The 225179-nt window shown below is 67.4% G+C and carries 199 protein-coding genes, 1 tRNA gene and 3 pseudogenes (1 of these 203 running past the window's edge); 103 read left to right on the top strand and 100 right to left on the bottom strand.

Features of this window, described 5'->3' with window-relative positions; translation table 11 throughout:
* A protein-coding gene (locus tag FSV73_RS14720; RefSeq protein ID WP_145008594.1) for an OFA family MFS transporter crosses the window boundary here: on the bottom strand, positions 1-1120 show its 5' portion. The gene continues 545 nt to the left of window position 1, outside the view; the window shows 1120 of its 1665 coding nt (coding positions 1-1120); its start codon is at positions 1118-1120; its stop codon lies beyond the left edge, outside the window.
* A 297-nt stretch (positions 1121-1417) separates the two neighbouring features.
* On the opposite strand from FSV73_RS14720, the gene FSV73_RS14715 reads away from it, so the two are divergent.
* The 5 genes from FSV73_RS14715 (at position 1418) to FSV73_RS14695 (ending at position 5778) form a co-directional block, all read left to right on the top strand.
* Positions 1418-3643, top strand: coding sequence for an AsmA family protein (locus tag FSV73_RS14715; RefSeq protein WP_145008593.1), 2226 nt, complete (start codon positions 1418-1420; stop codon positions 3641-3643).
* Positions 3640-4704, top strand: coding sequence for an A/G-specific adenine glycosylase (mutY, locus tag FSV73_RS14710; protein WP_145008592.1), 1065 nt, complete (start codon positions 3640-3642; stop codon positions 4702-4704). Before FSV73_RS14715 ends, mutY begins: the two co-directional genes overlap by 4 nt.
* Positions 4701-4973, top strand: a complete 273-nt coding sequence (locus tag FSV73_RS14705; protein WP_017639567.1) for an oxidative damage protection protein — start codon at positions 4701-4703, stop codon at positions 4971-4973. Before mutY ends, FSV73_RS14705 begins: the two co-directional genes overlap by 4 nt.
* An 86-nt stretch (positions 4974-5059) precedes the next feature.
* Positions 5060-5135: transfer RNA gene (locus tag FSV73_RS14700), tRNA-Phe, on the top strand.
* A 289-nt stretch (positions 5136-5424) separates the two neighbouring features.
* Positions 5425-5778: a hypothetical protein gene (locus tag FSV73_RS14695; protein ID WP_145008591.1), complete on the top strand. Its 354-nt coding sequence runs from the start codon at positions 5425-5427 to the stop codon at positions 5776-5778.
* A 36-nt stretch (positions 5779-5814) separates the two neighbouring features.
* Here the strand turns inward: FSV73_RS14695 and FSV73_RS14690 are convergent, their stop codons facing one another.
* Positions 5815-6159: a cupin domain-containing protein gene (locus FSV73_RS14690; RefSeq protein ID WP_145008590.1), complete on the bottom strand. Its 345-nt coding sequence runs from the start codon at positions 6157-6159 to the stop codon at positions 5815-5817.
* A 319-nt stretch (positions 6160-6478) separates the two neighbouring features.
* Here FSV73_RS14690 and FSV73_RS14685 point away from each other — a divergent pair, with 319 nt between their 5' ends.
* Together FSV73_RS14685 and FSV73_RS14680 are read left to right on the top strand one after the other, a co-directional pair.
* Positions 6479-6688 (top strand): hypothetical protein, encoded by a 210-nt coding sequence (locus tag FSV73_RS14685; RefSeq protein ID WP_145008589.1) that lies wholly within the window; start codon positions 6479-6481, stop codon positions 6686-6688.
* A gap of 167 nt (positions 6689-6855) precedes the next feature.
* Positions 6856-7236, top strand: a complete 381-nt coding sequence (locus FSV73_RS14680; protein ID WP_260856087.1) for a hypothetical protein — start codon at positions 6856-6858, stop codon at positions 7234-7236.
* Between the two features lie 264 nt (positions 7237-7500).
* Here FSV73_RS14680 and sutA read toward each other — a convergent pair whose 3' ends face one another.
* The 4 genes from sutA to glnK form a co-directional block, all read right to left on the bottom strand.
* Positions 7501-7833 (bottom strand): transcriptional regulator SutA, encoded by a 333-nt coding sequence (gene sutA, locus FSV73_RS14675; RefSeq protein ID WP_145008588.1) that lies wholly within the window; start codon positions 7831-7833, stop codon positions 7501-7503.
* Between the two features lie 71 nt (positions 7834-7904).
* Positions 7905-8324, bottom strand: coding sequence for a secondary thiamine-phosphate synthase enzyme YjbQ (locus FSV73_RS14670; protein WP_145008587.1), 420 nt, complete (start codon positions 8322-8324; stop codon positions 7905-7907).
* A gap of 172 nt (positions 8325-8496) precedes the next feature.
* Positions 8497-9837 carry an ammonium transporter gene (locus FSV73_RS14665; RefSeq protein ID WP_145008586.1) on the bottom strand — a complete coding sequence of 447 codons (1341 nt, stop codon included), beginning with the start codon at positions 9835-9837 and terminating at the stop codon, positions 8497-8499.
* A 48-nt stretch (positions 9838-9885) separates the two neighbouring features.
* Positions 9886-10224, bottom strand: coding sequence for a P-II family nitrogen regulator (glnK, locus tag FSV73_RS14660; RefSeq protein WP_003096476.1), 339 nt, complete (start codon positions 10222-10224; stop codon positions 9886-9888).
* A 390-nt stretch (positions 10225-10614) separates the two neighbouring features.
* On the opposite strand from glnK, the gene FSV73_RS14655 reads away from it, so the two are divergent.
* Both FSV73_RS14655 and FSV73_RS14650 read left to right on the top strand, forming a co-directional pair.
* Positions 10615-10914, top strand: a complete 300-nt coding sequence (locus FSV73_RS14655) for an accessory factor UbiK family protein (protein WP_145008585.1) — start codon at positions 10615-10617, stop codon at positions 10912-10914.
* A 64-nt stretch (positions 10915-10978) separates the two neighbouring features.
* Positions 10979-12469: a YifB family Mg chelatase-like AAA ATPase gene (locus tag FSV73_RS14650; protein ID WP_145008584.1), complete on the top strand. Its 1491-nt coding sequence runs from the start codon at positions 10979-10981 to the stop codon at positions 12467-12469.
* 225 nt (positions 12470-12694) lie between these two features.
* Here the strand turns inward: FSV73_RS14650 and FSV73_RS14640 are convergent, their stop codons facing one another.
* From FSV73_RS14640 to FSV73_RS14625, 4 genes are all read right to left on the bottom strand, one after another.
* Complete coding sequence (locus FSV73_RS14640) at positions 12695-16258, bottom strand: molybdopterin cofactor-binding domain-containing protein (RefSeq protein ID WP_145008583.1); 3564 nt, start codon at positions 16256-16258, stop codon at positions 12695-12697.
* Positions 16251-16760, bottom strand: coding sequence for a (2Fe-2S)-binding protein (locus FSV73_RS14635; protein ID WP_145008582.1), 510 nt, complete (start codon positions 16758-16760; stop codon positions 16251-16253). The genes FSV73_RS14640 and FSV73_RS14635 overlap by 8 nt, the downstream gene beginning before the upstream one ends.
* A gap of 128 nt (positions 16761-16888) precedes the next feature.
* Entirely contained in the window at positions 16889-17341 is a 453-nt protein-coding gene (locus FSV73_RS14630; protein ID WP_145008581.1) for a MarR family winged helix-turn-helix transcriptional regulator, read from the bottom strand.
* A gap of 103 nt (positions 17342-17444) precedes the next feature.
* Positions 17445-18497 (bottom strand): 2,5-dihydroxypyridine 5,6-dioxygenase, encoded by a 1053-nt coding sequence (locus tag FSV73_RS14625; protein ID WP_145008580.1) that lies wholly within the window; start codon positions 18495-18497, stop codon positions 17445-17447.
* Between the two features lie 313 nt (positions 18498-18810).
* Here FSV73_RS14625 and FSV73_RS14620 point away from each other — a divergent pair, with 313 nt between their 5' ends.
* From FSV73_RS14620 to FSV73_RS14600, 5 genes are all read left to right on the top strand, one after another.
* A complete protein-coding gene (locus tag FSV73_RS14620) occupies positions 18811-19959 on the top strand; it encodes an FAD-dependent monooxygenase (RefSeq protein ID WP_145008579.1) in 1149 nt (382 codons plus the stop codon).
* On the top strand, positions 19956-20765 hold the full coding sequence (locus FSV73_RS14615; RefSeq protein WP_145008578.1) for an alpha/beta fold hydrolase: 810 nt from the start codon (positions 19956-19958) through the stop codon (positions 20763-20765). The genes FSV73_RS14620 and FSV73_RS14615 overlap by 4 nt, the downstream gene beginning before the upstream one ends.
* Positions 20766-20780: 15 nt before the next feature.
* Positions 20781-21533: a maleate cis-trans isomerase family protein gene (locus FSV73_RS14610; RefSeq protein WP_145008577.1), complete on the top strand. Its 753-nt coding sequence runs from the start codon at positions 20781-20783 to the stop codon at positions 21531-21533.
* Positions 21534-21543: 10 nt separating this feature from the next.
* Positions 21544-22170, top strand: coding sequence for an N-carbamoylsarcosine amidohydrolase (locus FSV73_RS14605; RefSeq protein ID WP_145008576.1), 627 nt, complete (start codon positions 21544-21546; stop codon positions 22168-22170).
* 114 nt (positions 22171-22284) lie between these two features.
* A complete protein-coding gene (locus tag FSV73_RS14600; RefSeq protein ID WP_145008575.1) occupies positions 22285-23592 on the top strand; it encodes an MFS transporter in 1308 nt (435 codons plus the stop codon).
* A gap of 400 nt (positions 23593-23992) precedes the next feature.
* Here the strand turns inward: FSV73_RS14600 and FSV73_RS14595 are convergent, their stop codons facing one another.
* The 8 genes and pseudogenes from FSV73_RS14595 to FSV73_RS14565 form a co-directional block, all read right to left on the bottom strand.
* Positions 23993-24922 (bottom strand): PfkB family carbohydrate kinase, encoded by a 930-nt coding sequence (locus tag FSV73_RS14595; protein WP_145008574.1) that lies wholly within the window; start codon positions 24920-24922, stop codon positions 23993-23995.
* Positions 24912-26378, bottom strand: coding sequence for a purine-cytosine permease family protein (locus FSV73_RS14590; protein ID WP_145008573.1), 1467 nt, complete (start codon positions 26376-26378; stop codon positions 24912-24914). The genes FSV73_RS14595 and FSV73_RS14590 overlap by 11 nt, the downstream gene beginning before the upstream one ends.
* A gap of 68 nt (positions 26379-26446) precedes the next feature.
* Positions 26447-27481, bottom strand: a complete 1035-nt coding sequence (locus FSV73_RS14585; protein WP_145008572.1) for an ADP-ribosylglycohydrolase family protein — start codon at positions 27479-27481, stop codon at positions 26447-26449.
* On the bottom strand, positions 27478-28191 hold the full coding sequence (locus FSV73_RS14580) for a GntR family transcriptional regulator (RefSeq protein ID WP_145008571.1): 714 nt from the start codon (positions 28189-28191) through the stop codon (positions 27478-27480). The genes FSV73_RS14585 and FSV73_RS14580 overlap by 4 nt, the downstream gene beginning before the upstream one ends.
* Positions 28192-28748: 557 nt before the next feature.
* On the bottom strand, positions 28749-28940 hold the full coding sequence (locus FSV73_RS14575; RefSeq protein WP_145008570.1) for a hypothetical protein: 192 nt from the start codon (positions 28938-28940) through the stop codon (positions 28749-28751).
* A gap of 126 nt (positions 28941-29066) precedes the next feature.
* A complete protein-coding gene (locus FSV73_RS26170) occupies positions 29067-29789 on the bottom strand; it encodes a methyl-accepting chemotaxis protein (protein ID WP_437179289.1) in 723 nt (240 codons plus the stop codon).
* A 135-nt stretch (positions 29790-29924) separates the two neighbouring features.
* Positions 29925-31037, bottom strand: a pseudogene (locus tag FSV73_RS26165) (Cache 3/Cache 2 fusion domain-containing protein); the annotation flags it as partial.
* Positions 31038-31180: 143 nt separating this feature from the next.
* Positions 31181-32110: a LysR substrate-binding domain-containing protein gene (locus FSV73_RS14565; RefSeq protein WP_145008568.1), complete on the bottom strand. Its 930-nt coding sequence runs from the start codon at positions 32108-32110 to the stop codon at positions 31181-31183.
* A gap of 103 nt (positions 32111-32213) precedes the next feature.
* Here FSV73_RS14565 and FSV73_RS14560 point away from each other — a divergent pair, with 103 nt between their 5' ends.
* A complete protein-coding gene (locus tag FSV73_RS14560) occupies positions 32214-33617 on the top strand; it encodes a NorM family multidrug efflux MATE transporter (protein ID WP_145008567.1) in 1404 nt (467 codons plus the stop codon).
* A gap of 117 nt (positions 33618-33734) precedes the next feature.
* Complete coding sequence (locus FSV73_RS14555) at positions 33735-34376, top strand: LuxR C-terminal-related transcriptional regulator (RefSeq protein WP_145008566.1); 642 nt, start codon at positions 33735-33737, stop codon at positions 34374-34376.
* Here the strand turns inward: FSV73_RS14555 and FSV73_RS14550 are convergent.
* Entirely contained in the window at positions 34369-36000 is a 1632-nt protein-coding gene (locus tag FSV73_RS14550) for an ATP-binding response regulator (RefSeq protein WP_145008565.1), read from the bottom strand. The genes FSV73_RS14555 and FSV73_RS14550 overlap by 8 nt on opposite strands.
* Positions 35997-36692, bottom strand: a complete 696-nt coding sequence (locus tag FSV73_RS14545) for a YoaK family protein (RefSeq protein WP_145008564.1) — start codon at positions 36690-36692, stop codon at positions 35997-35999. Before FSV73_RS14545 ends, FSV73_RS14550 begins: the two co-directional genes overlap by 4 nt.
* Before the next feature lie 127 nt (positions 36693-36819).
* On the opposite strand from FSV73_RS14545, the gene FSV73_RS14540 reads away from it, so the two are divergent.
* Complete coding sequence (locus FSV73_RS14540; protein WP_145008563.1) at positions 36820-37665, top strand: EamA family transporter; 846 nt, start codon at positions 36820-36822, stop codon at positions 37663-37665.
* Here FSV73_RS14540 and FSV73_RS14535 read toward each other — a convergent pair.
* The gene (locus FSV73_RS14535) at positions 37652-38212 is read right to left on the bottom strand and encodes a GNAT family N-acetyltransferase (RefSeq protein ID WP_145008562.1); all 561 of its coding nucleotides are present in this window, start codon (positions 38210-38212) and stop codon (positions 37652-37654) included. The two genes, FSV73_RS14540 and FSV73_RS14535, sit on opposite strands and share 14 nt — an antisense overlap.
* A gap of 42 nt (positions 38213-38254) precedes the next feature.
* Positions 38255-39049: an OBAP family protein gene (locus FSV73_RS14530; RefSeq protein WP_145008561.1), complete on the bottom strand. Its 795-nt coding sequence runs from the start codon at positions 39047-39049 to the stop codon at positions 38255-38257.
* Between the two features lie 230 nt (positions 39050-39279).
* Here FSV73_RS14530 and FSV73_RS14525 point away from each other — a divergent pair, with 230 nt between their 5' ends.
* From FSV73_RS14525 to FSV73_RS14505, 5 genes are all read left to right on the top strand, one after another.
* Positions 39280-40038: a ParA family protein gene (locus tag FSV73_RS14525; protein WP_145008691.1), complete on the top strand. Its 759-nt coding sequence runs from the start codon at positions 39280-39282 to the stop codon at positions 40036-40038.
* Between the two features lie 76 nt (positions 40039-40114).
* Positions 40115-40807 (top strand): AzlC family ABC transporter permease, encoded by a 693-nt coding sequence (locus FSV73_RS14520; protein WP_145008560.1) that lies wholly within the window; start codon positions 40115-40117, stop codon positions 40805-40807.
* Complete coding sequence (locus FSV73_RS14515) at positions 40804-41115, top strand: AzlD domain-containing protein (protein WP_145008559.1); 312 nt, start codon at positions 40804-40806, stop codon at positions 41113-41115. Before FSV73_RS14520 ends, FSV73_RS14515 begins: the two co-directional genes overlap by 4 nt.
* Before the next feature lie 46 nt (positions 41116-41161).
* Entirely contained in the window at positions 41162-41989 is an 828-nt protein-coding gene (locus tag FSV73_RS14510) for an AraC family transcriptional regulator (protein ID WP_145008558.1), read from the top strand.
* 176 nt (positions 41990-42165) lie between these two features.
* Positions 42166-42390, top strand: a complete 225-nt coding sequence (locus FSV73_RS14505; RefSeq protein ID WP_145008557.1) for a DUF2934 domain-containing protein — start codon at positions 42166-42168, stop codon at positions 42388-42390.
* On the opposite strand, the gene FSV73_RS14500 is transcribed toward FSV73_RS14505, so the two are convergent.
* Together FSV73_RS14500 and FSV73_RS14495 are read right to left on the bottom strand one after the other, a co-directional pair.
* Complete coding sequence (locus tag FSV73_RS14500) at positions 42387-43328, bottom strand: GNAT family N-acetyltransferase (protein WP_145008556.1); 942 nt, start codon at positions 43326-43328, stop codon at positions 42387-42389. The genes FSV73_RS14505 and FSV73_RS14500 overlap by 4 nt on opposite strands.
* 69 nt (positions 43329-43397) lie before the next feature.
* Complete coding sequence (locus tag FSV73_RS14495) at positions 43398-44717, bottom strand: Na+/H+ antiporter family protein (protein WP_145008555.1); 1320 nt, start codon at positions 44715-44717, stop codon at positions 43398-43400.
* A 301-nt stretch (positions 44718-45018) separates the two neighbouring features.
* Here FSV73_RS14495 and FSV73_RS14490 point away from each other — a divergent pair, with 301 nt between their 5' ends.
* Positions 45019-45303: a hypothetical protein gene (locus FSV73_RS14490; protein WP_145008554.1), complete on the top strand. Its 285-nt coding sequence runs from the start codon at positions 45019-45021 to the stop codon at positions 45301-45303.
* 666 nt (positions 45304-45969) lie between these two features.
* On the opposite strand, the gene FSV73_RS14485 is transcribed toward FSV73_RS14490, so the two are convergent.
* From FSV73_RS14485 to FSV73_RS14465, 5 genes are all read right to left on the bottom strand, one after another.
* Entirely contained in the window at positions 45970-46938 is a 969-nt protein-coding gene (locus FSV73_RS14485) for a CDP-6-deoxy-delta-3,4-glucoseen reductase (RefSeq protein WP_145008553.1), read from the bottom strand.
* An 11-nt stretch (positions 46939-46949) separates the two neighbouring features.
* A complete protein-coding gene (gene ubiD, locus FSV73_RS14480) occupies positions 46950-48416 on the bottom strand; it encodes a 4-hydroxy-3-polyprenylbenzoate decarboxylase (protein ID WP_145008552.1) in 1467 nt (488 codons plus the stop codon).
* Between the two features lie 118 nt (positions 48417-48534).
* Positions 48535-49797, bottom strand: coding sequence for a transcription termination factor Rho (gene rho, locus FSV73_RS14475; protein ID WP_145008551.1), 1263 nt, complete (start codon positions 49795-49797; stop codon positions 48535-48537).
* A gap of 227 nt (positions 49798-50024) precedes the next feature.
* On the bottom strand, positions 50025-50351 hold the full coding sequence (trxA, locus tag FSV73_RS14470; protein ID WP_017639417.1) for a thioredoxin TrxA: 327 nt from the start codon (positions 50349-50351) through the stop codon (positions 50025-50027).
* Between the two features lie 107 nt (positions 50352-50458).
* A complete protein-coding gene (locus FSV73_RS14465) occupies positions 50459-51154 on the bottom strand; it encodes a FadR/GntR family transcriptional regulator (protein ID WP_145008550.1) in 696 nt (231 codons plus the stop codon).
* A gap of 267 nt (positions 51155-51421) precedes the next feature.
* Here FSV73_RS14465 and FSV73_RS14460 point away from each other — a divergent pair, with 267 nt between their 5' ends.
* From FSV73_RS14460 to ppx, 5 genes are all read left to right on the top strand, one after another.
* Entirely contained in the window at positions 51422-52204 is a 783-nt protein-coding gene (locus tag FSV73_RS14460; RefSeq protein ID WP_145008549.1) for a transporter substrate-binding domain-containing protein, read from the top strand.
* A gap of 3 nt (positions 52205-52207) precedes the next feature.
* Positions 52208-52873: an amino acid ABC transporter permease gene (locus tag FSV73_RS14455; RefSeq protein ID WP_145008548.1), complete on the top strand. Its 666-nt coding sequence runs from the start codon at positions 52208-52210 to the stop codon at positions 52871-52873.
* Positions 52870-53520, top strand: a complete 651-nt coding sequence (locus FSV73_RS14450) for an amino acid ABC transporter permease (RefSeq protein WP_186309242.1) — start codon at positions 52870-52872, stop codon at positions 53518-53520. Before FSV73_RS14455 ends, FSV73_RS14450 begins: the two co-directional genes overlap by 4 nt.
* Entirely contained in the window at positions 53507-54238 is a 732-nt protein-coding gene (locus FSV73_RS14445) for an amino acid ABC transporter ATP-binding protein (RefSeq protein WP_145008546.1), read from the top strand. Before FSV73_RS14450 ends, FSV73_RS14445 begins: the two co-directional genes overlap by 14 nt.
* 112 nt (positions 54239-54350) lie before the next feature.
* Complete coding sequence (ppx, locus tag FSV73_RS14440; RefSeq protein ID WP_145008545.1) at positions 54351-55850, top strand: exopolyphosphatase; 1500 nt, start codon at positions 54351-54353, stop codon at positions 55848-55850.
* A 1122-nt stretch (positions 55851-56972) separates the two neighbouring features.
* Here the strand turns inward: ppx and ppk1 are convergent.
* Positions 56973-59204: a polyphosphate kinase 1 gene (ppk1, locus tag FSV73_RS14435; RefSeq protein WP_145008544.1), complete on the bottom strand. Its 2232-nt coding sequence runs from the start codon at positions 59202-59204 to the stop codon at positions 56973-56975.
* A gap of 9 nt (positions 59205-59213) precedes the next feature.
* Positions 59214-60236: a porphobilinogen synthase gene (gene hemB, locus FSV73_RS14430; protein WP_145008543.1), complete on the bottom strand. Its 1023-nt coding sequence runs from the start codon at positions 60234-60236 to the stop codon at positions 59214-59216.
* Between the two features lie 263 nt (positions 60237-60499).
* Between hemB and FSV73_RS14425 the strand changes: the two genes are divergently transcribed.
* On the top strand, positions 60500-61054 hold the full coding sequence (locus FSV73_RS14425; RefSeq protein ID WP_145008542.1) for a DedA family protein: 555 nt from the start codon (positions 60500-60502) through the stop codon (positions 61052-61054).
* Between the two features lie 105 nt (positions 61055-61159).
* Positions 61160-63286 (top strand): putative bifunctional diguanylate cyclase/phosphodiesterase, encoded by a 2127-nt coding sequence (locus FSV73_RS14420; RefSeq protein ID WP_145008541.1) that lies wholly within the window; start codon positions 61160-61162, stop codon positions 63284-63286.
* On the opposite strand, the gene FSV73_RS14415 is transcribed toward FSV73_RS14420, so the two are convergent.
* Complete coding sequence (locus FSV73_RS14415; protein ID WP_145008540.1) at positions 63283-63744, bottom strand: YaiI/YqxD family protein; 462 nt, start codon at positions 63742-63744, stop codon at positions 63283-63285. The genes FSV73_RS14420 and FSV73_RS14415 overlap by 4 nt on opposite strands.
* Positions 63745-63844: 100 nt before the next feature.
* Here FSV73_RS14415 and FSV73_RS14410 point away from each other — a divergent pair, with 100 nt between their 5' ends.
* A complete protein-coding gene (locus FSV73_RS14410) occupies positions 63845-64609 on the top strand; it encodes an SDR family NAD(P)-dependent oxidoreductase (protein ID WP_145008539.1) in 765 nt (254 codons plus the stop codon).
* A 12-nt stretch (positions 64610-64621) separates the two neighbouring features.
* Here FSV73_RS14410 and FSV73_RS14405 read toward each other — a convergent pair whose 3' ends face one another.
* From FSV73_RS14405 to FSV73_RS14395, 3 genes are read right to left on the bottom strand one after another with little or no spacing between them, the layout of a single operon-like run.
* Positions 64622-65257, bottom strand: a complete 636-nt coding sequence (locus FSV73_RS14405; protein ID WP_145008538.1) for a LysE family transporter — start codon at positions 65255-65257, stop codon at positions 64622-64624.
* 4 nt (positions 65258-65261) lie between these two features.
* A complete protein-coding gene (locus FSV73_RS14400; RefSeq protein WP_145008537.1) occupies positions 65262-65840 on the bottom strand; it encodes a mechanosensitive ion channel family protein in 579 nt (192 codons plus the stop codon).
* Positions 65840-67753 (bottom strand): ATP-binding cassette domain-containing protein, encoded by a 1914-nt coding sequence (locus FSV73_RS14395; RefSeq protein WP_145008536.1) that lies wholly within the window; start codon positions 67751-67753, stop codon positions 65840-65842. The genes FSV73_RS14400 and FSV73_RS14395 overlap by 1 nt, the downstream gene beginning before the upstream one ends.
* A 47-nt stretch (positions 67754-67800) precedes the next feature.
* Between FSV73_RS14395 and FSV73_RS14390 the strand changes: the two genes are divergently transcribed.
* The gene (locus FSV73_RS14390; protein ID WP_145008535.1) at positions 67801-68265 is read left to right on the top strand and encodes a TIGR02444 family protein; all 465 of its coding nucleotides are present in this window, start codon (positions 67801-67803) and stop codon (positions 68263-68265) included.
* Here FSV73_RS14390 and rsd read toward each other — a convergent pair.
* The 8 genes from rsd to FSV73_RS14350 form a co-directional block, all read right to left on the bottom strand.
* Positions 68262-68738, bottom strand: a complete 477-nt coding sequence (rsd, locus tag FSV73_RS14385) for a sigma D regulator (protein ID WP_145008534.1) — start codon at positions 68736-68738, stop codon at positions 68262-68264. The genes FSV73_RS14390 and rsd overlap by 4 nt on opposite strands.
* 108 nt (positions 68739-68846) lie before the next feature.
* A complete protein-coding gene (locus FSV73_RS14380) occupies positions 68847-69332 on the bottom strand; it encodes a disulfide bond formation protein B (RefSeq protein ID WP_145008533.1) in 486 nt (161 codons plus the stop codon).
* 88 nt (positions 69333-69420) lie between these two features.
* Entirely contained in the window at positions 69421-70629 is a 1209-nt protein-coding gene (locus FSV73_RS14375; RefSeq protein ID WP_145008532.1) for a heme biosynthesis HemY N-terminal domain-containing protein, read from the bottom strand.
* Positions 70626-71789 (bottom strand): uroporphyrinogen-III C-methyltransferase, encoded by a 1164-nt coding sequence (locus tag FSV73_RS14370; RefSeq protein WP_145008531.1) that lies wholly within the window; start codon positions 71787-71789, stop codon positions 70626-70628. Before FSV73_RS14370 ends, FSV73_RS14375 begins: the two co-directional genes overlap by 4 nt.
* Before the next feature lie 18 nt (positions 71790-71807).
* On the bottom strand, positions 71808-72566 hold the full coding sequence (locus FSV73_RS14365) for a uroporphyrinogen-III synthase (protein ID WP_145008530.1): 759 nt from the start codon (positions 72564-72566) through the stop codon (positions 71808-71810).
* Positions 72563-73501, bottom strand: coding sequence for a hydroxymethylbilane synthase (gene hemC / locus FSV73_RS14360; RefSeq protein ID WP_437179287.1), 939 nt, complete (start codon positions 73499-73501; stop codon positions 72563-72565). Before hemC ends, FSV73_RS14365 begins: the two co-directional genes overlap by 4 nt.
* Positions 73502-73594: 93 nt before the next feature.
* The gene (locus FSV73_RS14355; RefSeq protein ID WP_017639394.1) at positions 73595-74341 is read right to left on the bottom strand and encodes a LytR/AlgR family response regulator transcription factor; all 747 of its coding nucleotides are present in this window, start codon (positions 74339-74341) and stop codon (positions 73595-73597) included.
* A 4-nt stretch (positions 74342-74345) separates the two neighbouring features.
* On the bottom strand, positions 74346-75422 hold the full coding sequence (locus tag FSV73_RS14350) for a sensor histidine kinase (protein WP_145008528.1): 1077 nt from the start codon (positions 75420-75422) through the stop codon (positions 74346-74348).
* A 128-nt stretch (positions 75423-75550) separates the two neighbouring features.
* Between FSV73_RS14350 and argH the strand changes: the two genes are divergently transcribed.
* The 3 genes from argH to FSV73_RS14335 all read left to right on the top strand — a co-directional run bounded on the left by argH (position 75551) and on the right by FSV73_RS14335 (position 78364).
* Entirely contained in the window at positions 75551-76945 is a 1395-nt protein-coding gene (argH, locus tag FSV73_RS14345; RefSeq protein ID WP_145008527.1) for an argininosuccinate lyase, read from the top strand.
* A gap of 1 nt (position 76946) precedes the next feature.
* The gene (locus FSV73_RS14340; RefSeq protein ID WP_145008526.1) at positions 76947-77498 is read left to right on the top strand and encodes an AAA family ATPase; all 552 of its coding nucleotides are present in this window, start codon (positions 76947-76949) and stop codon (positions 77496-77498) included.
* Between the two features lie 101 nt (positions 77499-77599).
* The gene (locus FSV73_RS14335; protein WP_260856086.1) at positions 77600-78364 is read left to right on the top strand and encodes an endo alpha-1,4 polygalactosaminidase; all 765 of its coding nucleotides are present in this window, start codon (positions 77600-77602) and stop codon (positions 78362-78364) included.
* Positions 78365-78372: 8 nt separating this feature from the next.
* On the opposite strand, the gene FSV73_RS14330 is transcribed toward FSV73_RS14335, so the two are convergent.
* Entirely contained in the window at positions 78373-79248 is an 876-nt protein-coding gene (locus FSV73_RS14330; protein WP_145008525.1) for an NAD(P)-dependent oxidoreductase, read from the bottom strand.
* A 36-nt stretch (positions 79249-79284) separates the two neighbouring features.
* Entirely contained in the window at positions 79285-80271 is a 987-nt protein-coding gene (locus tag FSV73_RS14325; RefSeq protein WP_145008524.1) for a magnesium transporter CorA family protein, read from the bottom strand.
* 55 nt (positions 80272-80326) lie between these two features.
* On the opposite strand from FSV73_RS14325, the gene FSV73_RS14320 reads away from it, so the two are divergent.
* A complete protein-coding gene (locus FSV73_RS14320; RefSeq protein WP_145008523.1) occupies positions 80327-80605 on the top strand; it encodes a hypothetical protein in 279 nt (92 codons plus the stop codon).
* Here the strand turns inward: FSV73_RS14320 and rnk are convergent.
* Both rnk and cyaY read right to left on the bottom strand, forming a co-directional pair.
* On the bottom strand, positions 80602-80979 hold the full coding sequence (gene rnk, locus FSV73_RS14315; RefSeq protein ID WP_145008522.1) for a nucleoside diphosphate kinase regulator: 378 nt from the start codon (positions 80977-80979) through the stop codon (positions 80602-80604). The genes FSV73_RS14320 and rnk overlap by 4 nt on opposite strands.
* A gap of 190 nt (positions 80980-81169) precedes the next feature.
* On the bottom strand, positions 81170-81499 hold the full coding sequence (cyaY, locus tag FSV73_RS14310; protein ID WP_145008521.1) for an iron donor protein CyaY: 330 nt from the start codon (positions 81497-81499) through the stop codon (positions 81170-81172).
* A gap of 171 nt (positions 81500-81670) precedes the next feature.
* Here cyaY and lptM point away from each other — a divergent pair, with 171 nt between their 5' ends.
* The 17 genes from lptM to FSV73_RS14225 all read left to right on the top strand — a co-directional run bounded on the left by lptM (position 81671) and on the right by FSV73_RS14225 (position 100133).
* Positions 81671-81796, top strand: coding sequence for an LPS translocon maturation chaperone LptM (lptM, locus tag FSV73_RS14305; RefSeq protein ID WP_007161378.1), 126 nt, complete (start codon positions 81671-81673; stop codon positions 81794-81796).
* A 9-nt stretch (positions 81797-81805) separates the two neighbouring features.
* Positions 81806-83053, top strand: coding sequence for a diaminopimelate decarboxylase (gene lysA / locus FSV73_RS14300; protein WP_145008520.1), 1248 nt, complete (start codon positions 81806-81808; stop codon positions 83051-83053).
* A 12-nt stretch (positions 83054-83065) separates the two neighbouring features.
* A complete protein-coding gene (gene dapF, locus FSV73_RS14295) occupies positions 83066-83896 on the top strand; it encodes a diaminopimelate epimerase (RefSeq protein ID WP_145008519.1) in 831 nt (276 codons plus the stop codon).
* Complete coding sequence (locus FSV73_RS14290) at positions 83893-84579, top strand: DUF484 family protein (protein ID WP_145008518.1); 687 nt, start codon at positions 83893-83895, stop codon at positions 84577-84579. The genes dapF and FSV73_RS14290 overlap by 4 nt, the downstream gene beginning before the upstream one ends.
* Before the next feature lie 15 nt (positions 84580-84594).
* Complete coding sequence (xerC, locus tag FSV73_RS14285; protein ID WP_145008517.1) at positions 84595-85488, top strand: tyrosine recombinase XerC; 894 nt, start codon at positions 84595-84597, stop codon at positions 85486-85488.
* The gene (locus FSV73_RS14280; protein WP_145008516.1) at positions 85485-86195 is read left to right on the top strand and encodes an HAD family hydrolase; all 711 of its coding nucleotides are present in this window, start codon (positions 85485-85487) and stop codon (positions 86193-86195) included. The genes xerC and FSV73_RS14280 overlap by 4 nt, the downstream gene beginning before the upstream one ends.
* A gap of 986 nt (positions 86196-87181) precedes the next feature.
* Positions 87182-88561, top strand: a complete 1380-nt coding sequence (locus FSV73_RS14275; protein ID WP_145008515.1) for a pyridine nucleotide-disulfide oxidoreductase — start codon at positions 87182-87184, stop codon at positions 88559-88561.
* 44 nt (positions 88562-88605) lie between these two features.
* Positions 88606-89778, top strand: a complete 1173-nt coding sequence (locus FSV73_RS14270) for a DegT/DnrJ/EryC1/StrS family aminotransferase (protein WP_145008514.1) — start codon at positions 88606-88608, stop codon at positions 89776-89778.
* 19 nt (positions 89779-89797) lie between these two features.
* Positions 89798-91333 carry a lipopolysaccharide biosynthesis protein gene (locus FSV73_RS14265; RefSeq protein WP_145008513.1) on the top strand — a complete coding sequence of 512 codons (1536 nt, stop codon included), beginning with the start codon at positions 89798-89800 and terminating at the stop codon, positions 91331-91333.
* A 1-nt stretch (position 91334) separates the two neighbouring features.
* The gene (locus tag FSV73_RS14260) at positions 91335-92270 is read left to right on the top strand and encodes a glycosyltransferase family 2 protein (RefSeq protein ID WP_145008512.1); all 936 of its coding nucleotides are present in this window, start codon (positions 91335-91337) and stop codon (positions 92268-92270) included.
* A 58-nt stretch (positions 92271-92328) separates the two neighbouring features.
* Positions 92329-94542: a polysaccharide biosynthesis tyrosine autokinase gene (locus FSV73_RS14255; RefSeq protein WP_145008511.1), complete on the top strand. Its 2214-nt coding sequence runs from the start codon at positions 92329-92331 to the stop codon at positions 94540-94542.
* Positions 94543-94590: 48 nt separating this feature from the next.
* A complete protein-coding gene (rfaH, locus tag FSV73_RS14250) occupies positions 94591-95121 on the top strand; it encodes a transcription/translation regulatory transformer protein RfaH (protein ID WP_145008510.1) in 531 nt (176 codons plus the stop codon).
* 34 nt (positions 95122-95155) lie between these two features.
* Positions 95156-96154: a glycosyltransferase gene (locus FSV73_RS14245; RefSeq protein ID WP_145008509.1), complete on the top strand. Its 999-nt coding sequence runs from the start codon at positions 95156-95158 to the stop codon at positions 96152-96154.
* Complete coding sequence (locus FSV73_RS14240) at positions 96151-97398, top strand: glycosyltransferase family 4 protein (RefSeq protein WP_145008508.1); 1248 nt, start codon at positions 96151-96153, stop codon at positions 97396-97398. Before FSV73_RS14245 ends, FSV73_RS14240 begins: the two co-directional genes overlap by 4 nt.
* Positions 97399-97428: 30 nt before the next feature.
* Positions 97429-98517, top strand: coding sequence for a glycosyltransferase family 4 protein (locus FSV73_RS14235; protein WP_145008507.1), 1089 nt, complete (start codon positions 97429-97431; stop codon positions 98515-98517).
* Positions 98518-98570: 53 nt separating this feature from the next.
* On the top strand, positions 98571-98888 hold the full coding sequence (locus FSV73_RS14230; RefSeq protein WP_145008506.1) for a hypothetical protein: 318 nt from the start codon (positions 98571-98573) through the stop codon (positions 98886-98888).
* A 45-nt stretch (positions 98889-98933) separates the two neighbouring features.
* Positions 98934-100133: a glycosyltransferase family 4 protein gene (locus FSV73_RS14225; protein ID WP_145008505.1), complete on the top strand. Its 1200-nt coding sequence runs from the start codon at positions 98934-98936 to the stop codon at positions 100131-100133.
* Positions 100134-100136: 3 nt separating this feature from the next.
* Here the strand turns inward: FSV73_RS14225 and FSV73_RS14220 are convergent, their stop codons facing one another.
* A complete protein-coding gene (locus FSV73_RS14220) occupies positions 100137-101000 on the bottom strand; it encodes an isocitrate lyase/PEP mutase family protein (protein ID WP_145008504.1) in 864 nt (287 codons plus the stop codon).
* A 290-nt stretch (positions 101001-101290) separates the two neighbouring features.
* On the opposite strand from FSV73_RS14220, the gene FSV73_RS14215 reads away from it, so the two are divergent.
* From FSV73_RS14215 to FSV73_RS14120, 20 genes are all read left to right on the top strand, one after another.
* The gene (locus FSV73_RS14215) at positions 101291-102499 is read left to right on the top strand and encodes a methyltransferase (protein WP_145008503.1); all 1209 of its coding nucleotides are present in this window, start codon (positions 101291-101293) and stop codon (positions 102497-102499) included.
* A 132-nt stretch (positions 102500-102631) separates the two neighbouring features.
* Positions 102632-102844: a hypothetical protein gene (locus FSV73_RS14210; protein ID WP_145008502.1), complete on the top strand. Its 213-nt coding sequence runs from the start codon at positions 102632-102634 to the stop codon at positions 102842-102844.
* A gap of 469 nt (positions 102845-103313) precedes the next feature.
* Complete coding sequence (locus tag FSV73_RS14205) at positions 103314-104723, top strand: undecaprenyl-phosphate glucose phosphotransferase (RefSeq protein WP_145008501.1); 1410 nt, start codon at positions 103314-103316, stop codon at positions 104721-104723.
* Positions 104724-104882: 159 nt separating this feature from the next.
* Entirely contained in the window at positions 104883-105320 is a 438-nt protein-coding gene (locus FSV73_RS14200) for a low molecular weight protein-tyrosine-phosphatase (RefSeq protein ID WP_145008500.1), read from the top strand.
* Positions 105321-105335: 15 nt separating this feature from the next.
* On the top strand, positions 105336-107552 hold the full coding sequence (locus tag FSV73_RS14195) for a polysaccharide biosynthesis tyrosine autokinase (RefSeq protein ID WP_145008499.1): 2217 nt from the start codon (positions 105336-105338) through the stop codon (positions 107550-107552).
* 204 nt (positions 107553-107756) lie between these two features.
* The gene (locus tag FSV73_RS14190; protein WP_145008498.1) at positions 107757-108632 is read left to right on the top strand and encodes a glycosyltransferase family 2 protein; all 876 of its coding nucleotides are present in this window, start codon (positions 107757-107759) and stop codon (positions 108630-108632) included.
* Complete coding sequence (locus FSV73_RS14185; RefSeq protein WP_145008497.1) at positions 108625-109365, top strand: WecB/TagA/CpsF family glycosyltransferase; 741 nt, start codon at positions 108625-108627, stop codon at positions 109363-109365. The genes FSV73_RS14190 and FSV73_RS14185 overlap by 8 nt, the downstream gene beginning before the upstream one ends.
* An 83-nt stretch (positions 109366-109448) precedes the next feature.
* Positions 109449-110726 carry a hypothetical protein gene (locus tag FSV73_RS14180; RefSeq protein WP_145008496.1) on the top strand — a complete coding sequence of 426 codons (1278 nt, stop codon included), beginning with the start codon at positions 109449-109451 and terminating at the stop codon, positions 110724-110726.
* A gap of 66 nt (positions 110727-110792) precedes the next feature.
* Positions 110793-112064: a flippase gene (locus tag FSV73_RS14175; protein WP_260856085.1), complete on the top strand. Its 1272-nt coding sequence runs from the start codon at positions 110793-110795 to the stop codon at positions 112062-112064.
* Positions 112065-112094: 30 nt separating this feature from the next.
* Positions 112095-113129 (top strand): glycoside hydrolase family 5 protein, encoded by a 1035-nt coding sequence (locus FSV73_RS14170; RefSeq protein ID WP_145008688.1) that lies wholly within the window; start codon positions 112095-112097, stop codon positions 113127-113129.
* 284 nt (positions 113130-113413) lie between these two features.
* Positions 113414-114526, top strand: a complete 1113-nt coding sequence (locus tag FSV73_RS14165; protein WP_145008495.1) for a polysaccharide biosynthesis/export family protein — start codon at positions 113414-113416, stop codon at positions 114524-114526.
* A gap of 365 nt (positions 114527-114891) precedes the next feature.
* Positions 114892-117615 (top strand): bifunctional glycoside hydrolase 114/ polysaccharide deacetylase family protein, encoded by a 2724-nt coding sequence (locus FSV73_RS14160; RefSeq protein ID WP_145008494.1) that lies wholly within the window; start codon positions 114892-114894, stop codon positions 117613-117615.
* On the top strand, positions 117596-121192 hold the full coding sequence (locus tag FSV73_RS14155; RefSeq protein WP_145008493.1) for a tetratricopeptide repeat protein: 3597 nt from the start codon (positions 117596-117598) through the stop codon (positions 121190-121192). The genes FSV73_RS14160 and FSV73_RS14155 overlap by 20 nt, the downstream gene beginning before the upstream one ends.
* A gap of 22 nt (positions 121193-121214) precedes the next feature.
* Positions 121215-121730, top strand: coding sequence for a penicillin-binding protein activator LpoB (locus FSV73_RS14150; protein WP_145008492.1), 516 nt, complete (start codon positions 121215-121217; stop codon positions 121728-121730).
* A complete protein-coding gene (locus FSV73_RS14145; RefSeq protein WP_145008491.1) occupies positions 121730-123103 on the top strand; it encodes a PelD GGDEF domain-containing protein in 1374 nt (457 codons plus the stop codon). The genes FSV73_RS14150 and FSV73_RS14145 overlap by 1 nt, the downstream gene beginning before the upstream one ends.
* Positions 123081-124070 (top strand): tetratricopeptide repeat protein, encoded by a 990-nt coding sequence (locus tag FSV73_RS14140; protein WP_145008490.1) that lies wholly within the window; start codon positions 123081-123083, stop codon positions 124068-124070. The genes FSV73_RS14145 and FSV73_RS14140 overlap by 23 nt, the downstream gene beginning before the upstream one ends.
* Positions 124067-125590, top strand: coding sequence for a GT4 family glycosyltransferase PelF (gene pelF, locus FSV73_RS14135; RefSeq protein WP_145008489.1), 1524 nt, complete (start codon positions 124067-124069; stop codon positions 125588-125590). Before FSV73_RS14140 ends, pelF begins: the two co-directional genes overlap by 4 nt.
* 1 nt (position 125591) lies before the next feature.
* A complete protein-coding gene (gene pelG, locus FSV73_RS14130; RefSeq protein WP_145008488.1) occupies positions 125592-126962 on the top strand; it encodes an exopolysaccharide Pel transporter PelG in 1371 nt (456 codons plus the stop codon).
* An 80-nt stretch (positions 126963-127042) separates the two neighbouring features.
* On the top strand, positions 127043-127654 hold the full coding sequence (locus FSV73_RS14125; protein ID WP_145008487.1) for a hypothetical protein: 612 nt from the start codon (positions 127043-127045) through the stop codon (positions 127652-127654).
* A 103-nt stretch (positions 127655-127757) separates the two neighbouring features.
* A complete protein-coding gene (locus FSV73_RS14120) occupies positions 127758-129251 on the top strand; it encodes an aldehyde dehydrogenase (RefSeq protein WP_145008486.1) in 1494 nt (497 codons plus the stop codon).
* A gap of 46 nt (positions 129252-129297) precedes the next feature.
* Here FSV73_RS14120 and gmk read toward each other — a convergent pair whose 3' ends face one another.
* Together gmk and FSV73_RS14110 are read right to left on the bottom strand one after the other, a co-directional pair.
* The gene (gene gmk / locus FSV73_RS14115; protein ID WP_007161416.1) at positions 129298-129918 is read right to left on the bottom strand and encodes a guanylate kinase; all 621 of its coding nucleotides are present in this window, start codon (positions 129916-129918) and stop codon (positions 129298-129300) included.
* A gap of 10 nt (positions 129919-129928) precedes the next feature.
* A complete protein-coding gene (locus tag FSV73_RS14110; RefSeq protein ID WP_145008485.1) occupies positions 129929-130789 on the bottom strand; it encodes a YicC/YloC family endoribonuclease in 861 nt (286 codons plus the stop codon).
* A gap of 171 nt (positions 130790-130960) precedes the next feature.
* On the opposite strand from FSV73_RS14110, the gene rph reads away from it, so the two are divergent.
* The 3 genes from rph to FSV73_RS14095 all read left to right on the top strand — a co-directional run bounded on the left by rph (position 130961) and on the right by FSV73_RS14095 (position 133638).
* Positions 130961-131683 (top strand): ribonuclease PH, encoded by a 723-nt coding sequence (gene rph / locus FSV73_RS14105; protein ID WP_058791176.1) that lies wholly within the window; start codon positions 130961-130963, stop codon positions 131681-131683.
* A gap of 14 nt (positions 131684-131697) precedes the next feature.
* The gene (locus tag FSV73_RS14100) at positions 131698-132060 is read left to right on the top strand and encodes a DUF4870 domain-containing protein (protein ID WP_145008484.1); all 363 of its coding nucleotides are present in this window, start codon (positions 131698-131700) and stop codon (positions 132058-132060) included.
* Between the two features lie 285 nt (positions 132061-132345).
* Entirely contained in the window at positions 132346-133638 is a 1293-nt protein-coding gene (locus FSV73_RS14095) for a hypothetical protein (RefSeq protein WP_145008483.1), read from the top strand.
* Between the two features lie 85 nt (positions 133639-133723).
* Here the strand turns inward: FSV73_RS14095 and garD are convergent, their stop codons facing one another.
* From garD to FSV73_RS14050, 10 genes are all read right to left on the bottom strand, one after another.
* A complete protein-coding gene (gene garD / locus FSV73_RS14090; RefSeq protein ID WP_145008482.1) occupies positions 133724-135280 on the bottom strand; it encodes a galactarate dehydratase in 1557 nt (518 codons plus the stop codon).
* Between the two features lie 21 nt (positions 135281-135301).
* Positions 135302-136660 carry an MFS transporter gene (locus FSV73_RS14085; RefSeq protein WP_145008481.1) on the bottom strand — a complete coding sequence of 453 codons (1359 nt, stop codon included), beginning with the start codon at positions 136658-136660 and terminating at the stop codon, positions 135302-135304.
* A gap of 166 nt (positions 136661-136826) precedes the next feature.
* Positions 136827-137864, bottom strand: coding sequence for a LacI family DNA-binding transcriptional regulator (locus tag FSV73_RS14080; protein WP_145008480.1), 1038 nt, complete (start codon positions 137862-137864; stop codon positions 136827-136829).
* Positions 137865-138626: 762 nt separating this feature from the next.
* Complete coding sequence (locus tag FSV73_RS14075; protein ID WP_145008479.1) at positions 138627-139667, bottom strand: threonine aldolase family protein; 1041 nt, start codon at positions 139665-139667, stop codon at positions 138627-138629.
* On the bottom strand, positions 139664-141472 hold the full coding sequence (locus tag FSV73_RS14070; protein WP_145008478.1) for an aminopeptidase P family protein: 1809 nt from the start codon (positions 141470-141472) through the stop codon (positions 139664-139666). Before FSV73_RS14070 ends, FSV73_RS14075 begins: the two co-directional genes overlap by 4 nt.
* Positions 141473-141593: 121 nt before the next feature.
* Positions 141594-141764 carry a hypothetical protein gene (locus FSV73_RS25580; protein WP_186309238.1) on the bottom strand — a complete coding sequence of 57 codons (171 nt, stop codon included), beginning with the start codon at positions 141762-141764 and terminating at the stop codon, positions 141594-141596.
* Positions 141765-141880: 116 nt separating this feature from the next.
* Positions 141881-142822 carry a LysR family transcriptional regulator gene (locus FSV73_RS14065; protein ID WP_222119451.1) on the bottom strand — a complete coding sequence of 314 codons (942 nt, stop codon included), beginning with the start codon at positions 142820-142822 and terminating at the stop codon, positions 141881-141883.
* Between the two features lie 213 nt (positions 142823-143035).
* Positions 143036-146086, bottom strand: coding sequence for an efflux RND transporter permease subunit (locus tag FSV73_RS14060; RefSeq protein WP_145008477.1), 3051 nt, complete (start codon positions 146084-146086; stop codon positions 143036-143038).
* Positions 146083-147153 carry an efflux RND transporter periplasmic adaptor subunit gene (locus FSV73_RS14055; protein WP_145008476.1) on the bottom strand — a complete coding sequence of 357 codons (1071 nt, stop codon included), beginning with the start codon at positions 147151-147153 and terminating at the stop codon, positions 146083-146085. The genes FSV73_RS14060 and FSV73_RS14055 overlap by 4 nt, the downstream gene beginning before the upstream one ends.
* Positions 147150-148253, bottom strand: a complete 1104-nt coding sequence (locus FSV73_RS14050) for an efflux RND transporter periplasmic adaptor subunit (protein WP_145008475.1) — start codon at positions 148251-148253, stop codon at positions 147150-147152. The genes FSV73_RS14055 and FSV73_RS14050 overlap by 4 nt, the downstream gene beginning before the upstream one ends.
* A 307-nt stretch (positions 148254-148560) precedes the next feature.
* On the opposite strand from FSV73_RS14050, the gene FSV73_RS14045 reads away from it, so the two are divergent.
* A complete protein-coding gene (locus tag FSV73_RS14045) occupies positions 148561-148788 on the top strand; it encodes a hypothetical protein (RefSeq protein ID WP_027598123.1) in 228 nt (75 codons plus the stop codon).
* Positions 148789-148919: 131 nt separating this feature from the next.
* Here the strand turns inward: FSV73_RS14045 and FSV73_RS14040 are convergent, their stop codons facing one another.
* Both FSV73_RS14040 and gabP read right to left on the bottom strand, forming a co-directional pair.
* Positions 148920-149129, bottom strand: coding sequence for a DUF1127 domain-containing protein (locus FSV73_RS14040; RefSeq protein WP_145008474.1), 210 nt, complete (start codon positions 149127-149129; stop codon positions 148920-148922).
* 356 nt (positions 149130-149485) lie between these two features.
* Positions 149486-150874 (bottom strand): GABA permease, encoded by a 1389-nt coding sequence (gabP, locus tag FSV73_RS14035; protein WP_145008473.1) that lies wholly within the window; start codon positions 150872-150874, stop codon positions 149486-149488.
* Positions 150875-151436: 562 nt separating this feature from the next.
* Here gabP and FSV73_RS14030 point away from each other — a divergent pair.
* The 5 genes from FSV73_RS14030 (at position 151437) to FSV73_RS14010 (ending at position 158671) form a co-directional block, all read left to right on the top strand.
* On the top strand, positions 151437-152168 hold the full coding sequence (locus FSV73_RS14030) for a gluconate 2-dehydrogenase subunit 3 family protein (RefSeq protein WP_145008472.1): 732 nt from the start codon (positions 151437-151439) through the stop codon (positions 152166-152168).
* Positions 152168-153955, top strand: a complete 1788-nt coding sequence (locus FSV73_RS14025; protein ID WP_145008471.1) for a GMC family oxidoreductase — start codon at positions 152168-152170, stop codon at positions 153953-153955. The genes FSV73_RS14030 and FSV73_RS14025 overlap by 1 nt, the downstream gene beginning before the upstream one ends.
* Positions 153956-153966: 11 nt before the next feature.
* A complete protein-coding gene (locus FSV73_RS14020) occupies positions 153967-155331 on the top strand; it encodes a c-type cytochrome (RefSeq protein WP_186309237.1) in 1365 nt (454 codons plus the stop codon).
* A gap of 472 nt (positions 155332-155803) precedes the next feature.
* Complete coding sequence (oxlT, locus tag FSV73_RS14015; RefSeq protein WP_145008469.1) at positions 155804-157069, top strand: oxalate/formate MFS antiporter; 1266 nt, start codon at positions 155804-155806, stop codon at positions 157067-157069.
* Between the two features lie 12 nt (positions 157070-157081).
* The gene (locus FSV73_RS14010; RefSeq protein WP_145008468.1) at positions 157082-158671 is read left to right on the top strand and encodes a gamma-glutamyltransferase family protein; all 1590 of its coding nucleotides are present in this window, start codon (positions 157082-157084) and stop codon (positions 158669-158671) included.
* Between the two features lies 1 nt (position 158672).
* Here FSV73_RS14010 and FSV73_RS14005 read toward each other — a convergent pair whose 3' ends face one another.
* Entirely contained in the window at positions 158673-159587 is a 915-nt protein-coding gene (locus FSV73_RS14005; protein WP_186309236.1) for a LysR family transcriptional regulator, read from the bottom strand.
* A 103-nt stretch (positions 159588-159690) separates the two neighbouring features.
* Here FSV73_RS14005 and FSV73_RS14000 point away from each other — a divergent pair, with 103 nt between their 5' ends.
* The 3 genes from FSV73_RS14000 (at position 159691) to gpmA (ending at position 162145) form a co-directional block, all read left to right on the top strand.
* Positions 159691-160680 carry an aldo/keto reductase gene (locus tag FSV73_RS14000; protein WP_145008466.1) on the top strand — a complete coding sequence of 330 codons (990 nt, stop codon included), beginning with the start codon at positions 159691-159693 and terminating at the stop codon, positions 160678-160680.
* Positions 160681-161042: 362 nt separating this feature from the next.
* Positions 161043-161270 (top strand): hypothetical protein, encoded by a 228-nt coding sequence (locus tag FSV73_RS13995; RefSeq protein WP_145008465.1) that lies wholly within the window; start codon positions 161043-161045, stop codon positions 161268-161270.
* A 128-nt stretch (positions 161271-161398) separates the two neighbouring features.
* Positions 161399-162145: a 2,3-diphosphoglycerate-dependent phosphoglycerate mutase gene (gpmA, locus tag FSV73_RS13990; RefSeq protein ID WP_145008464.1), complete on the top strand. Its 747-nt coding sequence runs from the start codon at positions 161399-161401 to the stop codon at positions 162143-162145.
* Between the two features lie 460 nt (positions 162146-162605).
* On the opposite strand, the gene FSV73_RS13985 is transcribed toward gpmA, so the two are convergent.
* From FSV73_RS13985 to FSV73_RS13970, 4 genes are all read right to left on the bottom strand, one after another.
* Positions 162606-163580: a YihY/virulence factor BrkB family protein gene (locus FSV73_RS13985; protein ID WP_145008463.1), complete on the bottom strand. Its 975-nt coding sequence runs from the start codon at positions 163578-163580 to the stop codon at positions 162606-162608.
* Between the two features lie 127 nt (positions 163581-163707).
* Entirely contained in the window at positions 163708-164550 is an 843-nt protein-coding gene (locus tag FSV73_RS13980; protein ID WP_145008462.1) for a glycosyltransferase family 2 protein, read from the bottom strand.
* The gene (locus FSV73_RS13975) at positions 164547-165584 is read right to left on the bottom strand and encodes a hypothetical protein (RefSeq protein WP_145008461.1); all 1038 of its coding nucleotides are present in this window, start codon (positions 165582-165584) and stop codon (positions 164547-164549) included. The genes FSV73_RS13980 and FSV73_RS13975 overlap by 4 nt, the downstream gene beginning before the upstream one ends.
* A 7-nt stretch (positions 165585-165591) precedes the next feature.
* Positions 165592-166668, bottom strand: a complete 1077-nt coding sequence (locus tag FSV73_RS13970) for a glycosyltransferase (protein WP_145008460.1) — start codon at positions 166666-166668, stop codon at positions 165592-165594.
* 187 nt (positions 166669-166855) lie between these two features.
* Here FSV73_RS13970 and FSV73_RS13965 point away from each other — a divergent pair, with 187 nt between their 5' ends.
* Positions 166856-167587, top strand: a complete 732-nt coding sequence (locus FSV73_RS13965) for a glutathione S-transferase family protein (RefSeq protein WP_145008459.1) — start codon at positions 166856-166858, stop codon at positions 167585-167587.
* Positions 167588-167638: 51 nt separating this feature from the next.
* On the opposite strand, the gene FSV73_RS13960 is transcribed toward FSV73_RS13965, so the two are convergent.
* On the bottom strand, positions 167639-167830 hold the full coding sequence (locus tag FSV73_RS13960; RefSeq protein ID WP_007161448.1) for a CsbD family protein: 192 nt from the start codon (positions 167828-167830) through the stop codon (positions 167639-167641).
* A 245-nt stretch (positions 167831-168075) separates the two neighbouring features.
* Here FSV73_RS13960 and gloA point away from each other — a divergent pair, with 245 nt between their 5' ends.
* The 3 genes from gloA (at position 168076) to FSV73_RS25800 (ending at position 170689) form a co-directional block, all read left to right on the top strand.
* Positions 168076-168600 (top strand): lactoylglutathione lyase, encoded by a 525-nt coding sequence (gene gloA / locus FSV73_RS13955; protein ID WP_145008458.1) that lies wholly within the window; start codon positions 168076-168078, stop codon positions 168598-168600.
* Between the two features lie 190 nt (positions 168601-168790).
* On the top strand, positions 168791-170419 hold the full coding sequence (locus FSV73_RS13950; protein ID WP_145008457.1) for a methyl-accepting chemotaxis protein: 1629 nt from the start codon (positions 168791-168793) through the stop codon (positions 170417-170419).
* Positions 170420-170566: 147 nt separating this feature from the next.
* Positions 170567-170689 (top strand): hypothetical protein, encoded by a 123-nt coding sequence (locus tag FSV73_RS25800; protein ID WP_260856084.1) that lies wholly within the window; start codon positions 170567-170569, stop codon positions 170687-170689.
* Between the two features lie 219 nt (positions 170690-170908).
* Here the strand turns inward: FSV73_RS25800 and FSV73_RS26160 are convergent, their stop codons facing one another.
* Positions 170909-171772 carry a methyl-accepting chemotaxis protein gene (locus FSV73_RS26160; RefSeq protein ID WP_437179288.1) on the bottom strand — a complete coding sequence of 288 codons (864 nt, stop codon included), beginning with the start codon at positions 171770-171772 and terminating at the stop codon, positions 170909-170911.
* Positions 171767-172534 (bottom strand): annotated as a pseudogene (locus FSV73_RS26155) (MCP four helix bundle domain-containing protein); the annotation flags it as partial. The pseudogene FSV73_RS26155 and the gene FSV73_RS26160, both read right to left, overlap by 6 nt.
* A gap of 670 nt (positions 172535-173204) precedes the next feature.
* Between FSV73_RS26155 and FSV73_RS13940 the strand changes: the two are divergent.
* The 3 genes from FSV73_RS13940 (at position 173205) to FSV73_RS13930 (ending at position 176379) form a co-directional block, all read left to right on the top strand.
* On the top strand, positions 173205-173915 hold the full coding sequence (locus FSV73_RS13940; protein WP_145008455.1) for a carbonic anhydrase: 711 nt from the start codon (positions 173205-173207) through the stop codon (positions 173913-173915).
* Between the two features lie 211 nt (positions 173916-174126).
* Entirely contained in the window at positions 174127-175686 is a 1560-nt protein-coding gene (locus FSV73_RS13935; RefSeq protein WP_145008454.1) for a SulP family inorganic anion transporter, read from the top strand.
* 417 nt (positions 175687-176103) lie between these two features.
* A complete protein-coding gene (locus tag FSV73_RS13930) occupies positions 176104-176379 on the top strand; it encodes an HU family DNA-binding protein (RefSeq protein ID WP_145008453.1) in 276 nt (91 codons plus the stop codon).
* 91 nt (positions 176380-176470) lie between these two features.
* Here FSV73_RS13930 and FSV73_RS13925 read toward each other — a convergent pair whose 3' ends face one another.
* The gene (locus FSV73_RS13925; protein WP_145008452.1) at positions 176471-176638 is read right to left on the bottom strand and encodes a rubredoxin; all 168 of its coding nucleotides are present in this window, start codon (positions 176636-176638) and stop codon (positions 176471-176473) included.
* A 165-nt stretch (positions 176639-176803) separates the two neighbouring features.
* Between FSV73_RS13925 and FSV73_RS13920 the strand changes: the two genes are divergently transcribed.
* From FSV73_RS13920 to FSV73_RS13910, 3 genes are all read left to right on the top strand, one after another.
* Complete coding sequence (locus tag FSV73_RS13920) at positions 176804-177952, top strand: MFS transporter (protein WP_145008686.1); 1149 nt, start codon at positions 176804-176806, stop codon at positions 177950-177952.
* Positions 177953-178049: 97 nt separating this feature from the next.
* Positions 178050-179375 carry a type II toxin-antitoxin system HipA family toxin gene (locus FSV73_RS13915; protein ID WP_145008451.1) on the top strand — a complete coding sequence of 442 codons (1326 nt, stop codon included), beginning with the start codon at positions 178050-178052 and terminating at the stop codon, positions 179373-179375.
* Positions 179372-179647, top strand: a complete 276-nt coding sequence (locus tag FSV73_RS13910) for a helix-turn-helix transcriptional regulator (RefSeq protein WP_145008450.1) — start codon at positions 179372-179374, stop codon at positions 179645-179647. The genes FSV73_RS13915 and FSV73_RS13910 overlap by 4 nt, the downstream gene beginning before the upstream one ends.
* A 52-nt stretch (positions 179648-179699) precedes the next feature.
* Here the strand turns inward: FSV73_RS13910 and FSV73_RS13905 are convergent, their stop codons facing one another.
* The 4 genes from FSV73_RS13905 to FSV73_RS13890 form a co-directional block, all read right to left on the bottom strand.
* A complete protein-coding gene (locus tag FSV73_RS13905) occupies positions 179700-180476 on the bottom strand; it encodes a MetQ/NlpA family ABC transporter substrate-binding protein (protein ID WP_145008449.1) in 777 nt (258 codons plus the stop codon).
* Between the two features lie 71 nt (positions 180477-180547).
* Positions 180548-181327, bottom strand: coding sequence for a MetQ/NlpA family ABC transporter substrate-binding protein (locus tag FSV73_RS13900; RefSeq protein WP_222119453.1), 780 nt, complete (start codon positions 181325-181327; stop codon positions 180548-180550).
* Positions 181328-181375: 48 nt separating this feature from the next.
* Complete coding sequence (locus tag FSV73_RS13895; protein ID WP_145008447.1) at positions 181376-182041, bottom strand: methionine ABC transporter permease; 666 nt, start codon at positions 182039-182041, stop codon at positions 181376-181378.
* On the bottom strand, positions 182041-183048 hold the full coding sequence (locus FSV73_RS13890; RefSeq protein WP_145008446.1) for a methionine ABC transporter ATP-binding protein: 1008 nt from the start codon (positions 183046-183048) through the stop codon (positions 182041-182043). The genes FSV73_RS13895 and FSV73_RS13890 overlap by 1 nt, the downstream gene beginning before the upstream one ends.
* A gap of 286 nt (positions 183049-183334) precedes the next feature.
* Between FSV73_RS13890 and katE the strand changes: the two genes are divergently transcribed.
* Complete coding sequence (katE, locus tag FSV73_RS13885) at positions 183335-185464, top strand: catalase HPII (RefSeq protein ID WP_145008445.1); 2130 nt, start codon at positions 183335-183337, stop codon at positions 185462-185464.
* Positions 185465-186018: 554 nt separating this feature from the next.
* On the opposite strand, the gene FSV73_RS13880 is transcribed toward katE, so the two are convergent.
* The 5 genes from FSV73_RS13880 to FSV73_RS13860 form a co-directional block, all read right to left on the bottom strand.
* Positions 186019-186399: a RidA family protein gene (locus tag FSV73_RS13880; protein ID WP_145008444.1), complete on the bottom strand. Its 381-nt coding sequence runs from the start codon at positions 186397-186399 to the stop codon at positions 186019-186021.
* Positions 186400-186458: 59 nt separating this feature from the next.
* On the bottom strand, positions 186459-188618 hold the full coding sequence (gene spoT, locus FSV73_RS13875) for a bifunctional GTP diphosphokinase/guanosine-3',5'-bis pyrophosphate 3'-pyrophosphohydrolase (protein WP_058760425.1): 2160 nt from the start codon (positions 188616-188618) through the stop codon (positions 186459-186461).
* 3 nt (positions 188619-188621) lie between these two features.
* Positions 188622-188894 (bottom strand): DNA-directed RNA polymerase subunit omega, encoded by a 273-nt coding sequence (rpoZ, locus tag FSV73_RS13870; RefSeq protein WP_017639297.1) that lies wholly within the window; start codon positions 188892-188894, stop codon positions 188622-188624.
* Between the two features lie 99 nt (positions 188895-188993).
* Positions 188994-190340 (bottom strand): sensor histidine kinase, encoded by a 1347-nt coding sequence (locus FSV73_RS13865; RefSeq protein ID WP_145008443.1) that lies wholly within the window; start codon positions 190338-190340, stop codon positions 188994-188996.
* A complete protein-coding gene (locus FSV73_RS13860) occupies positions 190337-191080 on the bottom strand; it encodes a response regulator transcription factor (RefSeq protein WP_145008442.1) in 744 nt (247 codons plus the stop codon). The genes FSV73_RS13865 and FSV73_RS13860 overlap by 4 nt, the downstream gene beginning before the upstream one ends.
* Before the next feature lie 180 nt (positions 191081-191260).
* On the opposite strand from FSV73_RS13860, the gene FSV73_RS13855 reads away from it, so the two are divergent.
* The gene (locus FSV73_RS13855; protein ID WP_145008441.1) at positions 191261-193456 is read left to right on the top strand and encodes a TonB-dependent siderophore receptor; all 2196 of its coding nucleotides are present in this window, start codon (positions 191261-191263) and stop codon (positions 193454-193456) included.
* A gap of 64 nt (positions 193457-193520) precedes the next feature.
* Here the strand turns inward: FSV73_RS13855 and FSV73_RS13850 are convergent, their stop codons facing one another.
* From FSV73_RS13850 to glcD, 5 genes are read right to left on the bottom strand one after another with little or no spacing between them, the layout of a single operon-like run.
* Complete coding sequence (locus FSV73_RS13850) at positions 193521-195695, bottom strand: malate synthase G (protein WP_145008440.1); 2175 nt, start codon at positions 195693-195695, stop codon at positions 193521-193523.
* Between the two features lie 30 nt (positions 195696-195725).
* Positions 195726-196130, bottom strand: coding sequence for a heme-binding protein (locus tag FSV73_RS13845; protein ID WP_027598097.1), 405 nt, complete (start codon positions 196128-196130; stop codon positions 195726-195728).
* A gap of 13 nt (positions 196131-196143) precedes the next feature.
* Complete coding sequence (gene glcF / locus FSV73_RS13840) at positions 196144-197376, bottom strand: glycolate oxidase subunit GlcF (protein ID WP_145008439.1); 1233 nt, start codon at positions 197374-197376, stop codon at positions 196144-196146.
* A 12-nt stretch (positions 197377-197388) separates the two neighbouring features.
* The gene (gene glcE, locus FSV73_RS13835; protein WP_145008438.1) at positions 197389-198435 is read right to left on the bottom strand and encodes a glycolate oxidase subunit GlcE; all 1047 of its coding nucleotides are present in this window, start codon (positions 198433-198435) and stop codon (positions 197389-197391) included.
* Entirely contained in the window at positions 198435-199934 is a 1500-nt protein-coding gene (glcD, locus tag FSV73_RS13830; RefSeq protein ID WP_145008685.1) for a glycolate oxidase subunit GlcD, read from the bottom strand. Before glcD ends, glcE begins: the two co-directional genes overlap by 1 nt.
* 208 nt (positions 199935-200142) lie before the next feature.
* On the opposite strand from glcD, the gene glcC reads away from it, so the two are divergent.
* A complete protein-coding gene (gene glcC, locus FSV73_RS13825; protein ID WP_145008437.1) occupies positions 200143-200910 on the top strand; it encodes a transcriptional regulator GlcC in 768 nt (255 codons plus the stop codon).
* Positions 200911-201056: 146 nt separating this feature from the next.
* Positions 201057-202421: a hemolysin family protein gene (locus tag FSV73_RS13820; protein WP_145008436.1), complete on the top strand. Its 1365-nt coding sequence runs from the start codon at positions 201057-201059 to the stop codon at positions 202419-202421.
* Positions 202422-202433: 12 nt separating this feature from the next.
* Here the strand turns inward: FSV73_RS13820 and FSV73_RS13815 are convergent, their stop codons facing one another.
* Together FSV73_RS13815 and FSV73_RS13810 are read right to left on the bottom strand one after the other, a co-directional pair.
* The gene (locus FSV73_RS13815) at positions 202434-204335 is read right to left on the bottom strand and encodes a sensor domain-containing diguanylate cyclase (RefSeq protein WP_145008435.1); all 1902 of its coding nucleotides are present in this window, start codon (positions 204333-204335) and stop codon (positions 202434-202436) included.
* A gap of 187 nt (positions 204336-204522) precedes the next feature.
* Entirely contained in the window at positions 204523-205437 is a 915-nt protein-coding gene (locus tag FSV73_RS13810) for a M23 family metallopeptidase (RefSeq protein WP_145008434.1), read from the bottom strand.
* A 348-nt stretch (positions 205438-205785) separates the two neighbouring features.
* Between FSV73_RS13810 and FSV73_RS13805 the strand changes: the two genes are divergently transcribed.
* Complete coding sequence (locus FSV73_RS13805) at positions 205786-206586, top strand: AraC family transcriptional regulator (protein WP_145008433.1); 801 nt, start codon at positions 205786-205788, stop codon at positions 206584-206586.
* A gap of 203 nt (positions 206587-206789) precedes the next feature.
* On the opposite strand, the gene FSV73_RS13800 is transcribed toward FSV73_RS13805, so the two are convergent.
* From FSV73_RS13800 to FSV73_RS13770, 7 genes are all read right to left on the bottom strand, one after another.
* Positions 206790-207689 carry a peptidoglycan DD-metalloendopeptidase family protein gene (locus FSV73_RS13800; protein ID WP_145008432.1) on the bottom strand — a complete coding sequence of 300 codons (900 nt, stop codon included), beginning with the start codon at positions 207687-207689 and terminating at the stop codon, positions 206790-206792.
* 75 nt (positions 207690-207764) lie between these two features.
* Positions 207765-208694: a response regulator gene (locus FSV73_RS13795; RefSeq protein ID WP_145008431.1), complete on the bottom strand. Its 930-nt coding sequence runs from the start codon at positions 208692-208694 to the stop codon at positions 207765-207767.
* 72 nt (positions 208695-208766) lie between these two features.
* Complete coding sequence (gene phoU / locus FSV73_RS13790) at positions 208767-209492, bottom strand: phosphate signaling complex protein PhoU (RefSeq protein WP_145008430.1); 726 nt, start codon at positions 209490-209492, stop codon at positions 208767-208769.
* A 58-nt stretch (positions 209493-209550) separates the two neighbouring features.
* The gene (pstB, locus tag FSV73_RS13785; protein ID WP_145008429.1) at positions 209551-210378 is read right to left on the bottom strand and encodes a phosphate ABC transporter ATP-binding protein PstB; all 828 of its coding nucleotides are present in this window, start codon (positions 210376-210378) and stop codon (positions 209551-209553) included.
* A 22-nt stretch (positions 210379-210400) separates the two neighbouring features.
* The gene (gene pstA / locus FSV73_RS13780; RefSeq protein WP_145008428.1) at positions 210401-212113 is read right to left on the bottom strand and encodes a phosphate ABC transporter permease PstA; all 1713 of its coding nucleotides are present in this window, start codon (positions 212111-212113) and stop codon (positions 210401-210403) included.
* Entirely contained in the window at positions 212100-214385 is a 2286-nt protein-coding gene (locus FSV73_RS13775; RefSeq protein WP_186309235.1) for an ABC transporter permease subunit, read from the bottom strand. Before FSV73_RS13775 ends, pstA begins: the two co-directional genes overlap by 14 nt.
* A gap of 94 nt (positions 214386-214479) precedes the next feature.
* On the bottom strand, positions 214480-215451 hold the full coding sequence (locus FSV73_RS13770) for a phosphate ABC transporter substrate-binding protein PstS family protein (RefSeq protein ID WP_145008427.1): 972 nt from the start codon (positions 215449-215451) through the stop codon (positions 214480-214482).
* Between the two features lie 265 nt (positions 215452-215716).
* Here FSV73_RS13770 and FSV73_RS13765 point away from each other — a divergent pair, with 265 nt between their 5' ends.
* The 3 genes from FSV73_RS13765 (at position 215717) to FSV73_RS13755 (ending at position 219182) form a co-directional block, all read left to right on the top strand.
* A complete protein-coding gene (locus FSV73_RS13765) occupies positions 215717-217012 on the top strand; it encodes an MFS transporter (RefSeq protein ID WP_145008426.1) in 1296 nt (431 codons plus the stop codon).
* Positions 217013-217023: 11 nt separating this feature from the next.
* Positions 217024-218205 carry a M20 aminoacylase family protein gene (locus FSV73_RS13760; RefSeq protein WP_145008425.1) on the top strand — a complete coding sequence of 394 codons (1182 nt, stop codon included), beginning with the start codon at positions 217024-217026 and terminating at the stop codon, positions 218203-218205.
* Positions 218206-218315: 110 nt separating this feature from the next.
* Positions 218316-219182, top strand: a complete 867-nt coding sequence (locus tag FSV73_RS13755; protein WP_145008424.1) for a hypothetical protein — start codon at positions 218316-218318, stop codon at positions 219180-219182.
* Positions 219183-219202: 20 nt separating this feature from the next.
* Here the strand turns inward: FSV73_RS13755 and FSV73_RS13750 are convergent, their stop codons facing one another.
* The 6 genes and pseudogenes from FSV73_RS13750 to FSV73_RS13725 form a co-directional block, all read right to left on the bottom strand.
* Positions 219203-220873: a glycosyltransferase family 39 protein gene (locus FSV73_RS13750; protein WP_260856083.1), complete on the bottom strand. Its 1671-nt coding sequence runs from the start codon at positions 220871-220873 to the stop codon at positions 219203-219205.
* 11 nt (positions 220874-220884) lie between these two features.
* The gene (locus FSV73_RS13745; RefSeq protein ID WP_145008422.1) at positions 220885-222282 is read right to left on the bottom strand and encodes a UDP-glucose dehydrogenase family protein; all 1398 of its coding nucleotides are present in this window, start codon (positions 222280-222282) and stop codon (positions 220885-220887) included.
* Positions 222279-222680, bottom strand: a complete 402-nt coding sequence (gene arnF, locus FSV73_RS13740; protein ID WP_145008421.1) for a 4-amino-4-deoxy-L-arabinose-phosphoundecaprenol flippase subunit ArnF — start codon at positions 222678-222680, stop codon at positions 222279-222281. The genes FSV73_RS13745 and arnF overlap by 4 nt, the downstream gene beginning before the upstream one ends.
* Positions 222677-223018, bottom strand: a complete 342-nt coding sequence (locus FSV73_RS13735; protein ID WP_145008420.1) for an EamA family transporter — start codon at positions 223016-223018, stop codon at positions 222677-222679. The genes arnF and FSV73_RS13735 overlap by 4 nt, the downstream gene beginning before the upstream one ends.
* Positions 223015-224658, bottom strand: a complete 1644-nt coding sequence (arnT, locus tag FSV73_RS13730) for a lipid IV(A) 4-amino-4-deoxy-L-arabinosyltransferase (RefSeq protein WP_260856082.1) — start codon at positions 224656-224658, stop codon at positions 223015-223017. Before arnT ends, FSV73_RS13735 begins: the two co-directional genes overlap by 4 nt.
* Positions 224655-225179, bottom strand: a pseudogene (locus FSV73_RS13725) (4-deoxy-4-formamido-L-arabinose-phosphoundecaprenol deformylase); the annotation flags it as partial. The gene arnT and the pseudogene FSV73_RS13725, both read right to left, overlap by 4 nt.

Raw genomic sequence — 225179 nt, 5'->3', positions numbered from 1 at the left:
CGAAGCCCAGCGCGAAGAAGACGAAGTAGGTCATCTTGCGGCCGATGTAGTCGGAGAAGGACGCCCAGAAGAAGCGGCCGCCGATGTTGAACAGGCTCAGCAGGCCGGTGAAGCCGGCGGCGATGGCGGCGATCTGCTTGAGCTGGTCGGCGCTCAGTTCACCGTAGGCCAGGCCATTGCCCAGCAGGCGACCACCGAAGACTTCCTGCAGCAGCGGCGAGGCCATGCCGAGGATGCCGATGCCGGCGGAGACGTTCAGGCAGAGGACCGCCCAGACCAGCCAGAACTGCGGGATGCCCCAGATCTTGCTCACGTGCACGTGGCGGTTGGTGATCATGGCGTTCTGCGCCTTCTTGGTCGAAGGCGTCCAGCCGGCGGGTTTCCAGCCGGTCGGGGGTACGCGGTAGCCCAGGGCGCCGCTCATCATGAACACGAAGTAGATGACCGCCATGACCAGGAAGGCCTGCCAGACCCCGACCTCGGTGGCCGAGGCGAAGTGGCGCATCAGCAGGTCGGCCAGCGGGGCACCCACCATGGCGCCGCCACCGAAGCCCATGATGGCCATGCCGGTCGCCATGCCGCGCTTGTCCGGGAACCACTTGATCAGGGTCGAGACCGGCGAGATGTAGCCCAGGCCCAGACCGATACCACCGATCACGCCGGAGCCCAGCCACAGCATCCAGATCTGGTGGGTATAGATGCCCAGGGCGGAAATCAGCAGGCCGCCGCACCAGCACAGCGCCGAGACGACCCCGGCCTTGCGCGGGCCGGCGTGTTCCAGCCAGCCGCCGAACAGCGCGGCCGAGCAGCCGAGGAAGATGAAGAACAGGGTGTAGATCCAACCGAGCTGGGAGATCTTCCAGTCACAGGTGGCGCTGAAGATCTGCTCGAAGAAGCCCATCTCGACCGGGCAGGCGACCGCGGCGGTGACGCCGATCGCCTTGGACAGCGGCAGCCAGAACACCGAGAAGCCATAGGCCATGCCGATGCACAGGTGGATGGCCAGCGCGGCCGGCGGTACCAGCCAGCGGTTGAAGCCAGGGCGCGCGATGATGCGCTCCTTGGACAGGAAAGCCGGACGTGCCGAAACGGCGCCGCCAGCGGTGAGAGTTGTGCTCATGGATTCAGCCCTTTTCTAGTGTATAGCGTCCAGGCCGGTGGACATTCCCTGCACGCTTCCCCAAAAACGAGTCAAAGAAACGGCGTCAACCGACCAGAGGTGCGCGACATTAAAGCGCACCCCTGGCCAACGGCCAGCCTTTCGCATTTCCCAGGCTACGGGCGGTGGCAGACGCCCGACGAAACGGGCGATCACCACCGCTGTCACAGGCCCGACACCCCGATGTCATCCGGGCGGGCCCATGCCCTTATACTGGCCAGTCGCGCCATCGCCCGTTGGAACAGGAATTTCCTCGCCATGAAAGCTTTCGCCAAAGTGCTGGGTCTCGTTCTCGTCGGCCTGCTGCTGCTCCTGGTCGCCGTCGGCTTCGCCCTCACCCACCTGGTCGATCCCAACGACTACAAGGACGAGATCCGCCAGCTGGCGCGCGACAAGGCCAACGTCGACCTGCAGCTCAAGGGCGATATCGGCTGGAGCCTATTCCCCTGGCTGGGCGTCGAGCTGCACGACGCCACCCTGGCCAGCGCCGCCAGCCCCGACCGCCAGCTGGCCCAGGTGCAGCGGCTGATCCTGTCGGTGCGCCTGCTGCCGCTGCTGCTGCGTCGCGATCTGGAAATGAGCGACGTCAAGATCGACGGCCTGGACCTCACCGCCAGCCGCGACGACCAGGGCCGCAGCAACTGGGCGGAGATCGGCCGGCCCGCGCCGCGCCCCGGCGAGCCCGAAGCGCCCGCCCAGGCACCGGCGGACGGCTCCTCGGCCACGCCGCCGACCACCCAGCATCAGCCGCTCAAGCTCAACGTCGAGAGCCTGACCATCCGCAACTCGCGGGTCGAGTACAGCGACGCCCGCACTGGCGCCCACTACGCCTTCGACGGCATCGACCTGCAGACCGGTGCCATCTATGCCGGCACCCCCATTCCGCTCAAGCTGGCCGGCACCGCCAGCACCACCCAGCCGCCGGTGAACGCCACGGTGCTGCTCAGCGGCGATTTCCGCTTCGATACGCTGAGCCAGCAATACGCCCTGGACAACCTCCAGCTGACCGGCGACGCCAGCGGCGAGCCCTTCAACGGCAAGGTGGTCAACTACTCCGCCAGCGGCCAGCTCGCCGTCGACCGCCGCGCCCAGACCGCCGAGTGGACCAACCTCAAGCTCACCGCCAATGACCTCAAGGCCCTGGGCGATCTCAAGCTCACCGGGCTGGAGAGTGATCCCCAGCTGGCCGGCCGGGTCTCCGTCGCCCGCCTGGACCTGCGCGCCTTCCTCGACAGCCTCGGCGTCGAGCTGCCGGCGATGGCCGATGCCAAGACCCTGCAGCGCTTCGAGATGAACGCCCAGGTGCAGGCCAGCCGCAACGCCCTGACCCTGGACGACTTCAATTTCCAGCTGGACGACAGCACCCTCAAGGGCCGGGTCGCCCTGGCCGACATCGCTCGCCGCGCCCTGCGCGTCCAGCTAAGCGGCGACACCCTGGACCTGGATCGCTACCTGCCGGCCAAGGCCGCCGCGGCGCGCCAGGCCAATGGTGCGCGCCAGGAAGAGGTCGCCCAGGTCGATGCCATCGCCACCCAGGGCAATTCGCCGCTGCCGGAGGCCCCGACCCAGCACGCCTGGAGCCAGGAAACCCTGCTGCCGGTGGAGCGCCTGCGCAGCCTGGACGCCGACCTCGACCTGAGCCTGCAACACCTGACGCTCAACCGCCTGCCCTTCGAGGGCGCCAGCCTCAAGGCCAAGGCCGGCGACGGCGAGCTGCAGCTCAGCGCCCTGGAAGGCGAATTGTTCGGCGGCCAGTTCCAGGCCAACGGCACCCTCGACGTACGCGGCGCCCAGCCACAACTCACCGCTCGCGAACGCATCAAGGGCGTGCCGGTGGAGCGCATCCTCCAGGCCCAGGGCCAGAAGCCGCCGGTGGAAGGCCAGCTCGACCTGGACGCCGACCTGCGCAGCAGTGGCGCCAGCCAGCGCGCCCTGATCGACAATTTGGGCGGCACCGCCCGCTTCGCCCTGCGCAACGGCCAGCTGATCGACGCCAACGTCGAAAGCCAGTTGTGCCAGGGCATCGCCCTGCTCAACCGCAAGCCGCTGGAGTTGCCCCACGGCGGCCAGAACACCCCGTTCCGCCAGTTGAGCGGCAGCCTCAGCATCGTCAATGGCGTGGCGCGCAACCAGGACCTCAGCGTCAGCGTGCCGGGCCTGGCGGTGAAGGGCGATGGCGACATCGACCTGCGCACCCTCGGCCTCGACTATCGCCTGGGCATCACCGTCCAGGGCGATACCAACGCCACCGCCGACCCCGGCTGCCAGGTCGGCGAGCGCTATGCCTACATCGCCTGGCCGCTGCAGTGCCGCGGGCCCCTGGAGCTGGGCGCCAAGGCCTGCCGCCTGGACCGCGAAGCCATGGGCCAGATCGTCGCCCGGGCCGCCGGCAATCGTCTGAACGAAAAAATCGAAGAGAAGCTCGGTGATAAGATCAGCCCCGACATCCAGAACGCCATCCGGGGATTGCTGCAACGCCGATGACTGACGACGCCTTTGGTACCGCCGTACTGGCCTGGTACGACCTGCACGGGCGCAAGGACCTGCCCTGGCAGCAGGCCGTGAACCCCTATCGCGTCTGGGTCTCGGAGATCATGCTCCAGCAGACCCAGGTCGCCACTGTGCTGGGCTACTTCGACCGTTTCATGCAGGCACTGCCCACGGTGGAGGCGCTGGCCGCCGCGCCCGAGGACGAGGTCCTGCACCTCTGGACCGGGCTCGGCTACTACAGCCGCGCGCGCAACCTGCACAAGGCCGCCAAGACCGTGGTCGAGCGCCATGGCGGCGACTTCCCGCGCAGCGTCGAGGCGCTCGCCGAGCTGCCCGGCATCGGTCGCTCCACCGCCGGCGCCATCGCCAGCCTGAGCATGGACATCCGCGCGCCCATCCTCGATGGCAACGTCAAGCGGGTGCTGGCGCGCTACACCGCCACCCCCGGCTATCCTGGCGAACCCGCCGTGGCGCGGCGCCTGTGGGAGGTGGCCGAGCGGCTGATGCCCCGGGAACGCGTCGGCCACTACACCCAGGCGATGATGGACCTGGGCGCCACCCTCTGTACCCGCAGCAAGCCCAGCTGCCTGCTGTGTCCGGTGAAACCCGGCTGCCGCGCCCATCTGCTCGGCCAGGAAACCGACTTTCCGGCAGCCAAGCCGCGCAAGACGCTGCCGCAGCGGCACACCCTGATGCCGCTGTTCGTCAACGACGCCAACGCCGTGCTGCTGCAGCGCCGTCCGTCCAGCGGCCTCTGGGGCGGCCTATGGGGGCCACCGGAAGTGGCCGATGTCGCCGAACTCGAGGCCCTGGCCGAACGCCAGGGCCTGACCATCGATGAACGCCAGGCGCTGCCCGGACTGGTGCACACCTTCAGCCACTTCCAGCTGGCCATCGAGCCCTGGCTGGTACAGGTGGACCACCGCCGCCACGCCGTGGCCGAGGGCGACTGGCTTTGGTATAACCTCGCCTCCCCGCCGCGCCTGGGCCTCGCCGCCCCGGTGCAGAAACTGCTCAAGCGCGCCGCGCAGGCGCTCAAAGGAGAACCCGCATGACCCGCACCGTGATGTGCCGCAAGCACAAGCAGGAGCTGCCAGCCCTGGATCGCCCGCCCTACCCCGGCGCCAAGGGCGAAGACATTTACCAGCACGTCTCCAAGCAAGCCTGGGAAGAGTGGCAGAAGCACCAGACCATGCTCATCAACGAGCGCCGGCTGAACATGATGAACGCCGAGGATCGCAAGTTCCTGCAGGCCGAGATGGACAAGTTCCTCTCCGGCGAAGACTACGCCCAGGCCGAGGGCTACGTGCCCCCCAGCGCCTGAGCCAACCGCTAAGCGCCCGAAAAATCTAAATTTTTTTCGGCTCGCTGTTGACAGGGCGGCGAGAAACGCTTTTAATGCGCCCCGTTGCCCAGGTAGCTCAGTTGGTAGAGCAGGGGATTGAAAATCCCCGTGTCGGCGGTTCGATTCCGTCCCTGGGCACCATACAGACATCCGCCGTCCTGCGAGGCGACGGAGACCAGAGAAACCGGCCCAGTGCCGGTTTTTTTGTGCCTGCAGATCTTGCGTGCGGGACGGGCAGTCCAGGGATCCTGGGCCATGGCGCTCCCCTGCAGCCCATCCTGCCCTGGGGCAGTTCCCTGCAAAAGCCGAAAGGCGCGTTCCAGAGCCTTTTGACTCGCAAAAAAGTCGGCTTGGCGCCCTTGACTCTCTACCCACTTCAGACTTTGTAATGGCGCGGTGTCACCACACCCACCCTTCCGGAGTCGGCTCCATGACCAACTGCAACGACAAGCACCACGCGAATCACAGCCACCAGCACGGCCCCCAGTGCGGCCACATCGCCATCGAGCATGACGGCCACGTCGACTATCTCCACGACGGCCACCTGCACCACCCGCATGGCGATCACGTGGACGAGCACGTGATCGCGGTCACCGCCACCAATCCCGATCACTGCACCCACGGCCAGAGCACCGGCCACGCAGCCGATCATGTCCATGGCCCGGCTTGCGGCCATGAAGCCGTACCCCATGGCGATCATGTCGACTACCTGGTGGACGGTCGCCTGCACCACGTTCACGACGGCCACTGCGACGATCACGGCCCGGTGACTCTGGTCCGCTAGCTGGCGGGGCTATACAGGCGCTGGCACCCGGCTTCGTCATCCCGGCACCTGGCCAGCTGGGCCGTCGGCTTCGCCAAGATGGATCGCCAGCCAGACGCTGGCGACCGCGGGATCGGTGAAGGTCACCCAATGCTCGGTCTGCGCCGGGATGAACAGCGTGTCGCCCGGCACGAGACTGACCTCCCGCCCTTCCAGGGCGATCCGGGCGGCGCCCTGGAGCAGCAGCACCCATTCGGCGTGGGCCTGCCGATAGGGCGTGTGCGCCGGGGTGGTCTGGCCGCGGGAGACGATACGTTCGATGCGACAGCCGGGCCGCTCCAGCAGCGGGGTGAACACCTCGGCGGCGGTGGCATCGGGCAGGTCGCGAAGCAGATTGAACATGACGTTTTCCTCTAGGGCGAAGCGCCCCATCGCGCTAGGATCTTCAAGGCTGCACCCAGAGCTGCCGCCAGCTCAAGTCCGCCGCCTCCGCCTGCCTCGGACAATCGCCACCGTGACCCCACGCCCGCCGCTATTTGCCGCCAGGAGTGGGAACGGCCCGACCTTTTCAGCCACCGAGCAACCGACCGTCCTGGATATCGGCGATGATCCGCGACACCACCGGCGGCCGGCCCACACCGCCGCCCAGCCCAGGCTTGCCAAGGCGCTCAGGCGTCCGGCCGGCCATACCCCGCACAAGGCGCACGGAGGCGCTCGCTGGATGCCCATTCGCTCGATCCCCCTCATCGCTCCTCACCTGCCCCCGGTCCTGCAGCAGGACGCCATGGAGCAGCCCGGCGCCGCCGCCGAGCCGGCCGTCCCCTTCTGGCTCGCCCTGCTGAGCGGCGTCAGCCTCTGGCTGAACCGGCTGTTCCTCGGCCTGGTCCTGGCGCTGGTCGGCTTCACCTTCTGGCACTGGTGGCAGGGATGAAGCGGCGGCTGGATCAACTGGAGCTGACCATCCTGATGTGCGGCATCTGCCTGCTGGCCCTCGCGCTCATCGTCGTGGTAGCCATGCAGGGCCTGGACTGGGGCTGAGCCGCCAGCCTTACCCGACCTTTACCCAGCCTGACGTCGGCTGACAGCCAAAGGTGTTTCATGGTGACGCGGCCTATCGAGCGCCGCGAGGAGAACACCATGGCATCGCGAGCGTCTTTGATTCTGCTGTTGACCGCCACCCTGACCGCCAGCGGCCTGGCCGCTGCGCATGGAGGTCCGGAACCGGATCGGGCGCAGCCCTGGGCGGGCGGTGGCGCGGCGGCTTTCGGCGAGGGCGGCGTGGTACCGGTCGGCGAATACCGCCGGCATCATCGGCACCATCCCTATTACCGCCGGGATCGCTACCCCTACAGCTATTACCAGCCCTATCCGCAGCCAGGCTATGCCGCCCCGCACTGGCGACCCGTACCGCCGGGCTACTACCCCTATCAGCCGGCCTACGAACCCCGCCCGGCCTACGGACCCCCTCGCCATTGGTGAACTGCTTGGCATCACCATGGCGAGATGATGGCCTTTTGCGATGAGTCGCACAGGGGGATGTTTGCCATGAGAGCAGAATGCCATCACCCACTGGGCTGCTAGGGCACTGCCAACATGTATGAGAGAGATGATGTAATCTGCATGGCCTGCCTGGCGACCATGGCCGCGGCCTTCACCGGCTTCATCATGGTGATGGCGCTGCTGTGATCGCCAGATAGACGAAACCCCGCCGTGGCGGGGTTTCGGAGGCGGTATGGCGCGGTCCTAGATGGGACGGCTGCCATATTTGCTGTCGGGCTTCTTGGGCGGATCGGCGACGACATTGGCGTCGATTTCCTGCACCTTGCCACCCCGGGCCAGGAAGTCCTGCATGGCCTTCTCCAGCGCATCCCGCTCGCGCTGCTTGGCTTCCACCGAGGGCAACTCCTCGGGTTCGGCTTCCCGCTTCTTCTTCGCCTTGCTGGCGGCTGCCGGGGCTTCGCTGTCGCCACTGTCCTCGGACTCGGCGTCTTCGGTCGCCGCCGCGAAGTCTTCGTTCTCGCCGTCCTCTTCCGCGCCCGTCTCCAGGTCGTCCTGTTCCAGATCTTCGTCGCTCATAAACCGCCTCCAAACATTTTGGCAAAATCGGACCGCGCGTTTTGACGCGGTCTCCGAAAAAAAATTCCTGGCTACTCGCCCTGCAGCGTCGCGATCAGGCGACGCGCGCCACCCTGGTCACGATGCTCGCCCAGGTAGATGCCCTGCCAGGTGCCTAGCGCCAGGCGACCGGCCTGGATCGGCAGGCTCAGGCTGCAGCCCAGCAGGCTGCTCTTGAAATGCGCCGGCAGGTCGTCCGGGCCCTCGTAGTCGTGTTCGTAACCCGCCTGCCCCTGGGGGACGAGCCGGTTGAAGAACCGCTCGAAGTCGCGCCGCACCGCGCCATCGGCATTCTCGTTGATGGTCAGGGACGCCGAGGTGTGCTGCAGCCAGAGATGCAGCAGGCCGACCTGGCACTCGGCCAACTCGGGCAACCGCTCCAGCACCTCATCGGTGACCAGATGAAAGCCACGCGCTCGCGCGCGGAGGGAAAAGGTCCGCTGCAGCCACATGAACAACCCCCGCCGACTGACTGGGCGCGCATTCTAGCGCGACGATCGGAAAAGCAAAGCGGTGATTGCTCACCGCCGGCGTGCAGTCTAGACACAGCAGGACGGCGGTTGTTCCAGCCAGTGGGCAGACGCAAAAAAGGCGCCTCGCGGCGCCTTTTTCGATAGCGTCGGCTTACAGGTTGTAGCCACGCTCGTTGTGCAGGGTGAGGTCCAGACCCACGGTCTCTTCTTCCTCGTTGACGCGCAGGCCCATGATCATGTCCAGCACCTTGAGGATCACGAAGGTGACGATGCCGGTGTAGACGATGGTGAAGGCGACGCCCTTGAACTGGATGAAGAACTGCGCGCCGATGTCGGTCACGGTGCCGAAGCCACCCAGGGACGGTGCGGCGAAGACACCGGTCAGCAGGGCGCCGACGATGCCGCCGATGCCGTGCACGCCGAAGGCGTCCAGGGAGTCGTCGTAGCCCAGCTTGCGCTTGAGGCTGGTGGCGCAGAAGAAGCACAGGACGCCAGCGGCCAGACCGATGATCAGCGAGCCCATGGGGCCGGCGGTACCGGCGGCCGGGGTGATGGCGACCAGGCCGGCGACCACGCCGGAAGCGATGCCCAGGGCGCTCGGCTTACCGTGGGTGATCCACTCGGCGAACATCCAGCCCAGGGCGGCGGCGGCGGTGGCGATCTGGGTGGTCAGCATGGCCATGCCCGCGGTGCCGTTGGCAGCGGCGGCGGAGCCGGCGTTGAAGCCGAACCAGCCGACCCACAGCATGGCGGCGCCGACCAGGGTGTAGCCCAGGTTGTGCGGGGCCATCGGGGTGGTCGGGTAACCCTTGCGCTTGCCCAGGACCAGGGCAGCCACCAGGCCGGCGACACCGGCGTTGATGTGCACCACGGTACCACCGGCGAAGTCCAGCACGCCCCAGTCCCACAGCAGGCCGCCGTCGCCGCTCCAGACCATGTGGGCGATGGGGGCGTAGACGAAGGTGAACCACAGGCCGGTGAAGACCAGCATGGCGGAGAACTTCATGCGCTCGGCGAAGGCACCGACGATCAGCGCCGGGGTGATGATGGCGAAGGTCATCTGGAAGGTGACGAAGACGCTTTCCGGGAACAGCGCGGTCGCCGAGGTGACGGCGTCATGCTGCAGGCTGGAGAGGAAGGCCTTGCCGAAACCGCCGATGAAGGAGTTGAAGTTGGTGACGCCCTTCTCCATGCCGGTGGTGTCGAAGGCCAGGCTGTAGCCGTAGACCATCCACAGGATGCTGATGAGACCGGTGATGGCGAAGCACTGCATCATCACCGAGAGGACGTTCTTGGCACGCACCATGCCGCCGTAGAACAGCGCGAGACCCGGGATGGTCATGAACAGCACGAGTGCCGTCGAGACCAGCATCCAGGCGGTGTCGCCACTGTTGATGGCAGGTGCCGCAGCCGCTTCCTGGGCCATGGCCAGGCCCGGCAGCGCTACGAAAGACATGAGGGCTCCTAGCCCTGCGTAGGTGCGCAGAGTCATCGTTGTTTCTCCTGGGGCTCGTGTGGGGTTGGGCGGTCGGTTAGATCGTCAGATGGCGTCTGTGTCGGTTTCGCCAGTACGGATGCGGATGGCCTGCTCGAGGTTCACCACGAAGATCTTGCCGTCGCCGATCTTGCCGGTGTTGGCGGCCTTGGTGATGGCCTCGATGACGCGGTCGAGCTGGTCGTCGGCGATGGCGACGTCGATCTTGACCTTGGGCAGGAAGTCGACGACGTATTCGGCGCCGCGATAGAGCTCGGTGTGGCCCTTCTGGCGCCCGAAGCCCTTGACCTCGGTGACGGTGATGCCTTGCACACCGATCTCGGACAGCGACTCACGCACGTCGTCGAGCTTGAACGGCTTGATGATGGCGGTGACTAGTTTCATGAACTTCTCCCGATTGAGTGGACTGGCCCCAGGAAAACAAACCCCGGCCCAAGTCTAGCGCAGTGACCGTCTGTTTAACCGTCGGCATGTCGAACACCGTGGTCACGGTAGCGGCTGCCGGAGGCGCCCCTACCTCAGGCGCCTTCTGACGCCCGTCTCTGCAATCGGCAGTAGCAGAAAGCTTGCCAGGTTTGTGAAGGCGTACGGATTATCAGGGGTAGCACGCCTGGCGCGCCTCCTGAAGGGGCAGCGGACATCCTGGAGGGCAACTCTTTGCACCAACAGCGAACAGCTCTGGGCCAGGCATGGCACCAAAGCGGTGCAAGAGCTGCGACCGATGCGGAAAACCCGCTGTGCTACACTCGGGCTTTGCTTTCGCAGGGGATGACCATGTCCACGACCCGTTCGCTGTTCGATTCCCTGACTCAGCAGGCCAGCCGGCTGTTCGGTCAGGACTCGCCGCTGCCCAAGGCGGAACTCGAGAGTCAGTTCAAGGCGCTGCTGCAGGGTGCGCTGAGCAAGCTGGATGTCGTCAGCCGTGAGGAATTCGATGCCCAGATGGCCGTGCTGGCGCGGACCCGGGCACGTCTGGAGGCTCTCGAAGCCCGGCTGACCGAGCTGGAGAGCGCCAAGCCCCAGGCCACTACCCCGCCGGTCACCCCGGCCACGGACGTCGCTCCCGCCGACTGAGCCGTACCGGCGCGCCAGGATGGTGCAGCCTTGTCGTCTAGCGAATCACGATCAGGGAGAGATCATGTCGCTTGCCCTCGTTCATACCCGCGCCCAGGTGGGTGTCGAAGCGCCCAGCGTGGTGGTCGAAGCCCACCTGGCCAATGGCCTGCCGGCGCTCACCCTGGTGGGCCTGCCGGAAACGGCGGTCCGCGAAGCCAAAGACCGGGTGCGCAGCGCCATCCTCAATGCCGGCTTCGAGTTTCCCAGCCGCCGCATCACCCTCAATCTCGCCCCGGCCGACCTGCCGAAGGACGGTGGTCGCTTCGACCTCGCCCTGGCCATCGGCATCCTGGCCGCCAGTGGCCAGCTGCCGGCGCCGGGCCTGGAAGGTTACGAATGCCTCGGGGAGCTGGCGTTGTCGGGTGCGGTGCGGCCGGTCCGCGGCGTGCTGCCGGCGGCGCTCGCCGCCCGGGCGGCCGGACGCGTCCTGGTGGTGCCCCGCGCCAATGCCGAGGAGGCCTGCCTGGCCAGCGGTCTGGCGGTACTGGCGGTGGATCACCTGCTGGAATTCGCCGGACACCTGAGCGGCCAGGCGCCGCTTAGCCATTACCAGCCCAGCGGGCTGCTGCGTACTCCCCTGCCCTACCCGGACCTGGCCGAGGTCCAGGGCCAGCAGGCGGCCAAGCGCGCCCTGGTGGTGGCCGCGGCCGGCGCCCATAACCTGCTGCTGGCCGGGCCGCCGGGAACCGGCAAGACGCTGCTCGCCAGTCGCCTACCGGGCCTGTTGCCAGCGCTGGACGAAGAGGAGGCACTGCAGGTGGCCGCCATCCATTCGGTAGCCGGGCCCGAGCCACTGCAGCACTGGCCGCAGCGGCCGTTCCGCCAGCCGCACCATTCGGCGTCCGGCCCGGCGTTGGTGGGAGGTGGCAGTCGGCCTGGCCCGGGCGAGATCACCCTCGCCCATTGCGGGGTGCTGTTCCTCGATGAGCTGCCGGAATTCGATCGCAAGGTGCTGGAGGTGCTGCGCGAACCCCTGGAGAGCGGCGAGATCGTCATCGCCCGGGCGCGGGAACGGGTGCGTTTTCCGGCACGCTTCCAGCTGGTGGCGGCGATGAATCCCTGCCCCTGTGGCTATCTCGGCGATCCCAGCGGGCGCTGTCGCTGCAGCCCGGACCAGATCCAGCGCTATCGCGCCAAGCTGTCCGGCCCACTGCTGGACCGGATAGACCTGCACCTGACCGTAGCCCGCGAGCATCTGCGCCTGGGCGCCCCGCCAACGGCCGAACTGACGACCGCCGCGGCGGCGCGGCAGGTGGCCGAGGCGCGCGCCATCCAGCTGGCGCGCCAGGGCCGGCCGAACGCCCTGCTCGGCCTGGACCAGCTGCATCAGGTCTGTGCCCTGCACGACGCCGATCAGCGCTGGCTGGAAGCCGCCGGTGAACGCCTGAATCTGTCCCTGCGCGCCCTGCACCGGGTGATCAAGGTGGCCCGCACCCTGACCGATCTCGCCGGCCAGGCCGACATCCAGCGGACGCAACTGGCCGAGGCGTTGCAGTACCGGGCGACGGCCTAGGTCCGCCCGGTGGGCCGCATGGGTCGAGGTGGCTCCTGCAGCCGGTCGCGCAGGGCCTGGTTCTCCTGCACCAGCGCGAAGCACATCGCCCGCCACGGGTAGGCGAGCTCCCGCTAGCCGTCCCGCTCCCCGCGCAGCGTGGTGAGCAGGCGTTCGACGGCCTGCACCGTCTCGTTCGATACAGCCAGGTCATCCCTGGCGGGCGCGTCGAGAAAATGATGTAGCTCAGTGGCTGCCCGGGTTGGCACGTAGCCAGGCGACTTGCTTGCCCAGTGGCGGCCATGGCGCCTTGTCGGCAGCGAAGGTGCTGCGCAGGTAGGACGCCAGGTCGCTGACCTGGGTATCGGAGAGGCTGTCCTTGAACGCCGGCATGTAACCCAGGTCGCTGACCGCCGGATTACCGATGCCCTGCAGGATGACCTTGATCAAGTTGTCGGGCCGGTCGCTATGCACGTTGGTGTTGGCCGCCATGGACGGGCTCACCCCGAACAGTTCGGGGCCACCTTCCAAGGCACTGTGGCAACCGGCGCAGGCGCCTTCGAACACCCGCCGACCGTTGGCCAGGTCGGCCGTCGCTGGCACCCTGGCCACGGTCTTTTGCCCCTGCGCGGGGGGCTCGCCTTCGAGGCTGCCAAGGTAGTGGGCGATCGCCCGCAAATCATCGTCCGGCAACGTCGACAACTCGCTGACCACCGGCCCCATGGGTCCGGCCGCCACGCCATGCTCGGCGCTGAAGCCGGTGCGCATATAGGTGAACAGCTGCTCTTCGGTCCAGGGCGTCGGCGCTTTTGACAGCCCGGTCAGCGCTGGCGCCTCCCAGCCATCGACCATCGCCCCGGACAGGAACTTCACCCCGCCCTGCTCCGCGCCCAGCGCATTGCGTGGCGAGTGACAGGCGGCGCAGTGGCCCAGGCCATTGACCAGGTAATTGCCGCGGTTCCACTGGGCACTGCGGGCCGGATCGTCCTGGTATTCGCCCTGCTTGAGGAACAGGGTGTTCCAGCCGGCCATCAGCGACCGCACGTTGAACGGGAAGCGCATCTGGTTGGCTGGTGGCGTACTCGGCACCGCGGGTTGCGACATCAGGTAAGCGTACAGCGCCTGCATGTCGGCTTCCTTGATGTTGCGAAAGGCCGTGTAGGGAAACGCCGGGTACAGATGCCGGCCGTCGCGGCTGATGCCTTGGCGCATGGCACGGTCGAAGGCGGCGAACGACCAGTTGCCGATGCCGGTTTGGATATCCGGGGTGATGTTGGTGCTGTACAGAACGCCGAACGGCGTATCCATGGCCAGGCCACCGGCGTTGGTCACGCCGCCGTGGGCGGTATGGCACACGGCGCAGTCACCGGCGGCGGCCAGTTGCCGGCCGCGCTCCAGCGTGGCGACGCTCCAGGTTCCAGCCGGTGGCGGCGTGACCGCGGCGATCTCGGCGCGCCATGGCAGGGCACTGATGCCCAGGCCCACCGCGGTGCCGAACAGCCCTGCCAAGCCGCCGAACAGCCATTTGCGCTTCTTGCTCTTGGGCGGTGCGGCATAGGGCAGCCCGATCGGGTCCTGCGGTTCGGCGGCCTTGAGCGCCGCCAGCACCCGCTCGGCGGTGATCGGCAGCTCGCGAAAACGAATGCCGGTGGCATCGAACACGGCATTGGCGATGGCCGCGGCGCTGGGCACCGAAGCCGACTCGCCGGCGCCGAGCGGCGGCTCGCTCTGGCGCGGCATCATCATCACGTCGACGTCGGGCACTTGTGGGAAGGTCAGGATCGGGTAGCCGCCCCACTCCTTGCTCGCCACCCGCGACTCTTCGAAGGTCACACGCTCCTTGAGCACACGGCTGGTGGACTGCATCACGTTGCCGTGGATCTGATGCTGCACGCCGGCCGGATTGACCATCATGCCGGCGTCATGGCCGACCACCACGCGGGTCACGGCGATGTCGCCGGTGGCCTTGTCGATGGCCACGTCCGCTACCCAGGCAGCCCAGGCGGCGCCGAAGCCGGGGAATTTGCTATGGATGTAGCGCGCATAGGCAAAGCCACGACCGCGCAGCACACCGTCTTCGCTGGAGGTTTGCGCCGGCTGGGTGCGGGGCGTCCATTGCGCACGCTCGGCGGTGGCGCGCACCAGTTCGGCGGCGCGTTCGTCCGGCAGGTAGCGCAGGCGGTATTCCACCGGGTCGACGCCGGCCTCGTAGGCCAGTTCGTCGATATAGGATTCGTGGGCGAACACGTTGGGTAGCGCCGACACGCCGCGCAGCCAGGAAGCGCGCACGATGGGGGCCATGTCTTCGATGCTGACGCGCAGCTCGGGATACCGGTAATGGGGTACGGCGGTGCGATCACCCATTTCGTAGGCCACCGGCACCGGCTCTACCCTACCGGTCAGCAGCAGCGCCAGGGTCGGCGCGCCATTGGACGGGTAGCGGGTACGGAAGTCATAGACGGCCAAGTCGCCGGCGGAGTCGATGCCGCCGTCGACCTCCATCAACTGCGCGGTGCCCTTGGGCTCCCAGGCGTGCTCCTGCTCGCGGGTCAGCTGCACGCGCACCGGCTTGCCAACCGCGCGGGACAGCAGCACGGCGTCAGCGCAGACGTCGTCAGCACAATTGCGGCCGTAGCAGCCGGCGGCTTCCATGCGGATGATCTCGATGCCGGCTTCATCGCATTCCAGCAGCCAGGCCAGATCGGCGCGTAGGGCGTGAGGATTTTGCGTACCGGACCAGATGCGGATGCCCGCAGGCTGGACATCGGCCACCGCACAGGCCGGGCCGATGGAAGCGTGCAGCTGGTACGGCCACAGGTAGCGACGGGTCAGTCGTGTAGCGACGCCGGCCAGTGCCGCGTCGACGCCGCCGGTGTCGTGCACCACGCGTTCTGTGGATGGATTGTCGCGCAGCGCCTGTTCGATGTCGTCGAGGTTGGGCAGGTGCTGCTGCCAGGGCTTCCACTGCACCCTGAGCTCACGGGCGGCCTTGATTGCCTGCTCCTCGCGCTCGGCGACGATGCCGATAAAGTCGCCGAGCACCACCACGCGGACGATGCCGGGGAGATGCGCGATGGAGCCTTCATCCACGCTGAGCAGGCTGGTACCGACAAACACGCCGGTGTCGTAGCCATCGTAGGGTGGACGCACCACGCGGCCATGCAGCATGTCGGGCACGCGCATGTCGTGCACGAAGGTCAGCTCGCCGGTTGCCTTGGCCGGGATATCGACGCGCGCCGAGCTTTGGCCCACCAGCCTGTAGTCGGTCAGCGGTTTCAAGGGGGCATCGCCGCTGAGGGTCAGCACGATGCGCCGGCCCTGGATCAATTCAGCGAAACTTAGCGCCTGGTCGGCGCGCCCATGCACCACGCCGGCCTCGATGCGCAGATCGGCAGTGCCGAAGCGCTCGGCGGCGGCCGTCAGCAGCCACCGGCGTGCTTCGGCCGCGGCGTTGCGCAGCGGCACTGCGGAGATTTGCAACGTGGCGCTGGCGATGGTGGCGCCCTGGTTGGGTGCCCGGGCGGTGTCGCCGAGCACCATGCGCAGCTGGTCCAGGCGCAGGTCCAGCTCTTCGGCAACGATCTGCCCGAGGGCGGTCTGGATGCCGGTACCGAGGTCGACGTGGCCGTTGAAAGCGTAGTATTCGCCACTGTCGCACAAGGCGATGAACAGCCCCAACTCTGTGGGCTTGAGCACCGGAGTCTGGCCCTTGGGCACCGGGCCGGAAGGCGGCTGGATCTCGGCGATCACCAGCAGCACGCCATCGCGCTCCAGCAGCTCGGCCTGGGTGGGTAGGGTACGCTCATTCATTGCGGCGGCTCTCACGGTAAAGCTGGGAGGCACGGCGCACCGCAGCGAGGATCTCCAGGTGCGTGCCGCAGCGGCACAGGTTGGCCGACAGCGCGCGGCGAATCTGCGCCTCGCTGGGATCCGGGTTGCGATCGAGCAAGGCCTTGGCGGTCATGATCATGCCGTTCAGGCAATAGCCGCACTGGGCTGCCTGGGCCTCGATGAAGGCTTGCTGCACCGGATGCGGGTGGTGACGGTCTCCGAGACCTTCGAGGGTGGTGACGTGTCGATTCGCTACCCCGCTCAGCGGCAGCACGCAAGAGCGGGCGGCCTTGCCGTCGACGATCACCGTGCACGCCCCGCACTCGCCCAGCCCGCAACCGAACTTCGGGCCATTGAGGTGGAGGTCGTTGCGCAGCACCAATAGCAGGGGCGTGTCGGCCATGGCGCTGCAGGTCACGGGCTGGCCGTTGACGGTGCAAGTGACGCTGGCCGTGGCGGTGGGCGAAAGAGGTTTGTTCATGCCACTCTTGATGTTCGTATAGTGCTGACTACATCAAAAGGCAAGAACGGTACCAACTGGCTAGCGGAGCGGGGTATGCCGAGTATTGGGACGTCGCCGGGGCGGCGCCGGCTTCATCGTGAGCGCGATCAGCCAGGCTGGTCCGCCGGGTCGGCGATCATCTTACGCAGCAGGAACAGCATCGCCACCCGTTCGACGGGGTTGAGGTTGCTCATGGTTAGCTCGCTGATCTCCTGAGCCGCGGGCACGGTCCGCTCGACCGCCAGGCGACCCGCGGCGGACAGATGCACGATGACCTTGCGCCGGTCCCGCGCATCATGGCCCAGCTCCACCAGCTCGCGGGCCTGGAGGCGCTCGACGATGCCGCGGATGGTGGCCTGGTCCACGGCAGTCAGCGCCACCAGTTCGGTCAGCGAGCGGGGGCCGTTGTCGCGCACGGCGCAGAGGGTGATGAACTGCACCGCGGTGAGCTGCGTCTCGCCGACGTTCTGCTGAAAGATCGCCATGTGGCGCTGGTAAGCCTTGCGCAGCAAGTGCCCCACCTGTTCGGCGAAGGCGTAGGAAGGATCGGGGGAACTCATAGGCAGGACAGATCCGGGGCAGCTGGAAATCGCCTAACGATACCCCAAACCCCGTCACCGCCGCGCGTCCTGACCTCGCGTCACGGACGCCGGCGGCTCTGGCTCAACGAGCGATGGAGGCTGCCGGGGCGACCACGTCGCCAGCCAATACCACGGCCTCATCGTCGAGGTAGATGTCACAGTTGCGCAGCGGGATGTCCAGGTGGCACGGCGTCTTGCGCTTGCCACCCACCTCGGTGTTGGGGCCGGTGGAAAACAGGAAGTTGCCGTAGAACGCGCGGGCGTCCATGCACATGCCGTCGTTCTTGTCGTGCAGGCCCATGGCGGTCCACTGCGCGCGAGGCTGCAGACCCCAGCCGATATGGGAGATGCCATACACCTCGGGGTCGTTGAAATACTTCAGGTACTCACGCAGATACTCGGCCTCGAATCCCCCATGGATGCCGGTGATGAAGCCCTCTTCGATCTCCAGGGTGACGCGCTCGCGGCAGTAGGTCTTGAACGGCAGCAGGATATCGCCGACGTCCAGCACCAGGGTGCCCTCAGCGGTTCCCTCGTTCGGCCAGGTGAACAGGAAGCCGCTTGGCCAGTGGTCCCAGCGGCCCGGGGCGTCGGCATAACCGTATTCGGTCACCGCCGGGTATTGCCCCAACGCGGCGCGGAAGTCACTGCCGGCGCGGGAGCGCACGGTCATGCTGCGGGCCTGCTTGAGTACCGTTTCGGCGGCCATCACCCGGGCTTTGTCGGCCTCGGTGGGCAACATGCGCGCCAGCACTTCCGGGGGTTCCACCGCCAGCAGCATGCGCGTGCCGGTCTTGAGGATCTGCTCCTGCTCGGGCGAGTGCAGCAGCATCATGGTGTCGATGATCAGGTCGGCCGCTTCCAGCGCCCGCTGGGCCGCGAGATTGCCAGTCAGGGCGGTGTCGCCGCAGTAGGCGGTCATGTCGTTGCCCATGGCCACCGGCGCATTGAACGCGGGCAATTCCACCGCGTAGACCTTGGCGCCCAGACGCTGGGCCGCTTCCATCGCCGCGCGTACGGTGCGCGGGTTGGAGTAGTGGGCTTTGAGAATGGCCACGCTCTGGGTGGCATCCACTTTCGAAAGCTTGAGCACGTGCTCGAACATCTGGGTCAGTTCACCGTCGCTGACAGCCATAGCATTTTCTCCTGAGCCTCTGGGCGGAATATGCACCAGGAAGGTACAGCGCGCTTCTTGATGGTGCATACTTACAATGTATACGCTACTTAACGCCTCGTTTTTAAAACATCCAGCGGCACCTGCAAAGCACAAGCCAATCCAACTTTTGCGCTTAAAAACGCTATATAGCTGATAAATAAACTATTTTTAGCGACGAAGACGTTTCTCTTACGATCACCAAAAATCTCTTCACAGGAAAAAATAATAATGCATACACTGTAAATGCGTTCCGATCCCGCGCTCTGAGATCGGCTTTCGAGGAGAGACACCCATGGGGGCTATACACCGAATCGCTATCGTCGGCGCCGGCCTGGGCGGCGCTGCAGCAGCCGCCTCGCTGCAGCAGGCCGGCTTCGAAGTCGATCTCTACGAACAGGCGCCGCACTTCGCGCGCCTGGGCGCCGGGATCCATATGGGCCCCAACGTGCTAAAGATCTTCCGCCGTCAGGGCATCGAGAAGCAGCTCGAAGCCATGGGTTCGCACCCGGAGTTCTGGTTTAGCCGCGACCAGGACGGCGAGTACCTGTCGCGCATCCCGCTGGGCGACTTCGCCCGCAAGGAATACGGCGCCGCCTACCTCACCGTGCACCGCGGTGACCTGCATGCCCTGCAGATGACTGCCCTCAAGCCCGGCTCGGTGCACTTCAACAAGCACCTGGCCAGCCTCGATGAGAGCGGCAGCGATGTGCTGCTGAAATTTGCCGATGGCACCCAGGCTCGCGCCGACATCGTGATCGGCGCCGACGGCATCAACTCGCGCGTTCGCGAGCACCTGCTGGGCGTCGAAGCGCCCACCTACAGTGGCTGGGTCGGCCACCGCGCACTGATCCCGGCACACCAGCTGGCCAAGTACGATTTCAACTTCGAAGACTGCGTGAAGTGGTGGTCGGCCGACCGCCATCTGATGGTCTACTACACCACCGCCAAGCGCGACGAGTACTACTTCGTCAGCGGCGTGCCCCAGGCCGAATGGGAAGGCGGCAATGCCAGCTTCGTCGACTGCGACCGCGCGGCCATGTTTGATGCGTTCAAGGGCTACCACCCGAGCGTGCAGGCGCTGATCGAGAACGCCGAAAGCATCACCAAGTGGCCCCTGCTCAACCGCCAACCGCTCCCCGTGTGGAGCAAGGGCCGCATGGTGCTGCTGGGCGATGCCTGCCACCCGATGAAACCACACATGGCCCAGGGCGCAGCCATGGCCATCGAAGACGGCGCCATGCTCGCCCGCTGCCTGACGGAAACCGGTCTGCGCGACTACGCCACGGGCTTCCGCCTGTACGAGGCCAACCGCAAGGAACGCGCCTCCCGCGTGCAGGCGGTATCCAACGCCAATACCTGGCTACGTACCCAGGAAGACCCTTCATGGGTATTCGGCTACGAGCTGTTCGACCATCCGCTGAAATCGGAGAACGCGGCATGAGCCGCCTCCTCTACGGCGCCAACGTGCAGGCCAACGGTATCCGCCAGCACTACCTGCGCTATGGCGGCCAGGGCCAGCCACTGCTACTGATTCCGGGCATCACCAGCCCGGCGATCACCTGGGGCTTCGTTGCCGAGCGCCTGGCCGAGCACTTCGATACCTACGTGCTGGACGTCCGCGGCCGCGGCCTGTCGGCGACCGGCCCGGAACTGGACTACGGTACCGACGCCTGCGCCGATGACATCGCCGCCTTCGCCGAGGCCCTGGAGCTGCAGGATTGCCTGTTGGTAGGCCATTCCATGGGCGCGCGCTTCATCCTGCGGGCGGCCACGCGCCATCCCGAGGCGCCGTTCAGCCGTCTGGCCCTGATCGACCCACCGGTGTCCGGCCCGGGCCGCCGCGAATACCCCGGCAAGCTGCCCTGGTACCTGGACTCCATCGCCCAGGCGTCGCAAGGCATGGACGCCACCGCCATGCTCGCCTTCTGCCCGACCTGGAGCGAGGAACAACGGGCCCTGCGCGCCGAGTGGCTGCACACCTGCTACGCCCCGGCGATCCTCAAGGCCTATGAAGACTTCCACGAAGAGGACATCCACCAGGACTTTCCGCGCAACACCCTGCCTACCCTGCTGATGATCGCGGGTAAAGGCGGCGTGATCGGCGCCGAAGACGAGGCCGAAATTCGCGAGCTGCAGCCGTCGATCCAGACCGTAAGGGTGGATAACGCCGGACACATGATTCCCTGGGACGATTTCGAAGGCTTCTTTGCCGCCTTCGGCACCTTCCTCGGCCACCCCCTGAGCTGATTCCGGAGACGCACCATGGGCAAGCTCTACCGCATCGGCCAGATCGTGCCGAGTTCGAACACCACCATGGAAACCGAGATCCCGGCGATGCTTACCGCGCGCCAGTCGATCCGCCCCGAGCGCTTCACCTACCACTCGGCGCGCATGCGCATGAAACACGTGAAGAAGGAAGAACTGGCGGCCATGGACGCCCAGTCCGACCGCTGCGCCCTGGAGCTGTCCGACGCCCGCGTCGACGTGCTGGGCTACGCCTGCCTGGTGGCGATCATGGCCATGGGCCGTGGCTACCACCGTGAATCCCAGCAGCGTCTGGGCCAGGTGGTGATGGACAATGACTCCCAGGCCAAGGTGATCACCAGCGCCGGTGCCCTGGTCGACGGCCTCAAGGTGCTCGGCGCCAAGCGCATCGCCTTGGTGGCGCCGTACATGAAGCCGCTGACCGAGCTGGTGGTGGACTACATCCAGCACGAAGGCATCGAGGTGAAGGTGTGGCATGCCCTGGAGATTCCAGACAACCTTGAAGTCGCCCGCCATGATCCGGCCAAGCTGCCCAGCATCGTCGCCGGACTGGACCTGACCGAGGTGGACGTCATCGTGCTCTCCGCGTGCGTGCAGATGCCCTCGCTGGGCGCCGTCGCCAGGGTCGAGGCGCAAACCGGCAAGCCGGTGCTCACCGCGGCGATTGCCACTACCTACGCCATGCTCAAGGCCCTGCAGCTGGAGCCCATCGTGCCCGGCGCCGGCGCCCTGTTGTCTGGCGCTTACTGAGGAGCCCACCATGAGCACCGCAGAAGACAACTATGCCGGCGTCTGGGGCAACCGCGTCGGCTTCGGGCAGAGTCCCGCGCTGCTGCTGATCGACTTCATGCAGGGCTACACCACGCCTGGCGCGCCCTTGTTCGCGCCAGGCGTGGTCGAGGCGGTGACCCACAGCGTCGCGCTGTTGGCGGCCGCGCGGGCCCGGGGCATTCCGGTGATCCATACCAATATCCGCTACCACCCCGGGCATTTCGCCGATGGCGGCATGTGGGTGAAGAAAGCGCCGGTCATGCAGGACATGGTCGAGGGCAACCCCTTGGCCGCGTTCTGCCCGGACGTGCAGCCGCTGCCCAGCGAAGTGGTGTTGACCAAGCAGTACGCCAGCGCCTTTTTCGGTACCAGCCTGGCGCCCATGCTGCATGCGATGGGGGTGGACACCCTGATCATGCTCGGCTGCTCCACCAGCGGTTGCGTGCGCGCCACCGCGGTGGATGCCGTGCAGTACGGCTATCGCGGTATCGTGGTGCGCGAGTGCGTGGGCGATCGCCACCAGGCGCCCCACGAGGCCAACCTGTTCGACATCGATAATAAATACGGAGATGTGGTTTCCCGCGCCGCAGCGCTGGACTACCTCGCCTCGCTATAAGCGGCCACCGGGTAAGCGTCCGTACAAGAGCCGCTCCTGACCTCATTGCTTCCTGCCTACCAACGTACTTAGCCCGTAGCACCGCGAAAAGCGGCTAAACCAGGAGGCACGACCATGTCACTCAGCGAAACCAGAGCCCTCGAAATGCCACGTGCTGAGCAGTACGACAGCTATCGCAAGGTGACCTGGAGGATAATCCCCTTCCTGTGCTTCTGTTACCTGGCCGCTTACCTGGATCGCATCAACGTCGGTTTCGCCAAGTTGCAGATGCTCGACAGCCTGCACCTGAGCGAAACCGCCTACGGCCTAGGGGCCGGGTTGTTTTTCGTCGGCTACATCCTGTTCGAAGTCCCAAGCAACCTGGTGCTGGAAAAGGTCGGCGCGCGGCTGTGGATCGCCCGCATCATGATCAGTTGGGGGCTGCTCTCGGGACTGACCATGTTCGTCACCACCGAGTGGCAGTTCTATACCCTGCGCTTCCTGCTGGGCGCGGCCGAAGCGGGCTTTCTACCGGGGGTGCTGTACTACCTCAGCCAGTGGTTCCCCTCGTACCGCCGCAGTCGCATCATCGCCCTGTTCATGATCGGCCTGCCGCTGTCGAGCCTGATAGGCAGTCCGCTGTCGGGCTGGATCATGGGCCATTTCGGTGGCGTCGGTGGCTTGGCTGCGTGGCAGTGGCTATTCCTGCTGGAAGCGGTGCCGACCGTGGTACTGGGCTTCCTGTGCTTTGCAATGCTACCGAACGGGATTGCCGACGCGAAATGGCTCAGCAGCGCGGAAAAGGCTGAACTCAGCGCGGTGTTAGCCAAGGATGACAGCGAGAACCCCGGCGGACATTCGTTCCGCGACGGCTTCTTCAACATCAAGGTGTGGATGCTCGGCGGCATCGACTTCTCGATCCTGCTCAGCGCCTACGCCATGGGCTTCTGGCTGCCGACCTTCATCAAGAACGCCGGGGTGTCCAATCCCGCCGATATCGGCCTGCTGGTGGCCATTCCGAGCCTGGCCGGCTTGATCGGCATGCTGGCCATCGGAGCCAGTTCAGACAAGCATCGCGAGCGCCGCTGGCACATCATCGTGCCCTTCATCATCGGTGCGGCGGCAATGTTCCTCAGCACCTTCTTCACCCAGAACGTGGCTGCCACCGTAGCACTGTTTTCCCTCGCTTCAATGACCATCATCGGCGCCGTACCGGTGTTCTTCAGCCTGCCGGCGACCTTCCTCAAGGGCACCGCGGCGGCGACCGGCTTCGCCCTGGCCTGCTCGGTGGCGAACATCGCCGGGCTGGTAAGCAACTCGCTGATGGGCGTGGTGATGGACCACTTCCATAGCGCCCAGGTGGCGATGTGGATTTTCGCGGCCTGCCTGTTGCTGAGCTCGCTGCTGGTCGTCGCGTTGCCGGCGAAGACGGTCAACCGCTAGGCTGGGGACGAGCAGCGTCGTTGGCGCTGCTCGTACCAAGTAAAGGCACTGAAGCCGCTTTACCAGGCACTGAATGCAGACGCCGCCAGACAGACGTTAGACGAGTGCGACGCCGGGACTCGGGGCAGGTGGCAGGTGGCAGGTGGCAGGTGGCAGGTGGCAGGTGGCAGTCGACGGCTGCCGCCGCTTGGCATCGTGCCCGGGATCGCGTGATCTCCGTCTTCGCGCTCCCTCGGCCAAGGCTGCGCATGGCTGAAAGACTGCGATGAATCAGTTTGCGATCCGGCATAAAGAGCGCCTTGCGACGCCAACCTGGCGATTTCACTGTCCGTCGAGTGCCGGGCGTTAGCCGCCCGCACAGGACTATTCGCCCGTCGCTGGCCGGGCCGCCGCGCTTTCGTTATGCCTCCCGCTCCTGCATGAAGGCCTCCAGCTCCGCCCTTGCCGGGCAGGTCGCCGGCCCCCGCCGGGTGACGGCGACTGCCGCGGCCGCGTTGGCCAAGCGGGCGGCCTGCACCTTGCCCAAACCACGCGCCAGGCCCGCCAGCAGCACACCCGCATGGGCATCGCCCGCGCCATTGCTGTCGATGGCCTCTACCGCGAAACCCGCGACCCTCTGGCGCCAATCGCCTTGAGCCAGCCAGCAGCCGGCGGGGCCATCGCGCACAACCACCAGGGCATCGGCCGGTAGCCGCTCCACCAGTCGTTGCAGGGCCTCTTCCGTATTGTCTGCGGCGGTGAAGCGCAAGGCTTCATCGCGATTGCTGCTCCACAGGCTGATCCACGGTAACAGGCGCGCCATCGACGGCGCGTCCGGTTCAGTCACCAAGGGCCCCGGATCGAACGCCAGCGAGCAGCGGCCGGCCTGCTGCGCCAGCCAGTCCAGCAGCCCCTCGGCCTTGCCGGGGTGCAACAGGCTGTAGCCGCTGACCATGATCCAGTCTTCAGCCGTGGGCACCAGCCCGGCAAGGTCGGCGGCGGCCAGCCCGCCCTCGGCGCCAACATGGGAGATGAACGAGCGCTCTGCGCTGGCATCCGTCAGCGCCACCGACAGGCCGGTGTCCGCACCCGTACTGATCGGCAGGACGACCGTGATCCCTTCCTCGACCATGGCCTGGCGCGCCAGCTCGCCAAAGCGGCCATGGCCGTGGCGCCCCAGGTAGCAGGTCGCCAGTCCATTGCGCGCGGCGGCAGTCATCACGTTGAAACCGCCGCCGGTTTCGAAGCTGGCGCAGCTGGCGAGGACGTCCTGGCCGGCGGTGGGCAAGGCGTCCACCGCCATTACCAGATCGATGACCACCTGGCCGGTATAGAGCAATCTAGCGGGCATTGAGGTTCTCTTGCATCAGGGTAGCTGGCTGGCGGTCACGGCAGCCGCCCAGCAGGGCATAGAGCCCCCCGGCGATCACGAAGGTGACAATCCAGCCCAGGCCGTTCTGGCCGAACCAGGAGTCCGCCAGCCAGCCGTGGAACAGCACGTTGGTGGCGGTGGTCTTGACCGTGGTGAAGCTGAAGCCGAGCACGATGGCCGTTGCCCAGGCACCCAGCGCGCGCCATTCCACGCCGCCCTGGTACCAGTAGGCACTGGAGGGGCCGACGTTCATCAGATCTGCCGGCACGTAACGATGGCGATGCAGCAGGTCGACCAGGAAGATGCCCACCCAGGCGGTGATCGGCACGGCCAGCAGGGAGATGAAGGTGATGAAGGGGCCGTAGAAGCTGTCGGCGAACAGCATGAAATAGATGGAGCCGGCAAAGATGACGACCACGTCGACCACCACGGCGTATACGCGCTTCACTCTCAGGCCGAGGGTCAGGGTAGTGAGGCCCGCCGAATACACCGACAGGTTGTTGGACAGCAGCAAGCCACCGAAGGCGGTGATCAGGTACGGCACCGCCATCCAGGCCGGCAGCAGTTCGCGGATCGCCACGATGGGGTCGGCGGCTGAGGCCAGGTGATCGTCGCCTACCGAAATCAGGCCGCCGAGGGTGATCAGCAGCACCAGGGGAATGCCCGCGCCAAAGGCCGCCGAAGCCACCAGGGCGCCGGCCTTGACGCTTTTATGCTGATAGCGCGACATGTCGGCGCCGGCGTTGGCCCAGCCGATACCGGTGCCCGCGGCCATGGTCCCGACACCGATCAGCACGGCCGACAGCGGCGCGGGGGTTGCGGCCCACACGGCAGTCCAGTCGATATGCAGCGCCAGGAAGCCGCCCACGATCAGGTTCAGCGCGCCGAACACCCAGGTCGCCCACTTCTGGATCACCAGCAAGGTGGCGTGACCCAGGCCCGAGACGCCCAGGGTCAACAGCACGAACACGGCGATGAACAGCAGGGTCAAAAGCGGCGCCGACTTGGCCTCCACCGGCGTGCCCTGGATGATGGAAACCAGCGACAGCAGCACGAAGGCCGCCGTGGTGGTGTTGACCGTTTCCCAGCCCAGTCGCGAGCCCAGCGACACCAGCGTGGGGCCGATATTGCCACGCACCCCGAAGATCGCCCGCGACAGCGTCAGGCTCGGCGCGCGGCCGCGGCGGCCGGCGATGGACAGCAGCCCCACCACCGCGAACGAGCCGCCGGCACCCAATACCGCGACGATGAATGCCTGCCCGATCGACAAGCCCTGAAAGGCAACCAGCGTCGCCCCCAGCGGCAAACCAAGGATACTGATGTTGGCGGCGAACCACACCCAGAACAGCTGCAAGGGATGGCCGCCACACTCCTGTTCCGGCACCGGCTCTATGCCGCGTGTTTCCAATTGTCCCGCGGTGTTGGAGGTACTCATGGATGACTCCTGCGATGACTTGTTGTGATTGGGGCAGGTAGAAACAGCGATCAGGCAGTGAATTCTTATTAGGGACGTGCGGCGGCGCCTGCGCTGCGCAGGGCCAGCAATTGTTCGGTGAGGGATTCGAGATCGAGCGTGTTGACGGCCTTGATCTGGGCGACGGCCTCCAGCGGCCAGACGTCCAGGCCATGGGTGGCGCCGAGCATCGCGCCGAGCATCGCGGCGATGGTGTCGGTGTCGCCGCCCAGGCTGGCGGCCACGCCCAGTGCCCGATAGGCCTCCAGTTGGCCTTCGGCGACCGCCTGGGCCAAGGCGAAGGCGGCGACCACGGATTCCTGGGACGCTACCGAGGTACCGATCACGTCGTAGATCACGTCGGGCAGGCTGTCGACGTCGCAACTGGCGCAAACCGCCCGCGACCAGAGAATACGGGCGGCGATGTTGCCGCCCGCCACCCAGTGACCGCGGCCATGGCCCCAGCGGGCGGCGTTGATGCCGAGTTCCAGCGCGGTCTGCAGATCGGCGCCCTGCACGCCGGCCGAGACCACGGCGGCCACGGCGGCGGCGCTGGCGATGCCCAGGCCGGTGTTGTGCGTCACCTGGCAGGCTTGCACCACCTGGCCCATGAAGTACTCGGGATCGTCGATAGCGGCGGCGATGCCGATCGGCGCGATGCGCATGGCCGCGCCGTTGGTGGTGCCGAAGCGTCCTGCTTGCTCGGGGCTGGCGCCACTCAGGATCAGCTCTATGGCGCGCTTGGTCGAAGGCCCGAGCAGGTCCTGGGAGCCTTTGGCGCGCATCACCGCTTCCCAGTCGATCAGGTCCTGGGCCAAGGCCGCGGGCTCGATGTGGCCGTTTCCGGCGATCAGGCGTCGGGCGACGAGAATGGCTTGCTCGGTGTCATCGGTGATGGCCCCGGCCGGCATGTTCGGCGCAATCGGCTGGTCGCCGTCGGCCGCCTGCAGGTCGGTGATGCGGCCGTAACGGTCGCGAATCTGCTCGCGGGACAGGGACTGGGTCGGCATGCCCAACGCGTCGCCCAGGGCCAGGCCATAGAAAGCGCCGAGGGCACGGGCTCGAGTCTGTTCGAGACTGATCATTGTGGGCTTCCGAAATTCAGATGCAGTTGAAAGTGCGCGGGGTCGAGCAGGCTTTCGACCTGTTCCATGAAGCGGCCCCGGGTGTCGAAGGTTTCACGCACCACCTTGAGAAACACCGTGCCCAGCGGGCGCTGCAGGCGCTCAGCGGCACCGGAGTCGAGAGGTTCGGCGCCAATCCATTGCTTGCCGGACTGTCCCTCGTAGCCGTGGGCGGCCAGGGAGGCGGTCAGCGAGCCATCTTTCAGACCGCTCGACGGCAACTGCTCGAGACCGTCCACGGCGGGAATCAACGCGCGCTCCAGCGACACCACGCTGCCATCGGCGGCACGGCGGCGGCGCTCCACCAGCACGAACTGGTCGGTACCGGCCATCAGTGCAAGTTCCTCTCGCTGCACACGGCTGATGCCCAGCAATTCGGTGTTCATCTGCACGGCCCCGGCCGCCAGCGCGCGGGCCCAGCCGCCACTCTGGTCGAGGGGCACGCCATCGTAGGTGACGATGGAGCCAACGCCGGTCTGGGTCGCGATGTAGTTGCGCCGCTTCAGCTCCGACAGGGCTCCGCGCAGGGTGCCGCGGCTGACGTCGAATTCGGCGGCCAACTCATGCTCGCCAGGCAGGCGCTCGCCCGAGCCCAGCTCACCTCGCTCGATACGTTCAGCGAGGGCTTGGACAACACGGGATTTCTTGTCAAATCGAACCTGTTCAGTCATGTACAATTTACTACCGTATCGGGGAGGGTTTGGCAAAAGAAAATTGATATTTCCTTGGAGAATCGACCGCTGAATCAATGGGGAAAGACGCGCATCGCTGGCGTCGTCGAGGCCGGCAAGGCGAAGGTGGGCTGGGGAGTGGTCTCACGACCCCGGACCTTCAGCCCGGTGAAAGGCGCGCTCCCGTACGGCACTCGATGGCAGACAACGTCTTGCCTTCACCCGCGAGCGCCCGCTCAAGGTCGCCGGTCTGGCAGCAATCTCTCAGTAGGGTGTCCAGCCGGGAGCACTTCTGCAACAGGATTACCCAGCCCACCCAGCTGCCAGGCACCCGGATGAATCCCCGCAACATGCCTGTCTGGCCACCCGTGGTCGAATCCTTTTTATCCGACCCATCCACCAGGCACTACGCCTCGAAGAAGCCGCCCAGGCGGCGGGCGTCCGTCCTCCCGAGGGCGCAAAAGACTGCGCACGGAGGGAAGGCCCGGCCTTCGCCCGCCGCGAATCTGACAAGGGCGGACGCCGCTGGCCGAGGCGTTGCAGTACCGGGCGACGGCCTAGGTCCGCACGGTGGGCCCCATGGGTCGAGGTGGCTCCTGCAGCCGGTCGCGCAAGGCCTGGTTCTCCTGCACCAGCTCGAAGCACATCGCCCGCCACTGGTGGGCGAGCTCCCGATAGTCGTCCCGCTCCCCGCGCAGCGTGGTGAGCATGCGTTCGACAGCTTGCACCGTCTCGTTCGATACACCCATGTCATCCCCTCCTCTAGTACTGTATTTGCATACAGTAGTCAGAGTATTGCAGCCAGGCAAGCGCCAAGGCGAGCGGGAATGAAAAAGGGAGGCCTGAGCCTCCCTTGCGGTGCTACCTCGGGGTGCCTAGCTGAAGCGACCCACCTCGGCGCTCAGGTCTTCGGCCAGGTGGCGCAATTCGCCGGCGGTGCCGGAGAGCACCTCGGCGGCATCGCGCTGGGCGGCGTTATCCACGGCGATCGCCTGGATGTTGCGGCTGAGCGCCGTGGCCGTGGTGCTCTGCTCGGCAGTGGCCTGGGCGATGCCGGAGAACTGCTCGACCGCTTCGGCGACCTGCCGATCGATGCTGCGCAGCGCCTGGGCCACGTCGGCATTGCGCGCCAGGCCCTGCTCCATCAGGCGATTGCCTTCGTCGATGGCGCCCATGGCACGCTGGGTCTCGCCCTGCACGGCGCCGATCATCTGCGAGATCTCGCGGGTGGCCTCGCTGGTGCGACCAGCCAGTTGCCGGACCTCGTCGGCGACCACGGCGAAGCCACGGCCCTGCTCGCCGGCGCGTGCGGCTTCGATGGCCGCGTTGAGCGCCAGCAGGTTGGTCTGCTCGGCAATCCCGCTGATGACGCCGATGATGCCGCCAATCTGCTGGGAGCGGTCGTCCAGGCCCTTGATGAGCTCGGCCGTGCTGGCCAGGGAGTCGGCGATCTGCTCCAGCGCGCCCGAGGCGCCTTGCATGGCATGGGTGCCGGTGCGGGTCTGCTGGGCATTTTCCTGGACCAGGCGCTCGGTGCGCTGCACACCGTCGGCAATGTTCTGGGCGGTGGCGCTGAACTCTTCCACGGCGCTGGCCATGCTGTCGATCTGGGTCGACTGCTCGGCGGAGCGGCGCAGGGTCTGGTCGGAGAGATGGCTCAGTTGCTGGGAGCGATCAGTGACCGAGCGCGAGGAGCCACGCACCTGTTCGACGGTGGACGCCAGGGCATCGGCCATCTGGTTGAAGCTCAGGGCGAGCTCGCCGATCTCGTCGTGACTGCGCGCCTCGACGCGGACGCTGAGCTGACCGCGGCCGAGGGCCTGGGCACGCTCCACCAGTTGGGCCAGCGGGCTGAGCTTGCGGCGCAGCAGCAGTACCGAGGCGGCCACGGCCAGCAACAGGGCGATCAGGCTGCCGATGGCCAGGCGCAGGCCGACGGCATGCACGGGGGCGTCCAGCTCGGCCTTGGGCAGGGTGGCGACCACCGTCCAGCCTTCGCCGGCCACCGGCGCGCTGACGCTGAGGAAATCCTGGTTGCCGTCCTGCCAGCTGTGCTCGTGGCGCTTGGGATCGCTCTTGAGCGCGGCCAGCAGCTCGTCGGCCTGCTTGGCGTTGGCCGGGGCGACCAGCCAGTTGCCCTGCTCGTCGAGCAGCGCCAGGGAGCCGGTCTCGCCGATGCGCAGCTGGGTGAGCTGGGCCAGTTGCTGGGCCTGGGCGTCGGTATAGTCGAAGCCGACGAAGAGCACGCCGATGACCTTGCCGGCGCTGTCCCGCACCGGGGTGTACTGGGTCATGTAGGAGCGCCCGAACAGCTGGGCGCGGCCGACGTAGCCCTGGCCCTGCAGCAGGCCGGCGTAGGCCGGGTGCTTGCGATCGAGCTGGGTGCCCAGGGCACGGCTGCCGTCCTGCTTCTTCAGCGAGGTGGTGATGCGGGTGAAGTCATCGCCATCGCGCACGAAGATGGTGGCAACGCCGCCGGTGAGGCGGGTAAAGTCGTCGACCTGGCTGAAGTCGTTGTTCAGCGCCTTGCCGGCGAACTGCAGGCCGGGCGCGGTGTTGTTGCCCAGCGGCAGGCGCTCGCCGGAGAGACTCAGGCCACCATCGAAGCGCCGCTCGAAGAGATTGGCCAGGCGCTGGGTGCTGACCTTGAGGGTGCCGAGGAAGGTCTGCTGCTGATCGGCGAGCAGTTGCGCCTCGCTCCCCAGGTGCTTGCGCTGGGTGCCTTCGATCGACACGCTCAGGGCGTGCAGGGCGAACAGGCAGCTGCCGGCGATGACGACCACCAGCACCAGGCTGAGGGCCAAGGCAAGTTGTCGCGCGATACTTTTACGACGAGGGTTGGACATGAAGGCTCCTTCGCGTGCGACTGTCCGGTCGACGCGTGGCATGACAAGGCGAAAGGGACAGCTCTGGAGGCTGCTTGCCAGATAGGTTCTTTGCCATTATCGGCGCCGTCGTGCGGAACTTCAGTCCTTTGCCAAAATTGGTATCACGTGTGACGACGAACCTCTGGCAGGGACAGTTGCTGCAGTTCCTGGCGCAGGAAATCCGCCAGCCGCTGGAAGCGCCCCTGGCCACGGCGATTGCGCGGCCAGACCAGGTAGTAGCCAGCGCCGCTGGCCACCGCATCGGGCCACGGCAGGGCGATGAGACCGGCCGCCACGTCCTCGGCGAGCATGACCAGATCGCCGATGGAGACGCCGTAGCCGCGCGCGGCCGCGGCCATGCCCAGCTCCAGGGTGTCGAATACCTGGCCGCCACCGAGCGGTACCGCCTGGGCCAGCCCCATGGCCTGCAACCAGCGCCGCCAGTCGCGGCGATCGAAGGTCGGGTGCAGCAGCTCCTCGCGCTGCAGCCGCGCCACGTCCCAGACACCGGTGCGCGCCGCGGCTGGCGAGCAGACCGGCACCAGCCATTCCTCGAACAGCGGCACCACTTCCCACTCCGCCGGAAAGCGGCCGTCGCCCAGGAGCACGGCGCAATCGAAGGGCTCGTGGAAGAAGTCGACGCGATCGCTGGCCATCCAGACGCTGGTGAGCTGGATGTCCAGCTGCGGACTGACCTGGCGGAAGCGTGCCAGGCGCGCCAGCAGCCAGCGCAGCGACAGGGAGGTGGGCGCCTTGAGGCGCAGGGTTCCCTCTTCCACGGCGAGATTGCCGCAGGCCCGCGCCAGTGCCTCGAAGCCCTCGCTGAGACCCGGCAGCAACAGTTTGCCGGCCTCGGTCAGCACCAGCTGGCGACCGGCGCGCTCGAACAGGCGACAGCCGAAGGCCTCCTCCAGCGTCCGCACATGGCGACTGACCGCACTCTGGGTCAGCGACAGCTCCCTGGCGGCGCGGGTGAAGGAGCCCTGGCGGGCCGCCGCCTCGAATGCGCGCAAGGCATAGAGGGGCGGCAATCGCGAGGAGGTCTCGGGCATGACTCGGACTCATGGATGGCATGGCTATTTTCCGATTGTGGGCGGGACGCCGGGATCCAACAATGAGTTCTTGTCAAAGCCGCCCCTGCCAGCGAGAGCGCCCATGTCTTCGCCGCGTCACGAACTCCTCGCCCTGCTGCGTCTCGCCCTGCCGCTGATCGGTGCCCAGCTGGCCTACGTGGCCATGGTCTTCACCGATACCCTGATGATGGGGCGGCTGGGGCCGGCCGCGCTGGCCGGCGGTGGCCTGGGCGCGGCGGTGTACTCCTTCGTCTCGGTGATCTGCGTGGGCGTGATCACCGCCGTGGCCAACCTGGCGGCCCAGCGGCGCGGCGCGGGGGATACCCGCGGCGTGGCGGCGGTGACGGCGGCGGGCATCTGGATCGCCCTGCTCCTGGCGCTGCTGGCCGGTAGTCTGCTCTGGCACATCGAGCCGCTGCTGGCCCTGGCGGGCCAGCCGGAAGAGAGTCGCCAGGCCGCGGGGATCTTCCTGCGCTGCCTGGCCTTCGCCCTGCCCGGCCATCTGCTGTTCATGACCCTGCGGGGTTTCACCAGCGCCCTGGAACGCCCTGGTCCGGTGCTGACCATAGTGCTGGGGGCGGCGGCGCTCAACGCCCTGCTCAACCTGGCGCTGCTGCACGGCTGGGGCGGCCTGCCGCGGCCGGGGCTGCCCGGCATCGGCCTGGTCACCGCGGTGGTGATGAATGGCGCGGCGCTGTGCCTGGCGCTGTACATCGCCCGCCATCCGGCCTATGCCGCCTATCCCCTCGCCACCTATCTGCGCCGCCCGGATCGCCGGGCGGTGATCGATACCCTCGGCCAGGGCCTGGCGATCAGTGGCACCTATGCGGTGGAGGCCTGCCTGTTTCTCTCGGCGGCCCTGTGCATGGGTGCGCTGGGGGCCACCGCCCTGGCGGCCAACCAGATCGCCAACCAGCTGGTGTACCTAGTGTTCATGCTGCCGGCCGGGTTGTCCTACGCCACCAGCATCCGCATCGGCCAGCACCAGGGCGCCGGGCGGCCACGGGAGGCGCTGCTGGTCGGACGCCTGGCCATCGGCGGTGGCGCCCTGGTGATGCTGGGTATCGCCGTGCTGTTCTGGTGCTTTCCCGGCTGGCTGGTGGGGCTATTCCTGCCGGACGCCAGCAGCCCGGTCAGCGCCCTGGCGCGCCAGCTGGTGTTGATCGCCGCCCTGTTCGTCATCTTCGACGGCACCCAGAGCATCGCCCAGGGCGCCTTGCGCGGCATTCACCAGGCACGCCTCGGCTTCTATGGCGGCCTGCTCTGCTACTGCCTGATCGGCGCCAGCAGTGCCTGGCTGCTGGGGGTCCAGGGCGGCTTCGGCCCGCATGGCGTCTGGTGGGGCCTGGCGCTGGGCCTGGCCTGTGCGGCGGTGCTGCTGACCGGCGCCTTCGAGTGGCTGATGCGCCGACAGCTTGGCGCGGGCGCCCTGCGGCCCTCGCACGACCCGCTGCACCAGGCCGCGGGGATGTCACAAAACGGTTGATCCCCAGGCCAGCCAAAGAGTATTACCAATGGTCCACCCCCAGCCACTGCGTTAAACTAGCGGCTTTGGGCCGCCCCGCCGTTGCGACCGGATCCTGCGGCCCCAGGATAGCCATAGATGGAACGCTTCATCGTCGCCGACGACCATCCCCTGTTCCGCGAAGGCCTGGCCGGCATCCTGCGCCGGCTGCGGCCGCAAGCCCGCGTGGACCAGGCCGACGGCCTGCAACAGGTGCTGGAGCTGGCCCGCCAGGGCGAGCCGCCCACCGCCCTGCTGCTGGATCTGCTCTACCCCGGCCAGGACCTCAGCTTCTCCTTGCGCGCCCTGCGCCAGGAATTCAAGCGCAGCACCCTGATCGTGATCTCGATGCTCGAGGACGCCACGGTGATCGAGCACATCCTGGCCTCCGGGGTGGACGGCTTCATCGGCAAGGCCCTGCCGCCGGCGGCCATGGCCGAGGCCATCGCCGATTGCCTCGCCGGGGAACCGGTGGTGCGCTATACGCCGGCGCCCCTGGCACCGGTACCCACGGCACCGGGCCATCGCCTGGAGGCGCTGACGCCGCGCCAGCTGGAAGTGCTCGGCCTGATCACCGAGGGCCTGAGCAACAAGGAGATCGCGCGGATCCTGGCGATCTCGCCCTTCACCGTGCGCATCCACGTCTCCGCGCTGCTGCGCACCCTGGGGGTCGGCACCCGCGCTGCCGCCGCCGCCTTTGGCGCCAAGGCGGGCCTCGGCGCCCGTCGCTCGCTCAACTAGCGGCGACGCGAAAGGCCAGCAGCAGGGCCCGCAATTCCGCCGGCCGCACCGGCTTGGCCAGCACCGGGATCTCGGCATCGCCCAGCGCCTGCTGCACGTGGGGGATGTCGTGCCCGGTCACCACGATGGCTGGAATGCGCCGCCCCTGCAGTCGGTTGAGATAGGCGATGCAGTCGGCGCCCGAGGCGCTGCGGTCGAGGTCGAAATCGGTGATCACCAGGTCGCAGGCCACGGCGCCCCGGGGGATGCCGGTGGCGGTGGTGACCGCACAGCCCCAGCTGCGCAGCAGGGTCGCCGTGGCCAGCAACACATTGGCATCGTCCTCGATGAGCAGCACGTGCCAGCCGGCGAGCAGCGGCTGCGGACCCGGTGCGGGCCGCCGCTGCGGCGCCAGCGGCACGGCGGCCAGCGGCAGGCCGTGGAGCATGACGGCGGTACCCCGTCCGGGCCGCGAGTGGATGATCAGTTGCAGGTCGAGCAGCCTGGCGATGCGCTCGACGATGGACAGCCCCAGGCCAACCCCCTCGATGTCGCGATCCCGCGTCTCGCGCACCCGATAGAATTCCTCGCTCAGGTGCGGCAGGTGCTCGGCGGCGATGCCGGGGCCCTGGTCGTACAGCGCCAGCGTCAGCCGGCCCTGCCGCCGCCGGACCGCCAGCAGCAGCGGCCGCCCCGGTGCGTACTTGAGGGCGTTGGACAGCAGATTCTGCAGCGAGGTGAGCAGCAGCGCCGGATCGCTGTAGACCTGCAGGCCACCGGCACGCCAGCGGATGTCCACGCCGGCCCAGCGCGCCGCCTCGGCGTTCTGCCGGACCAGGTCCTCGAACAGAGTATCCAGGTCGACCACCGTGCGCCGGGGGCTGACCTGTTTCTGATCGAGGGTGTAGATGTCCAGCAGCGAGCGGAACAGCTGCTCCACGCCGAGCAGGGAACGGTCGATGTTGTCGACCAGCCGCCCCTGGTCCGCGCTCAGCTGGCCGTCGCGCAGGCAGGCGGTGAACAGCCCGATGGAGTGGATCGGCTGGCGCAGGTCATGGCTGGCCTGGGCCAGGAAGCGCGCCTTGGCCAGGTTGGCCGCCTGGGTCTCGCGCAGGGAGTCCTGGATACGGGTCAGCAGGAAATGGACGTAACCGGGCACCAGGATGGCGGTGACCAGCATCATCAGGGCCACCGAGGGATAGCGCTGCAGGAAGGGCATGCCGGCGATGGTGGCGCCCAGCGCGGTCAGCGACAGCGCGGTGGCCAGCAGCAGGTAGCCGCGACCATAGCGCAGGCCGTTGCCCACCGTGACCCAGAGCAGTACGCCGAACAGCGGCAACAGGGCCTCGCCGCTGGTGATGGAGGAAAAGGTGATGGCGCTGAAGTCCAGGCTCATGGCCAGCAGGCGCCGCCAGGGCTTCACCCCCGGTCGCCGGCGCACCGCGAAGAAGAGCGCCAGGGCGATCAGCGTGAACAGCGTGTAGCACGCCAGGTTGGCCAGCAGGACGGCCGTATCGAGCAGCCCCCAGGCCCAGGCGCCGACCACATAGGCCGCAGCGGGCAGGATGAAGGCCAGGCGCACCTTGGCCTGGCCCAGTTCGGGATCGCGAGCGCCGACACCCAGGGCTTGCGGCGAGGTCCTCATGACGCCAGGTACCCCAGCTGCCAGGCCCGCGGGATCAAGCGGAAGACCACCGCCAGCGCGGCCGCCAGAACGGCGCTGGCGTACCAGGCCGCCAGGCCCAGTTCGGCCTCCAGGGCGGCGCCGAGCACCCCGCCGAGCAGCATCCCCAGCCAGGGCACCAGCTGGATCCCCCAGCCGCGGCGGCGCTCGCCCAGCAGCCAGCGGCCCAGGCCACGCCCGAAGCGCGAAAGGGCACCGGTGACGTAGGTGAGGCCGATGGGCAGGCCATAGACCTGCTCCACCACCGCGTTGACCATGCCCATGGCGAACACCCCGAGCAGCAGCGCCAGGCGCCCGCCGGGCAGGCTGGCGGCCAGCGCCAGCAGCAGGGCCAGCAGCCCGAGCAGCAGGCAGGCACGCTGGCGAGTCAGGCGCTGCAGCAGTACGCCGCCGGCGTTGCCCAGCACGAAGGTGCCGATCGCCAGCGCCAGGTGCGCCGCGGCACTCCAGCGGCCGGCGGCCATATCGGCGGCCAGGCGCGTGGTGTTGCCGCTCATGAAGGAGACGAAATCGCCGGTGGCGAGAAAGCCGATGGCATCGGTCATGCCGGCCAGCAGCGACAGCCCGGCGACCAGGGCCAGGCCGACCGCACCGTGACGGGGCGCCGTGGGCGCAGGGCGAGGTTCCGGCGGAACGGAAGACGGGGGATTCATGACAGCCATCCTGGCTAGGCAGCGGAATTCAGCCGCCAGTGTGGGGCGTACAGCGCCTCGGCGCCACCGGCAGCGCCCCGGAAGGCGCCCTGGGCTAGACTGATGGACCCGCCTGGCCGGAGGCCACGTGACCACACCCCTGTTCGCCTTGGTACTGCTCGCCGCCCTGCTGCACGCCGGTTGGAACGCCCTGCTCAAGATCGGCCTCGACCGCTTCCTCACCGCCAGCCTGATCCAGATCGGCGCCGGCAGCGCCGCGCTGCTGGCGCTGCCCTTCGTCGCCCTGCCGCCAGCCGCCGCCTGGCCCTGGATCGGCCTCTCCGCCCTGCTGCACATCGGCTACAACGCCTTCCTCGCCCGTGCCTATCGCTACGGCGACCTCGGCCAGGTCTATCCGCTCTCGCGCGGCAGCGCGCCGCTGCTGGTCAGCGCGGTGGCCTTCCTCGCCCTCGGCGAGACGCTCTCGCCACCCGCCCTGCTCGGCCTGGGCCTGCTGGTCACCGGCCTCGCGCTGATGGCGCTGCTCGGGGCGCAACGCGGCGCGCCCTTGAGTCTGGCGCTGCTGGTCTGCGCCTTCACCACCGGCGCCTTCATCGCCAGCTACACCCTGGCCGACGCCTTGGGCGCCCGGGCCAGCGGCGATGCCGTGGCCTATGCGCTCTGGCTGTTCGCGGTGAATGGCCTGGTCGCCGCGCTGGTACTGCGCCTGAGTCGTGGCGCCACGGCCTTTGCCGGCCTCGGCCCGCACTGGCGCGCCGGCCTGGCCGGTGGAGTGATGTCGATGCTGGCCTATACCCTGGTGATCGTCGCCACCACCCAGGCGCCCATCGGCCTGGTCTCGGCCCTGCGCGAGACCAGCGTGCTGTTCGCCCTGCTGATCGGGGTGGTCTGGCTGCACGAGAGCCTGCCCCTGGGAAGGATCTGCGCCGGCCTCGCCATCGTCGCCGGGGTGGTGGCGATCAAGGTCGCGTGAGCGAGTTTGCCTGCGCCAACCACTGCGCCCGGGTCAGCTCCCAGCACTCCGCGGGTAGCCGTCCGCTCACGCTGTCCATTTCCAGGCAGGCCACGCAGCGCATGCCCTCGCGCTGCGACAGGCGCCGCGAGCCTTCATTGGCGATTACCTTGGTCACCCGCAGGCGCGGCCGGCCCAGCGTCTGGAACCAGTAGCGATTGACCTCGGCGCAGGCCTCGCCCATGAGCCCCTGCCGCCAGTGGCCGGGATCCAGCCAGAAGCCACGCTGGTTATCCGGTTCCTCCTGCAGACTGACCAGGCCGATCAGGTCGTCTGGTTGGCGCTGCAGACGCAGGGTCCAGCACCAGTGACTACCCGCGGCCATGCCCGGTAGCACCAAATCACGGACGAAGCCCAGGGCGCCGTCCGCCGGATAGGGCCAGGGCACCTTGGCCGAGAGGTAACGCACGATCTCCCACTGCGGAAAGACCCGCTGGATGGCCGGGGCATCGTCCAGTTGTAGCGGGCGTAGCAACAGGCGAGGCGTATGCAGCGTGGGCAACGGCATGGCGGACTCCGGACAGCGACCTGAGCGGAGCCTACCCCACCCTCACGGCTGGTTCGAACTGGCGTTGACGCCCTGCTCCCGGTGCGCGCTGTCGTGGTTGTGCAACTGCCCGGTGGGGTCCTGCACCTGGATGACCTTGCCCTGCTGCCAGGCATCGGCGCCGGGGGCGACCTCAGGGGTCGGCAGGTCGGCGCGGGCGGCCTTGGTCTCGGTGGAGGAAACGCCCAGGCGGCGGTCGCGCTCGGCGAGCAGCTTGGGGTCGAGCTGGCCGTCGGCGGTGAAGCCTATCATCAACTGGGGGACGCCGAGGGGCAGTTGCAGGTCCTGGTCGGTATGCCAGGTATGCCAGGTCTTGCCGTAGGTGTGCACCAGCTTGTCCATCAGCCGGTGTTCGGCCACCTGGGGCACGCCGGGGGCGATCAGCTGACCGGACTTCACCTCGTGCACATGGCTGTGCCAGAGCGCCTTCTCGGCCTCGGGCAGGGTCTTGAACAGCCGCTCGCTGATGATGTACTCGACGCCCATCAACTTGGCCTCGGCGACGTTGCCGTCGTAGATCACGCACTGGAACATTTCCTCACCCAGGACGCTGCAGTAGTGGTGGGCCTCCATCTGGCTCCTGGGGTGGCCGTTGTAGAAGTGGAAACCGTCCAGGTAGGTGTTGAGGGCGGCGATGGGCGGCTTGCGCTGCAGCAGATCGGCGCCGGCCTCGAGGACGCGGGTGTCGGTCTGGGCCGGGGCACCCGGCGTCGGTACGGGGGAACGGGTGTCGTCGGCGGCCTGGGCCAGCGGGGCGCAGGCGAGCAGCAGCAGGGCGGGGAGCCGGAGGGCGGTCATGGCGGATGCTCGGCAGGGGGCTTGCCGAGTTCGAAGGCCTGGCAGACGCCAAGGTTCCACCGCTGCGCTAGGCTCGTCATAAGCTTGTCATGCAATGGCCATAAATTCGTCATCGTCCGACCGTGGCATTTCGGTATAAGCGAAACGGTCGATCAGGCCTTGCGCCTCTGGCTTTCCATTTCTGTCGGGACGATTCAATGAACGCACACAGCTCTCCGTCCGGTCATGCCCTGCGCCGCGTGGTCTTCAACAAGAAGGGCGGCGTCGGCAAGTCCAGCATCGCCTGCAACCTGGCGGCCATCAGCGCCCACGAGGGCTATCGCACCCTGCTGGTGGATCTCGATCCCCAGGCCAACTCCAGCCAGTACCTCACCGGCCAGGTGGGCGACGACCTGCCCCACGGCATCGCCGACTTCTTCAAGCAGACCCTCAGCGGCGGCAAGAAGGCCCAGGCCAACATCCACGCCACCGCCTGGCCGAATCTCGACCTGATCGCCGCCTCCGGCGAGCTGACCGAGCTGCAGTTCAAGCTGGAAGCCAAGTACAAGATCCAGAAGCTCGCCAAGTACCTGGAAAAGCTCGGTGAAGACTACGACCGCATCTACCTGGACACCCCGCCGGCGCTGAACTTCTACAGCATCTCGGCGCTGATCGCCGCCGACCGCTGCCTGATCCCCTTCGACTGCGATGTCTTCGCCCAGCAGGCGCTCTATGACCTGGTCGAGGAGCTGGAGGAAATCCGCGAGGACTACAACGAGAAGCTCACGGTCGAGGGCATCGTCATCAACCAGTACCACGCCCAGGCCAGTACGCCGCGCCAGCTCATCGAGGAGCTGCAGGCGCGCGACCTGCCGGTGCTGGCGGCGCCGCTGATGGCCTCGGTGAAGATGCGCGAATCGCACCAGCAGCATCGTCCGCTGATCCACCTGGATCCGGGCCACAAGTTGACCAAGCAGTATCTGCAGCTGTTCGCCCTGCTGGAAGGCTGAGGGCGCAAGAACGTTCAAGACGAGCCAGGGATAGGCACGGCATCCTGGGCACCCCTCGCCCGCTGGAGCCCTGCCGATGCCCCCTTCCCGCCGCCGCGCCTTCGCTCAGGGCGCCTGGCAGATCCTGCCGCTGTCGCTGGCCTGCGCGCCCTGGGGCCTGCTGGTCGGCGCCCTGGCCATCGAGACCGGACTCAGCGTCCTGGAAGGCCAGGCCTTTTCCCTGCTGGTGTTCGCCGGCGCGGCCCAGCTGGTGGCCCTGGGCATGCTCAAGGCGGGCGCGGGCCTCGCCGCCATCCTGCTGACCACCCTGCTGCTGACCTCCCAGCACCTGCTCTATGGCCTGCACATGAGACGCGTCCTGGCACCTCAGCCGCTGCCCTGGCGGCTGGGCTTCGGTTTCCTGCTCACCGACGAATTCTTCGCCCTGAACCATGCCGAGCAACCGGCCAGCTTCGATCGCTGGCGCGCCCTGGGCATGGGCCTGAGCTTCTACCTACTGTGGAATCTGTTCACCCTCGCCGGGCTGCTGCTGGGGCGGGTGTTGCCGAACCTGGGTGCCCTGGGGCTGGACTTCTCCATCGCCGCCACCTTCATCGCCCTGGTGGTGCCCCTGGTGCGCGACCTGGCCACCGTCGCCTGCGTGCTCACCGCCTTGCTGGTCTCGGTCTGGCTGCACCAGCTGCAGTGGCAGGGCGCCCTGGTGCTGGGCGGCCTGGCGGGGATGGGCGTGGGCTTCGGCGTGCGCCGGCTGCGGGAGTCCCGGGCATGATCATCGCTACCCTGCTCGGCATGGCCGCCCTGGTGTTCTTCAATCGCTATGTCTTCCTCGAACCGCGCCTGCCGCTGCGCCTGGGCCGCAACCTGCGTACCTTCCTCGAATTCGCCGTGCCGGGGATGCTCACCGCCATCTGCGGTCCCATCCTGATCCCGGGCGACGCCTCCCTCGCTGCGACCCTGCTCAGCCCCTACCTGCTGGCCGGCCTGGCGGCCGTGGGGCTGATGCTCTGGACCCGGCGGGTGCTGACCACGGTGGTCTTGAGCCTGGGGATTTTCTACCTGCTGCGCGGCCTGCTCTAGCGCGCTAAGGTGGTACCAGGCCCGCGTCTGGCGCCACGGGAACGTGATGAAAGAACCCCAAGAAAACGCCCGCCTCTGGTCCGCCCGCGGGTTGGGCGGCGTCGAGCTGCTGCACGCCCAGTATCGGCGCCAGCGCTTCGCCCCCCATGTCCACGAGGGCTATGTGTTCACCGTGATCGAGCGCGGTGCCCAGCGCTTTCGCCATCGCGGCGCCGAGCACCTGGCGGCGGCCGGCAGCATGGTGCTGATCAATCCGGACGAGTTGCACACCGGGGCTACGGCGGTGGCGGAAGGCTGGCAGTACCGCGGTTTCTATCCGACGCTGGCGCAGCTGGGACCCGTGTTCGCCGAACTGGGACGCCCCCTCGATGCCACCCCGGCCTTCGCCACCAGCGTCTTGCAGGATCCCCAGGTGAGCGCGGCCTTCAGCCAGCTGCATCGCCTGGCCGACCAGGGCGCCGAGGCCCTGGAACAGCAGACCGCCTGGCGCGAGGCCCTGCTGCTGCTCTTCAGCCGCCATGCCAGTCTTGGCGCCGTCCCGGAGCCGGGGCGCGAACCCCTGGCCGTGCTGCGGGCCCGGGAGCTGCTCGGCCAGCGCCTGCAACAGCCGCCCAGCCTCGAAGAGCTGGCCCAGGCGGTGGGGCTATCGCCCTTTCATTTCCTGCGGGTGTTTCGCCGCGCGACCGGCCTGCCGCCCCATGCCTGGCTCAAGCAGCAACGCCTGACCCGCGCCCAGGGCCTGCTGCGTGCCGGCTGGGCGCCGCTGGAGGTGGCCCTGCAGCTGGGCTTCGCCGACCAGAGCCATCTCACTCGGCAATTCAAGCAGGCCTATGGGGTAGCGCCGGGGGCCTATCGGCGGGCGTGGCTCGGCTAGCCAGCACCGACGAACGGTCACCTGGCAGAGAAGGCCTTGCCAGAGCGGCGCAAGCGGCGGCGCCGTGTGGAGGCGTCTCGCTCGGGCAGAAACTTTCCCGACCGCCGCCAGCCTAGTCTGGGTAGGGAGCGGATCTGCCATCCACTCCCCCTGCCCTTCTGCCTGGAGTCAGCCCCATGAGTCTCGAAGACCGTATCCGCCAACGCGCCTATGAAATCTGGGAACGCGAAGGCCGTCCGCACGGCCAGGATTTCGAACACTGGTTTCGCGCCAACCGCGAACTGGAAGATCAGCCCGACGACAACCTGACCCAGGTCGGCGGCATCCAGAGCAGCGTCGCCCCGCCAGCACCCAAGCCGCGCAGCCGGTCGCGCAAGAAGGCCGCCGCCGACAACGCCTAGCGCCAGTCGTCCAGCAGCCAGACCTCGGGATGATCGTAATGCGCCTCGCCACGGTGCAGGGTGATGCCGAGGATCTCGCTGCGAAAACCGGCCGCCAGCAGCCACTGGTAGGCGCCTAGCCGCGCGGTGTTGACCCCCGCCAGCAGGCGCTGCTGCCCCTGCTCCCGCGCCAGCTCGTCACAGGCGGCGATCAGCCGGGCGAAGCGGGCTGCCGCCTCGGCGCCCGGCCGGACGGCCCCGCATTTCAGGTAGCAGACCCCGCTACCGGCCTCGCTGCGCGGACCGAAATGGCAGACGGCGAAGCCCTCCGCCTGCCCCTCTTCATCCAGCACGACGAGACTCTCGCCCAGCTGCTGATCGCGTACCGTCGCCATCTCGGCGGAGACGTCAAGCCCGGGCGCATTGGCCGCGCCCAACTCGGCACAGGCTGCCAATAGCGGGCCAGGGTCCTCTGCCTGGGACAATCGCCGTGCGGCCGGCGCCGGTTGCCGCTGCAGCGGACGCGCCATTACCGCGGTCAGGGTCCGCGGCCAGAAGCCGAACCCTTGGTAGAGTCCCAGGTGACGCGGACTGTCGGGAAAGGTGAAGAGCCCGGCATGGACCAGTCGCCAGGCATCGAGCTGCTCCACCGCGGCGCCCATCAGCGCCTTGGCCACCTTGGCGTCCCAGTAGTCCGGGTGCACCGCCAGCGGACCGAGGATGCCATGCCGGCCCCAGCGAGTGACGCAGACCACCCCCACCAGCCGCTCGTCATCCAGCGCCTTGAACCAGGCGGTATGGGGCGCGGCGAAGCGGCTGCGCACATAGTCGCGATCGTTCCAGAATTCCCCTGGCTCGGCGGCGCCCATCCAGGTGGCGAAGGCCAGGCGGACCACCTCGGTGGCAGCGGGCAGGTCGGTGGCGAGCAGGGGTTCGATACGGAAAGCGGTGGTGGGCATGGGCGACTCCTGGGCGGTACGCCTTGGACCGGCCCGGACGCGGCTTTGCGCCCGGGCGGTAATCGCCGGTTACAGCAGCAGCACCGCCGCCCAGCCGAACACCAGCATCGGCAGGCTGAAGTGCAGGAAGGACGGCACCACGGTGTCCCAGATGTGGCTGTGCTGGCCGTCCACGTTGAGTCCGGAGGTGGGGCCCAGGGTCGAATCCGACGCCGGCGAGCCGGAATCGCCGAGGGCCCCGGCGGTACCGATCAGGCAGACGATCGCCAGCGGCGAAAAACCCAGGTGCAGGCACAGCGGACCGAGGATGGCGGCAAGGATGGGCACGCTGGAAAAGGACGAACCGATGCCCAGGGTCACCATCATGCCCAGCAACAGGAGCAGCAGCGCGCCCAGGGCGCGGTTGTCGCCGATCAGGCCCGCCGCGGTGGCGGCCAGGTCCTTGATCTGGCCGGTGGCGGTGAGCACCTCGGCGAAGCCGCCGGCGGTGAGCATGATGAAGCCGATCACCGCCATCATCTTCGCGCCCTCGCTGAACAGGTCGTCCGCCTCGCGCCAGCGCACCACCCCGGTGGCGGTGAAGACCACGAAGCCGACCAGGGCACCGAGGATCATGGAATCCAGCCAGAGCTGCACGCCGAAGGCCGCGACCACGGCGATCAGCGCCACCAGCAGGGTCCGGCCGTTGTAGGGGCGGTCGGCCCGCTCGGTGCGCGCCACCAGGCTGAGGTCGTAGCGGCGCGGCCGGCGGTAGCTGACGAACACCGCCAGCAGCAGCCCGACCACCATGCCCAGGGCGGGCAGCAACATGGCCCGGCTGGGATCCACGCCGCTCACGTCCACCCCGGCGCGGGACACGCTGGCGAGCAGGATGTCGTGCAGGTAGAGGCTGCCGAAGCCAACCGGCAGGAACATGTAGGGCGCGATCAGGCCGAAGGTCATGACACAGGACAGCCGCCGCCGGTCCAGCTCCAGGCGCGTCAGTACATAGAGCAGCGGCGGCACCAGCAGCGGGATGAAGGCGATATGGATGGGCAGGATGTTCTGCGAGGCGATGGATACCGCCAGCAGCAACCCGAGCAGCGCCCAGCGCAGCGAGCGTCCGCCCTGGGCGGCCTGACGTTCCATCAAGGCCAGCGCCCGATCGGCCAGCATGTGCGCCAGGCCGGATTGGCTGATGGCCACGGCGAAGGCGCCCAGCAGCGCATAGGAGAGTGCCACCTTGGCGCCATTGCCGAGGCCGGCGTTGAAGGCCAGCAGGGTACCCTCCAGCCCGAGGCCACCGACCAGGCCACCCGCCACCGCGCCAGCGATCATCGCCACCACCACGTGCACCCGGGCCAGGCTCAAGACCAGCATGAGCCCTACCGCTACCACCACCGCATTCATTGCCGACTCCGCACCACGAAAGGGCGCGCACTCTGCCGCAGCGGGGCGTGGACGTCAAAGGCCGGGGATGGATGGCACCGTGCCGGGCTTGTCCACAGCTAAAGGGTGGGATGGTCAGGTGGACAGAGTGCGAAAGCCAGGTTTTGCGGGCTGGCCATCGGCTCGACGGACCAGCGGACATGAGGAGCGCCACGGGACCCAGGCCGAAAGGCCGGCGCTAACCCCTCTGCGACTGAACCTTTGCCGCCGCCGGACCGTCTGACTCGGACGCTTTCACGGTCACGCCAAGGACGACCTGCCCATGCAAAACGCCATAGATACCTTGATCACCGCCTTCAGTCCGCACTCCTGCCTGGCCGTCCCCCGCCGCGCCGACCGCACCCTGCTATTCACCGTCACCGACACGGTACGCGCGGTCACCGTCACCAAGGCCATTCCCCTCTGCAACCTGGAATGTCAGGCCACGCTGGCCACCGTGATCAAGGACCTGCAGCGCGATCTGGATCGTGCGGTGGGGACGCTGAGCGCGGAAAGCCTCGCCGACCTGCGCCAACGCGGCCCCCGGGTGCAGCGCTTCGAGGGCTGAGGCTCGCTAGCGACCGGGTGGACAGGTGCGGCGGCTTGCCCTCACCCCAGCCCTCTCCCCCAGGGAGAGGGGGCGGTGCGGTGCCACCTTGGGTGACGTCGCCCTCCTTAAGGTCAAGCGTTGAGTCGGACCTGGGCGAGGGCTTAGGTTCAGGCACCTATCCAAACAGCCCCCTCTCCCCTGGGGATAGGGTTGGGGTGAGGGCGATGCGGACACGAGACGTCGGGCGGAAAAGGACTCGCCGTTTTCCACCCTGCCGCTCTTACCGCTATAAAAGCCGACTGCGCAAATGGCACTGCGGACTCGAATAAGCGTCCTCGTTGAGCTAACGACAACGACCCCCTGCTCGAACAACCCCCTCTCCCTGCGGGAGAGGGTTGCGGTGAGGGCAATGCAGGCGAAGAGTTTCAGGCGGAAAAGGCTCCGCCGTTTTCCACCCTACCGTGCTCACCGCTATAAAAGCAGCCTGCACGGATGGCACCTCAGACTCGAATAAGCGTTCCCGTTGAGCTAACGATAATGACCCCTGCTCGAACAGCCCCCTCTCCCCGCGGGAGAGGGTTGGGGTGAGGGGCTGACCAGGCAACGAATCCCCAGCTAAAAAAAGACCGCTTTCCACACTAGCCCTATCGCAACCACGGCAGTGCGCCAAGGCCGCGACAGGCCTCAGCTGCGTGGTGCGTAGGCGAAGACGTCGGCGCGCATCTGGTGCGCGTCCATGCCTGCGTCCACCAGGGCATCCAGGGTGGCGTAGACCATGGCCGGCGAGCCGCTGGCATAGACGTACAGGCCGCTCAGGTCGGCGAAGTCGGCGCGTACCGCTTCGTGCAGCAGGCCGCAGCGACCTTCCCAGCCACAGGCATCGCTCACCACCCGGTTGAGGGTGAGGTTGGGTAGCGTGGCCCATTCGTCCCAGGCCTCGACGGCATAGAAGTCTGCCGGTGTCCGCGCGCCCCAATAGAGGTGCACCGGGTGCGCGAAACCGCGGGTGCGGGCATCCTCGATCAGGCTGTGCATCTGCGCCATGCCGGTGCCGGCGGCGATCAGTACCAGGGGTCCATCGGGCAATTCGGCCAGGTGCGCATCGCCATACGGCAGCTCGACCTGGGCCATGCCCTGGCGCTCGAGCTGCGCCAGCAGCGCCTGGCTGCTGGCTTCGCGGGTCAGGACATGCAATTCCAGCTCGCGCCCCTGGTGCGGCGCCGACGCCAGGGAAAAGGCCGACTGCTTGCCGTCGTCACGAGCGATCATCAGGTATTGCCCGGCGTGGTAGCGCGGCGGGCGTCCGGCCGGGGCGCGCAGTCGCACGCGGCGCACGTCGCCACCAACGTCATCCAGCGCCACCACCTGGCAGGCCAGCTTACGTACCGGCAACTCGCCAGGGGCCAGCACGCCGTCCCACTGCAGCAGGCAATCGGTCAGGGGCACGGCCACACAGACATAGATCTCGCCCTGATCGGCGACCTGGCCGCGCTGGTCGACCTGGCCTTCCACCAACAGCGCCGCGCAGAGCTGGCAATTGCCGTTGCGACAGCTGTGCGGCCCGCTGTAGCCGAGGCGCTGCGCCGCCGCCAGGATCGCCTCCCCGGGCTGGGTTTCCAGTACCGCGCCCGAGGGCTGCAGGGTGACCTTCATCGTCGTCTCCGTTAATCGATCCCGAGACTGGACCACATCTCGTCCACCCGTTTGACCACGGCGTCGTCCTTGACGATCGCCCGCCCCCACTCCCGCGTGGTCTCGCCCGGCCACTTGTGGGTGGCATCCAGGCCCATCTTCGAGCCCAGCCCGGAGATCGGCGAGGCGAAGTCCAGGTAGTCGATGGGGGTGTTGTCGATCATCACGGTATCGCGCTTGGGGTCCATGCGCGTGGTGACCGCCCAGATGACATCGTTCCAGTCGCGCGCATTGATGTCATCGTCGGTAACGATCACGAACTTGGTGTACATGAACTGGCGCAGGAACGACCAGACCCCCAGCATCACCCGCTTGGCGTGCCCGGGGTACTGCTTCTTGATGGTCACTACCGCCATGCGGTAGGAGCAGCCTTCCGGCGGCAGGTAGAAGTCGACGATCTCGGGAAACTGCTTCTGCAGGATGGGAACGAAGACTTCGTTGAGCGCCACGCCGAGGATGGCCGGCTCGTCTGGCGGCCGCCCGGTGTAGGTGCTGTGGTAGATGGGATCGCGGCGGCGGGTGATGCGCTCCACGGTGAACACCGGGAAGGTATCGACCTCGTTGTAGTAGCCGGTGTGGTCTCCATAGGGACCTTCCGGCGCCATCTCGCCCGGATGGATGACGCCTTCCAGCACGATTTCCGCGCTGGCCGGCACCTGCAGGTCATTGCCCACGCACTTGACCAGTTCGCTGCGACTGCCGCGCAGCAGACCGGCGAAGGCGTACTCGGAGAGGGTGTCGGGCACCGGGGTCACGGCGCCGAGGATGGTGGCCGGATCGGCGCCCAGGGCCACCGCCACCGGATAGGGCTGGCCCGGATGCTTCTGGCACCACTCGCGGAAATCCAGGGCGCCGCCACGATGGCTCAGCCAGCGCATGATCAGCTTGTTGCGGCCGATCACCTGCTGGCGATAGATACCGAGGTTCTGGCGCTCCTTGTTGGGGCCGCGGGTGACGGTCAGGCCCCAGGTGATCAGCGGCGCCACGTCGCCCGGCCAGCAGTGCTGGATCGGCAGCCGGCCCAGGTCGACCGCCTCGCCCTCCTCGATCACCTCCTGGCAAGGCGCGTCCTTGAACACCTTGGGCGCCATGCTGATGACCTTCTTGTAGATCGGCAGCTTGGACCAGGCGTCCTTCAAGCCCTTCGGCGGCTCGGGCTCCTTGAGGAAGGCCAGCAGCTTGCCGATCTCGCGCAGGGCGCCGACGTCCTCGGCGCCCATGCCCAGGGCCACGCGCTGCGGCGTGCCGAAGAGGTTGCCCAGCACGGGCATGGAAAAGCCCACGGGATTCTCGAACAGCAGCGCCGGGCCCTGCTTGCGCAGGGTGCGGTCGCAGATTTCGGTCATTTCGAGGATCGGCGAGACCGGGGCGGTCACGCGCTTCAATTCACCACGCTGCTCCAGGCTGCGGATGAAGTCACGCAGATCTCGGTATTGCATGCGGCCTCTTCGACGCTCGGGAAAGTCCAGCAGTCTACCGGTTTGCCCGGCGGACGAGAAAGCCGCCGACCAGAAACGCGAAAGGCCGGGATAACCCGGCCTTTCCTGCTCAAGCGCCTTACTTGCTGCGCTTCATCGAGTCGAAGAACTCGTTGTTGGTCTTGGTCTGGCGCAACTTGTCGAGCATGAATTCGATGGCGGCGATCTCATCCATCGGATGTAGGATCTTGCGCAGAATCCACATCCGCGACAGCTCTTCCTCATCGGTGAGCAGCTCTTCGCGGCGGGTGCCGGACTTGTTGATGTTGATGGCCGGGAAGACGCGCTTCTCGGCGATGCGGCGCTCCAAGGGCAACTCCATATTGCCGGTACCCTTGAATTCCTCGTAGATCACCTCGTCCATCTTCGAGCCGGTTTCCACCAGCGCGGTGGCGATGATGGTCAGGCTGCCGCCTTCCTCGATGTTACGGGCGGCGCCGAAGAAGCGCTTGGGCTTCTCCAGGGCGTGGGCGTCGACACCACCGGTGAGCACCTTGCCGGAGCTGGGGATCACGGTGTTGTAGGCCCGCGCCAGGCGGGTGATGGAGTCCAGCAGGATGACCACGTCCTTCTTGTGCTCAACCAGGCGCTTGGCCTTCTCGATCACCATGTCGGCGACCTGCACGTGGCGGGTCGGCGGCTCGTCGAAGGTGGAGGCCACCACTTCGCCGCGCACGGTGCGCTGCATCTCGGTCACTTCCTCGGGACGCTCGTCGATGAGCAGCACGATGAGGTAGCACTCGGGATTGTTGCGGGTGATGTTGGCCGCGATGTTCTGCAGCATGATGGTCTTGCCCGCCTTGGGCGGCGCGACGATCAGGCCGCGCTGGCCCTTGCCGATGGGGGCGCAGAGGTCGATGACCCGACCGGTGAGGTCTTCGGTGGAGCCGTTGCCGGCTTCCATGGTTAGGCGCTTGTTGGGGAACAGGGGCGTGAGGTTCTCGAACAGCACCTTGTTCTTGGCGTTTTCCGGACGGTCGAAGTTGATGGTGTCGACCTTGAGCAGCGCGAAGTAGCGCTCGCCTTCTTTCGGCGGGCGAATCTTGCCGATGATGGTGTCGCCGGTGCGCAGGTTGAAGCGGCGAATCTGGCTGGGCGAGACATAGATGTCGTCGGGGCCGGCCAGGTAGGAGGAGTCGGCGCTACGCAGGAAGCCGAAGCCGTCCTGCAGTATCTCCAGCACGCCATCTCCGGAAATCTCGTCGCCACCTTTCGCATGCTTCTTGAGCAGCGCGAAGATGATGTCCTGCTTGCGGGACCGGGCCATGTTTTCCAAGCCCGCGGCATCCGCCATTTCCAACAGTTCCGTGATGGGCTTTTGCTTGAGTTCGGTCAGATTCATAGACGTATGTTGACGTGAGAAGAGGCGAAGGAGGGATTCGAGCTGAGCGGCCGGATGCGAGATTAGCGTCGCGGGATGTGTTCTGAAGAGGAGAACAGACGGCTACAGCAGATGAGAAGACGACCCGCTAGCTGGGGTCGTGGGCTGGAATCTAGCACCTACCCCGGTGCGCGTCCAGCCGTCCAGGCAGAAAAAAGCCCCGCGTGGCGGGGCTTTCGGCTGGACGCTTAGACGTTGGCGTCGAGGAAGGCGGCCAGTTGCGACTTGGACAGGGCACCGACCTTGGTGGCCTCGACCGCGCCGTTCTTGAACAGCATCAGGGTCGGGATGCCACGCACGCCGTACTTGGGCGGGGTGTCCTGGTTTTCGTCGATGTTCAGCTTGCAGACCTTGAGCTTGCCTTGGTAGTCCTTGGCGATCTCGTCCAGCACGGGGGCAATCATCTTGCACGGACCGCACCATTCGGCCCAGTAGTCGACCAGCACGGGGCTGTCAGACTTGAGCACGTCCTGCTCGAAGCTGGCGTCGCTGACGTTGGTGATGTATTCGCTCATTGACTCTCTCCGAATTCGGGTGCGACTTGAAGTACCGCCATGATAGCCCTGCGGCCGCCACTTCGAAAGCATTCGAACATTGATGGTGGCTATGACGGGTATTGATATTAGACAGCGGGCACCGGGAAGGGGGTTCCGCTGCGCAGCGCCGCATTGCGGATATGTTCGCGCATGGCCTTCTGCGCGGCCGCCGGCGAGCGCCGGGTCAGGGCCCGCAGGATGCGCCGGTGCTCCTGCCAGGTCTCCAGCGCCCGCTCGGGGCGGACGAAGGGCAGTTTCTGACTCTCGTGGAAGCGCTCCGGACTGGTGGTGATGACCGCGAGCATGGTCGGGTTGTCCGCCGCCAGCAGCAACTGGCGATGGAAATCGAAATCCAGCACGGCCGCCTGCTCCAGCTCGTTGGCCCGCAGCGCCCGGTGCAGGGCGCCGAGGTTGTCGTCCAGTCGGTCCAGGTCGGCCGGGCTCAGGGTCACGGCGGCCAGTCCCGCGGCGAAGCCTTCCAGGGCGAAGCGCAACTGGAAGACGTGGGCCGCCGTCACCTCGTCGGCGAAGGGCCACTGCCCCTCCGCCGCGCCGGTCGCCGCCTGCACGTAGACGCCACGCCCGGGCTGGACGCTGACCAGGCCCAGGGCACTGAGGGTGGACAGCGCCTCGCGCAGGGAGGCGCGACTGACGCCCAGGCGCTCGGCCAACTCGCGTTGCGCCGGCAGGGCCGCACCGGGCGCATAGCCTTCGGTCTCGATCAGCCGGCGAATGGCATCGACGGCATATTGGGGTACGGCGCGGGTGGCAGCGAGGGGCATGGCGTGGTCAGGCCAGTCAGTCCGGAAGTTCGCCTTTTATGCCGATTTTCCGCGCAGTTCAAGCGCGGCCCCATCCCGGAGCACGGGGCGAGAGCCGCGCACCAAAGCGGCTCACGCCGCGTGCAAAGAAGTCGATGTCCATCCGCCAACTGTTCAGACCAGTAAGACCAATCCCCAGGCCTGACGCCTTCTGTGGGCACCCCAGGTGCGGCTGGCACATGAAATGCACTGGGCAGAGCCATCCCATCCTGCTTCCGGAGTCTCCTCATGCTCAAGCGCTGGACCGCCCTCTCCTTGTTCGCCCTGGGCCTGACCGCCCTGCACGCCCCCGCCCAGGCCGATCAGCTGGCCGATATCCAGCAGCGCGGCACGGTACGCATCGCCGTGCCCCAGGACTTCCCGCCCTTCGGTACCGTGGGTCCGGACCTCAAGCCGCGTGGCCTGGACATCGACACCGCCCAGCTGGTGGCCGACAAGCTGGGGGTCAAGCTGGCGCTGACGCCGGTCACCAGCACCAACCGCATTCCCTTCCTGACCACCGGCAAGGTGGACATGGTCATCTCCAGCCTGGGCAAGAATCCCGAGCGCGAGCAGGTCATCGACTTCAGCAAGCCCTATGCGCCCTTCTTCCTCGGCGTCTTCGGCGCCAAGGGCAGCACCCTGAGCAAGCCCGAGGAGCTGGCCGGCAAGACCATCGCCGTGACCCGCGGCGGCATCGAGGACATGGAGCTGAGCAAGGTGGCGCCCAAGGACGCGGTGATCAAGCGTTTCGAGGACAACAACGCCACCATCGCCGCCTACCTCGCCGGCCAGACCGAATTCATCGCCAGCGGCAGCTCGGTGATGGCCTCCATCGCCGAGAAGAAGCCCGAGCGCGCCCCGGAGATGAAGATCACCCTGAAGAATTCGCCCAACTATATCGGCCTGGCCAAGAACGAGCCGGCGCTGAAGGCCAAGCTGGACGGCATCCTCGACGCCGCCCGCGCCGATGGCAGCCTGGATCGCCAGGCCGAGAAGTGGCTGGGCCAGCCGCTGCCCAAGGACATGTAAGGCATGGCCTATCAGTTCGACTTCCAGCCGGTACTGCAGCAGGGTGACCTGCTGCTCAAGGGCGCCCTGTTCACCCTGGAGCTGACCGCCATCGGTGCGGTCCTGGGGATCACGCTGGGCATTCTGGGCGCGGTCTGCCGCGCCTGGCGGCTCAAACCCTTCGACCGGGTGTTCGGAATCTACGTCGAACTGATCCGCAACACGCCCTTCCTGATCCAGCTGTTCTTCATCTTCTTCGGCCTGCCCTCGCTGGGCGTGCACATCAGCGAATGGCAGGCGGCGGTACTGGCCATGGTGATCAACCTGGGCGCCTATTCCACGGAAATCATCCGCGCCGGCATCCAGGCGGTGCCCCGCGGTCAGCTGGAAGCCGCCGCGGCGCTGGCCATGACCCGCGCCGAGACCTTCCGCCACGTGATCCTCAGGCCCGCCCTGGCCAAGGTCTGGCCGGCGCTGTCGAGCCAGGTGGTGATCGTGATGCTCGGCTCGGCGGTCTGCTCGCAGATCTCCACCGAGGAACTGACCTTCGCCGCCAACTTCATCCAGTCGCGCAATTTCCGCGCCTTCGAAACCTACCTGCTGACCACCCTGCTCTACCTGGTCATGGCCATCGGCGTGCGCCAGCTGCTGCACTGGATCGGTCGGCGCTTCATCCAGGGAGGCCGCTGATGGACTTCACCCTCTGGGATATCGTCCGCAACCTGGGCACCGGGCTGTACTGGACCCTCATCCTGTCGCTGGCGGCCTTCGCCGGCGGCGGCCTGGCCGGCCTGCTGGTGCTCTGGGCGCGGCTGTCGCCGCTGCAGGCGCCCCGGCTGCTGGCCAAGCTGCACATCGAGCTGTTCCAGGGCACGCCGCTGCTGATGCAGCTGTTCCTGGTGTTCTTCGGCATCTCGCTGCTGGGCCTGGAAATCCCCGCCTGGCTGGCGGCCGGCGTGGCCCTGACGCTGTTCACCAGCGCCTACCTCGCCGAGATCTGGCGCGGTTGCGTCGAGGCCATTCCCCACGGCCAGTGGGAAGCCTCGGAAAGCCTGGCGCTGACCCGTTTCGAACAGCTGCGCCACGTCATCCTGCCGCAGGCCCTGCGCATCGCCGTGGCTCCCACCGTGGGCTTCTCGGTGCAGGTGGTCAAGGGCACGGCGGTGACCTCCATCATCGGCTTCACCGAACTGACCAAGATCGGCGGCATGCTCGCCAATGCCACCTACCAGCCCTTCACCGTCTATGGCCTCGCCGCCCTGGGCTACTTCATCCTCTGCTACCCGCTGTCGCTGGCCGCCCGCTGGCTGGAAAGGAGACTGCATGCCGCTGCTTAGAGTGACCGCCCTGCACAAACACTATGGCAATCACCATGTGCTCAAGGGCATCGACCTGACCGTCGAGGAAGGCCAGGTGGTGGCCATCATCGGCAAGAGCGGCTCGGGCAAGAGCACCCTGCTGCGCACCTTGAACGGCCTGGAATCGATCAACGACGGCGTCATCGAGGTGGACGGCGAATACCTGGACGCCGCCCGGGTCAACCTGAGGTCGCTGCGGCAGAAGGTCGGCATGGTCTTCCAGCAGTTCAACCTCTTCCCCCACCTCACCGTGGGCGAGAACGTCATGCTGGCGCCCCAGGTGGTGAAGAAGACCAGCAAGGACGAAGCCCGCGCCCTGGCCCGGCAGATGCTCGACCGGGTCGGCCTGGGCGAGAAGTTCGACAGCTATCCGGATCGGCTGTCCGGCGGCCAGCAGCAGCGGGTGGCCATCGCCCGCGCCCTGGCGATGTCGCCCAGGGTGCTGCTATGCGACGAGATCACCTCGGCGCTGGACCCGGAGCTGGTCAACGAGGTGCTGGCGGTGGTCAAGCAGCTGGCCAGCGAGGGCATGACGCTGATCATGGTCACCCATGAGATGAGGTTCGCTCGCGAGGTGGGCGACAAGCTGGTGTTCATGCACCAGGGCAAGGTCCACGAGAGCGGTCATCCCCAGGAGCTGTTCGCCCGCCCGCAGACGCCGGAGCTGGCCCAGTTCATTGGCCAGGTGGCCTCCTGAGGCGGAAAAACCCTATTTTTTCTGCCACTTTGCGCAACCGTAACCGCTGTGCGCTTGAAGCTGTCACCGGCTAGCTGGCACGATGGCGCGGTTTATCGCCGAGAGCCTCCAGATGCAGCCTTCGCCAGCCGAACCCCACGAACTGATCGCCGCCATCGACCTGGGCTCGAACAGCTTCCATATCGTCCGGGCGCGCAACTTCCACGGGGAGATCCGCATCCTTGAGCGGTTGGGCGAGAAGATCCAGCTGGCCGCCGGCCTCGACGAGTCGCGCCTGCTCAGCGAAGAAGCCATCCAGCGTGGCCTCGACTGCCTGCGCCGCTTCGCCCAGCTGATCGCCGGCATGCCGCGCGGTACCGTGCGGGTAGTGGGCACCAATGCCCTGCGCGAGGCGCGCAATCGCGCCGAATTCATCCAGCGCGCCGAAGCCGTGCTCGGCCATGCGGTGGAGGTCATCTCCGGTCGCGAGGAGGCGCGCCTCATCTACCTGGGCGTCTCCCACTCCATGCCCGACGTGCCCGGACGCCGACTGGTGACCGACATCGGCGGCGGCAGTACCGAATTCATCATCGGCCAGCGCTTCGAGACCCTGCAGCGCGAGAGTCTGCAGATGGGCTGCGTCAGCTTCACCAAGAGGTTCTTCGCCGACGGCAAGATCACCGCGGCCCAATACGCCCGCGCCTACACCGCCGCGCGCCTGGAGCTGATGAACATCGATCAGGGCCTGCGCGAGATGGGCTGGCACCAGGCGCTCGGCGCCTCCGGCACCATCCGCGCGGTGGCCCTGGCGATCCAGGCGGCCGGCCGTGGCAATGGCGAGATCACCCCGGACGGTATCGAGTGGCTCAAGCGCAAGCTGCTCAAGCAGGGCGACATCAACCTGCTCAACATCGACGGCGTGAAGCCGGATCGCCGCGCCATCCTGCCCGGCGGCCTGGCCATCCTCGAGGCCCTGTTCAAGGCCCTGGAGCTGCAGGAGATCCACCTCTCCGAAGGCGCCCTGCGCGAAGGGGTGCTCTACGACATGATCGGCCGGCACAGCCACGAGGACGTGCGCGAGCGCACCCTCAAGGGCCTGGCCGAGCGCTACCACGTCGATCAGCGCCACGCCGAGCGGGTGGAGAAGCGCGCCCTCAAGTCCCTGGCGCAGGTCGCCAGCGCCTGGGGCCTGACCGACGAGAACCACGCCGAGCTGCTGCGCTGGGCCGCCCGGCTGCACGGCGTCGGCCTGGACATCGCCCACTACCAGTACCACAAGCACGGCGCCTACCTGATCGAGCACTCGGACCTGCCCGGCTTCTCCCGCCGCGACCAGCAGGCCCTGGCGCTGCTGGTGCGCGGCCACCGGCGCAACATCCCCCAGGAACGCCTGCAGGAGCTGGGCCCGGAAGGCGAACCGCTGCTGCGCCTGACCCTGCTGCTGCGCTTCGCCATCCTCTTCCACCACATCCGCCACAAGAGCATCCCGGACGTCCAGCTCAGCGCCGGCGAGCGCAGCCTGGACGTGCAATTCCCCGATGGCTGGCTGGCGGAGAATCCCCTGACGCAGGCCGACTTCGAACTGGAAGCCCAGTGGCTGGAGCGGGTGGGGTACAAGTTGAGCGTTCGCTGATTTTTTGTAGGTTGGGTTGAGCGGGAGCGAAGCCCGACGGTTGCGCGTGCAACTCTGCACCTTAGGTTTTGTGAGTGCCCTGGCTGTTCATCGTGCTTTGCTGATGTTTCTTGTTTCGCCCACCCGGGCGACTCACTTTTCTTTGCTTGCGGATCGCCGCCCGGCGCAAAGAAAAGTAAGCAAAAGAAAGCACACCCCACGTTTCGGCCCTCCGCTGCACTTCGGGTCCCCTCGTTCCGGCGCCGCTCCAGAGGCACGGCACGAAGGGGCCTCCTGCCTCGCATCCCCCTCCGCGACACCTGCACTCGGCCTCACTGACGGGGACGGGGACGGGGACGGGGCGCCAGCCTGATGCTTGGGTGTTCATAGGATCTGTAACGTGTAAAACCGCAGAGCGTTTTCCACTGGCAGCCTTTAACTGCCGAAGCAACTGTCTTTATCGCGGCCATGGGCCGCTCCTACAGTAGCCGGATATCCCGTAGGAGCGGCCCATGGCCGCGATTCCAGTAGCGTCAAGGTCGTAGCGTGGAAAATCGCGCAGCGCTTTCCACTGTTGGGCACCGAATCAACCTGTGGACAAGGCTTCGCCGTTGTCCACGCTACGGGTTGAAGGTTATTCAACCAAAACTTTCAGGCTGGCGAATCGCCCCGTTCAGGAGGACGAACGCTAGGGTCGTGGAGTGAGTCGAGCCGCAGGGATGCGGCGAGAGGCCTAACGGGCCATGGACGGCCCGTGTAGGCCGACCCCGGAACGGCGCTGGCGTGAGCGAAACGTAGCGTAGCGAAGTAACAGCCGTAGGCTGGTCCGAAGGGCGAGCAACGCGAGTCACCCGCAGCGCAGCGGAGGGCCGGATGATCGGGGCAAGCGTTTTTGCTTACTTTTGTCCGGGACGCGTAGTCCGGGGCGCGCAGCCGCGACTGGCAAAAGTGACTCGCCCGGGTGGGCGAAACAAGAACCATCAAAGCACTCGATAAACAGCTAGGGGCCCATACCCCCCAAGGTGAAGGTTTGAAGTCTCGCAATGTTGGGCTTCGCTCCCGCTCAACCCAACCTACGATCTACGATCCCTCCACCCCACGGAGGTCAGGCCTACGCCCCGAAAAGCGTAAGCCCGCCGCCCCTCAGCGGGTATTCACCACCGGACTGGCCAGCCGTTCCAAGAGCGTCGCCTGGACGCTGCGGGCGTTCTGGTTGCCGGTGGGCGACTGCCGCACGTAGCTGCCGTCTTCCTGCAGTACCCAGGCCTGGGTGTTGTCGGTGAGGTAGCCTTCCAGCTCCTTCTTGACCCGGCTGATGAGCTTCTTGCCTTCCACCGGGAAGCAGGTCTCGACACGCATGTCGAGGTTGCGCTCCATCCAGTCGGCGCTGGAGAGATAGAGCTTCTCGTCGCCGCCGTTGAGGAAGTAGTAGATGCGGCTGTGTTCCAGGAAGCGGCCGATGATGGAGCGCACCTGGATGTTGTGGGACACGCCGGGCACGCCGGGGCGCAGGCAGCACATGCCGCGCACCACCAGGTCGATCTTCACCCCGGCCTGGCTGGCCTTGTAGAGGGCGCGAATCACCTTGGGATCGGTCAGGCCGTTGATCTTGGCCATGATCTGCGCCGGACGGCCTTCGCTGGCCGCCACCGCCTCGCGGTTGATCATCTCCAGCAGGTTCTTCTTCAGGGTGAAGGGCGCGTGCAGCAGCTTCTTCATGCGCAGGGTCTTGCCCATGCCGATCAGCTGGTTGAACAGCTTGTGCACGTCCTCGGTCAGGGCCACGTCGGCAGTCAGCAGGCTGTAGTCGGTGTACAGCTTGGCGTTGCCGGCGTGGTAGTTGCCGGTGCCCAAATGCGCATAGCGGCGCAGTTCGCCGTTCTCGCGGCGCAGGATCAGCATCATCTTGGCGTGGGTCTTGAAGCCCACCACGCCGTAGATGACCACGGCGCCGGCCTGCTGCAGGCGGCTGGCCAGCTGCAGGTTGGATTCCTCGTCGAAGCGCGCGCGCAATTCGATGACCGCGGTCACCTCCTTGCCGCTGCGCGCCGCATCCACCAGGGCGTCGACGATCTCGGAGTTGGCGCCGCTGCGGTAGAGCGTCTGCTTGATCGCCAGGACGTTGGGGTCCTTGGCGGCCTGGCGCATCAGGTCGATCACCGGGGTGAAGGACTCGAAGGGGTGCAAGAGCAGCACATCGAGCTTGCCCAGGACGTTGAAGAGGTTGTCCTTCTTCTGCAGCAGCTTGGGGATGGTCGGGGTGAAGGGGGCGTTCTGCAGCTCCGGATGGCTGGCCAGTCCGGTGATGGAGAACAGCCGGGTCAGGTTGACCGGGCCATTGACCTTGTACAGCTCGCTTTCACCCAGGCCGAATTGCTTGAGCAGGTAGTCGGTGAGGTGCTTCGGGCAGATGTCCACCACCTCGACCCGCACGGCATCGCCGTAGCGGCGCGAGAACAGCTCGCCACGCAGGGCGCGCGCCAGGTCCTCGACGTCCTCGGTATCCACCGAGAGGTCGGCGTTGCGGGTCAGGCGGAACTGGAAGCAACCCTTGACCTTCATGCCGGGGAAGAGATCGTCGGCGTGGGCATGGATCATCGAGGACAGGAAGACGTAGTTGTCACCCGGTCCGGCGACCTCTTCCGGTACCCGGATTATCCGTGGCAGCAGGCGCGGCGCCGGGATGATGGCGAGGCCCGAGTCGCGGCCGAAGGCGTCCATACCCTCCAGCTCGACGATGAAGTTGAGGCTCTTGTTCACCAGCAGCGGGAAGGGGTGGGTCGGATCCAGGCCGATGGGGGTGATGATCGGCGCGATCTCGTCACGGAAGAACTTGCGCACCCAGGCCTTGATCTTGGCGTCCCAGTAGCGCCGGCGGATGAAGCGGATCTGCTGCTCGGCCAGGGCCGGCAGCAGGACGTCGTTGAGGATGGCGTACTGCCGCTCCACCTGGCCGTGGACGATGTCGCTGATCCGTGCAAGCGCCTGGTGCGGCAGCAGGCCGTCGGCCCCGGCCTGCTCGCGGGCGAAGGCGATCTGCTTCTTCAGGCCCGCCACGCGGATCTCGAAGAACTCGTCCAGGTTGCTGGAGAAGATCAGCAGGAACTTGAGCCGTTCGAGCAGCGGATAGGATTCGTCGAGGGCCTGTTCCAGCACCCGGATGTTGAATTGCAGCTGCGACAGCTCGCGGTGGATGTAGAGGCTGCTGTCATCCACGTTGGCCGCCGGGGCGGCGGGCGCCGCGGGGACGACCTCCGCCACGGCGACGGGCTGCTCCCCCTCGGCGTCCAGCGTGACCGCTTCCTGGGTCTCGCCCAGGGGCTCGGCGGTGGTCGCTTGCTGCAGATCGGTTTCGACGAAACCCTGGCTACTCATTGAAGCTCCTTAGGAACGCGATGGCCCCTGGCGAAGTTGTTGGGCGGCGCGCTTGGCGAAATAGGTGAGGATGCCGTTGGCCCCGGCGCGCTTGAAGGCCAAGAGCGACTCGAGGATGACGGCGTCGGCCAGCCAGCCGTTCTGGATCGCGGCCATGTGCATGGCGTACTCGCCGCTCACCTGGTACACGAAGGTCGGCACGCGGAATTCCTCGCGGACCCGACGGACGATGTCCAGGTAGGGCATGCCCGGCTTGACCATCACCGAGTCGGCACCCTCGGCCAGGTCCCCGGCGATCTCGTGCAGGGCCTCGTCGCTGTTGCCCGGATCCATCTGGTAGGTGGCCTTGTTGCCCTTGCCCAGGTTGGCGGCCGAGCCGACGGCGTCGCGGAAAGGCCCATAGTAGGCGCTGGCGTACTTGGCCGAGTAGGCCATGATCTGCACGTTGTGATAGCCGGCGTCTTCCAGGGCGGCGCGGATGGCGCCGATGCGCCCGTCCATCATGTCCGAGGGGGCGATCACCTGGGCGCCGGCGGCCGCGTGGGACAGCGCCTGCTTGACCAGCACCTCGACCGAGACGTCGTTGAGCACATAGCCGCGCTCGTCGAGGATGCCGTCCTGGCCGTGGGTGGTGAAGGGATCCAGGGCGACGTCGGTGATCACCCCCAGCTCGGGGAAGTGCTCGCGGAGGGCGCGGGTGGCGCGCTGGGCGATGCCCTCGGGATTGTAGGCCTCGGCGCCGTCCAGCGACTTGCGCTCGGTCGGGGTGACCGGGAACAGGGCGACGGCCGGGATCCCCAGCGCCACCAGCTCGGCGGCCTCTTCCAGCAGCAGGTCGATGGACAGCCGCTCGACCCCGGGCATGGAGGGAATGGCTTCGCGGCGGCCTTCGCCGTCCAGCACGAAGACCGGCAGGATGAGGTCATCCACCGTCAGCACATGCTCGCGCATCAGACGACGGGAAAAGTCGTCGCGGCGCTGACGGCGCATGCGAGTGGCGGGGTAGCTACGGCTGATGGGGGTAAAACTCACGATCGACTCCCAGACCCGGACCACGGGTCAGTGTGATGGGTTATAGGCCACAATCATGACCGATTGGTAACAGCAGATGACAATATGGTGTGCCTATAGGTCCTATCCAAGGCAGACGCCGGCCGGCGGCGGCGTGACACAGGGTCGCAGCGAAATCGGGTCCTGACCGTCTGGCATCCGGCGGACGGAAGTCCGTCACACTTTCTTTCCAGACGCCAACCGGGGTAGGCTGCGCCATCTCCGTTCACCTCGTGTAGTGCCGAATGCTCCAGCAATTCCTCCACGATTTCGGCTATTTCGCCCTCTTTCTCGGCACCTTCTTCGAAGGCGAAACCATTCTGGTGCTGGCCGGCTTTCTCGCCTTTCGCGACTACATGAACATCCAGACCGTCATCCTGGTGGCCTTCTGCGGCAGCTACGCCGGCGATCAGCTCTGGTATTTCCTCGGCCGTCGGCATGGCCGCAAGCTGCTGGCGCGCAAGCCCAAGTGGGAAGCCGCCGGGGAAAAGGCGCTGGCGCACATCCGTCGCCATCCGGACCTCTGGGTGCTGAGTTTTCGCTTCGTCTATGGCCTGCGCACGGTGATGCCGGTGGCGATCGGCCTCTCAGGCTATCCGCCGGTGCGCTATCTGGTGCTCAATGGCATCGGCGCCATCGTCTGGGCCACGGTGCTCGGCTATGCCGCCTATCACTTCGGCGCCGTCCTCGAAGGCGTGCTGGGCAATCTCAAGCGGTATGAATTGATGGTGCTGGGTGGTCTGGTGGTGATCGGCCTGCTGCTCTGGCTGTGGCGACGCAGCCGGGCGCCCAAGGCCTGAGCCCGACGCCTACGCCCGTCGCGCGGATTAAAGCGTCGGCCGTCCCTGCCGATGTCCTGAGCATCACCCTTCCTTAGCGCCCCTGCGGCAAGCTGGCGATTGAGCATGCTGAATTTCTCCACCTTGCTTCCCCCTGGCTATCAGGTCCTGGACGCCAACGACTACGAAGGCGTGCTCGTGGTGCTGTCCTATCTGATCGCCAGCGCTGCCGGCTATACCGCCCTGGCCATGGCCGACTGGGTGACCAGCAGTCGCTCGCGGCGCGGTAGCGAGCTGGCCAAGCTGATCGGCGCCATCGCCCTCGGTGGCGGCATCTGGTCCATGCACTTCCTCGCCATGCTGTCGTTCAAGATCGGCATCCATGTGCATTACGCGCCGGCGCACACCCTGGCCTCGCTGCTGATCGCCATCGCCGTGTCCTATACGGTCATGCACCTGATCGGGCGCGAACGCCTGACCACCCTGCAATACCTGCTCGCTTCCCTGGCGGCAGGACTGGGCATCGCCACCATGCACTACACCGGCATGCTGGCCATGCATTCGGTGGCCGTGCAGCTCTATGATCCGCTGCTGGTGGCGGTCTCGGTGGTGATCGCCAGCCTCGCCTCCCTGGGTGCCCTGCTGCTGGCCTTCCGCCTGCGGGGCAGCAGCGGACTGAAGATCGTCTGGCTGCGCCTGCTGGGCAGCCTGGGACTGGGTTTCGCCATCGTCTCCATGCACTTCACCGGCATGGCCGCCCTGACCCTGGCCGTGCCCATCGGCTTCGCGGCGGATGGCCTGGCGGAAATGAGCCAGCACCTGGAGCTGGGCATGGGTATCGCCGTCGGTACCCTGTTCATCATCATGGTCGGGCTGCTCGCCGCCTGGGTCGGCGAGCGCTACCATGCCCAGAGCCTGCGGCTGGAACGGGTCTCCACCACCCTCGACCAGATCACCCTGCACGACCCCCTGACCCACCTGCTCAACGGGGCCAGCTTCATCCAGACCGTCGACCGCGCCCTCGGCCAGGCCCGGACCGGTGAGCAGTTCGCCTTGCTGATGCTGGACATCGACCACTTCAAACGCATCAACGACAGCCTGGGGCATGCCCTCGGCGACGAACTGCTGATCCAGATGGCGCAGCGGATCCGGGCGGTGCTGGAGAACGACCTGCCCCTGGCGCGCTATGCCGGCGACGAATTCAGCCTGTTGCTGCCGCTGGGCACGCGTGGCGACAGCCAGCCCCTGGCCGTGCGCCTGCTCGAACAACTGCGCCCGCCTTTCGAGTTGGCCGGCCAGCGCCTCGCCATGACCTTCAGCCTGGGCATCGCCCATTATCCCCAGGATGGCGCCAACGCCGGCCAGCTGCTGCGCAGCGCCGGCCTGGCGGTCGGCCACTGCAAGCGCAGCGGCCGCAACCGCAGCCAGAGATTCACCACCGACCTCCAGCGCGAGGCCGATGACCTGCTCAGCCTGGAGATGGACCTGCGCCACGCCCTGGCCCAGGGCGGGCTGCACGTGGCCTATCAGCCCATCGTCGACATCGAGGGGGAGCCCGTGGGCCTGGAAGCCCTGGTCCGCTGGCAGCACCCGGTGCTCGGTCCGCTGAGTCCCGAGCGCTTCGTGCGCGTCGCCGAGGAAACCGGGCTGATCGCCGAGCTGGATGGCTGGGTGCTGCGCCAGGCCTGCGCCGATCTCGCCCAGCTGCACCGCGAGGGGCACCAGGGGCTTCGGGTATCGGTGAACTGTTCGGCCTTGAACCTGGGCGATCGCCTGCTGCCCCAGGCCATCGCCCGGGCGCTGCAGGCCGAGGACCTGCCCGCCTCGGCGCTGATCCTCGAGGTGACCGAGAACGCCCTGATGCACAGCCTCAACGTGGCCATCGCGGTGATCGCCGACATCCGCAGCCTGGGCGTGCGGGTCTCTATCGACGACTTCGGCAGCGGCTACTCCTCGCTGGCCTACCTGAGCCGACTGCCGGTCGACTCGCTCAAGGTGGATCGCAGTTTCGTCCGCACCATCCCCAACCAGGAGCGGGACATGGCGATCGCCGGGGCGATCATCGCCATGGCGCACAAGCTGGGCCTCAACGTGGTCGCCGAAGGGGTGGAGACCGTCGAGCAGCGGCAATTCCTGCAGGCCAATGGCTGCAACTTCATGCAGGGCTATCTGTTCGGCCGGCCGATGCCCCTGCCGCAGCTGCGCGCCTGGCTGGAGCAACAGCAGTCGAGCGTGGCCGCCATTCCGGCCTAGTCCGCCGCGCTGCGCTGGAGCCGGGTGAGCAGTCGATCCAGGGCATTGGCGAAGGCCTGGCGATCGCGGTCCCCGTAGCCGGCCTGCCCCCCGCCCATCTGCCCCTGGTCGCGCAGGTCGGTCATCAGGTTGCGCATGGCCAGGCGCTGGCCCATGTTGCGCTCGTCGAATTCCTGGCCGCGCGGATCGAGCGCCGCCACGCCCTTCTTGACCAGTCGATCGGCCAGCGGGATGTCGCTGCAGATCACCAGGTCGCCCGGTTGCGCCTGCTCGACCAGATGGTCATCGGCGGCGTCCGGGCCACTGGGTACCACCACCAGGCGGACGCAGGCGAACGGCGGCTTGATCTGCGGCTGGCCGGCCACCAGCACCACCTCCAGCTTGCGCTTGAGGGCGAACTTGCAGACCAGCTCCTTGGCGGCGCGTGGACAGGCATCGGCATCGATCCACAGGATCACGGGCGTTCTCCGGCAAAAGCTCAGGATACCCTGCCCCGGCGGCGCACCCCAGCGCAGCGGCGCGGTCGGACAGGGATGACCAACCGACGGGAGCCCACCCATGACCTTCTGGCAACGCCTGGAGCAGCCCGCCCAGGCCCTGGTGTACGGCGCCACCGGCGGCCTCGGGCTGGCCCTGTGCGAACGCCTGCTGGCACGCGAGGACATCGCCCTGGTCTGGGCCTGCGCGCGCCAGGCCGAGGCTCATGATGGCCTGGCCGCGCTGGCACGGCGCCATGGCGACCGTCTGCGCCGCCTCGATGTCGATGTGCTGAACGAGCCGGACCTGGCCTCCCGGCTGGCCGCGGCCACCCCCCGCCTGGACCTGCTGCTGTGCGCCTCGGGGCGGTTGCAGGGCACCCAGGCACGGGCCGAGAAGAGTCTCGCCCAGGTGGACCAGGCGGGCCTGCTGGAAAGCTACCTGGCCAATGCCGTCCTGCCGGTGCTGCTGATCAGGCAGCTGACCCCGCTGCTCAAGGGCCACCATCCCTGCCAGATCGCGGCATTGTCGGCCCGGGTCGGCTCCATCGGCGACAACCACCTGGGCGGCTGGTACGGCTACCGCATGGCCAAGGCGGCCCTCAACCAGGGCCTGCGCTGCGCCAGCATCGAACTCCGGCGGCTCAATCCCGCGAGCTGCGTGCTGGCGCTGCATCCCGGCACCACGGATACCGCGCTGTCACGCCCCTTCCAGGCGCGAGTGCCGGCCGAGCGACTGTTCACGCCCGCCTACGCGGCGGAGCGCCTGCTGGAGGTACTGACCGCCCAGGGCCCGGCCGCCACCGGCAGTTTCTGGGACTGGCAGGGCCAGCCAGTGGTCTGGTAGCGGGACCCGCGGTCAGAGCGCCGCGCGCCTGACCGTGGACAGCAAAGCCGCGGCGGCGAGGAACAGGCTGGCGAAGACCCGGTTGGTCAGCCGCTGCTGCCGTGGTGTGCGCAGCAGGGTAAGCACCCGGGCGGCCAGGCCGGTGTAGCCCGCCATCACGATCAGGTCGACGCTGACCATGGTCGCCCCGATGATCAGGTACTGGGCGGTCAGCGGCGCCTGGGGATCGACGAACTGGGGCAGCACCGCGAGCATGAAGATCAGCGCCTTGGGGTTGCTGACGTTGACGAGGAAACCGCGCAGCACCAGGGCGCCGATCCGCGGCGGCGCCCGCTCGCCAGCCACCTGGGCGCCCAGGTCCAGGGGCGCCGCGCGCCATTGGCGGATCGCCAGGTAGGCGAGATAGGCCACGCCGAACCACTTGATGAGGGTGAAGGCCAGTTGGGAGGTGGCCAGCAGGGCCCCTACGCCGACCGCGACGACGGCGATCTGCAGGGCCAGCCCCAGCTGCAGGCCGATGGCTGTCCAGTAGCCACGGCGAAAGCCCAGGGTCACCCCGGCGCTCATGGAGGCGATGGCGCCGGCACCCGGTGACAGGCTGATCATCCAGCAGGCGATGAAGAAACCGGTCCAGACCTGCAGACTCATGGGTTCACCTGTCGAGATGGAAATCGAAGGAGCCGTCGGCATCGCGCCAACGGCGTACCGACTTCTGGAAGAACTGGGTATTGGGAATCTGCACCAGCGCGCCTTCCTGCTGCTCGTCCAGTTCCTGCAGCGTCACGAAGAGCATGTTGATGGCCACCACCCGGCCCTTGATGCCGGGCTTGTCGGAGGCATCCAGCACCTCGATGCGATCACCCAGGCGGAAGGGGCCGACGGTGAAGATCAGCACCGCGCAGAACAGGTTGGAGAGTACGCTCCAGATGGCGAAGAAGGCTACCGCGGCCACCGCGACGAAACCGGAAATGGCGGTCCAGAGCACCGCCGCGGAGACCCCGAAGCGCTCCAGCGCCATGAGGATGGCACTGCCCATGATCAGCCAGCGCAGGGTACCGCGCAGCCCCAGGACGATCTGCGGCGGCAGCGGATAGCGCTCGCCCAGGCCGGTGACCGCGCGGGCCACGAAGCGCTGCAGGACATAGCCGATGAACAGCACCAGGGCGACCTGGCCGGCCACCAGCAGGTAGTCGCCCCAGCCGGGCAGCCAGGTGTGCAGCCACTCCGTCATCAGGCCCCCTCAAGTTCGGCTTGCAGCTCTTCCAGGCGTTCCAAGGCCTCCAGCCACTGCTCTTCCAACTCGGCTTCACGGGTCTTGGCCGCGGCCTGGTCGGCCAGTGCCTGGCGCAGCTCGTCCTTGCGCGCGGCCTCGTAGAGCCTGCTGTCGCCCAGCCGGGCCTCCAGGGCGGCGAGTTTTTCCTGCACCTTGCCCAGTTCCGCCTCCAGCTTGTCGGCGGCCTTCTTCAGCGGCGCCAGTTGCTGGCGCAACGCCGCGGCCGCCTGGCGCTGGGCCTTGCGATCGGTTTTGTCGAGCGGGGCGCCGTCGCCAGGGGCAGCGTTCGGCTCCTGGCGGGCGCGGAAGTCCACCAGCCAGCGGCTGTAGTCGTCCAGGTCGCCATCGAAGGCCTGCACCTTGCCGTCGGCCACCAGCAGGAATTCGTCGGTGGTGCTCTTGAGCAGGTGCCGGTCGTGGGAGACCACCAGCACCGCCCCGGCGAATTCCTGCAGGGCCAGGGTCAGGGCCAGGCGCATGTCCAGGTCCAGGTGGTTGGTGGGTTCGTCCAGCAGCAGCAGGTTGGGCTTCTGCCAGGCGATCAGCGCCAGGGCCAGGCGCGCCTTCTCGCCGCCGGAAAAATTCAGCACCGCCTCGTCGCAGCGCGGCCCGCGGAAGTCGAAGCCGCCGAGGAAATCGCGCAGGCTCTGCTCGCGCTCGCCAGGGGCGATGCGCTGCAGGTGCAGCAAGGGACTAGCCTTGGCGTCCAGGGAATCGAGCTGGTGCTGGGCGAAGTAGCCGATGGCGAGGTTCTCGCCACGCTGCAGGCGGCCGCCGAGGGGCTCCAGCTCCGCAGCCAGGGTCTTGATCAGGGTCGACTTGCCGGCGCCGTTGGGGCCGAGCAGGCCGATCCGCGCGCCCGGCGCCAGCTGCAGCTTGACCGGGTGCAGGATGGTGGTGTCGCCGTAGCCGAGGCGGCCCTCGGCGAGGTCCAGCAGCGGGCTGGACAGCTTGTCCGCCTCGCGGAAGACGAATTCGAAGGGCGAGTCGACATGGGCCGGCGCCAGTTCCTCCAGGCGTTCCAGGGCCTTGATCCGGCTCTGCGCCTGGCGCGCCTTGGTGGCCTGGGCCTTGAAGCGGGCGATGTACTTTTCCATGTGGGCGCGCTGGGCCTGCTGCTTGTCGTAGGCCTGCTGCTGCTGCGCCAGACGCTCGGCGCGGGTACGCTCGAAGCTGGAATAGCCACCGCGATAGAGGGTGAGGCGCTGCTGGTCCAGATGGACCACGTGATCGACCACGGCATCGAGGAAGTCGCGGTCGTGGGAGATGAGGATCAGGGTCCCTGGGTAGCCCTTGAGCCAGTCTTCCAGCCAGAGGATGGCATCCAGGTCCAGGTGGTTGGTCGGTTCGTCCAGCAGCAGCAGGTCCGAGGGGCACATCAGCGCCCGGGCCAGGTTCAGGCGCATCCGCCAGCCACCGGAGAAGTCGCCGACCTGGCGCTCCATCTGCGCCGCGGTGAAGCCCAGTCCCGCCAGCAGCTTGCGCGCCCGGGCATCGGCGGTATAGCCGTCGGCGGCCTCGAAGTCGGCATGCAGGCGCCCCAGGGCGGTGCCGTCCTGGGCCGCCTCGGCGGCGGCCAGTTCGCGCTGGATGCGTCGCAGCTCGACGTCGCCGTCCAGCACGTAGTCCACCGCCAGGCGTTCCAGGGTGTCCACCTCCTGGCGCATGTGGGCGATGCGCCAGGCGGCCGGGATGTGGCAGTCGCCGGCATCGGCGCCGAGTTGGCCGCGCAGCAGGGCGAAGAGACTGGACTTGCCGGCGCCGTTGGCACCGATCAGGCCGGCCTTCTGGCCAGGATGCAGGGTCAGGTCAGCGCTTTCGAGCAGACGCTGCGGACCGCGCTGTAGAGTAAGGTTCTGTAGTCGGATCATGGCGGCGGAGTGTAGCAGCTCCGCCACCCACGAACGGGGAGACGGACATGCAAGAGGACCTGTGGGAATTCGCCCTGGCAGTATACGCCCGGCCCGGCGTGGAAGGCGCCTGTTTACGCCTGCAGGAAGCCGGGGCCGATGTCTGCCTGGTGTTGACGGCGCTCTGGCTCGATCACCGCGGTTGCGCCCTGGCGACCCGGGGCCTGGAACGGCTGCAGGCCGCCGCCTCGAACTGGCAGGATACGGTGGTGCGGCCGCTGCGCCAGTTGCGGCAGGCCTGGAAGGTGCCGGCCGGCGCGGATGAAGACCTGGCCGCGCTGCGCGAGCAGCTCAAGGGACTGGAACTGGCCGCGGAGCGCGAACAGCTCGCGCGTCTGGCCCGGCTGGCCGCGCACTGGCCATGCCGCGACGCGGGTGAGGCCGGCGCCTGGCTGCGCGCCGTGGCGCCGCCCCAGGCCGCAGCGGCCGATCTCGTCCTGCTCGCCGAGGCGACGCGGACGCGCGGGTTCTAGACCGAGGCCAGGCGGGGTTGCTGGTGAGCGGTGTGGAGCACCTCGATGAGGCAATCCTCCAGCTCGAAGCGTTCGCGCAGGGTTTCCCCCAGCAGCTTGAGTTCGATGGTCAGCAGACCCGGGTCGCGATAGGCACCGCGCTCGAATCTGTCGTTGAAGTTCAGGGCGGCGTCGGTGAGCGCCTGCAGGCGCGGGTAGACGCTGTCGGCGAACTCGATGGCGCGCTCGTCCTGGAATTCCCGGGCTTCCGCCACCAGTTGCTCGTAGATCTCGAAGTGCGCGGTGGACATGTAGTCGACCAGCATGTCGCACAGGCGCTCCAATTCGCTCAATTCCCGCACCGGGGCCAGCAGCGGTTCCAGGTCCAGGGTTTCGTAAGCGGTCACCAGCTCACGGCGGGCGATCAGCCAGCGGTCGATCAGCTGGTGGACCCCACCCCAGCGTTCCTGGGCATTGCGGCAGGTTTCTAGCATGACGGCAGCTCTCTATACGGGCGAGACGGTCCGGGCGCGGGCGCCCGGGTTTATCAGGAACTATACCGACATCGTCTCGTCAGGCGAGTGCCGTTGCTCGGAGAAAGGTCAGCGACGGCGGAAGATCTTGACCAGGCTCAAAGCCATGAGCAGGACGAAGGCCAGCAGGCTCCACTCCGGGATGCTCAGGCCGAACAGGGTCCAGTTGACCTCGGCGCAGTCGGCGGTGCCGTGCAGCACCAGGCGGATGATTTCCTGGAAGGGCAGTGCCTGCATCATGTAGTCGAGGCTGGGCAGGCAGGCCGCCAGCTCTTCCGCCGGCACCGTCTGCAGATAGACCTGGCGCCCGGCGGTAGCGGCGCCAGCGGCGGCCAGCAACAGCAGGATCACGCCGTAGATGCGCCGTCCGCGCAGCCCGGGGGCCTGGATGCCGGCGATCAGCGCGACCACCCCCACCAGGATGAAGAAGATCCGCTGCACGACGCACAGCGGACAGGGCTCGAGACCGACCACGTGTTCGAGATAGAGACCGACGCCCATGAGCACCGCGCAGGTGGCGGCCATGAACAGGAAGATGAAGCGGGGACTAGTCACGGACGCGCCGTCTCCAACAGGGAATTGGGACGTTACGGTAGTGAAAGCCCGGGCACCTTTCAAGGACCCGGGCGAGCGAGGGTCCCGCTCAGACCCTCGGCGTCGGCAGCGGATCCGCCGCCGGCTCGCGCCACTGGCTCTGCAGCAGCTGCTGGCTACGGCTCACATCGCCCAGCTGGATGGCCACGCGGGCCAGTTCGCCGGCGGTCACCGCGGAGGGACGCTGCGCCAGGCTGCGCTCCAGATATTCACGCGCCTTGCCCCACAGCTGGTTGTTCATGCACAGCCGACCCAGGGCCAGCAGCAGCACCGGATCCTGGGGGCGGTCCTTGAGCCAGCCCTCGGCATGCTGCAGCGGGCGACTGGCATCGCGCGGCCGCAGCTGGCCGTAGAGCTCGACCAGGCGCTCGTCCCACTGCCGATTGAGGGTGATGTGCAGGACTTCCTCGGCGAGATCGTCGCGGCCGATGGCGCGCAGCTGGCGGGCATAGGCCAGCACCACCGAGGCATCGCCCTTGAGCGCCGTGGGCACCTGTTGCCACTGGGCGTCCAGGGCCGACTCCGCGCCCTGGGGCGGCACCTCGTCGAGGGTGGCGATCCACACCTTACGCTCCAGGTCGTCCTGCTCCTGCGGGCGCAGCACCTGCTGCTTGCGCAGCTGCGGCAGCAGGGCGATCAGCGCCGACCAGTCACGCAGGGTCACCTGCAGGCGCTGCAGCTGCAGCAGCACCTCGCCATTCTTCGGATACTTGGCCTGCAGCGGCGCCAGGCTGTCGCGCGCCTCCAGGTACTGGCCGCGATCGATCTGCAAGCGGGCCTGCTGCAGGCCGATGGCCAGCTCGGCCTGGGGCTCGCGCTCGCGGGCCTGACGCAGCAGGCGGTCGCGTTCTTCCAGGTCACCCAGCTCGTTGGCGGCGCGGGCGGCGCCGAGCAGTACGAACAGCGGCTGGTCGGCGTGTTCGGCGGCGCTCTTGAGATGTTTGAGGGCACCGCTCCAGTTGCCCTCGGCCAGTTCCAGCTGGCCCTTGTGCCGCGCCTGGTCCAGGCGCCGCTGGCGATTGTGCCGCGACCAGGGATTGAGCACCTTGCCGGTCAGGCCCAGGGCGCCGAGCACCAGCTTGAGGATGTAGAGCGCCAGCCAGACGGCCACCAGCAGGGCCAGGAACGCCCAGAGGCTCGATTCGTAGCGGAAGTTGCTGTAGGACAGCAGCACATAGCCCGGCTCCTTGGCCAGCACCACGGCGACGCCCAGGCCGACGAGCAGGGCGAACAGGAACAGCAGGTACAGGCGCTTCATGGGCGATTCTCCTGAGCCGCGCCGGCGGCAATGTTCGGCTGGATTTGCTGACGTTGCGCGATGTAGGCCTGCAGCGCGGTCAGGGCCGGCGTCAGGTCCGGCGCCTCGAAGGTGACCGGGCGCTCGGCCAGCTCCTGGAGGCGCAGCTTGACCGCGCGGCTTTCCGGATTCTGGTTGTTGAAGTGGGCGGCGAGGACGTCTTCGGCCTGCTCGATGGAGAGGCGATAGACGTCCTGGTTGCCGTTGAGCACGGCCCACTGTGCCTGCTCCAGCGCCAGGCTCATGGCCAGGCGCACCTGGGCCAGGGATTCCTCGGCCAGCAGCGGACGGATCGGCTGGTCGGCGGAGAAGTCGATGCGGAAATAGCTGGAGATGCGCTGGCGGAAATCCTGCCACCACTGCTGCAGGGCATTGCTCGGCGGCACCGCGGCCTTCTCGACCCCGGGCTGATCGGCCACCGTGGTGGAGAAGCGTGGCGGCAGGGGCTCCAGGCTCTGCACCTGGTTGCGCAGCGAGGCCAGCTGGACGAACTGGCCGGTGCGGTCCAGGTCGGGCAGCTGCCGCAGGGTCTGCTGGGCATTGGCGAGTTGCTGGCGCGCGGCGAAGGCGGCCGGGTCGTTCTGCGCCTTGAGGATGTCGTCGACGCCCTGCAGCAGGTTCTGCGCGCTGGGTACGTCCTGCAAGGCGACCATCCGCAGGGTCGCCATGCGCAGCAGGTGCTCGGCTTCGGTCAGGCGCCAGGCCTGGCGACTCTGGCCGACCACTTCCTTGAACTGTTCGGCCAGGTGCTGCTGGTCGCCCTGCAGGGCCGCCAGCTGGCGACGCCGCTCTTCCAGTTCGTTGGCCGAAGGCAGCCGGCCGAGGTCGGCACTCAGGGCCTGGTTGCGCATCTCCAGCTGGCGCAGCTGGCTCCGCAGGTCCTCGGCCTGGGCGGCTTGCGCCTGCTCGGCCTGGTGCACCTGCTGCAGCTGCCAGACACTCCAGCCGCCCACGCCCAGGCCACCGGCGGCCACCAGCAGGGCCAGCAGCGCGAGGCCAGACGCCTTGCCCGAGCCCTTGCGGCGCACGCTGGCCGGGGGTGGCGCCGGCGGTGGCGAGGCGGGAGTCACGACAGGATCGGGAGAGACGTCGTCGGCGCGGGGGGCTTGGGTTTCGCTCACGGGAATTCCTTGTAAGGGTCAATCCGGATGGTGATGGGCTAGCGCGGCGGTCAAGGCACCGGCGCTGGCGCCCTGGCACTCGATCACGCGGTGACAACCGCTGGCGCGGGCCAGCTCGGCCACCCGGGCGCTGGGTACCAGCAGGGGATAACGGCGCAACTCGGGCCAATCCGCACCCGCACAGGCCTGCAGATGCGCGAAACCCTGCCCACTGCTGACCATGATGGCATTCAGGCGTTCCGCTGCCAGGGTCTCTAGGACCAGCCCTGCCGGGTAGTCCGGGCACTGGCGGCGATAGAGCTCGAGCACCTCGACCCGGGCACCCCGGGCGCCGAGGGTCTCGATCAGCAGGTCGCGACCGCCCTCGCCACGCAGCAGCAACACCTGCGGGCCGGGGCGTTGCAGGGCTGCGTCCAGGGCCGGCAGGGCCAACAGGCCCTCGCTGTCTTCGCGCTGGGGATGGTGCACCGCCAGGCCATAGTCTTCGAGTACGGCGGCCGTGGCCGCACCGACGGCGAACCACGCCTGCAGCGGCGGCTGCGGCCAGTAGCGATCCAGGGCAGCCAGCCCTAGGCGGGCAGCGGGCTTGCTGACCACCACGACGGCGGCATAGCGGTCGAGATCGAGCCAGAGGCTGCGCTGTTGCGGCGACTCATCCAGTGGCTGGATCGCCAGCAGCGGCAGGCTGGCGGTGGCGACGCCCGCCGCGGCCAGGGCCGCGGCGAGCGGTGGATTTTCTTCCGCCGGGCGGGTCAGCAGCAGCCGCCAGCCGCTCATGATTCGCCGGAGATCCCATAGACGGCGTCGAGGATGCCCTGGGCGCCCTGGGCCAGCAGCTCTTCGGCCACCGCCACGCCCAGCCCGGCCGGATCGTTCAGTGGACCGCGGGCCTCGGCGCGCAGCAGCAGGCCGCCGTCGGGCTGGCCGACCAGGCCGCGCAACCAGAGCAGTTCGCCTTCCTGCACCGCATAGCAGGCGATGGGTACCTGGCAACCGCCGTTGAGGCGCCGATTGAGCGCCCGTTCCGCGGCGACCCGGCGCTCGGTGTCGAAGTGGTGCAGGGGCTCGAGCAGGGCATGGACCTCGGCATCGTCGGTCCGGCACTCGATGCCCACGGCGCCCTGGCCACCCGCGGGCAGACTGTCCTCGACGGTGAGGGATTCGCGGATGCGGTCGGCGAAGCCCAGGCGGATCAGGCCGGCGGCGGCCAGGATGATGGCGTCGTAGTCGTCGGCATCGAGCTTGGCCAGGCGGGTGTTGACGTTGCCACGCAGGAAGCGGATCTCGAGATCCGGGCGCAGGGCCAGCAACTGGGCCTGGCGTCTCAGGCTGGAGGTGCCCACCACGCTGCCCCGGGGCAGGTCGGCGAGCCGGGCGTAGCGGTTGGAGACGAAGGCGTCACGGGGGTCTTCCCGCTCGCAGATGGCATAGAGCCCGAGGCCGGCCGGAAACTCCATGGGCACGTCCTTCATGGAGTGCACGGCGATGTCGGCACTGCCGTCGAGCAGGGCGTTTTCCAGTTCCTTGACGAACAGGCCCTTGCCGCCGATCTTGGCCAGCGGCGCGTCGAGCAGCTTGTCGCCACGACTGGTCATGGGCAGCAGGCTCACCCGCAATCCCGGATGCGCCGCTTCGAGGCGGGCTTTCACATAGTCGGCTTGCCACAGCGCCAGGGCACTCTGGCGCGTAGCGATACGAATTTCGCGGAGCATGGACATTACCGGCACGTCAGATTGCCGGCCATGATAGCAGGTCGACCGGCGCCCCTTCCTCGTCGCGCGCCGGTCGCCGCCCTGGAAACGCCGTCAGATGCTGTGCATCAGCCGGCGCACGCCGGCCACATGGCGGCGGCTGACGGTCAGGGCGTCGCCGTTCATGCCCTTGAGGAACAGCTGGAAGTGGCCCAGGGGCGTGCGTTGCAGCCGCTCGATGCGCTCGCGGGAGACCAGCGCATTGCGGTGGATGCGCACGAAGCGCTCGCCGAATTCGTCTTCCAGTGCCTTGAGCGGCTCGTCCAGCAGCACCTCGCCACCGGAGTGTCTCAGGGTCACGTACTTGTGGTCGGCGATGAAGTAGACCACGTCGTCCAGCGGGATCAGCTCGATGCCCTTGCGGGTGCGCGCGCTGATGTGGCTGCGCGGGCCAGGACCACCACTCGCCGGCGGCTTGGTCAGGGCGGCCAGCTGCATGCGATTCGGCCGCTGCGCCTTACCCAGGGCCGCGGCCAGGTCTTCCTGGCGCACCGGCTTGACCAGGTAGCCCACGGCGCTGACCTGGAAGGCGTCGAGCGCGTACTCGTCGTGGGCGGTGACGAAGATCACTGCCGGCGGTGACTCCCGCTCGCAGAGCCGCGCCGCCACCTGCAGACCGTCCAGACCCGGCATGCGGATGTCGAGCAGGACGATATCGGGCTTGAGGTTTTCAACCAAAGCGAGGGCTTCCTCACCGTTGGTGGCTGTTGGCTCCAGGGCGGTATAACCGTCCAGTTGCCCCACCAGACGGGCCAGACGCTCGCGCGCCAAGGGTTCGTCATCGACGATCAGGACATTCATAAGCTCAGGCTTCCCGCATGAGTCGCTCGCATGGATAGCGAAGAGACGTTGTATGCCGCTGGTCGCGGCGTTCGATTTTGAGACTCGCAGCTGGTCCGAAAAGTGCCGTTAATCGCGCTTCGATATTGCTCAAAGCTTGACGAGTGCCCTTGGGGGGGCGCGGCTGCTGCTCTACCTCCGGGTCGTAGGGGTTGCTGATGACCAGTTCGAACACCCCGTCGCGGTAGGTCGCGTAGATGGTCACCAGGCCACCTTCGATACGCGGCGCGACGCCGTAGATCAGGGCATTCTCCAGGAGCGGCTGCAGCGTCAGCTGGGGAATCGGCAGGTCGGCCGGCACCCCGTCGACGTCCCACTGCAGCTGCAGGCGATCGCCCAGGCGCAGGCGTTCGATCTCCAGGTAACGACGCGACAGCTCCAGCTCCTCGGACCAGCGCACCTTGGTGCCGGGCTGGGCGAGGCTGGCGCGGAACAGCGCCGACAGGTCCAGCACCGCGCGCTCGGCCTTGTCGGCGTCCAGGGCGACCAGGCTGGCGATGCTGTTGAGGCTGTTGAACAGGAAGTGCGGCCGGATACGTGCCTGCAGCGACTCGATGCGCGCCTGCAACTCGGCCTGCTGCTGGCGTCGCCACTGGCTTTGCAGCCAGAAATACCTCAGCAGCAGCATCGACATGATCAGGGCGATCAGCGCATGCCGCATGTACAGCCGCACCTCGCCCACCCGCTGCAGCGGCCCGGCCAGCTGCAGCCAGTCGGCCACCAGGGTGCAGCAAAGCGTGAGCGCCACCACGATGGCGCAGCAGAAGCCGCCGGCCACCACCGGGCGATGACGCGCGAGCCAGGGCCGCAGGCGACAGAGCAGCGCCGCCGACAGCAGCACGATCCACTGCACGAACAAGGACACCAGCGCCAGGCGGATCCAGTTGAACTGCAGGGTGAAGGGTTCGGCCAGCACCAGCACCAGGACCAGCAGCTCAGCGAGGACCACCAGCACGAGCAGGGCCTCCGGCTCGCAGAGCGCCGGGACGAAGAAGTCGTCGACCTTGACCGGTCGGGGGGTTTTGCGACGTTCGAGTATCATGAAGGCAGTGTGGGTCAGATGCCATTCGTCGGCAAGTCGCCGGTAGCGAGGCGGGCCCGGGCCGGGCCAAGGCTGCTATCATCGCCCTCCTCTCTCTTTTCTCGACAAGCCCAGCAGCAGGCCGATCCATGAGCAGCGAAAAAACCAACCAGTCCTGGGGCGGACGCTTCAGCGAACCCGTCGACGCCTTCGTCGCCCGTTTCACCGCCTCGGTGGATTTCGACAAGCGCCTCTACCGCCACGACATCCTCGGCAGCCAGGCGCATGCCCGCATGCTGACCGAGGCCGGCGTGCTCAGCGAAGCCGAGCGCGATGCCATCGTCGCCGGGCTGGACGAGATCCGCGGCGAGATCGAGGCCGGCACCTTCGAGTGGCGCGTCGACCTGGAAGACGTGCACATGAACATCGAGGCGCGCCTGACCGAGCGCCTGGGCGTGGTCGGCAAGAAGCTGCACACCGGCCGCAGCCGCAACGACCAGGTGGCCACCGACATCCGCCTCTGGCTGCGCGACGAGATCGACGCCATCCTCGCCGAGCTGAATCGCCTGCAGGAGGGCCTGTTGCAACTGGCCGAGGCCGAAGCCGACACCATCATGCCCGGCTTCACCCACCTGCAGACCGCCCAGCCGGTGACCTTCGGCCACCACCTGTTGGCCTGGTTCGAGATGCTCTCCCGCGACCACGAGCGCCTGGTCGACTGCCGCAAGCGCGTCAACCGCATGCCCCTGGGCAGCGCCGCCCTGGCCGGCACCACCTACCCCATCCAGCGCCAGGTCACCTGCGAGCTGCTGGGCTTCGAAGCCATCGGCGGCAATTCCCTGGACGGCGTCTCGGATCGCGACTTCGCCATCGAATTCTGCGCCGCGGCCTCCCTGGCGATGATGCACCTGTCGCGCTTTTCCGAAGAGCTGGTGCTCTGGACCAGCGCCCAGTTCCAGTTCATCGACCTGCCCGACCGCTTCTGCACCGGCTCCTCGATCATGCCGCAGAAGAAGAATCCCGACGTGCCCGAACTGGTGCGCGGCAAGACCGGCCGGGTGTTCGGCGCCCTCACCGGCCTGCTGACCCTGATGAAGGGCCAGCCGCTGGCCTACAACAAGGACAACCAGGAAGACAAGGAACCGCTGTTCGACGCCGCCGACACCCTGCGCGACTCCCTGCGCGCCTTCGCCGACATGGTGCCGGCCATCAAGCCCAGGCGCGAGATCATGCGCGAAGCGGCTCGCCGCGGTTTCTCCACCGCCACCGACCTCGCCGACTACCTGGTGCGCAAGGGCCTGCCCTTCCGCGATTGCCACGAGATCGTCGGCCATGCGGTGAAGTACGGTGTGGACAGCGGCAAGGACCTGGCCGAGATGAGCCTGGACGAACTGCGTCGCTTCAGCGACCAGATCGAGCAGGACGTCTTCGCCGTCCTCACCCTCGAAGGCTCGGTCAACGCCCGCGACCATATCGGCGGCACCGCGCCGGCCCAGGTCCGCGCCGCCGTGGCCCGTGGTCGCGACCTGCTGGCCCAGCGCTAGGATGCCTCCCGCTCCTCCCGGCCGCCGCATCTCCGTGGTCGGCTGCGCGGGAGCGGGCAAGACCACCCTGGCGCGGGAGCTCGCCCGGCGCCTGGGCTACCGGCACATCGAACTGGACGGCCTCTACCACCAGCCGGACTGGCAGCCCCTGCCCGAGGACGAATTTCGCCAGGCGGGCGCCACCGCCCTCGGCGGGGATGACTGGATCGTCGACGGCAACTATTCGGTGGTGCGCCCCACCATCCTGGCGCGCGCCGACCTGGTGATCTGGCTGGATTTGCCCAGGCCACTGATCATGCGCCAGCTCGTCCTGCGCACCCTGCGTCGCCGCCTGACCCGCCAGACCCTCTGGAACGGCAACCGCGAACGCTGGAGCAACCTGCTGAGCCTCAGACCGGAAAAGTCCGTGATCGCCTGGGCCTGGACACGCCATGCCGTTCATCGGCAGCGCTACCTGACGGAAATGCAGGCCGCACCGCCCGAACGGCGCCATGTCCGGCTGCGATCCGTCTACGACAGGGATCTCTGGCTGGACACCCTGGCGCCGCGCTGAGCGGCTGCCGACCGGGCGCCGATAGGTACGACGACTGGCACTCATGCCCTGGGCAAGTCAGCCGATACTGAGGGCTTGACCAGCCGTCCGAGTCAAGTCTCATGCGCCTTTCAGCCTGTTCCCTCCTGCTTTGCGGGATGTTCGCCGCCGCCTCCAGCCAGGCGGCCCTGCCCGCATCGCTGCCCCAGACCCTCACCTGGCATGTCCAGCTGAACGGCGTGCTGCAGAAACCCAATCGCACCCTCTACGACATCGATCTCTACGACAACAGCAAGGCGGTGATCGCCAACCTGAAGGGCAACGGGAAGACGGTGATCTGCTACTTCAGCGCCGGTACCTGGGAAGACTGGCGACCCGATGCCGCCCTCTATTCCAAGGCCGCCCTGGGCAAGGCGCTGGACGCCTGGCCGGGCGAGCGCTGGCTGGACATCCGCCGCGCCGACGTCCGCACCCTGCTGGCCAAGCGCCTGGACCTGGCCGTGCAGAAGGGTTGCCACGGCGTCGACCCGGACAACGTCGATGGCTATTCCAACCCCAACGGCCTCAAGCTGACCAAGGCCCAGCAACTGGACTTCCTCAACTGGCTGGCCGACGAGGCGCACAAGCGCAGTCTGCTGGTGGGCCTGAAGAACGCCGTGGACCTGGTACCCAGCCTCTACCCGAAGTTCGACTTCGCGATCAACGAGAGCTGCTACGACTACGCCGAGTGCAATGCCTACAGCTACTTCCGTACCCAGAAGAAGCCGGTGATGATCATCGACTACGGCCTCTACAGCACCAAGCGCTGCAGCCAGGCCAAGACTTCGGGCTACAACCTGCAGTTCTATCCGCTATCGCTGGCGGCGCTGGGCACCGCCTGCAAGTAGCGCGGCGCTCAGTCGAGGCCGGCCTTCTTGTGCGACCTCTGCCCCAGCGCCACCCAGTCCAGATCGCCTTCGCCCTGGGCGACGGCCTCCAGCAGGTTGTCCCTTAGGACGCTGGCGAAGGGTAGCGGTACCGCCTTTTCCTGCCCGGCCGCCAGTGCCAGGCCGACGTCCTTGAGGCCCAGACTGAGCTTGAAGGCGGCGGGCGAGAACTTTCGCTCGGTCAGCAGGCGACCGTAGTTCTGGTAGACCGGCGCGGCGAACAGGGTGCTGGTGAGGATGTCCAGCAGCGCCGCCGGCTCCACCCCATAGCTGCGCGCCAGGGCGGTGCTCTCGCCCATGGTCTCGATGGCGCTGGCGATCATGAAGTTGCCGGCGATCTTCACCACATTGGCCTGCCGCGGCTCCGTGCCCACCGGCCAGGTCTTGCGGCCCAGCACATCGAGCAGTGGCTGGACCCGCGCGATCGCCTCAGGATCCCCTGCCACCACGATGTTGAGCTGGCCACTGGCGGCCACGTCGGTGCGCCCGAACACCGGCGCCGCCACATAGCCCACGCCGGCTTCGGCATGGCGCGCGACCAGTTCGTCGACCAGGGCCACCGACAGGGTGGCCATGCTGACGTGGATCAGCCCGGTACGTGCGCCCTGCAGGGCGCCGCTGTCGAGGATCACCGCGCGGGTGGCGGCGTCATTGGCCAGGATGCTGAACACCACCTCCACGTCGAAGGCCTCCGCCGGCGTGGCCGCCGCGCGGGCGCCCTGCGCGACCAGGGCCTGGACCGGCTCCTGGGAGCGATTCCAGACCACCACCTCATGACCGGCCTTGAGCAGATTGGCGGCCATACCCTGGCCCATGCCGCCCAGGCCGATGAATCCGATACGCATAGCTATGCCTCCTCGAGGAGCGATGGATGCTGCCGGCTACAGCCAGCGGCGAAATTTGAACCAGGCATAGGGGATCAGCGCCGACACCACCATGGCGCCCAGCGCCAGGGGATAGCCGAAATGCCAGTCCAGCTCGGGCATGACCTTGAAGTTCATCCCGTAGATGGTGCCCACCAGGGTCGGCGGCAGGAACAGCACCGAGGCGATGGTGAACACCTTGACGATGTTGTTCTGCTCCACGCTGATCAGGCCCAGGGTAGCGTCGAGCAGGAAGCCGATCTCGCCGTTCATCTTGGCCTGGTAGTCGCTGAGCGAGCGCACGTCGCGCTCCAGGGTCTTGAACCAGGTCTTGGCCGTGCCGGAGATCCAGGTGGCGCCGGCGCGGCGCAGGTAGGAAACGATCCGGTTGATGCCCAGCAGGCTCTCGCTGAGCTGGGCCAGCAGCTGGTTGCTGCGCCCCAGCTGCTTGACGATGGACTGCAGGTCGGTCTTCGGCTGCTGCTTGGCCTGCTGCGGATCGAGGGGCTCGCGGAACACCGCCTTGGCCAGCCGGTTGAGATGCGCCTGGACCGATTCGAGGATGTCGGCCACCCGGTCCACCAGGCTGTCCAGCAGCGAGGCGAAGATGACATCGCTGCGACAGTGCTGGCTCGCCTGCTGCTGGGCCTTGCCAAGAAAGGCCTTGAACGCCGCCAGTTCGGCGTAGCGCACCGTCACCAGCCAGTCGGGGGTCAGCACGAAGTTGACCACCGAGGCCTGCGGCTGGTGCTCGCTGAAGCCACTGACCACCGTGGTGGTGAGGTGCAGCGCCTGGTCGGTCTGGTAGAGTCGCGAGGACTCCTCGATCTCGGCGATCTCTTCCCGGGTGGGGATGTCCATCGCCAGGGCCTGTTCCAGATAGCGCTCCTCCGCCTCGCTGGGGTCGAGCAGGTCGACCCAGAGCAGGTCTTCCGGCAGGGGGTCCCCCGGCGACAGCGGCTGCGCGACCAGCTCGTTGGCGGACAGGCGATAGCAGGTGATCATTCCGAAGACTCCAGGCCAGAATCAGGGGTCGCACTGTAACAAAAGGTATCCAGACATGATTGACCACGCCGATGACGAAGAATCCTTCGTGTCCTCCCATCTAATCGAAGCGGTGGAGAACCAGCTGGCCGCGGGCGAGCCCGCCTATGTCCAGGCCGTGCTCAACAAGCTGACCCTGGTTGGCTACGACCGCGAGGACGCGGTGCTGCTCATGGCCCAGGCGCTGGCGTATGAAATCGACGTCATGCTGGCCGCCGATCGTCCCTTCGATAGCGCCCACTACGAACAGCTGCTGCGCGCCCTGCCGGAGCTGCCGGAAGCCACCGAGGACTAGGCCGGCTCCAGTGCCAGCAGCTCCACCTGCTGTTCCTTGCCGCCGGGCACCGGCCAGCTGAGCCGCTCGCCCGGCGTCGCGCCGAGCAGGGCACTGCCCGCCGGCGCCAGCACCGAGATACGGCCCGTCGCGCCGGCGTCTTCGGGATAGACCAGCACCACCTGGTATTCCTTGCCGGTAGCGGTCTCGCGACAGCGTACCCGCGAATTCATGGTGACCACGGCACCGACCTCGTCGGGCGCCACCACCCGCGCGCGGGCCAGTTCCTGGTCGAGCGCCTCGGCCACGGGTCCGAATTCGGGCAGGTCGTCGAGCAGCCGTTCGAGGCGCGGCAGATCGGCAGCGGAAACGGTGATGGGCAATGCATGGCGCATGGCGGACTCCTGGAAACGAGACGATGCGGCCCCCGCCGCTGAGCGCGGTGGACCATCGGGATGACGGGCGGCGAGCGCCCGGAGGGAAGCCGCAACGGCGCGGCAAAAGAAAACGGCGCTCGAAAGGCGCCGTCAGGTCACGCTAGCACAGGGGTCGCGGCAGCGGTCAAGCCACGCCGACCACAGGTCGCTACAACCCGGGAAAGGCCACGCTCTCGCCGGCCTGCTCCAGGGTCACCCGCACCAGCAGGGCGCCGAGGGTCTCCGGCGAGCTGTCGCAGACCCAGTGCTGGCCGTCCCAATCGAAGTGGTAGCCACCCGAGCGCGCCGCCACCCAGAGCTGTACCAGCGGCGGCTGGCGACTGAGGATCACCTGGCTGCCGTTGTCGAACTTGACCGTCAGCACGCCGCCAGCGTTTTCCAGGTCGAGGTCCAGGCCGCTGTCGTCGTAGGCGTCCTCCACCTGGCGCTGGGTCTGGTCGACGAGGTGATGGAATTGCGCTTCGCTGAGCCGGCTCATGAGGATCCTCGAAAGAAGGGAAAGAATCGCCGCACGGTAGCCGGCCGCCCAGATGGCGTCCAGTCGTGGCTTTCGGCGGCGCGGGCGCGGCAGCCCAAGCGGGCGTGTCAAAGAGCCGTGCAACCCCGTTATACTCGGGGCAATATCATCTTTTCGTATAGGTTTAGCGTCATGAAGCGCCTCTCCCTCCTCTTCATCGCCTGTGCCTGCCTGCTGGCTGGTTGCGGTCAGAAAGGCCCGCTGTACCTGCCCGACGACCAGAAGGCCGCCAAAGAACATCGCCACGACGTGTTCTAAGGAGCCCCCATGGAAGTCTTCGCTGTCCGTGCAGGTGAACTGCACGCGGAAGGGGTGTCCCTGAGCGCCGTGGCGCAGCAGTTCGGCACCCCCACCTACGTCTATTCCCGGGCCCACATCGAGGGCCAGTACCGCGCCTATACCGATGCGCTGGCCGGTCTGTCGCACCTGGTCTGCTTCGCCGTCAAGGCCAACTCCAACCTCGGCGTGCTCAACGCCCTGGCACGCCTGGGCGCCGGCTTCGACATCGTCTCCCGCGGCGAGCTGGAGCGGGTGCTAGCCGCCGGTGGCGATCCGCACAAGGTGGTGTTCTCCGGGGTCGGCAAAACCCGCGACGACATGCGCCGTGCCCTGGAAGTGGGCGTGCACTGCTTCAACGTCGAATCCACCGACGAACTGGAGCGGCTGCAGCAGGTGGCCGCCGAGCTGGGCGTGGTCGCGCCGATCTCGTTGCGGGTCAATCCCGACGTCGACGCCGGTACCCATCCCTACATCTCCACCGGTCTCAAGGAAAACAAGTTCGGCATCGACATCGCCGACGCCGAGGCGGTCTACGCCCGCGCCGCCGAGTTGCCGAATCTGGACATCCTCGGGGTGGACTGCCACATCGGCTCCCAGCTCACCAGCCTGCCGCCCTTCCTCGATGCCCTCGACCGCCTGCTGGCGCTGATCGACCGCCTCGCCGAGCGCGGCATCGTGCTGCGCCACCTGGACCTCGGCGGTGGCTTGGGCGTGCGCTATCGCGACGAGCAGCCGCCGTTGGCCGGCGACTACATCCAGGCCATCCGCGAACGTATCGAGGGTCGCTCGCTGACGCTGGTGTTCGAGCCCGGTCGCTTCATCGTGGCCAACGCCGGGGTGCTGCTGACCCGCGTGGAATACCTCAAGCACACCGCGCACAAGGACTTCGCCATCGTCGACGCGGCGATGAACGACCTCATCCGCCCGGCGCTGTACCAGGCCTGGATGGCGGTGGAGCCGGTCGCCGCGCGCCAGGGCGAGGCCCGCCGCTACGACCTGGTCGGTCCCATCTGCGAGACCGGCGACTTCCTCGCCAAGGATCGCGAGCTGGTGCTGGCCGAGGGCGACCTGCTGGCCATCCGCTCCGCCGGGGCCTATGGCTTCACCATGAGTTCCAACTACAACACCCGTGGCCGCGCGGCCGAGGTGATGGTGGATGGCGACCAGGCCCACCTGGTCCGTCGGCGCGAAACGCTGGAAGAACTCTTCGCGGGCGAAAGCCGGCTGCCGGCCTGAGGGGAGCGCTCCATGCAACTGCGCTTCACCAAGATGCACGGGCTGGGCAACGACTTCATGGTCCTTGACCTGATCAGCCAGCACGCGCACATCCAGCCCAAGCACGTCCGCCAGTGGGGCGACAGGAACACCGGCATCGGCTTCGACCAGTTGCTGATCGTCGAGACGCCCGGCACCCCGGACGTGGACTTTCGCTACAGGATCTTCAACGCCGATGGCTCCGAGGTCGAGCAGTGCGGCAATGGCGCCCGCTGCTTCGCCCGCTTCGTCTTCGACAAGCGCCTGACGGTGAAGAAGCAGATCCGCGTCGAGACCAAGGGCGGCATCATCGAGCTGCTGCTCAAGGGCGATGGCCAGGTCCGCGTCGACATGGGCGCGCCGCGCCTGCAGGCGAGCGAGATCCCCTTCGTCGCCGAGGCGGAGGCCCTGAGCCATGCCGTGCAGGTCGATGATCACATTGTGGAACTGTCAGTGGTCTCCATGGGCAATCCCCACGGGGTGCTACGGGTGGCCGACGTCGACCAGGCGCCGGTGCTCACCCTGGGGCCCAAGCTGGAATGCCACCCGCGCTTTCCGCAAAAGGCCAACATCGGCTTCCTGCAGATCATCGACGCCCAGCGCGCCCGCCTGCGGGTCTGGGAGCGCGGCGTGGGCGAGACCCGCGCCTGCGGTACCGGTGCCTGCGCCGCGGCGGTGGCCGGTATCCGCCAGGGTTGGCTGAAATCGCCGGTCAGCATCGAGTTGCCCGGCGGCCTGCTCAACATCGAGTGGGACGGCGTCGGCCAGCCGGTGCTCATGACCGGCCCGGCCACCCGGGTCTACGAGGGGCAGGTACGCGTATGAGCGACACTCCCGAACTGACCCCGGACCAGGTGGCCGACTGGCTGCTGGACCATCCGCACTTCTTCGCCGACCGCGAGGAGCTGCTGGCGGAAATGCGCGTGCCCCACCAGCGGGGTACCGCCATTTCCCTGGTCGAACGCCAGCTCGGCCTGCTGCGTGATCGCAACGGCGAGATGCGCCACCGCCTGACCCACCTGATGGACGTGGCGCGGGACAACGACCGGCTGTTCGACAAGACCCGCCGGCTGATCATCGGCCTGCTGGACGCCAACAGCCTCGAAGAGGTGATAGGCACCGTCGAAGACAGCCTGCGCCATGAATTCAAGGTGCCCTACGTCGGCCTCATCCTGTTCCACGAGCACCCCCTGCCGGTCGGCCGCAGCGTCACCCCGGCCGAGGCGCAAAAGGTCATCGGCGGCCTGCTGGGCGGCGAGAAGACCACCAGCGGCGTGCTGCGCGCCCACGAACTGGCCTTCCTGTTCGGCGACTCGGCCAAGGAGGAAGTCGGCTCCGCCGCCGTCGCCGCCCTCTCCCACCAGGGCCTGCATGGCGTCCTGGCGATCGGCAGCCCCGATCCCCAGCACTACCGCAGCAGCCTGGGTACCCTGTTCCTGAGCCACGTGGCGGAAGTCCTGGCGCGGGTCCTGCCGCGCTTCCCCGTTCCCCTGCGCACGGTGCGCTGAGCCGAGGAGCGGAGCATGCAGGTCCAGCTCGACGCCTATCTCGATCACCTGCGCCTGGAGCGCCAGGTCTCGCCCCATACCCTCGACGGCTATCGCCGCGACTTGCGCAAGCTGCTGGCCTTCGCCGAAGCCGAGGGCCTGGCCGCCTGGGGTGGCCTCGATGGACGTCGACTACGCGCCCTGATCGCCCAGCTGCACCGGGCCGGCGCCTCCAGTCGCAGCCTGGCGCGACTGCTCTCGGCCTGTCGGGGCTTCTACCTCTACCTGATCCGCGAGGGTCATTGCAGCCAGGACCCGGCCCATGGCCTCTCGCCGCCCAAGGCGCAGAAGCCGCTACCCAAGGTGCTCGACGTCGACAGATCCATGCAGCTGCTCGACGGCGCCGTGGAGGACGACTTCCTCGCCCTGCGCGACCAGGCCCTGCTGGAGCTGTTCTACAGTTCGGGGCTGCGGCTGTCCGAGCTGGTGGGGCTGGACCTGGGCGATGTGGATCTGGCCCAGGGCCTGGTCCAGGTGCGCGGCAAGGGCAACAAGGAGCGGGTGCTGCCCATCGGCAGCAAGGCCCGGGACGCCCTGGAGACCTGGCTGAAGGTCCGGATCCAGGCCGCACCCCGTGACGATGCCCTGTTCATCGGTCAGCGCGGTACGCGCCTGACGCCCCGCGCGGTACAGCTGCGGGTGCGCGAGGCCGGCGTGCGCGAACTGGGCCAGCACCTGCATCCGCACATGCTCAGGCACAGCTTCGCCAGCCACATGCTCAGCGCCTCCGGCGATCTGCGTGCCGTGCAGGAGCTGCTCGGCCATGCCGACATCGCCACCACCCAGATCTATACCCACCTGGATTTCGGCCAGCTCGCCGAGGTCTACGACAAAGCCCATCCCCGCGCCAAGCGCAAGGCCAGCCGATGACGATTCGCCTCGTGACCTTCGATCTCGACGATACCCTCTGGGACATCGCGCCCGTCATCCATTCCGCCGAGGCGCTGCTGCGCGACTGGTTCGCCGCCTCCGCGCCGCGGCTGGGCAGCGTGCCGGTCGAACACCTCTGGGCGATTCGCGACCGGCTGCTGCAGCAGGACGCCGGCCTCAAGCATCGCGTCAGCGAGATGCGCCGCCGCGTCATTCACCAGGCGCTGCTCGATGCCGGCTATGTCGAACCGGAGGCCGCCCAGCTGGCCGAGGCCGGCTTCGCGGTCTACCTGGCGGCGCGCCAGCAGGTCACCCTGTTCGAAGACGTCCACCCCACCCTGGAGAGGCTCGCCGACCGCTATGCCTTGGGCGTGCTGACCAATGGCAATGCGGATGTCCACACCATCGGCCTGGCCGACTATTTCCGCTTCGCCCTGAATGCCGAGCAGTTGGGCATCGGCAAGCCCGACCCCACGCCTTTCCGCGAGGCGCTGCGCCTCAGCGGAGTTCCCGCCGAGGCCACCGTGCACGTGGGTGACAACCCCGTGGACGACGTCCAGGGCGCCCAGCGCGCCGGCATCCGCGCCGTCTGGTACAACCCCCTGCGGCAACCCTGGCCGGGCCCTGGCCGGCCGGATGCGGACATCCGTGCCCTGAGCGAACTGCCAGACCTGCTCGCCGCCTGGTCGGCAGAGACGCCTAAATAAGTAATACTATATCCTCCGAGTTCGGCCTTCTCGCGCGGGCCGGTCGTCTTGCCGACCCGGCAATTCCGTTAACCAATCGCCAAATAACCCGTCACATTTGTCGCACTTAAGGACGGGCTCTTTGCGATGCCCTTCACTAAATTAAATCGGGCTACGCGGTTTTTTGCCAAGCACACCTCATTTACCTGGAGATTAGGGGTGAACCAGGCAGTTTCGCGCCGTCTCGTTCGACGAATTCCCGCGCCGGCCCTCGCGTTGACAGTCCAAATCCTTTTGACAATCATGGTTCCTGACTCGAAGTAGCGCTGGGATTGCGCGCTGAGTCTGCTGCCGTACAGGTCAGGGAAGACAGTCTTTTACCTCCCTCCTTTGCGTCTCGCCGATGGCTTCTCAAGTATCTGTCTTCTGCGTTGGCAGGTCTTGATATCGGTAATACAAGCCCTTCGTTCAATTAGTCCAGGTGTAAACCCGTGCGGTAGCCATGTCTGAAAAAGACCGGCTGCCTGGCAAGACACGGCAACCTGTGCGGTAGCCATGCCTGGCGCTGAACGAGGTGGCGATGGCCGTGCCAGCGCACGCTTGCGGGATCACAAGGATATCACCTGAATGGGATCGAAACGCTTCTTCTACTCCTCGCCAGCCCTGCCGGCATCCGGCGAACCGGCCCCGCCGCCCGCAACGGCTGGCCAGTCCGGTTACGTCGTGATGGTGCACGATCAATAACACTCGCGGTTCGAGCGGGTGCTCTTCAGCAAGATGGGAAACAACTGGGCGACCGTTCGCCACCTCACGGCGAAGTGTTGGCAATAACACTCGACCCTTGGCAACCAGAACTATCGCCGGTACTGACCGCCCTTCATCAGGCGGTCATTCAAGCAATAACGATAACAACCTTCAGCTTGCATCTTCGATTACTGCCGGGCACTGCGAAATCCAGCTTCAACAACGTCAATCGCGCTTCGATAGCGCACAGGGAGGATGGCCCGATGGCACGGAACGATCTATCGGAATCGACATTAGGATGTCTAATTGGCGGCGCAGGTCCGGCAGGCCTGGGATTTCTCTTCAATGCCATCAAGCGTGGCGCGGTGGAGCAACTGGCCCAGGCCGGCACCATCATCGTCGATGCCGGGACCGAGCTGGGCGCCGGCAAGCTCGGTGACTACCAGATCATCGCCAACTCGGTCAGCGACGTCTTCCTCGACTGCCTGCGCGACCCGTTGCTGGCGCCCATCCTGGCCCCGCTGCAGGCCTCGCCGACCTTTCGCCACCTGAAGCTGAACGCCCAGGAAGCGCCCGCGCTGCCCATCGTCGGCCAGCTCTTCCAGCAGGCCGCCGGCCTGGTGCTGCCCTGGCTCGAACGCCAGTACGGCATTCCCACCTGGCGCCAGACCCGCATCACCGAGGTGACCTGCGAAGGCTCGAGCTATGTGGTCTGGCTGGAACAGGCCGGCGCCATCCGCCGGGTGCGTACCTCCAGCCTGGTGCTCAACCTGGGCGGCAAGCAGACACGCCACAGCTTCGAGGAAAGCACCACGGCCCTGGGCCTGCAGCTGCCGCAGAGCGCCTCGATCGACAGCTCCGACAACCTGCTGCGCCTGCAACCCGAGGCCCTGCGCCAGCGCTATCGCAGCCGGCTCAAGGACGGCGGTCCGATCTGCGTGGTCGGCGGTTCCCACAGTGCCTTCTCGGCCCTGGACAACCTCGCCAGCGCCCTGCATCACGACGGCCTGCGCGAGTTGACGCTGGTCCATAGGTCGCCGATCCGGCTGTTCTACGAGACCGCCGCCGAGGCCCTGGCCGCCGGCTACGACTTCGATCCGCTGCAGGACATCTGCCCGATCTCCAAGCGGGTCAACCGCTCGGGCGGCCTGCGCTACCGGGCCCACGAGATCGGTCGCCAGGTGCTCGCCGGGCAGGGCATCGGCGGCACGCCGGTCAAGGTCAGGACCCTGCAGCTGGATGGCAGCGCCGAGCGACTCGCCAGTGCCCAGCAGCTGTTCGACAGCGCCGCCCTGCTGGTTCAGGGCCTGGGCTATCAACCCATAGTGCCCGAGCTGCGTTGCCAGGAGGGCCGGCCGCTGACGCTGCGCACCCTGCGCGGCGGCCTGGATTCCGACGCGGCCGGCTGCCCGCTGGACCAGCACGGCCAGCGCCTCAGGGGCCTGCACCTGTTCGGCCTGGGTTCGGGCCTGGCGGTGGATCCCCGACTGGGTAGCGAAGCGTCCTTTTCCGGGCGCATCTACGGGGTCTGGCAGTTCCACAACGATGCCAGTCGCGAGGCCCTCGACTCGGTGCTCGAACGCCTGGACAAGCCCGGCGCCGCCTTCCGGCAACCGGCCGACGCGGTCGTCGAACACGCTTGACCGAACCGACACGTATCAAGGACTCGATAAGCAGGTACCGGATCATGATCAATGTGACCAAGCCCTACCTTGGCGATAAGGAACGCTTCAAGGCGTATATCGACAAGATCTACGCCAACAACTGGATAACCAACCAAGGCCCTCTGCATGCCCAGCTCGAAGAGCGCCTGCGCGATTATCTGGGGGTCAGAAACATCATCCTGGTCAACAACGGTACCCTGGCCCTGCAGGTCGCCTATCGCGCCCTGGGCCTGACCGGCAGCGCCATCACCACGCCCTTCAGCTTCGTCGCCACCACCAGCACCCTGCACTGGGAAAGGATCCGGCCGATCTTCGCCGACATCCACCCGGAGACCTGGAACCTGGACCCGGCGAACGTCGAGGCGGTCATCGAGCCCGATACCTCGGCCATCGTCGCCACCCATGTGTTCGGCAATCCCTGCGATGTCCGCGGCCTGCAGCAGGTCGCCCAGCGCCACGGCCTGAAGGTCGTCTATGACGGCGCCCATGCCTTCGGCACCCTCTACGAAGGCCGCTCGGTGCTGCAATGGGGCGACATCACCACCGTCAGCTTCCACGCCACCAAGCTGTTCCACACCATCGAAGGCGGGGCGATCATCACCGAGGACGACGAGCTCGCCGAGCGCGTCCGCCGCATGATCAATTTCGGCATCGTCGACGCCGAGCGCATCGAGGGCGTCGGCATCAACGCCAAGCTCAACGAGATCTCCGCGGCCATGGGGCTGTGCATCCTCGACGAGCTGGAAGACATCCTGGCGCGCCGCGCCATTATCGGCCAGCAGTACGAAAGACGCCTGGAAGGCCAGTTCGACCTGCAACGCCCCACCTATGGCAGCCAGCTCAACTACAGCTACTTCCCGGTGGCCCTGCGCGACGAGTCGAACCTGCTGGAGGCGAAGAAGGCGCTGAACGCGGTCGGCATCAATCCGCGGCGCTATTTCTATCCGTCGCTGGAAACCCTGGACTACCTGCAGCCCCAGGCGATCAAGCCGGTCTCGCGCAAGCTGAGCCAGCGCATCCTCTGCGTGCCCATCTACCCGGACCTGCCCCAGGCGACCCAGGACCTGCTGCTCGACACCCTGCTGGCAACCCAGCAGAAGAAGACCAGCCTGGAAACCCTGCGGGCGCTCATCACGCCTGCCCAGTTGCTGCCGAGCTGGGATTTTCCCGGCGAATCCACCCCTGCTCTAACCTGACCCCTGGCCCGCTATCTCCATGACCAGTCCCGCGAAAGTGTCGGTGTTGCGCAACACCCTGATCAACTATGCCGGCCAAGCCTATGCGCTGCTGATCGGCATCTTGATCCAACCGATGTATCTCGGTCATCTGGGTGCTGAAACCTATGGTCTGATCGGCTTCTTCGCCGTGCTGCAGACCTGGTTGCAACTGCTCGACGTCGGCATTTCCGCCTCGCTGGTGCGGGACGTCGCCCACGGCCGTGGCCAGAGCGGCCTGGCGCGTACCCGTGGGCAACTGCTCAGGTCGCTGGAATTCATCTTCATTCCCCTGGCGACCCTGGCCTTCGTCGCCATCGAGCTGAATGCCGACTGGATGGCGACGCATTGGCTGAACGTCCACGGCCTGCCCGAGGAGACGGTGGCCCACTGCATCGGCCTGATGGGCCTGATGATCGCCTTCCGCCTGCTGTCGACGCTGTACAAGAGCGGGGTCCAGGGGGTCGAGCTGCACGGCTGGCTGAACCTGGTCAACGTGCTGGTCGCCACGGTGCGCTACTTCGGCGGCCTGGTCCTGGTGATGTGGATCTCCCAGGAGCCGCTGGACTTCTTCGTGTTCCAGGCCGGCGTCGCCGTCTTCGAGATGCTGGTCTATGCGCTCAAGGCCTATCGCCTGCTGCCCAACCCCACCTGGTGGAGCGGCTTCGACTGGCAACGGGTGAAGCCCATGGTGCCCTTCGCGGCGAGCATGTCCTTCACCTCGATCCTGTGGATCGCCCTGACCCAGCTCGACAAGCTGGTGCTGTCCAAGGCGCTGCCGCTCGCCGAATACGGCTACTTCAGCCTGGTGGCGCTGATCTCCACGGGCATCGTCACCCTGACCAACCCGCTGGTGCAGGCGCTGCTGCCGCGCATGACGGTGCTGGTGTCCCAGGAGAAGACGCTCGACCTGGAAAAGCTCTACCGCAACGCCGCGCGCTTCGCCTTTGCCATCCTGCTGCCGCTGGCCGCCATGGTGGCCTTCCACAGCGAGGCGCTGGTGTTCGCCTGGACCGGCGACAAGGCCTCCGCCCACTGGAGCGAGCCGATCCTGTTCTGGTACGCCCTGGGGTCCGCCCTGCTGGCCCTCAGCCAGTTCCAGTTCTACCTGCAGTACGCCTACGGCAAGTTGCGCCTGCACGTCTGGTACAGCCTGGTCTCCGCGGTGATCTCGGTGCCCATCGTGATCCTGGTAGTGCTGCACTACGGGGCCTACGGCGCGGCCCTGGCCTGGTTCTTCATGCGCCTGATCCCCTTCGTGATCTGGCCGGCCATCATCCACGGCCGCTTCGCACCGAACCTGCAGCGCTACTGGAACCAGGATCTGCTGGTGGCGGTGGTGGTCACCGCGCTCGGCGTGGCGCTGAGCAAGCTGCTGTACCAAGAGATTCAACCGCAGGAGCGCTTTTCCATCCTGGCGACCCTCGCCCTGGGCGGTGGCCTGACCCTGATGCTGATGGCGCTGGGCTACGTGCTCTGTTCTCCGAAACAGACCCGTACGCGCCTGTTTTCCCACCTCTACAAAGCAGGTATCTGACATGGACGCTCGGACCGAAGCAGAGATCATGAAACACTGGCCGGCGGACTCCGCCCGGCCGGTCGCCAGCATCGTCTGCCTGACCTTCAACCACCGCGACTACATCGGCCAGGCCATCGACGGCTTCCTGCGCCAGCAGACCGACTTCCCCTTCGAGATCATCGTCAACGACGACGCCTCGACCGATGGCACCCGCGAGATCCTCCAGGATTACCAGCGCCGCTACCCGCGGCTGATCCGCCTGATCCTGCAGGAGCAGAACCAGTACAGCCAGGGCAAGCCCTATGGCATGCCGGTGTTCCAGCACGCCCGCGGCGACTACATCGCCTACTGCGAAGGCGACGACTACTGGAACGATCCGCGCAAGCTGCAGCTGCAGGTGGATTTCCTGGACAACAATCGGGACTACGCCCTGACCTTCCATGCCTCCTATGCCTTCAATGACAAGGGGATCGTCAATCCGCAGCGTTTCGGTGGCCAGGATCACTACGATCGCAGCGAGACCGACCTGAAGAAGGCCCTGCCGCTGTCGACCCTGACCGCCTGCTTCCGCAACGTGCTGCGGGAACTGCCGCCGGAGCTGGAAACCGCCGCACTCATGGACATCGTCTGGTGGTCGCTGCTGGGTGCCCACGGCAAGGGCAAGTTCATGGACGAGATCCGTCCCGCCGCCTACCGCGTGCACGAAAACGGGATCTTCTCCATGCGCGCCAGCCAGAAGCGCCTGCAGATGGACCTGCACACCCAGTACTGCCTCGCCAACTACTACTACCGGCTCGGTGACAGGGACCTGCACGTGTTCTTCCTGCGCCAGGTCCTGAGCCTGTCGCTGTCCTCGATTCCGCCCACCCAGAAGGTGAAGGCGCTGCTTCGAGCGGTGTGCAACATCTCCGTCAACATCGGCCGACGCTTCGCCCCCAAACGCGTCACCTACTGAACTTACACAGAGCAGTTCTCCTGCTGCGATGTATCCAGCTAAAAGGAAGGGACCCCCAATGACCGCCATGCAGCGCTCTTCGTTCGAGCAACACGAAGAACAACATCTGGACCTCAAGACGATGGCCCTCACGCTTCTCGATCACAAGAAGCTGATCGCGGGCATCACCGCGGGCTTTCTGGCCGTGGGCATCGCCTATGCCGTGCTCTCCACCCCGCAGTACGTCGCCGGGGCGATGATCCAGATCGAACCCAAGAAGAACGCCCTCACGGCAGTCGCCGAGACCGTGGTACGCCCCAATTCGGCGTCCCCGGCGGTGGCCGAGATCGAACTGCTGAAATCCCGCGCGGTACTCGCCAAGACCGTGGAGAACCTGCGCCTGGACATCGTGGCCAAGCCGCGCTTCTTCCCGCTGATCGGCCATTACCTGTGGCGCACCTATGACGCCGACCACCCGGGTCAGCTGGCCGACAGCTGGCCGCAACTGCGCGGCTTCGCCTGGGGCGGCGAGCAGATCGACGTCTTCCAGTTCGATGTCCCGGACGACATGTACGGCGAGACCCTGACGGTGGTCGCCGGCAGCAACGGCCGCTATCGCCTGCTGGACAAGGACAAGCAGCCCGTGCTGGACGGCCAGGTCGGCCAGCTGGCCGCCGGCAACGGCTACCGCATGCAGATCAAGACCCTGACCGCGCGCCCCGGCACCGAATTCAAGGTGACCCGCAACCGCGTCATCACCACCGCGCAGCTCTATCAGACGCGCATCAAGACCAGCGAAGCCGGCAAGGAGTCGGGAATCATCTACCTGTCCCTGGCCGACGAAAATCCCGACCTGGCCAAGGGCGTGCTGTCCGAGATCAGCCGTCTGTACGTCATGCAGAACGTCGAGCGCAGCTCGGCGGAAGCCGCCCAGCGCCTGGACTTCCTCCGTGGCCAGCTGCCGGCGGTGCGCAAGGACCTGGAAAGCGCCGAAGCGGCCCTGAACAGCTACCAGACCAACAGCCGCTCCGTGGACATCAGCCTGGAGACCAAGGCCGTCCTGGACAAGATCGTCACCCTCGACACCTCCATCTCCCAGCTCAAGCTCAAGCAGGCCGAATACGATCGCCTCTACACCCGCGATCACCCCAGCTACAAGACCCTGCTGAACCAGCTCGCCCAGCTGGAAGTGGAGAAACGCAGCCTGCAGCGCAAGGTGGAAGCCCTGCCCAGCACCCAGCAGGAACTGCTGCGCCTTAACCGCGACATGAAGGTCACCAACCAGACCTATCAGCTGCTGCTGAACCAGGCCCAGGAACAGGACATCATCCGCGCCGGCACCATCGGCAACGTGCGCCTGGTCGACAACGCCGACGTCAACCTCGACGAGCCGGCCACCAACCGCAAGATTGCGCTGATCCTGTCGCTGCTGCTCGGTCTGGTGACCTCGGTGGTGGTGGTCTTCGTCCGCCAGGCCTTCCAGAAGGGCATCGAGAATCCCGACACCGTCGAGCAGATCGGCCTGCCGGTCTATTCCACCCTGCCCTTCACCAAGGACCAGGAGCGCCTGAACCGTCGCCTGAAGAAGAAGACCCGCACCGGCGAACCCACCCTGCTGAGCGTGGTGCAGCCGGCCAACCTGGCGGTGGAATCCCTGCGCAGCCTGAGATCCAGCCTGCACTTCGCCATGCTGGAAGCCAAGAACCGGGTGATCATGATCTCCAGCCCGACCCCGGGCGTGGGCAAGTCCTTCGTTTCCAGCAACCTCGCCGTGGTGGTCGCCCAGTCGGGCCAGCGCGTGCTGCTGATCGATGCCGACATGCGCAAGGGCTATCTGCACCGGGTATTCGGCCTGCAGCCGCAGGCCGGCCTGTCGGAAGTCCTCACCGGCCGCAGCAAGCTGCGCGACAGCATCGTGCCGAGCGGGGTCGCCCAGCTGGACGTCATCGGCTGCGGCCAGGCCGCGCCGAATCCCTCGGAGCTGCTGATGCACGCCAACTTCTCCCGCCTGCTGGAAGAAGTCGGCAGCCTCTATGACCTGGTGATCATCGATACCCCGCCGATCCTGGCGGTGACCGATGCCGCCCTGGTGGGTCGCCTGGCCGGTACCACGCTGCTGGTCACCCGCTTCGGCCAGAGCACCCTCAAGGCCGTGGAGAACTCCCGCCGCCGCTTCGCCCAGAACGGCATCACCATCAAGGGGGCCATCCTCAACGGCGTGCAGCGCAAGGCCTCGATGGCCATCGAGGACGATGGCGCCTACGGCTACTACGAGTACGGCCCGCGGACCTGATCGACCGCGCCACCGCGACTGACCGCCCCCCAGAGAAGGAACTCCGCCATGACGCTCGCCCACCCCACCGGTCGCTGGTACCTGGTACAGACCAAGCCCAACCAGGAAATCCGCGCCGAAGAGAACCTGAACCGCCAGGGCTACGTCTGCTTCCGCCCCCAGCGCGCGCGCAAGGCGGCCGGCCGGGCGCGGGCGGTCACCCAGGAGTCGCTGTTTCCGGGCTACCTGTTCATCCAGCTCGATGAGGTGAACGACAACTGGTATCCGATCCGCTCGACGCGTGGCGTCAACCGGATCGTCAGCTTCGGCAGCCAGCCGACCGCGGTCGGCGAAGACATCATCGCCGCCATCCGCCAGCGCCTCGCCGCCCCGCCGGAACTCGCGCCCGGGCACCAGCCCGGCGCCAGCGTGCGGGTGCACTACAGCCAGGACCTGGAGATGGATGCGGTGTTCCTGAGCGCCGAGGGCGACGAGCGGGCCATCATCCTGCTGCGCATCCTGCAGCGCGAACAACGGGTCAGCGTTTCTCTTGATCAATTGTCGGCAGCGGCCCCCGTCACGCAACGGCTGCGCGCCTGACCAAGACCTGTAAGGCCCTTTGGAGGATTTCTTCATGCAATGCAAAACCACGGTCGTTACCGTCACCTACGGCAACCGCCTCGGCTACCTGGAGCAGCTGGTCGTCCGCGCCCTGGCCGAGCCGACCATCCACCAGGTCATCGTCGTGAGCAATGCGGCGACGGTGTCCCTGGACAGCCTGGAGACCCGCTGGCCCGGCCAGGTCAAGGTGATCGCCCTGAGCGAGAACACCGGCTCGGCCAATGGCTACGCCGTGGCGCTGGAGGCCGCCCTGGCCAGCGACACCACCCATATCTGGATGATGGACGACGACAACGCGCCCCTGGGCGATGCCCTCGACGTGCTGCACCGCCGGCTGGCGGAACTCGGCAGCCAGCATGGCCAGGACAAGGTCGCCGTGCTCGGCTACCGGCCCACCCAGCAGGCCGACATCGCCCAGTGCATCCCCACCCGGATGATCACCCAGCCGCGCTCCAGCTACTTCGGCTTCCACGTGGCGCGCATCCCCTACAAGATCTGGCGCCGCCTGCCCTGGGGCCGTCCGCGCGGCGGCACGCCGGCCGCCCTGGTCGAACTGCCCTTCGCGCCCTATGGCGGCATGCTGGCCCACCGCAGCCTCTACGAGCGCATCGGCCTGCCGCTGCGCGAGCTGGTGCTCTATTCCGACGACACCGAGTACACCTACCGCATCACCCAGGCCGGCGGAAAGCTGTTCATGGTCACCGAGGCGGAGCTGGAAGAGCTGGAGCACTCCTGGAACATCAAGGAAGGCACCAGCAACGTCTACCAGAACTACCTGCAGGCCGGCTCGGACTTCCGCGCCTACTACGCCGCACGCAACCAGGCCTGGTTCGACAAGAACGTCTGGGCCCGCTCGCAGCCGATGTACAGCCTCAACCGCTACGTCTTCCACACCCTGCTCAAGCTGTTCGCCCGCGACGACAAGAGCCGCCAGCGCCTGGCGCTGATCCGGCAGGCGGTGCAGGACGGCGAGACCGGTGCCCTGGGTATAAACCGCAGCTATCCGCTATGAAACTGCTCTTTCTCAACAGCTTCTATCCGCCCCACGTGGGGGGTGGCGCGGAGCTCATCCTGCAGCGCAGCGTGGAAGGCTTCCAGCAGCGCGGCCACGAGGTCGCCGTGCTGGTCACCGGCCCGCAGGCGGGCCTCGTGCCGGAGCAGGTGAATGGCGTGCGGGTCTACCGCGCCGGGCTGAAGAACTTCTACTGGCCGCTGACCCAGCAGCGCCCCGGTCCGCTGGCGCGCTTCGGCTGGCACTTCCGCGACCAGTACAACGGCGCCATGCGCGCGCCCCTGCGCCAGGTGCTGCAACAGGAAAAGCCGGACCTGGTGGTGAGCCACAACCTGTCCGGCTGGTCGGTCGCGGCCTGGGACGAGATCCGCGCCAGCGGCGTGCCCATCGTCCAGGTGCTGCACGACATGTACCTGCTGTGCCCGAAGAACACCCTGTTCAAAAAGGGCCGTAGCTGCCAGCAGCTCTGTGGCAGCTGCGCGGCCCTGCGCCGGCCCCACGCCGAGTTGTCCACCCGGGTGGACGCCGTCGTCGGCGTCAGCCAGTACCTGCTGGATACCCTGCTGGGCAAGGGCTACTTCCGCGGCGTGCCGACCCAGGTGATCCACAACAGCAGCCTGATCGATGGCAGTACCGCCGGCGCCGCGTCGCCCAGGCAGGATGACGTCGTCCGCTTCGGCTACATGGGGACCCTGTCGGAGAACAAGGGGGTGGGCTGGCTGATCGAGCAATTCCAGCGGCTGTCGCTCAACGCCACCCTGACCATCGCCGGCAAGGGCCAACTGGACTACGAAGCCCAGCTCAAGGCCATGGCCGATCCGCAGAAGGTGCGCTTCGTCGGCTACCAGAAGCCCGCGGACTTCTACCGGGACATCGACGTCTTCGTCGCGCCCTCGCTGTGGGCCGAGCCCTTCGGCATGGTCGCCGTCGAGGCCTGCGCCTTCCAGAAGCCGGTCATCGCCACCCGCATGGGCGGCCTGCCGGAGATCGTCAGGGACGGCGTCAACGGCCTGCTCTGCAACGCCGAAGACCGCGACTCCCTGGGCCGGGCCCTGCAGCGCCTGCATGACGACGCCGAACTGCGGCAGCGCCTGAGCCTGCTCAGCCGGACCGCGGTGGCCGACCTGCTGAGCATGGACACCATGCTCGACGCCTACCAGGGCCTCTTCGAACGCGTGCTGGGCACGACCAGGCAGGGCCCGGCGGCCTCGGCCCTCGTCCCGCACACGCAACTTTCCAACTGATCCACCTAGGTCACGGCAACGGGCAGACTCATGATCATCGTCAATTCCCGCTTCATCACCCAGGATCTGCGCGGCGTCCAGCGCTTCGCCGAATGCATCTCGCTGGAGCTGGCGACGCTGCGATCCGACCTGCGCTTCGTGGCGCCGCCCGGCGTCGTCCGGCCGGAGGTGGCCAAGCGGCTGAACGTCGAAATCATCGGCACCCGCCAGGGCCAGCGCTGGGAGCAGTGGGACCTGCCCAACTGGCTGAAAAGCCAGGGCAGCCCCCTGCTGCTGTCGCTGTGCAGCACCGCGCCGCTGCTCTACGCCAACCAGATCGCCACCCACCACGACATCAACTACGTGCGCTTTCCGGAAAGCTATTCGTGGAAATTCCGCACCTCCTACCGCTGCCTGATCCCCATGCTGCTCAAGCGGACCAATGCGCTGATCACCGTGAGCGACTTCTCCCGCGACGAGATCTCGCGCCACTACCGCTACCCGAGCAGCTCGATCACCGTGGTACCCAATGCCGTGGCCGAGGCCTTCACCCTGGACCAGCGGGTCGAACGCGCCGCCACCCCCTATCTGCTGGCGGTGTCCTCGCCCAGCTACCACAAGAACTTCTCGCGGATGCTGGAAGCCTTCGCCGCGCTGCCACAGGACCTGAACGTGGAATTGCGCATCGTCGGCGACAGCCACGCCGTGTTCGGCCAGAACGACCTGGCGACCCTGGCAGCCAGGGATGCCCGCGTGAAGCTGCTCGGCCGCATCGATGACGCCGAACTGGCCCGCCAGTATCGCCAGGCCACCGCCTTCGTCTTCCCGTCGCTCTATGAAGGCTTCGGCATTCCACCCCTGGAAGCCCAGGCCTGCGGCTGCCCGGTGATCTCGGCCAACACCGCCTCCATGCCGGAGGTGCTGCAGGACAGCGCCCTCTACTTCGATCCCTACGAGACCACCAGCATCACCACGGCGATGTGGACCATCCTCGAGGATCGGGCACTGAGGGACGGGCTGCGCGCCAAGGGGCTGGCCAACATCCAGCGTTTCAGCTGGCGAACCTCCGCCCGGACCGTCTCCGACCTGCTGGACAGGGCCCTGGCCAGCGCCCCGAAGAGCGCGGCCCGCGCCGCCTGAGCCCCAAGACGTCGAGATCGTCACCACCCGAACAACAGCAACTCGGAGACCTCATGGACGAGACCAGCACTGCCAGCGAAGGCCCGAGCCGTACCTTCGCGCCGCTCCTCCACCTGTCCGCCTCGCGCGACGTCGTGCCCACCACCACGCTGGCGGTTGGCTCAGGCCCGGGCAGGGAGCCGGACGATTTCTCGGCCGAGGCCGCACCACCGCTGGACGTAACTCCCGGTGGTCAAGCCGGCGCCGGGCGCGCGTCTGTTACCCAGGCGCCATCCAGCACCCCGCACGCCCTCGACGCCGAGTCAGCCGGCGTCGAGATCACCCGGCTGCCCTGGGGCTATGCCGTGACCATAACAACCAGAACTCCATGAATCAGCAGCAGCAGTTGCGTTCATCTCACGCTTAAGGAAGACGACATGAAAATCGCCATCGTTCACGATTGGTTGGTAACCTTTGCTGGCGCCGAACGCGTGCTCGCCGAACTGCTCGATATCTGGCCGGAAGCCGACCTGTTCAGCGTCATCGACTTCCTCTCGGACGAAGATCGCGCGCAACTCCAGGGCAAGCAGGCGACCACCACCTTCATCCAGCGTCTGCCGCAGGCCAAGAAGCGCTACCAGACCTACCTGCCGCTGATGCCGCACGCCATCGAGCAACTCGACCTGTCCGGCTACGACCTGATCATCTCCAGCAGCCACGCCGTGGCCAAGGGCGTGCTGACCGGTCCGGACCAGCTGCACATCAGCTACGTCCATTCGCCGATCCGCTACGCCTGGGACCTGCAGCACCAGTACCTCAAGGAAGCCGGCCTCAATCGCGGCCTCAAGGGCAAGCTGGCGCGGGTCATCCTGCACTACGTGCGGATCTGGGACCAGCGCACCGCCGCCGGGGTGGACGCCTTCGTCGCCAACTCCCACTTCATCGCCCGCCGCATCAGCAAGGCCTATCGCCGCGAAGCCAAGGTCATCTATCCGCCGGTCGACATCAGCCGCTTCACCCCCAGCGGCGGCAAGGACGATTTCTATCTCACCGCCTCGCGCATGGTGCCCTACAAGCGGATGCCGATGATCGTCGAGGCCTTCAGCTCGATGCCGGACAAGAAGCTGGTGGTCATCGGCGCCGGCCCCGAGTTCGAGAAGGCCAAGGAAGTCGCCGGGCCCAACGTCACCCTGCTGGGCTACCAGGATTTCGACTGCCTGCTCGATCACATGCGCCGGGCGCGGGCCTTCGTCTTCGCCGCCGAGGAAGACTTTGGCATCACCCCCATCGAAGCCCAGGCCTGCGGTACGCCGGTCATCGCCTTTGGCCGGGGTGGCGTATTGGAAACCGTGCGGGGCCTGGATGCCGCCCATCCGACGGGCGTCTTCTATCCCGAGCAGAGCGTCGCCTCGCTCTGCGCCGCGGTGCGCCAGTTCGAAGCCCTGGAGACGCCGATCAGCCAGCAGGCCTGCCGACAGAACGCCGAGCGCTTCGCCACCAAGCGCTTCCGTCAGGAAATGCGTACCTTCGTCGAAGCCCGGGTCGCGGCGCTGCACCTGCCCGCCGACCTGGATCTGGATACCGTGACGCCCTTTCCCAGCAAGGGCCTGCAGCCGAGCTCGCTGAACACGGCCTGAGGATTATTCCTTCACATCCATAAATTCCCGCGCCCAGACTCGATATTCCTGCAGGGTCGAGTACTTGGTGGACAGCTCGGAGGCGGACAGATCGGACGCCGTGATGTGCCGCTGCTCTCTCAGGCAGTCGTAGGTCGCCTTGATCGCGGCGAAGTAGGCGGCATGGCCATTCACCACCACCCGGACCCCGGCCTTGGCCAGGCGCGCGTTGTCGCGCAGCTGGGGATTGCCATAGGTCACCAGCATCACCGGCACGCTCAGGTGCTGGGTGATCTCTTCCAGATGGTCGAAGTCGCGGATGCCGACCATGCAGATGCCGTCCGCCCCCGCCGCCTCGTAGGCCTTGGCCCGCGAGATGACTTCCGCGGTGCTCAGCTCGGTGGCGTTGGTCCGGGCGAAGATGCTCAGGGCTTCGTCGATGCGGGCTTCCAGCGCGCCCTTGATCTTGCCGATGCCTTCCTCGACGCTCACGAGGTCGGTGGACTTGCGCCCGTAACCGGCTGGCAGCACCGTGTCCTCGATGGTCAGGGCCGCCACCCCGGCGCGCTCCAGCTCGGTGATGGTGCGCATGACGTTCAGCGCATTGCCGTAGCCATGGTCGGCGTCGGCGATGATGGGCAGGCGCGCGACGCGCCCGATGCGGGTGGCCTGTTCGACGAATTCGCTCAGGGTGATCAGGGCGAAGTCCGGTGCCGCCAGGACCTGCAGGGAAGCCACCGACCCGCCCAGGATGCCCATCTCGAAGCCCAGGTCGTTGGCGATGCGCGCCGACATGGGGTCGAAGACGGACGCCGTGTGGTAGCAGCTGTCCGATTTCAGCAGGGCTCTGAACGCTAGACGCAGCTTGTGCGGGGAAGTGGGCTTCATGAGATTTTCCTTCTGGGAGATACCGGACCGGCAATGTTAGCGCGACAAGTAGTGGTCACACGACCGGATGTCTGGCTTTGAGATAAATCGATTCATCTAACTGGCCGGGGTTCAGCCGGATAGCCACCCTTGGCCGGGGCGGCCAGGCCGGCCTGGGGCACGCCTGGCGGGTGCTTCGGAAGGAGCCGATGCCTGGCGGAAATTTCGATACCCAGGATCCTCGGGCGCAGTGACAATAGTGGCAAGGCTCCGCCTCTCCTGTCACGCCCATCACCGACTGCCGTCCTCCCATGCTCGCCACCGCCTTCGCCGACCGCTTCGCCGCCCTGGATCTCTTCCTGACCGAACACCAGCACCTGTGGCGACCGCGGCCCTTCGTCGAGCGCGAACTGGCCTGGGAAGCGCACTGTCCGGCGCTGGCCACCTGGCTGAGGGCGCGCAGCCTGGCAGAGGCCGAGGCCGCGCATAATACGCCGCAGCACCTCGCGGCGCCGGAACCCTTCCGCTCCCTGGCGGAGCGCTCCCTGGCGCTCACCCAGGTCGGCGAACGCGCACCGGGCCGGCGCGCTGACTGGTCGGCGAAGCAGGACGTCGACGTCCCCGGACGCAAATGGCAGCAGCTCGAGGCCTTCGCGCGCACCCTGGACTTCCAGCGGCCCGTGCGGCGCTGGGTCGACTGGTGTGCCGGCAAGGGGCATCTGGCCAGGTACCTGACCCAAGAGGGTGCTCCGGCACTCTGCCTGGAGTGGGACGCCGCGTTGGTCGAGGTCGGCGAACAGCTCAGCCACAGGGCTCGCGCCCCGGTGCACCATGAACGGGCCGACGTGCTCCTGTCCCTGGCAGCCGACCAGCTCGGCGCGGAGGATACCCCGGTCGCCCTGCACGCCTGTGGCGACCTGCACCGGCAGCTGCTGCGCCTGAGCGCCGAGCGCGGCTGTCGCCAACTGGCCCTGGCGCCCTGTTGCTACGACCGCAGCACCGCGCCGCTCTATCGTCCCCTCTCGGTCGCCGCCCAGGCCTCGGCCTTGCGCCTGGAGCGCGAGGACCTGCGTCTGGCGCTGTGCGAAACCGTCACCGGCGGGCAGCGGGTGCGCCGGGATCGGGACCTGTCGATGGCCCGGCGGCTGGGCTTCGATCTGCTGCAGCGCGAGCTCAGTGGCCGGGATGTCTATCTCAACACTCCACCGCTGCCCGTCCACTGGTTGCGCCAGCCGTTCGCCGCCTTCGGCGCGGAACTGGCCCGGCGCAAGGCGCTGACGCTGCCCGCGGGCATCGATTGGCCACTCTGGGAACAGCGGGGCTTCCAGCGCCTGGCTGAGGTTCGTAATCTGGAGCTGCTGCGCGGCCTGTTCCGCCGGCCGCTGGAGCTGTGGCTGGTGCTGGACCAGGCGCTGTTCCTACAGGAGCAAGGTTACAGGGTGACGCTCGGTACCTTCTGCGCCAGCAGCCTGACTCCGAGGAATCTGCTGCTGACGGCGGAGAAGCCTGGCCAGGCCTAGAGCCGCTCTAGCCGGCACGTTTGTCGGATTTTGCGCGACGGAAGGTAAAAAATACCTTTTGGTGATGGACTTCTCACAAAGTCTGCACAATAGTTAGGTTGCAATCTCGCAAAAAAAGCAGGAATAACAAAAATGCGCTACTACCTGCCCGTTTGGACCGGCGTCGCCGGTTGCCTCGTCTTCGCCCAAGCCCAGCTGCCCTGGCTTGCGGTGGCCTCGCTCCTTGTCAGCTGGTCTTTCCTGTTGTTCTCCCATGACAACTCGAGAAACTCGGCCTGGCACGCCAAAATCACCACCCTCCCCACCAATTCCCGGTTGAGTTTCCCGTCCCACCATCGGCATTGAGTCGTTCTGCGGGCCAGGGACTGGCCTACGCCGACGCCCGCTCGGCGGCTGACTCATCATTTGGTGAACCCGTTCACAATTTCCGCATCCCGCGTTCAAGTCCGACGGAACGTTTTCCTTAAGACTGCTGCCCGGATCGGCCACTCGTCGTGCCTTGACGCGAGAGAAGTGTGCCCGCCGTCCGCCCGCTTTGTGACGCACTCCCCCCTTCTTCCATCCCTCCCCCCCCGCAGAACCCCGACTGGCGTGCTATTTGCCCTGATTTGGGTCAGCTCGACAGCGGCTTCCCGCCTTTCTACCGTGTGAACCTCTTAATCAGTGCCGAGTCCTAACGTCGCTACAGCCATCATGGCATTTAGCGATCGGTGGTCAGTCACCGGTCCTAGAGCGCCATAGTGAACATTTCAGTCGCTGGTAGCTGCTCGCCCAGTTGAAAGTTCGTGCATCGGTAACGCACAAGGATGGAACCATGAATTTGAAAGAACGCGGCATTTTGCATACGAACTCCTCGGCAATCTCGCTCGCGCACCGCTTGCTCGACCTCGCCGTGATCACATTGAGCGCCTACGTGGCTGGCACCTGGGCGTCGGAAACCGGCATGCGTCCCGAGCACTGGGTCGTCATCTTCCTGTCCTTGCTGATCTTCCATTTCCTCACCGAGCTGAACCATGTCTATGGTTCCTGGCGCGGCGAGCGCATCACCGACGAATTGCTGAAGATCGCCACCTACTGGGTGCTGACCTTCGCGACCGTATTCATGGTCGACTACTTCTTCTTCGACCAGTCCTATCTCACGCCTGGCGTGATGCAGGGCTGGCTCGGCCTCACCCTGGGCACCCTGTGTGGCTATCGGGTGCTGCTGCGTTCCATCATGCATTCCCTGCGCAAGGCCGGTATCAACACCCGCAACGTCGCCATCGCCGGCAACGGCATGGTCGCCCAGCGCCTGGCGCACACCATCAGCACCGCGCCCTGGATGGGGCTGCACATCGCCGGCTTCTACAGCGACAACCTCGATACCGGTGAAGAAGGCGTGCCCAGCCCGACCCTGAACGGCGACCTCGAGCGCCTGATGCAGGACGTCCGCGCCGGCCAGGTCGACAAGGTCTACATCACCCTGGGCATGGCCGACCAGGCCAAGATCAACTGGCTGGTGCAGGAGCTGAGCGATACCACCGCCTCGGTCTACATCATTCCGGACATCTTCATGTTCCACCTGCTGCACGCCCGCAGCGAGAGCCTGGACGGCCTGCCCAGCATCAGCATCTTCGATACCCCGATGGATGGCGCCAGCCACATCGTCAAGCGCATCGAAGACATCGTGCTGTCCTCCATCATCCTGGCGATGATCTCGCTGCCCATGCTGGCCATCGCCATCGGCATCAAGATCACCTCCCCCGGCCCGGTCTTCTTCAAGCAGAAGCGCTATGGCATGGACGGCAAGCCGATCGAGGTGTGGAAATTCCGCAGCATGAAGGTGATGGAAAATGGCGCCAAGGTCACCCAGGCGACCAAGAATGACTCCCGCATCACCCCGTTCGGTGCATTTTTACGACGTACTTCTCTCGATGAATTGCCTCAATTCATTAATGTACTCCGCGGCGAGATGTCCATCGTCGGTCCGCGTCCCCACGCCGTCGCTCACAACGAGCAATACCGCAAGCTGGTGCAGGGCTACATGCTCCGCCACAAGATGAAGCCCGGCATCACCGGTTGGGCTCAGGTAAACGGCTGGCGCGGCGAGACCGATACGCTGGACAAGATGCAGAAGCGGGTCGAGTTCGATCTGGACTATATCCACCACTGGTCTTTCTGGTGGGACGTCAAGATCATCTTCCTGACGCTGTTCAAAGGCTTCATCAATAAGAACGCATACTGAGACCGGCCGGGACCTCTGGTCCCGCCCCTCAGCACGACGATCTGGAGCCTGGACTCCTGACTCTATTTACATCGGCAGCAAGCGATACCTGTGGACAGGCATTGCTGGGCTATCTGCCGTCGATACCTGTTGTCCGGACGACAGGAAAAGGTTTGAAGAATGATCAAGTCGATATTGGTGGTATGCGAAGGGAACATCTGCCGCAGCCCAGTCGCAGAAGCACTACTGGCCAAGGCACTGGAAGGCCGTGACATCGAGGTCGGCTCCGCGGGTATCCGGGCGCTGGTCGGTCATGGCATCGAGAAGACCGCACAGGAGGTATTGGGAGAAAACGGTATCGATTTCTCTACCCACAAAGCTCGCCAGGCGGACGCAGAGATGCTGCGCAAGGCGGACTTGATTTTGACCATGGAAGAGTTTCACTCACGCTCCGTCGAAAGTATTGCTCCTGAAGTCAGGGGTAAGGTTTTTCTGATCGGGAAATGGTTGAGCAATCAAGAAGTACCAGACCCTTATCGCCTTTCCAAAGAGATGTTTCAAAATGTCCACATACTTTTGACGCGCTGTGTAAACAGTTGGCTTCCATACATCAAATAGGGAAGAAGGAATTTCATGACCACGATGCCTCGCTTTACTCCCGAACTTAAGAACGAGTCGGATATCAATTTCTCCGCACTCTTCGGCATGTTGATCGATTACAAATGGCAGCTGCTGTCGGTAATCGGCATTTTCGCCGCGCTCGGCATCGGCTACGCCATCCTGGCCACGCCGATGTATTCGTCCAACGCCATGATCCAGATCGAAATGGAGAAGAAGGGCGTTACCCGACTGACCGACCAGACCACCGGCATGCCGCCGCCCATGCCCGAGGCGGTGACCGAGATCGAGCTGCTCAAGTCGCGCTCCGTGATCGGCAAGGCGATCGAGAACCTCAAGCTGGATATCGAGGTCAAGCCACGCTATTTCCCCCTGATCGGCAACTTCGTCGCCCGCCGCTTCGAGCCGCAGAACGACACCGACGTCGCCTCTCCCCTGCTCGGCCTGAACAGCTTCGCCTGGGGTGGTGAGAAACTGGTCATCGACCAGCTGGAAGTGCCGGACAACAACCTCGACAAGCCGATGAAGCTGAAGGTCGAGGACAACCAGAACTTCACCGTCTTCAATGCCGATGACGAAGTGGTGCTGCACGGTGGCCTCGGCCAGCCGGTGAGCAATGCGGGCTACCAGATCAAGGTCGCCACCCTGCAGGCTCGCCCGGGCACCGAATTCACCATCATGAAGAAGCGCTTCTCCAAGACCATCCAGGAGTACCAGGGTCGTCTGGTCGCCGGTGAGCGCGGCAAGATGTCGGGCATCATCGGGATCGGTCTGCAGGATCCGGATCCGCTGAAGGCCCAGGCCATCGTGCAGGAAGTCGCGGACATCTACGTTCAGCAGAACATCGATCGCAACGCCGCCGAATCCACCCAGAGCCTGGAGTTCCTGCGCGCCCAGATCCCGGTCGTCAAGTCCGACCTGGAGAAGGCCCAGTCCGCGCTGAACTACTACCAGACCAACAAGAAGTCGGTCGACATCGACAGCGAGACCAAGGGCGTCCTGGAGCAGACCGTTGCGCTGGACAACCAGATCTCCGAGCTGAACCTCAAGCGCACCGAGATGGATCGCAAGTTCACTCGCCAGCACCCGGCCTACCAGGCGCTGATGAGCCAGCTGGGCCAGTTGCAGGCCGAGCGCGCCAAGCTGCAGAAGCGCGTCGAAGTGCTGCCGGAAACCCAGCAGGAACTGCTGCGCCTGAACCGCGACATCGAGGTGACCGGCCAGACCTACGCGCTGATGCTGAACAAGGCACAGGAACTGGAAGTCATCCGCGCCGGTACCGTGGGTAGCGTCCGTATCATCGACAACGCCAACGCCAACGTCGACGATCCTTCCGCGCCCAACAAGCCGCTGATCATCGCCGTCGCCATCATCCTCGGCGCCATCGTCGGCCTGGCCATCGTCTACACCCGCCACACCCTGCGTCGCGGTGTCGAGACCCCGGAAGCCATCGAGCAGATCGGCCTGCCGGTGTACGCCTCGATCCCCTACAGCAAGAACCAGGCGGATACCACCAAGGTGCTGGGCACCAAGCAGCCGGGCACCTCCTCGCTGACCGCCATCACCCATCCCACCGACCTGAGCACCGAGGCGCTGCGCAGCCTGCGTACCAGCCTGCACTTCGCCATGATCGAGGCGAAGAACAACATCCTGATGATCTCCGGTCCGAGCCCGGGCGTCGGCAAGTCCTTCGTCTCCTCGAACCTGGCCGCGGTGATCGCCGAGTCCGGCCAGCGCGTCCTGCTGATCGACGGTGACATGCGCAAGGGCTACCTGCACAAGCTGATGAACGCCAAGCAACAGGACGGCCTGTCCGACCTGCTGAGTGGCCGCATCGCGCTGAACGACGCCATCAAGAAGACCGAAGTCGGCAGCCTGGATTTCGTCTCATGCGGCCAGTTCCCGCCGAATCCGTCGGAACTGCTGATGAGCCTGAGATTCACCACCGTGCTGAAGAAATTCAGCGAGCTGTACGACATCGTGATCATCGATACCCCGCCGATCCTGGCGGTGACCGAGGCCGGCATCATCGGCAGCCACGCCGGTACCAGCCTGATCGTCGCACGTTTCGGCATGAACAGTGTCAAGGAGCTGGAGGCGACCAAGCGCCGCTTCGACCTCAACGGCATTCCGCTCAAGGGTGTGATCTTCAACGCCGTGGAACGCAAAGCCAGCAACTACGGCTCCTACGGCAACTACCACTACTCCTACGAGCAGGGTACCCAGAGCTGAGGCAACACCCCGGCTGGACGGCCTGAACGCCGTCCAGCCCATCCCTTCAGGGATCGCGGCAGTATTCGTACAGGCGCATCGAACGACAAGAAACTACCTCACACAGCGATTTCGAAGGGTTCGACCTAGAGCCCGGCCACGCTTGGCAGCCTTGGATCTCGACGCTGTACCGGATTGATGATTCTGAAGAACAGGAACACGCCAATGAACGTAGTCATGGTGCTCAACTACAAGGCCCCCAACGAAACCATCAGTTGTGTGGAGAGCATTCTCAAGCACTGCCCCTCCATCGACCACGCGGTGGTGGTGGACAATGATTCCCAGGACGGCTCCATCGACGTCCTGCAGCGCTGGCAGGCCGACAACGGCCTGAGCCAGGTCACCGTGCTCGCCAGTCCGCGCAACGACGGCTATGCCGGCGGCAACAACTACGGCATGCGCTGGGCACTGGACAACCTGCCGGTCCAGCATTTCTGGGTCGTCAACAACGACGCCTACGTCAAGGACGATGCCTTCGCGCCGCTGCTGGCCGAACTGCAACGCGCGCCCAAGACCATCGTCGGCTCGGTGATCCTCAGCTCCCAGACCGGGCGCCTGGAATGCTACGGCGGCGGCATCCTCTATCCGCTGCTGGGCAAGTCCAAGCTGCTCGGCAAGGACATCACCGTCGCCGACATCGCCAAGCTGGAGCGCGAGCCGGACTACATCATGGGCTGCAGCATGGCGTTCTGCGCCAGCCTGCTGAGCGACGTCGGATTCATGGACGAAGCCTATTTCATGTATTCCGAAGAGGTGGACTGGCAGCACCAGGCCAAGCGTAAGGGCGTCGCCCTCAAGGTCTGCCGGGAGAGCCAGCTCTACCACTATGGCTCGATGAGCTCGGGTGGACGCAGCGCCTTCTATCACTATTTCCGCAATCGCGCGGCGACCCGTTTCAACCGCAAATTCCACGGCACCCCCTTCGCCCTGGTTTCCGCGGTGCTGCTGTCCGGCATCACCGTGCTCAAGGAATTCAAGAATCCGAAACTGGCCTGGTCCGGCGTCAAGGGTGCCTTCAAGGGAGCGACGATGCATGTCTAACCTACGCACCCAGGCTTTCGGTATCGACTTCTTCACCGGTACCAAGGACCAGTTGCTGAGCGAAATCGCCCAGGACATCCACCGGCCCTACAGCTACATCGTCACGCCGAACATCGACCATGTGGTGCAGCTGCAGAGCAACCCCGACCTGCGCGAGTCCTACCAGCGGGCCGGCAAGCGCATCTGCGACAGCCGCATCCTGCTGCCGATCCTCAAGTCGCTGGGCGTCGCCGTGCCCGAGGTCATCACCGGCAGCGACCTCACCCTGAGCATCCTGCGCAAGGCCAACGACGAGCGGCTGAAGGTGGTGCTGATCGGCTCGAGCGAGACCGACGTGGGCAAGTTGCGGCGGATGTATCCGCACCTGCAGCTGGAGCACTACAATCCGCCGATGGGCTTCATCAACGATCCGCTGGAGACGCAGAAGTGCGTCGACTTCGTGATGCAGCATCCGTCGGAGTTCATCCTCTACGCGGTAGGGGCTCCGCGGCAGGAAAAGCTGGCGCGGCAGATCGACAGCAGCCAGCGCACCGGCGTGGGCCTGTGCATCGGCGCTTCCATCCTGTTCGCCGTCGGCACCGTCAAGCGGGCCCCGCGCTGGATGCAGAAGGCCAAGCTGGAATGGCTGCACCGGATGTGTTCGGAGCCCAAGCGCCTGGCCAAGCGGTACGTGCACGATGCCCTGAGCATCCTGCCCATCTACCTCAAGGAACGCAGCAGTCGACGCACCTGAGACGCTGCCCCGCAGCGTCTCGGCCGCAAGGAAGATGACCACCGGACCGCGCGTCCGGTGCTCCCGTCTGGATGGGTAGGTCTATGAGTATTCTCCGTAAAAGCACCGTTTCCTTCGTTCTCCTGATCCCGTTGCTGATCCTGCACCTGGACGTGTTCGGCGAAAGCCCGCACAACCCGGTCGGCATCCTCTACCTGAACGAGCTGTACCTGGCCATCTGCATGGCCTTCACCTTCTTCTACCTGCTGACCAGCATCGGTACCCAGCAGCGCGAATTCAAGATCCTGATGACCTACGCCGTCTATTCGTCGGTGGTCTTCATCGGGTTGCCGGCGGTCTTCTCCTTCCTCTTCTACGGTCAGCCGCTGGTCTATGGGCTGATCGAGGAGCGGCGGATCCTGTTCAGCTTCGGCTTCGCCACCCTGATGTTCCTCGGTCGCAACATGACCGCCTCGCAATTCGAGAAGGCTCTGCTGATCACCGCCCTGCTGGCGGCGGTCATGGCCTGGATGTTCAAGTTCGGCGTCCTGCCCGACCTACGCGACAAGCAGTCCTCCTTCGACCGCCCGGACCGCTCCTCCATCGGCGCGCCGGCGCTGTGCCTGGCCTACTTCTATTGCATCCAGACCTGGAACAAGGGCATCTCGCCGATCGATGGCTCGGCGCGCAACAAGACCCTCCACATCGTGCTGGCCATGTTCTTCCTGCTGACGCTGGTGTTCGGTACCCAGACCCGGCAGCTGATCGTGCTGGCGCTGTGCTTCACCGTGTTCTGCCTGAAGAGCAAGTCGATCGTCTGGATCTGCGTCGCCGGACTGCTGGTGTCGCCATTCTTCATCTTCCCCGACCTGATGAAGGTGCTGGGGCTGAACGTGGACTTCTACGCCCAGTCGGTGCAGGACGGCCCCACCGACGGCGTGCGCGAGCAGACCCTCGGCTACATCTTCTCCCACCTCAGCCAGAACCACTGGCTGCCCAGCGGCTCGCTGTCGCTGATGTGGAACAACGGCTTCATCCCCTATTTCGGCGAGTACTTCTTCCTCTCCGACGTGGGCGTGTTCGGCACCCTGTTCCGCTTCGGCTTCCTGTCCTTCATCATCATCCCGGTCTCGCTGTTCCTCTACTATCGCTGGGCGAAGATGCTGCACCCCGATACCGGTTTCGTGGTGACCGCGACCCTGGCCCAGCTGGTGATCTGGCCGCTGGCCGGATTCTTCGAGTATCTCCAGGCCACCATCTGCTACCTGCTGGTCATCCAGGCCCTGCGCGCGCTGCATGACTACAGCTCCGCAGCGGCCAAGGAAACCTACGTCAGCAGCCCCTACCCGCGCCCGAGCAGCCCGCTGGCTCGCCCGGCCTGATCCCCCCGTGCTCCCGGCGCTCGTCCCGACGAGCGCCCGGGGCCCCATGGAGTGTCCACCCCCACGATGTCGATGATCAAAAACAGCACCTGGAACATCCTGGGTGTCGTCATTCCCAGCGCCATCGCCCTGCCCACCATGGGCGTGCTGTCGCGCCTGCTCGGAGTCGAGCAGTTCGGCCTCTTCACCCTGGCCTTCGCCATCGTCGGCTATGCGACGCTGTTCGATGCCGGTCTCTCGCGGGCGGTGATCCGCGCCGTCGCCATGCACCATGGCGACAAGGCCCTCAATCGGCTGGTGATGGGCACCGCCACTGGCGCCGTGATCGGCCTGAGCCTGGTGGCGACCCTGCTGCTCTGGTTCGGCGCGGGCAAGGTGGTGAGCCTGCTGCACGTCTCGCCCGAGCATTTCGACAATGCCGTGGCCGGCTTCCGCTGGCTGAGCCTGTGCGTGCCGCCCTTCCTGCTGGCGACGGTCTGGTTCGCCTACCTCGAAGGCAACGAGCGCTTCGGTGAATTCAATATCCTGCGGACCTTCTCCAACAGCCTGCTGGCCATCGCCCCGCTGATCGCGGTGCTGATCGAGCCCAGCTTCTCCGCCACGGTGATCGGCCTGGTGCTGGCGCGGATCGTCTCCATGGCGCTGGCCTACTGGCCGCTGCACAAGGACTTCCCCGAAGGCATCCGCACCTTCAAGGTCGAGGTGTTCAAGGAGCTGCTGAAGTTCGGCAGCTGGATGACCGTGAGCAACATCATCAGCCCGCTGATGGTGTACTTCGACCGCTTCGTCCTCTCGCACATGGTCGGCGCCGGCCGCGTGTCCTTCTACACCGCCCCTGCCGAAGCCGTGTCGCGGATGCTGATCATCCCCAACGCCGTGGCCCGGGTGGTCTTCCCGCTGCTGAGCAAGAGCGGCGAAGACGCCGCGCGCCAGGCCAACAAGGCCTTCTGGGGCCTGCTGCTGATCAGCCTGGCGATGGTGCTGCCGATCCTGATCCTCGCACCCTGGATCATGACGGTGTGGATGGGCCCCGAGTACGGTGGGGACGCGGCGCAGATCCTGCGCATCCTGGTGGTCGGCTTCATCTTCAACGCCCTGGCGCAGATCCCCTTCGCCAAGATCCAGGCCCGGGGGCATTCGCGCACCACGGCGATGATCCACCTGGCCGAGCTGCTGCCCTACCTGGGCCTGCTGGTGGTCTGCATCCAGCATTTCTCCATCATGGGCGCCGCCATCGCCTGGACGATCCGGGTGACCGTGGATTACCTGGCCCTGGAATTCTTCGCGCGGCGCACCCCGCCGCTGCAACCCGCCCCCGTTTATCAACAGAGCTCCTGAATGGACCCCGAGGTGCTGCCCGTGTCATCAGTGAAACGTCGTATCGGTCGTGGCCTGCTGGCCACCGCATTACTGTCCGCGGCGCTTTTCGGCAAGGCTCAGGCAGAGCCTGCGGCAGCCAAGCTGGACCTCATCGGCATCAACCTGTCGGCCGCCGGTTTCGCCGGCCAGGTACTGCCGGGGGTGGAAGGTACCAACTACTTCTATCCCACCGAGGACTACTTCCGCCGCTACAGCGCCAAGGGCATCCGCTTCATCCGCTTCCCCTTCCTCTGGGAGCGGGTACAGCCGCAACTCGGTGGCGAGCTGGACCAGGCGCAGGTCGCCCTGCTCAAGCGCACCCTGGATTTCGCCGACCAGTACGGGATGAAGGTGATCCTGGACCTGCACAACTACGCGCGCTATCGCGGCCAGTTGATCGGCTCGTACCAGGTGTCCTACGCCAGCTACGCCGACGTCTGGAAACGCCTGGCCACCACCTTCCAGAACCATCCGGCGCTGTACGGCTACGATGTCATGAACGAACCCCATGACACCCAGGGACTCTGGCCCAAGGCGGCGCAGACGGCGGTGGACAGCATCCGCACCGTCGACATGCGGACGCCGATCTTCATCGAAGGCGACAGCTGGGCCAGTGCCCAGCGCTGGCCCCAGGTGAACGGCGACCTGCTGATCAAGGATCCGGCGAACAACCTGATCTACGAAGCCCACATCTATTTCGACGCGGACTCCAGCGGCAACTACGCCACCGGCATGAAGGGCGTCCATCCCATGATCGGGGTGGAACGTACCAAGCCCTTCATCGAGTGGCTGAAAAAGCACGATTTGCGCGGATTCATTGGCGAATATGGGATACCTGCACACCCGGAGTGGCTGGAAGCCATGGACAATCTGCTGAGCTATCTGGGCGAGCAGTGCGTGCCGAGCGCCTACTGGGCCGCCGGGCCGGGCTGGGGCGACTACCCACTGGCCATCGAGCCGAAGGGCGGTGGCGAAAAGCCCCAGGTGGCCCTGCTGGAAAAGCACCTGCAAAAACATGACTGCACGGTCATAGGACCGCGCTAGCGGAGATACGACAGATTTCGAACGGCGTCACCTTTTTCGCCTGCCGGCGCGCTGAACTCGATGGCTAAAGGCCAGTCTCAGACCAGCAGACTCAAGTGCCCGTACCGCTCCACGATGAGGCCTCGAGTTCACTCGCGTACCGGACAGGCTAGCCGCTTGGAACCGGCCCACTGCCACGGGCCGCTACGTCTTGCGAAGGAACACCATGAATAACCGGCTCGTTGCATCTGCCCTCCGATTTATTCCTCTTGCTTACACTCAATCAGCAATCAAGGACGAATGACATGAAAACCAAATTTACCGCTCTGGCCTTGCTGTCCGGCATCGTCCTCCAGGGTTGCGCCTACTCCCCGGGTCAGTACCTGGACCAGGACGACCTCAAGAGCGACCCGAGCATCCAGGGCACCAAGGTGCAGCTGATCCCGATCACCAGCTCGCTGCTGCTGAGCCAGGATTCCGCGGCCCTCTCCAAGGCACCCGACCTCAAGCCCCTGCTGGACTACAAGCCGCAGGCCTACCGCGTCGGCGCGAGCGACCTGCTCTACATCACCGTCTGGGACCACCCCGAACTGACCGCCCCGTCCGGTGCCCAGCAGCAGCTGGAAGCCAACGGTCGCCTGGTGCGCCCGGATGGCACCCTGTTCTACCCCTACGTCGGCACCGTACGCGCCGCCGGCAAGACCCTGGAAGAGATCCGTACCGACATCTCCCGTCGCCTGGCCACCTTCATCGACAATCCCCAGGTCGACGTCAGCGTGCTCAAGTTCGGTAGCCAGAAGGTCACCATCTCCGGCGCCGTGAACAAGGGCGACGCCATCCCGCTGACCACCAAGCCCATCACCCTGGTGGAAGCCCTGGGCCAGGCCGGCGTGGCCAACACCGGTGGTGCCGACCTGTCCGGCGTGACCCTGGTGCGCGACGGCAAGGAATACCGCCTGGATACCGACAGCCTGAACCGCAAGGACTCCAAGCTGTACGGCATCTACCTGAAGGACGGCGACAGCCTCCACCTGCCCTACAACGATGCCCGCAAGGTCTACGTGGTCGGTGAAGTCCGCGCCCCGGCAGCGGTCAGCTACAAGGTCACCAACCTGAACCTGATGGAAGCCCTGAGCCAGGCCGGCGGCATCCAGCAGGAAACCGCCAACGCCGATGCCGTCTACGTCATCCGTGGTCCGGAAGACCTGAAGGCCCCGGGTGCCACCGCCCAGGTCTTCCACCTGGCGGCCAAGAACCCCACCGCCTATGTGCTGGCGCAGAACTTCCACCTGCAGCCGCAGGACGTGGTCTTCGTCGGCCCGGCCGGTATCACCCGCTGGAACCGCTTCGTCAGCCAACTGCTGGGTTCCACCAACATCCTCTCCACCAGCGCCAACCTGAACAGCAGCTTCAAGTAATAGCGCTCGCTTGCCGTCATGCCGGCTCCCGCCGCGCATGACGGCAATTCATCTTACTTTTTTCTGCTCCTCTTCTCCCTCCTCCGCGCTCGACTCCCCTTCCGCCTCAACGCCTGAAACCCGCCGACTAGACGCCTTCTCAGGCGAGCCATTACTTATCTCGATACCTATTGATCGCTTTTTTCCTGCCGCTTGGCTTGGCGGAGCCCGTTTTTCGTCACGCTTTTGCATAATGTAGCTACCCTGATACCGAGATCAGGCAGTGATAAGGACAGGGTGTGGCGGCAGGCAAGGCAACGAGGGCAGGAGCCCGTTTCGGTTGGTGGCGCACGCTGAGCGTCTGGCTACTGGGCTACGTGTCGTTCATGGGAACGGCCCTGGCCGCACCGGCCAGCGTCGCCTTCTGGTACGCGGAAAAGCCACCGGTGGCCGAGCTCGCCCAGTTCGACTGGGTGGTGCTCGAACCCGGCCATGCCACGCCTGCCGATGTCCGTACCCTGCGCGAAGGCGGGGCTCAGCCCTTCGCCTACCTGTCCATCGGTGAGTTCGCCGGCGATGCGGCGGCGCTGGAGAAGGCCGGCCTCAGCGCGGGCGCCAGCCCGGTGGCCAACCAGGCCTGGGGCAGCCAGGTGATGAATCTGGCGTCGCCGGTCTGGCGTGCCCATCTGCTCGAACGCGCCGCCCAGCTGGCCAAGGCCGGTTACACGGGGCTGTTCCTCGATACCCTCGACAGCTTCCAGCTGGTCGCCGAAGACCAGCGGGAAACCCAGCGCCTGGCGCTGAAGAGCCTGCTCGCCGATCTGCATCGCCGCCAGCCCGCGCTCAAGCTGTTCTTCAACCGCGGCTTCGAGGTGCAACCGGAATTACCCGGGGTCGCCGCGGCCATGGCGGTGGAGTCGATCTACGCCGGCTGGGATGCCGGCAAGAAAACCTATCGGCCGGTCAGCGCCCAGGACCGCGAGTGGCTGGAGCCGCGGATCGCGGCGGCGCGCAGTGCCGGCATCCCGGTCATCGCCATCGAATACCTGCCGCCGGAGCAGCGCGAAGAGGCCCAGCGACTGGCCAAGCGGTTACGCGACGAAGGCTACGTGCCCTACATCACCACCCCCGATCTCAACACCCTGGGCATCAGCTCGGTAACCCTGCAACCGCGTCGGCTGGCCCTGCTCTACGACGGGCGCGAGGGCGCGCTGCGGCAATCCATGGTGCACCGCTTCCTGGGTAGCGTGCTGGAGTACCAGGGCTACCGCCTGGACTACTTCGATGCCGCCAAGCCGCTGCCCACCGCCTGGCCCGGCGCCCTCTACGCCGGCGTGGTGGTCTGGATGACCAGCGGGCCGCCACCCAACGCGCGGGAGTTCAGCAACTGGATCGGCCAGCGCGTGGCGGAAAAGACGCCGCTGCTGATCCTCGGCGGCCTGCCCCTGGACAACGAAGCCCTGCTCAAGCGCCTGGGGCTCGGCGTCAGCCGCAAGCCACTGCCCGACAACCTCACCCTCAAGGTGGCGGACCCGGCGCTGGCCGGCAACTTCGAGGCGCCGGTCAAGCTGCGGACCCGCGGCCTGCCCGCCGTGCAGACGCTAGCGGGCGGACCGACGCCGGTGGTCACCCTGGCCGGCCAGGGCGAGAACTTCGTGCCCATGGGCGTGGCCCCCTGGGGCGGCTTCGCCTTCAGCCCCTACCTGATGGAAGACGGCCCCGAAGCCAGTCGCTGGATCATCGATCCCTTCGCCTTCACCGCCAAGGCCCTGCGCCTGCCGCCGCTGCCGGTCCCGGATCCGACCACCGAGAACGGTCGCCGGATCGCCACGGTGCACATCGACGGCGACGCCTTCGCCTCCAAGGCGGAACTGCCCGGCGCGCCCTTTTCCGGCCAGGTGGTGCTGGACCAGCTCATCCGGCCGCACCCCTTCCTCACCTCGGCGTCGATCATTGAGGGCGAGGTCGGCGCCAAGGGACGCTATCCGGAACTGACCGCCCAGCTGGAGCCCATCGCCCGCCGGCTGTTCGCCGATCCCAAGGTGGAGGTGGCCACCCATACCTTCAGCCATCCGTTCTTCTGGCAACCCGCGGTGGCCGAGAAGGGTGACAACTTCGAAGCCCTGTACGGCTACATGATGCAGATCCCCGGCTACGACAAGGTGGACTTCACCCGCGAGGTAGTCGGCTCGACGCGCTACATCAACGAGCGCCTGACCACCCCGCAGAAGCCGGTCAAGCTGATCTTCTGGTCCGGTGACGCCCAGCCGGACGCCGCCACCCTCAAGCTCGCCTACGATACCGGCCTGCTCAACGTGAACGGCGGCAACTCCCACATCACCCGCGCGCAGCCGTCGGTGAGCGGCCTCTATCCCTTCATCCGCCCCACGCCCGGGGGACTGCAGTACTACGCGCCGATCATCAACGAGAACGTCTACACCAATCTCTGGCGCGGACCCTACTACGGCTTTCGCGACCTGCTCTATACCTTCGAGCGCACCGAGCACCCGCGGCGGCTGCGCGGCCTGAATCTCTACTACCACTTCTACTCCGCCACCAAGCAGGCCTCGCTCAAGACGATGGAGGAGATCTACCAGGGCATGGCCGCCGAACGGCCGCTGTCGCTGTGGATGAGCGACTACGTGGCGCGGCTGCATGGCTTCTACGCCGCCAGTCTCGCCCGGCAGGCGGATGGCAGCTGGTCGATCCGCGGCCTCGACGGCTTGCGTACCCTGCGCCTGGACCCACGGCTGGGCTGGCCGGACCTGCAGCGCTCCGAGGGCATCGCCGGGGTACGCGACCTGCCGCAGGGTCGCTACGTCCACCTGGCCGGTGCCCAGGCGCGGCTGGTGCTGCGCGACAGTCGCGACGGCAGCCCCGCCCTCGAAGAGGCCAACATCCCGCTGCAACGCTGGGAATACCTGTCGCCGACGCGCATCCGCTTCGCCTTCGCCGGACAGTTTCCCCTGGAGATGACCCTGCGCGCGGCGACGGCCTGCGAGGTCCGGGTAGGACGTGAGCGCTACCCGGGCCAACCCGGCGGCGCCGGGCTCTGGACGTTCAAACTTCCGCTGACACGGGTGAGTGACGGTGAGATCGTCTGCGGCTAAGAAAACCCGGCTCCTGAGTGCCTGGACACTGCTGGGGATCGCGCTCGTCACCGCCTTGGTGCTGGTGCTGACCTTCCATGGCAAGCAGGTGTTCCAGCCCGGCGAGGAACCGGCGGACCAGGTCTCCATCAGCTATGCCCAGGTATTGCTCAAGGCCACCCCGGAGGATACCGGGCTGCGCATGAAGCTGATCGACCAGCTGATCGCCCTGGGCCGGATCGACGAGGCGCGGCGCCAGCTGCAACTGCTGCCGCAGCCGCTGGCCTCGACGCCCTTCTATGCCGTGGAAATGGACATCCTGCAGGCCGAAGCCCAGCCAGGCGGCCTGGCCGACGCCGAGCGCGAGCGCCTGGCGCAGCGGCTGAGCGCCCTGGACGTGGCCAGCCTCAGCACGCCCCAGTTGCAACGCGTGGCCGAGCGGGCCCTGCAGCTGGCCGATCCGGCCACGGCGGCGCAGCGCTACGTCGAGCTGGCGCGGCGCGATCCGCCACGCCGCCGGCAATGGCTGGAGCAGGCGGCGCGCTGGAGCCTGGCCGGTGGCCGCCAGCAGGAAGCCGCCCGCCTCTACCTGCGCCTGGCCGATCTCGCCGACTCGGCCGAGCAGCGCCAGGGCTATCGGCACCAGGCCTTCGACGCCTGGCTGGCGGCCGGCCAGGGCGCCGCCGCCGCCGCCCTGCTGGAAGAGGAGTTGCCGCGCCTGCACGCCGACGCGGGCGGCCTGGCCTGGCTGCAGGCCGGGGTCGCCGCCGCCCAGGGCAGTGGCCGGCTGGACCTGGCCCAGCGCCTCATCGAGCGCTGGCGGCAATGGCAGCCGGACAATCCCGCCGCCCTGGAGGCCGCCTTCCGCCTGGCCCTGGCCAGCGGCGATACCCAGACCGCCTGGACGGACGGTCAGCAACTGCTGGCCCTGCGTCCGGACGACGAAGAGCTGCTGGCCCAGCTGGCGCAGCTGGGCGAATGGACCGACCACGTCGACGAAGCCCTCGAGCTCTGGCTGCGGCTGCTCGCCCGGCAGGACGACCCCGCGCGTCGCGATCACGCCTGGAAACTGGCCGCCCGCGCCTTCCGTTTCGATGCCGTGGTCGAACTGCTCGGCACGGCCTCCCAGGGACGCCAGCTGGACAAGACCGAGCTGGACGCGCTGATCTTCGCCTATGAGTCCCTCGGCGATCCCGCGGCCGAAGAACTCTGGCTGCGCGGCTATCTCAAGCGCCAACCGAAACAGCGCCTGGCCTGGGAGCGCCTGCAACAGCTGCTGGCCCGCACCGAGCAGGGCCAGGCCCAGGTCGATGGCTGGGCCGCCTTCGGCCAGCGCTTTCCCCTCACCACCGAGGAATACCTGGCCTGGGCCGGCGCCCTGTGGACGCTGTTCAAGCCGGAAGAGGCGTGGAGCGTGCTCGAACGCATGCCGGCCAAGCAGCGCCAGGGCGGCGACTACTGGCGGCTGCGCGCAGACCTGGCCTGGGAGCTGGAACGCGATGCCGATTCGCAGCAGGCGCTCGAACGCCTGGCGGCGAGCGACAAGGGGCTCTCCGCCAGCGACGAGGACCGGCTGCTGGAGCTCTACCAGCGCACGGCGCCACGCAAGGCCCTGGCCCTGCTGGAAAAGAGCTGGGAGAGGGGCAAGGACCAGAATCGCCTGACCCAGGCCCTGCAGTGGGCCGAGCAACTCAAGGACAGTGCGGCGCTGGAGCGCCTGCTGGCCAGTGCCGACCGCGAACCGGCCTCCGCCACCAACCCCGCGGTCTGGCTGGCCCGGGCGGGTCTCGACTTCCAGCGCGGGCGCATCGCCCAGGCCGAAGCCGGCTATCGGCAGGCCCTGGAACGCTTCCCGGACGACGACCGCTTCCGCGAGCGGCTGCTGTGGCTGCTCATCGACCAGAATCGCCAGGTCGAACTGGCCGCCCTGCTGCGCGACTGGAAAGGCCGCGCGCGGGACAGCGAGGTGCTCTGGCTACCCTTCGGCGGTGGCCTGGTGCTGCTGGGCCAGGCCGAGGAAGCCCTCGGCTGGTATCGCCGCTACCTGGACGCCCATGCCCAGGACTGGCTGATCCAGGCCGCCTATGCCGACGCCCTGGACGCCGCCGGCCACCAGGATGCGGCGCTGCGCCTGCGCAAGGTGGTGACGCCGCACCTGGCCAACGACGAGGTGCCGGCCACCCCCGAGCGCTACGCCACCTACCTGCGGCTGCTCTCCAGCCTGCGCGGCCCCCAGGCGGCCCTGGCCCAGGCACGCGCCTGGCAGGATGGCTCGCCGAGCATGCTGCAATTGTGGTTCGACCAGTGGCTGGACGCCCTCAGCCAGAACAACGACGACGGCCTCAAGGGCGAGTGGCTGGCCTGGGCCAAGAGCCATGGACTGAAGATCCGCCAGTACGAGCAATTGCAGGAGGTCCTGCGCAAGCAGAATCGCGGCGAGCTGGAGAAGCTGCTGGCGGCGGGCGACCTGGATCCGGCGCAGCGCGTCGAGGTGCTGCAACGCCTTGGCCACGCCGGCGACGCCCAGGCAGCGGCGCTGACCGCGGTTGGCGACGAGCCACCGGAGGTCATCCAGCGCCAGTTGCTGCGCCAGGCCACCGAGCAGGCCGAGCGCCCCCCCAACGGCGTCCAGGCCGGCTGGGAGCGCCGCGATTATGGCGGCCTGGTCGAGCAGGGTGCGGAAGTCCGCGCGGCGCGGCGCCTCGCCGACGACGTCTATGCCGACGTCCAGCTCAAGCAGAACCGCCTGGAGGGCAACGGCCTGAAAGCCGACGCCCTGGGCAACGAACACCAGATGCTGCTCAAGGTGCTCAAGGACCTCTCCGATGGCGGCCTGGAGACCACCGTGGACGCCAGCCAGCGCGCGGACAGCAATCGCCTCGGCCTGGGCGTCGCCCGCACCTGGCGGCTGGACGGCAACACCGAGATCGAGGCGGCGCTGGACTGGCATCGGCAACCGGACGAGAGCGGCTACCTGCGCGCCCTGGGCCGGCGGGACAGTGTCAGCCTGGCCGGGCGCCACAACCTGACCCCGCGCGACCAGCTGAGCTGGCGGGCGGCGCACAACCGCTATTCCAGCCGCGATGGCGATGACCTGGGCAGCGGCTTCGCCTTCAACCTGGAGCTGAGCCACCTGATCTTCTTCGAGGGTCCCACCTGGCAGGTGCGCAGCGGCGTGACCTACCAGCAGAACAAGGCCCGCAGCACCCTGCCCGACAGCGTCACCCGCTACCTGCAGCCCATCGTCGGCAGCGGCGAGAACGGCGAGATCACCGCCAGCGACCTCGAGGCGCTGGGCGGTACCCAGCTGCTGCAGGATCGCTACGGCCAGCTCTACGTCGGCAGCAGCTGGCGGCGCGGCATCCCCGGTTCGCTCAACCGCACCCGCCCCCAGTACACCTGGCTGGTGGACGCCCTGGTCGGCTGGCAGTGGACCGAGCGCGAATTCAACTACGGTTTGAATGTCGGCCTGGGCATGGCAGTGCTCGGCGACGACGAACTGGCATTCACCGCCGGCTACCAGTCCGCGCCCCAGGGCAGCGGCGGGCAGGCCGGCAGCACCCTGGGCATTCAATACAGCAATCGAATCGGCCGCTAGGTCGTTTCAAGGGAGAGACCTCATGAACATCACGCGTCTGCTCGTCGCCAGTGCCGCCACCCTGCTGCTGGTCGGCTGCTCGAGCTTCACCCGGCCCAGCGGCGAGGCCCTGCCCAAGGATGCCCGCTGGGGCCTGGTCCCCCTGGCCAACTACGCCCAGGCGCCCATGGCCGGCGATCGCGCGGCGCAGATCCTGGTCAGTGTGCTCGGCGAGCGTGGCATCCGGCCGCAGGTCTACGACGACAGCCAGGCCGGCGCCCCCAGCGACGACGAGAAGGCCCGCCAGCGCGCGGCCCTGGACTGGGCCCGGCAGCAGAATCTGCAGTACGTGCTCACCGGCAGCGTCGACGAGTGGCAGTACAAGAACGGCCTGGACGGCGAGCCGGCGGTGGGCGTGACCCTCCAGGTGATCGACCCCGCCAGCGGCAAGGTCGTCTGGAGCAACAGCGGCGCCCGTTCCGGCTGGTCGCGCGAGAGCCTCGCCGCCACCGCGCAGAAGGTGCTGCGCGGCACCGCGCAAGAGCTGCAGTTGCGCTGATGGCCCTGCAATCCGTCCACAAGGACTTCACCCTGGCGCCGCGCGCCAGTGGCCGCCTGTCCTGGCTGGAAACCCTGCTGGTCACGGCGGCCGCCCTGGGCCTGGGCTTCTGGCTGGTGCCGGAAGACCCGCTGATGGTCGGCCTGGCCTTTCCCTGGGTGGTCTTCGCGCCCATCCTCATGGGCGTGCGCTACGGCTTCATGCGCGGGCTGGTGAGCGCCGCCCTGCTGGTGGCGGCCCTGCTCTATCTGCACCGCCAGGGCTATCCGGCCTATGCGGAGATCCCGCCCTCCTTCATCGTCGGCGTACTGCTCAGCGCCATGCTGGTGGGCGAATTCCGCGATATCTGGGACCGGCGCCTGGAGCGCCTGGACCTGGCCAACGACTATCGCCAGCTGCGCCTGGACGAATTCACCCGCGCCCACCACCTGCTGCGCATCTCCCACGACCGCCTGGAACAGCGCGTCGCCGGCAACGACCTCAGCCTGCGCAGCTCACTGCTGGACCTGCGCCGCCAGCTGCGCGAGGTGCCGCGCGAGCAGGATGCGCTGCAGGCGCTGGCCGAACCCATAGTCGGCCTGCTGACCCAGTACGGCTCGCTGCGGGTGGCGGGGCTGTACCGGGTCGACGCCAGCGGCCGGGTGGACCGCCGGGCGCTGGCCAGCCAGGGCGAGATGCCCGGCATCGATCCCGACGACCTGCTGGTGCGCCTGACCCTGGCACGCGGCGAGACCCTGAGCATCCGCCAGGCGCTACTGGAGCGCGGCGAGACCCAGCACTCGGCGCTGCAGGCCTGCGTGCCGCTGCTGGATACCGAGGAACGCCTGCTGGCGGTGCTGGCCGTCGAGCAGATGCCGTTCTTTTCCTTCAACGAGCGCACCCTCAACCTGCTGACCATCCTCGCCGGCCACATCGCCGACCTGCTGGGCAGCGATCCCCTGGCCCTGGCGCTGGCCGACGACGACGCCCAGCAATTCTCCCAGCACCTCAAGCGCTCGCTGCGCGACGCCCAGCAACACGCCCTGCCCGCCTGCCTGTTCTGCTTCGAGATGACCGAGGCCGCGGGTGCCGAGCGCGCCCTGGCGCTGCTGGAAGGCAGTCGCCGCGGCCTCGACCTGCAGTTGCGGCTGACCAACGGGGCCGGCCATGCCTGCCTGCTGGTGCTCCTGCCGCTGACGTCCTCCGACGGCCTGGAAGGCTATCGCCGCCGGCTGCGCCAGCTGCTGGCCGAACGCCATGGCCAGGACAGCACCCTGGAGAGCCTGGGCGTGCGCAGCCACGAACACGAGCTGCTGCCCAAGACCCGCGCCCAGGAATTGCGCGTCTTCCTGTTCAACGAGTGTGGCCTGCATGAACAGCAAGTGGCTGTTTAGCGGCGCCTTCGCCTTCGAGGCCAGCAGCTGGGCGCTGCTGTTCGCCAACCTGCCGGTGGCGGCCGCCGCCCTGGCCTTCGCCACCGCCCACGCCGCCGGCAGCGCCCTGCTGGCCGGCGGCGCCTGGCTGCTGCTGCCCCGGCGCTACCAGCGGCCGCTGCCCTGGAGTCCGCTGTTCCTCTTCGCCCTGGCCTTCTTCATTCCCCTGGTGGGCGCGGCCGGGGTGATCGCCGCGGTCTTCCCGGCGCTCTACCTGCCGCGCAAGAGACGCGAGATCGCCTGGGAGGCGCGCAGCGTGCCCAACCTGCCCTTCCGCCCGCTGGAGCGGCGCGAGGAGATGCTGTTCAGCGACGGCGGCCTGCAGGACGTGCTGCGCCACGCGCCCAGCACCGACAAGCGCCTGACCGCCCTCTTCGCCACCCGGCGCATGCCGGGGCGCGATGCCATCCCCATCCTCAAGCTGGCCCTGCGCGACCCGGCCGACGACGTGCGGCTGCTGGCCTATTCGATGCTCGACCAGCAGGAAAGCCAGATCAACCAACGCATCGAGACCCAGCTCGGCGAGCTGGCCAGCACGCCGGCGGAACGCCAGCCGGCGCTGCACGGCACTCTGGCCCGCGGCTACTGGGAACTGGCCTACCTGGGGCTGGCCCAGGGCAGCGTGCTGCGCCACGTGCTCGGCCAGGCCCGCGAGCACATCGAGCTGGCCCTGGCGGGAGAGGAGAACGACGAGCTGCGCATCCTCGCCGGGCGCATCGCCCTCGAACAGGGTGAGCCGGAGCGGGCCCTGGAGTTCTTCCAGGCCGCCGAGGCGGCGGGCGTGCCCCTGGCCCAGCTGGCGCCCTTCCGCGCCGAGATCGCCTTCCTGCGCCGCGATTACACGGTCATCCCGGCGCTGCTCGACAGCCTGCCGGCGGATCTGAAGAAGCGGCCGCCGTTCGCCGCCCTGGTGAAGTACTGGTTATGAAAGACAATCCTGCCGCCACCGTCACCCCCGATGTCTGCCTGCTGCTGGAGGGCACCTGGCCCTATGTGCGCGGCGGGGTGTCGAGCTGGGTCAACCAGCTGATCCTCGGCCTGCCGGAGCTGACCTTCTCGGTGTTCTTCATCGGTGGCCAGCGCGAGAACTACGAGAAGCGCCACTACGCCATCCCGCCCAACGTGGTGCACATCGAGGAACACTTCCTGGCCGGTTCCTGGGTGCCCAAAGCCGCGCCCATCAGCCCGCGGCGCCAGGCGCCGGTGCAGCTGCTGCGCGACCTGCACGCCTTCCTGCACCATCCGGACGACCCCAGCGCCGCCCAGGGCGACGCCCTGGTGGACGCCTTCGCCCAGGGCAGCGTGACCCTCGACGACTTCATGTACAGCCGCGCCAGCTGGGAAGCCATCACCGAGGGCTACGAGCGCTATTGCACCGATCCCTCCTTCGTCGACTACCTCTGGACCCTACGCGCCATGCAGGCGCCGCTGCTGATGCTGGCCGAGGCCGCCCGCCGCCTGCCCCGCCCGCGGATGATCCACTCCATCTCCACCGGCTACGCCGGCATGCTCGGCGCCATCCTGCAACGGCGCTGGGGCTGCAACTTCCTGCTCAGCGAGCACGGCATCTACACCAAGGAACGCAAGATCGACCTGGCCCAGGCCAAGTGGATCGCCGAAGGGCCCGATGAAGCCCTGCGCACCGGGCTCGACGTGGACGTCAGCTACATCCGCCGGCTGTGGATCCGCTTCTTCGAGCGCATCGGCCTGCTCACCTACAAGGCCGCCAACCCGATCATCTCGCTCTACGACGGCAACCGCCGCCGGCAGATCCAGGACGGCGCCGATCCGACGCGTTGCCGGGTGATTCCCAACGGCATCAGCCTGACCCAGTGGCAGGACGCCCTGGAGCGCCGTCCCGCAGGCGTGCCGCCGGTGGTCGGGCTGCTCGGCCGGGTAGTGCCGATCAAGGACGTCAAGACCTTCATCCGCGCCATGCGCGGGGTGATCAGTGCCATGCCCGAGGCCGAAGCCTGGGTGGTCGGCCCGGAGGACGAAGACGAGGAATACGCCGCCGAATGCCACAGCCTGGTCACCAGCCTGGGCCTGGAGGGCAAGGTGAAGTTCCTCGGCTTCCAGAAGATCGGCGACATCCTGCCCAAGCTCGGCCTCATGGTGCTGACCTCCATCAGCGAGGCCCAGCCGCTGGTGATCCTCGAAGGCTGGGCCGCCGGGGTGCCGGTGGTGAGCAGCGACGTGGGTTCCTGCCGCGAACTGATCGAAGGCTCGACCGCCGAGGACCGCGCCCTGGGCACCGGTGGCAGCGTGGTCGCCATCGCCGATCCCCAGGCCACCGCCCGCGCCATCCTCGCCCTGCTGCGCAATCCTGGCCGCTGGCAGGCCGCGCAGCGCACCGGCCTCGCCCGGGTCAATCGCTACTACACCGAGCCGCTGATGCTGGAACGCTATCGCGAGCTCTACCAGGACGCCATCGGGAGGATCGTCTGACATGGCCGGCATCGGCTTCGAACTGCGCAAGATCCTCGCGCGCGACTCCTACACCGCCACCCTGCGCGCCTATGTCTACGCCGGCCTGATCAGCTCGGGCCCCTGGGTGCTGTCGATCATCAGCGTCATGCTGATCGGCGTGCTGGCCACCGGTATCGTCACCCCCAGCGTGCTGATCCGCCAGTTCCTGGTCACGGTGACCTACCTCATGGCCAGCTCGCTGATCCTCACCGGCGGCCTGCAGCTGTACTTCACCCGCTTCGTCTCGGATCGGCTGTTCGAGGAGAAACAGACCAGCATCCTGCCCAACCTGGTGGGCATACTGCTGCTGGTGACCCTGGTCGCCGGTGGCTTGGGCTTCCTGCTGCTGGCCACGCTGTTCGACCAGCCCTTCGCCTACCGGCTGCTGGTACTGGCCAACTTCGTCACCCTCTGCGACCTCTGGCTGGTGATCATCTTCCTGTCGGGGATGAAGGCCTACAACCGCATCCTAGTGGTGATGACGCTGGGCTACGCCATCATGATCGCCGCCGCCTTCGTGCTGCGCTTCCTCGGCATGAACGGCCTGCTGATGGCCCTGCTACTGGGCCACGCCGCCCTGCTGTTCATGTTCCTCTACGACATCATCCGCGAGTACCCGGCCGAGCGCCTGGTGGCCTTCGACTTCCTCGACCGCAAGCAGATCTTCCTCAGCCTGCTGGTCACCGGGCTGTTCTACAACCTGGGCATCTGGGTCGACAAGTTCGTCTTCTGGTTCGACCCCCTGACCTCCGACGCCGTCATCGGCCCGCTGCGCGCCTCCATCCTCTACGACCTGCCGATCTTCCTCGCCTACCTCGCCATCATCCCCGGCATGGCGGTGTTCCTGGTGCGCATCGAGACCGACTTCGCCGAGTGGTACGAGCGGGTATTCAACGCGGTCCGCGGTGGCGAGACCCTGCAGCACATCGGCCAGCTCAAGGAACAGATGATCCTGGCCATCCGCCAGGGCCTGCTGGAGATCTGCAAGGTCCAGGGCCTGACCCTGGTGCTGGTGTTCCTGCTGGCACCGCAGCTGCTGGCCTGGCTCGGCATGTCGCACTACTACCTGCCGCTGTTCTACATCGACGTGGTGGGGGTGAGCATCCAGGTGGTGTTCATGGCGCTGCTCAACGTCTTCTTCTACCTCGACCGGCGCGACACCGTGCTGATGCTCTGCACCCTCTTCCTCGGCCTCAACCTGGCGTTGACCCTGCTGAGCATCGAGTTGGGCCCGAGCTTCTTCGGCTACGGCTTCACCGTCTCCCTGGCCTGTTGCGTGCTGCTCGGCCTGCACCGCCTGGACCGGGTGCTGGACGACCTGGAGTACGACACCTTCATGCTGCGCCACTGAGGGCCGCCGGCACCGGACGAACGGTGTGACCCGGCTCGGGTGGGAACGTCCAAAGCAGCTCACCCCTGCAGGACGCTGCCATGAATACCGCCGCCTTGCGCCTCGTGATCCAGACCACCCAGGTGCGCGCTCGGGACAGTGGCGAGGCCAGCCGCACCTTCGCCGACCAGGCGGCGCGTACCGCCAGCGCGGATGCCAGCCGCGGTCCGGCACTGGAGCGCTTCGCCAGCGCCTATGTCGACAAGGTGCCCGATGCCCTCGACGCCCTGCTGCAGCAGGCGCGGGCGGTGGCCTTCGAGGCACCCCTGACCGGGGTGCTGGAACGCGCCCTGGCCGGTTTCGCCCCGGCCGCCCTGGCCCAGGCGCCCTCCGCCAGCTTGGCGCTGCTCGCCGCGGCCTATCGCGTCCATCGCCTGCTCGAAGGCCTGCAGGACAGATTCGCCGCCTGGTGGGGCTCGGCCCGGGCGCCGGCGGCCCCCAGCCTGGGCAATCTCATCGCGCACCAGGTGCTCGGCCAGCTCACCGTCGCGGCGCTGGAGGATGCGGTGGACGGCTGGCTCGACGACCTGGACGCCAGCGTCGAGCCGCCCCTGACCCGCCAGAGCTTCCCGCCACGCCAGGGCCGCGCGCCCCTCGCGGGCGTGCCCAGCGCCCTGACCCGCAGTCGCCAACGGCAGCGTAGCGTTCGATAAAACGCACGTTTCGCCGCCTTTGCCGGCCGAGTGTCAAATATATTGATAACCCTTCCGGCCCGGTTTAGGGTGGCTGCTCACCGCCAATAGCGAGGAGTCATCCATGAGCTTGCCCAGCCGCGCCGAGTGGGAGCAGCGCTTCCAAGGTCTCACCCTGGAAGGTCGCGCCTTCATCGACGGCGCCTATGTCGACGCCGTCGCCGGCGCCACCTTCGATTGCCTGAGCCCGGTGGACGGGCGCTTCCTCGCCAAGGTCGCCAGCTGTGACGCCGCCGATGCCGACCGCGCCGTCGCCGCCGCCCGCGCCGCCTTCCAGCAGGGCACCTGGGCGCACCTGGCCCCGGCCCAGCGCAAGCGCGTGCTGATCCGCTTCGCCGATCTGCTGCTGGCCAACGCCGAGGAACTGGCGCTGCTGGAAACCCTGGACATGGGCAAACCCATCGCCGACTCCTTCGGCATCGACGTGCCCGGCTCGGCCAACGCCATCCGCTGGAGCGCCGAGGCCATCGACAAGCTCTACGATGAAGTCGCACCCACGCCCCACGACCAGCTGGGCCTGGTCACCCGCGAACCGGTCGGCGTGGTCGCCGCCGTGGTGCCCTGGAATTTCCCGCTGATGATGGCCTGCTGGAAGCTCGGCCCGGCCCTGGCCACCGGCAACTCGGTGGTGCTCAAGCCCTCGGAGAAATCGCCGCTGACCGCCATCCGCGTCGCCCAGCTGGCGCAGCAGGCCGGCATTCCCGCCGGCGTGTTCAACGTGCTGCCGGGCTATGGCCACACCGTCGGTAAGGCCCTGGGCCTGCACCCCGACGTCGATACCATCGTCTTCACCGGCTCCACCCGCGTGGCCAAGCAGCTGCTGGCCTATTCCGGCGAATCCAACATGAAGCGGGTCTGGCTGGAAGCCGGCGGCAAGAGCCCCAACATCGTCTTCGCCGACGCCCCCGACCTCAGGGACGCCGCGGCGGCCGCCGCCAGCGGCATCGCCTTCAACCAGGGCGAAGTCTGCACCGCCGGCTCGCGCCTGCTGGTGGAGCGCTCCATCAAGGAGCAGTTCCTGCCGCTGGTGATCGAGGCCCTGCAGGGCTGGAAGCCCGGCCACGCCCTGGAGCCGGAGACCAACGTCGGCGCCCTGGTGGACACCACCCAGCTGGAGACCGTGCTGCGCTACATCGAGGCCGGCCATGCCGAAGGCGCCACCCTGGTCGCCGGGGGCAAGCGCACCCTGGAAGAGACCGGCGGCGTCTACGTCGAGCCGACCATCTTCGACGGCGTCAGCAACGCCATGAAGATCGCCCGGGAAGAGATCTTCGGCCCGGTGCTCTCGGTGATCACCTTCGACACCGCCGAGGAAGCCGTGCAGATCGCCAACGACACCCAATACGGCCTGGCCGCCGCGGTCTGGACCCGCGATATCTCCAAGGCCCACAAGACCGCCCGCGCCCTGCGCGCCGGCAGCGTCTGGGTCAACCAGTACGACGGCGGCGACATGACCGCGCCCTTCGGCGGCTTCAAGCAGTCCGGCAACGGCCGCGACAAGTCCCTGCACGCCTTCGACAAGTACACCGAGCTCAAGGCGACCTGGATCAAGCTGTAAGCCGCCCTCCGGCGGTGCCTGAATGCGGCACCGCTACGCTTTTCCCTCAGCCCAGCAGATCCACCAGCAGGTCGTCGTGCCGGCGCTGCTGGCGATCCAGGCGCAACTGGCGGGTACGGAAGATCGACTTGAGGTCCTCCAGGGCGCTGGCGAAGTCGTCGTTGATGATCAGGTAGTCGTACTCGACGTAGTGGCTCATCTCGCTCACCGCCTCGCGCATGCGGCGCTCGATGATCTCGGCGCTGTCCTGGCCGCGGTTGTCGAGGCGCTGGCGCAGGGCCGCCTGGCTCGGCGGCAGGATGAAGATCGACTGGGCGTGGGGCAGCTTGCGGCGGACCTGCTGGGCACCCTGCCAGTCGATTTCCAGGATCAGGTCGTGCCCCTCGGCGAGGGTGCGTTCCAGCGCCGCCTGGGAGGTGCCGTAGTAGTTGCCGAACACCTCGGCGTGTTCGAGGAAATCGCCGTGCTCGAGCAGGTTGGTGAAGGTCGCGCAATCGACGAAGTGGTAGTTCACCCCATCGGCCTCGCCCGGGCGCATGGCGCGGGTGGTGTGGGAGACCGACACGCGGATGTCGGGCAGGGCATCCAGCAGGGCCTTGACCAGGCTGGTCTTGCCGGCGCCGGAGGGCGCGGAAACGATGTAGAGGGTGCCGGGAAGGGCTGTCATGGAAGTCCGCCTATTCGATGTTCTGCACTTGCTCACGCATCTGTTCGATGAGCACCTTGAGATTGATGGCCGCCTGGGAGGCGCGGGCATCGATGGCCTTGGAGCCCAGGGTGTTGGCCTCGCGGTTGAGCTCCTGCATGAGGAAGTCCAGCCGTCGCCCGGCCGCGCCGCTGCCGGCCAGCACCCGCCGCACCTCGGCCACATGGGTCTCCAGGCGATCCAGCTCCTCGGCCACGTCGCTCTTCTGCGCCAGCAGCACCAGTTCCTGCTCCAGCCGCGCCGGCTCGAACTCGACGCCCGCCTCGGCGCAGCGCTCGAGGATACGTCGCCGCTGCAGCGCCAGCAGCTCGGGTAGCAGGGCCCGGAGCGTCGCGACTTCCGCCAGCACCTGGACCAGCCGCTCTTCGATAAGGCGACTCAACTCCCGGCCCTCGCGCAGGCGGCCTTCGAGCAATTCGTCCAGCGCCGCCTCGAACAACGCCAGGACCTGGGCCTTGCGTTCGGCGTCATCCACCGCGGCCCCGACCAGCACGCCGGGCCAGGCCAGCACGGCCAGGGGATCGAGCTTGGCCGGTCGGGCGATCAGGGCGGCGACGTCTTCGGCGGCGGACACCAGTTGCGCCGCGCGCCGGGCGTCGACGCGCAGGGCGGCGGCTTCGTCGCGCTCTTCGCGCAGCACGCACTCCACCTTGCCGCGCGACAGCCGTCGGCGCAGCGCCTCGCGCACCCCGGACTCGGCGTCACGGCAGGTCTCGGGCAGGCGCAGGTGCGGTTCCAGGTAGCGGTGGTTGACGGAGCGCAGCTCCCAACTCAGGGTGCCCTGGGGCCCCGGTCGCTCGACCCGGGCGAACGCCGTCATGCTGTGCACCATGGCAGGATCCTCGTCTGGCGACGGGCGGGAGCCGGAGCGATCCGGGTCTTCCCGCGCGTAAAACGCACGATTCTAGCGCACCTGATCGGGGCGCCCAATGCATCCGTGTGCACGAACCGGGCGCTGCCTATACTATGGGCCCTGATTTCTATGCCTTACAGGAAGCCCCCAATGAAGCGTCCCAGTGGCCGCGCCGCCGATCAGCTGCGCCCCATCCGCATCACCCGTCAGTACACCAAGCACGCCGAGGGTTCGGTCCTGGTGGAGTTCGGCGATACCAAGGTGATCTGCACCGCCAGCGTCGAGGCCGGGGTGCCGCGCTTTCTCAAGGGCAAGGGCCAGGGCTGGCTCACCGCCGAATACGGCATGCTGCCCCGCGCGACCGGCGAGCGGAACCAGCGGGAAGCCGCCAAGGGCAAGCAGGGCGGTCGGACCCTGGAGATCCAGCGGTTGATCGGTCGCTCGCTGCGCGCCGCCGTCGACCTGTCCAAGCTGGGCGAGAACACCATCTACATCGACTGCGACGTGATCCAGGCCGATGGCGGTACCCGCACCGCCTCGGTGACCGGCGCCTGCGTGGCCCTGGTCGACGCCCTGGGCGCCCTCAAGCGCCGCGGCAACCTCAAGGGTAATCCGCTCAAGCAGATGGTGGCCGCCATCTCCGTGGGCATCTACCAGGGCACCCCGGTGCTGGACCTGGACTACCTGGAGGACTCCGCCGCCGAGACCGATCTCAACGTGATCATGACCGACGCCGGCGGCTTCATCGAAGTCCAGGGTACCGCCGAGGGCGCCCCCTTCCAGCCGGCCGAGCTCAACGCCATGCTCGAACTGGCCCAGGGCGGCCTGCGCGACCTGTTCGAGATCCAGCAAGCCGCCCTGCGCGGCGAGTAACGGAAGCCCAGATCATGCATGACCTCGTCCCCGCCCCCAGCGCCGATGCCCGGCGCTGGGCCATGCTCTGCCACTACGCCGCCTTCTTCGGCTTCGTGGTGCCCTTCATCGGCAACGTCATAGGGCCGCTGGTGGTCTGGCAGTTCAAGCGCGAGGACGATCCCTTCATCGACCGCCAGGGCAAGGAGGCGCTGAACTTCCAGCTCACCGTCACCCTGGTGCACATGATCTGCTGGCTGCTGGTGTGGGTGCTGATCGGCTTTCCGCTGATGCTGCTGGTGGCCTGCGTGGCCTTCGTGCTGACGGTGATCGCCGGCATCAAGGCCAACCAGGGCCGCGACTACCGCTATCCCCTGACCTGGCGGATGGTCAAGTAAGGCCTTATTTGTGGCCTGCTTCCGATTCCCGCGTTGAGGATTTCCGCTAGGCCCGGCGCCGTTTGACAGGCGCCTCAAGGCCTCCGCTATCATCCCTTCGGCTTACTTCTCGCGTCTCCGCTCGTGCCCGTCGTCGACGGTCGCGGGCGGTAGCGTGCCCGCCTTCCACGCTTTCGCCTCAGCAGTCCGTCGGTAACGCCAAGGTGGCGTGTCCTGGCGGTCCTCGCTGCTCACGTCAGGACTGGTGGCCCACCCGCCATCGGCAGCACAACAGGGATGATCATCATGACGGTTGCCACCGCCTCCCCCTCCGCCTTCCAGCGCGTGCTCGAATGGCGCTATTCCACCCTCATGGTGTGGACGGCCATCGGCCTGCTGTTCGTCGAGACCTTTTCCGGCTTCCTGCGCTATGCCCTGGACATGGTCGGCGCCTCGGCGCTGGTCTACCTGCCCAAGATCGCCTGCCTCGGGCTGTTCGCCCTGCAGCTGGCCACGGTCAAGATCCCCCGGGTGATCTGGGTCGGGTTGTTCGCCGGCCTTGCCTACGCCGCCCTCGCCCTGCTGCACGGCGGCACCTTCAACAACGTGCTGTTCTCGCTGTTCGTCTACAGTCCGCTGCTGTTCGGCCTGCTCTGCGGCCGCGAACTGCTCAAGCAGCGCCGGCTGCTGGCGCGGGCCATGTTCCTGCTGCTGATCGCCTGCCTGATCGGCATCGCCCTGGACAAGTTCACCTCGGTGCCCTGGAAGGGCTACAGCTACAACCTGGGCGGCAACGACATCGCCGGCAATACCCAGTGGGTCGCCGGCGAGGAAGACCGCATCGCCGGCTTCGCCCGGGTATCCAACGTGCTGGCGGCGCTGATCGCCGTCTACTGCCTGTTCCTGGCGCAATTTGCCCGCTCCAAGACGCTCTGGCTGGTGGTTGCCCTGATCGGCTTCTTCGGCATCCTGCTCACCACCAGCAAGGCGCCCGCCGCGGCCTTCGCCTTCACCCTGGTGCTGATGGTGACCCGCCGCTTCCAGTGGCCGACCTACGCCCTGATCCTGCTGGCGGTGGTGGGTGGCATGCTGCTGCCGGTGCTGAGCCTGGTGCGCGACTTCGATCCGCTGGTGGTGATGAGCGACAGCGGCCTGGCCTCCTTCTACGACCGCCTGGTCAACACCTGGCCCAATGTCGTCGCGGAGATGACCCGCCACGGCTGGACGGTGGAAGGCGCCGGCTTCGGTCTGTTCGGCAGTTCCATGGCGGCCTTCCCGGTCCCGGGCATCGACCTCTTCGTCACCAGCGACAGCAGCCTGGTCTATCTCTGGTGCGTGTTCGGCGTGGTCGGCATCCTCGGCTATGCCCTGCAGTTGCCGGTGTTCATCCGCCTGCATACCGCGCCGGATCGCCTCAGCCACACCCTGCTGGCCATCGCCTTCTGCCTCTGCCTGATCGGCTGGACCACCGACCTCTTCGATATCGGCGTCGGCAACCTCTTCGTCGGCATCATCCTCGGCTACGTGCTGATGCGTGATCCGGAGGACGACGGCCCGCAGCGCCTGCGACCGGTCAGCGGCAGCACCCTCGCCGACTGAGCGCGCCGCGCCGTGACAGCCTAAAGTCGCCACACGAAAAAGGGCCGATCCCATTGGGATCGGCCCTTTTTCGTTGCCGCCGGAATCAGGTCACCGGCGCCGGATTGAACAGCGCCAGGTCGTTGTGCAGACGATGGCGCTCGGCCCAGGTCTGGCGCCGGCCGCTGGCCACGTCCAGGTAGCACTGGAAGATCTCCCAGCCCATCTCCTCCAGCGACAGCCGCCCGCTCACCACCCGGCCGGCATCGATGTCGATCAGGTCCGGCCAGCGCTCGGCCAGCTGGGTGCGGGTCGAGACCTTGATCACCGGGACCATGGACAGCCCATAGGGCGTGCCGCGACCGGTGGTGAAGATGTGCAGGTTCATGCCCGCCGCCAGCTGCAGGGTGCCGCAGATGAAGTCGCTGGCCGGGGTGGCGGCGAAGTACAGGCCCTTGCCGCGGATCTTCTCGCCGGGCGCTATGACCCCGGCGATGGGGCTGGTGCCGGACTTGGCGATCGACCCCATGGCCTTTTCGACGATGTTGTTCAGCCCGCCCTTCTTGTTGCCAGGGGTGGTATTGGCGCTGCGATCCGCCATGCCCCGCTCCAGGTAGCGGTCGTACCAGTCCATCTCGCGGATCAGGGCATCGGCCACCTCGGGGGTGGCGGCGCGCGGGGTCAGCAGGTGGATGCCATCGCGCACCTCGGTGTTCTCGGAGAACATCACCGTGGCGCCCGCGCGCACCAGCAGGTCGGCGGCCACGCCCAGGGCCGGGTTCGCGGTGATGCCGGAGAAGGCGTCGCTGCCGCCGCACTGCATGCCCACCACCAGCTCGGACGCCGGTACCGTCTCGCGGCGGCGCTGGTCGAGCACCTCCAGGCGCGCCTCGATCAGCCCCAAGATCTGCTCGACCATGCCGGCGAAGCCATTGGCCGAATCCTGCAGGCGGAACAGCCAGGCCTCTTCGTCCTGCCCGGCGGTGAGGTCGTCGCCCGGCATCAGCTGGCTGGCCTGCAGCTTCTCGCAGCCCAGGCCGATGACCAGCGCCTGGCCGCCGAAGTTGGGATTGCGGCTGATGTTGTGCAGGGTGCGGATCGGGATCACCGCATCCGGGGCGTTGATGGCCACGCCGCAGCCGTAGCTGTGGGACAGCGGCACCACGTCGTCGACGTTGGGGTAGCGCGGCAGGATCTCCTTGCGCACCCGCTCCACGCAGTGGTCCAGCACCCCCACCACGCACTGCACGGTGGTGGTCACCGCGAGGATGTTGCGGGTGCCGACGCTGCCGTCCGGGTTGCGGAAGCCCTCGAAGGTATAGCCTTCCAGGGGTTCGCCGACCTGGCCGGGCGCGGTGGCCTTGGGCAGGTTGTCCAGCGCCGGCGGCTCCGGCATGCGCAGCAGGGCTTCGGTGATCCAGCTGCCGGCGGGAACGTCCTGCAGGGCGTAGCCGATGACCTCGCCATAGCGCACCACCGCGGCGCCTTCGGCCAGGTCCACCAGGGAGACCTTGTGGCTCTGGGGAATGGCCTCGACGGTGGTCAGGCCGTCGGCGAAGGCAGTGCCGGCGGCCACGCCGGGTTCGTTGACCACCACCCCGACGTTGTCCTGGGGGTGGAGCCTGATGTAGCGCGGCGAATCTCGGTGATCGATCAGGTTCATGTTCTTATCCTCTGCCGGGGCTCAGGCCCGGGCCGGGTCAGGCTGGGTCACGCCCAGGATCTCGCCATCGGCGGTACGCAGCTCGACGCGCTGGATGCGACCGACGATGAACAGGTAGCTGAACACGGCCACCAGCGCATTGGCGCCGACATAGACCAGCGCCCACTTGAAGGAGCCGGTGGCGGCGATGAGGTAGCCGATGACGATGGGCGTGGTGATGGAGGCCAGGTTGCCGAAGGTGTTGAACAGGCCACCGGAGAGTCCGGCGATCTGCTTGGGCGAAGTATCCGCCACCACCGCCCAGCCCAGGGCACCGATGCCCTTGCCGAAGAAGGCCAGGGTCATGAAGCCCACCACCATCCAGTCGGCGTCGACGTAGTTGCAGAAGATCATGCTGGTGGAGAGCAGCAGGCCGCAGACGATGGGCAGCTTGCGGGCGAAGGTCAGGGAGTGGCCGCGGCGCAGCAGCCAGTCGGAGATCACCCCGCCGAGCACGCCGCCGATGAAGCCGCAGATGGCCGGCAGCGAGGCGATGAAGCCGGCCTTGAGGATGGTCATGCCGCGCTCCTGCACCAGGTACACCGGGAACCAGGTCAGGAAGAAATAGGTGATGGCGTTGATGCAGTACTGGCCAAGGTAGACACCGAGCATCATGCGGTTGGTCAGCAGTTGGCCGATGTAGTGCCACTTGGGGCCGCCATCGCCTTGTCGGGCGCTGTTGTCCATGTCCACCAGACCACCGTTATCGCGGATGTACGCCAGCTCCGCGGCGTTGATGCGCGGATGCTCCTTGGGATTGTGGATGAACTTCAGCCAGGCCAGGGAGAACAGGATGCCCAGGGCGCCCATGATGACGAAGACGTGCTCCCAGCCGAAGTGGAAGACGATGCCACCCATGATCGGCGCGAACAGCGCGGTGGCGAAATACTGCGCCGAGTTGAAGATCGCCGAGGCGGTGCCGCGTTCGGCGGTGGGGAACCAGGCGGCGACGATGCGCGCATTGCCCGGGAAGGACGGTGCCTCGGCCAGGCCGACCAGGAATCTGAGCAGGAACAGGGTGGTCACCGCCCAGGCCACCGGCAGTCCGCCGACCAGGCCCTGCAGCAGGGTGAAGAACGACCAGAAGAAGATGCTGCCGGCATAGACCTTCTTCGAACCGAAGCGATCCAGCAGCCAGCCACCGGGAATCTGCCCGGCCACATAGGCCCAGCCGAAGGCGGAGAAGATGTAGCCGAGGGTCACGGCGCTGATGCCGAGGTCCTTCTGCAGGCTGGAGCCGGCGATGGCGATGGTGGCGCGGTCGGCGTAGTTGATGGTGGTGACCACGAACAGCATCAACAGGATCAGGTAACGCACCCGGGTAGGTCTTGCGGCATCCATGGGGATCCCTCTTGCGCGATTGTTGTTATTGAAGGCGCGGACTGTCTGGTGATTGCGCAATCATTGAAAGGTGCGTCAATCCATCGCAGTCCCAGCGATAAGCCAAGACTAAGCCATGATTGCGCAATCAAACAAGTATGACGTCTAACGACTTAAAGACCGGTGGTCAGGTCGTGGCGCGGTCGATGATGTGGAAGCCGGTGTCGATGCGCACTGCCTCCCGGGTACCTTCGCCCTCGGTGAGGCGCTGTAGCAGCGCCTCCGCCGCCAGGGCGCCCATGCGATCGCCCGCGACGCTCACCGACGACAGCGCGGGATGCATCTGGGCCGCGCTGGAGAGATTGCCGAAGCCCAGGACCGCCAGGTCCTCGGGCAGGCGCAGACCGCGACTGGCCGCTTCCGCCATCACGCCCTGGGCGACGGTATCCGAGCTGCAGACCACCACGTCGAAGGCCTCGTCGCGGGCCAACAGCTGGCGCAGGCCGGCCCGACCGGATTCCACCAGCGCGGGGGCTGGCAGGATCTCCAGCGGCGGTTCCGCCAAGCCCAGCTCGGCCAGCTGCGCGACCAGGCTGCGGCAGCGCCGCAGGGCGCGCGGATCGTCCACCGACACCACGGCGAAGTGGCGATAGCCACGGGCGTACAGATGATCCGCCTGGGCGCGACCCACGGCTTCGTGGGAGAAGCCCACCTGCATGTCCAGGGGGTCCTCGCCCAGGTCCCAGGACTCCACCACCGGGATGCCAGCCTGGGCCAGGCGCTGGCGACTGGCCGCGGTGTGCAGGGTACCGGTCAGCACGATGCCGTCGGGCTTGCGCCCCAGCACCGCGGCCAGCAGCTGCTCTTCCTGTTCGGCGCTGTAGCCGGTCAGGCCGAGCAGGGTCTGGTAGCCGGCCTGGGACAGCCGCGCCATCAAGGCCTGGACGGTCTCGGCGAAGATGGAGTGGACGATGGTCGGCACGAACAGCGCCACCAGGCGACTGCGCTTGGAGGCCAGGCCGCCGGCCAGCAGATTGGGCACGTAGCCGGTGGCCCGCACCGCCGCCAGCACCTTCTCCCGCGCCGCCTCGCTGACGATCTCCGGTCGATTCAGCGCCCGCGAGACGGTGATCGGCGACACCCCGGCGACCCGCGCCACGTCGATGAGCGTGGGGGCAGCGGAATTGACCGTGGTAGAGAGGGCTTTGCTGGACTTCTTGGCCATGAATCGCCGGGGACGAGGGAGAGATCGGCCATGGTAACGGTTGGGGCGGGCGGCGTCCCCGGTGAACACCGTAGCCTGGAACACCGCGCAGCGTTTTCCTCCACGAGCGGCACGGCAGCGGTGGATGAGGCTACGCCGTCATCCACCCTACGTATTCGCTTATTACGGCCACGACGGCTCGCCGATGCGGCCGCTTCTACGAGCCACCGTAGGTTGGGTTGAGCGCAGCGAAGCCCAACAGGCTTTTGCTCGGGCCCTGCAATGTTGGGCTTCGCCGATAGAGCCGTCTCAACCCAACCTACGGGCCGCAGTAGGGTGGAAAACGGCGTAGCCTTTTCAACTGGACCAGCGTGGCGAGGAACACCCTCACCCCAGCCCTCTCCCAGGGGGAGAGGGGGTTAGCCGAGCAGGCGTTCAGCGTCATCAGCCCTGGCCAAATCGCGATCAACCGTCGGGCCCCGTGCCTAGGGGCCGCCGTAATGGCGGACCGCCCGGGCCGCGATCGAGAAGACAAGACGCGCGACCTGTCCGCCTTGGGAGCGGGGCACCGGTGGATGAGGCTGCGCCGTCATCCACCCTACGCATTCGCCTATTACGGCAACGACGGTCCGCCGATGCGGTAGCTCTCACGATCCACCGTAGGTTGGGTTGAGCGCAGCGAAGCCCAACAGGTTTTGCTCAGGCCCCTGCAATGTTGGGCTTCGACGATAGCGCCGTCGCAACCCAACCTACAGCCTATCGCTCCGCTGGCCGCGATACGCCCTACCCGCCCATCGCCATGCGAATGTCCGCCGCCAGCTCCAGCACCCGGGCCTCCTCGGTATCCCAGGAGCACATGAAACGTGCGCCGCCGCTGCCGATGAAGGTGTAGAAGCGCCAACCGCGACTGCGCAGGACGTCCAGCGCCGGCTCCGAGAGTTGCAGGAACACCGAGTTGGCCTCGACCGGGAACATGAAGTCGACGCCGGGCACTTCGCGGACCCGCTCGGCGAGCAGCCGGGCCATGGCGTTGGCGTGGCGGGCGTGGCGCAGCCAGGTGTCGTTTTCCAGCACGCCGAGCCAGGGCGCGGAGAGGAATCTCATCTTGGAGGCCAGCTGGCCGGCCTGCTTGCAGCGGTATTCGAAGTCTTCGGCCAGGTCGCGGTTGAAGAACAGGATGGCCTCTCCCACCGCCATGCCGCTCTTGGTGCCACCGAAGCAGAGCACGTCGACGCCCGCCTTCCAGGTCACCTCGGCCGGGGTGCAGCCCAGGCCGGCCACGGCGTTGGAGAAGCGCGAACCGTCCATGTGCAGGTGCAGGCCGAGGTCGCGGCAGGTGGCGCTGATGGCCTGCAGCTCGTGCAGTCCATAGAGGGTCCCCACCTCGGTGGCCTGGGTGACGGTCACCGCCCGCGGCTTGGGAAAGTGGATGTCGGCGCGCTTGGTGGCGATCTGCTGGATGGCGCCAGGCGTCAGCTTGCCGTGGTGCGACGGCGCCAGCAGCAGCTTGGAGCCGTTGGAGAAGAATTCCGGCGCGCCGCATTCGTCGGTCTCGACGTGGGCGGTGTCGGCGCAGATGACGCTGTGATAGCTCTGGCACAACGCCGCCAGGGCCAGGGAATTGGCCGCCGTGCCGTTGAAGGCGAAGAACACCTCGCAGTCGGTCTCGAACAGCTGGCGAAAGCGATCGGCGGCGCGTGCCGTCCAGGTGTCGTTGCCGTAGGCGGTCTCGTGGCCGACGTTGGCCGCGGCCATGGCGGCCCAGGCTTCCGGACAGATGCCGGAGTAATTGTCACTGGCGAATTGCTGGGCGTTGCTGCTCATGGGGCGGTCCTCGCGACGGGTTCGGTACGCGCCAGCAGCCAGTCGCGCGCGGCACCCTCCACCAACGGCAGGAGGCGGCGGCGAACCTCGGCGTGATAGCCATCCAGCCAGTCCAGCTCGTCGGCGCGCAGCAGGGCGAGATCCAGGCAGCGGGTGTCCAGCGGGCAAAGGGTCAGGGTTTCGAAGGCGAGGAAATCACCGAACTCGGTACTCCCCGCCTGGGTGCACAGCAGCAGGTTTTCCAGCCGCACGCCCCACTGGCCGGGTCGGTAGATCCCCGGTTCGTTGGAGGTGATCATGCCCTCGCGCAACACGTGGTGCGGGGTGATGGCGGCATAGAAGGAAATCGACTGCGGGCCCTCGTGCACATTGAGGAAATAGCCCACGCCGTGGCCGGTGCCATGACCGTAGTCGATGCCGGCGGCCCAGATCGGCTCGCGGGCCAGGGCGTCGAGCATGGGCGCGGCGACGCCGGCGGGGAAACGGGCCCGCGACAGCGCCAGCATGCCCTTGAGCACCAGGGTGAAGTCACGCTTCTGCGCCGCGTTGGGCGTGCCGATGGGCACCACCCGGGTGATGTCGGTGGTGCCGCCCAGGTACTGGCCGCCGCTGTCGATCAGCAACAGGCCGTCGCCCTGGAGTTCGGCATGGGCCTCCTCGGTCGCCCGATAGTGCGGCAGGGCGCCACCGGCGTTGAAGCCGGCGATGGTGGCGAAGCTCAGGGAGACGAAATTCGGTCGCGCCGCGCGTGCCTCGCTCAGCCAGTCGTCCACGGTCAGCTCGGTGAGCCGCTCGCCACGGGCCAGGGCCGCTTCGAAACGGGCGAAGAAGACGCAGAGTGCCGCGCCGTCCTCCTCCATGGCGGTGCGCACCTGGGCCACTTCCGCGGCGGTCTTGCAGGCCTTGAACAGGGTGGACGGATTGATCTGCTCCAGCCGCTTGACGCCCGCGGGCGCGGCCTCGACCAGCCCGAGGGTGACGCGCGCGGGGTCCACCAGCAGGGTACTGCCCGCCGGCAGCCGCCCCAGCTCGGCGGCCGCCTGGCCGTAATCGACCAGGGTCACGCCGTCCGCCGCCAGGGCCGCCTGGATGTCGGCCGGGACCTTGGCCGGATCGATGAACAGCTGGCAGCTGTCCTGGCCCAGCAGCAGGTGGGCGAGGAATACCGGGTTGTAGGGGACGTCCGCGCCGCGCAGGTTGAGCAGCCAGGCGAGGTCGTCCAGCGAGGAGATGAAATGCCAGTCCGCCCCCGCCTCGGCCATGGCCTCACGCACCTGGGCGAGCTTGGCGCCGCGGGGCTGGGGCGCATAGGGCGGCGCGTGCACGAAGACCGGCGCGGCCGGCAATGCCGGGCGCTCGGGCCAGATCGCCAGCGGATCCTGATCGGTCCGCAGCTGGATGCGCTTCGGCTCGAGGACGCGCCGTAGCGCGGCGGCCGCGCCGAGGGACAGCACCTGGCCGTCCACCAGCACGGTGCCGCCTTCGGGCACCTGGGCCGCCAGCCAGTGCAGATGGGCCTGGGGCTGGCTGGCCACCTGCTTCATCAGGTCGATGCCGCTGCCGTCCAGCTCACGGGCGGCCTGCTCCCAGTAGCGGCTGTCGGTCCAGACGCCGGCGGCGTCGCGGGTCACCAGCAGCAGGCCGGCGGAGCCGGTGAACCCGGACAGCCAGGCACGCCCTTGCCAGTGCTCGGGCAGGTATTCGGACAGGTGCGGATCGGCACTGGGAATGAGGCAGGCATCGGCGCCCTGCTCGGCCAGGAAGGCACGCAGGCGGGCGAGTCGTTGAGCGGAAGTGGCGGTCATGGGCACCTCGACAAGGTCAGGGGCTCAGTGTGCCGCAGATATAAAAAAGCCGCACCCGATGGGTGCGGCGGAGAAAGACCAAAGGAGCAAAGAGGGGGTGGTCTTTCGAAAGCGCAGCGGCTCAGCGACGCACGTTGGCGGCGGGAGCGGACTGATCGCCGTAGTGCTGCATGGCGGCGTGATTCTGATCGACCAGCTTGTATCTCAGGCTGGGATTGTCGTCGGCCGCGGCGAACTGGGCGGCGGTCAGGGTGGCCAGGGTCAGCAACAGGGCGGACAGAGAACGTTTCATGGCGAACTCCTCGGGGGATGTGTTCATCGGGGTACAGGGCCATTCTAGGCAATGAACGCAGCCTAATAAATAGCAGGCTAACTAAATCACTGTTACAGAAGCTGCAACAGCGCCAGCTAGTCCTTGGCCCAGTAGCGCTGATCCTCCAGGACCAGGTTCTCCAGTTGCAGGCGCTCCGGCAGCTCCTCCTTGAGGAAGTCGATCCAGGTCTTGATCTTGGCATCGAGGAAGCGCCGCGAGGGATAGAGCGCATGGATGTTGCGCTCGCGCAGGCGGAAGTTGGGCAGCAACCGCACTAGGCTGCCGTCTCTCAGGTAGTTGACCGCGATGTAGCTGGGCAGCAGGCAGATCCCCATGCCCTGCCGCGCCACGCTGGCCAGGGCTTCGGCGACGTTGACCTGGAAGACGTAGCGCGGGGCGACCTGCTGCTCGCCTTCGGGCCCCGCGAAGACCCAGCGTTCGGAAAAGTTCGGATCGAGCAGGCGCAGGCAGTCGTGCTCGGCCAGCTCGGCCGGCACCTGGGGCGCTGGCCGCCGCGCCAGATAGCTGGGCGCGGCGCAGACCACGCTGTAGACCCCGCCCAGGCGCTGGGCGACGAAGTCCGAATCGGCCAGCTCGGTGTCCAGGGTGATGGCGATGTCATGGCCATCCTCCAGCAGCGCCGGATGGTTCTGCGACAGGTTCATGACGATCTCCACCTGCGGATAGCGCGCGCAGAAGCGCGATACCAGGGGCGCGAGCAGCTGGGTGCCGAGGCCGGTCATGGAATGCAGGCGCAGATGGCCATGGGGCTTGAGGTGCGCCCCGCTGGCCTCGGCCTCGGCTTCGCCGACGTCCTGCAAGATGCGCCGGCAGCGTTCGAGGTAGCGCTCGCCGGCCTCGGTCAGCGCCAGCCGCCGGGTGGTGCGGTGCAGCAGACGCGTCTGCAGGTGGCTTTCCAGCTCGGCGAGCAGGCGCGACACCTGGGCAGTGGACAGGTCGAGGGTATGGGCGGCGGCCGTGAGGCTGCCCAGATCCACCACCCGGACGAAGATGCGCATGCCTTGGAAAATATCCATTATTGCCTTTTTCGCAATGGAGTTTCGTCAAGGCGTCACTTTATTGAAAAATCTGGACGCCCGATAGTGGTGCGGTGAGCTGCTGTGGATTCGACTTGCTGACCGCGCGAATCCTTCCCTCCGGCAGTGGCTCCTTGGATAGCTCCTTGCGGCCTCCTGGCAGATGTCTTCAGCGAAGACCTCCGCCAGGGGGCCGTTTTTTTTGCCTGCGCCTCAGCCCTCACGGCGTGGCTCGCGGATGCGATAGCTGGCGACGTACAGCGCCGGCAGGAACAGCAGGGTCAGCAGCGTCGCGGCCACGATGCCGCCGATCATGGCGTAGGCCATGGGCCCCCAGAACACCTCGCGGGCGATGGGGATCATGCCCAGGCTGGCGGCCGCGGCGGTCAGCAGGATGGGCCGCCGGCGATGACGGGTGGCTTCCACCACGGCGTCCCAGGGCGAGCGACCGTCGCGCTCGAAGGCGTCGATCTGGGTCACCAGGATCACCGAGTTGCGGATGATGATGCCGATCAGCGCCAGCACCCCGAGGATGGCGACGAAGCCCAGCGGCTGGCCGAAGGGGATCAGCCCCAGCACCACGCCGATCAGGCCGAGGGGCGCCACGCTCGCCACCAGGAACAGCTTGCGGATGCTATGCAGCTGGATCATCAGGAAGGTGGCCATGAGGAACAGCATCAGCGGCACCACCTCGGCGATGGGGCCCTGGGCCTTGCTGCTCTCCTCCACCGTGCCGCCCACCGCGACGTGGTAGCGCGGCGGCAGCTTGGCGATGAAGGCGTCGACGTCCGGCTGCAGCTGCTTGACCAGGTCGGGCGCCAGGATGTCACCGAGGATCGAGGCCTTGAGGGTGATGGTGGGCAGGCGATCGCGCCGCCACACCAGCGGCTGCTCCAGGGCGTAGTCGATGCGGGCGAAGGCCTTGAGCGGCACCGCGACACCCTGGGGGGTCATGATCTGCAGGTTTTCCAGGGTCTCCACCGAGCGCCGCTCCGCCTCGCTGGCGCGCGCCATGACGTTGACCAGATAGATGTCGTCGCGCACCTGGGTCACCGGGGTCCCGGTCACCACGCCATTGAGGATCTGCGCCACGTCCTGGGAGGAAAAGCCCAGCTGCCGCGCCTTGTCCTGGTTGACCTCGACCTTGAGCATCCGCGCCGGCTCGTTCCAGTCGTAGAGGAAGTCGCCCAGTTGCGGACTCTTGCCCAGTACGCTGGCCAGCGCCAGCGCCTGGCGACGCACCTCGGCGACGTCCGGGCCGCTGATGCGGTACTGGATCGGCCGGCCCACCGGCGGGCCCATCTCCAGCGGCTGGACATAGCCGGACAGCCCGACGAAGTCCTGGCGCAGCCGCTGCTTGAGCTTGGGCAGCAGGCGATTGCGCGCCTCCAGGTCCTTGGCCACCAGGATCACCTGGCCATAGAAGGGATTCTCCAGCTGCTGGTCCAGCGGCAGGTAGAAACGTACCGCCCCCTGGCCGACGTAGGAACTCCAGTGGTCCACGTCCGGATCGCCGGCGAGGGTCTTCTCGAACCTGTCCATCTGGGCGCGGGTGGCATCGAGGGAGGCGTTCTGCGGCAGGTTGAAGTCGATCAGCAACTCGGGCCGATCCGAGGACGGGAAGAACTGGTTCTGCACGAACTTCATGGCGAACAGCGCCGCGGCGAACAGCAGCACCGTGAGGGCGATGGTCAGCCAGCGGTGGCGCATGGCGCCCAGCAGCAGGCCATCGGACCAACGTGCCAGGCGGCCCGGCCGGTCATGGTCCTTCTGCTTCGCCTGCTTCGGCAGGATGTGCACGCCGATCACCGGCGAGAAGAACACCGCCACGATCCAGGACAGCAGCAGGGCCACCGCGATCACCGCGAACAGCGTGAAGGTGTACTGGCCGGCGCTGCTGGAGTTGAGGCCGATGGGCACGAAGCCGGCCACCGTCACCAGGGTGCCGGTGAGCATGGGAAAGGCGGTGGACTCGTAGGCGAAGGTCGCCGAGCGGTGCAGCGACTCGCCCTCCTCGCGCTTGGTCACCATCATCTCCACGGTGATCATGGCGTCGTCCACCAGCAGGCCCAGGGCGATGATCAGGGCGCCCAGCGAGATCCGCTGCATGGTGATGCCGCTGTACTCCATGAAGACGAACACCAGCGCCAGGGTCAGGGGGATCGACAACGCCACCACCAGGCCGGCGCGCACGCCGAGGCTGATGAAGCTCACCACCAGCACGATGATGACCGCTTCGAACAGCGCCCGAGTGAAGCCACCGACGGCCTTCTCCACCACCTGCGCCTGGTTGGAGACCACGTGCACGCCGATGCCCACCGGCAGGTCGCCGGTCAGCTCCTGCATCCGCTCGGTGAGCGCCGCACCGAAGGTCTGGATGTTGCCGCCGCTGCTCATGGCGATGGCGAGACCTATGGCCGGCTGGCCGTTGTAGCGGAACAGCGAACTCGGCGGATCGGCGTAGCCGCTGCGGATGTCGGCCAGGTCGGTGAGGCGGTAGAAGCGGTCGTCGATACGCAGGTTGACCGCCGCGAGATCGGCGGTGGAGCGGAATTCGCCGCTGGTGCGCACACTGATGCGCTCGGCGCCGGACTCGATGGTGCCCGACGGCGTCACCGCATTCTGCTGCTGCAGGCTCTGCATCACCTGGCGCTGGTCCAGCCCCAGGGCGGCCAGCTTGCGGGTGGAGAAGTCCAGGTAGATGACCTCGTTCTCCGCACCGAGCACCTGCACCTTGCCGATGCCCGGCACGCTGCGGATCTCGCGCCGCACCTGCTCCACCTGGTCGCGCAGCTGGCGCATGCTGAAGCCGTCGCCGGTGAAGGCATAGATGCTGCCGAAGACGTCGCCGAATTCGTCGTTGAAGGCCGGACCCTGGATGCCCTGGGGGAATTCGCCCTGGATGTCGGCGATCTTCTTGCGCACCTGGTACCAGATATCGGGAATCGCCTTGGCCGGTGTGGTGTCGCGCAGGTAGACGAATACCGTGGATTGCCCCGGCCGGGTGAAGCTCTTGGTGTAGTCGAGGGAATCCAGCTCCTCGAGCTTCTTCTCCACCCGCTCGGTGACCTGGCGCAGGGTCTCCTCGGTGGTCGCCCCCGGCCAGCGGGTCTGGATGACCATGGTCTTGATGGCGAAGGACGGATCCTCCTCGCGCCCCAGCTTCATGTAGGAGAACACGCCCATCAGCAGGGCGACGAACATCAGGTACCAGACGAAGGATTGGTGGCGCAGCGCCCAGTCCGACAGGTTGAAGCCTTTCATAGCCGAGCGCCCTCCTGATCCTTCACCCGCTGCCCCTCCTCGAGACTGTTGACTCCCGCGACCACGACCCGATCACCGGCGCTCAGGCCGCTGCCGATCCACGCCTGGCCAGCGGCTTCGCGGATGACCTGCACCGTGCGCTGGCGCACCTGCGCCTGCTCGCCCCTGCCCTCTACCACCCAGACCGCAACCTGGTCACCCTGGCGCCGCAGCGCCTGTACCGGCAGCGCCAGGCCGGCGGCCGGCGGCAGCTCCAGTTCGCCCTGCACCAGGGTCCCGATGCGCAGCGCCGCGGGCGGGTCGTCCAGGGTGAGCCGGACCCGCCGGGTGCGGGTGGTGGCATCCGCCTGGGGTTCGATCTCGCGGACCTTGCCGCTGACGGCGACCGCCGGATCCAGCGCCATGCGTACCGTCAGCGGACGCTGCGGCTCCAGCTGGCCGATGGCCGACGCCGGCAGGTCCAGCACCGCCTCGCGGATGTCGGGCCGGGCGACCCGCACCACCGGCTGGCCGGCGGAGACCACCTGGCCGACCTCGGCCTGCCAGGCGGTGATGACGCCCTCGAAATCACTGTAGAGCTCGGCATAGTTGCGCTGGTCGCGGGCCTGGCGCTCGGCGCTCTGGGCCTGCTCGCGCGCGGCCTCCAGGGTGTGCAGCCGGGTCAGCGCCTGGTCCAGCTGGGAGCGCGAGCCGACGCCCTGGTCGAACAGCTGTTGCTGGCGCCTGGCATCGTTGCTGGCATCGCGCCATTGCGCCTGGGCGTCGGCGGTCTGGCCTTGGCGACTGCGCAGGGCATTGTCCTGGTCGGTGGGGTCCAGCGCCGCCAGCAACTGGCCGCGCCGGACCGGTGCACCGACGTCCAGCAGGCGCCGGGTCATGCGTCCGCCGACGCGAAAGCCCAGCACGCTTTCGTAGCGCGCCTGGATGCTGCCGGCGAATACCTCGCGCGGCGCGGGCGGGGCGTCGAGGGTGACGGTGGCCACCGGACGGACCGGGGGCGGCGGCGCCTCGTCGTCGGAACAACCGGCCAGCGCCAGCAGCAGGCAGAGTGGCAACAAGGGCTTCATGGCCGCACCTCGTTGAAGGCCGAGCGCTCGGCGAGCTCGACCCGCTGCCCGGGGCTGAGGGCCTGGCCACCGGCGACCACGATGCGGTCACCGGCCTTCAGGCCGTCGGTCACGATGATGCTGTCGCGGGTGTAACGCTCGATGCGCAGCGGCTGCAGGGTGACCCGGCCATCGTCGTTCAGGCGCCAGGCGGCCGGCTGGTCGGTGGTGCCGTTCAGCGCCGTCCACGGCAAGGCGAAGCCCTGGCTCGCCGCACTGGCCACCTGGGCATTGACCACCGCCCCGAGGGTCATGCCGGCGGGAGGCTGGTCGAGTTGCACCTTCACCCGCACCGTCCCGCTGCTGGCCACCGTCGGCGCGATCTCGCGCAGGGTGCCCTGGGTGGTCACCTTGGGTTGCGCCTGCAGGCTGATGGGCAGGGTCTGGCCGAGCTTCAGCTCGCGGGCGAGGGATTCGTAGAGATCGAAGACGGCGTCGAGTTCGCCGCTCACCGCCAGGTCGAAGATCGCCGCGCCGGCCTGCACCACCTGGCCGGCCTCGGCGTGGCGGGCGGTCAGGACGCCCGCGGCGCTGGCGCGTAACTCGGTGTAGCCCAGTTGCTTGCGCGCATCGTCGCGCTGGGCCGTGGCGGTCTGCAAGGCGCTGCGCGCCCCGTCGAGAGTCGCTTGCGCCTGGTCGTACTGGCTGCGACTGGTGTAGCCCTTGGGCAGCAGCGCGGCCTGGCGCTCGAAGTCGATGCGGGCCAGGCGCGCGCGGGCCTCCTGGGCCTCCACCTGGGCCTGGGCAGCGGCCAGGTTGTTACGCAGGTCCTGGGGATCCAGACGCGCCAGCACCTGCCCCTCGCGCACCCGGTCACCCACGTCCGCCAGCCGCTCGCTGATCTTGCCGCTCAACCGGAAACCGAGCGGCGCCTGGACCCGGGCCTGGATGTCGCCAGTGAAGGGATAGCGCTGGGTATCGTTCACCGGACTCAGCTGGATCACCACCACCCGGGCCAGCTCCGCGGTGGGCGGGTGTTCCTGGGAACAGCCCGGTAACAGGGCCAGCAGGGTCAGAGCAGTCATTGCCTGGCAGAGGGAGGCGAAGCGGTGAGCCCTCATGATTGTCCTTATCGGTGGAAGAGGCGCGATCTGCGAACTGACCACGCCCACGGCAGGGGGTTCGTCAGGGGATTGTCCGGCGCGCGGCAGCGCTTGGGAAGCGCTACGGCCAAGGCGGCTGCAAAAGAGCCGCCCACCGCGGGCGGAGCCCACCACAAATGTTCACAAATGCCCTGGAACCCGGCATTCCGGGCGGTAGTCAACTGCACTGTGCGCTGTGGACCTGCCCGTTCGCAGCTGATGCCCGCCTCCATCCTGGACCGGGTCCAACCAGATTCACAGGTTTATTTCGACGAGGCCGATACCCATGAAAAAGCTGCTGATCACCTCTACCGCTGCTGTGATGCTGTCGATGGCCACGGGTGTCTTCGCGGCCGAAACCTCCAAGAGCGCCACGGCCGTCAACGGCTCCGCCACCACCGAGGTGCCGGGCAAGACCACCGTGAAGGGAGGTGCCGACGGCGCTGCCGAAGTGCCCTTCAAGAGCGACAAGCCCAACAAGGTCGACGCGCGCAACCAGAACAACATGCAGTAATTCCGGCCCCTTGCGGGCGGACAGCAAAAAGCCCCGGCATGCCGGGGCTTTTTGCTGTCCGGACGCTGCAAGGCCCGGACAAAACAAACCCCGCCGTGGCGGGGTTCGTGAAGACGTTGCAGCAGCCGGGCTCAGCGCCAGAACGGCTTGTGCATTTCCTGGTAACGCTGGGCTTCAGTGATACCGGCATCGGCCAGCATACGAGCATCCAGACGCGCCAGTTCATTGCGGCTGGCAATCCGACGCTGCCAGGTGGACAGGGTGGAGATCACACGCAGGGCAGCAGGAACACGGCTGCTGGGTTTGGCGTTGTACAGCGAGGAACTGAAGGTGCGTTCCATGGTGGCTTTCCTTCCCGCTTGTGACGGGTACTGGTCATCGAATGGCGCCATTGTCTCGCCAGGCGAGTGCTACCACCAGTAACAGTCCAAGGAAAGGTTCGCGGGTCACTCTGCACACAATTGCAACTGTACTGCTGCAATATGGGTCATTCTGTAACGTAAAGCACCATTGCAGTGCATTTTTCGGTTACCAGAGGGAACAGACGAGGTAATCGGGCCTGTACAGTTCCATCGCGAGGCACTGAACAGGGCTGCTGTTCTACCTGTTACCGCGGCCCCTGTCCAGCCTCACGATCCTTTTTTGCCCCATGAGGGTGCAATCCCGGCACAGCTGTCGTGCCGGGATCGCCAGGGCTTCAGCGTACCGCGGCCGCCATGGCCGGGGCCTGGGGCTGACGGCGCCCCACCCAGGTACCGATGGCCACCACCACCAGCGCCAGCAGCCCGGTCGCCAGGATCTCGAAGCGGTGCGCCTCGCTGAACAGCATCACGGTCAGGGCCCCGACGATGAAGACGATCACCGCCCAGGTCAGCCAGGGGAACAGCCACATGCGGAATTCCAGCTGCTCGCCACGGGCGATCAGCTTGCGTCTCAGGCGCAGCTGGGTCACGGCGATCACCAGGTAGACCAGCAGGGCCACGGCGCCGGAGGTGGACAGCAGGAAGCTGAACACCGCCTCGGGCATGGTGTAGTTGGCGATGGTGGTCAGGAAGCCCACAGCGGTGCTGGCCAGCACGGCAGCGCGCGGCACACCGCTGCTGGAAGCCCGGCCCAGCTTGGCCGGGGCATCGCCACGGCGGGCCAGCGAATAGAGCATGCGCGAAGCGGTGTAGAGCGCCGAGTTGAGGCAGCTGGCGACGGCGACCAGCACCACGCAGTCGACGATCAGCTTGGCGTTGGGGATCGACAGCACTTCCAGCGCGCGCTGGTAGGAGCCCACCAGCGGCAGCTGGGCGTCGTTCCAGGGCACCATGGACACCACCAGGAAGATGGAGACCAGGTAGAACAGCGCGATCCGCCAGATCACCGAGTTGGTGGCCTTGCTGATCTGCCGGGACGGATCCTTGGACTCGGCCGCGGCGATGGTGACGATCTCGGTGCCCATGAAGCTGAACATGGTGGTCAGCAGGGCGCCGAGGACGGCGCCGAAGCCATTGGGCATGAAGCCGCCGGTGTGGGCCATGAGATTGCTCAGGCCACTGACCTCGCGCCCCGGCAGGGCGCCGACCAGCGCAGCCGCGCCCAGGGCGATGAAGGCGACGATGGCGATCACCTTGAGCAGGGCGAACCAGAATTCGAACTCCCCGTACTTGGCGACGCTGAACAGGTTGGTCACGGTCAGGATGCCGGTGATGACCAGGGCGAACTGCCAGGTGGCGACGGCCGGGAACCAGGCGTTGAGGATGGCGGCGGCGGCCACGGCCTCCAGCGGGATCACCAGCACCCAGAACCACCAGTACAGCCAGCCGATGGTGAAGCCGGCCCAGCGACCGATGCCCTGCTGGGCATAGGAGGAGAAGGAGCCGGTATCGGGCGAGGCGACGGCCATCTCCCCCAGCATGCGCATGACCAGCACCACCAGGGTACCCGCCAGGGCATAGGCCAGCAGTACGGCGGGGCCGGCGGCGGCGATGGCATGGCCGGAGCCGACGAACAGGCCGGCGCCGATCACGCCAGCGATGGACAACATGGTCACATGGCGCGGTTTGAGCGCCGGAGAGAGGCTGCATTCTGCGTTGGACATAAGGTGTTACCTGACAACGGAAAGCCTCCCAAGTGCAACTTGCGCGCCACCCTCGCTGAAATCGGCATAAAACGAACTCAAAGGGTGCAGGACGTCGCGCAAAGTGGCGGAAAAGCGGCACTCCCACCAGGTATCGCGCTAAGCATCTGATGTGCAAAGCGATTTCTTCCCTATGCCAGTGCCGCTACGGCTTGCTTCGTTAGGTATCACTTGGTGCAACTTGCACCTTTATGGTGCTTGACGCGGTGGAACCTTAGGTAACTTTAGCCCGCCCTTCCGGTTATCCCCGCTCGTCCGCTGCCGGGGCAAGAGTGATGACAGCGCCGAATGAATCCCACTTCACCGGTACCGCTCCGGACTGCTGGGCACAGCCATCGAGCCGCACCCAGGGGTTTTTCGCCGCCAATGCCCGCCAGACGGGAACTTGCGCGGGCGGCCGGACCTCTGCACAGCTGCGACAAAATGTAACGGCGGTCCGCGGATGTTGGTAATATTCCAACATATTAGCTAGCTAACCATAAGCCCTGCGGTTCCACGTCGGGCACCTGATGAGACCCTGACCATGTCCGCAGACGATTCCGTCCCGGCCCGCCGCGACTTCCTGCGCAAGTCCCTGAGCCTGATTCCCGTGGTGGCCCTGGCCGGCAGCGCCACGCCGAGCCTCGGCCTCGCCGCCTCAACCCCGGTGGACAAGCCCGGCAGCAGCCCGCGCGCCGACCATTACCAGCCGGTGTTCTTCACCGCCGAGGAATGGGCCTTCGTGCAGGCCGCGGTGGCCCGGCTGATCCCGGCGGACGACCTCGGCCCGGGGGCCCTGGAAGCCGGTGCGCCCGAGTTCATCGACCGGCAGATGCAGACCGCCTATGCCCGCGGTGGCCTCTGGTACATGCAGGGCCCCTTCGCCACCGATGCCGCGCCGGAAATGGGCTACCAGAGTCGCCTGGTGCCCCAGGATCTCTATCGCCTGGGCATCGCCGCGGTGGATCGCTGGACGGGTCAGCAACAGGGCAAGGCCTTCGCCGAGCTCGCCCCCGCCCAGCAGGACGAGGCGCTCAAGGCCCTGGAAAGCGGTGACGCACCGCTGGACGGCGTGCCGGCCAAGCTGTTCTTCGCCCAGCTGTTGCAGAACACCAAGGAAGGCTTCTATTGCGATCCGCTGCATGGCGGCAACAAGCAACTGGTCGGCTGGAAGCTGGTGAATTTCCCCGGTGCCCGCGCCGACTTCATGGACTGGGTGGAGCGCGACGAACGCTATCCGCTGCCGCCAGTCTCCATTCGCGGGGAGCGCGGCTGATGGCCAAGGTATTGCCCAGCAAGAACGTGGTGATCGTCGGCTTCGGCTGGACCGGCGCCATCATGGCCAAGGAGCTGACCGAGGCCGGACTGGACGTGGTGGCCCTGGAACGCGGCAGCTACCGGGACACCTATCCCGATGGCTCCTATCCCCAGGTGATCGACGAACTCACCTACAGCATCCGCAAGAAGCTGTTCGTCGACGTCTCCAAGGAAACCGTCACCATCCGCCACAGCGTCAACGACGTCGCCCTGCCCAACCGGCAGCTGGGCGTCTTCCTGCCTGGCGATGGCGTGGGCGGCGCCGGCCTGCACTGGTCCGGCGTGCACTTCCGCGTCGACCCGGTGGAACTGCGCCTGCGCAGCCACTACGAGGAGCGCTACGGCAAGAAATTCATTCCCGAGGGCATGACCATCCAGGACTTCGGCGTCAGCTACGCCGAGCTGGAGCCCTACTTCGACTTCGCCGAGAAGGTGTTCGGTACCTCGGGCACCGCCTGGACGATAAAGGGTCAGGTGGTGGGCGACGGCAAGGGCGGCAATCCCTATGCCGCGGATCGCTCCAGCGACTTCCCGCTGCCGGCGCAGAAGAACACCGTCTCGGCGCAGCTGTTCGAAAAGGCCGCGCGCGACGTGGGCTATCACCCCTACAACCTGCCCTCGGCCAACACCTCGGGGCCCTACACCAACCCCTACGGCTGCCAGATGGGGCCCTGCAACTTCTGCGGCTACTGCAGCGGCTACGTCTGCTACATGTATTCCAAGGCCTCGCCGAATCTGAACATCCTGCCGGCGCTCAAGCAGGAGCCGCGCTTCGAGCTGCGCAGCCAGGCCCATGTGCTGAAGGTGAACCTGGACAGCACCGGCAAGAAGGCCACCGGGGTGACCTACCTGGACGCCCAGGGCCAGGAACTGGAGCAGCCGGCCGATATCGTCATCCTCGCCGCCTTCCAGTTCAACAACGTGCGCCTGATGCTGCTCTCGGGCATCGGCCAGCCCTATGATCCCAAGACCGGCGAGGGCGTGGTCGGCCGCAACTTCGCCTACCAGAACATGGCCACCATCAAGGCCTTCTTTCGCAAGGATCAGCACCACACCAATCCCTTCATCGGCGCCGGTGGCAATGGCGTGGCGGTGGACGATTTCAACGCCGACAACTTCGACCACGGCCCCCACGGCTTCGTCGGTGGCTCGCCCATGTGGGTCAACCAGGCCGGTACCCGGCCCATCGCCGGGGCGGCCAATCCGCCTGGCACGCCGCAGTGGGGCAGCGCCTGGAAAAAGGCCCAGGCCGGCTACTACAACCATCAGTTGTCGATGGACGCCCACGGCGCGCACCAGTCCTATCGCGACAACTACCTGGACCTGGACCCCACCTACAGGGACGCCTACGGCCAGCCGCTGCTGCGCATGACCTTCGACTGGAAGGACAACGACATCCGCATGACCCGCTTCATGGCGGCCAAGATGAAGAAGATCGCCGAGGCCATGAATCCCGAGCACATCAGCGTGTCGGTCAAGGATTTCGGCGGCCACTTCAACACTGCCAGCTACCAGACCACCCACCTGAACGGTGGCGCCATCATGGGCACCGACCCCAAGACCAGCGCGGTCAATCGCTACCTGCAGAGCTGGGACGTGCACAACGTCTTCGTGCCGGGCGCCTCGGCCTTTCCCCAGGGCCTGGGCTACAACCCCACCGGCCTGGTGGCGGCCCTGACCTACTGGTCGGCGCGGGCCATCCGCGAGCAGTACCTGAAGAACCCCGGCCCGCTGGTGCAGGCATGAGAGGCGCGCCCATGATCCTCCGTACCCTCGCGACCCTGCTGCTCGGCGCCGGCCTGACCCTGGGCGTCCAGGCCGCCGACGACACTGACCCGGCGTTGATCAAGAAGGGCGAATACCTGGCCCGCGCCGGTGACTGCGTGGCCTGCCACACGGCGCCGGGCGGCCAGCCCTTCGCCGGCGGCCTGCCGATGCAGACGCCCATCGGCACCCTCTATTCCACCAACATCACTCCGGATCGGCAGACCGGCATCGGCGACTACGGCTTCGCCGACTTCGATGCCGCCATCCGCCAGGGCATCGCCAAGGAGGGCCATACCCTCTACCCGGCCATGCCCTACCCCTCCTATGCCCGGGTCAGCGAGGGCGACATGCGCGCCCTCTACGCCTACTTCATGCACGGCGTGACCCCGGTGGCCCAGGCCAATCGCGACAGCGACATCCCCTGGCCGCTGTCCATGCGCTGGCCGCTGGCGATCTGGCGTCAGCTGTTCGCCCCCGCGGTGGTGCAATTCCAGCCGGCGCCGGACCAGGATCCGGTGGTGGCCCGCGGTGCCTACCTGGTGGAAGGCCTCGGCCACTGCGGCGCCTGCCATACCCCGCGCGCCCTGACCATGCAGGAGAAGGCGCTCTCCCCCGCCGATGGCAAGGACTTCCTCGCCGGCAGCGCGCCCCTGGAAGGCTGGATCGCCAAGAACCTGCGCGGCGACCAGCGCGACGGCCTGGGCCGCTGGAGCGAAGAGCAGCTGGTGCAGTTCCTCAAGACCGGTCGCTCCGCCGACAGCGCGGTGTTCGGTGGCATGACCGAGGTGGTGCAGCACAGCCTGCAGTACCTGAGCGACGCCGACCTGCTCGCCATCGCTCGCTACCTCAAGACCCTGCCGCCGAAGGATCCGCAGGATGCGCCCTTCCAGGCCGACGGTCGCGCCGCCGCGGCGCTCTGGCGCGGCGACGACAGCGCCCGCGGGGCCCAGGTCTATGTCGACAACTGCGCCGCCTGCCACCGCACCGACGGCCAGGGCTACGACCGGGTGTTCCCGGCGCTGGCCGGCAATCCGGTGCTGCGCACGGCCGATGCCAGCTCGCTGATCAACATCGTGCTCAAGGGCGGTACCCTACCCGGCCTGCACACCGCGCCCTCGATGATCGTCATGCCGCCCTTCGGCTGGCGCCTGGACGATGCCCAGGTGGCCGACGTGGTCAGCTTCATCCGCGCCAGCTGGGGCAACGGGGCACCGCCGGTCAGCGCCGCCGAGGTGGCCAAGTGGCGCACCGACGACAATCGCACCACCTCGGGCGACGACCTCGGCCAGGCCTTCGGCCATCGGCAACCGGCCCCCGCGACCGCCGGCGGCGCTACCCCGGCCGGGGCGCACTGATCCCGCACACCGGAAACCTCACCCAGGCGCCCGCCGTGGCAGCGGACGCCTGGCCGGTCCCGGGAATGACCGACCGCCATCCGCCCGGGCGCTACAGGTCGACCGCCACGACCTGACGGATGGTCATGGCCTGTTCCGGCCTGCTCGCCCACTGCCGCTACGCCGCCGCTCCCGGCCTGTCGCCACCCCCAGGCCGCGCCCTAGACCGCCAGCGTCCTTTCGCCGGGTGTCCTAGACCGGATGCTGTCGGCGCTCCCGGGTCGTCACCCCGCGCGCAGGCGCGCCTCGCAGTTGTCCGTTTCGCGCTATGCCTTTGGGCTTTTGGCGTGAGTCCGACCGGCTTCGCGGGTGCTACTTTCTGGAAAAGCCGGCCGACGCGACCCCACCCTTCGCCGTCGCAGCCCATAACGATGATCGCTGCATCCCTTGCCATCCTGCCCTCACTCGTCTTGCCCTGACAGGATTGCACCCGATGACCACCAAGCCGCTCATCGCGCCCTCGACCCCCGTCGTCTCCGCTACCTCGCGCTGGTTCCAGCTGTGCGCCGGCGTTATCTGCATGATGGCCATCTCCAGCCCCCAGTACGTCTGGACGCTGTTCACCGGCCCGCTGAGCGCCAAGCTCGGCTCCGGCCTGGCCTCGCTGCAGGTCACCTTCTCGCTGTTGATCGTGCTGCAGACCTTCTTCTCGCCGGTCCAGGGCTTCCTGGTGGACCGCTTCGGCATCCGCAAGCTGATCGCCTGCGGCTGTGCCCTCAGCGGCCTGAGCTGGATCCTGGCCAGTCGCGCCGACAGCCTCGCCAGTCTCTACCTGACCTATGGCGTGCTTGGCGGCCTGGGCACCGGCATCGTCTACGTCGGCGTCGTCGGGCTGATGGTGCGCTGGTTCCCCGACCGCCGCGGCCTCGCCGCCGGCGCCGTGGCGGCCGGCTATGGCATGGGCGCCATGGTCACCACCTTTCCCATCGCCAACAGCCTGAAGAGCCTGGGGCTGGAGACCACCCTGGTCACCTTCGGCGTGGTGCTGGGCATCGTCGGCCTGCTCGCCGCCCAGTTCCTGCGGCAACCGCCGGCGCCGGCCAAGGCCCTGGCAGCCGAGGTCGGCACGGCCCCGGACATCGCGCCCAAGGCGATGCTCAAGACGCCGCTGTTCTGGCTGATGTTCCTCATGTTTACCCTGATGTCCACCTCGGGGCTGATGGTCACCTCGCAGATGGCCAGCTTCGCCAAGGACTTCGGCATGACCGAGGTGATGGTGTTCGGCATGGCCGCCCTGCCGCTGGCCATGACCATCGACCGCATCTGCAATGGCCTGACCCGCCCGCTGTTCGGCTGGATCTCCGATCGCTGGGGCCGCGAGAACACCATGGCCTTCGCCTTCTGCTTCGAAGGCATCGCCATGACCCTCTGGCTGCTGACCAGCGACAACCCGGTGCTCTTCGTGCTGCTGTCGGGTGTCGTCTTCCTCGGCTGGGGCGAGATCTTCTCGCTGTTCCCCTCCACCCTCACCGACACCTTCGGCACCCGCCACGCCACCACCAACTACGGTTTCCTGTACATGGCCCAGGGCATCGGCTCGATCTTCGGCGGACCGGTCGCGGCCCTGCTGCACCAGTCCAGCGGCAGCTGGCTGCCGGTGTTCGCCACCGCCATCGCCTTCGATCTCATCACCGCCGCCCTGGCCCTGCTGGTGCTCAAGCGCCTGCGCCAGCGCTGGCTGGCCCGTCACGCCCGCTAACGAGGAAGCCCCATGCTCAACACCACCGTCGCCGCCCGCGGCATCGCCGTCGCTCCCCACAGCCTGGCGGCGCAGTCTGCCCTGGCGGTCCTGCGCGAAGGCGGCAATGCCGTGGAGGCCATGGTCGCGGCCGCGGCCAGCATCGCCGTGGTCTATCCGCACATGAACGGCCTGGGGGGCGACGGCTTCTGGCTGATCGTGCCGCCCGAGGGCGAGCCCATCGCCCTCGATGCCAGCGGCCCGGCCGGCAGCGGCGCGACCCTGGCCGCCTATGCCGATCTGAGCGCCATCCCCACCCGCGGTCCGCGCGCCGCGCTCACCGTGGCCGGCACCGTCGGCGGCTGGCAGGCCGCCCTGGAGCTGGCCGCGGAGTTCGGCGGGCGCCTGCCCCTGCCGCGCCTGCTGGCCGATGCCATCCACTACGCCGAGGCCGGGATCCCGGTGACCGGCTCCCAGCACCTGGCGACCCTGGCCAAGCGTGCCGAACTGGAAGCCCTTCCCGGCTTCGCCGCGACCTTCCTGCCCGACGGCGCCGTCCCCGCCGAAGGCGCCCTGTTCACCCAGCCGCGCCTGGCGGCGACCCTGCGCCAGCTGGCGGAGCGCGGTCTCGACGACTTCTATCGCGGCGACCTGGCCGCCCGGATCGCCGCCGACCTGGACGCGCTGGGGACCCCGGTCACCGCCGCCGACCTCGCCGCCTACCGCGCCAAGCGGGTCACGCCGCTGCACCTCGCCCATAGCGCGGGCAGCGTCTACAACCTGGCCCCGCCGTCCCAGGGCCTGGTCTCCCAACTGATCCTCGGCCTCGCCGATCAGGCCGGCCTCGGCGGCTGCACGGCCGATGGCAGCGCCCACGTCCACACCCTGGTGGAAGCCACCAAGCTGGCGTTCAAGGTGCGCGACGAGCACATCACCGACCCGGCGCACATGACCCTCGATCCCCAGGCCTGCCTGGAACCCTCCTGGCTCGCCGACCTGGCCGGCCAGATCGACCCGCAGCGGGCGCGCCCCTGGGGCCGCGGCAAGGGGCCGGGCGACACCATCTGGATGGGCGTGATCGACGGCAACGGCCTGGCGGTGTCCTTCATCCAGAGCATCTACCACGAGTTCGGCAGTGGCGTGGTGCTGCCGGACAGCGGCCTCAACTGGCAGAACCGCGGCGCCTCCTTCAGCCTGGACCCCGCGCACCTCCTGGCCCTGGCGCCGGGCAAGCAGCCCTTCCATACCCTCAACCCGGCCGCCGCCCGCCTGGCCGATGGCCGTACCCTGGTCTACGGCACCATGGGCGGCGACGGCCAGCCGCAGACCCAGGCGGCGGTGTTTAGCCGCTATGCGGTGTTCGGCCAGCGCCTGCAGGAGGCCATAACGGCTCCGCGCTGGTTGCTGGGCCGTACCTGGGGCGAGAGCAGCGACAACCTCAAGCTGGAGAGCCGCTTCCCCGCCTCGGTGGTCGAGGAATTGCGCGCGCTCGGCCACGAGGTGGAGCTGCTGCCGCCCTTCAGCGAGACCATGGGCCACGCGGGCGCGGCGGTCCGCCACGCCAACGGGTTGTTCGAAGGCGCCTTCGATCCGCGCAGCAACGGGGCGGCGGCGGGCTACTAGCTCAACGCTGCAGCCAGGCCGGATCGACCGCGGCGAAGACGTCGTCCAGCCACTCCACCCAGGCCCGCACCCGGGGCGAGGTCTGGCTGGCCAGGGGATAGACCGCCGCCAGTGGCAGGCCCGGCGGGCGCTGGTCGGGCAGCACCTCTTGCAGGCGCCCGGCCCCCAGGTGCGCGGCCAGGTGATAGAGCGGCGCCTGGATCAGGCCGAGCCCGGCCAGGGCGGCGCCGACATAGAGATCGGCACCGCTGACCGCCAGCCGTCCGGCTGGCTCCAGCCGCCGGATCTCGCCGGCCTGGCAGAATTCGAAGGGCAGCCGGCGACCACTGCGCAGCGAGCGGTAGTGCACCAGCTGATGTCCGCTCAGGTCGTCCAGGCCCGCGGGCAGGCCATGGCGCTGGAGATAGGCCGGACTGGCGCAGGTGATCTGCACCAGCGCGCCCAGCGCCCGCACCGCCAGGCCCTCGTCGTGCACCGGACCGCCGCGCAGCACGCAGTCGATGCCCTCGCCGATGACGTCCACCGGCCGGTCGTCGGCACTGATCACCAGCTCCAGGTCCGGATAACGCTGGCAGAAGTCCGGCAAGGCGGGCATCACCAGCACCCGCCCCAGGCTGCTCGGCAGGTCGATACGCAGCCGTCCGCGCGGCTGCCGGCGCCGCTGGCTGAAGGCCGCCTCGATGTCGTCCAGCTCGGCCAGCCACCCGACGCAGCGCTCGTAGTAGGCGGCGCCGTCCAGGGTCGGGCTGACCCGGCGGGTGGTGCGGTGCAGCAGCGTCACCCCCAGGTGGGCTTCCAGCTGTTGCACCAGCAAGGTCGCCATGGCCGGTGACAGGCCCAGATCGGCCGCGGCACGGGTGAAGGAGCGGCGCTCGACGATGCGGACGAAGCCGCGCATGGCTGCCAGTCGGTCCATGATTATTCAGTCCGGTCGAATAGAGTTTACCCAGATACCAGCTTTGTTCGCTTCAGCTCAACACCCAGACTGAGCCGGTCATCTATCGAGAGGAGCGAACGTCATGCTGCAACGACGACTGGGCCGCGCTGGCCCCCTGGTATCCGCCCTGGGGCTGGGCTGCATGGGCATGAGCGAGTTCTATGGCGCGACGGACGAGACCGAGGCCCTCGCCACCCTGGACCTGGCGCTGGAGCAGGGGGTCACCCTGCTGGATACGTCCGATGCCTATGGACCGCACCTTAACGAAGAACTGCTCGGCCGAGCCTTGCGCGGGCGTCGCGAGCGGGTGTTCCTGGCCACCAAGTTCGGGCTGGTGCGCAGTGCCGATCCCACGGCTCGCGGGGTGAATGGCCGGCCCGAGTATGTACGCCAGGCGGTGGACGGCAGCCTGCGCCGGCTGGGGATCGAACAGATCGATCTCTACTACCAGCACCGGGTCGATCCGGAGGTAGCCATCGAAGAGACCGTGGGCGCCATGGCCGAGCTGGTGCAGGCCGGCAAGGTCCGCTACCTGGGCCTGAGCGAGGCCTCCAGCGAGACCCTGACCCGGGCCCAGCGGGTGCATCCCATCGCCGCCCTGCAGAGCGAGTTCTCGCTGTGGTCACGCGATCCCCAGGAGCACGGCATCCTCGCCACCTGCCGCGAACTGGGAGTGGCGCTGGTGGCCTACAGCCCCCTGGGCCGGGGCTTTCTCACCGGCGCCCTGACGTCACCGGAGGATTTCGCCGCGGACGACTATCGCCGGTTGAGTCCGCGCTTCCAGGGCGAGAACTTCCAGCGCAACCTGCAGCTGGTGGAGCGGGTCCGCGCCCTGGCCGAGGCCAAGGGCGTGACGCCCGGCCAGGTGGCCCTGGCCTGGGTACTGGCCCAGGGCGAGGACATCGTGCCCATTCCGGGTACCCGGCGGCGGCATTATCTGCTGGAGAACCTCGCCGCGCTCGAGGTGCGCCTGAGCGCAGCCGAAAACGCCGAGCTGGATCGCCTGTTCACCCCGGAGCAGGTCGCCGGTACGCGCTATCCCGCGGCCTGGATGCAGCTCGTCGAGCGCTAGTGACCGCCAAGCCCGTCGCCGACCGACGGGCTTGCGCCCTTGGCATCGATCCTGCTAGCTTGACTAGGTTAGTACCAAGCTGACCCCAATCGCCGGACGTCTTTCCGCTCGTAGTAGCAGCGCGAAATCAGCGTCATCCGGATCGCTCCGATCCCCTCGATTGCTCAGGATCTGCCGCCCTGGCCTTTGAATCTCGTGCCCGGCCGGTTGCCTGCCTTCCCAAGTACTTACCTGCATGCCTGGGCATCTTGCCCACACGCTGCCTTCCTCCAGCCAGAGATTCAGCCGTCGGCCGTCATGGGCACGAGGTTGCTGGAGTTATTTCACCGCGCCGACTGAGCGTGGATCCCAAGGATAGTCGTATGAACATTCAAAACCAGGCCATCGCGGCCATGCAACACCTCCAGGCGGCCTTCGCGCCGTTCCAGTGCATCACCACCCCGGCTTCGCGCAAGGGCGGCTTCAGCTTCACCGTGGTCGACGAGCGTGGCGTCGCCTGCCGCAGCGAGCGCCTCTATCCCGAGCAGTACAGTGCCGCTGCCGGGCTGGAACGCGTCATCGAGCGGACCCGCCGCGCCCTGGCGGCCTGAGATCTGCCCCGAGTGCCGGACGCATCACGGTTTCCGTGATGCCGATGCCGGCAGCCTCCATCTGCGGTATGTTTGGCACAGCTTCGCGTAGGCGTGAGCCAAACAATGAATCCCAAGATGGAGGTCGCATGTCGCAAGTCGTATTCATCCGCCATGGCCAGTCGGCGTGGAACCTGGAAAACCGCTTCAGTGGCTGGGCGGACGTGGATCTGACCGAACAGGGGATCCGCGAGGCCCACGAGGGCGGCCAGGCACTCAAGGACGCCGGCTTCCTCTTCGATGTGGCCCACGTCTCGGTGCTCAAGCGCGCTGTGCGTACCCTCTGGCATGTCCAGGAAGGCATGGACCAGATGTGGCTGCCGGTGGTGAGCGACTGGCGCCTCAACGAGCGGCACTACGGTGGCCTCACCGGGCTGAACAAGTCCGAGACCGCCGCCAAGTACGGCGAGGAACAGGTGCTGGTTTGGCGTCGCAGCTACGACACGCCGCCGCCCGAGCAGAGCCTCGAGGAGCAGCGGGCGCTGGCCGCCGATCCGCGCTACGCCGGTCTGTCGCTGGATCAGGTGCCGCGCACCGAATGCCTCAAGGATTGCGTCGAGCGCGTCCTGCCCTACTGGAACGACGTCCTGGCCCCGGCCATCCGCAGTGGCCAGCGCGTGCTGGTGGTCGCCCATGGCAACTCCATGCGCGCCCTGATCAAGTACCTGGACAACATCTCCGACAGCGACATCGTCAGCCTCAACATCCCCAACGGCGTGCCGCTGGTGTACGAGTTCGACGATAACCTCAAGCCCACCAAGCACTACTACCTGGCCGACCCGGACGAGGTCGCCGCCAAGATGGCCGCGGTGGCCAATCAGGGCAAGGCGAAGTAAGGCGTTCTTGTCCTGCGCCAATCGCGGCCATGGCGGTCTGCCGATGCGGCCGCTCCTAGGGGCACCGTAGGTTGGGTTGAGCGTAGCGAAGCCCAACAGGCCTGACCTCGGAGTAGCGGCACTGTTGGGCTTCGACGATGAAGCCGTCTCAGCCCAACCTACGGTCTGTTATCCACCCTACCGACTGCTGACCTGTCGCGGCCACGGGTCGCCGTAGGTTGGGTTGAGCGCAGCGAAGCCCAACGGGTCTCGCATCAGGGTTCTGGCCATGTTGGGCTTCGACGATGAAGCCGTCTCAGCCCAACCTACGGTCTGTTATCCACCCTACCGAATACTGACCTATCGCGGCCACGGGGTCGTCGTAGGTTGGGTTGAGCGCAGCGAAGCCCAACGGATCTCGCCTCGGGTGCTGGCCATGGTGGGGCTTCGACGATGAAGCCGTCTCAGCCCAACCTGCGCTCTAGCGCTTCACCACCCGCGCTTCACCCAGGACGCCTTCTTGCTGGGCGCCCTCGTCCTGACCCGCCTGAATCTCTTCGTCGGCTTCCACGCCGCCATCACCCGGGGTCTTCTCGCCCTTTTCCTTGCCCTCGTCGCTGTGGTGCTCGATCACCGCATTGATTTCCGCGCCGAACAGCAGCACCGCCGAAGACAGGTAGAAGTACAGCAACAGCACGATGATGGCGCCGATGCTGCCGTAGGTGGCGTTGTAGTTGGCGAAATTCTGTACGTAGTAGCCGAAGCCCAGGGAGGCCAGGATCCACACCACCACGGCCAGCGCCGAGCCGGGGGTGATGAAGCGGAAGCTCTGTTTCACGTCGGGGGTGACGTAATAGAGCGCAGCCACGGCGATCATCAGGATGAACACCGCCAGTGGCCAGCGGATCAGCGCCCAGAGGGTCACCATGTAGTCTTCCAGGCCGACGTAGGCGGCCAGCCAGTTCATCACCTGGGGCCCGAGCACCATCAGCGCCGCGGCGCTGAGCAGCAGGCCGGCCAGGCCTATGGTGTGCAGTACCGACAGGGGAATGCGCTTCCAGGCGGGGCGGCTCTCCACCACGTCGTAGGCGCTGTTCATGGCGGTCATCAGCGAGCGGAAACCACCCGAGGCGGACCACAGCGCGACGATGATACTGAAGGACAGCAGGCCACCCTTCTGCGTCTGTAACTGGTCGATGATGGGATTGACGGTATCCAGCGCGGTGACCGGCAGCAGGTAGGCGGCCTGCTCCCGCAGGAAGGTGAAGAAGTCCGGCAGGTGCAGGAAGCCGATCAGGGCGATGAGGAACAGCAGGAAGGGAAACAGCGAGAACAGCATCTGGTAGGCCAGTGCCGCCGCATAGGTCGGCATGTCGTCGGCGACGAATTCCTGGACGGCACGCTTGATGAGGGTGAACGGCGAAACGCCGCGCAGGCTGAAGGCAAACAAGGACATGGCGGCTCCTGACGAACGTTCCTCGAGACGAATGACGGGCGGCTGTCTGAAGAGGCCTACGCCCGGCGGCATTTCAGACCAGCCCTACCTTCAGAGTAGCGCCGGCCGGGTTGGTTGCGCGGCGCGGTCAGAAGCCCGACCCGCTGGCATCCCGGCAAGCGGCGATCTCGGCGGCACTTGGCGTCCTGAGCTCTTCTATCCCGCGGCTTTCGTCGAAGTGGATGTAGCCGGCGGCGGCGAAGTCGCGGAGCCAGCCATCCATGGGCCACACCCCCCAGCGTGCCCGGAAACGCCGGGCATTCTGCAGGATGCTGGCGAAGTGATTGAGTGGCGGATGGTAGGTGGGGTGGTACTGGTGGAAGGCCCGGGCGTCCGCCTGGTACAGGGCTACCCCCGCCTCGCGGGCGCGAAAGGCGAAGTCGGTATCCTCGCCGCCATAGCCGCGATAGCCGTCGTCGAAGCCGCCGATACGCTGGAAGGTGGCGCGGCGGCAGGCGAAGTTCAGCGACCAGAACAGGGGATGGGGGATGTCGTTGCCGGCGGGTCTATCCCGGTGCAGCGGATGGATCACGCCCGTCGCCAGCAACTCCTCGGGCGTCCAGTCGCCTTCGGCGATCCCGGCCGGCAGGTAGTGGACGAAGCCCTGGTGCAGCGCCTCGGGGCGTACCGCCAGCGCCTGACGATAGCCGTCGAGCAACCCGGGCGCGGGGATGCAATCCACGTCGAGAAACACCAGCTCCTCGCCCGGCGCGGCGGCCACGGCGGCATTGCGCGCGGCGGCCAGGGGCAGGATGCCGTCGCCCTCGACGCCGAGCACCTGGATCGGAAAACGCGCGCTGTGCAGCGTGCGCGGCGCCTCGTTCATCTGCACCACCACCAGGGCCGCGGGTGGCGTGGGGGCCAGCTCCAGGCCGCGGATGAGGTTGGCCAGTTGCCGCTCGCGGCCATGGACCAGGGTCAGGACGATCATGCCAGCACCTCCCGGGCAACGGCCTGGATACAGGCGGCGGCGCGACGCGCGCCCTCGCCGTCGCTTACCCGGTTCCACCGCTGCGGATCGAGCTGGCGCGCCGCGCTCAGCAGCCCTGGCCAGTCACCCTCGGCGGGCCAGGTTTCGCGAGTGATCGCCAGGCCTTGGGCGGCCAGCAGCCGGCCGGTGGACAGCTGCTCGTCGAAGGGCCGGGCGTCCGGCAGGCAGACGAAGCGGCAGCGCAGCTCGGCCAGCTCGGCCACCAGGCTGTCGCCGGCGGAGCCGACCACCACCTCGGCCCGGGTCAGCCAGGGCGCGGGGTCGGCGACACTACCAGCGAAGGCCAGGTTGGCCGGCACCGCCGTGGCGTCGTCCGCCACCGGACCCAGTACCGTCCAACGCCAGTCGGGACAGGCCCGCGCGGCGGCGGCCAGACGCCCGCGGCTGAAGGCGGTACCGCCATGACCGGCGATGACCGTGACCGTCCGGGACTCGCACTGCGCCGCCCTGGGCTGCCCGGCATACCGCGACAGACTACCGGCATAGCAGGTCTTGGCCCGCCAGGGAGCCGGCGTGCCAGGCTCTTCCAGGCATTCGGGATAGGGCGCCAGCAGGCGGCTGGCGCTGGCATAGGCCAGTTCATGGGCCGCATCGAAGCGGCTGCCACGCTGGCGCAGATAGATCGTCGGCACGCCGCACAGCCGCGCCAGCAGCGCTACTTCCACCGAGACGTCGACTACCAGCAGGCAGGGCCAGGCACGGCGAAACCAGTCCACCAGCGCCCCCATGCGCTCACGCAAGCCCTCCACGCCCAGCGGCGCATAGTGCAGGCAGGCGAAGGCCTCGCCCTCCACCCCCGGCGCCACATCGGCGGGCAGCGGGCAGAGCTGGACGTTGGGCAGGTCCACGGATTCGGGCAGGCGACTGCCGAACAGGGTCAGGGGGCCGTCGAAGGCCGCGGCGATGGCCAGGGCGCGGGTGACATGGCCAGCGCCGTGATGGTGGGCGTAGTAACCGATGTTCAGCTCAGCCACGGGCGGTCTAGCCACGGGCGACCCGCCCGGCGGCGACCTCGGCGAGCAGGTGCTCGTAGCGGTCGATCATCAGCCGCTGGCTCCATTGCGCCTCGGCACGCGCCCGGCAGGCCTCGCGCGACAGCGACAGGGCTTCGCGCAGGGCCGCCGCCAGGGCGGGCACGTCGCCGGGTGGAGCCAGGGCGCCGGTCTCGGCGCTGAGCAGTTCGGGCAGGGCGCCGCGGGCGAAGGCGGCCACCGGTGTGCCACAGGCCAGGGCCTCGGCGACGATCAGGCCGAAGGGTTCGTCCCAGCAGGGGGTGACCAGGCAGGCCCGGGCCTGGGCCACTTCGGCGGCCAGGGCAGTACGGTCCAGATGGCCGAGGTAGACGGCCTGCGCCCCCAGCCGCGGCTCGATCTCCTGGCGGAAATAGCGTTCGTCGGTAGCCTGGCCGGCCAGGCGCAGGGGCACTCCCGCCTTCCGCGCGGCATCCAGCGCCAGGTGCGGTCCCTTGTCGGGCACCAGGCGACCGAACCAGAGCGCATGGTCGCCAACCGGCGCGCTGCCCGGGCGCCAGGCGTCGAGATCAATGCCGTTGGGGATCACGTGGCAGGCCGGCGCCAGGTGCGCCCAGTTGTCGGCGTTGGCCTGGGACACGGTGCAGTAGTGGCCGCCACCGCGCCTGTGCAATTCGCCGATGGCGTTGATCAGCTCGAAGAACGGCGGGGTGTGCAGCACCGTGAGCATGGGCGTGCGGATCAGCCCGGACATGGTGATCGGCACATAGTGCAGGGCGTTGTTGAAGATGACGTCGAAGCCATAGCCGTCGATCCGCTGCATGCAGTCGAGATAGCCATGGTGCTCGTCGAGGTATTCGGAGCTGAGCACGTTGCGCTTGCGGCGGCAGCCGTCCGCGCCGTAGTTGCCATCGTCGAGGATGGGCACCACGTTCAGCTCGGGCGCCGAGGCCGAGCTGGCGAACAGGGTCACCTCATGGCCGCGCTCGCGCAACTGCAGGGTGATGTCGTAGGTGAAGGCCTCCAGGCCACCGGCGAAAGGCTGGCGTACCGGGTGTTTCACGTGGGTGAGAATACCTATGCGCATGGAACCGTCCACCTGCCGTTGCCCCGCCATCCGGCCGTGCTCATGACTAGCCGCTGGTTGATAGGAGTCTCAGCGATGGGGATTGGTTGTGCGCTTCGTCGTGAAAGCCGCAGGTGGGGCAAACCTTCGAACCTGGGCAGGGGTCAGCCCTCCAGGACCGCAATCCCTGCAGACGACGGAGGTTCCCATGCGTTACGAATTGCACTATTGGCCCAGCATCCAGGGCCGCGGCGAATTCGTCCGGCTGGCGCTCGAAGAGGCCGGCGCGGATTACCTCGATGTCGGCAATGCGCCGGACGCGGAGGGGCTCGGCGTTCCCGCGATGGACGCCTACCTGCAGGGCGGCAAGACGCGCCGCCCACCCTTCGCCCCGCCCTTTCTGAAGGCCGGCGACGAGGTCATCTCCCACGTCGCCAACATCCTCCAGTACCTGGGGCCGCGGCTGGACCTGGTACCGGCCGACGAGGAGTCCCAGTTCTGGGTGCATGGCCTGCAGCTGACCATCACCGACCTCACCGCCGAGGCCCACGACGTCCATCATCCGGTGGCCATCGCCCTGACCTACGAAGAGCAGCAGGCCGAGGCGCAACGCCGCGCCAAGGCGTTCGCCGGCGAGCGCATCCGCACCTACCTGAGCTATTTCGAGCGAGTGCTGGGCTATAACCCGGCCGGGGATACCTGGCTGGTGGGTGACCGCCGCTCCTATGTCGACCTGTCGCTGTTCCAGGTGGTGGCCGGGCTGACCTACGCCTTCCCCAACGCCATGCGGCGCCTGGCCCCGGACATCCCGCGGGTGCTGGCCTTGGCCGAGCGGGTGGCCGCCCTGCCCCGCATCGCCGCCTACCTCGTCTCGCCCCGGCGCCTGCCGTTCAGCGAGAACGGCATCTTCCGGCACTACCCGGAGCTGGACCCGGCCTGACCAGCAAAAGAAAAGGCCGCCCTGGGGCGGCCTTTCCAGCGTAGCTCGGACTCAGGCGCGGTCGATGGTGTTCTTGACCGCTTCCTTGCCCTTGCCGACGTTCTTCTGCAGTTTGCCTTCGGCTTCCTGGGCACGACCCTCGCCTTTCATGCGGGAGTTGTCGGTAGCCTCGCCAACGCCTTGCTTGACCTTGCCGGCCACTTCTTTGGCGGTACCCTTGATCTTGTCGCTGGTGCTGCTCATATCAGTCTCCTGGGGATCGCACAGGCAGTGCGCTTACCAAATCCGACTGCTGCTCTAGCGCTGCGGTTTCGACCATTCGTCGCACAGCGCAGCGGCAAGGGCGAGCGAGCCGGGTTTGGGAAAGGCGACTCGAAGCCTTTAGACTTCCCGCCCTTTTTCGTGAGCGACCGCCAGCGGCGCCTCTTCCGCGGGAACGTTACGCGGGGTGGTCTCTCCAATTTCCACACCCTCACCGGAGAATCCTGATGTCGCTGAGCCAATTCGATAACCTGCCGGGCGTCACCGCCCAGCCGGACGCCGCCACCCGCGAGTTCGTCTTCAACCACACCATGCTGAGGGTCAAGGATCTCGAGGCCTCGCTGGACTTCTATACCCGCGTCCTGGGTTTCACCGTGGTCGATCATCGCGACTTCCCCGATGCCAAGTTCAGCCTGACCTTCCTCGCCCTGGTCGATCGCAACCAGGTACCGGAAGACCCGCAAGCCCTCCAGCGCTGGCGCAGGTCCACCCCTGGCATCCTCGAGCTGACCCACAACCACGGCACCGAGAACGACGCCGACTTCAGCTACCACGATGGCAACAGCGATCCGCGCGGTTTCGGCCACACCTGCGTGGCGGTCCCGGACATCCGCGCCGCCTGCGCGCGCTTCGAGCAACTGGGCGTGACCTTCCAGAAGCGCCTGACCGACGGCAGCATGAAGGAAATCGCCTTCATCAAGGACCCCGACGGCTACTGGGTCGAAGTCATCCAGTTCACCCCGCTGTCCTGATCCCGCCCCGGGCCCGACGTCCGTCGGGCCCCACTTCCCGCACAGACATCCGACGACTTCTCGGCGCGCAACGGATACCGACTGGCTCCTTGCCATCGACACTGGTTCAAGCTTTGGCGTACAGCTGGCGAAAAAGCTAGACGAAAGGCGTACCGCACCCCTGCCGTATGCCGCCATAAGGAAGCCGGCAATGCCCAGAACAACAAGAATTCGTACCGGGATGTACAGCGTGCTCAGCGTATTCGTCGCCTGCCTCCTGCTGGCGTGTGTCTATGGCTGGGTCAGCGCGCGCACCAGTGCCCAGCAGCTTCGCGAGCTGGATAGCCTGGCCATGGACCAGCTCGACAAGGTCAACAACGCCGCCACCTGGATCAGCCGGGCGAGCGCCAACTCCCATACCGCCATGCTCGATCGCGTCAATGGCGAGACCGCCAAGGCCGAGAAAGGGACGGTACTGGCGCTGGAGCGCCTGGAGATCGCCCGCACGCTGATCACCGAGATGCTGGCGGGTGCCCAGGAAGCCAAGCTACGCGGGCAGATCGAGGCCATGCTCAAGGCCTTCGACGCCTACAAGCTCATCGTCGAAAATCAGATCAAGGCCTGTCGTGCCGGCGACTTGCCGGGCTACATCCGCATCAGCGATGGCGCCAAGGATGCCAGCACCGCCTTCGCCGAGACGCGCAAGGTCTTTACCGACGAGATCAACGGACGCATCGACGCCACGCTGGCCGCCTCGGACAGCCGGGTGCTGCAGGCCGAGTTGGGCACCCTGCTGCTGGTCGGCCTGACCCTGCTGCTGGCGGTGCTCTCCGGCTGGTTCATCGCCCGCCGGGTATTGACCCCACTGCGCGAGGCTGGCGAGCACTTCGCCGCTATGAGCGAGGGCGACCTGACCCGCCACATCGAGGTGCGCAGCCAGGACGAGATCGGCCAGCTGTTCGCCGGCCTCGCCATCCTGCAGACCCGCCAGCGCGACACCCTGACCCAGCTCAACCGCACCGCCGAGCGCCTCGACGCCGCCGCCCAGGAGCTCGGCCAAGTGACCGCCGAGAGCAACCGTACCCTCAACCAGCAGCAGCAGGAGCTGGAGCAGGCCGTGACCGCGGTGACCGAGATGACCACGGCCGTGGAAGAGGTGGCGCGCAACGCGGCCTCCACCTCGGACACCGCGCGCGAATCCGATCGCCTGGCCAGCGCCAACCGCAGCCAGGTGGCCCAGGTGCTCGAGGAGCTGCAGAGCATGCAGGGCACGGTGAGGGAGAGTGAAGGCGTCATCGCCAGCCTGGCGCAGCAGGCCAACCAGATCGGCAAGGTGCTGGATGTCATCCGCGCGGTCTCGGAGCAGACCAACCTGCTGGCCCTGAACGCCGCCATCGAGGCGGCGCGGGCCGGCGATGCCGGGCGTGGCTTCGCCGTGGTGGCCGACGAGGTCCGCGGCCTCGCCCAACGCACCCGCGAGTCGACCCTGGAAATCGAGCAGATGATCGGCAACATCCAGGCCGGCACCGGCTCGGCGGTGACGGCCATCCAGCGCAGCAACAGCCTGGCCGGTACCACCTTGCAGACCACCGAGCGCACCGGCCAGAGCCTGGAGCTGATCTTCACCGCCATCGGCGACATCAACGAGCGCAACCTGGTGATCGCCAGTGCCGCCGAGGAGCAGGCCCAGGTCGCCCGCGAGGTGGATCGCAACCTGATCAACATCCGCGAGCTGGCCAGCGTCTCCAAGCGCGGCGCCGACCAGATCGAGAGTTCCAGTCGCCAACTGGCCGCGCTGACCCACGAAATCCACGGCCTGGCGGCGCGTTTCCGGGTCTGATTCCGCGGGCCCGGTGTGACGCTTTATCACACCGGGCTTTACGCACCTTTGCGCTTTCTTGACATGACGCTGTGCCGCGGCTGGGGGACAATTCCTCCGGCGGAGCCCTGTGGCTCCCGACTCCTTCCCGAGCCTGAGAGAATCGTCATGCCGACCACTCTGCGTCCCGGCGCCGGCAAGGCGCTGTCCCTGTTGCTGTCCGCGGTGCTCACACCGCTCGGCCTGCTGCTGGCGTTGACCGCGGTCCTGCAACTGCTGTCACCGAACTGAAGCCGTGCTCCGGCGGCGGCGCCCCAGGCGCCGCCGCCGTCCACCCCGCCTCTCGGCGAGGCTGCCGCACCTGGCCATGCCGCATCGAACAGGGCCTGGAGCGCCAGCCGCGCCCGAGCGGCACCCTCGCCCTGCCCTGCCACCGGGTGTAGCCGCAAGCGCGGCTATCGCCGCGCAGCCGCCTGGCCTCGTTGACGCGAGCCGGCGAGGCCCCGGCCGTTACAGGCGGAAGCGCGCCACCAGGCCATTGAGGTCGATCGCCAGCCGCGACAGCTCGGCGCTGGCCGCGCTGGACTGCTCGGCACCGGCGGCGGTCTGGATCGACAGCTCGCGAATGTTCACCAGGTTACGGTCCACTTCGCGGGCCACCTGGGCCTGCTCTTCCGCGGCGCTGGCGATCACCAGGTTGCGTTCGTTGATGCCACCGATGGCGCCGTGGATACGCTCCAGGGCACTGCCGGCACCCCGCGCCACCTCCAGGGTAGATTGGGCGCGTTCGGTGCTGCTGCGCATGGCCGCCACGGCCTGGCCGGTGCCCTGCTGGATGGTGCCGATGGAGGTCTCGATCTCGCGGGTCGATTCCTGGGTGCGATGGGCCAGCGCGCGCACCTCGTCGGCCACCACGGCGAAGCCGCGACCGGCCTCGCCAGCCCGCGCGGCCTCGATGGCGGCATTGAGCGCCAGCAGGTTGGTCTGCTCGGCCACGCTGCGGATCACGTCCAGCACCTTGCCGATGTCGTTGACCTGCATCGCCAGGTCGCCCACCAGGGTGGCGCCGTGCTGGACGTCATCGCTCATGGCGGCGATGGCGCCCACGGTTTCCTGGACCAGATCGCGACCGTCCCGGGCGGTGCCGGCGGACTCCTGGGAGGCCTGGGAGGTGTTGACGGCATTGCGCGCCACCTCGTCCACCGCCGACGACATCTGGGTCACCGCCGTGGCGGCCTGTTCGATCTCGGCGTTCTGGCGTTGCAGGCCGCGACTGGATTCATCGGTCACCGCATTGAGTTCTTCCGCCGCCGAGGCGAGCTGGGTGGCCGAGCCGAGGATGCCCTGCAGCGTCAGGCGCAGCTGACCCTGCATGGTCTTCATGGCCTGCAGCAGCCGGGCGGCCTCGTCGCGGCCTTCGACGTGGATGTCCTCGGTGAGGTCGCCGGTGGCGATCACCTCGGCCGCCTGCACCGCCCGGGCGATGGGCTGGGTGATGCTGCGGATCAGCAGCCAGGCGAAGACCAGCGTCAGCAGCGCCGTGGCGGCCAGCAGCAGCACCAGCCACTGGATGGCATGGCGATAGTCCTGGGCCGACAGGTCGTTGGCGGCGGCGGTCTGCTGGTCGACCAGATCGGTGAGCTCGCGCAGCACGGCGTTCACCGCGTCGGAGTTGGCCAGCAGGTCTTCGTTGAGCAGCTGCCGCAGCGGTTCCAGCTGGTTGGCGGCGGAGAAGGCCAGCATGCGCTGCTGCAGGCCATCGTACTGGGTGATCAGCTGCCCATAGCGGCCGTAGGCGGTACGCTCTTCCGGGGCCTGGATCAGGGCTTCGTAGCGCTGCTGGGCGGCGCGCATCTGGCCGTTGCGTTGCTGGAACAGCGCCTGGGTCTTGGCGATGATCTCCGGCTCGCGGTTGAGCAGGAGGCGATAGGAGAGCACCCGCAGGCGCAGGGTCAGGGCGGTCAGCTCGTCGAGGGCGGCGACGCGGGGCATGGCGCGGTCCTCGATGGCGAGGCCCGAGGCGCGGATGTCGTTCATCTTGACCAGGGCGGTGCCGCCCAGCAGGAGCAGCAACAGGCCGATGAAGGCGAAACCGAGCGTGGCGCGGTGGGCGATGGAGAGATTGCGAAGGGACATGGAGAGTTTCCGTTGAGCCTGGAAAGCTCCCCCTATCGACCAGCGGGCGCCGATCCTGAGGCCGCATATCGGCGCATTTTTGGTCGGCGTGCGGCGCCGCCATCGAGCAAAAGCCGCAAACCCCTGTCCTATAGCCCATTGGAGCTATTGAAAGGCAGGCGAAAGCTTTGCGCTGCGGCACTGTGCCGCAGCGCACAGACCGCAGCGAAAGGCGGGAGATAGCCGGCAATGTCCGCCAGCGGCATTGCGTTCACATTTTCGAACATCTCTCGCAAGCCCCTGATCGCCAAGGAAATCCTTTCAGGTATCGCAATTCACGTTTTTTTCACGGCGAACGGCGCGAACCGGCAGCGAACTGCCGGGTTCGTGCCGATAAAAGTGCTAAATTCTTTGATCGTGTAGCGATAATGGCGGGATGATCTCAGTATAAGTTTGAAATATCTTCTCCATTGTCGGTCACGAGAGATTCTTTCAGCGTGGATTAAGGTTGTTTCCACCAAGCTGCCACACGGGGTGCCAGGACGCCGCCCGATTACGCGATGGATCGCCCGACAACGAAGCGACCCGCGTCCGTAGAAGACCGGAGCGTATCGAAGCGATACCTGGGGGCGTCTAGCCACTAACCAGCGCTTGCGCTGCCATTGCGTACTTGAGAAGAGGTCAGAAACAGATGAGCGATAACCCGGATACCACCTTCGGCGCACCCGACGAGGCCCTCCTGCAGCTGGTCGATGGTTTCAAGCGTTTCCGCCAAGATGTCTTTCCCGAACAGGAAGCGCTGTTCAAGAAGCTCGCCAGTGCGCAGTCGCCCAAGGCCATGTTCATCACCTGCGCCGACTCGCGGATCGTGCCCGAGCTGATCACCCAGAGTTCACCGGGCGATCTGTTCGTCACCCGTAACGTCGGCAACGTGGTACCGCCCTACGGCCAGATGAACGGCGGCGTTTCCACCGCCATCGAATATGCGGTCGTGGCCCTGGGCGTGAAGCACATCATCATCTGTGGCCACTCCGATTGCGGCGCCATGAAGGCGGTCCTCAATCCCGATCCGCTGGAAAAGATGCCGACGGTGAAGGTCTGGCTGCGCCATGCCGAGGTCGCCCGTACCGTGGTCGAGGACCACGGCCATTGCGATTGCGGCCACGGCGGCACCCTGGGCTTCCTGACCGAGGAAAACGTCGTCGCCCAGCTGGTCCACCTGCGTACCCATCCGTCCGTGGCCTCGCGCCTGGCCAGCGGCCAGCTGCAGATCCACGGCTGGGTCTATTCCATCGAGACCAGCGAGATCAAGGCGTACGACGCCCAGCAGGAACGCTTCCTGCCGCTGGACGGCGAGAACATGCCGGTCGCCACCCCGCGTCCGCGCCTGCAGCCGGCCTGATCCGCCGCTGCCGTCCGACCTGCGGACGGCAGTTCGCCGCCGGGTCCAGCGACCCGGCGGCCCATAACAGCGCACCGCGCAGGGCGTACCCAGCTGGGGCTCCATCGGGGCCGCCCATCTTTTCGATCGCTGCCTGAAACCGGCCGGTGTCATATGACGTGATATGACGCCTAGGCACCGCTTCATCCCGAGTCGCTGGAGGACTAGGACCATGCTTGCCAATCAACAGACCCCGGGGCGCAGCCTGTCGCGCGATGCCCTGGCCTCACTCGTGGTATTTCTGGTCGCCCTGCCGCTGTGCATGGGCATCGCCATCGCGTCCGGCATGCCACCGGCCAAGGGCATCATCACTGGCATCATCGGCGGCCTGGTGGTCGGCTTCCTCGCTGGCTCGCCGCTACAGGTCAGCGGCCCGGCCGCCGGCCTGGTGGTGCTGGTGTTCGACCTGATCAACCGCCACGGCATCGAGGCCCTGGGCCCGGTGCTGCTGCTCGCCGGCCTGCTGCAACTCATCGCCGGCTTCACCCGCCTGGGTGCCTGGTTCCGGGTCACCTCGCCCGCGGTGGTCTACGGCATGCTGGCCGGGATCGGCATCCTCATCGTGCTCTCCCAGTTGCACGTGATGCTCGACGCCAAGCCCGCCGCGTCGGGGCTGTCCAACCTGCTGGCCTTCCCCGGTGCCGCCCTGCACGCCGCCAGCCAGAGCGACGGCAGCGGCACGGGTGCCCAGGCGGCGCTGATCGGCCTGCTGACCATCGCCAGCATGTGGCTGTGGGAGAAATTCCGTCCGCCGGCCCTGCGCTTCCTCCCCGGCGCCCTGATCGGCGTGACCCTGGCGACCCTGGCCAGCCTCTGGCTGGCGCTCGACATCCGCCGCGTGGAGGTGCCCAACAACCTGGCCGACGCCATCGACTGGGTGACCTTCGCCGACCTCGGCATGCTGGCCAACGCCGAACTGGTGGTGGCCGCCCTGGCCCTGGCCTTCATCGCCAGCGCCGAGACCCTGCTCTCCGCCGCCGCAGTGGACCGCATGCACAACGGACCGCGCTCGCACTTCGACCGCGAACTGGGCGCCCAGGGCGTGGGTAACCTGCTGTGCGGCGCCGTGGGCGCCCTGCCGATGACCGGCGTCATCGTGCGCAGCTCGGCCAACGTCCAGGCCGGCGCGACCAGTCGCGCCTCCACCATCTTCCACGGCCTCTGGCTACTGGCCTTCGTCGCCGCCCTGCCCTTCGTGCTCAAGCTGGTGCCGGTGGCGAGCCTGGCGGGGGTGCTGGTGTTCACCGGCGTCAAGCTGGCCGATCCCAAGTCGCTGTCCGGCCTCAAGCGCTATGGCCGCTCCCCCATGATCATCTATGCCCTGACCGCGCTGATGATCGTCGCCACCGACCTGCTGACCGGGGTGCTGGTGGGCTTCGGGCTGTCGATCGCCTTCCTGGCGATCAAGGCGGCGCAACTCAGGATCAACCTCACCTACCGCGAGGACGATCCGCACCAGGCCGAACTGCGCCTGGTGGGCGCCGCCACCTTCCTGCGCGTGCCCCAGCTGACCAAGGTACTGGAGCAGGTCAAGCCCGGTACCACGCTCCACGTGCCGCTGGATCGGGTTTCCTACATCGATCATGCCTGCATGGAGCTGCTGGAGGACTGGGGTCGGACCCAGGCCAGCAATGGCATGCGCCTGGTGATCGAACCCAAGGCCCTGGAGCGCCGCCTGGAAGGCCAGGCGCCGGCCGGCCAGCCGGTGATGCCGGTCCAGGCCCCCGCCTGACCCCCGCCACCGGAGCGCCCAGGCGGCGCTCCGGTGGTCTGACCTCTTCCTCCCGGATCCACGCCTGGGATCCCCGCCAGCGCCACCCACGTCGGGTCACCGACAGGCGCCCGCTAGAGCCGCTGGCTGCCCCTCCACCCACGCCAAACCGCCCATCACGCCGCGGACAAAACTGTCCACTGGCGACGAGCAAAATGCCGGGCAGTCGGCGAAGTTGGCGTCAGTCATCCTACGAACCGCTAATAGTCTGCTAATTAACTTTCGCTTGCCTCAGCTTTGCCTTATAACGGCATCTGGTTCGACTTTTGTCGCACCAACGCTATTTGTGTCGGGCCACCCTCTAGCTCGGGGGAATCGCTTTGCCAGGAAAGCCATGCGAGGCCCGCACCGCTAAAAATGACTCCAAGAGAGGTAGCTATGCGCAAGCCTGAACTGGCGAATGTGATCGCTGAAAAAGTCGGACTTCCTAAGGAACAAGCCAACGTCGTGCTCAACACGCTGCTGGACGAGATCGCGAATGCGCTGCACCGCAAGGACAGTGTGACGCTGGTCGGCTTCGGTACCTTCCTGCCGCGTCACCGCGGTGCCCGCATGGGAAAGAATCCCCAGACCGGCGAACCGGTCAAGATTCGTGCGAGCAACACGGTGGCATTCAAGCCAGGCAAGGCCCTGAAGGACAGCATCGAAGGCTGAGGATCACGCGGCAGGGATGGCCGCTGCAGCCAGAAGGCATCGCTCCGGCGATGCCTTTTTTTTGCCACCCGGGAGCGGCGGCACAGGAGGATCAGGCGATCTCGATCATCTCGAAGTCGGCCTTGCCCACGCCGCAATCCGGGCACAGCCAATCCTCGGGTACATCTTCCCAGCGCGTTCCCGGGGCGATGCCGTCATCCGGCCAGCCCAAGGCTTCGTCATAGATATAGCCGCACACGATGCACTGCCATTTCCGCATGTTCTTATGTCTCTCAACCGGCTTAAGGTAGCGCGCACGCTACGCGAAAGCCCGGCAAAGGCCAACCGCACGTCCCTGCCATCCGGCAGCCGGCGCTCCGGCGTCAAGCGCTCATGACCGGTTTCCTCAGGTAAGCTCCACACTATGAATGCCTCGTCCTCGCCCATGCCCTGGGCCACCTATTTCGCCGTCCTGGGCAGTGTGATCAGCGTGGGCCTGGCCATCGGCCTGTCGATGCCGCTGGTTTCCCTGCGCCTGGAGAGCTGGGGCTACGGCAGCTTCGCCATCGGCGCCATGGCAGCCTCACCGGCGCTCGGCATCCTCACCGGCGCCAGCCTGGCCGGACGCCTGGCCGCGCGCGTCGGCACCCCGCGGCTGATGCAGCTGTGCCTGGTGAGCGGCGCCGCCTCCCTGATCCTGCTCTCGCTGCTGCCGAGCTACGCGCTCTGGCTGATCCTGCGCCTGGCCCTCGGCGCCATCCTCACCCTGGTCTTCGTGCTCGGCGAAAGCTGGATGAACCAGGTCATCGCCGATCGCTGGCGCGGCCGCCTGGTGGCCCTCTATGGCAGCAGCTACGCCCTCAGCCAACTGGCCGGCCCGCTACTGCTGGGGGTGCTGGGTACCAAAGGCGACCAGGGCTTCTGGCTGGGCGCCCTGCTCATGCTCGGCGGCGCCTGCCTGTTGCTCGGCCGCCAGGGCGCCCCCGCGGCCGGTGGCCACGGCGCGGCCTGGCGCGCCCTGCTCGACTTCTGCCGCGGCGCACCGGCCATCGCCTGGGCGGTGGCGCTGTTCGCCTGCTTCGAGGCGATGATCCTCACCCTGCTGCCGGTCTATGCCCTGAACCAGGGCTTCGGCCAGCAGCTGGCGCTGTACATGGTCAGCGCCGTGGTGGTGGGCGACGCCCTGTTGCAGCTGCCCCTGGGCCTGCTCGCCGATCGCCTCTCGCGCCAGGGCCTGTTCCTCGGCTGCGCCCTGGGCCTGCTGGCGGTCAGCCTGGCCCTGCCGCCGCTGCTGCATACGCTCGGCGTCTGGCCCTTGCTGGTGCTGTTCGGCGCCACCGCCGGCGGCCTGTTCACCCTGGCCTTGATCCTGGTGGGCGAGCGCTACCGTGATGCCGAGCTGGTCGGCGCCAATGCCTGCATCGCCCAGCTCTGGGGCCTCGGCTGCCTGGTCGGCCCCCTGGTCACCGGCGCCGCCAGCCAGTGGCTCACCGGCCACGCCCTGCCACTGCTGATGGCAGCGGGCGCCGGGGTGCTGCTGGTAATCATCGGGCGCCGGGGGAGTGTGCCGGCGGGGGCGGAATCGGCAATTTAATGCCTCAAAAGCTTTTTTGACTAAACATTTCGGCACTCTATTGCCGACCAGAGTCAAAGAGCGATACTTTTCAGCATTATATTGCCGGAGTACTGTCATGAGTGATCTGGTGGTCCAGACCTACTTAGCTGGTCGCTGGCACGACGCCTTGCGCCTAGCCTTCGACGATCCCGGGCAAGGACCTCAACAAGGCCACTGCACCTTCAGCTATCTGTCCGCCTACTTGAGCGATCACCTCGATCAAATAGGCAAGCCGACGGCGGCTGCGGTCAGCGCTAATCTCCCTTTGAGCTGGGAAGTTGACCGCGCTCCCCACTGGCCTGCCTTTATCCATGACATCCTGCCCGCCGGTGCAGCGCGCCGTTTTCTGCTCCCCAGGCTTGGGTTGAGCCCAGAAGCGGCAGCGCAACCCGACTTCCAGTTGCTGTCCCGCTGCACGCCGGCCCCCATCGGCCATCTACGGATTCGTGAATCGCTACCTGAACTCTCGAACGCACCTTTGCTGGGTTTTACCCGCGAACAGGTCGTCGCCCGTGACCAGGGTTTTCTGGAGTTCGCCTATGAACAGGGTGCCGCCGTTGGCGGTGCAACCGGTGCGGGAGGAGACGCGCCCAAGCTGCTGCTCGCCGAAGACGAACAAGGCCTGCTCTATCCAGACGCCACCCTGCCCGATGATCTGACTTGCCGGCATTGGCTGGTCAAATTTCCGCGAAACAGGGGCAGCCACACCGACCAGGACATCCTGCGCAGCGAGCATAGCTACTATCAGGCCCTGAATACGCTCGGCCTGGAGACCGTTTCCAAAGACGGACTCGCCCTGGAGGAAGGTCGACGCCCAAGCCTGTGGCTGCCGCGCTTCGACCGCCGCAGGAGCTCGAAGGGCATAGAACGCCTGGCCGTCGAGTCCCTCTATTCGCTGACCCACACCCTGTTGCCCGGCAGCTATCTGAATCATCTCGATGCCATCCGCGCTTTGATAAGGGTTTGGCGCGCGGCTGATCAGGACCAAGAGATTCAGGCGCTGCTGGATACTTATCTGCAGCGTGACCTGCTCAATCAACTGCTGGGCAACAGTGACAATCACGGCCGCAATACCGCCATCTTGCGTGATGAGCACGGCGTACGCCTGGCCCCCGCTTACGATCTCGCCCCCATGGTCATGGACGAACAGGGCATCACCCGGACCACCAAGTGGCCGGCACCCGTTGAGCAGGGCGGGACTGTCGACTGGCATGCGGCCTGTCGGTTGCTGGCCGAGTGGGACGATCCCGAGCGGTTGTGGGATGCGCTCAAAAAGAGTGCTGACCAGCTTCGCGCGCTACCGGACCTGCTGCAGCCCGTGCTGCCGCAGGCCACTTGGGAACATCCGCGAATTCCGCTGCGGCGCCTGGATAGCTATCTGCGCGAGGCGGGACTGCTATGAGCCTGGACGATCAAGCGCTGCGGCAACGTGCGCTGGATGATATCCGCGAGGGATTACAGACCGGACGCCTGAGCCTGGGCGCCGGTGTCCGGCAGTTGCGTCGCGAGATTACCGGCCTGACCCAGGCCGATTTCGCCCGCATGGCCCGTATCTCGCTGCGCACCCTGAGGCAACTGGAGCAGGACGAAGGCAATCCCACCCTGGCAACGCTACAGGCGGTCCTGCGCCCCTTTGGCCTGGGCATGGGGGTCGTCTCCTCGAAGCATCGCTGACCCCATGAAAAACGCCGGCCCTGGGCCGGCGTTTTTCATCAGTGCGCAGCGATCAGAACGCCGGTACCACGGCGCCCTGGTACTTCTGCTCGATGAATTGCTTCACCGCCGGGGTGTTCAGTGCCTTGGCCAGCTTCTGCACGGCGTCGCTGTCCTTGTTGTCCGGGCGGGCGACCAGGATGTTGGCGTAGGGCGATTCCTTGCCTTCCAGCAGCAGGGCGTCCTGGGTCGGGTTGAGCTTGGCTTCCAGGGCGTAGTTGGTGTTGATCAGCGCCAGGTCGACCTGGTTGAGCACGCGCGGCAGGGTCGCGGCTTCCAGTTCCTTGAACTTCAGGTGCTTGGGGTTCTCGGCGATGTCCTTGGGCGTGGCGAGGATGTTGGCGCTGTCCTTGAGCTTGATCAGCCCGGCCTTTTCCAGCAGCAGCAGCGCACGGCCGCCGTTGGTGGCGTCGCTGGGGATGGCCACGACGGCGCCGTCGCGGACTTCGGCGAGCTGCTTGATCTTCTGCGAATAGATGCCGAAGGGCTCGACATGCACCTGGGCGACGGTCACCAGGTCGGTACCGCGGCTCTTGTTGAATTCGTCCAGGTAGGGCTGGTGCTGGAAGAAGTTGGCGTCCAGGCGCTTCTGGGCCACCTGTAGGTTGGGCTGCACGTAGTCGGTGAAGACCTTGATCTGCAGGTCCACCCCTTCCTTGGCCAGCTGGGGTTTGACGAATTCGAGGATCTCGGCATGGGGCACCGGAGTGGCGGCGACGCTGAGGGTCTCGGCGGCGTGGGCGGTGAGGCCGGCGGCCAGCAGGGCGGCGGTGGCGAGCAACTTCTTCATGGCAGTTTCCTAAGGCGGGGTGGAACCGCCGGCGCCTCTGCGGGCGCCGGTGGCAGGTGGAGCGGCGGCGATCAGAAGGCGGGAACGACGGCGCCCTGGTACTTCTTCTCGATGAATTGCTTCACCTCGGGGGTGGTCAGGGCCTTGGCCAGCTTCTGGATGGCCGGGTCGTTGGCCTTGTCGGCGCGGGTGTAGAGCAGGTTGGCGTAGGGCGACTCGCCGCTCTCGATGAAGAGGGCGTCCTTGGTCGGCACCAGCTTGGCTTCCAGGGCGTAGTTGGCGTTGATCAGCGCCAGGTCGACCTGGTTCAGCACGCGCGGCAGGGTCGCGGCTTCCAGTTCCTTGAACTTCAGGTGCTTGGGATTCTCGACGACGTCACGCGGGGTGGCGGTGACGTTGCTCGGATCCTTGAGGGTGATCAGGCCCTGCTTGGCGATCAGCAGCAGCGCGCGACCGGAGTTGCTCGGGTCGTTGGGGATGGCCACGGTGGCGCCGTCCTTGAGGTCCTTGATGTCCTTGATCTTCTGCGAATAGGCACCGAAGGGCTCGACGTGCACCGCCACCACCGGCACCTGGTCGCTGCTCGGATTGCTCTTCTTGTAGCTGGCGTAGTACGGCTTGGTCTGGAAGTAGTTGGCATCCACCTGCTTCTGATCGGTCTGCCGATCGGGCTGGATGTAGTCGGTGAAGACCTTGATCTTCAGGTCCACCCCTTCCTTGGCCAGCTGCGGCTTGATGAACTCCAGGATCTCCGCGTGGGGAACCGGATTGACCGCGACGGTCAGGGTCTCGGCCTGGGCAGCGGTGGCAACACCTAGGCCGAAGGCCAGGGACAGCAGGGTACGTTTCAGCGACATCTGGATTTTCCTTGTGTAAATCTCGAGGGGATGAAGCCTGGATCAGCGACGACTGAAATGGGCGACGAGGCGATCGCCGACCATCTGCAGTACCTGGACCAGCACCAGCAGCAAGAGCACCGTGACCACCATGACGTCGGTCTGGAAGCGCTGGTAGCCGAAACGGATGGCCAGATCGCCCAGGCCACCGCCACCGATCACCCCGGCCATGGCGGTGTAGGACACCAGGGCGATGGCGGTGACGGTGGTGGCCGCGATCAGCCCGGGCAGGGCCTCGGGCAACAGGGTGCGGGTGACGATCTGCCAGAGACTGGCGCCCATGGCCTGGGTCGCCTCGATGATGCCGCGGTCGACCTCGCGCAGGGCGGTCTCCACCAGCCGGGCGAAGAAGGGCGCGGCGCCCACCACCAGCGGCGGGATGGCGCCCTCGACACCCAGGGAGGTGCCGATCAGCCAGACCGTGATGGGTATCATCAGGATCAGCAGGATGATGAAGGGCACCGAGCGCAGCACGTTGACCACGAAGGAGAGGATGCCGTAGACCAGCGGCTGCTCCAGCAGCTGGCGGCGGCTGGTGAGGAACAGCAGCACGCCCAGCGGCAGGCCGAGGATCAGGGTGAAGAGCATGGACCAGCCGAGCATGGACAGGGTGTCCTGGGTCGCTTGCCAGATCTCGGCCCAATCGATGTTGGTGAAGAGTTCGTCCATCAGCGCAGGACCTCCACGGTGACGTCGGCGGCCTGGAAGCGGGCCAGGGCGGCGTCCAGGTCACCGCCCACCAGGGCGATGGTGAGCTGGCCGTAGGGCTCGTCCCGGATGCGGTCGATGCGACCGCCGAGAATGCTGTAGTCCACACCGGTCTCCCGGGCGACATGGCCCAGCAGCGGTGCATAGGTGGCTTCGCCGCGGAAGGTCAGGCGCAGGATGCGGCCTTCGACGTGGGCATAGGCATCGGCCAGGTCGGCTTCGTCCTGGTGCTCAGCCTCGAAGACGAAGCGGCGGGTGGTGGGGTGCTGCGGGTGCAGGAAGACATCGGCGACGGTGCCCTGCTCCACCACGGCGCCGCCGTCGAGCACGGCGACGCGGTCGCAGACGCGGCGGATCACGTCCATCTCGTGGGTGATCAGTACGATGGTCAGGCCCAGTTCGCGATTGAGTTCGGCGAGCAGTTGCAGCACCTGGGCGGTGGTCTGGGGGTCGAGGGCGCTGGTGGCCTCGTCGCAGAGCAGGATCTTCGGCTCGGTGGCCAGGGCGCGGGCGATGCCGACGCGCTGCTTCTGGCCGCCGGAGAGTTGCGCCGGGTACTTGCGCGCCTGGTCGGAGAGGCCGACCCGCGCCAGCAGCTCCTCGACGCGCTGGGCGATCTGCGCCCGCGAACGCCCGCCGGCCAGTTCCAGCGGCAGGGCCACGTTGGCCGCCACGGTCTTGGACGAGAGCAGGTTGAAATGCTGGAAGATCATGCCGATGCGGCGGCGAAAATCCCGCAGCTCGGTCGAGCCCAGGGTGGTGACCTCGGCGCCATCGACCTGCAGGCGCCCGCCACTGGGCGCTTCGAGCCGGTTGATCAGGCGCAGCAGGGTGCTCTTGCCGGCGCCGGAATGGCCGATCAGGCCGAAGATCTCGCCGGCTTCGATCCTCAGGTCGACCGGCTGGAGCGCCGCGACCTCGCGACCGCGCGTGCGGTACGTCTTGTGGACAGCTTGGAATTCGATCAATGGAAGAACCTTGTGGGCATCGTCAGACAACGGGAGGGTGATCCCGGCGCGCAGTTTAACGTGCGCGCTTATATCTGCTTAGCACTTGTTATCGGATGCTCAGCCAATAAAGGCATATGGCCACTGACCAGGACGACGTCGACGGCCGGCAGAACAGCCCGTCGCTTCGCCTCAGCCCAACGGAACACCGGCGCGCACGGTTGAGTCACTACAGGACTGCCTGAATTCGCCCCACATTCCGTAGGGGACGCAAGAGCGCCCTCCAGGCGCCTGATGAGGACTTTCCATGGCTACGCCCCCCAAGAGTGAACTCGCCGGTACCGACACCCCAGATCGCCAGAACACCTCGAAGAAAATCGAGCAACTGGAACAATTCCGCTCCGATGCCACCGGCCAGGCGCTGCGCACCAACCACGGCGTGAAGATCGCCGACAACCAGAATTCCCTGCGCGCCGGTACCCGCGGACCGTCCCTGCTCGAAGACTTCATCATGCGGGAGAAGATCACCCACTTCGACCACGAGCGGATCCCGGAGCGGATCGTCCATGCCCGTGGTACCGGGGCCTACGGCTACTTCCAGCCCTACCAGGACTGGTCCGACCTGACCAAGGCCGCCCTCTTCCGCGACCCCAATCACCAGACCCCGGTGTTCGTGCGCTTCTCCACCGTGCAGGGCCCGCGCGGCTCCGGTGACAGCGTGCGCGACGTGCGCGGCTTCGCCATCAAGTTCTACACCGAGGAAGGCAACTGGGACATGGTCGGCAACAACATGCCGGTCTTCTTCATTCAGGACGCCATCAAGTTCCCGGACTTCGTCCATGCGGTGAAGCCCGAGCCGCACAACGAGATCCCCACCGGCGGCAGCGCCCACGACACCTTCTGGGACTTCGTCTCCCTGGTGCCCGAGTCGGCGCACATGGTGCTCTGGACCATGACCGACCGCGCCATCCCGGTGAACCTGCGCAGCATGCAGGGCTTCGGCATCCACACCTTCCGCATGATCAACACCGCCGGCAAGGGCGTCTTCGTCAAGATCCACCTCAAGCCCGCCGGCGGCGTGCGCTCCCTGGTGTGGGACGAAGCCCAGAAGCTGGCCGGCAAGGACACCGACGCCCACCGTCGCGACCTCTGGGAAGCCATCGAGGCGGGTGACTATCCCGAGTGGGAATTCGGCGTGCAGATCATTCCCGAGGAAGACGAGCACAAGTTCGACTGGGACATCCTCGACGCCACCAAGATCATCCCCGAGGAGCTGGTACCCATCACCCCCTTGGGCAAGCTGGTGCTCAACCGCAACCCGGACAACTACTTCGCCGAGACCGAGCAGGTGGCCTTCTGCCCGGGCCACGTCGTGCCCGGCATCGACTTCAGCAACGACCCGCTGCTGCAGGGTCGGCTGTTCTCCTACACCGACACCCAGATCAGCCGTCTCGGTGGCCCGAACTTCCACGAGCTGCCGGTCAACCGGCCGGTGGTGCCGAACCACAATGGCCAGCGCGACGCCAAGTACCGCATGACCATCGACAAGGGTCGCGCCTCCTACGAGCCCAACTCCATCGATGGCGGCTGGCCCAAGGAGACGCCGCCAGCACCCCAGGACGGCGGCTTCGAGAGCTACTACGAGCGCATCGACGGCCACAAGGTGCGCGAGCGCAGCGAGACCTTCGGCGACCACTTCTCCCAGGCCACGCTGTTCTACAACAGCCTGTCGGCAGCCGAGCAGGCCCACGTCGCCGATGCCTACAGCTTCGAGCTGGGCAAGGTCGAGCGGATGTGGATTCGCGAGCGCCAGGTCAACGAGATCCTCGCCAACATCGACCTGGAGCTGGCGCAGAAGGTGGCCAAGAAGGTCGGCGTGACCCCGCCCACCGCGCCTACCGTGCAGCCGCGCAAGGTGTCCATCGACAAGTCGCCGGCGCTGAGCCAGCTCAACCTGCTGTCCGGCAACATCAAGGGCTTCAAGGTGGCTGTGCTGGTGGGTGACGGCGTCATCGCCAGCGAAGTGGACGCCATCAAGCAGGCGCTCAAGGCCGAAGGCGCCCATGTGAAGGTGCTCGGCCCCACCGCCGGCCCGGTCAAGGCCGCCGACGGCAGCGAAGTGGCCGTGGACGGTTCGGCCGAAGGCATGCCTTCGGTGGCGCTGGACGCCGTTTATGTCCCGGGCGGCGCCGAGAGCGTCAAGGCCATGCTCGACGACGGCGTGATCAAGCACTACCTGCTGGAAGCCTACAAGCACCTTAAGGCCATCGCCCTCACCGGCGAAGCCGAGCAGCTGCTCAAGGCCGTCTACCTGAGCCCCGACGAGGCGCTGCTTACCGGCGGTGACTTCAAGGCGGTCCAGCAGGACTTCTTCGCCGCCATCGCCAAGCACCGTTGCTGGGCGCGAATGCCGAAGATTAAGTCCATCCCGGCCTAAGCAGGCAGGCATGAAAAAGCCGACCGTCGCGAGACGGTCGGCTTTTTTCTTTTGGAGCCATCGTAGTCCTCCGATGCGGCCGTGATGACTCCGTAGGTTGGGCTGAGACGGCTTCATCGTCGAAGCCCAACAACGCGAAGCTGACAGGGTGCCCTGTCGTTGGGCTTCGCTGCGCTCAGCCCAACCTACGATGCAACCGTGATGACCCCGTAGGTTGGGCTGAAACGGCTTCATCGTCGAAGCCCAACAGGCCGAGCCATCAGCGCGCTCTGTTGTTGGGCTTCGCTGCGCTCAACCCAACCTACGATGCAACCGTGATGACCCCGTAGGTTGGGCTAAGACGGCTTCATCGTCGAAGCCCAACAGGCCGAGCCAGTCAGTGCGCTCTGTTGTTGGGCTTCGCTGCGCTCAGCCCAACCTACGATGCAACCGTGATGACCCCGTAGGTTGGGTTGAGACGGTTCCATCGTCGAAGCCCAACAGGCCGAGCCATCAGTGCACTCTGTTGTTGGGCTTCGCTGCGCTCAACCCAACCTACGGGTGCTGTGTCAGAGTCAACCCAGCACCAGAACCCCGTCCATTTCCACCTGCGCGCCCTTGGGCAGCGCGGCCACACCGATGGCGGCGCGTGCGGGATAGGGCTGCTGGAAATAGCGCCCCATGATCTCGTTGACGGTGGCGAAGTGCGCCAGGTCGATGAGGAAGATGTTCAGCTTGACGATGTCGGCCAGCGAACCGCCCGCGGCTTCGGCGACGGACTTGAGGTTTTCGAAGACCTGGACCACTTGGGCCTCGAAGCCGTCCACCAGCTCCATGCTGGTCGGGTTGAGCGGGATCTGCCCGGAGAGATAGACGGTGTCACCGACCTTGATCGCCTGGGAATAGGTGCCGATGGCGGCCGGCGCCTTGTCGGTGTGGATCACTTGCTTGCTCATGGGTCGCTCCTGTGCGGGAAAGGCCCGATTCTGCAAGCCGGTGGCGACACCCTGCAACCTCAGCTGCGAACCCGAGTGATACCAGCCACGCCCTTGAGCGTCCGCAGCTTCTTGATCACCCGCGCCAGATGGACCCGGTCGCGCACGCTGACCACCAGCTGGACCACGCTGACCCGCCCATCGCGCTCGTTCATGCCGATCTTCTCGACGTTGGCGTCCACCGCGGTGACGTTGTTGGCCAGCATGGCGATCAGGCCGCGCTGGTGCTCCAGCTGGACGCGCAACTCGACGCTGAATTCGCCGGTGACGTCCTTGGCCCAGTTGAGCACGATGCATTTTTCGCTGTTGTGGCGGAATTCAGCGATGTTCCGGCAGTTTTCCAGGTGGATCACCATGCCCTTGCCCGCCGACAGGTGGCCGACGATGGGATCGCCCGGGATCGGCGTACAGCACTTGGCGTAGCTGATCACCAGGCCCTCGGTCCCGCGGATCGCCAGCGGGCCCTGGGGGGTGGTGCTGGCCTGGGGTTCCAGTGGTTCTTCCTGCTCGCTGCCGGACACCAGACGCCGCGCCACCACGTAGGCCATGCGATTGCCCAGGCCGATCTCCTCGAGCAGGTCTTCCAGCACCACGCCCTTGTATTCGCCGAGCACCGAGAGGATGCGCATCGGCGAGATCTTCGACAGCTGGGTGCCGAAGCCGGACAGCGCCTTGTTCAGCAGCCGCTCGCCGAGACTGATGGACTCGGAGCGACGCTGCTGCTTGAGCGCGTGGCGGATGTTGGTGCGCGCCTTGCCGGTGACCACGAAGTTGAGCCAGGCCGGATTGGGCCGGGCGCCGGGGGCGGTGACGATCTCCACCGTCTCGCCGCTGCCCAGCGGTTGCGACAGCGGCGCCAGGCGGCGGTTGATGCGGCAGGCGATGCAGCTATTGCCGACGTCGGTGTGCACCGCGTAGGCGAAGTCCACGGCCGTGGAGCCCTTGGGCAGCTCCATGATGCGGCCCTTGGGGGTGAAGACGTAGACCTCGTCGGGGAAGAGGTCGATCTTCACGTTCTCGATGAATTCCAGGGAATTGCCCGCGCGCTGCTGCAACTCGAGGATGCCCTTCACCCACTGGCGGGCACGCAGGTGGCTGGCGCGCGGCTCGTCGCCGCCGGCCTTGTACAGGCCATGGGCGGCGATGCCGTTGTTGGCCATCTCTTCCATCTCGCGGGTGCGGATCTGGATCTCGATGGGCACGCCGTGCATGCCGAACAGGGTGGTGTGCAGGGACTGGTAGCCGTTGGCCTTGGGGATGGCGATGTAGTCCTTGAAGCGCCCCGGGAACGGCTTGTAGAGATTGTGCACCGCGCCGAGCACCCGGTAGCAGGTGTCGACCTTGTCGACGATGATGCGGAAGCCGTAGACGTCCATGATCTCGTTGAACGACTTCCGCTTGCCGCGCATCTTCTGGTAGATGCTGTGCAGGTGCTTCTCGCGGCCGACCACTTCGCCATCGAGGCCGTCGCGGGCCAGGCAGTTGGCCAGGGATTCCTGGATCTTGCCGAGGATCTCGCGGCGATTGCCGCGCGCGGTCTTGACCGCCCGCTGGATGCGTTCGGCGCGCATCGGGTGCATGGCGCGGAAACCCAGGTCCTCGAATTCCACGTAGAAATCGTGCATGCCCAGCCGGTTGGCGATGGGCGCGTAGATTTCCAGGGTTTCCTTGGCGATGCGCCGGCTCTTGTCCGGCGGCATGGCGTCCAGGGTGCGCATGTTGTGCAGCCGGTCGGCCAGCTTGACCAGGATGACGCGGATGTCCTTGGACATCGCCATGGTCATCTTCTGGAAGTTCTCCGCCTGGGCCTCGGCCTTGGTCTCGAACTTCATCTGGGTCAGCTTGCTGACCCCGTCCACCAGCTCCGCCACCGTCTCGCCAAACTGGCCGGCGAGGGCCTCCTTGGCGATGCCGGTGTCCTCGATCACGTCGTGCAGCATGGCCGCCATCAGGCTCTGATGGTCCATGTGCATGTCGGCGAGGATGTTGGCCACGGCCAACGGATGGGTGACGTAGGGCTCGCCGCTGCGGCGGCGCTGCCCATCGTGAGCCTGCTCGGCGTAGTAGTAGGCCCGCCTGACCAGATTGACTTGGTCGGGGGTCAGATAGTCCGCCAGACGCTCGGCCAGCAAATCGATGCCGGTCGGGCGGACGTCACCATACGCAGGCTCGGCGGCCATGGCTTAGAGGGCCTCGCCGTCCGCTTCGTCATTGACTTCGAAAGCGGCGAACAGCGGCTCTTCCTCGACGATGTCATCCAGACGGATGACTTCCTCGTCGACCAGGCCTTCAGCGATTTCGCGCAGGGCGACGACGGTGGGCTTGTCGTTGTCCCACGGTACCTTGGGCTCCTTGCCGCCGGTGGCCAGCTGGCGCGAGCGCTTGGTGGCGAGCATGACCAGCTCGAATCGGTTGTCTACGTTGTCCAGGCAGTCTTCGACAGTAACGCGGGCCATGGTCTTCCTCGTGGCGATGATGATCCCGGGAACGGGGGACCAGATAGTATAAAAATTCGCCAGTGGCAAGGGAAGAGGCGGTGGTCGGGGCGCCGGCGGTCAGGCCGTCGGCAAGCGCAGCGTCAGGCGCAGGCCGGGATGGCGATTTTCGGCGTGGAGCTCGCCACCCTGCAGGCGGATCGCCGAGCGGGCGATGGACAGGCCCAGGCCGAAGCCGTCGCCGCCAGGGCGGGCGCCGTTGAGCCGGCTGAAGGGCTCGAAGATGAATTCCAGGGCTGCCGCGGGCACGCCCGGCCCCTGGTCTTCGATCCAGAACAGCCAGTCCGCGCCCTCGCGTCGGCCATCCAGGCGAATGTGGCCATCCGCCGGGGAATGGCGGATGGCGTTGCGCAGCAGGTTTTCCAGGGCGCGGCTCAGGGCGTTGAGATTGGCCAGTACCGTGGCGTCCGCCGGTAGGCCGCAGTGCAAGCGGCTAGGCGGCCAACCGCTTTCGAACAGGGCATCCTCGCCGAGGATCTCCCAGAGCGCCGCCAGCGCCACCGGCTCGCGCGGCAGGGTCGGCGGCTCGGTGTCCAGCCAGGCCAGTTCCAGGGTCAACTCCACCAGTTGCTGCATGCCCTGCACCTCGCGCGCCAAGCGGGCGCGCAGGGCAATGGCATCTTCCTCGCCCTCGCAGAGCACCTGCAGGCGCGACAACGGCGTCCGCAGCTCGTGGGACAGATCGCGCAGCAGCCGCTGCTGATAGCCCGCCTGCCCTTGCAGCCGGGCAGCCATGCCGGCGAAGGCGCGACCGAGATCGCCCAGCTCGTCGTGACGACGGGTGATCTCCGGAGCGGCGAAGGTAGCGCCCTGGGCGCCAGCGCCTAAAGCCTGCTGGCGCAGCCGCCGCAGTGGCATCATGAGTTGCCGATAGAGCAGCGCGCAAAGCGCCAGGGTGACGATCAGCGGCAACAGGCCATGGCTGAACAGCCGGGATGTCAGGTGGGCCGGATCTGGCATGAGGTGCGCCGGCAATTCGACGATCAGCCGCCCCTCCTGGGGCCGCTCGGGAAAGGGCACCTCCAGCAGCGGCGAGCCCTGGGTCCGGGTACTGAGCGGCCAGTCGAGCCCCCGGACGCCCCGCAGGCGCTCGGCCTCGGCGCGGGTCAACGGGGGCGAGCCGAGGGACTGGAACAGCGGATCTAGGGCGATGGCCCAGACGCCCTCGGTGTCGCGCACCCGCGCCAGGGCTCGATCCACCCCCAGCCGGCCGTCGCTACGCCAGGCGCTTTCGATCCGCCCGGCCAGGGCACTCAGCTCGGCCCGGGCGGCTGGCTCCAGGCGATAGCCACGGGTCTCCATGGCCCGGCCCCAACTCCAGCTGAGCCAGACGATCAGCAGGCAGGCACCCAGGGTCAGGGCCAGCAGCTTCCAGAACAGCGAGTGGCGCGAGGGCAACGCGCTCATGGCGCAGCCCGCAGCAGGACATAGCCCTGACCCCAGACCGTCCGGATCTCCACCGCGGCGCAGCCGGCCTGCTGCAACTTACGGCGCAGATGGCTGACGTGCATATCGAGGCTGCGGTCATGGCGCGACCAGGCGCGCTGCAGCGCCTGGTGATAGATCAGCGGCTTGCTCAGCACGCTGCCGGCCTGGCGCCAGAGCAGTTGCAGGACGCGGTATTCCGAGGCGGTGAGTCCCAGCCAGGCGTCCCGGTGGCGCACGTCCTGTTGCAGCGCGACGAACGCCAGCGGTACCTCGGCGGCGAGCGGCGCCGGTACCTCGCCCGCGGCGCGCTCGAAGGCGATACGCCGGCGCAGGGCCTCGATGCGCACCTGCAACTCGTCGAGACTGAAGGGCTTGGGCAGGTAGTCGTCGGCGCCGCTGCGAAAGCCGAGGATGCGATCGGTCTCGCTGCCCAGGGCGGAGATCAGGATGACCGGCACCCCGCTCTGCTGGCGCAGGTCGCGCAGCAGGTCCAGCCCGTTGCCGCCGGGCAGCAGGATATCCAGCAGCACCAGCTCGACCGGCTCCGCGGCCAGCCACTGCCGAGCCGCCTGCAGGGTCGCGCAGAGCCGAGGCTGGTAGCCACGCGCCTGGAGCTGGTCGTCCAGGTGGGCACCGAGCAGCGGATCGTCTTCGACGATGAGGATGCGCAAACCGGCCGGGGGTGCCGGAGACCGCGTTGGCGAGGAAAGAAGCTGCATGGCAATACCGGGTAACGACGGAGGCGAAGGGAAACTGTAATTTTCGTAAAGATAATATTTCTCAATTGAAAATGAATACTAACATCCTGCTCCGCGCAGATCAGCAGAGCGGTGCCAGCGCCTGAACGGCCCTGGCCAGAGCCGCCCCGAGCGCCCCTCGCCTTCTTTCTGGAGCATCGGATGCAACCTCGAATCACCCTCCTCCGCCTGGCCGTCCTCGCGGCCATCGTCCCTACCCCGTCGGTCTTCGCCGCGGAGCCGGACCCCCGCCTGGCCAACGCCACCGAACTCGAAGACACCGTCGTGCTCGGCACCGCCGAGGAAGAACTCCGGCAGGCAGCCGGCGTCTCCATCATCACCGCCGCGGATATCGCCAAGCAGCCCCCGACCAACGACCTGTCCGACATCATCCGCAAGATGCCCGGCGTCAACCTGACCGGTAACAGCGCCAGTGGCCAGCGCGGCAACCAGCGCCAGATCGACATCCGCGGCATGGGCCCGGAGAACACCCTGATCCTTATCGACGGCAAGCCCGCCAGCAGCCGCAACGCGGTCCGCTATGGCCGCCGCGGAGAACGCGACAGTCGGGGCGACACCAACTGGGTCCCCGCCGAACAGGTGGAGCGCATCGAGGTGCTGCGCGGTCCGGCGGCGGCGCGCTATGGCTCGGGCGCGGCCGGTGGCGTGGTCAACATCATCACCAAGGGCCCGACCACGGAGCAGCGCGGCACCCTCAACCTGTTCGCCAACGTCCCCGAACACAGCGAGGAAGGCGCCACGCGGCGGGCCAACTTCGGCCTCAGCGGCCCGCTCACCGATACCCTCTCCTATCGCCTCTACGGCAACCTGAACAAGACCGACCGCGACGACGACAGCATCAATGCCGGTCAGCAACCGCCAGGCGGGACCCCACCCGCGGGTCGCGAAGGGGTACGCAACCGCGACATCAACGGCCTGCTCAGCTGGCAGCTGACCCCGGCGCAGCGCCTGGGCCTGGAGGCGGGCTTCAGCCGCCAGGGCAACATCTACGCCGGCGACAGCCAGAACAACAACGACATCGCCAGCGCCAACCTGTCGCGCTGGCTGGGCCGGGAGACCAATCGGCTCTATCGCGACACCTTCGCCGTCACCCACCACGGCGACTGGGACTTCGGCAGCAGCCTTGCCTATCTGCAATACGAGCACACCCGCAACAACCGCCTCATCGAAGGCACCGGCGGCAGCAGCGAGGGCGCCATTGCCGGTAGCGAATACGGCAGCATCAACCTCAAGACGTACACCGCCCATGGCGAGGTCAACCTGCCGCTGGACACCTGGGTGCAGCAGGTGCTGACCCTGGGCGCGGAGTGGACACGCAGCGAGCTGGACGATCCCGTCTCCACCACCCAGAGCCTGGGCTTCGGCACCATTCCCGGCTATGCCACCGGCACTCGCAGCAGCGCGTCTTCGGCGACCCTGAGTTCGTTGTTCATCGAGAACAACCTGGAAGTGCGACCGGGCACCATCCTGACGCCCGGCTTGCGGCTGGACCATCACGATGAATTCGGCGACAACTGGAGTCCCAGCCTCAACCTGTCCCAGGAGCTGACCGCCGACCTGACCCTCAAGGCCGGTATCGCCCGTGCCTTTAAGGCGCCCAATCTCTATCAGTTGAATCCCGACTACCTGATCAGCAGTCGCGGCAACGGTTGCCCCATCGGCCGTAGCGTGAGTTGCTACCTGATCGGCAACGCCGATCTGCGCCCCGAGGTGAGCGTCAACAAGGAGCTGGGCCTGCAATTCCAGCGCGAGGGCTGGGCCGCGGGCATCACCTATTTCCGCAACGACTACCGCGACAAGATCGTCGCCAGCAATACGGTCTACGCCAGTACCAGCAGCGGCGCCGACGTGCTGCAGTGGACCAACGCCGAGCGGGCGGTGGTGGAGGGGTTGGAGGGCAACCTGACCGTTCCGCTGGCGGAGCGCCTGACCTGGACCAGCAACCTGACCTGGATGCTGCAATCGGAGGACAAGGAGACCGGCGATCCGCTGTCGCTGATCCCGCGCTATACCCTCAACTCCATGCTCGATTGGCAGGTGACGGACCAGCTCTCCACCCAGTTGAGCGTGACCAGTTACGGACGCCAGCAGCCGCCGAGCCGACCGGTCTCGCGCCTGGAGGCGAGCAGCGGGGTGAACGACGACGAATTGGCCAGCTACAGCCTGGTGGGTCTGAATCTCGGCTATCAGGTGAACGCCAACCTGCGCCTGGGCGCCGGCATCGACAACCTGTTCGACAAGCGACTGTTCCGCGAGGGCAACGCCAGCTCCGCAGGGGCGGCCACCTACAACGAACCGGGCCGGACCTTCTATACCAGCCTCAGCGCCTCCTTCTAGCTAGGCCGGAAAAACAAAGCCCGCGCCGGTCATCCCGGCGCGGGCTTTTGTCTGGCAGGCCTGATCAGGCGCCGGCTTTCTTCTTCAACCGCCAGGCGTGCAGCAGCGGCTCGGTGTAGCCGCTGGGCTGCTCGCGGCCCTTGAAGATGAGGTCGCGGGCGGCGCGGTAGGCGTAGGACGTATCAAAGTGACCGGCCATGGGCTCGTAGAGGGCATCGCCGGCGTTCTGGCCGTCCACCACCTTGGCCATGCGCTGCAGCGTCTCGTCCACCTGTGCGGCGCTGACCACACCATGGTGCAGCCAGTTGGCGATGTGCTGGCTGGAGATACGCAGGGTGGCACGGTCTTCCATCAGGCCGACGTCATGGATGTCGGGCACCTTGGAGCAGCCCACGCCCTGGTCGACCCAGCGCACCACGTAGCCGAGGATGCCCTGGCAGTTGTTGTCCAGTTCCTGCTGGATGGCCTCGGCGGACCAGTCCGGCGACTCGGCCACCGGCACGCTGAGCAGGCCGGCGAGCAAGTCGCCACGGGCGGCGTCGACGTCGCTGCGTTCCAGCTCCTGTTGCACCTGCTGGACGTTAACCTGGTGGTAATGCAGGGCGTGCAGCACGGCGGCGGTGGGCGACGGTACCCAGGCGGTGTTGGCGCCGGCCTTGGGATGGCCGATCTTCTGCTCCAGCATGGCGGCCATCAGGTCCGGCATGGCCCACATGCCCTTGCCGATCTGCGCCTTGCCGCGCAGGCCGCAGGCCAGGCCGACCAGCACGTTGTTACGCTCGTAGGCAGTGATCCACTTGGAGGTCTTCATGTCGCCCTTGCGCAGCATGGGCCCGGCCAGCATGGCGGTGTGCATCTCGTCGCCGGTACGGTCGAGGAAGCCGGTGTTGATGAAGGCCACCCGCGCCGCGGCGGCGGCGATGCACGCCTTGAGGTTGACGCTGGTGCGACGCTCCTCGTCCATGATGCCCAGCTTGACGGTATTGGCCGGCAGCCCCAGCAGGGCCTCGACGCGGTCGAACAGCTGGACGGCGAAGGCCACCTCGGCCGGGCCGTGCATCTTGGGTTTGACGATGTACACCGAGCCGCTGCGGGAGTTGCCCTGGCGCTTGAGGTCGTGCATGGCGATGGTCACGGTGACCACGGCGTCGAGGATGCCCTCGGGGATCTCGCGCCCGTCGTCCAGCAACACCGCCGGGTTGGTCATCAGGTGGCCGACGTTGCGGATGAACAGCAGCGAGCGACCGTGCAGGGTCAGCGGCTGGCCGTCGGCGCCCTGGTACTCACGGTCGGGGTTGAGGCGGCGGGTAAAGGTCTCGCCGCCCTTGCTGACCTCCTCGGCCAGGTCGCCCTTCATCAGGCCCAGCCAGTTGCGATAGGCCAGCACCTTGTCGGCGGCATCTACAGCGGCGATGGAGTCTTCCAGGTCCATGATGGTGCTGACCGCGGCTTCCATGAGCAGGTCCTTGACCCCGGCGGCATCGGTCTTGCCGATGGTGCTGGCGCGGTCGATCTGGATCTCCAGGTGCAGGCCGTTGTGGCGCAGCAGCACGGCCGACGGCGCGGCGGCATCACCCTGGTAACCGACGAAGGCGGCCGGATCGGCCAGTTCGCTGGTGCCGCTCTTGAGGTCCACCACCAGGCGACCGTCCTGCACCCAGTAGGCGGTGGCATCCTTGTGCGAACCGCCGGCCAGGGGGGCCACGCCGTCCAGCACCTGGCGGGCGAAGGCCACCACCTTGGCACCACGGGCGGGGTTGTAGCCCTTGCCACGCTCGGCGCCGTCGGTCTCGGGCAGGGCATCGGTGCCATAGAGGGCGTCGTACAGCGAACCCCAGCGGGCGTTGGCGGCGTTCAGGGCGTAGCGGGCGTTGAGTACCGGCACCACCAGTTGCGGACCGGCCTGCTCGGCGATCTCGCGGTCGACGCCGGAAGTCGAAGCCTGCACTTGGCCGGGCACCGGCTGCAGATAGCCGATACCTTCCAGAAAGCTCTGGTAGGCGGCCAGGTCGGTCACCGGGCCGGGATGGGCGCTGTGCCAGTTGTCCAGCTCCACCTGCAGGCGATCACGCTCGGCCAGCAGTTCGCGATTGCGCGGCGCCAACTCGTGCACCAGCTGGTCCACGCCCGACCAGAAGGCGGCGGTGTCGAGACCGGTGCCGGGCAGCACCTCCTCGTCGATGAAGCGCTGCAGTTCGGTGGCCACCTGCAGGCGGCCCAGGGTCGTACGGTCGGTCATGATGGCTTTCCTTGATATGAAGCGGTGAATTCAGTTGAGGGCTGCGATAGCGGCTTTCGCGACCTGGGCATCTTCCGGCGCCTTGACGCCGGAGACGCCGACGGCGCCCACCACCTGGCCGTCCACCAGGATGGGCACCCCGCCTTCGAGCATGCCCTGCATCAGCGGGGCACTGAGGAAGGCGGTGCGGCCGTTGTTGATCATCTCTTCCAGCACCTTGGACTCCTTGCGCGCCAGGGCGGCGCTGCGGGCCTTTTCCGGGGCGATGTAGGCGCTGTTGGGCGCGGCGCCGTCGAGGCGCAGCAGAGCCAGCGGATGACCGCCGTCGTCGGCCACGGCGATGCACACGGCCCAACCCTGGCGCTCGGCTTCGGCGCGGCCGGCGGCCAGCAGGGTGTCGATCTCGGCGAGGGTGAGCACGGCTTTGGTCTTCATGGGGCCTCCAGGGTCAGGCTTGGGTCGGGGCGGCCAGGGCCGCGTCGAGGATTTCGATCCAGTGTCGCACCGGGGTACGCCCGGCGCCGTCGAGATGGCTCTGGCAGCCGATATTGGCGGTGGCGATCAGCTCCGGGCGACCGCTCTCCAGGGCATCGAGCTTGGCGTCACGCAGCCGCCGGGACAAGTCCGGCTGGGTCAGCGAATAGGTACCGGCCGAGCCACAGCAAAGGTGGCCGTCCGGCACCGGCGCCAGCGGGAAACCGAGGCGCTGCAACACGCCCTCCACGGCGCCGCCCAGGCGCTGGGCATGCTGCAGGGTGCAAGGGCAGTGGAACGCCAGCCGCGGGGTGTCCTTCAGCTGCAGCTCTTCCAGCGGTAGCTCGCGCAGCACCTCCACCAGGTCGCGGGTGCGCGCCGAGACTTCCCGCGCCTTGGCGGCATAGGCCGGATCGTCCTTGAGCAGGCTGGCGTATTCCTTGACGAAGGCGCCGCAGCCACTGGCGGTCTGGATGATGGCTTCGGCACCGGCCTGCAGGGCCGGCCACCAGGCGTCGATGTTGCGCCGCGCGCGGTCGAGGCCGGCTTCCTGGGCGTTGAGGTGGTAGTCCACCGCGCCGCAGCAACCGGCGCGGGGGGCGGCGTCCAAGCTGATGCCGAGCCGATCCAGCACCCGCGCGGTGGCGGCATTGGTGTTGGGCGAGAGCCCCGGTTGCACGCAGCCTTCGAGGATCAGCATGCGCCGGGCATGGCGCGGTGCCGGCCGTGTGCCGGGCGCGACGATGCGCGCCGGCAGCTTGGCCTGGACGCTGGCCGGCAGCAGCGGCTTCAGCGCCTGACCACTTTTCAGCAGGGCACCGAACAGCCGCGGTTGCGGCAGCACCTGGCGCAGCCCGGCGCGCAGCAGGCGCTGGCCCAGCGGCCGCGGCACCCGGCGCTCCACCTCGGCGCGGCCGACGTCGAGCAATTCGTGATAGGAGACGCCGGAGGGACAGGTGGTCTCGCAGTTGCGGCAGGTCAGGCAGCGGTCGAGGTGCTCGCGGGTCTTTTCGCTGACCTCGCCGCCTTCGAGCATGCCCTTGATGAGGTAGATGCGCCCGCGTGGACCATCCAGCTCGTCGCCGAGCAACTGGTAGGTCGGGCAGGTGGCATTGCAGAAGCCGCAGTGCACGCAGCTGCGCAGCACCCGCTCGGCGTCGGCGGCGCGGGGCAGTTCACGGGCGGCAGGACTCAGATTGGTTTGCATGACGTCTTCCCCTTACAGCCCGGCGTAGAGCCGACCCGGATTGAAGATCCCCTGGGGGTCCAGGCGCGCCTTGAGGCGGCGGTGGTAGTCCAGCAGCGCGGCCGGCAGCGGATGCTGGGCCTCGCGCTCGGTGTCTGGGGCATAGCAGAGCGCATGGCCACCGGCCCGTTCGGCGAGCTCGCGCAGCACGGTGGCCGGGGCGTCGCTCTTGAGCCAGTACTGGGCGCCACCCCAATCCAGCAGGCGGGTGCCGGGCAGGTCGAGCAAGGGGGTGTTGACCGGCACCGACAGCCGCCACAGCGGCGCGGGCCCGTCAAAGAAGGCCAGGCGCTGTTCGTTGAGGTCGTCCCAGAAGGACTCGGCCAGGGCGTCACCACCCAGGCGATCGACGGCCGAGCGCACCGAGCCCTCACCGCCTTCCAGGCGCAGGTGCAGGTGCTGTCCGTCATGGCAGGCGGCGGAGATCGGCAGGGCTTCGCGGCCCCAGACGGCCAGGCGTTGCAGGGCGCGCTCGGCGTCCAGTTCCAGGCTCAGGCTCTGGGTGCAGCGCGGCCTGGGCAGCACCTTGAAGGACACCTCGGTGATCACCCCCAGGCAACCCTGGCTGCCGGCCAACAAGCGGGAAACATCGTAGCCGGCGACATTCTTCATCACCTCGCCGCCGAATCTCAGGTGCTCGCCGGTGCCGGTGATCAAGCGGGTGCCCAGGACGAAATCGCGCAGGCTGCCGGCCCAGGGGCGCCGCGGCCCGGAGAGGCCACAGGCCAGGGTGCCGCCAACGGTGGCGCCCGCCCCCAGCCGGGGCGGTTCGCAGGGCAGCATCTGCCCCTGCTCGGCCAGGGCGGCGTTGAGTTCGGCCAGCGGCGTGCCGGTGCGCACCGTGGCCACCAGTTCGGTGGGATCGTAATGCACCAGACCGCGGTGGCCGCTGACGTCCAGCGGCTCACCGGCTACCGGACGCCCCAGGTGGGCCTTGGTGTCGCCGCCATGGATGCGCAGCGGCTGCTGGCGGACCAGGGCCTCGCGGACCTGGTCGAGGAGCAGATTCAGATTATCCATCAGAAGCGCTCCAGTTCGGGGTGGGGCAACTGGCCGTGGTGCACGTGCAGGCCGCCGAATTCGGCGCAGCGGTGCAGGGTCGGCACGTTCTTGCCGGGATTGAGCAGCCCGGGGGCGTCGAAGGCGGCCTTCACCGCATGGAAGAAGGTCAACTCGCCCGGCTGGAACTGGGTGCACATGGCATTGATCTTCTCGCGGCCCACGCCATGTTCGCCGGTGATGGTGCCGCCCACCGCCACGCAGAGATCGAGGATGCGCCCACCCAGGGCTTCGGCCTGTTCCAGCTCGCCGGGTCTATTGGCATCGAAGAGGATCAGCGGGTGCAGATTGCCGTCGCCGGCATGGAAGACGTTACCCACCGCCAGGCCGTATTCCGCCGACAAGGCCTCGATGCCGCGCAGCACCTCGGGCAGGGCGCGGCGTGGAATGGTGCCGTCCATGCAGTAATAGTCGGGCGACAACCGCCCCACGGCGGGAAAGGCGTTCTTGCGCCCGGCCCAGAATTTCTGCCGCTCGGCCTCGTCGCGCGCCAGGCGGATCTCGGTGGCACCCGCCGCGGCCAGCAGGGCGCTGACCCGCTCGATGTCGGCGGCCACGTCGGCTTCCACCCCGTCCAGTTCGCAGAGCAGGATGGCGGCAGCGTCCACCGGGTAGCCGGCGTGGATGAAGTCCTCGGCGGCTCTCAGGGTCAGGTTGTCCATCATCTCCAGGCCGCCGGGGATGATGCCGGCGGCGATGATGTCGGCCACCGCGGCGCCCGCCCGTTCGATGTCGGCGAAGCTGGCCATGACCACCCGGGCGCAGGGCGGCTTGGGCAGCAGCTTGACGGTCACCTCCACCACCACCCCGAGCAGCCCTTCGGAGCCGGTGAACAGCGCCAGCAGGTCGAAGCCGGGGCTGTCCAGGGCGGCGCTGCCCAGGGTCAGGCGTTCGCCTTCCAGGGTGACGATCTCCACCGCCAGCACGTTGTGCACGGTCAGGCCGTATTTCAGGCAGTGCACGCCGCCGGCGTTCTCGGCCACGTTGCCGCCGATGGAACAGGCGATCTGCGAGGAAGGATCGGGGGCGTAATAGAGGTCATGGGGCGCCGCGGCCTGGGAGATGGCCAGGTTGCGCACCCCGGGCTGCACCCGCGCACGGCGACCATCGGGGTCCACCTCAAGGATACGGTTGAAGCGCGCCATCACCAGCAGCACGCCCTGCTCCAGCGGCAGGGCGCCACCGGACAGCCCGGTACCGGCACCACGGGCCACCAGCGGCACCTTCAGCTCATGGCAGAGGCGCAGGGTCGCCTGCACCTGGCCCACCGTCTCCGGCAGGACCACCAGCAGCGGCGTGGTGCGATAGGCCGCCAGGCCATCGCATTCGTAGGGCTTGAGGTCTTCCCGGGCGTGCAGCAGGCAATGCTCGGGCAGTTCGGCGCGCAGCCGCTGCAACAGCTGCGCCTTGTCCGGGCGGGGCAAGGCGCCGTCGAGACGTTCATCGTAGACCAGGCTCATCAGGTAACCGCCATTGTTGTTGTTCTGGCTGAAGAGACTCGGTTGTACCCCGACTGCTGCCGAGGCGTCCATCGCCCAGGGCACTGGTCATACCAGTTTTTGCAGCCTCTTCGACCAAAGGACTAGGCTGATCCACGAGACTTGACGGCCTCTCCAGCCAGTGGCTCACTAGCCTGAAGCCTCGTGGTCATACCAGCAGGAACCCCACATGTCCGTCGCCGCCACCCGCCTTCCCGTCGCCGAGAACGTCAGCCAGCAGATCGAACGCCTGGTGGTGGACGGGGTACTCAAGGTCGGCCAGCCGCTGCCCTCCGAGCGGCGCCTGTGCGACAAGCTCGGCGTCTCCCGCACCGCCCTGCGCGAAGGCCTGGGCCTGCTGCGCGCCCGCGGCATCATCGAGACGCGCCACGGCCAGGGCAGCTTCGTCGCGCGCCTGGCCGCACCGGCGGCGGAGAATCCCCTGCTGCACCTGTTCAGCAGCCAGCCACGCACCCTCTACGACCTGCTGGAAGTGCGCGCCCTGCTGGAAGGCGAGGCCGCGCGCCTGGCCGCCTTGCGCGCCACCACCGCCGACCTGGTGCTGATCGGCCGGCGCTACGAGGAGCTCTGCGCCGCTGCCCAGGACCTGGCCACCCTCTCCGCCGAGGCCCACGCCCGCCTCGACCACGCCTTCCACCTGGCGATCAGCGAGGCCTCGCACAACCCGGTGCTGGTGCACACCCTGCAGTCGCTCAACGAGCTGTTGCTGGGGTCGGTGTTCGCCTGCATCGCCAACCTCTACCACCGCCCGCCACAGCGCCAGCAGATCGATGCCCAGCACGCCCGGCTCTATGCGGCGGTGAGCCAGCGCCTGCCCGACGAGGCCCACGCCGCCGCCCGCGAGCACATCCACAGCGTTCGCGACAGCCTGCGCGAGATCGAGCAGGAGGAGCAGCGCCTGGTGCGGGCGACCATGCGTCTGGAGGGCTGGACCTAGATGAACAGTCGCCGCCGCGGCGGCCCGGCCCAGAGCGCCCGACGGACCGCAGGTCCGACGACCTGCCCCGCTGGCGGACGCAACATCTTGCAACTGCCCTGCCCCGCCCCCATGCTTAGGCGACCTTTTTCCAGTTCCCGGCCCTAATGGACCCTTCCACCAGTTTTTCCTCGACGTTGATCGCCGATCTCGGCCTCGTGTTCTTCGCTTTCTTCCTCGTGCTGCTCAACGGCTTCTTCGTCGCCGCCGAGTTCGCCATGGTCAAGCTGCGCGCCACCCGCGTGGAGGCCATCGCCAAGAAGCACGGCTGGCGCGGGCGCATCCTCAAGAAGGTGCACCACCAACTCGACGCCTACCTGTCCGCCTGCCAGCTCGGCATCACCCTCGCCTCCCTGGGCCTGGGCTGGGTCGGTGAGCCAGCCTTCGCCGAACTGCTCGAACCCCTGCTCACCGCCGTCGGCGTCAGCAGCCCCGAGGTGATCCACGGCATCGCCTTCTTCACCGCCTTCTTCATCATCTCCTACCTGCACATCGTGGTCGGCGAGCTGGCGCCCAAGTCCTGGGCCATCCGCAAGCCCGACCTACTGTCGCTGTGGACGGCGGTGCCGCTGTACCTCTTCTACTGGCTGATGTACCCGGCCATCTGGCTGCTCAACGCCAGCGCCAACGGCATCCTGCGCATCGCCGGCCAGGGCGAGCCGGGCGCCCACCACGAGCACCACTACAGCCGCGACGAACTCAAGCTGATCCTGCACTCCAACCGCGCCACCGATCCGGACAGCCGGGTACTGGCCTCGGCGGTGGAGCTGGGCGAACTGGAGGTGGTGGACTGGGCCAATTCCCGCGAAGACCTCATCTACCTGGACAGCAAGGCCAGCCTGGACGAGATCCTCACCCAGATCCGCCGCTCCAAGTACAGCCGCTACCCGGTCTACGACGAAGACAGCGAGACCTTCACCGGCGTGCTGCACATCAAGGACCTGCTCCTGGCGATCGCCGGCCTGGACAGCGAAGCCGCCTCCTTCGACCTCGACGATCTGGTGCATCCGCTGGAGCGGGTGACCAAGCACATGCCGCTGTCCGAGCTGCTGGAGCAGTTCCGCCGTGGCGGCGCGCACTTCGTGCTGGTGGAGGAAGCCGACCACAAGGTGATCGGCTTCCTGACCATGGAGGACGTGCTCGAGGTGCTGGTGGGCGACATCCAGGACGAACACCGCAAGACCGAGCGCGGCGTGGTCGCCTACCAGCCGGGCAAGCTGCTGGTGCGCGGCGACACCCCGCTGTTCAAGGTCGAGCGACTGCTGGGCATCGACCTGGACCATGTCGAGGCGGAAACCCTCGCCGGCCTGATCTACGACAGCCTGAAGCGCGTGCCCGAAGAGGAGACGGTGCTGGAGGCCGAGGGCCTGCGCATCATCGTCAAGAAGATGAAGGGCCCGAAGATCGTGCTGGCCAAGGTCATCAAGCTGGACCCCAGGGACGCCCGCCGGCGCCAGCCGGAAGAGCGCTGACCGGGCGCGGCCTCAGCCGCGGCCGCTCCACAGCCCTGGCAGGCCATCGCTCAGGCAGACCCGGTTGCGCCCGGCGCGCTTGGCCGCGTAGAGCGCCCGGTCGGCGTCCTCCAGCAGGCCCAGGCCATGCTCGAGGTTGCTCGGCACGGCCACCGCCACGCCGATGCTGACGGTCGGCCGCAGCAGCCCCTGTTCGCTCTGCAACTCCAGCTCGACTACCTCGAGGCGGATCCGCTCCGCCAGCGCCTGGGCCGCCAGCAGGTCGCTGCCCGGCAGGGCGATGACGAACTCCTCGCCGCCATAGCGCGCCGCCACCTCCCCCGCCCGCTGGGCATGCCGCCGCAGCAACTCGGCCACGCACCTCAGGCACTCGTCGCCCAGGGTATGGCCATGGGTGTCGTTGACTGTCTTGAAGTGATCGACGTCCACCAGCAGCACCGCCAGCGGCACCTCCGCCCGGGTGGCGCGGCGGATCTCCTGCTGGAAAACGCGCTCGAAGTGCCGGCGATTGCTGAGGCCGGTCAGGGGATCGGTCTGGCTCTGGTGCAGCAGCTCGCGGTTCAGGCGCTCCAGGGCGGCCTTGGCCTGCTGCAGCTCGACGGTGCGCAGCGCCACCCGCAGTTCCAGCTCGACGAAGGAGGCTTCCCGCTCCCGCGCCAGGGCGGTGGAGGCTTCCAGGGCCTGGCGCTGCGCCGCGATCCGTTCGCGTCGCTGTCGGCTGAGGCCTTCGGTGAGGCCGAAGGAAAGCATCAGGAAGCCCAGGGCGAAACCGAGCATCTGGCCGTGGAAGGCCGGGGTCCGCGGGGACAGCCAGCCGATGATCGCCAGCAACTGCACCAGGCTGCCCAGCAGCAGCAGGCCCCAGGCCACGCTGAACCACCGGGCCATGCGGCTGCCGCGCAGCGCCAAATGGGTGGTGGTACCCAGCAGGATCAGGCAACTCAGGGCCATCATGCCGAGCAGCCCCTGGAAGCTGAGCAACTGCGGCCAGGCCAGGGCGATGACCAGGTTCAGGCTCCAGTAGCCGATCAACAGGCGATTGCCGAGGTCGATCCAGGGCTCGCTGCGGCAGAGGCTCATCAGGTAACGGACGAACAGCCCCGCGCTGAGGAAGCACAGCGCGACGAAGGCCAGGTGGGCGCGCAGGGCGAAGGCCGGACTGTCCGGCCAGAGCAGCCAGCCCCCATAGCCGGTGGTCACCGCCTGGTAGCCGATGACGCTCAGCAGATAGAGGGCATACCAGCCGAAGCCCGCGCGCCGGCCGAAGCTCCACAGGCTCAGGGTCAGCAGCAGGATGGTGAACAGGCAGCCGAAGAAGCCGCCGATCAGCCAGGCATCCCGCTGTGCCTGGACCAGGTAGGTGGCGGGCGTCATCAGCCGCAGGGGCAGCACGAAGCTCTCGCGGGAATCCAGCCGCAGGTAGACCTCCTCCACCGCTCCGGCGGCGGGTGCCAGGGCGAACATCAGCTGGCGCCCGGGCAGTGCCCGCTGTGCCACCGGCAGTGCCAGGCCGCTCTGCTGCAGGGCCCCCCAGGTGCCGTCGGCGCTGCGCGTGCGCAGGTCGAGGCGGTCCAGCACCGGCCAGCGGGGAATCAGCCACCAGGCCTGGTCGCCGCGACCCTGGATGCGAAAACGCAGCCAGAGCCCCTGGCGTCCATCGTGGAGCAGCGTTTCCAGGACGCCGGGGGTGTGCCACCCCTGCTCCGTATCGCTGGGCCGGGCCGCGGCCTCGGCGAAGCTCAGGCTGGCTGGCGCCTTGAGGATTTCCAGGACTGGCCGCGGATCGTAGAGGTGCGCCGGATCCTCGAGCCGCAGCGCCTGCGCCCGGCAGTCGAGGGCGACCAGCAGCACTACCAGCAGGCAGAACAGCCGGTTACGCCCACAGGCGCGCAAGGCGGCTAAGAGTCCATTCATGGGACGGCATCCACGGCCTGGAGAGAGGGTAAGCAGCTGAGGAACCAGCGGGCTAGACGAGAAGACAGGTGATAGCATAACGCCACCCGCCCCACCCCTGGCAATGGCTTTCTGACCGAGCAGATGCGTGCGGTCGCCGGCCGGACAGGCGGCGACACCAAGGGGGGAAAAGCGCTCAGCTCAGGACTCAGCGGTCGCGCAGCGCCATGTTGGGCAGTGCCGCCAGCGGGCGGGCGAAGCGGAAGGGAATGGACACCATTTCGCCCCCCTCGTGGGCCTGCACCACGAAGTGCAGGTGCGGTCCGGTACTGCGCCCGGTATTGCCCGATTCTGCCAGCGGGGTACCGACCTCAACGCGCTCGCCGGGGCGCACCTTGACCGAGCCGCGGCGCAGGTGCAGGTAGGCGCTCTGGCTGCCGTCCTCGTGGGCGATGCGCACGAAGTTGCCGGAAGGATTGGGACCATGGCCGAACTGGCCGTTTTCCACATCGACCACGGTACCGGCCCGCGCGGCGCTGATCGGGGTGCCCTCGGGCATGGCGATGTCCACCGCATAGCGGCCCTTGGGCGTGTTGTGGCTGAAATCACCGCCCGCGCCCTGGGTCACGTAGTACATCCCCTGGCGCCAAGGCCAGGCATAGCCGTAGCCGATACCGCCGCTGGCACCGTCCGCCACGCTGTCGGCCAACGGCGGCAGGGGGCCAGCCGGCAACTGCGGGCTGTAGCTGAACGCCTGGTCGAAGTGCATGGGGAAGCCCTGCTGGCGCTTGCGGATCACCGCCAGCTGCACGGTGGAGCGTGGCGCCACCATTTGGCGGATCGGCCGGTCGGCACCGGCCACGTTCACGGTACGCTGCAGGCGCAGCTCGACCCGCACGGGCACGTCGAAATCGTTGCGTACCTCGAAGACCCGGCCTTCGCTGGCATTACGCACCTTGAGCTTGACCTGCCCCTTGCGGGCCGGGCTCTGGGCGGAGGTCTTGGTCAGGGTCGCAGCCTCGGCCGCAGGCAGGGCGAGAGGCACGGCCAGGGCGAGGGTCAGGGTCAGGGTCAGGGTCAGGCAGGAGATCAGGGCGGTCAGGGCGGTCAGGCGTCGGTCCATGGCATAGGGCCACCATGATGGGCAAGGACCGAAACTAGCAAAGCCACACGCGGGGAGCGATGCCCAAACCGCGGCTTTGTGAAGCCGCTGGCAAAGCGTCGTGCGAATAAAAAGGCGTGGTACTCAAATCCCTGTACCACGCTGCCACCGATCGGACGGTAGTTCAAATTCAAGCCTGACGGTTCAGGCGGGTCAGCCAAGCGGCAGGTGTTCTGTGCGACACTCGCGCAAGAGGCAGGTGTTCGGCGCTTAGAAGGATCACTCCTGGGCGCGCCCGATGCTCCGGCCATAGTGCTGCAGGTTAGGCGCTAGCACCTTGACCCTGCCCAACCGAAACGGACAGCCGTTATGCAGGAACAGACAATAGACCCGTCGCGGAGCGTGGTCGCGGATGCGCCCGTCCCGCCCGCCGGGCCGCTGGTGTCCCAGCTCGACACCTTCGCCCACGGCCAGGTGTGGCCGCCGCATGTGCATGACCAGGCGCACCTGATGTACACGGTCAACGGCGTGCTGGAGGTCACCACCCAGGAAGGCGTCTGGTACGTGCCGCCCAAGCAGGCGATCTGGATTCCGCCGCGCATCGAGCACCAGGCGCGGGCCAACGGCGAGGCCACCCTGCAGGTGGTGATCATCGACTTGCCGAGCGACCTGCCCTGTCCCCAGGCGGCCACCAGCATGGTGCTCATCTCGCCGCTGCTGCGCGAGTTGCTGCGCTGTCTGCGGCGCGGCGGCGCCTCCTACGGCGCGGCTGAGCTGGGCGGCCACGTGCGGGCGCTGATGCTGGCGGAACTGGTGTTTCTCGAAGAGACCGCCCTGCACCTGCCGGCGCTGGCCGACCGCCGCCTGCGCGCCATCCAGACCAGCTTGCACGCCGATCCGGCCGACGACACGGCGCTGGCGACCTGGGCGCAGCAGCTGCACCTCTGCTCGCGCAGCCTGGCCCGGCTGTTTCTCAAGGAGACCGGCACCAGCTTTTCCACCTGGCGCCAGCACACCCGGCTGATGCTAGCCCTGCCGCGGCTGGCCGCCGGCGAACCGGTCACCCGGGTGGCCCTGGACCTGGGCTACGCCTCGCCCTCGGCCTTCACCCGGATGTTTCGCCGGGTGCTGGGGGTGTCGCCCAGCGAGTACCTCGACGCCCAGGGCTGAAACAGGCAAGGGTAAGAGCCTGCTCAAAGGCGCGCGAGCTAGAGCCAAACAAGGCCTAAGCGGCCCCACGAAAAGCCCTGAGGAAGCGGATCGGCCTCGCGCTCGACCGGCTCGCGCGCGAGTTTGCAGATGGTAAAGGGGCTGGCCTTCCAGGGGCCTTTCAACGCCGTTTGGCCGACGCGCAGCAGCCTTTGAACAGGCGCTCAAGGTCCGCCGACGGCGAAGTTCGGCAGGCTGTCCACCGCCTGGGCAAAACGGAAGGGAATGGACTCGACGGCCTCGCCAGTGTTGCGCTGGACCACGAAGTGCAGGTGCGGCCCGGTGCTGCGGCCGGTGTTGCCCGAGGACGCCAGGGCCTGGCCGGGGCGTACCCACTGGCCTTCGGCGACCTTGATCGAGCCCCGCTGCAGGTGCAGGTAGACGCTCATGGTGCCGTCGTCGTGGAGGATGCGCACGAAGTTGCCGGAGGGGTGGTTGCCGCGGCCGTCCTGGGCGTTCTCCACCTCCACCACCTGGCCCGCGCGGGAGACCACGATGGGCGTGCCCTCGGGCATGGCGATGTCCACCGCATAGCGGCTCTTCGGGGTGTTGTGGCTGAAGCCACCGCCGGCGCCCTGGCTGACGTTGAAGGGACCACCCAGCCAGGGCAGCGGATAGGCGAAACCGGAGGCGAAGACCGGGGTGGCACTGCCCATCAGGGTGGTGAGCTGGGGGGTATAGCGCTGCGGCCGGCCCGGATCGGGCGCGATCAGGGTCGCCAGGCGCGTCAGGCTGCGGGCCGGCAGCACCTTGCGGATGGGCGCCTCGCCCACGCCGCTGACGTTCTGCAGGGCGGACAGGCGCAGGGTGACGGTCACCGGCAGGAAGCTGTCGTTGCGCACCTCCAGCACCGTGCCGCCGGCGTAGTGGCGCGGCTGCAGCTTGACCCGCTGGTCCAGCCGCTCGATGGGATCGTCGCTGAAGGTCAGCACCTTGGCGCCCTTCTGCGCCTTGTCGGTGTAGGTGACCACGCCGTTGGCATCCACGTACTTGTAGATGGGCGCCGCGCCGGCGGGGCCAGCCAGGGCGAGCGAGAGCAGCAGCAGGTGACGGACGAAGGGCATGGGCAGGGCGTCAGGAATCCGCGGTAAGGCGCAGCGAAGCAGTCTCCGTGCCAGCCCCTGCATGGCCGCCGTTCCTCAGGCGCCCGGCACGTAGTGCCGCTGGGCGGTGCCCTTGGCGATCAGCCGCGACAGGTAGTCGAGCTTGGCCGGGTCACGGTCGATGAAGCGGAAGTTGACCTGCACCCACTCGCTCGCCGGCGTCGCTTCCACTGCGCTGAGCGAATGCAGGTAGCCGTTGAGGCGCGCCACGTCGCTGCCGTCTTCGCCCTGCTCCAGGTCGAGCACGGCCGTTTCCAGGATCTGCGGCAGCGGATCGCCCCGGCGGACCACCAGCAGGGCCTCCTTGATGCTGATGGCCTTGATCAGGCAGGCCATGCTGGCATTGGGCAGGCGCAGCTGGCCCTGGCCGAAGTTGGCGGCAGCGGCCTTGCCGCGGGAGGGGCTGGGCGGTGGTGCCGAGCCGGTCAGCAGGGCGGCGCTGGAAGAGGCCGCCGGGGTCGCGACCGGCGCGGCGGCAGCCGGCTGGACCACGTCGGCGCGGTTGCCGGTCAGGGCGCCCAGGGAATCGTTGGCGAAGCCGGTCGCCGGACGGGGCTGGGCGCCGGCCTGCAGTTCGGCCAGCTTGCCGGTACGCTGCAGCGCCTTCTTCACCTTGGCGGCCAACTGCTCGTTGGAGAACGGCTTGCCCATGTAGTCGGAGACGCCGGCCTGGATCGCCTGGACGACGTTTTCCTTGTCGCCGCGGCTGGTGACCATGATGAAGGGCACGCCCTGGTGGGCCGGCTGGGCGCGGAACCAGGACAGCAGTTCCAGGCCGGTCATGCCGGGCATCTCCCAGTCACAGAGGATGAGGTCGAAGCGCTGCTTGCCGAGCATCGTCTGGGCGCGGCGACCATCGGCCGCCTCGTCCACCACCAGCCCGGGAAACAGGTTGCGCAGGCCTTTCTTGATCAGATCGCGGATGAAGGGCGCGTCGTCCACCACCAGTACGTTCAACTTGCTCATCGGTCACTCCATGCCAAGTCTTGCAGCATAGCAGGCGGCTCCGGGACGCCACCCGGGGAGCGACCGGACGGGTCATTCGCGCGACCGGTTGACCTCTTCGGCCATGCGCTTGAGGCCCATGTGGCGCACGTCGGTGCCCTGCACCAGGTAGATCACCAGTTCGGCGATGTTGCGCGCATGGTCGCCGACCCGCTCCAGGGAACGCAGCACCCAGATGATGCTCAGCACCCGGGAGATGGAGCGCGGGTCTTCCATCATGTAGGTGGCCAGCTCGCGCAGGGCGGACTTGTATTCGCGGTCGATCAGCTTGTCGTACTGGGCCACCGAGAGGGCCAGCTCGGCGTCGAAGCGGGCGAAGGCGTCCAGCGCCTGGTGGACCATCTTGCGCACCTGCTCGCCGATGTGGCGCACCTCGACGTAGCCGCGCGGGGCCTCGCCGTCCTCGGTCAGCTCGATGGCGCGGCGGGCGATCTTGGAGGCTTCGTCGCCGATGCGCTCCAGGTCGATCACCGACTTGGAGATGCTGATGATCAGCCGCAGGTCGGATGCCGCCGGCTGGCGGCGGGCGAGGATGCGCAGGCATTCCTCGTCGATGCCGCGCTCCATGATGTCGATCTGGTCGTCGATGGTGCGCACCTGGCGCGCCAGGCCGGCGTCGGCGTCGATCACCGCGCGCACGGCGTCGCTGACCTGCTTTTCCACCAGGCCGCCCATGGCCAGCAGGTGGCTGCGGACCTCTTCCAGTTCGACGTTGTATTGCTGGGAGATGTGCTGCGTGTGACCGTCTTTGTTGATCATGCTGTCAGTCCTGCCTGAGAGGAGCGAGTCGCCGGGTGGGGCACCGGCCTGCCTGGAACTAGCCGTAGCGGCCGGTGATGTAGTCTTCGGTCTGCCGCTTCGCCGGATTGGTGAAGAGGGTGTCGGTGTCGCCGTGTTCGACCAGCTGGCCCATGTACATGAAGGCGGTGTAGTCGGAGACCCGCGCCGCCTGCTGCATGTTGTGGGTGACGATGACGATGGTGTAGCGCTGTTTCAGCTCGTGGATCAGCTCTTCCACCTTGAGGGTGGAGATGGGGTCCAGCGCCGAGCAGGGTTCGTCGAGCAGCAGCACGTCGGGCTGCACGGCGATGGTGCGGGCGATCACTAGGCGCTGCTGCTGGCCGCCGGAGAGCCCCAGGGCCGATTCGTGCAGGCGATCCTTGACCTCGTCCCACAGCGCCGCGGCCTGCAGCGCCCACTCCACCGCCTCGTCGAGCACCCGCTTCTGCTTGATGCCCTGGATGCGCAGGCCGTAGACGACGTTCTCGTAGATGCTCTTGGGAAAGGGGTTGGGCTTCTGGAACACCATGCCCACCCGCCGGCGCAATTCGGCGATCTCGGTGCCGCGGGCATAGATGTTCTGGCCGTCGAGGAGGATCTCGCCATCGATGCGGCAGTCTTCCACCAGGTCGTTCAGGCGGTTGAAGCAGCGCAGCAGGGTCGACTTGCCACAGCCGCTGGGGCCGATGAAGGCGGTGACCCGCTGGCGCGGGATCTCCAGGGCGATGTCCTGCAGCACCTGCTTCTTGCCGTAGAACAGGTTGAGCCGCGGCACCGACAGCGCCACGCCACCTGCGCTGGCCGCGGAGCTGGCGCTGGCCGCGTAGGCGGCGGCGGTTCTGAAGATGGAGGAATCGGAAGGCATGGGGTCTCCTCGGCCGTGGGCGCTAGTCTTCCAGCAGCCGATACTTTTCGCGCAACCGGTTGCGCAGGAACACGGCGGACAGGTTCAGCCCGGCGATCACCAGCACCAGCAGCAGGGCGGTGGCGTAGACCAGCGGGCGGGCGGCTTCCACGTTGGGGCTCTGGAAGCCGACGTCGTAGAGGTGGAAGCCCAGGTGCATGATCTTCTGTTCGAGGTGCAGATAGGGGTAGTTGCCGTCCAGCGGCAGCGCCGGCGCCAGCTTGACCACCCCCACCAGCATCAGCGGCGCCACCTCGCCGGCGGCGCGGGCCACGGCCAGGATCAAGCCGGTCAGCATCGCCGGGCTGGCCAGCGGCAGCACCACCTTCCAGAGGGTCTCGGCCTGGGTCGCGCCCAGCGCCAGGGAGCCCTCGCGGATGCTGCGGGGAATCCGCGCCAGGCCCTCTTCGGTGGCGACGATCACCACCGGCACGGCGAGGATCGCCAGGGTCAGCGAGGCCCAGAGCAGGCCGGGGGTGCCGAAGGTGGGCGTGGGCAGGCTGGCCTGGAAGAACAGCTGGTCCAGGGAGCCGCCCAGCACATAGACGAAGAAGCCCAGGCCGAAGACGCCATAGACGATGGCCGGCACCCCGGCGAGGTTGTTGACCGCGATGCGGATGACGCGGGTCAGCAGGCCCTGGCGCGCGTATTCACGCAGGTAGATGGCGGCGATGACGCCGAAGGGGGTGACGATCACCGCCATCAGCAGGGTCATCATCACGGTGCCGAAGATCGCCGGGAAGACGCCGCCCTCGGTATTGGCCTCGCGCGGATCGGCGCTGAGGAATTCCCACAGCTTGCTGCCATAGAAGCCCAGCTTGGCGACCAGGCCCATGGCGTTGGGCTGGTAGGCGCGCACCACCCGGGCGAGGTTGAGTTCCAGGGTGCGGCCCTCGGCGTCGCGCACCACCACGCTGTCGCGCCGCTGCTCCTGGCGCAGGCTGGCCAGCTGGTCTTCCAGCTCGCCGTAGCGCCCTTCCAGCTCGGCGCGGCGGGCGGCGAGATCGGCCTGGGCGGCGGCGTCGAGCCGGCCCTCCAGCTGCAGGGAGCGACCCTCCAGGCGCAACCGTTCCAGGGCGTAGTTGACGCCCCCGATGTCGTGTTTCTCCAGCTGCTCCAGCCGCTCGCTCAGCGCCTGGGTACGTTGCAGGCGGCGCTGCAGCTCGGGCAGCGCCGCGGCGCCCCGGGCGACCTGACGCCCCTCTTCGCGCACCTCCACCACATAGCCGTAGAAGTTGCCCCACTCGCGGCGCTCCAGCACCAGGACATCGCGGGGGACGCGACGATCCTGCAGCCAGTCGCTGATCAGCCAGACGAAGTCGCTGCCGTAGAGGTCGCGGTTGCCCAGCTTGAAGAGTTCGCGGCTCAGGCTGTCGCCGGTGCCGGCCGGCAGCGCCACCCCGGCGCCGCGCAGGCGTTCCGCCGGGATCCTTTCCCGTTGCGCCACCTCGCCCAGCACCAGCCGGGCCTCCAGCCCCGGCGGTGCATAGCGTCCCTGCACCACCTCGGCCGGCCAGAAATGCGCCAGGCCGCGGACGGCGATGATGCCGATCAGGCCCAGGGTCATGAGCACGGCGATGGCCACGGCGCCCGCGCTCAGCCAGACGCCGGGGACGCCGGCGCGCAGCCATGACTGCCGGGCGCGCCGTGGCGCGGCGTACTGCCCGGGCGGTGCCCCCCGCTCAGAGCGCCGCATATCTTTTCCTCAGCCGCTGGCGAATCAGTTCGGCCAGGGTGTTCAGCAGGAAGGTGAAGCTGAGCAGCACCAGCGCGGCCAGGAACAGCAGCCGGTAATGGGTGCCGCCCACCTCGGACTCGGGCATCTCCACGGCGATGTTGGCCGCCAGGGTGCGCATGCCCTCGAACAGGTTGGCGTCCATGATCGGCGTGTTGCCGGTGGCCATGAGCACGATCATGGTCTCGCCCACGGCGCGGCCCAGGCCGATCATCAGCGCCGAGAAGATACCCGGGCTGGCGGTGAGCAGCACCACCCGCGTCAGGGTCTGCCAGGGCGTGGCGCCGAGCGCCAGCGAGCCCAGGGTCAGGCTGCGCGGCACGCTGTAGATGGCGTCCTCGGCGATGGAGAAGATGTTGGGGATGACGGCGAAGCCCATGGCGAGGCCAACGATCAGGGCATTGCGCTGGTCGTAGGCGATGCCCAGTTCCTGGCTCAGCCAGAGGCGCAGGTCGCCGGCGAACAGCAGGCTCTCCAGCCAGGGGCTGAGCGCCAGGGCGAAGGCCGTGGCCAGCAACACCACCGGCAGCAGCAGCAGGCTTTCCCAGCCCTCGGGTACCCGCTCGCGCAGGGTCGGCGGCAGGCGCGACCAGCCGTAGCCGGTGCCCAGGATGGCCAGCGGCAGGAGCAGCAACAGGCTGAACAGCCCCGGCAGGTGATTTTCCACGAAGGGCGCGAGGAACAGCCCGGCGAAGAAGCCGAGGATCACCGTGGGCAGGGCCTCCATCAACTCGATCACCGGCTTGACCGTGCGCCTCATGCGCGGCGCCATGAAGTAGGCGGTGTAGATGGCCGCGGCGATGGCCAGGGGCGCGGCGAACAGCATGGCGTAGAAGGCCGCCTTGAGGGTGCCGAAGGTCAGCGGCGCCAGGCTCAGCTTGGGCTCGAAATCGGCGGTCGCCGCGCTGGACTGCCAGACACGCGCCGGCGCCTCGTAGTTCTCGTACCAGACCTTCTCCCACAGGGCCGCCCAGGAGACCTCCGGGTGCGGATTGTCCAGGATGAAGCCGTGCAGCCGACCGTTCTCCTCCAGCAGCAGCCGATCGGCGCGCGGCGACAGCGCCAGCATCCCGGGCCCCGCGGCGATCGACGTGCGCAGCAGGGTGCGTCCGGCAGTGCTGTGGAAGACGCCCAGCTCGCCGGCGGCGTCCAGCGCCAGGAATCCCTTGCGCCGCTGCTCGGGGACCAGTTGCACGATGGGGGCGGCGCCCAGCTGGAAGCTGCGGATGTGCCTCAGCACGGGTTCGCCATCCTGGCCGCGGACCAGGAACCACTGGGCGATCCCGCCCTTGGCGGTACCCACCAGCAGCGACACGCCACCGAGCAGCTGGGCGCTGGCGGTGACCTCGTCGTCGGCCGCCTCGAGCAGCTTGTAGTGGCCGTTGAGGCTGCCGTCGCGCAGGTCGAAGACATCCACCTGGGCGCGCCCATTGAGGGCATAGAGCCAGCGGCCGCGGCCATCGAGGTAGAGCGCCTTGGCCGTGGCGTTGAGCGGACCGAGCACGGTCGCGGTGCGTACCGGGGTGGTTGCGCCCCCGCTCGCCGCGGGCGCCAGGCCGGCGAGGCGCAGGGCCGTCACCCGGTTGCCCTGGGCGCCGGCCAGCACCAGCTGGTCGTCGTCACCGGCGATGGCCACGCGCTCCAGCGCGGCGGGCTCGGCGCCCAGGTCGAGGGGCGCACGCCCATAGGGAAAGTCGAGTTCCGGGGTGATGACCCGGGTGCCCTGGGGATAGCGGGACACGTAGCGCCTGTGCGCCACCAGCACGCGCCCGTCGGACAGGCCCAGGGCGAGCAACCCGCGCGGGGCGTCCTGGGCCTGGCTGGTGATGGTCACCCCGGGGGGTAGCGGCAGGCGCTCGCGCATCACCGGCTGGCCGTCGGCCAGGGTGAAGAACACCGCCTCGCCGGCCTGGGAGAGGTGCAGGCCGAGGCGATTCTGCTCGTCGATGCCCAGCAGCAGCGGGGCACCGGCCGCGGCCAGCCAGGTGGGCTGGGGCAAGGGCTGCGCCTGGAGGCTGGCGCCCCGCAGCAAGGGCAGCACCACCTGGGCGAGGTAGAAGAAGATCAGGGTGATGGTGGCCAGCACGGCGAGCCCACCGACCAGCACCGCGGACCTTACCAGCCGGTCCTGCAGGGCCCGCCACCGACGCCGCCGGCGTAGCGCGGGCGTGTTGAAGTCCAGCCGAGCGGGGCCGCGAGGATCGGGCGGGAACGGGGGTACCGGGGGTTTCATGGCGCAGAGCCTAATCACGTCGTGTGACAGAAAGGTTACAGCGAATGGGCGGCCGGCGGCGCTACGCCGGCGACGGGCGCAGGCCGGCCGGCGCTCAGTAGCCCAAGGTCTTCAGCGCCTGCTGCACCACGGCGGTCGGCAAGGGAATGTAGCCGTCCTTGATCACCGCTTCCTGGCCGCTGCGCGAGAGGATCAGCCGCAGGAATTCCCCTTCCAGCGGATTGAGCGGCCGGTTGGGGGCCTTGTTCACATAGACGTAGAGGTAGCGCGCCAGGGGATAGCGCCCGGACAGGGTGTTTTCCTGGTTGTCCTCGACGAAGTCGGTGGTGCCCTGGCGGGCCAGGGCCAGGGTATGGACGCTGGCGGTCTGGTAGCCGATGCCGGAGTAGCCGATGCCGCCCAGCGACTGGCTGATGGCCTGGACCACTGAGGCCGAACCCGGCTGCTCGTTGACGTTGGCGCGGAAATCGCCACGGCAGAGCGCCGCCTCCTTGAAGTAGCCGTAGGTGCCCGACACCGAGTTGCGGCCGAATCTCTGGATCGGGCGCCGGGCCCAGTCGCCGGTCAGGCCCAGGTCGCCCCAGGTCTTGAGTTCGTGCGGACCGCCACAGAGCCGGGTGCTGGAGAAGATCGCGTCGACCTGTTCCAGGGTCAGGCGCTGCAACGGATTGTCCTTGTTCACGAAGATCGCCAGGGCGTCGATGGCCACCGGTATGGCGGTGGGCGGGTAGCCGAAGCGCTGCTCGAAGGCCTGTAGCTCGGCATCCTTCATCTTGCGGCTCATGGGCCCGATGCTGGCGGTACCCTCGGTGAGCGCCGGCGGCGCGGTGGACGAGCCGGCCGCCTGGATCTGGATGTTGAGGTTGGGGTAGGCGCGCTTGTAGCTCTCGGCCCAGAGCGTCATCAGGTTGGCCAGGGTGTCGGAGCCCACGCTCGACAGGTTGCCGGAGACCCCGCTCACCGGCTGATACTCGGGGATGGCCGGGTCGACGCCTGCGGCTCGAGCGGGCGTGCCACCCACTGCCAGGACGAGCGCCACCGCGGTCAGCGGGCCTTTGAGATGCATGCCGGATTCCTCGCGGGGATAGAAGACGGGCCTGGCCGGCGACGCTCAGGCGCGAGCTGGCACTCTAGGCGGGCATTGTGACGGATTTATGAAAGACCGCCAGCCATGCCAGCGGCGTCGGCTAGGCTGCAAGGAGGCCCGCCGTGCACCAGCCTGGCGCAGGGAGCGGCCGTACCGGGGTAATGGCCCCTTTGCCCAAGGGGCCGGCCGCGCCGGACCAGCATTTGCATAGCCAAGCATCCATCCGTCCGCAGAGGAACGCACCATGGCCCAGGCCCTCCCGACGTCCGCCACCCCGACCGCCGTGCCGGTCGCCGCGCCCTCGCGCGCCCGGCTGATCGCCGCCGCCAGCCTCGGCAACGGCCTGGAGATGTTCGACTTCACCGTGTTCAGCTTCTTCGCCGCCATCATCGGCCAGCTGTACTTCCCCTCGGATACGCCCTACGGCTCGCTGCTGATGGCGGTCGGGGTGTTCGGCGTCGGCTTCGTCATGCGCCCCCTGGGCAGCATGGTGCTGGGCGCCTATGCCGACCGCCACGGGCGCAAGCAGGCCATGCTGCTGACCATCTCGCTGATGGGCCTGGGCAGCGCCCTGATCGCCCTCACCCCCACCCACGCCCAGATCGGCCTGGCCGCGCCCTTGATCCTGCTGCTCGGCCGCTTGCTGCAGGGCTTCTCGGCGGGTGGCGAGATCGGCGCCGCCACCACCCTGCTGCTGGAAGCGGCCAGCCCCGGCCGCCGTGGCTTCCACGTCAGCTGGCAGGTCATCAGCCAGGGCGGCAGCGCCCTGCTCGGTGCGGCGCTGGGCGCCCTGCTCACCCGCAGCCTGTCCGAGGCCGACCTACACGCCTGGGGCTGGCGCATCCCCTTCCTGGTCGGCCTGCTGATCATCCCGGTCGGTCTCTATATCCGCCGCCAGGTGGACGAGACCTGGAGCGGCAGCGGCGCGGCCGAGGGCGGCCCGGTACGGGCCTTCCTGCGCGAGCACCCGCGGCGCTTCGGCCTGGGCCTGTTGATCGTGATGTCGGCCACCCTGCTGACCTACCTGATGCAGTTCTACATGCCCACCTACATGACCCGCATCGTCGGCCTCCCGGCCACCAGCGCCTACCTCGCCGGGGTCGCCTCCAGCGCGGTGCAGATGGCCGCGGCCCTGGCCGCCGGCCTGCTGCTGGACCGCTGCGGCCGCTACAAGCCGGTCGCCCTGGTCAGCCTGGCGGTGGCCCTGCTGGGCATCTATCCCGCCTTCACCTGGCTGAACGACCCCACCACCCAGGGCCTGGCCTTCGCCGCCCGCTTCGTGGTGATCGCCGCCATGAGCGTCAACATGACCGCCGGGCTGCTGCTGATCCTCGCCGGCCTGCCGCGGCCGGTACGGGCCACCGGTCTCGCCATGACCTACGCCCTGGCGGTGACGCTGTTCGGCGGCACCGCCCAGTTCATCGCCACCTGGCTGATCCAGGCCACCGGCAGTCCGCTCGCCCCGGCCTGGTACCTGATCGCCATGCTGCTGATAGGATGGTTGGCCCTGATGAGTTATCCCGAACGCCACCTGGATTGAGAGAGACCGCCATGAGTTTCCCCACCGCTGCGGATCAAGACGCCACCGCCCGTCATATCGCCGGCTATCTGCCGGACATGGTCGCCCTGCGCCGCGACATCCATCGCCATCCCGAACTGGGTTACCAGGAACAGCGCACCAGCGACCTGGTGGCCGCCGCCCTCGCCGGCTGGGGCTACGAGGTCCATCGCGGCCTGGGCGGCACCGGGGTGGTCGGCACCCTGCGCGCCGGCAGCGGCAGCAAGGTGCTGGGTATCCGCGCCGACATGGACGCCCTGCCGATCCTGGAGACTACCGGCCTCGACTACGCCAGCCAGCATCCCGGGCGCATGCACGCCTGCGGCCACGACGGCCATACCACCACCCTGCTCACCGCCGCTCGCTGCCTGGCCGAGACCCGCGCCTTCGACGGCACCCTGCACCTGATCTTCCAGCCGGCCGAGGAAGGCCTCGGCGGCGCCCTGAAGATGATGCAGGACGGCCTCTTCGAGCTGTTCCCCTGCGACCAGGTGTTCGGCCTGCACAACATGCCCGGCGTGCCCACCGGCCAGTTCTGCTTCGTCGACGGCGCCGCCATGGCCTCCTCCGACACCGCCCTGCTGCGCATCCGTGGCCAGGGTGGCCATGGCGCGGTACCGGACAAGGCGGTCGATCCCATCGTCGCCAGCGCCGCCACGGTGATGGCGTTGCAGACCGTGGTCTCGCGCAACGTGGCGCCGCTGGACACCGCGGTGGTCACCGTCGGCAGCATCCACGGCGGCGAGGCGTCCAACGTCATCCCCGACACGGTGGAGATGAAGCTTACCATCCGCGCCTTCCAGGACAGCACCCGCGACCTGCTCGAGCAGCGCATCGGCGCCCTGGTCCGCGCCCAGGCGGACAGCTTCGGTGCCACTGCCGAGCTGGATTACCAGCGCGGCTATCCGGTGCTGGTCAACCATGAGGGCCCCACCGCCTTCGCCCGCCAGGTGGCCATCGACCACTTCGGCGCCGACGCCCTGCACCCCTTCGCGCCCATCCCGGCCAGCGAGGACTTCGCCTACATGCTGCAGCAGGTACCCGGCTGCTACCTGTTCGTCGGCAATGGCCCGAGCGCCAACCTGCACAACCCGGCCTACGACTTCAACGACGCCCTGCTGCCGGTCGGCGCGCGTTACTGGGTCAAGCTGACCGAGGCCTTCCTCACCGCCTGATGGCGCCGCCTTGCCCCGCGGGCCGCCCGCTCGCGGGCGCGCCGGCGACGGAATCTTCACGCCGCGCCCGTTAGGCTGCGCGGCTGTTTCCTTACTCCAGAGAGGTCGCCATGCGACGTGTTCCGCGCCCGAGCTGGCGCCAGGGCCTGGCGCTGGGCGTCGCCGTGGTCGCGCTCGGCTTCGCCTATCCGGCCTGGCGGCATTTCCACCCGGTCAGCGCCGCCGAGGGCTGGGGCTATCGCGAATTCGCCACGGACATCCCCATGGTCAGCGCCCTGGCCCTGCAGGCCGATGGCAGCCTGTTCGTCACCGAGGAATTCTCCAGCCGCCGCGGCAGCCTGCTGCGGCTGCTACCTACGGGCGAGCGCCAGACGGTGCTGGGGGAGCTGTCCAAGCCGGATGGCCTGGTCATGTTCCAGGGCGGCCTGGTGGTCAGCCAGGAAGGCGGCAGCTTTCCGGTCTTCTGGCTGCGCGACGGCCATGCCGAGCCGCTGTTCGATGGCAACGACGTCGAGGGCGTGGCCACCGATGGCCAGACCCTCTATGCCATCGAGGACCTGCCCCGCGGCCGCCTGCTCAGCTACCAGCCGGAACGCCGGGAGCTGAAGGTGTTGCGCGAAGGGCTGGAGGAAGGCGAAGGGGTGGCGCGCTGCGCCGATGGCCGGCTGTTCTATACCGAAAAGGCCAAGGGCTGGGTCAAGCAGTGGCAGCCGCAAGGTGTGGATACCCTGGTCGCCAGCGGCCTCGACGCCCCCGGCTTCGTGCAGTGCTCGGCCGACGGCCTGTGGATCACCGAGGACGCCACCCACGGCGCCCGCGTCCTGCTGCTGCGACCCGACGGCCGCCTGCTCACGGTGCTCGCGCACCTGCGCTCGGCGCAGACCCTGATCGCCCGGGGTGACGGCCACTACCTGGTCGCCGAACAGGGCCGCCAGCGGATCCTCGAGCTGTACCCACAACCCGGAGCCGACCGCTAACAGGGTCGGCTCCGGAGTCGTCACGGCAGCTGGTACACCAGGCAGGGATTGCCGTTGAGGCGGCGCTCCAGCACCGGTTGCCGATCGGCCAGGGGCGTGCCGGCCAGCAGGCCGCGGTCGTCGCGAGCGAGGATGACCCAGGCACCGGCCGGCAGGTGGGCCAGGTCGGCGACCTGCGGGCGGGCGACGAAGAGCGGCTGCTCGTCGTGGTCCAGGTTCATCATGTAGCGGATCGCCCAGCTGTCCTGGCCGAGGCCGAAGAACACCAGGGGACCCGGCTGCTGCTGGCGCAGACCCTCCACCTGCTGGACGAAGCCACGGGTGTCGTACTGCAGGTCCTGGGCCGGCTCCACCACCGCCATCAGCATCAGCCACTGGGCAGCCAGCGCCAGGGCGCTCAGGGTCAGCAGCCGGCGGCTGCCGGTCAGGCGCCGCCAGCCGACCAGGGCGGCGAGCTGCAGGGCGACGAAGATCGGCACCAGCAGCGCCAGGGAGACGTCCGGCCAGTAGCCGTGGCGCTGCCAGAGGTGCCGGCAGACCAGCAGGGCCACCAGGGCCAGCCCGGGTAGCGCCAGCACCAGCGCCGTGTAGACCGGGGTGATCCGGCGGAACCAGCCTTCCGCGCGCAGCAGCCCGTGGGCGGCGATGGCGGCCAGGAAGGGCACCATGGGCACCACGTAGTAGGCGCGCTTGAAGTGCGGGATCGACAGCCCGACCAGGATCAGCAGGCCGCTGCCGGCCAGGGCCAGCAGCAGGCGACGCTGGGCGGTGTGCGGCCAGGCGAGCAGGCGGCGGCGCTCGGCCACCAGCACCAGCAGGGCCAGCGGCAGCACCGGCAGGTAGCGATACAGCCCCAGCTGCAGATAGAACCAGAACGGCTTGCCGCTCTCGTCCAGGCGGCCGGTGACCTGCATGTGCCAGACCTCGGCGGCGAAATCCGCACCGCCTTGGTGATGCGCCAGCTGCATCAACGACCACCAGCTGAGGGCGAGCAGCGCCAGGCCGGCCAGGCCATAGCCGAGGAGCCGTTGCAGGGCGAAGGCGCGGCGCGCCGGCTCGCCCCAGGCCACCACCAGCCAGTAGAGGCAGACCACGCCGCAGGGTTCGATCAGGCCCAGCGGACCGCGGATGGCGAAGCCCAGGGCGAACAGCGGCAAGACCAGCAGCCGCCGCAGCGGACGAGCGTCGCGATCGGCGCTGTACAGCAGGTAGAAGCAGAGCAGCACCACCAGGGCGACCAACTGGTCCAGGCAGACCGCGCGGGCCTTTTCCAGCCACTGCGGGGTCAGGGCCACCAGCAGCACCGTGAGCAGCGCCCAGGCCCGGCGGGTGTCGGCCAGGATCCGGTAGGTCAGCGCCAGTACCGCGGCCGAGGCCAGGGCGGTGGGCAGCACGTTGGCCAGGTGGTTGGGCGCGCCGATCACCCGCGCCGCCAACCAGCTCAGCCAGGTGGCGGTACCGGGATAGTCCGGGTAAGGCTGGCCATAGGTGGTGGCGAAGAAGCTCGGGCCGTGGCGGAACATCTCATTGAGGAACACCGCCCAGCGGCCGTCGAAGCCCTGGGGCGCCTGGTTCCAGATGCCGAGGGTGAACAGCAGCGTGGCGACCAGGCCGAGCAGCAGGCTTTCCCGGCGCAACCGGTTGGCCGCCGGGACGGCGGCCAGCGGCGCGCTGCGCGGGGTCAGGGGCATGGGCGAGACCATCAGGCGGCATCCACGCGGCGGGGGACCTGCGGACCGCTCAGGGCGGCCCCGCGGCCGATGGCGAAATACTCGAAGCCGCGGCGCTCCATGCGCTCGGGATCGAACAGGTTGCGGCCGTCGAAGATCACCGGCTGGTTGAGCTGGCGGGCGATGAGGTCGAAGTCCGGCGCCTTGAACTGCTGCCACTCGGTGCAGATCACCAGGGCATCGGCGCCGACCAGGGCGGCCTCGGGGGTGCCCATCAGCGCCAGGCGCTCATCGTGGCCATAGAGGCGCTGGGCCTCGGCCATGGCCACCGGATCGAAGGCCCGGACCTTGGCCCCGGCGGCCCAGAGCGCCTCCATCAGCACCCGGCTGGGCGCATCGCGCATGTCGTCGGTGTTGGGCTTGAAGGCCAGGCCCCAGAGAGCGAAGGTGCGACCCTTGAGGTCACCGTCGAAGTAGGTGTGGATGCGCTCGAACAGCTTGGTCTTCTGGCGCACGTTGATGGCTTCCACAGCGCGCAGCAGGTCCAGCTCCACGGCGTTTTCCTCGCCGGTGCGGATCAGCGCCTGCAGGTCCTTGGGGAAGCAGGAGCCGCCGTAGCCGCAACCGGGGTAGATGAAGTGGTGGCCGATGCGCGGATCGGCGCCGATGGCCTGGCGCACCGCCTCGATGTCGGCGCCGACGCGCTCGGCCAGCTCGGCGATCTGGTTGATGAAGCTGATCTTCACCGCCAGCAGGCTGTTGGCGGCGTACTTGGCCAGCTCGGCGCTGCGCAGGTCCATGCACTGGATACGGTCATGGTTGCGATTGAAGGGCGCATAGAGTTCGCGCATCACGTCGCGCGCCACCGGCGAGTCGGTACCCACCACGATGCGATCGGGCTTCTTGCAGTCGGCGATGGCCGCGCCTTCCTTGAGGAATTCCGGGTTGGAGACCACCTCCACGTGCAGGGTCCGGCCCTCTTCCGCCAGCACCTCGTGGATCAGCGCGCGGACGCGGTCGCCGGTGCCCACCGGCACGGTGGACTTGTTCACCACCAGCAGCGGATCGCGCGACACCGGCTGGCCGATCAGCGGCTCGCGCCGCAGGCGGGCGATGCTCTCGGCCACCGCGAAGACGGCGGACAGGTCGGCCGAGCCATCGGCGGCCGGCGGCGTGCCCACGGCGATGAACTGCACGGCGCCATGGGCCACGGCCTCGGCGGCGTCATGGGTGAACACCAGGCGGCCGGCGGCCAGGTTGCTGAGCACCAGTTCTTCCAGGCCCGGCTCGTAGAGGGTCACCTCGCCCCGCTTGAGCTTCTCGATCTTGGCGTGATCGATGTCCATGCACACCACCTGGTGACCGACTTCCGCCAGCACGGCGGCTTGCACCAGGCCCACGTAGCCGATGCCGAAAACGCTGATGTTCATAGGGTATTCCTCAAGGTGGGAGCAGCGGTGGACCGGGGCCCGCCGACGAGGGCGACGCCGGCCACGACCAGCGCGACGCCCAGGGTTTTCCAGGGGGTGAAGGATTCGGCGGCGCCCGGGAGCCAGGCCGCGCCGAGGTGGACGAAGACGTAGGAAAGGCCGAGCGCCGCATAGGCGCGGCCCAGCGGCAGGCGTGCCAGGGCGGCCAGCCAGGCCAGCAGCGACAAGCCGTAGCAAAGGATGCCCAGGGCCAGCAGCAGGCCGGCCGTACTCAGCAGCGACTCGGGCTCGCTCGCCCAGCTGGCCATGGCCGGCAGCCGCACCAGGGCGGCGCGCAGGGAAAGTTGTGCCAGGGTGGTGAGCAGGATGCTCAGGCCGAGTGGGAACAGGCCGTTCATAGCTGGCCCCCCAGCAGCGCCGCGCCGGCGACGATGCACAGGCAACCGCACCAGGCGCGGCCGTCCACCACTTCGCCGAACACCAGCCGGGCCAGCAGGGTCACCGCCAGGGTGTTGAGCGACAGCAGCGGATAGGCGACGCCCACCGGTACCCGCTGCAACACCGCGCACCACACCAGCAGGGCCAGCCCCAGGCAGACCAGGGCGCCCCACAGCCAGGGCGAGCGCAGCCGCGCGGCCAGGGCGTTGCCGGCGGCCACCGCGCGCTTCTGGCCCAGCTGGCCGGCGCTGGTGAGCAGGATGACCAGGGCGATCAGCAGCCCGTCGACGGCGCTCAAGAGGTCAGCCTCGGATAGACCAGCAGCACCAGCCGCTCGCTGGCGATGCTCTCGCCAGGCTCGGGCAGGCTGTCGAGCAGCTGGCGATCGCTGGGACCGTCCACTCGCAGCAGGATGGCGACCGGGCCGGCGTCACGGTGGGCGGCGAGCCAGGCAGCCAGGTCGCGCTCCTCGATCAGGCGACCGCTGGCGGGCTCACGGGCGAAACCGTACTTGAGTTCGCCCGGACCGCCGACCAGCACCACGTCGTCGCGGTGGGTGGCCCAGGCCAGGCTGGCGGCCACGCCGAGGTCGTTGCTGACCAGCAGGCCGGCGCTCTTGAAATGACCGAGCTGGGCCTGGATGAAGGTGCTCGGCAGCTTGTTGTCGACCATGCTGTTGGGCAGGGCGATGGACAGCAGTGGCAGCAGTACCCAGAGTGCCAGGGCCGGTGCCAGCAGGGTGCGGCGCGGCCAGGCCAGGGCGGCCAGCCCGGCCAGCAGCAGGGCCAGGGGTGCCAGCAGGGCCAGGGCGCGGGTCAGGCCTTCGCCGGCCGCATAGAGGCGACCGCCATAGATCAGCAGGGCAGCAACGCCGGCCAGGCCCAGCAGCAGGTTGCACAGGCCGTTCAGGCGTAGGGCACCGGTGGCGCCGCGGCGCTGGGCCTCCAGCAGGGTGCGCGCCAGCAGCGGCACCAGGGCCGCCAGGGTCGGCAGCAGGTAGGTGGGCAGCTTGCCGCGGCTGAGGCTGAAGAACAGCAGCTGGCCGACCACGGCGATGCCGAGGAAGGCGGTCCCGCGGTGACGTCGCTCCTGCCAGGTGCGCCCCAGGGTGCGCGGCAACAGCCCCGCCCAGGGCAGGATGGCCAGCAGCAGCACCGGCCCGTAGAACCAGAACGGCCGCTCGTGCTGGGCGTCCTGGCCGGCGAAGCGCTGGATGTGCTCGTGCCAGAAGAAGAAATTCCAGAAGTCCGGATCGCGATGGGCCACCAGTAGCGCCCAGGGCGCCACCACCAGTACCGCCACCAGCACTGCCAGGGGGCCCCGGCGGAGCAATTCGCCCAGGCGGCCCTGCAGGCTGAAGAAGGGCACGGCCAGCAGCACCGGCAGCACCAGGGCGAGAAAGCCCTTGGTCAGCAGGCCGCAGCCACAGGCCAGCCCCAGCAGCGCCCACTGCACCAGCGCCGCGCCGCGGGTCTCGGCGGCCTGGGCCTGCCAGAGGGCGAGCAGCGCCAGGGCCATCCAGAAGGCGAACTGGGCATCCAGGGTCACGTAGGTGGCCAGGCCGGCCACGGCCACGCAGGATAGATAGAGCACCCCGGCGAGCAGCGCCAGGGGGCGGTCCTGCCAGATCAGCCGGGTCAGGCGGGCCACCAGGGCGGCGGTGGCGAGACTGGCCAGCAGCGGCACCAGGCGCACGCTGAGCAGGGAATCGCCGAACCAGGCCTGGGCGATGGCCTGGGTCCAGTAGCCGCCAATGGGTTTCTCGAAATAGGGCAGGCCGAGGAAGTGCGGCACCACCCAGTCGCCACGGCGCCAGAGTTCCTGGGCGATCTGCGCGTAGCGCGACTCGTCCGGGATCCACAGGCCGCGCCAGCCCAGCGGCAGCACATAGGCCAGCAACGCCAGCGGCAACAGCATCAGCAGGCGGCGCCGCGTCATGCTTGCACGCCCAGCCAACCCTGGCGCCCGGCCAGGCTGCCACGCACCAGATTGCCCGCCGGCAGTTGCCGCGGATCGGTCGGCAGGCGATCGCCGAGGGTCAGGAAGAGCACGCCCTGCTCCTGCGCGGCCTTGAGCAGGTGGCGGAAGTCCTCGGCGAAGGCGATGCCTTCCACCTCGGCGTGCAGGGTGTAGACATTCAGCGCGCCGGGACGGAACAGCTTGAGCAGGTAGTCGTTCCAGTTGGCGGCGGCAAGGTCGGGGCCGACCACCTCGTCGAAGGTCGGCATGTCCACCGGCACCTGGGGGGTGCCATGGCCGCCGTGGCCCAGCCGTGGCCGGAACAGGGCGCTGCCGCGGCAATCGCTGTTGTAGCGGAGGCCGAAGGCCTCCTTGGCCAGCACCACGCGCGGATCGGCGCGCCAGCCGGCGGCGGCGGAGCAGTCGACCTTGGCGCCGAGGATGTCTTCCAGGGCCTGCAGGCCGCGGCCGAATTCCTCGCCCAGGCGCTCCAGGCTCCA

The sequence above is a fragment of the Pseudomonas oryzihabitans genome (genome assembly GCF_007665395.1).
Classification (GTDB): Bacteria; Pseudomonadota; Gammaproteobacteria; order Pseudomonadales; family Pseudomonadaceae; genus Chryseomonas; species Chryseomonas psychrotolerans_C.
The sequence above is the reverse complement of the archived record's forward strand: the minus strand, read 5'-3'. Positions and strand labels throughout refer to the sequence as shown.

What these genes read in the sequence shown, in the direction of transcription:
- FSV73_RS14715 (WP_145008593.1), top strand. Translation starts at nt 1,418, where the DNA reads ATGAAAGCTTTCGCCAAAGTGCTGGGTCTCGTTCTCGTCGGCCTGCTG.
- mutY (WP_145008592.1), top strand. Translation starts at nt 3,640, where the DNA reads ATGACTGACGACGCCTTTGGTACCGCCGTACTGGCCTGGTACGACCTG.
- FSV73_RS14705 (WP_017639567.1), top strand. Translation starts at nt 4,701, where the DNA reads ATGACCCGCACCGTGATGTGCCGCAAGCACAAGCAGGAGCTGCCAGCC.
- FSV73_RS14695 (WP_145008591.1), top strand. Translation starts at nt 5,425, where the DNA reads ATGACCAACTGCAACGACAAGCACCACGCGAATCACAGCCACCAGCAC.
- FSV73_RS14690 (WP_145008590.1), bottom strand. Translation starts at nt 6,159, where the DNA reads ATGTTCAATCTGCTTCGCGACCTGCCCGATGCCACCGCCGCCGAGGTG.
- FSV73_RS14685 (WP_145008589.1), top strand. Translation starts at nt 6,479, where the DNA reads ATGCCCATTCGCTCGATCCCCCTCATCGCTCCTCACCTGCCCCCGGTC.
- FSV73_RS14680 (WP_260856087.1), top strand. Translation starts at nt 6,856, where the DNA reads ATGGTGACGCGGCCTATCGAGCGCCGCGAGGAGAACACCATGGCATCG.
- sutA (WP_145008588.1), bottom strand. Translation starts at nt 7,833, where the DNA reads ATGAGCGACGAAGATCTGGAACAGGACGACCTGGAGACGGGCGCGGAA.
- FSV73_RS14670 (WP_145008587.1), bottom strand. Translation starts at nt 8,324, where the DNA reads ATGTGGCTGCAGCGGACCTTTTCCCTCCGCGCGCGAGCGCGTGGCTTT.
- FSV73_RS14665 (WP_145008586.1), bottom strand. Translation starts at nt 9,837, where the DNA reads ATGACTCTGCGCACCTACGCAGGGCTAGGAGCCCTCATGTCTTTCGTA.
- glnK (WP_003096476.1), bottom strand. Translation starts at nt 10,224, where the DNA reads ATGAAACTAGTCACCGCCATCATCAAGCCGTTCAAGCTCGACGACGTG.
- FSV73_RS14655 (WP_145008585.1), top strand. Translation starts at nt 10,615, where the DNA reads ATGTCCACGACCCGTTCGCTGTTCGATTCCCTGACTCAGCAGGCCAGC.
- FSV73_RS14650 (WP_145008584.1), top strand. Translation starts at nt 10,979, where the DNA reads ATGTCGCTTGCCCTCGTTCATACCCGCGCCCAGGTGGGTGTCGAAGCG.
- FSV73_RS14640 (WP_145008583.1), bottom strand. Translation starts at nt 16,258, where the DNA reads ATGAATGAGCGTACCCTACCCACCCAGGCCGAGCTGCTGGAGCGCGAT.
- FSV73_RS14635 (WP_145008582.1), bottom strand. Translation starts at nt 16,760, where the DNA reads ATGAACAAACCTCTTTCGCCCACCGCCACGGCCAGCGTCACTTGCACC.
- FSV73_RS14630 (WP_145008581.1), bottom strand. Translation starts at nt 17,341, where the DNA reads ATGAGTTCCCCCGATCCTTCCTACGCCTTCGCCGAACAGGTGGGGCAC.
- FSV73_RS14625 (WP_145008580.1), bottom strand. Translation starts at nt 18,497, where the DNA reads ATGGCTGTCAGCGACGGTGAACTGACCCAGATGTTCGAGCACGTGCTC.
- FSV73_RS14620 (WP_145008579.1), top strand. Translation starts at nt 18,811, where the DNA reads ATGGGGGCTATACACCGAATCGCTATCGTCGGCGCCGGCCTGGGCGGC.
- FSV73_RS14615 (WP_145008578.1), top strand. Translation starts at nt 19,956, where the DNA reads ATGAGCCGCCTCCTCTACGGCGCCAACGTGCAGGCCAACGGTATCCGC.
- FSV73_RS14610 (WP_145008577.1), top strand. Translation starts at nt 20,781, where the DNA reads ATGGGCAAGCTCTACCGCATCGGCCAGATCGTGCCGAGTTCGAACACC.
- FSV73_RS14605 (WP_145008576.1), top strand. Translation starts at nt 21,544, where the DNA reads ATGAGCACCGCAGAAGACAACTATGCCGGCGTCTGGGGCAACCGCGTC.
- FSV73_RS14600 (WP_145008575.1), top strand. Translation starts at nt 22,285, where the DNA reads ATGTCACTCAGCGAAACCAGAGCCCTCGAAATGCCACGTGCTGAGCAG.
- FSV73_RS14595 (WP_145008574.1), bottom strand. Translation starts at nt 24,922, where the DNA reads ATGCCCGCTAGATTGCTCTATACCGGCCAGGTGGTCATCGATCTGGTA.
- FSV73_RS14590 (WP_145008573.1), bottom strand. Translation starts at nt 26,378, where the DNA reads ATGAGTACCTCCAACACCGCGGGACAATTGGAAACACGCGGCATAGAG.
- FSV73_RS14585 (WP_145008572.1), bottom strand. Translation starts at nt 27,481, where the DNA reads ATGATCAGTCTCGAACAGACTCGAGCCCGTGCCCTCGGCGCTTTCTAT.
- FSV73_RS14580 (WP_145008571.1), bottom strand. Translation starts at nt 28,191, where the DNA reads ATGACTGAACAGGTTCGATTTGACAAGAAATCCCGTGTTGTCCAAGCC.
- FSV73_RS14575 (WP_145008570.1), bottom strand. Translation starts at nt 28,940, where the DNA reads ATGGGTGTATCGAACGAGACGGTGCAAGCTGTCGAACGCATGCTCACC.
- FSV73_RS26170 (WP_437179289.1), bottom strand. Translation starts at nt 29,789, where the DNA reads ATGGCCAGCGCCGTGGAAGAGTTCAGCGCCACCGCCCAGAACATTGCC.
- FSV73_RS14565 (WP_145008568.1), bottom strand. Translation starts at nt 32,110, where the DNA reads ATGCCCGAGACCTCCTCGCGATTGCCGCCCCTCTATGCCTTGCGCGCA.
- FSV73_RS14560 (WP_145008567.1), top strand. Translation starts at nt 32,214, where the DNA reads ATGTCTTCGCCGCGTCACGAACTCCTCGCCCTGCTGCGTCTCGCCCTG.
- FSV73_RS14555 (WP_145008566.1), top strand. Translation starts at nt 33,735, where the DNA reads ATGGAACGCTTCATCGTCGCCGACGACCATCCCCTGTTCCGCGAAGGC.
- FSV73_RS14550 (WP_145008565.1), bottom strand. Translation starts at nt 36,000, where the DNA reads ATGAGGACCTCGCCGCAAGCCCTGGGTGTCGGCGCTCGCGATCCCGAA.
- FSV73_RS14545 (WP_145008564.1), bottom strand. Translation starts at nt 36,692, where the DNA reads ATGAATCCCCCGTCTTCCGTTCCGCCGGAACCTCGCCCTGCGCCCACG.
- FSV73_RS14535 (WP_145008562.1), bottom strand. Translation starts at nt 38,212, where the DNA reads ATGCCGTTGCCCACGCTGCATACGCCTCGCCTGTTGCTACGCCCGCTA.
- FSV73_RS14530 (WP_145008561.1), bottom strand. Translation starts at nt 39,049, where the DNA reads ATGACCGCCCTCCGGCTCCCCGCCCTGCTGCTGCTCGCCTGCGCCCCG.
- FSV73_RS14520 (WP_145008560.1), top strand. Translation starts at nt 40,115, where the DNA reads ATGCCCCCTTCCCGCCGCCGCGCCTTCGCTCAGGGCGCCTGGCAGATC.
- FSV73_RS14515 (WP_145008559.1), top strand. Translation starts at nt 40,804, where the DNA reads ATGATCATCGCTACCCTGCTCGGCATGGCCGCCCTGGTGTTCTTCAAT.
- FSV73_RS14510 (WP_145008558.1), top strand. Translation starts at nt 41,162, where the DNA reads ATGAAAGAACCCCAAGAAAACGCCCGCCTCTGGTCCGCCCGCGGGTTG.
- FSV73_RS14505 (WP_145008557.1), top strand. Translation starts at nt 42,166, where the DNA reads ATGAGTCTCGAAGACCGTATCCGCCAACGCGCCTATGAAATCTGGGAA.
- FSV73_RS14500 (WP_145008556.1), bottom strand. Translation starts at nt 43,328, where the DNA reads ATGCCCACCACCGCTTTCCGTATCGAACCCCTGCTCGCCACCGACCTG.
- FSV73_RS14495 (WP_145008555.1), bottom strand. Translation starts at nt 44,717, where the DNA reads ATGAATGCGGTGGTGGTAGCGGTAGGGCTCATGCTGGTCTTGAGCCTG.
- FSV73_RS14490 (WP_145008554.1), top strand. Translation starts at nt 45,019, where the DNA reads ATGCAAAACGCCATAGATACCTTGATCACCGCCTTCAGTCCGCACTCC.
- FSV73_RS14485 (WP_145008553.1), bottom strand. Translation starts at nt 46,938, where the DNA reads ATGAAGGTCACCCTGCAGCCCTCGGGCGCGGTACTGGAAACCCAGCCC.
- ubiD (WP_145008552.1), bottom strand. Translation starts at nt 48,416, where the DNA reads ATGCAATACCGAGATCTGCGTGACTTCATCCGCAGCCTGGAGCAGCGT.
- rho (WP_145008551.1), bottom strand. Translation starts at nt 49,797, where the DNA reads ATGAATCTGACCGAACTCAAGCAAAAGCCCATCACGGAACTGTTGGAA.
- trxA (WP_017639417.1), bottom strand. Translation starts at nt 50,351, where the DNA reads ATGAGCGAATACATCACCAACGTCAGCGACGCCAGCTTCGAGCAGGAC.
- FSV73_RS14465 (WP_145008550.1), bottom strand. Translation starts at nt 51,154, where the DNA reads ATGCCCCTCGCTGCCACCCGCGCCGTACCCCAATATGCCGTCGATGCC.
- FSV73_RS14460 (WP_145008549.1), top strand. Translation starts at nt 51,422, where the DNA reads ATGCTCAAGCGCTGGACCGCCCTCTCCTTGTTCGCCCTGGGCCTGACC.
- FSV73_RS14455 (WP_145008548.1), top strand. Translation starts at nt 52,208, where the DNA reads ATGGCCTATCAGTTCGACTTCCAGCCGGTACTGCAGCAGGGTGACCTG.
- FSV73_RS14445 (WP_145008546.1), top strand. Translation starts at nt 53,507, where the DNA reads ATGCCGCTGCTTAGAGTGACCGCCCTGCACAAACACTATGGCAATCAC.
- ppx (WP_145008545.1), top strand. Translation starts at nt 54,351, where the DNA reads ATGCAGCCTTCGCCAGCCGAACCCCACGAACTGATCGCCGCCATCGAC.
- ppk1 (WP_145008544.1), bottom strand. Translation starts at nt 59,204, where the DNA reads ATGAGTAGCCAGGGTTTCGTCGAAACCGATCTGCAGCAAGCGACCACC.
- FSV73_RS14425 (WP_145008542.1), top strand. Translation starts at nt 60,500, where the DNA reads ATGCTCCAGCAATTCCTCCACGATTTCGGCTATTTCGCCCTCTTTCTC.
- FSV73_RS14420 (WP_145008541.1), top strand. Translation starts at nt 61,160, where the DNA reads ATGCTGAATTTCTCCACCTTGCTTCCCCCTGGCTATCAGGTCCTGGAC.
- FSV73_RS14410 (WP_145008539.1), top strand. Translation starts at nt 63,845, where the DNA reads ATGACCTTCTGGCAACGCCTGGAGCAGCCCGCCCAGGCCCTGGTGTAC.
- FSV73_RS14405 (WP_145008538.1), bottom strand. Translation starts at nt 65,257, where the DNA reads ATGAGTCTGCAGGTCTGGACCGGTTTCTTCATCGCCTGCTGGATGATC.
- FSV73_RS14400 (WP_145008537.1), bottom strand. Translation starts at nt 65,840, where the DNA reads ATGACGGAGTGGCTGCACACCTGGCTGCCCGGCTGGGGCGACTACCTG.
- FSV73_RS14395 (WP_145008536.1), bottom strand. Translation starts at nt 67,753, where the DNA reads ATGATCCGACTACAGAACCTTACTCTACAGCGCGGTCCGCAGCGTCTG.
- FSV73_RS14390 (WP_145008535.1), top strand. Translation starts at nt 67,801, where the DNA reads ATGCAAGAGGACCTGTGGGAATTCGCCCTGGCAGTATACGCCCGGCCC.
- rsd (WP_145008534.1), bottom strand. Translation starts at nt 68,738, where the DNA reads ATGCTAGAAACCTGCCGCAATGCCCAGGAACGCTGGGGTGGGGTCCAC.
- FSV73_RS14375 (WP_145008532.1), bottom strand. Translation starts at nt 70,629, where the DNA reads ATGAAGCGCCTGTACCTGCTGTTCCTGTTCGCCCTGCTCGTCGGCCTG.
- FSV73_RS14365 (WP_145008530.1), bottom strand. Translation starts at nt 72,566, where the DNA reads ATGAGCGGCTGGCGGCTGCTGCTGACCCGCCCGGCGGAAGAAAATCCA.
- hemC (WP_437179287.1), bottom strand. Translation starts at nt 73,501, where the DNA reads ATGCTCCGCGAAATTCGTATCGCTACGCGCCAGAGTGCCCTGGCGCTG.
- FSV73_RS14355 (WP_017639394.1), bottom strand. Translation starts at nt 74,341, where the DNA reads ATGAATGTCCTGATCGTCGATGACGAACCCTTGGCGCGCGAGCGTCTG.
- FSV73_RS14350 (WP_145008528.1), bottom strand. Translation starts at nt 75,422, where the DNA reads ATGATACTCGAACGTCGCAAAACCCCCCGACCGGTCAAGGTCGACGAC.
- argH (WP_145008527.1), top strand. Translation starts at nt 75,551, where the DNA reads ATGAGCAGCGAAAAAACCAACCAGTCCTGGGGCGGACGCTTCAGCGAA.
- FSV73_RS14340 (WP_145008526.1), top strand. Translation starts at nt 76,947, where the DNA reads ATGCCTCCCGCTCCTCCCGGCCGCCGCATCTCCGTGGTCGGCTGCGCG.
- FSV73_RS14335 (WP_260856086.1), top strand. Translation starts at nt 77,600, where the DNA reads ATGCGCCTTTCAGCCTGTTCCCTCCTGCTTTGCGGGATGTTCGCCGCC.
- FSV73_RS14330 (WP_145008525.1), bottom strand. Translation starts at nt 79,248, where the DNA reads ATGCGTATCGGATTCATCGGCCTGGGCGGCATGGGCCAGGGTATGGCC.
- FSV73_RS14325 (WP_145008524.1), bottom strand. Translation starts at nt 80,271, where the DNA reads ATGATCACCTGCTATCGCCTGTCCGCCAACGAGCTGGTCGCGCAGCCG.
- FSV73_RS14320 (WP_145008523.1), top strand. Translation starts at nt 80,327, where the DNA reads ATGATTGACCACGCCGATGACGAAGAATCCTTCGTGTCCTCCCATCTA.
- rnk (WP_145008522.1), bottom strand. Translation starts at nt 80,979, where the DNA reads ATGCGCCATGCATTGCCCATCACCGTTTCCGCTGCCGATCTGCCGCGC.
- cyaY (WP_145008521.1), bottom strand. Translation starts at nt 81,499, where the DNA reads ATGAGCCGGCTCAGCGAAGCGCAATTCCATCACCTCGTCGACCAGACC.
- lptM (WP_007161378.1), top strand. Translation starts at nt 81,671, where the DNA reads ATGAAGCGCCTCTCCCTCCTCTTCATCGCCTGTGCCTGCCTGCTGGCT.
- lysA (WP_145008520.1), top strand. Translation starts at nt 81,806, where the DNA reads ATGGAAGTCTTCGCTGTCCGTGCAGGTGAACTGCACGCGGAAGGGGTG.
- dapF (WP_145008519.1), top strand. Translation starts at nt 83,066, where the DNA reads ATGCAACTGCGCTTCACCAAGATGCACGGGCTGGGCAACGACTTCATG.
- FSV73_RS14290 (WP_145008518.1), top strand. Translation starts at nt 83,893, where the DNA reads ATGAGCGACACTCCCGAACTGACCCCGGACCAGGTGGCCGACTGGCTG.
- xerC (WP_145008517.1), top strand. Translation starts at nt 84,595, where the DNA reads ATGCAGGTCCAGCTCGACGCCTATCTCGATCACCTGCGCCTGGAGCGC.
- FSV73_RS14280 (WP_145008516.1), top strand. Translation starts at nt 85,485, where the DNA reads ATGACGATTCGCCTCGTGACCTTCGATCTCGACGATACCCTCTGGGAC.
- FSV73_RS14275 (WP_145008515.1), top strand. Translation starts at nt 87,182, where the DNA reads ATGGCACGGAACGATCTATCGGAATCGACATTAGGATGTCTAATTGGC.
- FSV73_RS14270 (WP_145008514.1), top strand. Translation starts at nt 88,606, where the DNA reads ATGATCAATGTGACCAAGCCCTACCTTGGCGATAAGGAACGCTTCAAG.
- FSV73_RS14265 (WP_145008513.1), top strand. Translation starts at nt 89,798, where the DNA reads ATGACCAGTCCCGCGAAAGTGTCGGTGTTGCGCAACACCCTGATCAAC.
- FSV73_RS14260 (WP_145008512.1), top strand. Translation starts at nt 91,335, where the DNA reads ATGGACGCTCGGACCGAAGCAGAGATCATGAAACACTGGCCGGCGGAC.
- FSV73_RS14255 (WP_145008511.1), top strand. Translation starts at nt 92,329, where the DNA reads ATGACCGCCATGCAGCGCTCTTCGTTCGAGCAACACGAAGAACAACAT.
- rfaH (WP_145008510.1), top strand. Translation starts at nt 94,591, where the DNA reads ATGACGCTCGCCCACCCCACCGGTCGCTGGTACCTGGTACAGACCAAG.
- FSV73_RS14245 (WP_145008509.1), top strand. Translation starts at nt 95,156, where the DNA reads ATGCAATGCAAAACCACGGTCGTTACCGTCACCTACGGCAACCGCCTC.
- FSV73_RS14240 (WP_145008508.1), top strand. Translation starts at nt 96,151, where the DNA reads ATGAAACTGCTCTTTCTCAACAGCTTCTATCCGCCCCACGTGGGGGGT.
- FSV73_RS14235 (WP_145008507.1), top strand. Translation starts at nt 97,429, where the DNA reads ATGATCATCGTCAATTCCCGCTTCATCACCCAGGATCTGCGCGGCGTC.
- FSV73_RS14230 (WP_145008506.1), top strand. Translation starts at nt 98,571, where the DNA reads ATGGACGAGACCAGCACTGCCAGCGAAGGCCCGAGCCGTACCTTCGCG.
- FSV73_RS14225 (WP_145008505.1), top strand. Translation starts at nt 98,934, where the DNA reads ATGAAAATCGCCATCGTTCACGATTGGTTGGTAACCTTTGCTGGCGCC.
- FSV73_RS14220 (WP_145008504.1), bottom strand. Translation starts at nt 101,000, where the DNA reads ATGAAGCCCACTTCCCCGCACAAGCTGCGTCTAGCGTTCAGAGCCCTG.
- FSV73_RS14215 (WP_145008503.1), top strand. Translation starts at nt 101,291, where the DNA reads ATGCTCGCCACCGCCTTCGCCGACCGCTTCGCCGCCCTGGATCTCTTC.
- FSV73_RS14210 (WP_145008502.1), top strand. Translation starts at nt 102,632, where the DNA reads ATGCGCTACTACCTGCCCGTTTGGACCGGCGTCGCCGGTTGCCTCGTC.
- FSV73_RS14205 (WP_145008501.1), top strand. Translation starts at nt 103,314, where the DNA reads ATGAATTTGAAAGAACGCGGCATTTTGCATACGAACTCCTCGGCAATC.
- FSV73_RS14200 (WP_145008500.1), top strand. Translation starts at nt 104,883, where the DNA reads ATGATCAAGTCGATATTGGTGGTATGCGAAGGGAACATCTGCCGCAGC.
- FSV73_RS14195 (WP_145008499.1), top strand. Translation starts at nt 105,336, where the DNA reads ATGACCACGATGCCTCGCTTTACTCCCGAACTTAAGAACGAGTCGGAT.
- FSV73_RS14190 (WP_145008498.1), top strand. Translation starts at nt 107,757, where the DNA reads ATGAACGTAGTCATGGTGCTCAACTACAAGGCCCCCAACGAAACCATC.
- FSV73_RS14185 (WP_145008497.1), top strand. Translation starts at nt 108,625, where the DNA reads ATGTCTAACCTACGCACCCAGGCTTTCGGTATCGACTTCTTCACCGGT.
- FSV73_RS14180 (WP_145008496.1), top strand. Translation starts at nt 109,449, where the DNA reads ATGAGTATTCTCCGTAAAAGCACCGTTTCCTTCGTTCTCCTGATCCCG.
- FSV73_RS14175 (WP_260856085.1), top strand. Translation starts at nt 110,793, where the DNA reads ATGTCGATGATCAAAAACAGCACCTGGAACATCCTGGGTGTCGTCATT.
- FSV73_RS14165 (WP_145008495.1), top strand. Translation starts at nt 113,414, where the DNA reads ATGAAAACCAAATTTACCGCTCTGGCCTTGCTGTCCGGCATCGTCCTC.
- FSV73_RS14160 (WP_145008494.1), top strand. Translation starts at nt 114,892, where the DNA reads ATGGGAACGGCCCTGGCCGCACCGGCCAGCGTCGCCTTCTGGTACGCG.
- FSV73_RS14150 (WP_145008492.1), top strand. Translation starts at nt 121,215, where the DNA reads ATGAACATCACGCGTCTGCTCGTCGCCAGTGCCGCCACCCTGCTGCTG.
- FSV73_RS14145 (WP_145008491.1), top strand. Translation starts at nt 121,730, where the DNA reads ATGGCCCTGCAATCCGTCCACAAGGACTTCACCCTGGCGCCGCGCGCC.
- FSV73_RS14140 (WP_145008490.1), top strand. Translation starts at nt 123,081, where the DNA reads ATGAACAGCAAGTGGCTGTTTAGCGGCGCCTTCGCCTTCGAGGCCAGC.
- pelF (WP_145008489.1), top strand. Translation starts at nt 124,067, where the DNA reads ATGAAAGACAATCCTGCCGCCACCGTCACCCCCGATGTCTGCCTGCTG.
- pelG (WP_145008488.1), top strand. Translation starts at nt 125,592, where the DNA reads ATGGCCGGCATCGGCTTCGAACTGCGCAAGATCCTCGCGCGCGACTCC.
- FSV73_RS14125 (WP_145008487.1), top strand. Translation starts at nt 127,043, where the DNA reads ATGAATACCGCCGCCTTGCGCCTCGTGATCCAGACCACCCAGGTGCGC.
- FSV73_RS14120 (WP_145008486.1), top strand. Translation starts at nt 127,758, where the DNA reads ATGAGCTTGCCCAGCCGCGCCGAGTGGGAGCAGCGCTTCCAAGGTCTC.
- gmk (WP_007161416.1), bottom strand. Translation starts at nt 129,918, where the DNA reads ATGACAGCCCTTCCCGGCACCCTCTACATCGTTTCCGCGCCCTCCGGC.
- FSV73_RS14110 (WP_145008485.1), bottom strand. Translation starts at nt 130,789, where the DNA reads ATGGTGCACAGCATGACGGCGTTCGCCCGGGTCGAGCGACCGGGGCCC.
- rph (WP_058791176.1), top strand. Translation starts at nt 130,961, where the DNA reads ATGAAGCGTCCCAGTGGCCGCGCCGCCGATCAGCTGCGCCCCATCCGC.
- FSV73_RS14100 (WP_145008484.1), top strand. Translation starts at nt 131,698, where the DNA reads ATGCATGACCTCGTCCCCGCCCCCAGCGCCGATGCCCGGCGCTGGGCC.
- FSV73_RS14095 (WP_145008483.1), top strand. Translation starts at nt 132,346, where the DNA reads ATGACGGTTGCCACCGCCTCCCCCTCCGCCTTCCAGCGCGTGCTCGAA.
- garD (WP_145008482.1), bottom strand. Translation starts at nt 135,280, where the DNA reads ATGAACCTGATCGATCACCGAGATTCGCCGCGCTACATCAGGCTCCAC.
- FSV73_RS14085 (WP_145008481.1), bottom strand. Translation starts at nt 136,660, where the DNA reads ATGGATGCCGCAAGACCTACCCGGGTGCGTTACCTGATCCTGTTGATG.
- FSV73_RS14080 (WP_145008480.1), bottom strand. Translation starts at nt 137,864, where the DNA reads ATGGCCAAGAAGTCCAGCAAAGCCCTCTCTACCACGGTCAATTCCGCT.
- FSV73_RS14075 (WP_145008479.1), bottom strand. Translation starts at nt 139,667, where the DNA reads ATGAGCAGCAACGCCCAGCAATTCGCCAGTGACAATTACTCCGGCATC.
- FSV73_RS14070 (WP_145008478.1), bottom strand. Translation starts at nt 141,472, where the DNA reads ATGACCGCCACTTCCGCTCAACGACTCGCCCGCCTGCGTGCCTTCCTG.
- FSV73_RS25580 (WP_186309238.1), bottom strand. Translation starts at nt 141,764, where the DNA reads ATGAAACGTTCTCTGTCCGCCCTGTTGCTGACCCTGGCCACCCTGACC.
- FSV73_RS14065 (WP_222119451.1), bottom strand. Translation starts at nt 142,822, where the DNA reads ATGGATATTTTCCAAGGCATGCGCATCTTCGTCCGGGTGGTGGATCTG.
- FSV73_RS14060 (WP_145008477.1), bottom strand. Translation starts at nt 146,086, where the DNA reads ATGAAAGGCTTCAACCTGTCGGACTGGGCGCTGCGCCACCAATCCTTC.
- FSV73_RS14055 (WP_145008476.1), bottom strand. Translation starts at nt 147,153, where the DNA reads ATGAAGCCCTTGTTGCCACTCTGCCTGCTGCTGGCGCTGGCCGGTTGT.
- FSV73_RS14050 (WP_145008475.1), bottom strand. Translation starts at nt 148,253, where the DNA reads ATGAGGGCTCACCGCTTCGCCTCCCTCTGCCAGGCAATGACTGCTCTG.
- FSV73_RS14045 (WP_027598123.1), top strand. Translation starts at nt 148,561, where the DNA reads ATGAAAAAGCTGCTGATCACCTCTACCGCTGCTGTGATGCTGTCGATG.
- FSV73_RS14040 (WP_145008474.1), bottom strand. Translation starts at nt 149,129, where the DNA reads ATGGAACGCACCTTCAGTTCCTCGCTGTACAACGCCAAACCCAGCAGC.
- gabP (WP_145008473.1), bottom strand. Translation starts at nt 150,874, where the DNA reads ATGTCCAACGCAGAATGCAGCCTCTCTCCGGCGCTCAAACCGCGCCAT.
- FSV73_RS14030 (WP_145008472.1), top strand. Translation starts at nt 151,437, where the DNA reads ATGTCCGCAGACGATTCCGTCCCGGCCCGCCGCGACTTCCTGCGCAAG.
- FSV73_RS14025 (WP_145008471.1), top strand. Translation starts at nt 152,168, where the DNA reads ATGGCCAAGGTATTGCCCAGCAAGAACGTGGTGATCGTCGGCTTCGGC.
- FSV73_RS14020 (WP_186309237.1), top strand. Translation starts at nt 153,967, where the DNA reads ATGATCCTCCGTACCCTCGCGACCCTGCTGCTCGGCGCCGGCCTGACC.
- oxlT (WP_145008469.1), top strand. Translation starts at nt 155,804, where the DNA reads ATGACCACCAAGCCGCTCATCGCGCCCTCGACCCCCGTCGTCTCCGCT.
- FSV73_RS14010 (WP_145008468.1), top strand. Translation starts at nt 157,082, where the DNA reads ATGCTCAACACCACCGTCGCCGCCCGCGGCATCGCCGTCGCTCCCCAC.
- FSV73_RS14005 (WP_186309236.1), bottom strand. Translation starts at nt 159,587, where the DNA reads ATGGACCGACTGGCAGCCATGCGCGGCTTCGTCCGCATCGTCGAGCGC.
- FSV73_RS14000 (WP_145008466.1), top strand. Translation starts at nt 159,691, where the DNA reads ATGCTGCAACGACGACTGGGCCGCGCTGGCCCCCTGGTATCCGCCCTG.
- FSV73_RS13995 (WP_145008465.1), top strand. Translation starts at nt 161,043, where the DNA reads ATGAACATTCAAAACCAGGCCATCGCGGCCATGCAACACCTCCAGGCG.
- gpmA (WP_145008464.1), top strand. Translation starts at nt 161,399, where the DNA reads ATGTCGCAAGTCGTATTCATCCGCCATGGCCAGTCGGCGTGGAACCTG.
- FSV73_RS13985 (WP_145008463.1), bottom strand. Translation starts at nt 163,580, where the DNA reads ATGTCCTTGTTTGCCTTCAGCCTGCGCGGCGTTTCGCCGTTCACCCTC.
- FSV73_RS13980 (WP_145008462.1), bottom strand. Translation starts at nt 164,550, where the DNA reads ATGATCGTCCTGACCCTGGTCCATGGCCGCGAGCGGCAACTGGCCAAC.
- FSV73_RS13970 (WP_145008460.1), bottom strand. Translation starts at nt 166,668, where the DNA reads ATGCGCATAGGTATTCTCACCCACGTGAAACACCCGGTACGCCAGCCT.
- FSV73_RS13965 (WP_145008459.1), top strand. Translation starts at nt 166,856, where the DNA reads ATGCGTTACGAATTGCACTATTGGCCCAGCATCCAGGGCCGCGGCGAA.
- FSV73_RS13960 (WP_007161448.1), bottom strand. Translation starts at nt 167,830, where the DNA reads ATGAGCAGCACCAGCGACAAGATCAAGGGTACCGCCAAAGAAGTGGCC.
- gloA (WP_145008458.1), top strand. Translation starts at nt 168,076, where the DNA reads ATGTCGCTGAGCCAATTCGATAACCTGCCGGGCGTCACCGCCCAGCCG.
- FSV73_RS13950 (WP_145008457.1), top strand. Translation starts at nt 168,791, where the DNA reads ATGCCCAGAACAACAAGAATTCGTACCGGGATGTACAGCGTGCTCAGC.
- FSV73_RS25800 (WP_260856084.1), top strand. Translation starts at nt 170,567, where the DNA reads ATGCCGACCACTCTGCGTCCCGGCGCCGGCAAGGCGCTGTCCCTGTTG.
- FSV73_RS26160 (WP_437179288.1), bottom strand. Translation starts at nt 171,772, where the DNA reads ATGCAGGGTCAGCTGCGCCTGACGCTGCAGGGCATCCTCGGCTCGGCC.
- FSV73_RS13940 (WP_145008455.1), top strand. Translation starts at nt 173,205, where the DNA reads ATGAGCGATAACCCGGATACCACCTTCGGCGCACCCGACGAGGCCCTC.
- FSV73_RS13935 (WP_145008454.1), top strand. Translation starts at nt 174,127, where the DNA reads ATGCTTGCCAATCAACAGACCCCGGGGCGCAGCCTGTCGCGCGATGCC.
- FSV73_RS13930 (WP_145008453.1), top strand. Translation starts at nt 176,104, where the DNA reads ATGCGCAAGCCTGAACTGGCGAATGTGATCGCTGAAAAAGTCGGACTT.
- FSV73_RS13925 (WP_145008452.1), bottom strand. Translation starts at nt 176,638, where the DNA reads ATGCGGAAATGGCAGTGCATCGTGTGCGGCTATATCTATGACGAAGCC.
- FSV73_RS13920 (WP_145008686.1), top strand. Translation starts at nt 176,804, where the DNA reads ATGCCCTGGGCCACCTATTTCGCCGTCCTGGGCAGTGTGATCAGCGTG.
- FSV73_RS13915 (WP_145008451.1), top strand. Translation starts at nt 178,050, where the DNA reads ATGAGTGATCTGGTGGTCCAGACCTACTTAGCTGGTCGCTGGCACGAC.
- FSV73_RS13910 (WP_145008450.1), top strand. Translation starts at nt 179,372, where the DNA reads ATGAGCCTGGACGATCAAGCGCTGCGGCAACGTGCGCTGGATGATATC.
- FSV73_RS13905 (WP_145008449.1), bottom strand. Translation starts at nt 180,476, where the DNA reads ATGAAGAAGTTGCTCGCCACCGCCGCCCTGCTGGCCGCCGGCCTCACC.
- FSV73_RS13895 (WP_145008447.1), bottom strand. Translation starts at nt 182,041, where the DNA reads ATGGACGAACTCTTCACCAACATCGATTGGGCCGAGATCTGGCAAGCG.
- katE (WP_145008445.1), top strand. Translation starts at nt 183,335, where the DNA reads ATGGCTACGCCCCCCAAGAGTGAACTCGCCGGTACCGACACCCCAGAT.
- FSV73_RS13880 (WP_145008444.1), bottom strand. Translation starts at nt 186,399, where the DNA reads ATGAGCAAGCAAGTGATCCACACCGACAAGGCGCCGGCCGCCATCGGC.
- spoT (WP_058760425.1), bottom strand. Translation starts at nt 188,618, where the DNA reads ATGGCCGCCGAGCCTGCGTATGGTGACGTCCGCCCGACCGGCATCGAT.
- rpoZ (WP_017639297.1), bottom strand. Translation starts at nt 188,894, where the DNA reads ATGGCCCGCGTTACTGTCGAAGACTGCCTGGACAACGTAGACAACCGA.
- FSV73_RS13865 (WP_145008443.1), bottom strand. Translation starts at nt 190,340, where the DNA reads ATGAGCGCGTTGCCCTCGCGCCACTCGCTGTTCTGGAAGCTGCTGGCC.
- FSV73_RS13860 (WP_145008442.1), bottom strand. Translation starts at nt 191,080, where the DNA reads ATGCAGCTTCTTTCCTCGCCAACGCGGTCTCCGGCACCCCCGGCCGGT.
- FSV73_RS13855 (WP_145008441.1), top strand. Translation starts at nt 191,261, where the DNA reads ATGCAACCTCGAATCACCCTCCTCCGCCTGGCCGTCCTCGCGGCCATC.
- FSV73_RS13850 (WP_145008440.1), bottom strand. Translation starts at nt 195,695, where the DNA reads ATGACCGACCGTACGACCCTGGGCCGCCTGCAGGTGGCCACCGAACTG.
- FSV73_RS13845 (WP_027598097.1), bottom strand. Translation starts at nt 196,130, where the DNA reads ATGAAGACCAAAGCCGTGCTCACCCTCGCCGAGATCGACACCCTGCTG.
- glcF (WP_145008439.1), bottom strand. Translation starts at nt 197,376, where the DNA reads ATGCAAACCAATCTGAGTCCTGCCGCCCGTGAACTGCCCCGCGCCGCC.
- glcE (WP_145008438.1), bottom strand. Translation starts at nt 198,435, where the DNA reads ATGGATAATCTGAATCTGCTCCTCGACCAGGTCCGCGAGGCCCTGGTC.
- glcD (WP_145008685.1), bottom strand. Translation starts at nt 199,934, where the DNA reads ATGAGCCTGGTCTACGATGAACGTCTCGACGGCGCCTTGCCCCGCCCG.
- glcC (WP_145008437.1), top strand. Translation starts at nt 200,143, where the DNA reads ATGTCCGTCGCCGCCACCCGCCTTCCCGTCGCCGAGAACGTCAGCCAG.
- FSV73_RS13820 (WP_145008436.1), top strand. Translation starts at nt 201,057, where the DNA reads ATGGACCCTTCCACCAGTTTTTCCTCGACGTTGATCGCCGATCTCGGC.
- FSV73_RS13815 (WP_145008435.1), bottom strand. Translation starts at nt 204,335, where the DNA reads ATGAATGGACTCTTAGCCGCCTTGCGCGCCTGTGGGCGTAACCGGCTG.
- FSV73_RS13810 (WP_145008434.1), bottom strand. Translation starts at nt 205,437, where the DNA reads ATGGACCGACGCCTGACCGCCCTGACCGCCCTGATCTCCTGCCTGACC.
- FSV73_RS13805 (WP_145008433.1), top strand. Translation starts at nt 205,786, where the DNA reads ATGCAGGAACAGACAATAGACCCGTCGCGGAGCGTGGTCGCGGATGCG.
- FSV73_RS13800 (WP_145008432.1), bottom strand. Translation starts at nt 207,689, where the DNA reads ATGCCCTTCGTCCGTCACCTGCTGCTGCTCTCGCTCGCCCTGGCTGGC.
- FSV73_RS13795 (WP_145008431.1), bottom strand. Translation starts at nt 208,694, where the DNA reads ATGAGCAAGTTGAACGTACTGGTGGTGGACGACGCGCCCTTCATCCGC.
- phoU (WP_145008430.1), bottom strand. Translation starts at nt 209,492, where the DNA reads ATGATCAACAAAGACGGTCACACGCAGCACATCTCCCAGCAATACAAC.
- pstB (WP_145008429.1), bottom strand. Translation starts at nt 210,378, where the DNA reads ATGCCTTCCGATTCCTCCATCTTCAGAACCGCCGCCGCCTACGCGGCC.
- pstA (WP_145008428.1), bottom strand. Translation starts at nt 212,113, where the DNA reads ATGCGGCGCTCTGAGCGGGGGGCACCGCCCGGGCAGTACGCCGCGCCA.
- FSV73_RS13775 (WP_186309235.1), bottom strand. Translation starts at nt 214,385, where the DNA reads ATGAAACCCCCGGTACCCCCGTTCCCGCCCGATCCTCGCGGCCCCGCT.
- FSV73_RS13770 (WP_145008427.1), bottom strand. Translation starts at nt 215,451, where the DNA reads ATGCATCTCAAAGGCCCGCTGACCGCGGTGGCGCTCGTCCTGGCAGTG.
- FSV73_RS13765 (WP_145008426.1), top strand. Translation starts at nt 215,717, where the DNA reads ATGGCCCAGGCCCTCCCGACGTCCGCCACCCCGACCGCCGTGCCGGTC.
- FSV73_RS13760 (WP_145008425.1), top strand. Translation starts at nt 217,024, where the DNA reads ATGAGTTTCCCCACCGCTGCGGATCAAGACGCCACCGCCCGTCATATC.
- FSV73_RS13755 (WP_145008424.1), top strand. Translation starts at nt 218,316, where the DNA reads ATGCGACGTGTTCCGCGCCCGAGCTGGCGCCAGGGCCTGGCGCTGGGC.
- FSV73_RS13750 (WP_260856083.1), bottom strand. Translation starts at nt 220,873, where the DNA reads ATGCCCCTGACCCCGCGCAGCGCGCCGCTGGCCGCCGTCCCGGCGGCC.
- FSV73_RS13745 (WP_145008422.1), bottom strand. Translation starts at nt 222,282, where the DNA reads ATGAACATCAGCGTTTTCGGCATCGGCTACGTGGGCCTGGTGCAAGCC.
- arnF (WP_145008421.1), bottom strand. Translation starts at nt 222,680, where the DNA reads ATGAACGGCCTGTTCCCACTCGGCCTGAGCATCCTGCTCACCACCCTG.
- arnT (WP_260856082.1), bottom strand. Translation starts at nt 224,658, where the DNA reads ATGACGCGGCGCCGCCTGCTGATGCTGTTGCCGCTGGCGTTGCTGGCC.